Here is a 226,029-nt window from a genome sequence, read left to right on the forward strand (position 1 = left end):
CGACGGACATCACCCCCGGCGACGACTTCGGCATGATGCGCGAGGTGATGACCCGCCGTTTCAGCCGCCTCATCAAGGAGGAAGGCATTCCCGACCGCAACGCCACGGAGGCAGCCGCCGGCGAAGACGCAGCCGACGCCGTCTTCCCCGCCTGGCCGGACGTGATCCTGATCGATGGCGGCCAGGGCCAGATGACCGCCGTGCGTGCCATCCTCGACGAACTCGGCATCCGCGATGTCGTCACCGCGATCGGAGTCGCCAAGGGCGTCGACCGCGAGGCCGGCCGCGAGCGCTTCTTCGCGGACGGGAAAAGCGACTTTTCACTGCCGCCGCGCGATCCCGTTCTCTATTTCATTCAGCGCATGCGCGACGAGGCGCATCGTTTCGCGATCGGCTCGCACCGGGCTCGGCGCAAGAAGGAGATGGTCAAGAATCCTCTCGACGAGATTTCCGGCATCGGACCTGGCCGCAAGCGCAAGCTCCTGCAGCATTTCGGCACGGCGAAAGCGGTCTCCCGCGCAGGCCTCACCGATCTGATGGCGGTAGAAGGCATTTCCGAGGCTGTCGCGAAGCAGATCTACAATCACTTTCACGAGAGCCGGGCATCTTAAATTTGTCTGCTGCATTCGGCTGCAAAAAAGCCGCGAGCACATGTTGACGCTTGAGCCGCAAAGCCTCAACTAGAGACAAACATCCTGATAGGTCGTCCATGGCTTCCCGCGCATACAACATCCCGAACCTTCTGACCTATGCGCGTATCCTGGCCGTGCCGGTGATCGTCCTTTGCTTTTTCATCGAAGGCCGGCTGGAAAGCTCGGATTTCGCCCGCTGGACGGGGCTCACCATCTTCGTCGTCGCCTCGATTACCGATTATCTCGACGGTTACCTGGCCCGCATCTGGAACCAGACGTCGAATATCGGCCGCATGCTCGATCCGATTGCCGACAAGCTGCTGGTCGCGTCCGTGCTGCTTCTGATGGCCGCCGACGGGACGATCGCCGGCTGGTCACTCTGGGCGGCAATCACTATTCTGTGCCGCGAGATCCTCGTCTCTGGACTGCGTGAATACCTGGCGGCACTGAAGGTCTCTGTACCGGTAACGCGGATCGCCAAGTGGAAGACGACGATCCAGATGGTGGCAATCGCCTTCCTGCTTGCCGGCCCTGCGGGCGACAAGATCATGCCCTATATTACCGAGCTCGGCATTGCGCTCTTGTGGATCGCAGCGATCCTGACCTTCTATACCGGCTACGACTATTTCAAGGCCGGGCTGAAACATCTGGTGGATGAGGAATGACCACGAAACTCGTCTATTTCGCCTGGGTGCGCGAGCGGATCGGCAAGCCGGAGGAAGAGATCGCGCTTCCGGCCGATGTCGTCACCGTGCGAGATTTGCTGAATCATCTGAAGGGCCTGGGCGAAGAATACGAGAATGCGCTTCAATATCCGGAGGTGATCCGCGTGGCGATCAACCAGGAGCATGTGGAACACAACGAGCCGATCGCCGGCGCGCGGGAAATCGGGATATTTCCGCCGATGACCGGAGGGTGAGGAGCGATCCGGCGAAGCCGGAGAAGTCGATCCAGTGAATCGATTTCAGTGACGAACGCCCGGAGCCAAAGCGGCGGCCGGGGCGCCGGCGAGGCAAGCTCGGCTCACGGCAACGGAGACGGTCAATGTCGAAAATCACCCTCACCATCCGCGTCCAGGCGCAGGATTTCGATCTGCAATCCGAGATCGATGCGCTGACTGCCGGTCGCAAGGATATCGGAGCCGTCGTCACGTTTACCGGCCTTTGCCGCGATGAACAGGGGGCATTGTCGGCTCTGGAACTGGAACATTATCCCGGCATGGCGGAGGCAGAGATGCGCCGCATTGCCGAACTCGCCATCGAACGCTTCTCGCTGCTTGGCCTCACGGCCGTGCACCGCCACGGAAAGATCCTTCCGGGCGGGAATATCGTGCTGGTCATCGCCGCAGCCCCGCATCGGCAGGCCGCCTTCGACGGGGCCAGCTTCATGATGGATTTCCTGAAAACCTCGGCCCCCTTCTGGAAAAAAGAGCATGGCGCCGGCGGCACGACGGGCGACTGGGTCGCTGCCAAGGATGCGGACGACAAGGCCCGCGACAAGTGGCGATAATTATGGCACCGCCCTCTCCCGCCGGCTCATGACCAGCACGGCAACCAGCGCCGAGACGATCACCAGATCGCGCCAGACGATCGGGCCGTAGCCGCTCCAGAGTGTCTCTGCAAAACCGATCACCGCGGCACCGGCCGCCGATCGCAGTGGATTGGAATGGCCGCCTGCCGCTGCGATCAGCACCACTTTGAGCCCGAACAAGAGGCCGGCGCCGAAATCCATCGTGCCGTAGTGGGAGGTCGCAAGAATGCCGCAGATCGAGGCGAACAGCGCCGCGGACACATAAGCCGTCACGAAGACGCGGGCGGAATTGGTGCCGGCAAGCTCCGCCGCAAGCGGATCATCGGCAACGGCGCGCCAGATGCGCCCCCAACGGGTATAGGAAAGCACGAAAGTGCCTGCAGCGATCATGGCGAGCATGATCGCCACGTTGATGAGCTGTATGAGCGTCAGCGTCACGGGGAAACCGCCGCCCCTCCAGAAAACCACGACACGGTTCAGGAAAGGCGGCAGCCAGAGTTCGCGTGTATCGGAAGCGAGCCGCGCACCCTCCATCAGCACCATGAGAACGCCGAGCGATGCGACGATCATCGCATTGGGAGAAACCTTTGCCAGCGGTCGCATCACGAACTGCCCGACGATCGCGCCCGCCCCTGTTCCGCCGATCAGCGCCACCATGGCTCCCATGGCCAACGTCGCCGGCAGGATCAGCCAGAACCGGTCCCAGCCGATATGGGCAATGAGCAGATAGAGATGGCCGGAAAAGGCGAAGATCGCCCCATAGGTGATGTCGGCACGCTTCGTCACGGCAAAGGCGATCGCATAACCGAAGGCGAGCGCCGCATAAAGCGCCGCCAGCGGAATCGCATTCGCCAGTTGCTGCAACAGATAGGCCATGGACACTCCGGAAATTGGGCCAAATATAACTGGTCAATTGCATTTTGCCAGTTATAATCTTAGGCATGATCTTTTCCTGGACCCCGCATCGTTTCGTCGGAGGCGCGCTGGCACTGGATGTCGCCAACAGCGTCATTATGCGCTTCGACCCCAAGCGCAGCATCGACCGTTTCGCGAAGCCCGAGCAGATGAATGCCTTTCCGAAGGCAGCCGAGGAATTTTCAGCCGAACGAGCACTGTTCGGCGAACTCGCACCGGTGAAGCCCCAAAATCACAAGCCTTTCCTGGCTCTGCGGGAGGCGATCGACCGTTATTTCCGCGCCCGCGTGCTCGGTGAAGAGGAACATACGCTGCTTGCCGACTTCCTCGAAGCCACGGCCTCGATCCTGCGCCTTGCGGAGAAGGGCTCGCTTGAGGCCGCTACCGCGCATTCCGCCCTTCGACTGCTCGCCGAGGAGGAAATGGCCCGGTTGAAAATCTGCGGCAATTGCGGCTGGCTGTTCATCGACCGCAGCAGGAACCGCAGCCGCACCTGGTGCGACATGGCTATCTGCGGCAATCGGGTGAAAGCCAACCGCCACTATCACCGCAAAAAGAAGGAGGCCGCGACATGATGCTTCGGCTCGTTTTCTGCACCCTTGCCGCGCTCTTGCTCATCGCCTGCCAGCGCGAGGCGGACGAACCGTTGACCGAGCTTTCCGGCCGGGTGTTCATCTTCAACTACCGGGTGGCGGCAGCAAACTACGTCGTCACGCTCAGAAAGACAGCGCCCTTCCCTGAAAACAGCTATGCGGAAGCGGAGTTCGAAAACCCGCAGGGCGGTGCGGCGCTCGTGGTGCGGCAGAAGCTTTTCCCAGCCAGGGATAAGATCGTTCTCGAAAGCCCGGATCTCAAATGCGTCAGAAAGGACAAGCCCTATTCGGTGAAAATCCGCCTCGTCGGCGCGGACGACAGGCCATTGCAGACGATCGAGACGAGCATCACCTCCAACATGGACCAGGCGGCAATGATGCCGGGCAAGCCGCTGGTGGTCGGACCGATCTACACGCCGAACCCGGAGGTTTTCAAGGCGGACGGCAGCGTCGACTATGACAAGCAAGCCAACTGTCCGGCATGAAATCCTGAAAGGGGAATTAGCCCCTCACCCTAATCCTCTCCCCGCATGCGGGGAGAAGGTCCCGGCAGGGGGATGAGAGGCAAAACGCAAAAAGCCGGGGCGCGCGCCCCGGCTTTTCCTATTTCATCGCTACCTGAAATAATCAGCCGACGATCTCGGTTTCCGAGAACCAGTAGGCGATTTCCTGAGCGGCGGTTTCCGGCGCGTCGGAGCCATGAACCGAGTTTTCGCCGATCGAAAGCGCAAAGGTCTTGCGGATCGTGCCTTCGGCGGCCTGGGCCGGGTTGGTGGCGCCCATGATTTCGCGGTTCTTGAGGATGGCGTTTTCACCTTCCAGGACCTGAACGACGGTCGGGCCGGAGGTCATGCCTTCAACGAGTTCGCCGAAGAAGGGCCGCTCCTTGTGAACTGCGTAAAAACCTTCTGCTTCGCGCTTGCTCATCCAGACGCGCTTGGATGCTACGACGCGCAGGCCGTTGTCCTCAAAGACCTTGGTAATGGCGCCCGTCAGGTTGCGCTTGGTGGCATCCGGCTTGATCATCGAAAACGTGCGTTCAATCGCCATTGTTCTATCCTTCATCTCCAACGGAAAGTGGGCGGTGTTTACCCGCCCCTTTCACTGGAAACAAGGGGGTTCCGGCAATTTCACGCGGCTGTCACATGCCGTCCGACGCCATCATGGAGGTCCAGGCAACGTTCGAACCACTGCCCGACCAGGTCGTCGTCGGCAAATACCTTGGCACCTGTGGTAACCCTCATCCACTGCAGCGCGCCGAAGAGGATGTAGTCGGCAAACAGGGGGGCATCCCCGCCGATAAACTCCTGATATTTCAGCGTCTGACGCACGGGTTCCAGCTTTGCGGCGAAGGCGGCGATCGCCTCGTCGCGGCCCGCCCTCATCTCCTCCAGCGTCCTGCCGAGAAAGGCCTCCCGGCTCTTGCGGAAATAGATCCGGTCGGTCTCATCAAGCATGTCATGGATATCGGCAACGGCAATGTTCGTGACGGCAGGATGGATGATGGTCTGCGAGAAACGCTCGACGAAACGGGAAAGCGCCTTGCCGCCTTCGCCGCCGAACAGCGTCGGCCGGTTGGGGTAGGTCTCCTCCAGGTAAAGCGCGATGTCGAAACTGTCGCGGATCAGCTCGTTACCGTCCCTCAGGATCGGCACGGTCTTCGAAAAGCCGTTCTCCAGCGCAGGTATCTCCGTAAAGGGCGTCGGCTTCTCGATGAAGTCCAGCCCCTTGTGGCGAAGCGCCAGCACGACCTTCCAGCAATGGGGCGAGAATGGGCGGCTCTCGTCGGCGCCGCAGAGGGAATAGAGGATACGGGTCATGTCAGGCTCCTGTTTTTCGGTCGCAATAGTGAAGGCAAACGGGCCGTCAAATCCAGTCAGGAAATTTCATGGATCCATCACGCGGCAACCACGCAATCGCGCCGTCCACTCTCCTTTAACCCTGTCATCGAGCTGCGGTGCGGTTTTCAGCAGCTATTAAGTGGAAGTCACGCATGGATTTTGCGGATGTCGAATAGATCCGATCAGGCGCGGGAGCGAAGTATGGCGGGTGAGGTCAGCAAGGCGGCGAGGGACGGAAGCTTGCAGGCGGTGGTGAGCCACATGGCGAAGCTGGATGTCGGCGGTCTGCCGCGCAATTACGAGCTTTTCCACGAAGCGCTTTCCGGCGCCGATGCGACGCTTTCCCGCGAATTGCTGTCGCTCCCCTCCTCGCCATCCCAAGCGCTGCTTGATGAGATCGGTCTCAGATACCAATTGCCGGGCTTCATCGCGCTTGCGCCGTCCACCTCCCGCGATCAGGAAATCGGGCTTCTCCTGGAACTGAGGGAAAAGATGGCGAGCGGCGTGACGCAGAAGCAGGGATTCACGCGTGTCCTCGAAGCCGTCGCCCGGAGCCTTCGCGAAGACAGCGATGCAGGCCCAAGAGATATTCTTGCCGAAATCGAATACCTGAGCGTCTCCCTGTCGGATGCCGTGGTGGCCGAAACGGAACTGGAGGCGGCGCTCAAGGCAGGCATAGACCGCCTCGCCGGCGCCAGCCAGAAAGCCGCAGCCGCCCGCGCCATCACGCTCCGGGACCGACTGACCTCGCTGCCGAACCATGCCGCATTCGCCGAACGTCTTGAGACTCTTTATACTTCCCCGGCCGACGACCACGGCATGGCACTCTTCCTGATCACGATCCCCGATCTTCCGGACATCACCCGGACCTATGGCGAAGCAGCGGCCAGCCGGATCGTCAGAAAGGCTGCCACGACCTTTCGCAAGGCGATCAAGAAAAACGATTTCGTCGCGCGCATAGGCAGCGGCGATTTCGCCTTCCTGTTCCGAGACGTGAGCCGCGACAGCGTGCAACCGATCGCTGAGCGGCTGATGACCGCGATCGCCGACAACCTTGTCTTTGCCGCCTCCGACCGAACAGCGGCGACACTCGATCTTTCGATCGGCGTTGCCTTGGCGCAGGATGCGTTCTCACCGCAACAATTGCGCCTGCAGGCCACGGCTGCTCTGCAGACAGCGAAGGCAAACGGCCGGCCGGCCGTTTTCGTCCCCGACCAGGCCAGGCGTTAGCTTCGCGTCGAAATTGGAACGGCGGGTGCCCGCACCCGTCTTGCCTTCGCGGCCGGTTTCGGCCAAAACGCCGGCCATGATTACGATCACCGAACTCTCCGCCCGCGTGGCCGGGCGTCTTCTCCTCGACCATGCCAGCGTGACGCTTCCGGCGGGCGCGAAGGCCGGGCTCGTGGGCCGCAACGGCGCGGGCAAATCAACGCTCTTCCGGGTGATCACCGGTGATCTAGCAGCCGAAAGCGGATCGGTGACCATCCCGAAGAACGCCCGCATCGGCCAGGTAGCACAGGAAGCGCCAGGCACCGAGGAGTCGCTGATCTCGATCGTGCTTTCTGCCGACAAGGAGCGCACCGCCCTTCTGCAGGAGGCAGAGACCGCAACCGACCCGCATCGGATCGCCGAGATCCAAGTGCGGCTTGTGGACATCGACGCCCATTCGGCGGAAGCGCGCGCGGCGAGCATCCTCTCCGGCCTCGGCTTCGACCATGACGCCCAGCACCGTCCCGCCTCTTCGTTTTCCGGCGGCTGGCGCATGCGCGTCGCGCTCGCGGCGGTGCTTTTCGCCGAACCGGATTTGCTGCTGCTCGACGAACCGACCAACTATCTCGACCTCGAAGGCACGATGTGGCTGGAAGACTATGTGCGGCGCTATCCGCATACGGTCATCATCATCAGCCACGACCGCGACCTCTTGAACAACGCCGTCAACTCGATCGTCCATCTCGACCAGAAGAAGCTCACTTTCTACCGCGGCGGCTACGACCAGTTCGAACGGCAGAAGGCGGAAGCCGACGAGTTGCAGATGAAGGCGAAGGCCAAGAGCGACGCGGCGCGGAAACATATCCAGAGCTATATCGACCGCTTCCGCTACAAGGCCTCCAAGGCCCGTCAGGCGCAGAGCCGCATCAAGGCGCTGGAGCGGATGGGCACGGTCTCGGCGGTCATCGAAGATCACGTCCAGCCGATCACCTTTCCCGAGCCGGAGAAACAGCCCGCTTCGCCGATCGTCGCGATCAGCAAGGGTGCGGTCGGCTATGTGCCCGGCAAGCCGATCCTGAAGAACATCGCGCTCAGGATCGACAACGACGACCGCATCGCCCTGCTCGGCTCGAACGGCAACGGCAAGTCGACCTTCGCCAAGCTGATTTCGGGTCGCCTCTCCGCCGAAAGCGGCGAGATGAAGCTCGCGCCCGGCCTGAAGATCGGCTTCTTCGCCCAGCACCAGCTCGACGATCTCATTCCCAACGAGACGCCGGTCGATCATGTTCGCCGGCTGATGCCGCAGGCGGGAGAAGCGCAGGTGCGCGCCCGCGTCGCCCAGATGGGGCTTGCGACCGAAAAGATGGCGACCGCGGCGAAGGACCTGTCCGGCGGCGAGAAGGCGCGCCTGCTGATGGGGCTTGCCGCCTTCCACGCGCCGAACCTGCTTATCCTCGACGAACCGACCAACCACCTCGACATAGACAGCCGCCGGGCGCTGATCGAGGCGCTTAACGACTATGATGGCGCCGTCATCCTGATTTCCCACGACCGCCATCTGATCGAGGCGACCGTCGACCGGCTATGGCTCGTTAACGAGGGCACGGTGAAACCTTTCGAGGGTGATCTTGAGGAATATCGCGATCTGATCGTCTCGGCCGGCCGCAGGAAGGACGACAAGCCGCAGGCTGCCGATGAGCCCGCCTCGAAATCGGTTCAGCGGAAGGCGAATGCGGAAAAGCGCGCCTCGCTCGCACCTCTGAAGAAAAAGATCAACGAAATCGAATCCTTGACGGCCAAGCTGGAGAAACAGATTCAGTCTCTTGATAAAGAGCTTGCGGATCCGGCGCTCTATGACAAGGCTCCCGCCAAGGCCGCGCAGAAGGCCAAGGAGCGAGGCGAAGCGGCGGCAAAGCTCTCCGCCGCCGAAGAGGAATGGCTGATGCTGTCTTCCGAGTACGAAGAGGCGATGGCGGGCTGAGCGCCGCCTCATTAAAACCCCGCGCCATTCAACCCGAAATGACGATCGCAGCGGTTGCCCATCGCGCTTCGGGACCATACGTATGGCTTCCTGACTGGAGACCTGCCATGGATCTTTTCCTTGAAACCGATGACGATCCGAAGACACTTGCCTTTGTGGCGGACCTGAACAAGGCTTCCGATGAGCAGTTGCGGACACCGGCGTTCGAGAAGGACCGCGACATCGTCAAGGCGATGTTCGAACGCGAGGACCGGCTGATCGTGCCTAGCCGGCGTGGCAATTGGCTCTTCGACTATCATCGCACCAAAGACAATCCGCTCGGCATCTGGCGTCGGCTCCCGGCGGATCAGGAGCCGCGTTCAGACGCGGACTGGGAAACGGTCTTCGACCTCGATGCCTTCTGCAGGCAAGAGGGCAAACGCTGGATCTATTACGGCGCGATCACCTGTCCGTTCGAGCCAACGCTGGTGCTACTCATTCTCTCGGATGGCGGCTCCGATCTTTTGCGACTCATCGAATTCGACACGGCGGCCAGGGCCATCGTCGAAGGCGGCTTCGATACGCCCACCGCGCGCGCCCATGCAAGCTGGCTGAGCCGCGACGAGATTGCCTATTTCGGTTCGGTTGACGAGAACTCCGCCACCCGCTCGGGTTGGCCGCGGGTCGGTCGCCGGTTGAGGCGTGGGCAGAAGCCCCAGGATGCACCTATCTATTTCGAGGCCGGCAAAGACGACGTCTACGGTTCGGCCTTCTCCATCGATCCCCTCTTCTGGCGCGGCAAGCCGGGTGAGCGGCCGATAGAAGTCTTCTTCATTGGCCATGAGATCGGCAAGGTGAGCGTGCATCTGCGTGACGGCAAGGGCGAGATCCGCCGTCTCGACCTGCCGACCGAGATCGACTATTCGATCAATCACAGCCATATCCTCTGGCGCGTCAAGACGGACGAGCGTTTCCCGACCGGCAGCCTTATCCTGCAGGGCATTGCGCCGTTCTCGGACAATTTGCTCGGGGAACCGCGCGTGCTGTTCACGCCGAGAGACGGGCAATCGATCGCCCAGATGGCGCTCCTCAAGACATGGGCCCTCTTCATCGTCAGCGACCGGATGGTCCCGAAGTTTTACCTGTTCGATTTGACCAAGGCGGATGCCGAACCGGAGGAGTTGCCGCTGCCGCCCGAATTGCAGACCGTGAACTTCCGGCTGCTCGATGCGGACCTGACGCTCGGTGAAGAGGTGCTGACAGTGATCGGCCAGGGTTTTCTCCTGCCCTACAGCACCTACCGCCTGGACCTGACCGGGCGGAGCCGAAAGCCGGAACTCGTTCTGACCGGCACAGCGCCGGCCTATTTCGATGCCGATGGCATGCACACCGAACTCCTGGAAGCCACGTCGGAAGACGGGACGAAAGTGCCCTATCATATCGCTTTCCCCAAGACCTGGACCAAGGGCGAACTGCCCGTGCTGATGTATGGCTATGGCGGCTTTGCCTCGCCCCTTGCGCCCTACTATTCGGGCAATAACGGCCTCTGGCTGGAACACGGCGGCGCCTATGTGCAGGCCTATATACGCGGCGGCGGCGAACTCGGGCCTGACTGGCACCACGTCGCCAAGGGCCGCGGTCGTCACAAGGCATTCGAGGATTTCGTGGCGGTCGCCCGCGATCTTGTCAGGCGGGGCTACACCAAACCGTCGCGCATCGCCTGCACCGGAGGAAGCAATGGCGGCCTGCTTACGGCCGTTATGCTGACGCGGTATCCAAAGGACTTCGGCGCTGTCTGGACCCGCGTGCCCGTAATCGACATGTCGCGCTTCCACGTATTCCCTGCCGGCAAAGCCTGGATGGACGAGTACGGTAATCCCGACGTCGAAGCCGATCTTGAATACATGCTCGGCTACTCGCCGCTGCACCAGGTGAAGCCGACCGCCGAGATCAGCTATCCACCGGTCTATATCGAAAGCTCATCCAATGACGACCGGGTCCATCCCTCCCACGCCCGCCGCTTCGCCAAGCGGCTGATAGAGGCGGGACATAGACCGCTGTTCCATGAATATGGTTCCGGCGGACATGGCGGCGCCGGCGATTCCTCAGAGCAAGCCGCCCGCGTGGCGATGGGCTACAGCTTTCTGCGCCAGACGATCATGAGCGGCTGACCGGAACGGCGGCCGCGGGACGTGAGCGCGGACCGTATCAAGCCTTCTTGACCCAGCGCCCTTCCTCCGACTGCTGCCAGTAGGTGAGCGTATGCCCCTCGCCCTTCAGCTTCTTCCATTGGGCGCGGGCGTTTTCGAGTTGCGCGGCATCGTAGCCGTCGAACATGAAGACGATCCGTTGATAGGTTTCGACCGACGGCGGCTCGGCGCCGTCGACCAGAAAACGCACGTTGGCGCCATTGCCGTTTTCCGCTTCGGCGGTCAAAAGCACCGGCTGGGCCTCGGCCATCGGTGCCGTATCCGTGCCATGCGGCAAAAAGCTGTCCTCGCGAAAGGTCCAGAGATGCGCGTCGAGAAAATCCCGCCGCGCCTCTCCGCTCGTCTGCACAACCACCTTCCAGCCTCTCTCGACACTCTTTTCGAGCAGCGCCGGAAGCGCGTCCTCGAGCTTGGACTCGGTCAGATGGTAAAACAGGATTTCAGTCATCAGGCTTCGTAGTGCGCCCGCACCAGTTCGTCCAGAAGGCGCACGCCGTAACCTGAGCCCCAGGACTGGTTGATCTCGTTTGCCGGCGAATTCATCGCCGTGCCGGCGATATCGAGATGCGCCCAGGGTGTTTCCCCCACGAAGCGCTTCAGGAGCTGCGCCGCGGTGATCGACCCGGCCTGGCGGCCGCCCGTGTTTTTCATGTCGGCGAATTTGGAATCGATCAGCTTGTCGTAATCCTTGCCGAGCGGCATGCGCCACAGCTTTTCGCCCGTCACTTCGCCGACGGCGCTGAGCTGACCCGCCAGCGCGTCATCGTTCGAGAAAAGCCCTGCATGCAGGTTGCCGAGCGCCACGACGATCGCGCCCGTCAGCGTCGCAAGATTGATCATGAAGCGCGGCTTGAAGCGGTCGTTGCAGTACCAGAGCGCATCGGCAAGCACGAGGCGGCCCTCTGCATCCGTATTGATGATCTCGATCGTCTGGCCGGACATCGTGGTGACGATGTCGCCCGGGCGCTGGGCATTTCCGTCCGGCATGTTCTCAACGAGACCGAGAATGCCGACCGCGTTGACCTTCGCCTTGCGGGCGGCAAGCGTGTGCATGAGGCCGATCACGGCAGCCGCGCCGCCCATGTCGCCCTTCATGTCCTCCATGCCGGCGCCGGGTTTGATGGAAATACCGCCGGTATCGAAGACGACGCCCTTGCCGACAAAGGCGACCGGCGCGTCCTTCGTCTTGCCGCCCTTCCATTGCATGATCGCAAGCCGCGGAGGCCGCGCAGAGCCCTGGGCGACGCCGAGCAGCGCGCCCATGCCGAGCTTCTTCATCTCCTTCTCGGTCAGGATCTCCACATCGACGCCGAGCTTTTCCAGATCCCTGGCCCTGTCGGCGAATTCGACCGGGCCGAGCGCGTTCGGCGGCAGATTGACGAGTTCGCGCGCCAGGGTGACCCCGCCGGCGATCGCTTCCGATTCGGCGAAGGCCTTCTTGGCGGCCGCATGCTCGCCGGTGACGATCGTCACCTTCACCGTCTTCGGCGCCTTGTCCTCGTCGTCTTGCTTCTTCGTCTTGAAAGCGTCGAAACTGTAGCTGCGCAGCAGCATGCCGAGCGCAAGGCCTGCCACCTGTTCGCCGCCGACCTGCAAACCGGGGGCATCCGCAAAAATGGTCACCTTGGACATCGATTTGACCGCGGCGGCGGCAACTCCACCCGCCTTCAGCCAGTCATAGGCCGTCAAGGCGTCCGCCTTGCCGAGGCCCAGCACGACGAGCCGATCGGCTGGCGAGCCCTCAGGCGCGATGATGTCTAGTGTCGTCATCGCCTTGCCGGAGAATTTTCCAATCTCCGCCGCCCTTGCGACGATGCCGGCCGGATCGACGTCGGCAGCACCTGCCGCCGGTCCATCGCCGGCAAGTTTGAGCTGGATGGCAAGTCCACCGTCGATCTTGGCGGACTTGGCGAAGGATATATCAAATTTCACGGACATTGCGGCTCCAGAAGACTCTCGAAGAAGGAGCCGAGATCATCACCGTTTCAGCGCGAACGCAAGGTGGCGATCCGTTTGCGCCTTCACAGGAGCGAGAACGTTTCACGGCGATTCATACGCGAGTATCAAAAACCTTTCATATTCACATGCGAAACAAGGAAACGAAATCACCCGATTTCATTCCGATCAGTATTGTATTAAGTTCTGCGCGGGCCCCCATCGGAAATCAACAATTCGGCGCGACCAGTCTGTTCAAGAAACTCTAGCCATGACCGTCAGACAGTTCCTTTCGAGACCTTCAGGCTGGTTTATAGTGCTCTTCGGGGCATGGTGGTCGCTTCTGGCAATCTTCTATCTGTTTCCACAGATCGATATCTGGGTCGCACACGCCTTCTTCATCAAATCCGTTTGCGGCAGCATGGATAGCCAAGGCCGGGTCTGCGGTAGCTTTCCCTACGGCACGCAGGCCGTCTTCATCGTTATCCGGCGCATACTCTTTTACCTGCCTGCGCTCGTTGCGATCTATCTGCTCTATCGCCTGCTCGCCAATTTTCAACACCATGGCACCACATATTGCAGACGCAAGACACGCGATTACTCGATCGCCCTGACTGCCTTCCTGATTGGCCCTCTCGTGCTGGTCAACATGATCCTGAAGGAGATTTCGGACCGGCCGCGGCCCTATCAAACCGATTTCTTCGGCGGCGGACATGTCTTCATGCCGGCCGGAGACTTCCAGGGTGCCTGCGTCAACAACTGTTCCTTCGTTTCCGGCGAGGCGGCCGGCGCCGGATGGCTGGCCTGCCTGATCGTGCTTATGCCGAAGCCGTTGCGCGCGATCCTGGGGCCGCCGCTCATCAGCATCTCATTGATCTCGCCGGCGCTCCGCGTCTCCTTCGGCGGCCATTATTTCTCGGATGTCACGCTCGGCTGGCTGTCCTCGCTGGTCATCTATGCCGGCGTGGCAGCGTGTTTCGAAATGTCACAACGCGAAAGAAAACGAGAGCTCCAAACAAATTTGTGACACCGCCCCTGTCGCAAACCCGCTCTGGATCGCTTAGATAGGCGCGGCTGCCATCAGCGGTGTGACGAGGTCATCACCCGGGTGGCGCAACGCAACAAGTCTAGGCCGGGATGAAGCTTCTCGAACGCTACATACTGCGCCGGATTTTCCAGATGTTCCTGGTGACGCTCGTTCCCGTGCTCACTATCATCTGGACCATCCAGGTGCTCGGACGCATCAATCTGGTCACGGACACTGGCCAGTCGATGGGTTCGTTCGCGACTCTTGCCACCTATATCCTGCCGACCATCATTCCCGTCGTCGTGCCCTTCGCACTCGTCATCGGCATCACCCAGACGCTGACGGCGATGAACAACGATTCGGAACTGCCGGTCATAGATGCGGCAGGTGCCTCTCGCGACATCATCTACCGGCCGGTGCTGATGCTCGGCATCGTGCTCAGCCTGTTCTCCTTCCTGGTGACAAACTTCGTCGAGCCGCCCTCGCGTGTGGCAGCCCGCCAGATGGTCGCTGCGGCTTACGCCGACCTGCTTTCGTCGGTGATCGAGGAAAAGACCTTCCGCAGCATCGAGGACGGGCTTTACGTCCAGATTTCGGAGCGCCATTCCGGCCGCGTTCTCAAGGGCCTGTTCGTGGTGGATTATCGCGACCCGAACTTCGACCTCATCTATTATGCCCGTGAAGGATCGATCGACGAAAACGGCACAACGCTCACCATGCGCGACGGCGAAGTGCATCGCAAATCCGCCGACGGGCGCGTTTCGATCATCAAATTCGTCTCCTATGCCTTCGATCTTTCGGCCATGGCGAAGTCGGAAGGCGGACTGCCGCAATATTCCGCCGATCGCAGCCTTGCCTTCCTGCTCAATCCGGATCCGAACGACCCGCTCTACCAGAAATCGCCCGATTCCTTCCGCGGAGAACTGCATCGCCGCCTCTCGGATTGGCTGTACCCGATCACCTTCGCACTTCTTTCGCTGGTCGCCGCGGGCAGCACGCGTTCCCACCGCCAGGCGCGGGTGCATCCGATGGTCCATGCGCTCTTCCTTGCCTTCTTCATCCGGTGGCTGGGTTTCTCCGCAACCAATTTCGTGGAGCGTCATCCGCTTTATGCCCCCCTCCCCTACATGGTTCCGCTGATCAGTTCCCTGATCGCCATCTACATGCTGGCCACCAACCGACAGTTTGCGATTCCCGGCGTCCTCGCCCGTGGCATCTCGCACCTCACGGGCAACCTTCAACGCCGCTTCGCTTCCCGCACCTCGGATGGAGGCGCGGCATGATCTTCTCGACGCTCGGGCGGTATTTCTTCCGCCGCTATATCGCGACTGCGCTCTGGTTCCTGCTCGGCGTCAGCGCCATCATCTTCCTTGCGGATTTCAGCGAAACGAGCCGCCGCATGTCCGGCTTCGTGGGCTATACGGTCTATAGCGGCCTCCTGATGACCGCGATGCGCGTGCCACTCATCCTGCAGCAGACCATCCCGACACTCAGCCTCTTCATCGGCATGACAGTGCTGATCGCGCTCAACCGGCGCTACGAACTGGTGGTGACCCGGGCGGCCGGCATCTCGGTCTGGCAGTTCATCGCCCCCTTCATCGCCGGCGCCTTCCTGATTGGCCTTGCCACGCTTCTCATCATCAATCCGCTCGCCGCCTGGGGCCAGCGCGAATCGATCTCGATGGAGGCGAGCTGGCGCGAAGCGAGCAACCGTTCCCGTGCCTCAAAATTCGTTCCGTGGATCCGTCAGATCAGCGGCGACGAGGATACGATCATCGGCGCCAAGAGCTACCAGGAGGAAGGAACGTTCCTCATCGACGTCGTCGTGTTCCACTTCGACAAGGATGGCCGCGTCATCATGCGGCAGGACGCCAAGACCGCAAAATTGGAAAATGGTTACTGGCTTCTTAACGACGTTCTGGAAAACCGGCCTGGAGAAATCCCCGCCCGTCGCGAGACTGCACAGGTTCGCACCAACTTGAGGCAGGAATATATCCAGGAGAGCCTGGCGCAGCCGGAAACCGTTGCGTTCTTTGATCTTTCCAGAAAAATCGAGGTGAGCAAATCCTTCGGCATATCCACCAAGGCGCTCGAGACGCAGTATCACTCCCTGCTCTCCATGCCGATCCTGCTCATGGCGATGACTCTCATTGCTGCAACAGTCTCATTAAAATTCAGCCGGTTCGCCCAGTCCCGCTCCATGATTCTGGGTGGAATAGTTTCCGGCTTCGTGCTTTATGTCGTAACCGTGCTTGTGAAGGCATTTGGGAGCAGCGGGGCGATTCCTCCCTTCGTGGCAGTCTGGGTTCCAGTCATCGTCGCGACGGCGTTGGGGATGACTATTCTGCTTCACCAGGAGGATGGCTAGTGGCGGCAAGTGACCGCAAAAACATAAGACGGCTCGCCGCCGCCCTGCTGACAGGTGTGTCTTTATGCGTTCTCGGCGTATCGGCAACGGTTGTGCATGCACAGAGTCTGGTTCCCGCGCCGGCGGACGACGCCAAGCTTCTCTTGCGCGCCAATGAACTCATCTACAATCAGGATGCCCAGCAGGTCACCGCCTCCGGTGGCGTGCAGATGTATTACAACCGTTACCGCATGGTGGCGCAGCGCGTTCAGTACGACCAGAAGACCGGGCGCGTCATGGCGACCGGCAATATCGAGCTGGTCGAGCCCGGCGGGAACCGCGTCTATGCGGATGCGCTCGATGTGACGGACGATTTCGGCGAAGGCTTCATCAACGCGCTCCGCGTCGAGACGACCGACAATACCCGTCTTGCGGCCGAAAGCGCCGAACGCCAGCCCGGCGACCTGATGATCCTGAACAATTCGGTCTATACCGCGTGCCTTCCCTGTACCCGGACGCCCGGCAAGGCGCCGCTTTGGCAGGTCAAGGCCGAACGGGTCGTCCGCAACGGCCAGACCCACACGATTCGCCTCGAAAACGCACAGTTCGAACTTTTTGGTTTGCCGATCGGCAGGTTGCCCTTCGCCATCGAGGTGCCGGACGAAACGGTGGAGCGCAAGTCCGGCCTCCTCTTCCCGCAATTTTCCGCGAGCGACAATCTCGGCTTCGGCGTGACGGTGCCTTACTATCACGTCTTTTCGCCGAGCATGGACGCCACGCTCAGCCCCACCTACTATTCCAACCAGGGCTTGCTGCTCCAGGGTGAGATCCGCAACAAGTTCGAGAGCGGCGACCATACTTTCCGCTTCGCCGGAATCCATCAGCAGAATCCGGACGCCTTCGACCTCGGCAGCAGCGACGCGCAGGCGGAAAACCGTTTCATGGCCGCCTCGAAGGGCGAGTTCCAGATCAATCCCCGCTGGACCTTCGGCTGGGACGTCATGGTCCAGAGCGACAACAACTTTTCGCGTACCTATGATCTTACGGGTGTCAAGGCCGACACGTTCACCAACGACGTCTACCTGACGGGACTCGGTACCCGGAACTATTTCGACCTGCACGCCTATTATTTCAATGTTCAGGACGACGCCTCTCTCAACACGCTCGAACAACAGCAGGCGATCGTCTACCCGTCGCTCGACTACAGCTATTACGCTCCGGAGCCGATCCTGGGCGGCGAGTTCTCGATCACTGCCAACCTCACTAATCTGTCCCGCCGCGAGGACGATTGGTATACCGAAGGCACGACCGACCGCTTTCCGGGCCTCGAAGGCAGCTACAGCCGCTTCACCGCCGAGACCGAATGGAAGCGCACCTTCAACACGTTCAACGGCCTCCTGCTGACACCGATTCTGGCCGCGCGGGCAGACGGACTGCGCCACACCGCATCGAACGTTCCGGGCGGGATCTATCTCGGCGACCTCGAGTCGGAAGGCAGCGATGGCCGTTACATGGTTACTGCCGGCCTCGAAGCCCGCTATCCGATCCTGATGACCTACGGCGAGAGCAGCCATATCATCGAACCGATCGCGCAGATTTTTGTACGCCCTGACGAACAGATGGCCGGCGGCCTGCCAAACGAAGATGCCCAGAGCTTCGTCTTCGACGCGACTACCCTCTTCGAACGCGACAAGTTCTCCGGCTTCGATCGGATCGAAGGCGGCACGCGTGCCAATGTCGGCATTCGTTACACCGGGTTGTTTGCGAACGGCATCGGCGTGAGAAGCATTTTCGGTCAATCCTATCATCTCGGCGGACAGAATTCCTTTGCCACCGAGGATCTCGTGCACGCGGGCGCCAATTCAGGCCTGGAAACCGACGTTTCCGACTATGTTGCCATGGCGGCCGTCGACCTGCCGCAGGGCTTCACGGTTGGCGTCAACACCCGGTTCGACGAGAAGACCTTCGCAGTCAAACGCACCGATGCTTCGCTCAGCTACACAATGCCTCGCCTGCAGGGGACGCTCGTCTACACGCAGGTCGATCCGCAGCCGGAATATGGTTCCGACGAAGCGACCGACGTGCTCAAGCACTCGATGAGATTCCGCATCAACGAGAACTGGGCGATCGCCGGCACGGCGACCTGGGATCTCGCCGACAAGGAGATCATCAAGCGCGGGATAGGCATCAGCTATGCGGACGAGTGCACGATCTTCACGCTCGCCTATACGGACAAGCCGTCGGACACTGCGGCCAACGACTGGACCGTCAGCGCCCGCCTCAGCTTCCGCACGCTCGGCGACATCAATATCGGCTCGAACACTGCCGATTACGACCAGGATTACCAGTACCAGTAACCCGTCGTGAATACGAAAACCTCGGGTCCGGACTGGATCGGCGTCATCGTTTCGCCGCAAGAATTGTGCAAGCGGGCGCAAATATAGTATGAGAACGAGGCCGGTCGGGCAGAGTGCCGACCGGGGCGGGAAAGGAATTGGTATCATGTTTGCAATGACCGCAACGCGCAGGCTGGCGTTGGCCGTGGCTGTACTGGCCGCCTCCGTCGTCGTTCAGCCGGTCGTCCAACAGGCGCAGGCCGCCAGCGAGATTGCGGCGGTCGTCAATAGAACGCCGATCACCAGCACCGATGTCGCTCGCCGCGCAGCCTTCCTTCGGCTGCAGCGCCAGAAGGCCGACACCAAGACGGCCCGGGAGGCGATGGTCGAGGAAATCCTGAAGCGCCAGGAAGTCGCCCGGATGAGAATGTCGGTCAGCACCGACGACGTCGACAAGGCCTTCGAGCGCTTCGCCGCCAGCAACAAGATGAACGCGCAGCAGATGGGCCAGATCCTTGATCGGGCCGGCGTCGGGGTGGAGCATTTCAAGAACTACATCGCCGTGCAGATGAGCTGGCCGCGCCTTGTCAACGCCCGCTATGGCAGCGGCCGCGGCCGCATGTCGAGCCAGGAACTCGTCACGCGCATGATGGAGAACAAGGAAAAGCCGGTGACGACGGAATATTTCCTGAAGCAGATCATCTTCGTCGTGCCGCCGGCCAAGCGCAACGCCATCCTCGGCAAACGCCAGAAGGAGGCCAACGCCTCCCGCTCCAAGTTCCCGGGCTGTGAGCAGTCCAAGCAGTTCGCAGCAACGATGCTGGACGTTTCCGTTCGCGATCTCGGCCGCGTCCTCGCCCCCGAACTGCCCGCGGAATGGAAGCCGCTGGTCGAGAAGGCTTCCGGCGGAACCACGGCCACTCGCGTCACCGAGCGCGGTGTCGAGTTCCTTGCCATCTGCAACCAGCGTCAGGTTTCCGACGACTTCGCGGCTGAAGTGGTCTTCCGCGCCGAAGACCTCACCAAGGCGCAGAAGGAAGGGCAGAACCCCAACGACAAGAAGTATCTCGACGAACTGCGCGGCAAGGCGCAGATCGAATACCGCTGACAACCGGAGTGCCCATGCCGCTTGATCGTCCGCTCGACCGCCCTTTGGCGCTGACCCAGGGCGATCCCGCCGGCATCGGCCCCGACATCACGCTTGCCGCGTGGGTTTCGCGCGAACGGCACAGCCTGCCGCCATTCCTTTTCCTCGGCGATCCGGCGGTCCTGAAATCGCGCGCCGCGCTGCTTGGCCTCGACGTGCCGATCCGGGAAGCGGATACCGAGAGAGCCATTTCCGTCTTTCAGGATGCGCTCCCCGTCCTGCCCATCCCGGCCGGCGCGGAGGTTGCAGCCGGAGAACCGCATGCGGCGACTGCAAAAGGCACGATCGGCGCGATCGAAAAGGCGGTATCCCTCTGCTTCGAAGGCAAGGCTGCCGGTACTGTCACCAATCCGATCGCCAAGTCGATCCTCTACCAGGCAGGGTTCGGTTTCCCGGGACACACGGAGTTCCTGGCCGATCTTGCCGAGAAAGCGACCGGCAAAAAAACGATGCCGGTGATGATGCTGGCCGGCCCGAAGCTCAGGGCCATTCCGGTCACGATCCACATCCCGATCAAGGATGTGCCGACGGTGCTCACCCAGACGCTGATCGAAGAGACCTGCCGGATCGCCGATCACGATCTCAGGACACGCTTCGGAATCGCTCAGCCGCGGCTCGCCGTCGCGGGGCTCAACCCGCATGCGGGCGAGGACGGAGCGATCGGGCGCGAGGACCAGGAGGTCATCCATCCGGCCGTCTTCAAGCTGCGCGCCGAGGGCATCCACGTCTTCGGGCCGCTGCCGGCCGACACCATGTTCCACGACGAGGCGCGCGCCCGCTACGACGTGGCGATCTGTATGTATCACGACCAAGCGCTGATCCCGGCCAAGGCGCTCGGCTTCGACACGTCCGTCAACGTGACGCTCGGACTGCCCTTCATCCGCACCTCACCGGATCACGGTACCGCTTTCGGCATTGCCGGCCAGGGCATTGCCCGCGAGACCAGCCTTGTCGAGGCGCTCAAGCTCGCCGGTGATCTCGTTTCGAAAGCCTCCGCCTGATGGCTACACTCGATGGCCTGCCGCCGCTGCGTGACGTCATCCAGCGTTACGGGCTCGACGCCAGGAAGGCGCTCGGCCAGAATTTTCTGTTCGACCTCAACCTCACCCAGAAGATCGCCCGCAGCGCAGGACCGCTCGACGACGCCACCGTCTTCGAAGTCGGCCCCGGCCCCGGCGGGCTGACCCGCGCGATCCTGTCGCTCGGCGCAAAGAAGGTCATCGCGATCGAGCGTGACAGCCGCTGTCTGCCGGCACTCGCCGAGATCGGCGACTACTATCCTGGCCGGCTGGAAGTCATCGAAGGCGACGCACTGAAGACCGATTTCGCGGCGCTCGCGCCCGAAGGGCCGGTGAAGATCATCGCCAACCTGCCCTACAATGTCGGCACACAGCTTCTCCTCAACTGGCTGCTTCCGGAAAACGGGCAATGGCCGCCCTTCTGGGAAAGTCTGACGCTGATGTTCCAGAGGGAAGTGGGGCTCAGGATCGTCGCCGACGAGGACGACGACCACTACGGTCGCCTCGGCGTGCTCGCCGGCTGGCGGACGGAGGCGCGCATGGTCTTCGACGTGCCGCCGCAGGCATTCAGCCCGCCACCGAAGGTGACATCGACCGTCGTACATCTGACGCCAAGGCAGAATCCTCTGCCCTGCGACGTGGGCAAGCTGGAACGGGTGACGCAAGCCGCCTTCGGCCAGCGGCGGAAAATGCTGCGCCAGAGCCTCAAACCACTCGGCGGCGAGTCCCTGCTCGTCAAGGCGGGCATCGACCCGTCAAGGCGGGCGGAAACACTATCCGTGGAAGAGTTCGTGCGGCTGGCGAATTGCCTCTGAGGCCACGACTTCGTAGCTTATTGCAATGTCATGACCCGCCAGCGGCGGATGCATTCAGCGTGTTACGGAAGTCGCCGGTATACCGCTTCCGGCCAGCAGGTTAACGCATCGGCTTGAGGTGCTTGAAGCGGCCAAGGTTACGAAGGGATATTGGGCAAGGGAAATGATCACTGAAATCGAAGACTTCTTTACGAAGGGATGCGGACGCTGCGAGCGCTTTGCGACACCGGATTGCTCGACGCGGCAATGGGCCCATGGACTGAACGAACTTCGCCGGATCTGTCTCGAATCAGGCCTCGTCGAGACGGTGAAATGGGGGCATCCGTGCTACATGCATGGAGGTCGCAATATCGTGATCTTCGGTGCCTTCCGCGGCGATTTTCGCCTCAGTTTCTTTAACGCAGCGCTGATGAAAGACCCCGAAGGCCTCCTTGAAAAACAGGGGCCGAATACCCGGCACCCCGACATGATCCGCTTTGTCGATAACCCACAAGTGGCGAAGCTGGAGCCGGCCATCCTGTCCTATCTGAACGAGGCGATAGGCTATGCGGAGGCGGGCATCAAACCGCCAAAAGAACAAGGCGATATCGAACTGCCTGACGAACTGGTCGAGGCTCTGGATTCCGATCCCGAACTTGCAGAGGCCTTTCACAACCTGACGCCGGGGCGGCAGAAAAGCTATGCGATCAATCTCAGATCGGTGAAGAAGTCCGAAACGCGAATTTCGCGCATTGCCAAATTCCGCAATCACATCCTAGCAGGAAAGGGTGCTATGGAGCGGTGAGCCCGGGATTTCGAATGGCGGCAAGCAGGCCGTGCGGCCGGTCAATCCGCCGGCCAGCCTCCTGCCTCCAGGGATACAGGCAGGCGATGTGTTTCAGGTCGGCGTGGCCTGTATCCGGTTTGCGTTCGGTCTGCGCAGGTTGAAAAGGTTGCCGGCAAGAATCAATCCGGCACCGATTGCGGTAAGGCCGTCGATCGCCTCGGCATACAACAGATAGCCCAATAGCGCCGACAACGGCACACGCAGATAATCCATCGGCATCGCCACTGTCGCTTCAGCGTGGGTCAATGCTTTGGCCATGCAAAAATGCGCGAACGTACCTGAAAACGCGATCAGAAAGATCCACGGCCAGATTGCTGCGGATGGCCATACCCAGACTTCCAGCGCCGGGATAAATCCGACGACTGATTGAATGATGAGCATCCAGAAGATGATCTTCGTTGGGCTGTCCGAGAGCGTCAGGATCTTGGTGGCAATAAAGGATATGGCGAATACAAAGGCTGCTCCCAGCACGATCAGATGGCCTGGGTTGAGCGGTGCAGCACCCGGTCGCACGATCAATACGACGCCACCCAGCCCGAACAGAATAGCGACGCCCTTGCGCCAGGTCAGCTTCTCACCAAGGAACGCTGCAGCCATCAAAGCCGCCCAGATCGGCGCGGTAAACTCAATGGCAATGACTTGCGCCATCGGGATCAATGTCAGCCCCATCAGCCACGCGAATTGGCCGATGTAGTGGGCAACGTTGCGGCCAATATGACTTGGCAGAATGCTGGTTCGCATGGCCCTGAAGCCACCTTCGCGATAGACGAGCGGCAACAGCATGAAAAAGGCGATGATGGAGCGCATCTCCATGACCTGGAAAACATCGACTTCACGCGTTATGGCACGACCCGAAACGGCCATGAGCAGAAGTAGTGCGATGGAGGCCATCATCCATGCGGCCGCCTTCATGGTTGAAGGACTATTTTCCACGTATGATCTTCTTTCAGGCGCGCATCATGGGCGACGGCAGCCAGCCCTCAATCAAGACCCGGCAAGCCCTGGCGGCGACAATCTCATAACTCCGGCTCTTCCATTAAAAGCCCCTGCACGAAGTCGAACAGGCCATGGCGGCGGTCGCGGCGGATGCGTTCGGCACCGATGATGTTGCTCACCGCGTGGAAGGCATTGTCGAGATCGTCATTGACGATGACGTAATCGTATTCCCGCCAGTGCTCGATCTCGGCGCGCGAATTCAGGAGCCGCGTGCGGATCACCTCCTCGGTGTCTTCGGCGCGGCGGTGCAGGCGCGACTGCAACTCCGTCATGGTCGGCGGCAGCACGAAGATCGATACGACATCCGCTTTCATCTTCTCCTGGAGCTGGCGTGCTCCCTGCCAATCGATGTCGAACAGCATGTCGCGGCCTTCCGCCATGGCGGCCTCGACCGGCTCGCGCGGCGTGCCATAGAAATTGCCGTGCACCTCGGCCCATTCGAGCAGCGCATCGGAATCCCTCAGCCGCTCGAACTCCCGGGTGCTGATAAAGTGATAGTGCTTGCCGGCGATCTCGCTCGGGCGGCGCTGGCGCGTCGTGACGCTGACGGAAATGCCGAGAGTCGAGTCGGATTCGAGCAGGTTGCGGGCAATCGTCGACTTGCCGGCGCCGGAGGGCGACGAAAGGACGAGCATCAGCCCGCGCCGGGCGATCTTCACGGGCGAGGACGGCTTGCCCTTGGACGACGGTGCCGGGCTCATGGCCTACTCCAGATTCTGGACCTGTTCACGGAACTGGTCGATGACGACTTTCAACTCGATACCGGCTGCGGTTACAGCAGCAGAATTCGATTTGGAACAGATCGTATTCGATTCCCGGTTAAATTCCTGTGCAAGAAAATCGAGCCTGCGCCCCACCGGCCCGCCCTTGTCGATGAGTTCGCCGGCGGCCGCGACATGCGCCTTCAGTCGGTCGATTTCCTCACGCAGGTCCGCCTTGGTGGCGAGAAGAGCCGCTTCCGCATGCAGCCGGTCGCGGTCGAGCGTCGGCGCCTCCTGCAGAAGTGCCGAAAGCTGCATGGAAAGCCGCTTGGCGATCTCTTCCGGCGTGCGGGAAGGATCGGCTTCCACGGCCCTGGTCAATTCCGCAATCCGGGCGACATGTCCCTTCAGCACGTCGGCGAGGACCGCCCCTTCCCCCCCGCGCATTCGCGCAAGACGACCGATCGCCTCGTCGAGGCCAGCGAGGATCGCGGCGTCACGGGCAGCGAGCGCCTCCTCACCCTCTTCCGGCTCCCTGATGTCGACAAGCCCGCGGATGCCGAGCAGCGTATCGAGTTTCAAGGGTGACGGATCGACGAGATCGCCGAGTTCCTCGCGCAATGCCAGCACTGCCGCCAATGCGTCGCGGTTCAGCACTGCCTCAAGTTGGGTTTCGGCGATGGTCAGGTTGAGGGACGCCTGCAGATTGCCGCGGGAGAATCTTTCCGAGATCAGCCGGCGCACCTCCGGCTCCAGCCGTTCGAGGCCCGGCGGCAGGCGGAGCCGGATATCAAGGCCTTTGCCATTCACGGAGCGCAGTTCCCATGCAAAGCGGTTGCGCCCGCTCGATCCTTCGCTGCGAGCAAAACCAGTCATGGACTGCAAGGTCATTGACGTCTCCAGATAATGCTTAGGCCACAATCTGCGGCCTAAAACCAACGGTCAGTTGCTCTTCGGCGGCTTTTCCGCTTCCTCGCCGTCCGGCTGACCATCCACGGCGATTTCGGGGTTGGCCGCGCGCTCGGCTTCCACCTTTCGCCAACGACGGACATTGGCATTGTGTTCCTCCAGCGTCGCGGCGAAGACATGGCCGCCGGTGCCGTCGGCTACGAAATAAAGGTCGTTGGTGCGCCAGGGGTTGGCGACTGCTTCCAACGCAGCACGACCGGGATTGGAAATCGGCGTCGGCGGAAGCCCCTTGATCTGGTAGGTATTATAGGGCGTCGGCTTGGCGAGGTCCGACTTGAAGATTGGCCGGTCGGACGGCTTCCCTTCGCCGCCGAAAAGTCCGTAGACGATGGTCGGGTCCGATTGCAGGCGCATTCCCTTCTGCAGCCGGTTGATGAAAACGGATGCGACATGAGCGCGCTCGTCTTCCTTGCCCGTCTCCTTCTCGACGATCGAGGCGAGCACGACAAACTCTTCTTTCGTCTTGATCGGCAGGTCCAGATCGCGCTTTTCCCAGATCTGGTCGATCATCTTCTCTTGCGCCACGCGCATCTGCTGGATGATATCGGCCCTCTTGCTGCCGCGCGAGAACTTGTAGGTATCGGGGCGCAGGCTGCCCTCCGGCGGTAGTTCGGCGGGCAGTTCGCCTTCCAGCACCGGATCTTCCGCCAGCCGCAGCATCATCTGCCGGACCGTCAGGCCCTCCGGCAGCACGACGGAATAAAGGATCGACCTGCCCGATTCCAGGACGTCCATGATGTCCTTCATGGATGCATGCGCCTTGATCTCGTATTCGCCTGCCTTCAGCGTCTCGCCTCTGCGCAGATAGGTGGCCGTTACGTAGCGGAAGATGCGGGCATCGGAGACGATGCCGTTGCGCTCGAGATTGGTGGCTATCTCGGCCAAACCGGCGCCCGGACGGACCATGAAATGCGTGTTCGCCTCCAGCGGGCCGGGCTCCTGGAAGGCCGAAATCATGTAGTAGAAGCCGGCGACCGCTGCCACGCAGATGACCACGACCATCGTCATCACGAAATTCAGAAAGATGACGAGCTGGCTGCGCGCCTTCTTGGACCGGCGCGGCGGTTCGGGCACGCGCTCCGGCTTCAGAGCTTCATTCGGCGATTTCGGAATGATCGGCCCCCGGCCATTGCCGGGCGGCAGTTCATTGACATGATTCGTATCGCTCAACCGCGCCCCCCAAGAGACTCAAACACGTTCGACCGCTGTTTGGCCAAGCAATGCGGCAAAAAACAGGTCCAGAAGATGATACGAGCCGGACCCGAAAGTCCAGCCGCATTAAAGCAGCGCTTCGACTACGCGTCGTAACGGCGCAGCACGAGGGAAGCGTTCGTGCCACCAAAGCCGAAGGAATTCGACAGCGCCACATTGATCTCGCGCTTGCGCGCCTTGTGCGGCACGAGGTCGATCGCCGTCTCGACATCGGGATTGTCGAGGTTGAGCGTCGGCGGCGCGATATTGTCGCGGATCGCCAGCGTCGAGAAGATCGCCTCGACGGCGCCGGCGGCCCCCAGAAGGTGGCCGATCGCCGATTTCGTGGAAGACATGGAGATCTTCGACGCCGCATTGCCGACGAGCCGCTCGACCGCGCCAAGCTCGATCGTGTCGGCCATGGTCGACGTGCCATGAGCATTGATGTAATCCACGTCCGATGCCGAAATACCGGCCCGCTTGAGGGCCGAGGTCATGCAACGATAGGCCCCGTCGCCGTCTTCCGACGGCGCAGTGATATGGAAAGCATCGCCGGAAAGCCCGTAACCGACGATTTCGGCGTAGATCTTGGCGCCGCGCGCCTTGGCATGTTCCAGCTCTTCCAGGACGACGATGCCGGCGCCCTCGCCCATCACGAACCCGTCACGGTCGCGGTCATAGGGGCGCGAGGCCTTCTGAGGATCGTCGTTGTGCTGGGTGGACAGCGCCTTGCAGGCCGCGAAACCCGCGAGCGAAATGCGGCAGATCGGCGATTCCGTGCCGCCCGCGACCATCACGTCGGCATCACCGAGCATGATCAGCCGGGCTGCGTCGCCGATCGCATGCGCGCCGGTCGAACAGGCCGTGACGACGGCATGGTTCGGGCCGCGCAACTTGTGGCGGATCGACACCTGTCCGGAGACGAGGTTGATCAGGCGACCGGGAATGAAGAAGGGCGAAATGCGGCGCGGGCCCTTGTCGCGCAACGTGTAGCCGGCTTCCACGATGCCCTCGAGGCCGCCGATGCCGGAACCGATCAACACGCCCGTGGCGATCTGATCTTCGTCCGTCTCAGGATGCCAGCCGGCATCGTTGAGCGCCATGTCGGCGGCAGCCATGCCGTAGATGATGAAGGGATCGACCTTGCGCTGCTCCTTCGGCTCCATCCAGTCGTCGGGATTGAAGGTGCCATCGGAGCCATCGCCTGTCGGAATACGACAAGCGACCTTAGCGGGAAGATCCTCGACTTCGAACTCAGTCACGAGACGGGCAGCGTTCTGGCTGGCAAGCAACCGCTGCCAGCTCACTTCCGTTCCGCACCCAAGAGGAGATACCATGCCGGTACCGGTGATAACGACACGTCTCATCGCCAGCGTTCCACCCTGAATTTTCATGTTCCAGGGGCAAGCCCCCAGTTGCTGAAACGGCCCGTGCGAGCGGGCCGTTGTCGGGATTTGCCTTGCGGCTTTATCCCTAGTCTATCGGATCGATCAGGCCTGGGCCTTCTCGATGAACTTCACGGCATCGCCGACGGTCAGAATGGAATCAGCAGCGTCGTCTGGGATTTCGACGCCGAATTCTTCCTCGAAAGCCATGACCAGTTCGACGGTGTCGAGCGAGTCTGCGCCAAGATCGTCGATGAAGCTTGCGCCTTCAACAACCTTGTCGGCATCGACGCCGAGATGGTCAATAACAATTTTCTTCACGCGTTCTGCGATATCGCTCATGTCGGTTTCCTCGACCTTTGTCTTATCGGATGCCCGTTTGGCATCCGCATCCTGTTAAAGCCTGCAATCGCCGCCTTCGCAAGGCCGATGCCGGCAAACCTGTTCGCCCCTCGTCAGGCTCCAATCATGTGTTGCTCACGCAATATGAAGGGCTGCATTTCAGGGTGACTTCTCACAGTCATGGCCCGCTTAACACGGTTTGACTGTTCCGCAAAGCCAGAATTTGTTCCATTCCACCGCCGCCAACAACCGATTGCAGCGGAATTCTGGAACCTTCCCGGCTCGGCTCAGATCATCGCCATACCGCCGTTGACATGGATCGTCTGGCCCGTGACGTAACCCGCCTCGTCGGAAGCGAGATAAAGCACCGCCGCGGCGATGTCAGAACCCGCACCCATGCGCTTCATCGGGATCGCGCCCAGGATCGCTTCCTTCTGCTTTTCGTTGAGCTTGCCGGTCATGGCGCTCTCGATGAAGCCCGGCGCGACGCAGTTGACCGTCACGTTGCGGGTGGCGATCTCCTGTGCCAGCGATTTGGAAAAGCCGATCATGCCGGCCTTGGAGGCGCAATAGTTCGTCTGGCCCGGATTGCCGGTGACGCCGACGACGGAGGTGATGTTGATGATGCGGCCATGGCGCCGGCGCATCATCGGATGGGTGAGCTCGCGGGTCAGGCGGAAGACCGCCGTCAGGTTCACCTCGAGGACCGAATCCCAGTCCTCGTCGCTCATCCGCACGAAGAGGCCGTCCTTGGTGATACCGGCATTGTTGACGAGGATGTCGACGCCGCCGAGTTCGGCTTCGGCCTTCTCGCCGAGCGCCTTCACCTCGGCGCGGTCGGACAGGTTGGCCGGGAAAATCTTGACGCGGTCACCGAGTTCGGCAGCCAGTGCCTCCAGCTTTTCGACACGCGTGCCGTGTAGGCCGACCACGGCACCCTGCTTGTGCAGCATGCGGGCGATCTCTTCGCCGAGGCCGCCGGTTGCGCCCGTCACCAATGCCTTGCGGCCGGTCAAATCAAACATGGTGGTGTTCCTCTTTTTTGGAGCAAATAGCCAGTAGCGAATAATTTTTCATCGCATCATCGCCATCTCTTTACTATTCGCTACTCCCTATTCGCTATTCGCTTTTCGCAATCAGCCGAGGATAGCGGCGAGCGCCGCGTCGATATCGGCCGGCGTATTAATGGCAATGCCGGAAATATTCTTGTCGATGCGGCGGGCAAGGCCGGTCAGCACTTTTCCCGAACCGATCTCGTAAAGCGTCGTCACACCGTTGGCGGCGAACCACTCCACCGTCTCGCGCCAGCGCACCTGGCCGGTCACCTGGGTGACGAGCAGCTTGGCGATCTCGTCTGCATCGTAGACTGGTGCTGCGCGGACATTGGCGACGAGCGGTACGACCGGGTTCTTCTTTTCCGCCCTGTCCAGCGCATGGCGCATGGCATCGGCGGCCGGCGCCATCAGGTCGCTGTGGAACGGCGCGGAGACAGGCAGCATGATGGCGCGCTTGGCGCCCTTTTCGGTCGCGAGCGCCGCCGCCTTCTCGACGGCCGCCTTCGAACCGGAAATCACGAGCTGGCCGCCGCCGTTGTCGTTGGCGATCTGGCAGACCCCGGCATCACGCGCATCGGCGCAGGCGGCTTCCACATCGCCATGCTCCAGACCAAGGATTGCCGCCATGGCGCCCTGCCCTACCGGCACCGCCGTCTGCATGGCGTCGCCACGGATGCGGAGCAGCCTGGCGGTATCGGCAAGCGAGAAGGTGCCTGCCGCGCAGAGCGCGGAATATTCGCCGAGCGAATGGCCGGCCACATAGGCGACCCTTTCGGCAAGGTTCAACCCACGCGCTTCCATGACACGGATCGCAGCCATCGAAACGGCCATCAGCGCCGGCTGCGCGTTGGCCGTCAGCGTCAGCGTCTCCTCAGGCCCGTTCCACATGATATCGGAGAGCTTCTGGCCGAGCGCATCGTCGACCACCTGGAAAACCGCGCGGGCTTCGGGATAAGCGTCCGCCAGATCCTTGCCCATGCCAACGGACTGGCTGCCCTGTCCGGGGAATGTGAATGCGATGCTCGCTGAAGTGCCCATGGGGATGATTTCCTTCCCTTATGTTTGCCTCTCCATTCACATTTGGGCTTCCTGAGTCAAGGGCAAGGCCTATCTCGAAGGTCTCCGAGGCCCTGTTGTCCCCCTTGCGCTATGTCAAATCCCGCTTAAAGTCCGACCGACCTTCCAAGATCAGGATTCCTTTCATGAGATATAAGAGACTGGGCCGCACGGATATCACCGTGTCCGAAATCTGCCTCGGCACCATGACCTGGGGCACGCAGAATACGGAAGCGGAAGCCCATGAGCAGATGGATCATGCGTTCGACCAGGGCGTGAATTTCTTCGATACGGCCGAACTCTACCCAACGACGCCGGTCAGCATCGAAACCTACGGCCGTACGGAAGAAATCATCGGGACCTGGCTCAGGAAAAGCGGCAAGCGTAAGGACATCGTCCTCGCCTCCAAGATCGCCGGAAGCGGCCGGCCGCATATCCGCGGCGGCCGCGATATCTCGGCCGCGACGATCCGCGAGGCGCTCGATGCCAGCCTGAGACGCCTGCAGACCGACTATCTCGACCTCTACCAGATCCACTGGCCGAACCGCGGCACCTATCATTTCCGCAATCTGTGGTCCTTCGACGCTTTCACGCAGGGTCGGCAGAAGGCGGCGGCCGAGATCGCCGAAATCCTCGAGACGCTCGGCGAACTGGTGAAGGCGGGCAAGATCCGCGCGGTCGGCCTTTCCAACGAAAGCGCCTGGGGCACGCTGAAATACCTCAGGCTTTCTGAAGAAAGGGGCCTGCCGCGCGTCGCCTCGATCCAGAACGAATACAGCCTGCTCTACCGCCAGTTCGATACCGACCTCGCGGAAGTCGCCCATCACGAGAATGTCGGGCTGATGGCCTATTCGCCGCTCGCCGCCGGCATCCTCACCGGCAAATACCGGAACGGCGCCCGCCCCGCCGGCTCGCGCGCCACGATCAATACTGACCTCGGCGGCCGCCTGCAGCCGATGCAGGAGCCGGCCGTGGAAGCGTATGCTAAGGTCGCCGAAAGACACGGGCTCGACATGGCGCAGATGGCGCTCGCCTTCTGCCTTTCGCGCCCCTTCATGGCCTCGGTCATCATCGGCGCAACCTCGATGGCGCAACTGAAGACGGATATCGGCGCGACGGAAGTGAGGCTCTCCGAAGACGTGATGAAGGATATTGCCGGGGTTTATCGGCAATATCCGATGACGCTGTAAGCAGAAGAAGCAGACCCGCCTTGCCGACGTGAGGCGGGTCCGGCTCTCAAAAGCTCGTCGTGAGCCGTGTCAGCCATTCCGGAGATGCCGCGACGAGCGCCGCCTCGATGGTCTTGTCCACGCCCGTCAGGACGGCGAAGCCGACCACCAGCAGGACCAGGCCAAGAAAGCCCTTGGCAACCTTGCCGAAATTCAGCATCCGGTCGCGCCAACGCTGCACGATATCCCTCGACAGCCGTCCGAGCAGGAGAAGCGGCGCTGCCGCGCCAAGTCCGAATGCCGCCATGGTCAGAAAAACCTCGCCGAGGTTCTCACCGCGCGCCGCCATCAGCGATGCCGCGCCGAGCGTCGGGCCGACACACGGGCTCCAGACCGCGCCCAGAAGGACCCCGACGAGAAACTGGCCTGTCAAACCCCGGTCGTCAAAGCCGCCGAAGCGGCGCTCCGTCCAGTTGCCCACCGGCCCCGCTGCGGCGGCGAGGCGAACCTGCATGGCCGGGGCCAGGAGGACCACGCCGAACAGGATCATCACCAACGCACCGATCTGGCGAAAGAACACAAGATCGAGCCCGAGGCCAAAGCCGACAAGCGCCACGAACATGCCGATCGCAACGAATGAACCGGCCAGTCCCGAAGCGAGCGCCACCTGGGCATAACGGTGCTTGCCCGTCGCACTGGCCAGAACGATCGGAACCAGGGGCAGAACGCAGGGCGAGAGGATCGACAGCACGCCTGCGAGGGCGGCGAAAACCAGTGATGTGCCCATGCCTAATTCTTCTTCAATGTGGATCTGAACAGCTTCTCGATCGACCTGGCATCTGTATCTCCAACCGAGCGGGCGGTCTCGCTATCGCCCTTGAAGGCGATGAGCGTCGACTGACTTTGAGCTTTGAAGGATCTGACGACGTCCTTCTGCGTGTCGAAATCGACCCGGAAAATCGTCAGGTCCGAGAAGTCGGATGAAGAGGTCAGCTTCTCGATGATCGGCTGCTGCGCCGCGCATGTCGGGCACCAGCTTGCCCAGATATCGACAACGATCGGCGTTCCTGCCTTTTGAACTGCTTCAAACGATTTCTGGTCGTAGCCTTTCAGCTCAACGGCGCCGGCCGCCGTCGAAACCAGCACAACGAATGCCGACGCGCTTAAAATCCGCATCGAGCGCAACATATTTCTCATGTTCATCCTCCAATGGTTCGCCCCGGCCCCTGTTGATACAGCATATCAAAACGGCAGCCATCCGGACGTCAGCGGAAACCGGTCGGGATGCGGCTTCTGCCTGGCGTCAATCCGGTTACGCGTCGCGCGGGGCTCAGGTTACATCTCGCCAAACACAAGGCCGTGATCGGATGACGCTACGCAAATCCGCCGCCCGGCAGGAGGCAATTCGCCCGCGCCCCTTGCCATCCGCCCAAAAATCCGTATAAGCGCGCTGTTCGAAACACCCGGTCTTCTGGCTGGTGGCTGAACGGAGGGCAGGTTTCCCGAGGGAAACCGCAGGGACCACAAGGTCCAAGCCTCCCGTGTCTCCGCTCTCGACCGTCTCGATCAAACTACTTTTCTTGCTTGGCTTTTCAGTCTTTCAGGAGCAGTCGTTGAGGCTTAGCCGCCGAGTCCGGGTGATACACAACCGCAAGAAAAGGCAAAGCTTACATGGCTCTTTACGAACACGTATTCCTTGCCCGGCAGGATATGTCGCCGCAGCAGGTTGATGCCCTCGTCGAACAGTACAAGGGCGTCCTCGAAGCTAACGGTGGCAAGGTCGGGCGCGTAGAAAACTGGGGCCTCAAGTCCCTCACCTACCGCATCAAGAAGAACCGCAAGGCTCATTACGCGCTGATGGACATCGATGCTCCGGCTGCTGCCGTACATGAGATGGAGCGCCAGATGCGCATCAACGAAGACGTCCTCCGCTACATGACGATCGCCGTCGAGAAGCACGAGGAAGGTCCGTCCGCGATGATGCAGAAGCGTGACCGCGACGACCGTCCGCGCCGCGATGGCGACGACCGTGGCCCGCGCCGCGAATTCGGCGACCGCCCGCCGCGTCGTGAATTCGGCGACCGCCCGCCGCGTGAAGGCGGCTTCGAGCGCGCCCCGCGCCCGCCGCGTGAAGCGTAATCGGCTATAAGGAGAAAACACCATGGCTGACGTATCCTCCTCCCCGGCACGCCGTCCGTTCCATCGCCGCCGCAAGACCTGCCCGTTCTCGGGCGCCAATGCGCCGCGGATCGACTACAAGGACGTACGCCTGCTGCAGCGCTACATTTCCGAGCGCGGCAAGATCGTTCCGTCCCGTATCACGGCCGTTTCCCAGAAGAAGCAGCGCGAACTCGCCCAGGCGATCAAGCGCGCCCGCTTCCTCGGCCTGCTGCCTTACGTCGTAGCGTAATGTGAATTTCCGACCCTCTGGTCCCAAACCAGAGGGTTGGATCTCCCTTCCGCGATGGGCGCGGATCGGAACTCCGACAAATCCCATGTTGGGGATGAAGGACCTGAGACAGAGATTCAGGTCGCCTCCCCTAACTGCTTGAATTGGCAGGACAGCGAGACCGTGACGACCAAGAGACAAAGCATATTGCCGATCGGCATCCTTGCCGGCATTGCCGCCACCCTGCTGGTGCTGGGTGCGAATGCGCAGTCGTCTTTTGCCTCGCTTCTTTATGCCGCCTCCGCACTTCCCATCCTGATCGCTGGCCTCGGCTGGGGCAATCGCGCCGCCATCGTCGGCATCTTGACGGCAGCTGCGCTCGGCGCCGTCCTGGTTTCGCCGCTCTTTGCGCTCGCCATGGCGATCTTCACCCTGATCCCGGCGGGCTGGCTCAGCCACCTCGCCAACCTGGCGCGCCCGGCCACCGAACTCGGCGGTCCGGACAACCTGATGGCCTGGTATCCGATTTCGGACATCCTGCTGCATCTTTGCGGCCTGGTGACGATTGCCGTCATCGCGCTCGGCGTGGTCATCGGCTACGGCCCGGAACTTACCGGCCAGATGGTCGATGCGATGATGTTGTCCCTGCAGACCCAGGAACCCGCCTTCGCGCCAGATCCGGCCAGCCTGGCGCAGACCAAGGCGATGATCGTGCTGATGCTGCCGCTGGTTCAGGGTGGCATCTGGGTCATGCTTTTGTTCGCGGCCTTCTATATCGCCGTGCGCATCGTCTCCCGTTCCGGCCGGGCTCTGCGCCCCCGCGAGGACATGCCGTCCGCGCTTCGCATGAACCGCCATGCGATCTTCATCTTCCTCGCCGGCATCGTACTCACCTTCGTGGGCGGTGTTCCGGCGATGATCGGCGCCGTCATCTGCGGCACGTTCGGCGCCGGCTTCCTGATGGCAGGTTTCGCCTCCATCCATTTCCGCAGCCAGGGCAAGGACTGGCGGTTGCCGGTCCTCGTCCTCTGCTACCTGTCTTCCATGCTTCTCCTGCCGGCAATCATCATCCTCGTGCTCGGCCTGTCCGACACGCGACGGACGATCGCACTCACGCCGGCAAGAGGCCCGATCAATCCCAACGAAAACAAGAATTGAGACCTAGAAAGGAAACCACACATGCAAGTCATCCTGCTTGAACGCGTGCCGAAGCTCGGCCAGATGGGCGAAGTCGTGAAGGTTCGCGACGGTTACGCCCGTAACTTCCTGCTGCCGCAGGGCAAGGCGCTGCGCGCCAATGACGCCAACAAGAAGCGTTTCGAATCCGAGCGCGCCACCCTCGAAGCCCGCAATCTGGAGCGCAAGGGCGAAGCCCAGAAGGTTGCCGAAGTGCTCGACGGTAAGTCTTTCGTCATCGTCCGCGCCGCCGGCGAAACCGGCCAGCTCTATGGTTCTGTCGCTGCCCGCGACATCATCGAGGCGCTTGCCGCCGAAGGCTTCAACATCGGCCGCAACCAGATCGATCTCAACCATCCGATCAAGGCGATCGGCCTGCACAAGGTCACGCTGCACCTGCATTCGGAAGTCGAGATCACCGTCGAAGTGAACGTCGCCCGTTCGCCGGAAGAAGCCGAGCGCCAGGCCAAGGGTGAGAGCCTCACCTCTGTCGACGCCATCTACGGTGTCGATGAGGATGCGCTGCGTCCGGAAGATTTCTTCGATCCGGATGCCGACCGCGAAGAAGGCGAAGAAGCCTGATCGCATTTCGGATTGCAGTTTTCTCAGGCCCTCGGCTCACGCCGGGGGCTTTTTTTATCGAAGCTGCAAGAGACTTCGGCAAGGCAGGCTGCATGTCACGGTAGCCATGCCGGGCGGTCATGCGCCTCCTGCGCGAAGCAGGAAGACGTGAACGACAGCCGGAAGTGGTTGACATGCAAGCCTGACTTTCTTCATGGTGACCGAAACAAGAGAAAGGGAGAAACAATGACCATCAGAAAGAACCTCCTCGCGATCGGCGCCATGATCGGCCTCGCGGCTGCAGGCATCGGCTTCGCGGCAGCTCAATCGCCGGCCTTCTTCCGGATCGGCACGGGCGGTACGGCTGGCACCTACTATCCGATCGGCGGCCTCATCGCCAACGCGATTTCGGGTGCCGGCGACAAGGGCGTCCAGGGCCTCGTGGCGACAGCTGTCGCGTCCAACGGCTCCGTCGCCAATATCAACGCCATCCAGGGCGGTTCGATGGAATCGGGCTTCTCCCAGTCGGACGTCGCCTATTGGGCTCATAGCGGCACCGGCCTCTACGAGGGCAAGGGCAAGGTGGAGGATCTTCGCCTGATCGCGACGCTCTACCCGGAAACCATCCATCTCGTCGCCCGCAAGGACGCCAACATCAAGTCCGTCGCCGACCTCAAGGGCAAGCGAGTCTCGATCGACGAACCCGGCTCGGGCACGATCGTCGATGCCCGCATCGTCCTGGCCGCCTATGGCCTCAGCGAAAGCGATATCAAGGCCGAGCATATGAAACCCGGTCCAGCCGGCGAGCGCCTGCGCGACGGCGGCCTCGACGCTTATTTCTTCGTCGGCGGCTATCCGACCGGAGCTATCTCCGAACTCGCCACCTCGGCCGGCATCTCGCTTGTGCCGATCACCGGTCCGGAAGCGGACAAGATGCTTTCGGAATACAAGTTCTTCTCGAAGGATATCGTTCCCGCAGACACCTACAAGGACGTGGGCGAAACCCCGACCATCTCGGTCGCGGCCCAGTGGGTCACCAGCGCCAAGCAGCCTGACGATCTCGTCTACAACATCACCAAGGTGATGTGGAACGATGCGACGCGCGCCGCACTCGACGCCGGCCACGCGAAGGGCAAGATGATCACGCTTCAGAACGCCGTTACCAGCCTCGGCATTCCGCTGCATCCGGGCGCCGAGCGCTTCTACAAGGAAGCCGGCGTCCTCAAGTAAGGACGATATCTCTCCTTGATTGGAATGGCGGCGGTCGGCATCGGGCGGACCGCCGTTTTCCGTCTGGAACACGATAAATATATCAAGGGAAAAATGACATGGCGGCGGACGACGAGAGCAAGATTGCTCCCCTAGAACTGGACGAGGCGAAGGCGCGCGAGCTGGAAGAAAAGTTCGACTCGGAGATCCGCTTCCGGCCGCTCTCGCCGATGGCCGCCCGCCTGGTGGGCGTGCTGCTGGTGACGCTCTCCATTTTCCACTACTATACCGCCGGTTTCGGCCTGCTTTCGGAAGTCGTGCATCGCGGCATTCACCTCTCCTTCGTGCTCGGGCTGATCTTCCTCGTATTCCCGTTCACGCGGCGCGGCTACGACCAGCCGGCGCAATCGAGCCTCGTCCGCCCGCTCGGGATTTCGCTGATCGATTGGGCGCTGGCGGTCGGCGCGGTGGTCGCCGTGCTGCATGTCCCCTTCATTCCGCTCGATGACCTCGCCTTCCGCGTCGGCAACCCGACGACGACCGACGTGGTGCTCGGCGGCATTCTGGTTCTGGTGCTGCTGGAGGCGACCCGCCGTTCCGTCGGCTGGCCGCTGCCGATCATCGCCCTTCTCTTCATGGCCTACTCCATCTGGGGACCGTCCATGCCCGGGATCCTGGTGCATCCGGGCGCCACGTTCTCGCAGCTCATCAACCATCTCTATCTCACGACGCAGGGCATCTACGGCATCGCGCTCGGGGTCGTCGCGACCTATGTCTTCCATTTCGTGCTGTTCGGCGTATTCGCGACCCGCATCGGGCTTGGCCAGCTCTTTCTCGATTGCGCCGCCTGGGTCGCCGGGCGTTATGCCGGCGGGCCTGCCAAGGTGTCGATCTTCGGCTCGGCGCTGTTCGGCATGATCTCCGGCTCGTCTGTCGCCAATACCGTCACGGTCGGATCGCTGACGATCCCGGCGATGATCCGGCTCGGCTACAAGCGGACCTTCGCCGCAGCCGTGGAATCGGCATCCTCGACGGGCGGGCAGATCACGCCGCCGATCATGGGCGCGGCCGCCTTCCTGATGATCGAATTCCTGAACCTGCCCTATACGACGATCATCCTTGCCGCGATCGTGCCGGCCTTCATGCATTTCTTCGGGGTACTGATCCAAGTGCATTTCGAGGCCAAGCGCAACGGACTGCGCGGCATGACGCGCGAGGAACTGCCCGATCTTAAGGAAGCCTTCAAGCGCGACTGGCCGACCGTCATTCCGCTCGTGGTGCTGATCGCCGTGCTGCTTTCCGGCTACACCCCCTATCTTGCCGCCTTCTGGGGCATCACGCTCTGCGTCGCCGTCGGCCTCCTCAATCCGCGCCGGCGCATGTCCTTGACGGAGGTGTTTGAGGGGCTGCGCGACGGGGCCAAATATGCGCTCGCTGTGGGAGCCGCCGCGGCGACTGTCGGCATCATCGTCGGCGTCGTGACGCTAACCGGCGTCGGCTTCAAGATCTCCTATATCGTCACCTCCACCGCCGCGCAGATGGCTACCTTCGTCGGCACACTCGTGCCGGCCGCCTGGTTCGGGCCGCAGACGCTGACGCTGCTCTTCACGCTCATCATGACGGGTGTCGTCTGCATCCTGATGGGCTGCGGCATCCCGACGACCGCGAACTACATCATCATGGCAACGATCGCCGCCCCGACGCTCGGGCTTCTCGGGGTCGAGCCGATCGTCGCGCATTTCTTCGTCTTCTATTACGGCGTGCTTGCCGACATCACCCCGCCCGTGGCGCTCGCGGCCTACGCGGCGGCGGGCATGGCGGGCGCCGATCCGTTCAAGACCGGCAACACGGCCTTCCGGCTGGGGCTCGGCAAGGTTCTAGTGCCTTTCGTCTTCGTCTTCTCTCCATCGCTGCTGCTGGTCACTGCGAATTTCACCTGGAGCAACTTCCTCATCGCCTTCATCGGCTGTGTGCTCGGCATCACCTGCCTCGGCTCGGCACTTTCAGGATGGCTGCTTGTCAGGACGGCAGCCTGGGAGCGGCTGCTTCTCGTCGTTGCGGCAGTCCTTCTCGTGGTGCCGGAACTGATGTCGTCGCTGATCGGGGTGGCGCTGATCGTTCCCGTGCTTCTTCGCCAGTTCGCCGGCCATCGCATGCAACCCGCCTTGTAGCGAATCTGCAGAAGACTTATTCTTCATGGCCGTGGCAAAGGGTTGAACAGTTTTGCCACGGTCAAATCATCTTGTTCGGTTCGGTGCGTTTTATCCACAAGCTCAAGCGATGACTGTGGAGATCGATGGATTCTGGAGATTCTGCCGGGATCGCCCCTCCATAGTCTGCAAAGTGCTGTAGGATCGCGCCCGATTCAAAAAATACATGATTGGAAGACATGCAGGACGTCGCACGCAAGCTGACAGCGCTCAGCAACAAGGATGCGGAACCCCATTACCGCGAAGCTCCGAACAATATCGAAGCCGAACAGGCGCTTTTGGGCGCGATCCTGGTCAATAACGACGCCTATTATCGCGTCTCGGATTTCCTGAAGCCCGTCCACCTCCACGAGCCCCTGCACCGCAAGATCTTCGAGGTGGCAGGCGACATCATCCGCATGGGCAAGACTGCCAATCCGGTGACGATCAAGACCTTCCTGCCGGCAGAGGATAAGGTTGGCGATCTGACCGTGGCGCAATATCTCGCCCGTCTCGCGGCCGAAGCCGTGTCGATCATCAATGCCGAGGACTACGGCCGGGCGATCTACGATCTGGCGCTCAGGCGCGCACTGATCACCATCGGCGAGGACATGGTTAACATCGCCTATGACGCGCCGCTCGACATGCCGCCGCAGACGCAGATCGAGGATACCGAGCGCCGCCTCTTCGAGCTTGCCGAGACCGGCCGCTATGACGGCGGCTTCCAGTCCTTCAACGACGCGGTGGCGCTGGCAATCGATATGGCGGGGGCCGCCTTCGAGCGTGACGGACATCTCTCCGGCATTTCGACCGGCATCATGTCGCTCGATGCCAAGATGGGCGGGCTGCAGCGCTCGGACTTGATCGTTCTCGCCGGGCGTCCCGGTATGGGCAAGACCTCGCTCGCCACCAATATCGCCTACAATATCGCAGCCGCTTACGAACCGGAGGTCATGCCGGACGGCACGTTCAAGGCGAAGAATGGGGGCGTCGTGGGCTTCTATTCGCTCGAAATGTCGGCCGAACAGCTTGCAACCCGTATCATCTCGGAGCAGACGGAAGTCTCGTCGTCGAAAATCCGCCGCGGTGACATTACCGAAGCCGATTTCGAAAAGCTCGTCGCCTGCAGCCAGATGATGCAGAAGGTGCCGCTTTTCATCGACCAGACCGGTGGTATCTCGATCGCCCAGCTGTCCGCCCGCGCCCGCCGCCTGAAGCGCCAGCGCGGCCTCGATTGCCTTGTGGTGGACTATATCCAGCTCATGACCGGCGCCGGAAAATCCGGTGACAACCGCGTGCAGGAAATCACTCAGATTACCACCGGCCTCAAGGCGCTCGGCAAGGAACTGAACGTGCCGATCATCGCGCTGTCGCAGCTCTCGCGTCAGGTCGAAAGCCGCGACGATAAGCGCCCGCAGCTTTCCGACCTTCGCGAATCCGGCTCGATCGAGCAGGACGCCGACGTGGTGCTCTTCGTGTTCCGCGAAGAATACTACGTCAAGAACATGGAACCGCGCGATCCGGCCGATCCGAAATATCCGGAGTGGGAGGCCCATATGGACAAGGTGAAGGGCACGGCGGACGTCATCATCGCCAAGCAGCGCCACGGACCGACCGGCACCGTCAAGCTCGCCTTCCAGTCGGAATACACGCGCTTCGCCGATCTGGCCGACCCGAGCTTCACCCAGTACGAAGAGCATTGATCGGGTTTCGGCGCTCTCCCCCGCTTGGGCTGCATTGCGTAGCAAAAGCCAGCAGACCGAAGCTCAACCCAAGACACATCCGCAAGGATTGCTGGGAATTGTCGGGACGGGGAAAGTACAAGAAGCCCAAGCAGATCGTGACAGGGAGCAAGCGTCCAGATATCAAGGTTCTACCGCGGGAATTCCCGTGGTATGATGTTTCATGCGGACGTCGTCCGCCATGGCCTCCGCGCCAGAGACTTGTCTGATGAGCGAATTGGACGTACTTTTTGCCGCCCTGCGACAGGCGGCTGACCCGCAAGCGGTTGAGTGCATCGAGCAAGTGGTCATGCATGGCTCGGATCGCGATCTCAACCGCATCAATGTGTTTGCCTTCGCCAACACGCACAATCTCGACGAAGACAAAACGATTTCGGCGTTTCTCCATGCGGCCCGCATAGGCGCATTCGAGATGACCTGGAATGTCCTTTGCCCCGGATGCGGCGGCGTCCTTGAAACCGGCTCCAACTTGAAAGCGGTCGATCAGGGGACGTACCATTGCGCGCTCTGCGCGGCCGGATACGAGCCAACTCTCGACGAGATGGTCGAGGTAACGTTCACGGTCAGCCCGAGAGTGCGCCGCATTGCTGCCCACGATCCCGACCGCCTGCCCCCTCTTGAATACTACCGCCAGATATTCTTCAGCTCGGGAGTCGACCTGCCGGAGAACCTGGAAGCAAGCTTCGTACCTATTCTGCTGGAGATGATCGAGCTGGATCCGGGCGAGAAGGCTTTCGTCTCGCTGCAGCTGCCGGCGCAATTCGTCATCATCTTCGATGCCGTGACACACTCGGCGCAATTCATCGACGTGAAGGGTGAGCACACCGACGAACGCCAGAACCTCTCAATGTTCATCAGTCAGGATTATTCGCCGAACGAAACGCTTACCCTTCGTCCCGGCTTACTGCGGCTCACGATCGAGAATCACACCAACCGCAGAGTGCTTCCCAACGTCTGCGTCGCCGGAGACGAGCTGCATGATCTGCTGGGCCGCAGGCGACCTTTCCTGACAGCCAAGCGGCTTCTGACAAACCAGAGCTTCAGGGACATCTATCGGACCGACACGCTGGACATCGACCAGCGTCTCAAAATCACAAGCCTGACATTCCTCTTCACCGATTTAAGGGGTTCGACTGCTCTCTACGAGCGCGTCGGCGATCTCGCAGCGTTCGATCTGGTGCGAGCACATTTCAAGGTTCTTCACGAGATCATCGCCACGGAGGCCGGAGCCGTTGTCAAAACCATAGGCGACGCTGTGATGGCGACATTCCCGAGCCCGGACCGTGCGGTGGCGTCCGCGCTCAAGATGCGGGAAGCGATGCTTCGGCTGAATGCCGAGCACGGTCGCGAGGACCTTCTCCTGAAGATCGGTATCCATGAGGGTCCATGCCTCGCGGTAAACCTGAACGACCGGCAGGACTATTTCGGTCAGACCGTCAATATCGCCTCCCGCGTCCAGGGCCTTGCCGATCCCTATGTGATCCTCACGACGGAGGCCGTCGTCGGGAACGCCGAGGTTTCAGAGATCTTGAGAAACAACGGCATCGCATCGGTTTTTCGGATGGAGGAACTTCAGGGCGTCGAAAAGGAAGTGAGAATATTCGCCCTGGCGTGATCTCCGGATCTGCGCCGTCGACGAAGCGTGACGGAAATCCTGTCACGTTTATGCCTGGTGGCTGTCCAAGGCTAAGGCCAATCCGGATGCTCTCGCCCCAAAAGATTGTGCAGCGCGAAGGTTTTTCGCATGGCGGCCTTTTTCCCGCCTTCGAAACGGATAGGATCGCAGGAACATTCCTCACCATGGCCGACGTGTAAAAATGATCGATTTCGACAGCGACTCTTCTCCCTCCGGCGATTTCGACGTCGCGCCCGTCCGGCTGACGGTCGATCTCGCAGCGCTTGCCGACAACTGGCGGGAGATGCAACGCCGCTCCGGAAGGGCGCGCACCGCGGCTGTCGTCAAGGCGGACGCCTACGGTCTCGGTATCGAGGATTGCGGCACGGCGTTCTATGAAGCCGGCGCGCGGGACTTCTTCGTCGCGGTCGCCCAGGAAGGCGTGACGCTGCGCACCTATGCGCCGGACGCCCGCATCTATGTGCTTTCCGGCATCTGGCCCGGCCAGGAGCAGATGTTCTTCGAGAACGATCTCGTGCCGGTGCTGGCCTCCGAAGAACAGCTTGCCTTCTGGATGTCGGTCGTATCGGAACATGGAGACCACCCCTGCGCCCTGCAGGTGGATACCGGCTTCAATCGGCTCGGCCTTTCATTCGACGATGCTCTTGCCCTTGCAGGCGACGTCTCGCGGCCCGCAGGCTTCTCGCCGGTTCTGGTGCTGTCGCATCTTCACAGCGGCGACAACCCGGCGTCGCCCCTCAACCGGCAGCAGCTCGAACTGTTCCAGCAGGTTAGCGCCGCCTTCGAAGGCATCGAATCAAGTCTTTCGGCTTCTGCCGGAATCTTCCTAGGCCCCGAATATCATTTCGACCTCACCCGCCCCGGCATTGCGCTTTATGGCGGCGAATCCGTCGTCGGCATGATGCCGCTCAAGCCGGTGGTGAAGGCGGAGGCGCGTATCGTCCAGATTCGCGACGCCGCCGCGGGCGGCACGGTCAGCTACGGCGCCACCCATCAGCTTTCGCGCGAGAGCAGGCTTGCCATCGTCTCGGCGGGGTACGCCGACGGCTATCTCCGCTCGCTCTCCGGCTCGGGCGTGCCGCTCCGCACCGGCGGCTCGTCCGGCGCATTCGGCTTCATCGCCGGTCACAGGGTGCCGGTGATCGGCCGCGTCACCATGGATCTCACCATTCTCGACGTGACGGATGTTCCGCCATCCGATATCCGCGCCGGCGATTATATCGAGCTTTTCGGCCCCAACATGCCGCTCGATGACGTTGCACGGGCCGCCGGCACGATCGGCTATGAACTCCTGACCGGCCTCGGGTTGCGCTACGAGCGGCGGTATATCTACCCAGAATAGTTTCACTCCTCCTTGCCAGCAGCGATATTTCCGGAGTACAAGGACAAATGTTCCGCTTTTGTTCATGGCGGATTTCGTGAGTATTTAAAGACGGCAACTCATTTCATGGCAAAACCCAAAACCCAATTCGTGTGCCAGAACTGCGGCACGGTGCACAACCGCTGGGCCGGCAAGTGCGATGGCTGCGGCGAATGGAACACGATCGTCGAGGAAGACCCGATGGGCGGCATCGGTGGCGGTCCCGGCCGCGCACCGAAGAAGGGCCGTGCGGTGGCGCTCACCACGCTTTCCGGCGAGACCGAACGGGCGCCGCGCATCCATACCGGCATTTCCGAACTCGACCGGGCGACCGGCGGCGGTTTCGTGCGCGGTTCGGCCGTGCTTATCGGCGGTGATCCCGGCATCGGCAAGTCGACGCTGCTGATGCAGGCGGCGGCGGCCCTCTCCCGCCGCGGGCATCGCATCATCTATGTTTCGGGCGAGGAGGCCGTGGCGCAGGTGCGGCTTCGCGCCCAGAGGCTGGATGCCGCCAATACCGAAGTGCTGCTCGCCGCCGAAACCAATGTCGAGGACATCCTCGCCACGATTTCCGAGGGCAAGCGGCCCGATCTCGTCATCATCGATTCGATCCAGACGCTCTGGAGCGACACCGCTGATTCGGCACCCGGTACCGTCACCCAGGTTCGCACCGGCGTGCAGGCGATGATCCGCTTCGCCAAACAGACCGGTGCCGCGATGGTCCTCGTCGGGCACGTCACCAAGGAAGGCCAGATCGCCGGCCCGCGCGTCGTCGAACACATGGTCGATGCCGTCCTCTATTTCGAGGGCGACCGCGGCCATCACTACCGCATCCTGCGGACCGTCAAGAACCGATTCGGCCCGACCGACGAGATCGGCGTCTTCGAAATGTCCGACAAGGGCTTGCGCGAAGTCTCCAATCCGTCCGAACTCTTCCTCGGTGAACGCAATGCAAAGGCGCCGGGCGCGGCCGTCTTCGCCGGCATGGAAGGGACTCGGCCCGTGCTTGTCGAGGTGCAGGCGCTGGTGGCGCCGACCTCGCTCGGAACACCACGCCGTGCGGTGGTCGGCTGGGATTCCTCGCGGCTTTCGATGATTCTCGCCGTGCTGGAGGCTCATTGCGGCGTGAGACTCGGCCAGCATGATGTGTACCTGAACGTAGCAGGTGGCTACCGCATCTCCGAGCCGGCGGCCGACCTTGCCGTCGCATCGGCGCTGGTCTCCTCGCTTGCCGGTCTTGCCCTGCCCGCCGATTGCGTCTATTTCGGCGAAATCAGCCTCTCAGGGGCAGTGCGGCCGGTTTCACAAACGGCGCAACGCCTTAAGGAGGCTGAGAAACTTGGTTTTGCCGGTGCCATGCTGCCGGCGGCATCCGCCGAAGTGCCGAAAGGTACAGGCGGTCGCTGGACCGAGATCGACGACCTGCCGGACCTGGTGGCACGCATCGCAGGCTCATCGGCAAGGTTACGGCAAGCACCGGAAGATGATTGATCTTCCGTTAACAGGTCCGCTGTTGTATGACGGCTGCCTTGAGGCGGGGCGCCGGCATGATCCGGCAAGTCTTGGAGTAATATATGCCCATTACGATTTTCGACGGTATCGTCATCGGCGTGACGCTGTTTTCCGCCGTGCTCGCCATGGTTCGCGGCTTTTCGCGGGAGGTGCTGTCGATCGCAAGCTGGGTGGGCTCCGTCGCGGCCGCCTATTACCTCTATCCGCTGCTTCTTCCCTATGCGAAGAACTACACCGCCGATGACCGCATCGCGATTGCCGCGTCCGCCGGCATCATCTTCCTGATCGCGCTGATCGTCATCTCGTTCATCACGACCCGCGTCGCCGATTTCATCATCGACAGCCGCGTCGGCGCGCTGGACCGGACGCTGGGCTTCCTCTTCGGGGCCGCCCGCGGCATCCTGCTGCTCGTCGTCGCCGTCGCTTTCTGGAACTGGCTCGTGGCCGCGAATGCGCAGCCGGCCTGGGTCACGCAGGCGAAATCCAAGCCTTTCCTCGACACGCTCGTCGCGCGCCTCGAAGCCGTGCTGCCCGACGATATCGAGCCGCAGATCCGCGCACGCATCCTGGGCCGGGAGACAGCGCCCGCCGAGGGCGCCGCCGGACAGGATCAGCCGCCGGCAGAGGATGCGCCTGCGACAAATAATTGACGCTTTGTTGCGCTTGATGCAGCGCAAAACATCACCATTTGTGGTAACATTCGAATTCAGGTAAGAGCGGGCTGGGTTCCGGGGAGGTTTCCCCGGCCGGCCTTTCCATTTTTCCGACAGGGACAGTTGTCCGAAGGATAAGGGGCCAAGATGAGCGAGCCGGTTTCCGAGACGTTTGACGAAAAAAGCGTCCATGAATGGGATGGCGATACGCTTCGCGAAGAATGCGGCGTTTTCGGCATCCTGGGCCATCCCGAAGCGGCGACGCTGACGGCGCTTGGCCTGCACGCGCTCCAGCATCGCGGCCAGGAGGCGGCCGGCATCGTCTCCTTCGACGGCCTGCGCTTCCATTCGGAACGCCGCATGGGGCTTGTCGGCGACCACTATACCGATCCTGCCACGCTTGCCCGCCTGCCCGGCAATATCGCCATCGGCCACAACCGCTATTCGACGACCGGCGAGGTGGCGCTGCGCAACGTTCAGCCGCTTTTCGCCGAGCTTGAAGTCGGCGGCATCGCGATCGCCCATAACGGCAACTTCACCAACGGGTTGACCCTGCGCCGGCAATTGATCGCCGGCGGCGCCATCTGTCAGTCGACCTCCGATACCGAAGTGGTGCTCCACCTCATCGCCCGCTCGCGCTACACCTCGACAGCAGACCGTTTCATCGATGCGATCCGCCAGATGGAGGGCGGTTACGCGATGGTCGCGATGACCCGGACCAAGCTCATCGCGGCGCGCGATCCGATCGGCATCCGCCCGCTCGTCATGGGCGAGCTTGACGGCAAGCCGATCTTCGCTTCCGAAACCTGCGCACTCGACATCATCGGCGCGAAATTCGTGCGCGACGTGGAGAACGGCGAGGTCATCATCTGCGAAGTCCAGCCGGACGGCTCGATCACCATCGACGCCCGCAAGGCGGGCAACGGACAACCGGAACGCCTCTGCCTTTTCGAATACGTCTATTTCGCCCGTCCCGACTCGGTCGTTGGCGGCCGCAGCGTCTATGTCGCGCGCAAGAACATGGGCATCAACCTCGCCAAGGAAGCGCCGATCGAGGCAGACGTCGTGGTGCCCGTGCCGGACGGTGGCACGCCGGCGGCACTGGGGTATGCGCAGGAAAGCGGCATTCCGTTCGAATACGGCATCATCCGCAACCACTATGTCGGCCGCACCTTCATCGAGCCGACGCAGCAGATCCGCGCCTTCGGCGTCAAGCTCAAGCATTCCGCCAACCGTGCGATGATCGAGGGCAAGCGCGTGGTGCTGGTCGACGATTCGATCGTGCGCGGCACGACCTCGTTGAAGATCGTCCAGATGATCCGCGATGCGGGCGCCAAGGAAGTACACTTCCGCGTCGCAAGCCCGATGATCTACTACCCGGACTTCTACGGCATCGACACGCCGGACCGGGAAAAGCTTCTCGCCAACCAGTACGACAACCTGGACGCCATGTGCCGATATATCGGCGCGGATTCGCTCGAGTTCCTGTCGATCAACGGCCTCTACCGCGCCGTCGGCGGCGAGGACCGCAACGATGCACGCCCGCAATTCACCGATCATTACTTCACCGGCGCCTATCCCACCCGCCTGCTCGACAAGGACGGAGAGACGATGGGTCGCAAGGTTTCGGTTCTCGCCAGCAACGGCTGAGACGAACGGACCGGTTTGCATTCAGTGGCAAACGCTTTAGAAGGCTGCGGCAACGCAGCCTTCTTTTTATGCCGCGAGACCGTGAGGTGAGCAGATGAACATCGATTTGAAGAACAGGATCGCGCTGGTCACCGGCGCGTCGCGGGGCATCGGCTATTTCACGGCGCTCGCATTGGCAAAGGCCGGCGCGCATGTGATCGCCACCGCGCGCACCGTCGGCGGCCTGGAAGAGCTCGACGATGCGATCAAGGCGGTCGGCGGCACAGCCACCCTCGTCCCGTTCGACCTTACCGACATGGCGGCGATCGACCGGCTCGGTGCTTCGATCTTCGAGCGCTGGGGCAAGCTAGACATCCTCGTCGCGAATGCCGGCATCCTCGGCGTCATCTCGCCGCTCGGCCATATCGAGGCCAAGGTGTTCGAAAAGGTGATGACGACCAATGTCACCGCCACCTGGCGGCTGATCCGCTCGGTCGAGCCGCTGCTCGTCAAATCCGATGCGGGCCGCGCCATCCTCCTGTCGTCGGGCGTCGCCAGCAATCCCCGCGCCTTCTGGGGCGCCTATGCGATGTCCAAGGCGGCGATCGAGAACATGGGCCGCATCTGGGCTGAGGAGACAGCGCATACGTCGCTCAAGGTCAATCTCGTCAATCCCGGCGCCACCCGCACGGCGATGCGCGCCCAGGCGGTACCGGGAGAGGATCCGGAAATGCTGCCGCATCCTTCCGAAGTCGCCGAGAAAATCCTCTTCCTCGCCTCCCCCGACATGCAGGAGAGCGGCCGACTGTTCGTGGTGCGCGAGAACCGGTTCGTGGATTTCAAGTCGCCGGAGTGAGACGGTCGAACCATCGCGAGCAGGGACCATTCCTGCTTGCAGCTTCGAAGCGGGGGGCCTAATTTGCCCGGCATCGATTGGGTACCGGGACGCCTTCTCCATTGTCTCTTGCAGAATTCATCACGCAATACGGAGCGCTCGCGGTCTTCGTCGGAGCGGGAGCCGAGGGTGAGACGGCCGCATTCCTCGGCGGAATCTTCGCGCATCGCCACCTGATGCCATACTGGCAAGCGGCGGTGGCCGCATCGCTCGGTTCTTTCTTCGCCGACCAGTTCTTCTTCCTCGCCGGACGATACGCGAGCAGGCTTCGCTTCGTCCAGAACTTCACCGCCTCCGGCATGATGCAGCGCGTCACCCGCCTTCTGGAAACTCATCCGACCGGCTTCATCCTGTCCTTCCGCTTCATCTACGGCATCAGGATCATCAGTCCGGTCGCGATCGGCCTTTCCTCTGTATCGGCACTGCGGTTTCTGGCTCTCAACCTGGTCGCCGCAGGTATCTGGGGCACAGTCATCACCGCAGTCGGCTTTCTCCTCGGCAACGTCGTCGAAGCCGTTTTCGGCCGGCTGCACCTCCACGTCCATCTGTTGATCGCGCTCGCGGCCGTCGCCCTATTGATCGCCGCGACGGCCATCCTGACAAAGAAATACCTGGCACGTCCTTCCAGGGGCGCGTGAAGCCATATTGCCCACCGGTTGACGTCATGACCACACGCAAGCCCCGTATCCCGATTGCTTGATTTCCACTATGTTGTGGCGCCTGCGGTGGGACGCAGGAATCACATATTGGGGGATATCGCATGAAAAATATCGCATTCTATTTCTTCGGCGCGGCGGTGCTGTGCGTCACCGTCGGCATGTTCTGGGGCATCCAGATGTCGATCTCGCACAATCACACGATGGCGCCGGCGCATGCACACCTGAACCTCGTCGGCTGGACGACGCTCGGCCTCTTCGGCCTCTATTACACCGTGACGCCGAATGCCGCCGGCACCATGCTGTCGAAGGCCCATCTCGGTTTCGCCGTCCTCGGCGTTCTCTGTCTGGTGCCGGGCATTGCGATCGCGGTCTCCACCGGCGGCGAGGCGCTGGCCGCAATCGGCTCGATCCTCACCGTCATCTCGATGCTGATCTTCCTGGTTATCGTCTTCAAGAACGGTATCGGCCACAAAGCCTGACGCATTCGCCCGTGGCGCGGGCAAGGCCCCTTGACCAAAGTTCCCGCCCGCGCCATAACCTCGTACATGAAAACGGCGATTTCCATTTGCGGGATCATTATTCGCTAGCGCATCCGCTGGCCCGGCCGTTTTCGTCTCTCGAAAAGCCTTGAAGACAAACGACCCGGCCGGAGCCGGATGTCGGCCGAAAACCGCATACACTTTTCGGCATCCCGTTCTGCCGGCCGCTTGCTTTGGGAGATTTTTCGATGAGCGTTACGCTCAAGCTCTACAATACACTGACCCGCGAGAAGGCGGAGTTTTCGCCGATCGATGCCCGGAATGTGCGCATGTATGTCTGCGGTCCGACGGTCTACGACTACGCCCATATCGGCAATGCGCGTCCTGCAATCGTCTTCGACGTGCTCTTCCGGCTGCTGCGCCACGTCTATGGCGAAAACCACGTCACCTATGCACGCAACATTACCGACGTGGACGACAAGATCAACGCCCGGGCGCTGCGCGACCATCCCGGCCTGCCGCTCAACGAGGCGATCCGCGCGGTCACCGAACGAACCGAGACGCAGTATCACGAGGATGTGGCCGCACTCGGCTGCCTCACGCCCACCATGGAGCCGCGCGCCACGGACAATATTTCCCAGATGATCGAAATCATCGAGCAATTGATCGCCCGCGGCCATGCCTATTTGGCGGCCGGCGAAGTGCTGTTCGACACGAAGTCGATGCGCGACTACGGCCAGCTTTCCAAGCGTCCCCTCGATGAGCAGCAGGCCGGCGCCCGCGTCGCCGTGGATGCACACAAGAAGAACCCCGGCGATTTTGTCCTCTGGAAGCTCTCCTCCCACAACGAGCCCGGCTGGGAGAGCCCCTGGGGCCGTGGCCGGCCGGGTTGGCATATCGAGTGCTCGGCGATGAGCCAGCGTTATCTCGGCGAGGTGTTCGACATCCATGGCGGCGGGCTCGATCTCATCTTCCCGCATCATGAGAACGAGATCGCCCAGTCGCGTTGCGCCCACGGTACGGACGTGATGGCGAATGTCTGGATGCACAACGGCTTCGTGCAGGTCGAAGGCCGCAAGATGTCGAAGTCCGAAGGCAATTTCGTCACCATCTACGACCTCCTGCACACGGATACCTTCGGCGGCCGGCAATGGCCGGGCGATGTGCTAAGGCTTGCCATGCTGATGACGCACTACCGCGAGCCGATCGACTTTTCGGTGAAGCGGCTGGAGGAAGCCGAGCGCCTCATCGCCAAATGGCCCGCCGCCGACCCTTCGGATGCAGCCCCTGCCGACGTCGTACTGGAGGCGCTCGCGGACGACCTCAACACGGTCGCCGCCGTTCAGGCGCTGCACGGATTGGCGCAGGACGCCAACGCCGACAAGTCGCTGCTGCACGTCTTCGCGGCGAGCGCCGCCCTTCTCGGCGTGCTGCCACAAAAGATGGAGATCGACGAGGCCGTCGCCGCCGAGATCGACCGGCGCGTCAAGGCGCGCCTCGAACTCCTCAAGGCGAAGAATTTTGCCGAGGCCGACAAGATCCGCGACACGCTTTCCGCCGAAGGTATCCAGCTCAAGGACGGCAAGGACCCGGCAACCGGCGAACGGGTGACCACGTGGGAGGTGAAGCGGTAGGATGGGTGCCCTTGCGGCATATCCCCCTCTGCCCTGACGAACGAGAAGAGGAGACTCGCCCATGACCCATATCCATACCGGCGGGTGCCAGTGCGGTGCCGTGCGCTTCCGTGCGGACGGAGAGATCGGTTTTCCGCATCTGTGCCACTGCCGCATGTGCCAGAAAGCGGCAGGCAACTATTTCATGCCGCTCGGTGGCGTGAAGTGGGAAAACTTCTCCTACACCCGTGGCGAGCCGGCCTGGTTTCACTCCTCCGAAACCGTGAAGCGTGGCTTCTGCGGAAAGTGCGGCACGCCGCTCTTCTATGATGGCGGGAGCGATCATGTCAGCATCACGCTCGGTTCACTGGACGATCCGGAAAGCGTCAAGCCTCGGCTGCAGACCAATCTCGTGCACAAGATGTCCTTTTTTGGCGAACTGGATCACCTAACGCACGAGACGGCCATGGATATGACGCCGGACGAGGCAAGGAAGGTCGCGGCGAGCAGCCGGCAGCATCCGGATCACGATACCGAGGTCTGGCCGCCGGAGCGATGGGAGGAGAAGCCATGAGCGATATTGTCCGAACCGGCGGCTGCCAGTGCGGCGCGATCCGCTTCCGGCTGGAGGGTGAGCCGAAGGATTCGTCGATCTGCCATTGCCGCATGTGCCAGAAGGCTTTCGGCGCCTATTATGCGCCGCTGGTTGCCGTCGGCGAGGCGGAGCTTGCGTGGACGCGCGGTGAGCTCAAATATTTCCAGTCGTCGAACCATGTGCGGCGCGGCTTCTGCGCGGATTGCGGCACGCCGATGACCTACGAGGCTGACGACGGAATTGCGATTTCCGCCGGCAGCTTCGACGATCCGGCCTCCCTGCCACCCGTCGTGCAATATGGTATCGAGGCCAAGCTTCCCTTCGTGGACCGGCTGCATCAATTGCCCGGACGGCACACGATGGAGGATATCGAGGCGGCGCCCTTCCTCGCCGACGTCGTCTCGTACCAGCATCCGGACCACGATACCGAAACCTGGCCGCCGGAGAACCGGCAGAAGGAGAAGAAGCATGAATGAGCAACTGAGAACAGGCGGCTGCCAGTGCGGCGCCGTGCGCTTCCGCATCCATGGAAAGCTGGGGCGGCCTTCCATCTGCCATTGCCGCATGTGCCAGAAACAGTTCGGCTCCTTCTTCTCCGCGCTGGTCACCGTGCCGCCGGAGAGCCTGGAATGGACGCGCGGCGAGCCGAGCTATTTCCAGTCATCGGTCAATATCGACCGGGGCTTCTGCCCTCATTGCGGGACGCCGCTGACCTACCGCCATCCGAGCGGAATCGAACTCGCCATCGGCGCCTTCGACGACCGTTCCGATCTCGCGCCGCAGATTCAGGTCAACTATGCCTACCGGCTGCCCTGGGTCGAAACGATCTTCGACCAGCCGGTCTTCGAAGATCCGGATTTCGACCGGCAGCAGGAACAGATCATCTCCTTCCAGCATCCCGACCACGATACCGAAATCTGGCCGGAAAAAGGCCTTCACCTGTGACCGGCAACCCGAACCTGAAGATGCCGAAATGGCTGTTCTACGGGCTGATCGCCAAGGGTGCGATCGTCGTGCTCATCACCGCCGCGGTGCTCGCCTATGCATTCCTCGGATGAGGGACTGAATTGCCAACCAGACTGCCGGCAGGCAAAAGCGATTGATCAAGGACTTTTCGATGACTGAAATGCTACGCACTCTCTATCCCGAGATCGAACCCTACGAAACGGGCCATCTCGATGTAGGCGACGGCCATGTGATCTATTGGGAACGCGTCGGCACGCGCGGCGCCAAGCCCGCGGTCTTCCTGCATGGCGGGCCGGGCGGCGGCTGCAACCCGAACCAGCGGCGGCTCTTCAATCCGGAGCTCTATGATGTATTGCTGTTCGATCAGCGCGGCTGCGGCCGGTCCACGCCGCATGCCGGCCTGGAGGGCAACACGACCTGGCATCTGGTCGCAGATATCGAGCGGCTGCGGGAAATGGTCAGGGTGGAGAAATGGCAGGTCTTCGGGGGCTCTTGGGGGTCGACGCTGGCGCTCGCCTATGCCGAAACCCATCCGGAGCGCGTGAGCGAACTTCTGGTCCGCGGCGTCTACACGCTGACCAGGCCGGAACTCGACTGGTACTACCAGTTCGGCGTCTCGGAAATGTTCCCGGACAAGTGGGAGGCCTTCATCGCACCCATTCCGCCGGAGGAGCGCCACGAAATGATGGCCGCCTATCACCGCCGGCTGACCGGCGAGGACAAGGCGGAGCAGATCCGCTGCGCCAAGGCCTGGAGCGTCTGGGAAGGCTCGACCATCACGCTTCTGCCGGACCCGCAACTGGCGACCAGTCACGACGACGACCATTTCGCGCTCGCCTTCTCCCGCATCGAGAATCATTTCTTCATGAACGCCGGCTGGCTGGAGGACGGACAGCTTTTGCGCGATGCGACGAAGCTCAGGGGCATTCCGGGTGTCATCGTGCACGGCCGCTACGACATGCCGTGCCCGCTGAAATATGCTTGGCAGCTCTCGAAAGTCTGGACGGACGCGGATTTTTTCATCGTCGAAGGTGCGGGACACGCGGTCTCGGAGCCGGGGATTACCGATCAGCTCATCCGCGCGACGGACCGGTTTGCGGGGAAGACGGCGTAACAACATTTGCCCCTCACCCTAACCCTCTCCCCGCTTGCGGGGAGAGGGGACGCGCCATACCCAGCGTCGAGGGTGGAGAAAACGGGGCGGCATATTTCCTTCTCCCCGTCCCCACGGGGAGAAGGTGCCCGGCAGGGCGGATGAGGGGCAATATCGCCCCATAGGATTTTGGACATGACACGCGAACGCATCTATCTCTTCGACACCACGCTCCGCGACGGGCAGCAGACGCCCGGCGTCGATTTTTCCGTCGAGGACAAGATCGCCATCTCCAATCTCCTGGACGAATTCGGCATCGACTATGTCGAGGGCGGCTATCCGGGCGCCAACCCCACAGACACGGCCTTCTTCTCCGAAAAACGCACAGAGAAATCGACATTCGTCGCCTTCGGCATGACGAAGCGCGCCGGCATTTCCGCCTCCAACGATCCGGGTCTTGCCGTGCTCCTGCAGGCGAAGAGCGATGCGATCTGTTTCGTCGCGAAGAGCTGGGACTATCACGTGCGCGTCGCGCTCGGCTGTTCCAACGAGGAGAACCTCGAGGCGATCCGCGAGAGCGTCGAAGCCGCCCGCAGCGCGGCCAAGGAAGCGATGGTCGATTGCGAGCATTTCTTCGACGGCTACAAGGCCAATCCGAAATACGCGCTTGCCTGCGCGAAGACCGCCTACGAGGCCGGCGCCCGCTGGGTCGTGCTCTGCGACACCAATGGCGGCACGCAGCCACATGAAATCCGCGAGATCGTTTCAGCGGTGATCGCCGCCGGCATTCCGGGTTCGTCGCTCGGTATTCATGCCCATGACGATACAGGCCAGGCGGTCGCCAATTCGCTTGCAGCCGTCGAGGCGGGCTGTCGGCAGATCCAGGGCACGCTGAACGGCATCGGCGAGCGCTGTGGCAATGCCAATCTCGTCACCCTGATCGCGACGCTTTCGCTGAAGAAAACCTATTCCTCGCGCTTCGAAACGGCGATCGACGCGGAAAGCCTCACCGGCCTCACCGCTCTCAGCCATGCTTTCGACGAGCTGCTCAACCGTTCGCCGAACCATCAGAGTCCGTACGTCGGGGCATCCGCTTTCGCCACCAAGGCCGGCATCCATGCTTCCGCCCTGCTCAAGGACCCGCGTACCTACGAGCATGTGACACCGGAGAGCGTCGGCAACTTCCGCAAGGTCATGGTCTCGGACCAGGGCGGCAAGTCGAACTTCATCAATGCCTTGAAACGGCGCGGCATCGAGGTCGCCAAGGATGATCCCAAACTTGACCAGCTGATCTCGATCGTGAAGGAGCGCGAAGCTTCCGGCTATGCCTACGAGGGCGCCGACGCGAGCTTCGAACTGCTTGCCCGCCGCACGCTCGGCACCATCCCGGAATTCTTCACCGTCGAAGGGTTCCGCGTGATGGTCGAGCGCCGGTTCGATTCCCACGGCCGCATCAAGATCGTCTCGGAGGCGGTGGTGAAGATCGCGGTCGACGGCGAGACGCATATGTCGGTCGCCGAAGGCGATGGCCCGGTCAACGCGCTCGACCGGGCGCTACGCAAGGATTTCGGCAAATACCAGCACGAGATCGACGACCTCGTGCTGGCCGATTTCAAGGTGCGTATCCTCAATGGCGGAACAGAGGCGATCACCCGCGTTCTGATCGAATCCACCGATTCGAGCGGCGTGCGCTGGTGGACGGTTGGGGTTTCGGAAAACATCATCGACGCCTCGTTCCAGGCGCTGATGGATTCCGTCATCTACAAGCTGATGAAGAATCGGGAACTCGCCGGTAAGATCGCCGCGGAGTAATCAAGGCCCGGCGCTTGCCCGCTTCACTTCCTGGCAAGCGCCATGATCGTCCAGCCAAACCCCAACCTTTCCTTGAGCCGTTCGACGCGATTGCCGAACAGGAGGCGAATTGGCTCGTTCAGCCTTGAAGAGTTCACGACGCGCATGAGCCCCTTGTTCGCCTTCGGTGAGACTGTGAACAGCTCGGTAACCACGAAGTTGTTTTCGAGAAGATTGCGGAGTTCGCCTTTGTCCACCCAGCGGCGGATCTGGCCCGTCGCCGGTGGAGGGACATTATTGAAGTTCTCAAGGACATAACGGTTCTGTGTTGCCATCATCAGATAACCGCCCGGCCTTAGATGATCCGCGAGCTTTCTCACAAAGGCCGCCTGATCCTCGACATGGGAAAGAACTTCGAGCGTCACGACCACGTCGAATTTCTCCACGCCGAAATCCAGGTGCATGAAATCACCGGGGACAAAGCGGATATGCGGCATACGTCGGCTGGCGCGCGCCAGAACCTCATCCGACAGATCGGTCGCGGTGACGCTTCCGTAGCGCGACAGCTGATTGCAGAACCAACCCGATCCGCAGCCCGCTTCCAGGATCGCGGCATCGCGAATTTCCAGCCTGTCCAGCCAGCCGGTCACCACCTCCGCCTGCCGGAGTGAAACATCATGGACGGCATGCTCACGAGCGGAAGCATTCCAGTCGTTCCAAAAGCGCGTTTGGAGGCCGATTTCTTGCATGTCAACGCCACTCCGAATGCAGCGCCGTCCCATGCCGCCATAGGTCTCCGCTGGAGGGTGGGAAAGCCGCCTTTATCGAAGGCTACCACTGGAGCACCCGTCTCCCCATCTGTCCATTAGAGGTATGTGCCGGAGTAACGCTTGTGCGAGCGGTTGCCTCGACATGACACGCGAAAGAGCAGAATGCCGAAGCCTGTTGTTCCTCACACCTCCTCGAACGACAGTCCCCAATCCTCCTCACCGTACCATTCCTCCCGCCCCGGCGGCGTTTGCCAGCGAAAGCTGCGCACCTGAAAGCCTCGGCGCGAGCGGAAGGCATCGGCCAGTCGCTGATGGCGGCCTTCCGGTGGGGGCTCCTGTCCCTCGACCCAGACGAAGGAGACTGGCTGCAGGAATTTTGCGCCGAAGCCTGACGGCCGGCGGTCGATGATCAGGAACCCGGCCCACCGGGTGAAACCGGCAGGCCTGCCGTTCTCGATCGCCGGGACGCCAAGGGGGAAGAGCGTCCTGCCGTAGATCGCGAGATTATCGATCCAGGCTTCCGGTGGATGGTCGAGCGCAAAATTGGCATAAACAACATCCGCATCCTCCTCCGGCCATTCGGTCCCATCGCCGTGAATGAGCTGGACGTTCGCATAGCGGCCAAGGTTTTCCCGCGCCTTTTCCGCCAGTGCTTCATCATATTCGACTGCGATTACCCGGCCCGACGGTCCCACCAGTTCCGCGATGATTGCACTGTAATAGCCTGTTCCGGCCCCGAGATGGGTGACCGTCTCCCCTTCCCGAATGCCGAGCGCATGCAGCGCTGCGGCATGCAGCGAGGGCATGCCGTTATTGACGCCGCGTGCCGTATCAATCCCGATCAGCATATCCTGATAAAGAACGACGGGATCGGCGGATGCCATCTCCCGATAGTTGTGGAAGTCCTTGTAGATCCAGGGCGGCGGCCCGATGAATTCCTCGCGCGCTACCTTCGCAAAAGCCGCTAAAAGTCTGTCGTTCCTGGAAATTCCGGCTTTCGCCAATATCTGTTTCGCATAGATCTGCCGGTGTACCGGCTCATCCTCGAAAGCCATTCAACCCTCCGCTCTCAAAGGCAACCACCATTCCATGCGAAGCTTACAGGATCGCGACAGGTCATGGTTCCTTCAAGGAAATGAATTGGTTCGGCTCAATCTATTCGTTTAGACCGGGGAAAAATAGAATAAATGATGGAAACACCCGCAATGGCCTCCGATACCACCTCTGATATCATCAAGAACGAGGATACGCCGCGCGGTTTCGCGTTCGGGCTGACGGCCTATTTCCTCTGGGGTTTCCTCCCGTTCTACCTAAAGGCGGTCGCCCATATCCCCTCGCTCGAAGTTTTGGCGCATCGCGCGATCTGGTCCGTTCCGGTTGCCGGGATCGTCCTCGTCGCGCTGCGCCGCACGGCCGACCTGAAGGTCGCGCTGAAGACGCCGCGCATGCTGGGCATGGCCTGCCTGACCGCGGCGATCATCATGGTCAACTGGGGCATCTATGTCTGGGCAGTCGCCGCCGGTCGCGCGCTGGATGCCGCGCTCGGTTATTTCATCAACCCGCTCTTCAGCGTCTTTCTCGCAGCCGTCATTCTCAAGGAGAAGCTGGCGCCCGCGCAGCTCGTGGCGATCGGCCTGGTCGTGGTGGCCGTCGCGATTCTAACGATCGATGCCGGAGGCCTGCCGTGGGTGTCGATCGGACTTACCGTAACCTGGGGCTTCTATGCGCTTTTCCGCAAGACACTGCCGATCGGGCCGAACCAGGGCTTTTTCCTGGAGGTGCTGCTGATCAGCATTCCCTGCCTGCCCTATGTGGTCTGGCTCGAGGCCACCGGACAAGGCCACCTCCTCCACTCGACCGGCTGGGACACGTTCATCCTGGCGGTCGCAGGCTTGGTCACCGCCGTTCCTCTGATGGTCTATGCCAACGGTGCCAAGCTCCTGACGCTCTCTACCATCGCGATCATGCAGTATATCGCGCCGACAATGATCTTCCTCATCGCAGTCTTCGCCTTCCACGAGCCACTCAGCCTCGTCAAGCTCGGTGCCTTCGTGCTGATCTGGGCAGCGCTGGCAATCTATACATGGTCGATGCTTAGGCAGGTGCGCGGGCGCTCGCTTTAAGATACTGAGGCATACTCATGAAAATGAACGGGATTCCCTTCGGCACTACTGACTGGAGCGGCGTGCCGAAGGCCCGTCACGAGGGCGAGCGCGGCTTCGCGATCTGGCAGACTCGCCATTTCGGGGATCTACGGGTGCGCATGGTCGAATACTCGCCCGGGTACCTGGCCGACCATTGGTGCGTCAAGGGACACATTCTGCTCTGCCTCGAAGGGGAGCTTGCAACCGAACTCGCGGACGGCCGTGTCTTCGTGCTGAAGCCGGGTATGAGCTATCAGGTGGCCGACGACGCAGAGCCACACCGCTCCTCGACATCTGGCGGCGCGAAACTCTTCATCGTCGACTGAGGGCCATCAGAGCTTTGAAATCACATCCTCCTCGCCATCGGACGGGGGACGGTCTTCGCCCCGCTCCAGGATCGCCGGGACGATCTGGTCCACTTCCGGGATGACCATGGGCTGGACGAGATGTGCGTGATGGACGAAGCCCTGCTCGCGCATGTGCCGGATGAGCTCGAGCATCGGGTCCCAAAAGCCGCCGATATTGGCGAAGACCATCGGCTTCTGGTGCCGGCCGAGCTGCGCCCAGGTCATGATCTCGACGATCTCCTCCAGCGTGCCGAGGCCGCCCGGCAGGGTCACGAAAGCGTCAGCGCGCTCGAACATCTTATGCTTGCGCGCATGCATGTCCTCAGTCACAATCAGCTCGTTGAGCTGGCCGAGCGAGTGGCGGGTCGCCTCCATATCGACAAGAAACTCGGGAATGATGCCGGTGACCTGACCGCCGTTCGACAGAACGCCGGATGCGACCGCACCCATGATGCCCTTGGTGCCTCCACCGTAGACAAGCCGAAGCCCGTGGGCAGCAATGGATTTTCCGAGCGCACGGCCCGCCTCTATATAGGCGGGATCGCGTCCCGGCTGCGAACCGCAATAAACGCAGATGGATCGAATCGGCAAGAGTTTTCTCCGTCAGGCATTCCAAAGTGCGGGCAAGAACATGCCCTGATCCGCGAAATTGGCGGGAAATGCCCGGAAGAGCAAGGGTTTATAACGTGAAAAGCTTGTGAAGGCAGGAGGAAAGGATTAATCCGATTATGCGACGGTAATTTGATCCGCATCCCTCCACTGGCAGGGATTCAGGACCCGTCGGGAGAGACTTTGATGATGAGAAACCGCGCCGGCTTGCTGGCCATCACCGCACTCGCCATAGCATCATTGCTGATGGTGTTCTTCGTATTGCCGCGAATCAACCACGACGCAAAGCCGGTCGGGGATGCGATCAATGCCGCGGGCAATGCCGTCAAGGAAGCGGTGACGGAAACGCAGCAGGCCGCCAAGACGCCGGATACTTCAAAGCCTGCCGAACTTCAGGCTACCGCTCCACAGGCCGGAGCCCCGGCCGCCCAGCCTGCCACGCCTCAGGCTGATGCGACCAAGGCTACCGCCATGACGTCTCCCTCCTTCGACGTGCTGCGCGTCGAACCCGACGGCTCAACTGTCATTGCAGGGCGCGCCGAACCCCATTCCACGATCGAGGTGACGAACGGCACATCGGTCGTCGCCAAGGTGGATGTCGGCCCGAGCGGCGACTTCGCCGCCGTCCTTGATAAACCACTCCCGCCTGGCGACCACGAACTCGTGCTGAAAGCGACCGGCAAGGACGGCAAGGCGACGATATCCGAGGAGACCGCGACGATTTCCGTCCCTGCCGACAAGAGCGGCAAGCTGCTCGCCATGGTGACCAAGCCTGGCAAGGCCAGCCGCGTGATCGCCATGCCGGCCCAGAACAAGCCCGCAGCTTCCGTTCCGGAGCAGCCGTCGCCTACGGTTCCCGCTGCTTCGGCTTCCGAAACCGCGACCTCGACGGCGACCGCGCCTGCCGCATCGGTTGCGGAAGCGCCGACTGCGCTGCCAGCTCCTCCGGCGGGCTCATCCGGCCTTGCGTCCTCGGCACCGGACGTTGCGGCTCTCACACCGAACTCTGCGGCACCGGCTGGCGCTCTCGTCTCGTCCGAACTCCATATCACCGCCGTCGAGATCGAGGGCAGCAAGATTTTCGTCGCCGGCGTTTCGAAGGCCGGCACGTCGCTGCGCGGCCAGGCCGACGGTAAGCTGATCGGCGCGGCAAAGGCCGGTCAGGACGGCAGCTTCATCATCGAAGGCAACATGGAACTTGCGGTCGGTGATCACCGGATTTCCGTCGAGGCGCTCAGCGCGACCGGCCAGGTTGTGGTCCGCGTCGAGGTGCCCTTCAACCGCCCGGCCGGCGAACAGGTCGCTGCCGTTGCCGCCCCGCAACCGGGGGGCAATGCCATGGTCACGCTCGACGACGCGGCCTTCGACAAGCTGCGCAACGAGACGGTGCGCGCCTTCAACCTGCTGCGCGGCCTTTATGATGGCGGCAACATCCCATCCATGGAACAGATGATCGCCGCCCGGTCCGCCACTTCGATCGCGCTGAGATCGCTCAGCGAATACCGTCTGCCGGCCGATGCCGCGGCCGCCTCCCGCTCCGTCGCGGAGACCACGGCAAAAGATGCGGCGGCCGCCTTGGCCGCCCTCGACGCGCTTCCGAAGGACGTCGCCGCCGTCGGTGCCGGCCTCAAGGAAATCGCGACAATGATCGCCAAGGCCGTCGGCCCGGTTATCGCCCAGCAACTGGCAGGCGTCGAAATGGCCGCGGTGGTTCCCGTTGCAGCGACGGATGCGAGCGGCGCGAAGACGATCCAGCAGGCGCCGCTGACCCAAAGCACCCGCAACTCGGTCATCATCCGCCGGGGCGATACGCTGTGGCAGATCTCCCGCCGCGTTTACGGCCAGGGCGTGCGCTACACGACGATCTATCTCGCCAACGAGGACCAGATCCGCAATCCCGACATCATCCAGCCGGGCCAGATCTTCGGCGTGCCGGAGGAATACCGGCCGGATTCGGAAGAGCTTCATCGCCAGCGGATGCTGCACAAGCGGTCCTGATCCCGCATTTCCCCTCCCTGCCTGCGGTTGGGAGGGGATGAATTCCATGGGCCTCAAAAAATCTTCGACCATTTCCCAATGGCTTAATCCCGCCATCGCCCTCGCATCGTCCCCATATCCCGGAGCCAGGTGATAATCGTCGCGTCATCGGATGGGAAACCGGGTTCTAGAACCGGTCGCCTCCCTGGGTTCGAAAAGCTCGGTTTCCGGTGATGGTCGACGAAGGCGGCAAGGGGGCCTGACTATACCTCCCGAACCGCCTTGCACCGGCCGGGGCAGGCGGAAAACCTGATACCCAATACCATTGAATTGCCCCGCCTGCCCCATTCCCAGGCAAACCGCGCGGACGAGACGTCCGGCGCGGGTGAAGGGATTCCCGCAGCCGATACATCATCCATGTCAGGGTAATAGTTCCCGTCCGGATGCAAGGCATCATCGGATGTCTGCGGCTTCATCCCATAAGCAGGATCACGCCGTAGATCATCGCCGCCCACATCGCCAGTGAGACCGCAACCATCAGCAGGAAGTTTCGAAAGCGCGATGTCATAAGGCATAGTACGGCCATTTTCCGGCAGCTTCACCGTGGCTATAAGGCGTAAGAAGCCGCAGGCATTTCCTCCCGGTCCATACGGCCTGGCACTTCACGGCCGACGACATCACATCTCCCGCAAGCCGGAACTTTCATCAAACCGTCATTGCAACATTCCGCGTCGGACCTTATGTGCCGGATGGCGTTTGACACGCCCCGCGCGGAGATATCGATGGCAGGACAGAAAAAGACCGTATCGGCGGATGCGAGCAATCCGCTCGGCACTCTCGTCAACCTGTGGCCCTATATGTGGCCCGAGGGCCGCGCGGATCTGAAGGCACGGGTTCTCTGGGCGACCCTCTTCCTCTTCGTCGCCAAGCTGGTGCTGCTCGCTGTTCCCTATTTTTTCAAATGGGCGACGGATGCGCTGAACGGCAAGCTCGACATGCAGGGCCTCCTGCCCACCTTCCTGCTCGGCGCCGTGGTCCTCGTCATCGCCTATAATTTCACCCGCATCCTGCAGCTCGGACTGAACCAGCTTCGCGATTCGCTGTTTGCTTCGGTCGGGCAATATGCGGTGCGCCAGCTTGCCTACAGGACGTTCGTGCATATGCATCAGCTTTCCCTGCGCTTCCACCTGGAGCGCAAGACGGGCGGGCTGTCACGCATCATCGAGCGCGGCACCAAGGGTATCGAGACGATCGTCCGCTTCACGATCCTCAATTCCGTGCCGACGCTGCTCGAATTCCTGCTGACCGCGATCATCTTCTGGGCGGCCTACGGCTTCTGGTACGTGGCGGTCACCGCCGTTACCGTCTGGCTCTATATCTGGTTCACGATCAAGGCGAGCGACTGGCGGATTTCCATCCGGCGTTCGATGAACGACAGCGACACCGACGCAAACACCAAGGCGATCGACTCGCTTCTGAATTTCGAGACGGTCAAATATTTCGGCAACGAGGAGATGGAAGCGCGGCGCTTCGACGTCTCCATGGCGCGCTACGAAAAGGCCGCGACGGACGTCTGGACCTCGCTCGGCTGGCTGAACTTCGGCCAGGGGGTCATCTTCGGCATCGGACAGACGGTGATGATGGTCATGTCGGCGCTTGCGGTCCAGCGCGGTGACCAGACGATCGGCGATTTCGTCTTCGTCAATGCGCTGCTCATGCAGCTCGCCGTGCCGCTCAATTTCATCGGCTTCGTCTATCGCGAAATCCGCCAGGGGCTCACCGATATCGAACAGATGTTCGAGCTTCTGGAAGTGGAGCCGGAAGTGGTGGACAAACCGGATGCCAGGGCACTCGATATCCGCAAGGGCGCCATCGCCTTCAAGGACGTCCATTTTTCCTATGACCCGGAGCGGCCGATCCTGAAGGGCGTCTCCTTCGACGTGCCGGCGGGCAAGACGGTTGCGATCGTCGGCCCCTCGGGAGCGGGCAAATCGACGATCTCCCGCCTGCTCTACCGCTTCTACGATATCCAGGAGGGCGCGATCACCATCGACGGGCAGGACGTCAGGGACATCACGCAGCAGTCGCTACGCGCCGCGATCGGCATGGTGCCGCAGGATACGGTGCTCTTCAACGACACGATCGCCTACAATATTCGCTATGGCCGGCCCTCCGCCACGGACGAGGACGTTCAAACGGCAGCCGAAGTGGCGCAGATCGGCCATTTCATCCATACCCTGCCGGAAGGTTTCGCCACCAAGGTGGGCGAGCGGGGCCTGAAACTCTCCGGCGGCGAGAAACAGCGCGTCGCGATCGCCCGCACGATCCTCAAAGCTCCGCCGATCCTCATCCTCGACGAGGCGACCTCGGCGCTCGACACGACGACCGAGCACGAGATCCAGTCGGCGCTCGACACTGTTTCGAAGAACCGCACGACGCTCGTCATCGCCCACCGGCTGTCGACCGTCATCCATGCGGACGAGATCATCGTGCTGCGCGACGGGCAGATCGCCGAACGGGGCACGCATGCAGCACTTCTCGAAGCGAACGGGCTCTATGCCTCGATGTGGAACCGCCAGCGCGAAGCGGTGCAGGCCGAAGAACAGCTCCGGAAAGTACGCGAAAGCGACGATCTCGGCATCGTGCTGCGCGGCCAGCCGGCGGCGGAATAACTGTCACGAGGAAACAATGCGATATTCTTGGAAGAGAATGGCGGTGTTCGGCGGCGTTGCACTTGCCTATCTGCTCGTGCTGGCATTCTACGGCTCGCCGCTGCTGGCACTCACGACGTGGCTCGGTTGGGTAGAGCCTTAAGCTCAGACCAGTTAAAAGGATTCCCAAGACGCCAGCGATATGATTCATTGGCGCTCATGCCGGGGCCGCGCAGCAGTCCGCCTAAATACAGGAGAGGCATACCCGTGACGACGACATATGCTCCCGAGCGAACAACCGGTCGCGGGCAGACCGTTCAGCTCAACACCATTGAAATGCACTACGAAGAGTACGGAACTGGAAAGCCCTTGGTGCTGTTGCACGGGTTTGGCGGCTGTGCGCAGAACTGGTATCCCTTCATCGCCGAACTCTCGGAGCACCATCGACTGATCGTCGTGGACCTGCGCGGCCACGGTTACTCCACCAACCCCGGGAACAGGTTCACACATCGAGAAGCGGCCAACGACGTATTCCTCTTGCTGGAGAAGCTGGGAGTTGGGCAGTTCTCGGCCATGGGTATCAGTTCTGGCGGAATGGCGCTCCTGCACATGGCAACGAGCCAGCCTGAGCGCATCGACTCGATGGTGTTAATTAGCGCAACCACGCACTTCCCGGATCAGGCCAGGGCAATAATGCGCAGGGCTTCGATGGCCACCATGCCCCAACCGGTGCAGGAGATGTATCGGGAATGCGCAAAACGCGGTGACGAACAGATTCGTCAACTCATTTCACAGTTCAACGCGTTCGCCGAAAACTACGACGACATGAATTTCACGAAACAAAGCTTATCGACCATCACAGCTCGTACGCTCATCGTGCACGGTGATCGCGATAATTTTTTCCCCGTTGAAATTCCAGTAAGCATCTATCGTTCTATACCGGATGCCGAGTTGTGGATTGTTCCCGGCGGCGACCACGCGCCCATCTATGATTCCACGGTCCCATTCACCTCAACAGCCCTACGATTCCTTCGTGGGCCAGACTCAATGCCGGATTTCACCCCCGACTGACCTAATCCCGGGAACGAGCGTCGCCGATCAAATATGGGCAGGCCGGTTGCCTCGACGAGTCCTGAACTTCGGTTCCGGGGCACCAATTGAGCAAAATATTTGCATTCGCCGTTTTTCTTCGCAGTTTTCTTCCACTCAAAGCGTCCTAATTTCTGGCATCTAGGGTCGGAAATCAAATGCCAGCAAAGCATTGCTGAAAGGATGACGAAAATGATCCGGTTGAAAACCATTGTCGCTGCGGCCCTCATTCAGGCGGCGGCGATCATTCCCTCCCTCGCCGGCGAAAACCTTGCCGCCATCAAGTCGACCGGCGTCCTGAAGATCGGCACCGAGGGAACCTATGCGCCCTTCACCTATCACGATCAAAGCGGCAAGCTCGTCGGCTTCGACGTCGAGATCGGCGAAGCCGTTGCCGCGAAGCTCGGCGTCAAACCGGAATTCATCGAGGGCAAGTGGGACGGCCTGATCGCAGGCCTCGATGCAAAGCGCTACGACACGGTCATCAACCAGGTGGGCATCACCGAAGCGCGCAAGCAGAAGTACGACTTCTCCGACCCCTACATCGCCTCCAAGGCGGTGCTGATCGTCCGTGCGGACAATGACGACATCAAGGGCTTTGCCGATCTCAAGGGCAAGAAGTCGGCCCAGTCGCTGACCAGCAATTTCGGCAAGCTCGCCGAGCAGTCCGGTGCCGAACTCGTCGGCACGGACGGTTTCGACCAGTCGATCCAGCTTGTGCTGACGCGTCGCGCCGACGCCACGGTCAACGACAGCCTCTCCTTCCTCGATTTCAAGAAGCAGAAGCCCGATGCTCCGGTGAAGATCGCTGCCGAGCAGGAAAACGCCGACTATTCCGGCATCATCATCCGCAAGGGTGAACCGGAACTGCTGGAAGCCATCAACAAGGCGCTCACCGACATCAAGGCCGACGGCACCTATCAGAAGATTTCCGAGAAGTATTTCGGGCAGGATGTGTCCAAATAAAGGGAGCGGTTTCCGGTTTCCGCAAACTGCACTAATTGAAGACATTCAAAGCGTCCGGCGGCTGCGCCGGACGCGCTGTTTTTGAGGGGCACACCTTGCCGCACTGGCTTCAACTGATGTCGGATTCACTTCCGATGCTTTTATGGGCGGGCATCAAGTTCACCGTTCCGCTGACCTTGCTTTCCTTCACCTTCGGCCTGATCCTCGGCCTCGTGACGGCGGTCACCCGCCTGTTCGGGCCCAATCCCCTTGCGCTGATCGCGCGATTTTATGTCTGGGTGATCCGCGGCACACCGCTATTGGTGCAACTTTTCGTGATCTTCTACGGCCTTCCGAGCATCGGCATCCTGCTCGATGCCTTCCCGGCGGCGCTGATCGGCTTCACGCTCAATATCGGCGCCTACAGTTCCGAGATCATCCGGGCGGTCATCTCCTCCGTCCCCAAGGGGCAATGGGAAGCAGCCTATTCGATCGGCATGACATGGCGGCAAGCGATGAGCCGGACGGTCCTGCCGCAGGCCGCGCGGGTCGCGGTGCCGCCGCTCTCCAACACGTTCATTTCACTCGTCAAGGATACCTCGCTTGCGGCCGCGATTACCGTGCCGGAGCTTTTCCAGGCGGCCCAGCGCATCGTCGCCACCACTTACGAACCGCTTATCCTCTATATCGAAGCCGCCCTCATCTATCTCGTGCTGAGCTCGGTCCTCTCATCGCTGCAGGACAGGCTGGAAAAGCGCTTCGCCCGCTATGGCGGCATGCTGGAGGCAAATAGATGATCGAGCTTTCCCATATCGAAAAAAGCTTCGGCGATACCGCCGTCCTGAAGGACATCAGCATCCGCATTCCCGAGGGCAGCGTCACCGCGCTGGTCGGCCCGTCCGGCGGCGGCAAAAGCACGCTTCTGCGCTGCATCAACCTTCTGGAAATCCCGACCGCCGGTTCCGTGCGCATCGGCGACGAAAAGCTCGATTTCGCCCCCGGCAGGAAGATCGGCTGGCAGGCGATCCAGAAAATCCGCCGCCAGACCGGCATGGTGTTTCAGAATTTCCAACTCTTCCCACACCGAACGGCAATCGAGAACGTCATGGAAGGGCTGACCACCGTCCTGAAATGGCCGCGCGAGAAGGCACAGGCTCGCGCCATGGAGTTGCTGACCAAGGTCGGCATGGCGCACAAGGCGGATGCCTGGCCCTCCACACTCTCCGGTGGACAGCAGCAGCGCGTGGCGATCGCCCGGGCGCTGGCGCCTTCCCCGCGCGTTCTCCTTTGCGACGAGCCGACATCAGCCCTCGATCCCGAACTTTCCGCAGAGGTCGTCGACGTGCTGGGACGGCTTGCGAAGGAAGGAACGACCATGGTCATGGCAACGCACGACCTGCGCCTTGCCTCGCAGATCGCCAATCATGTCGTCTTCCTGGAAAACGGCAGCGTGGTCGAATCGGGCAGCGCCCAGGCGATCTTCAACTCTCCGAAACACGAGCGCACGCGACGGTTCGTTTCATCGATCAATGCGGCGCAGGGGCTTTCGCCAGGTTGATCGGACAGGTGGGTGGCTCAACGCTACCGCGCGTCATCAACAAAGCCTGAAGTTGCGGCAGCGGAACCGCATTGCCGGTAAAGCGGTTTTTCTGTAGTCAGGTCCGGCTGACCAGCAGGAGAACCAGGTTGATCAATCTCTTCGACACCATCCGCAACACGCTCGTGCCGATCCATAAGGAAGGCTATATCTTTGTGGCGGCCTTCTTCATCGCCTCGCTGATTCTCGGCTATATCGCTGAACCGCTGTTCTGGATCGGGCTTGTCCTGACGCTCTGGTGCGCCTATTTCTTCCGCGATCCGGAGCGCGCCGTGCCCCAGGACGACGATCTTGTACTGAGCCCTGCCGACGGGAAGATCTCGCATGTCGCCATGGTCGTGCCACCGGCTGAGCTCGAACTCGGCTCCGAGCCGATGCTGCGGATTTCCGTGTTCATGAACGTCTTCGACTGCCACATCAACCGTTCGCCGGTGCGTGGCCAGGTCTCCCGCATCGAATACCGCCCCGGCCAGTTCATCAACGCCGAACTCGACAAGGCGAGCGAGGACAACGAGCGCAACGGGCTTGTCATCGAAACCCGCCACGGCAAGATCGGTGTCGTGCAGATCGCCGGCCTCGTGGCGCGGCGCATCGTGTGCTGGGTGAAGTCCGGCGAGCCGGTGAATGCCGGGGAGCGCTTCGGGCTGATCCGCTTCGGCTCCAGGCTCGACGTCTTCGTGCCGTCCGGCGCTGAGCCACGCGTTTCCATCGGCCAGATCGCCATCGGCGGCGAGACCGTGCTTGCGGAATTCGGTTCGTCCAAGGGCCCGACCATCAGCCGCCGCACATGAGCGAAGAGCGAGAAAACCGCATGGAGACGCCCGCTTCGCCCCCGCAGCAGAACGAACCGAACCGTCCGAACGACGAGGCTCGCGGTCCGCGCCTGCGCGAAATCCCGATCCGGCTGATGGTACCGAACCTCATCACCGCGCTCGCCATCTGCGCGGGACTGACGGGCATCCGGCTCGCCTTCGAAGGACGTTACGAACTCGCCGTCGTCATGGTGCTCGCAGCCGCCTTCCTGGACGGTATCGACGGGCGCATCGCCCGGCTGCTCAAGGCAACGTCGAAATTCGGCGTGCAGATGGATTCGCTTGCCGACATCATCAATTTCGGCGTGGCGCCGGCGCTGGTCTCCTACGCCTTCCTGCTCGACAACGCCCGTTCGCCGGGCTGGATCGCGGCACTTCTCTACGCGATCGCCGCCGGGCTTCGGCTTGCCCGCTTCAACGTCATGGCGGACCGCGAAGTGAAGGCGCCGTGGCAATCGGAATTTTTTGTCGGCGTGCCGGCCCCTATGGGGGCCATGCTGGTGCTGCTGCCGGTCTATCTGGGCTTCCTCGGCGTCGAGCCTACCCCTTTCTTCGTCTACGGAAGCGTCGCCTACACGGTGCTGATCGGCTACCTGCTCGTCTCCCGCCTGCCGGTCTGGTCCGGCAAGTCGAGCCGCATCCGCCGCGATCTCATGCTGCCAATCCTGCTCGGTGTCGTGCTCTATGTGGCGCTGCTGATGAGTTACACCTGGCAGGTGCTGTCCGTTACCGTCATCGCCTATCTCTGCGTGCTGCCCTTCAGCGCGCGCGCCTGGCAGCGTCGCTACGGCACGATTACAATCGAGGATGACGGCACGAGCGTCTGAACCCTCGCTCGTGACAAGCTGCAACTTCCGCGCAACAGTTTCCGGCAAGACGACAGCTCCGTGAAAGGCTGGCGACGACGCCGGGTAGTTGGTCACGATTCCGCCCTGTTTCATGGGAAAAGCCGCGATGGACGCAACCGAATCGCGCGTGTGACAGAGACAGCCATGAGCACAGAAAAGCCAGCCAAGAAAACCGAAACCAAGCAGGATATCACCCCACCCTACCGCCCCCTGGCGCTCAAGGCCGTTGTTGCCGCCGCGCTGATGCTGAAGCGCAAGCCGAAGCTCAACCCGACCGGTTAAAGCCCGCCTTCATTCCTATTCGCCGCCAAGGAAGCTCAAAAGCAGCCCGAGCGCGAGCAGGCCCATCACAACGCCGATGACGACATCCAGAACCCGCCAGGCGGCGGGTCTCGCAAAGAACGGCGCTAGAAATCGCGCGCCGTAGCCAAGCCCGAAGAACCACAGGAACGAGGCGATCGCCGCACCGGCGCCGTAGGCCACGCGTTCCATCCCTTCGAAGGCCGCCGACAAGCTGCCAAGCAGCACGACCGTGTCCAGATAGACATGCGGATTGAGAAAGGTGAAGGCGAGGCAGGTCAGGACCGCTGCCTTCAGCCCCATCGGTTCCGGTACACCGGTCACCAGGGCGCCGGGCTTTGCCGCGCGGCGGAAGGCCATGACCGAATAGGTGCCGAGGAAGACGGTGCCGCAGAGCGTCACCACCTGGATCAGCGCCGGCGAGCGCGAGACGATCGTGCCAAGGCCGCCGACGCCCGCGGCGATCAACAATGCATCCGAAAGCGCGCAGATCAGGCAAAGAATGAAGACATGGCTGCGGATCAGGCCCTGCCGCAGGATAAAGGCGTTCTGGGCCCCGATCGCGACAATGAGCGATCCACCGAGCGCAAGACCGGAAAAACCGGCGGAAAACAGGTTCATGGAAGTATCCGTTTGAAGAAAGCCGAAGGATCAGAAGAGCGACATCTGCGAGGAGTCCGGTTTCGCCTTCTTCGGCAGCTCCTCTTCCGGCGGGCTGACCGCGACCGGTTTCTGCAGGTCCGGCCCCATGTTGGAAACCTTGTTGACGAGGTCGGAAACCGGCAGCGCCTCGAAGAAATCCTCCTGGACCGGCTGCATCAGGTCGGCCACCTCGCGCGGTTCGCGCGTCTTGCAGTCGAGCCAGCGGTCGAAATCCTCCGGCTTGATGACCACCGGCATCCGCTCATGGATAGGATGGATCGCGGCATTCGCCCTTGTCGTCATGATCGCCGCCGTATCAACTTCCGAACCGTCGGCCGATGACCAGGTCTCCATCAACCCGGCAAAGGCGATGACGCCGCCCCTTTTCGGCCGCACCCAATAGGCCTGCGGCCTGACACCTGTCTCCTTCGGCGGCCGGCGCCATTCGTAAAAGCCGGTCGCGGGGATCAGGATGCGGCGGTGGCGCATGGCGGCGCGGAAGGAAGCCTTGCCGATCGCCGTTTCGGAGCGCGCGTTGATCAGCAGCGGAAACTCCTTCGGGTCCTTCACCCAGCCGGGAATGAAGCCCCAGCGGGCGAGGAACGCGCGGCGCTCCGGCAGGTTGCTGCCGGGCTCACGCCGTTCCGACGACATCACGACGAGGATCGGTTGCGTCGGCGCAATGTTGTAGCGGGCCGGGAAATCGTCGAGATCCGCCAGATCGAAGAATTCCGAAATCTCTTTGGGAGTGGCCGTCAGGGCGTAGCGTCCGCACATGCGAACCTAGATGGCATCGGGCTTGCGAAGGGTCAAGCGGGTCTACGCGCTTCTCGGACCGAAGAGGATGATCGCTCCTCCGGCAAGGCAGACCGCAACGCCAAGCACATCCCAGCGATCCGGCACCCGTGCCTCAACCGCCCACAGCCAGAGGATGGAGGCGAGGATATAGATGCCGCCATAGGCCGCGTAGGTGCGTCCCGCCGCCTCGCTCGGCACCAGCGCCAAGGCCCAGGCGAAGAGGATCAGCGACACCATGCCCGGCGCCATCCACCAGACGGGCTTTCCAAGCCGGAGCCAGGCCCAGAAAGCAAAGCAGCCGGCGATCTCGGCAAGGGCAGCTAAGGCGTAGAGGGTGTAGGTTTTCATGGATGTATCACTTGCAGGACTGTAGCTTACGCGCTACATATCTCACATGATCGAAATCCTGGAAACCGAAATCTACTCGGCTTGGTTTACCAGGTTGCGAGATGAGCGTGCGAAGACCCGGATCAACACTCGCATCTATCGCTTATCTCTTGGCAATCCCGGCGATGTAAAGCCTGTTGGCTCCGGCATCAGCGAAATGCGCATCGACTATGGACCAGGTTATCGAATCTATTTCACACGCCGTGGGGAGAAGCTGATCATCCTGCTGTGCGGCGGCGATAAATCCAGCCAGTCGGCCGATATCGCTTCGGCCAAAGCACTGGCCGCGGATCTGGAGGAATGACGATGGCTGTCAAAACGAAGAAATGGGATATCGTTGAACATCTGGATAGTGACGAGCGCATTGCGCTCTTTCTGGAAGCGGTATTCGAGGATGGCGATCCAGCGGTTATCGCAGCCGCGATTGGCGATGTTGCTCGTGCCCGGGGTATGAGCCAAGTTGCCAAGGACGCCGGCTTGTCTCGTGAAAATCTCTATCGAGCGCTCAGCGAAGGCGGTAATCCGGAGTTCGCGACCATCCTGAAAGTCATTCGCGCAATAGGGTATGATTTAACCATCGTGCCCCACGGCGCCGCGGCCCGCTGAATCGAAAAGACATAGCATGCCCTCCTCCCCTCAACCTGCATCCTCCGCCATTCTCGAACGGGAAGGCCGGTTCCTGCTGATCCGGCGGATCAACCCGCCGTCGGCCGATCTGTTCGCCTTTCCGGGCGGGCGCGGCGAGCCCGGAGAGACGCCGGACCAGACGGCACTCAGGGAATTCTTCGAGGAGACCGGCATTGCCGTCCGCAACCCCATTCTGTTCGCGACCTACGACATCAGGAGCGAGAAAGACGACGGCAGACATTTCTTTCTCTCGGTCTTTCGCGTCGAGGCGGATGCCGACACCGAAGCGATTGCCGCCGATGACGCCGCCGATCCCGGCTGGTATACGGTCGAGGAGATCCGCCTGCTTCCGGTGCCGCCGAGCGTGCTTGAATGCGTCGAGAGACTGGCGGCGGAGCTGAATGCCCGGTAAGAGATGCCGATACGCCGGGACTCGTTCATGAAGCACAGTTTGCGATTTGCCCTCACTCTCCTGTTGCCGGTTCTGGTGGCGGCACCTCTCGCCGCCCAGACAGCCAAGCAGCCGGCGGCGAAACAGCAGTCAACTCTTCCTCCCCCACAACCACCGGCGGAGGAAAAACCGGCGCCTTATGAAGCGCAACTCACCCGCCTTGCAGAGGTTCTGGGATCGATCCAATACCTCAGGTCGCTCTGCGGCGCACCGGGCTCCGACTGGCGCGCGGCCATGCAGCAACTGCTGGACGCCGATACGGCGAACGAACCCAAGCGCCGCGAGAAACTGACGGCCGCCTTCAACCGTGGCTATCGCTCCTTTGCGGCTGTCCACTCCTCCTGCACGGACGCGGCAAGGATCGCGGAGGAGCGATACCGTAACGAAGGCGCAACACTTGCCGCAGAAATTGCCGCACGTTTCGGAAATTAGAGGATTATTTACCTCTTTTCGCAGGAGGCCGTGTCGTTTTGATAAAAGACTGATAAAGTTTTTAACGGGCTAGTAATCAAACGGGCACCGAGGACGAGAGAATGCAAGCAGGCCGCAATGACATCGACGACATGATTGTGCATGAGAAGATGCAGGCTGCCTTGGAATATCAGAGTGAAGCCTGGGCTGACGGCCGGGCTGACGGTATCGAAACGGAGATCATCGCTGACGCAGCCCTGGTGCTTGCTATGCGGGAAACCATCCGAATCCATGGCGAGACCGGAGCCGAAGCCATGCTTGAATCGCTTCGGACCCGCATGCTCGCAGGCGAGTTCTCCCCCGAGCGCACGGTCCAGTAAACAACCGAGGTTTCCCATGCGCGGCGCAGCGGAAACGACCATGCACCAAACCTTCATTCGCCTTTCCATGGCGGTGCTGTTTGCCGTTGGTGGCACGGCGGCCGGCAGTCACGCCTTTGCCTTTTCCGAGCTCTCACCGGGTGTCGAATCTCCTCGGGAGCCCCAGCGCTCCCAAAAGGTGGAAGACCTCGAAGCCTTCGAGGGTACGACGCTGCCCCAGCCAGGCCCGGCAATCGATCGATCGACACAGGTCGACGAGAAACCGGCTGCGGCGCCCGATACCGATGCCGGCAAGACCGTAGCCGATGACAACGCGCCGCTCGAAATCATTCATGACATGTCGAAACTGCCGGCACCGGTCAAACAGATGCGCGAGCAGATCGTCGAAGCCGCCGCCTCCGGAGATATCGAGCGCTTGCGTCCGCTGATCGGAACCGGAGCCGGCCAGACCCTGGTGATGAACGGCGAAAGCGATGATCCGATCGAGACGCTGAAAGGCTTTTCCGGTGATCCGGACGGTCAGGAAATCCTGGCGATCCTGCTCGACATCCTCTCGACGAGCGCTGCCCATTTTGACACCGGCACGCCGGACGAGACCTATGTCTGGCCCTATTTCACCGGCAAGTCGCTTGCCACGCTGACCCCGCCGGAGCGTGTCGACCTGCTCCGTATCGTCACGGCCGGTGATCTCGCGGGCATGGAAGAGAACGGCAACTACAACTTCTTCCGCGTGGGCATCACGCCGGACGGCAAATGGAAGTTCTTCTCGGGCGGCGATTGAGAGATTGTGGGCTCGCAGAACGGTTGCTCTTTTCAATCGCCTCCCCTCAACCGACAAAATCTATGACTGAGTTACGGCTCAGGATCGGGATTGATCGATCGCTCACGGACCCTGCGTCTTCGCTCCGTTGATTCAACCAAGGGCACGACTTGTCCCCGCCCCGCGAAAGACTTAACTCTCAGTTTCAGAACAACCGGATTCCCGTGCCATGTCCGCCGCCTATCTTCCAACGCGAAGCCTGATCCGCCTTTCCGGCAAGGATGCGCAGGATTTCCTGCAGGGGCTGATCACCACCGATATCGATGGGCTGCCCGAAAACGAGGCGCGGCCGGGCGCGCTTTTAACCCCGCAAGGCAAGATCCTCTTCGATTTCATCGTCTGGCGGGATGGCGACGGTTTCGTCATCGAAACCGATGCCGACCAGCGGGAAGCACTCGTCCGCCGGCTCACCATGTACAAGCTACGCGCGGCGGTCGACATCGCGCCCGATGCTGCGGAAGGCGTCACGGTCTTCTGGGGCGACGACGCGGACAAGGGAAGCATAAAGGACGCCGCCTTCGAGAAAGCCGGAATCCCGCTTACCCGCGTGCCGGGCAAACAGGCCGGGGGACCGGAAGAGGCTTATCATGCGCTCCGCGTCGAAGCAGGCCTCACGCTCTCCGGCCATGATTACGCATTGCAGGACGCCTTTCCGCATGACGTCCTGCTTGACCTCGCAGGCGGGCTTTCCTTCCGTAAAGGCTGCTATGTCGGCCAGGAAGTCGTCTCCCGCATGCAGCATCGCGGCTCAGCGCGGCGACGCGTGGCGCTGGTTTCAGGCGATGAGCAGTTGCCTCGCTCCGGCACGGAGATCATCGCCGGCGGCAAGACCGTCGGCGCCCTCGGCTCGGTTGCCGGGAACAAGGGGCTTGCAATCGTCCGCGTCGACCGCGCCGGCGATGCCCTGGCGCGAGGCCTCCCGCTGATCGCCGGCGATGTGCCGGTGACGCTGACGCTGCCCGAATGGACGGGACTTTCCTTCCCCGTCGAGGCGGAAGAGGCCGAACCGTGAGAGCGGCCAAGACTCCTGCCTCGATTTCCGCCCGTGCGGCCCGCGCCTGGCAACGCATGCTGTCGGGGCGAAGACTCGACCTGCTCGACCCCTCTCCACTCGACGTCGAAATCTCCGACATCGCCCATGGGCTTGCCCGCGTCGCCCGCTGGAACGGCCAGACACGCGGCGATCATGCCTTTTCCGTCGCCCAGCACTGCCTCGTGGTGGAGGAGATTTTTCGCCGCTGCAATGAACCCTGCACGGCGGAGGCGTTGCAGATGACGCTGCTACACGATGCGCCGGAATATGTCATCGGCGACATGATTTCGCCGTTCAAATCGGTTGTCGGCGGCGACTACAAGGCCGTCGAGCAGAGGCTCGAAGCGGCCGTCCACCTGCGCTTCGGCCTGCCGCCGCATCCCTCCCGCGAACTCAAGGCGCTGATCAAGAAGGCCGATACGATCGCCGCCTTTTTCGAGGCGACCGAGCTTGCCGGCTTCTCCGTTGCCGAAGCGCGGAAATTCTTCGGCCAGCCGCGCGGCATTACCCGCGACATGCTGCCGATCGATCCCATGCCGGCAACCGAAGCGCAGCAGCGCTTTCTCGATCGCTTCCACGAGATCGAGGCGGAGCGGGCGGCAGACAAGAGAGCGAGCAAAGCCTCATGACGGGGATCGTCGTGTGCCCGCTTGCCAGCATCGCCGAAATGGCGGTCCGGCACCGCGCCCGGGAAATGGTAAGCCTGATCGCCGAGAGCCAGGATTTCCATCGGCCGGGCGTCATTTCCGCGAACCGCCACCTGAAGCTTGCGATGAACGATATCGGCTTTGCCGGAACGGGCGACCTGGTGGCGCCGAGCGAAACGCATGTGAAAAGCCTGATCGGCTTCGTGCGGGACTGGGACCAGTCGGCACCGATCATCATCCATTGCTGGATGGGCGTTTCCCGCTCGCCGGCCGCGGCGGTGATCGCCACCCTTTCGCTCCACCCCGAAGAGGATGATTTCGCGCTCGCCGCACGGCTGCGTGAAGCGGCGCCGCATGCGACGCCGAATTCCCGGCTGATCGAGATCGGCGACCGGATGCTGAACCGCGGCGGCCGGCTTATCGCCGCCATCAAGGGCATCGGGCGCGGCGCGGAGACGGACGGCAGGGCATCCTTCGTGCTTGCACCAAGACCCCGCAATGAAGCCAAAAGTTGAATTTTCATAATTGGTTAGCCTGAGGCCGAAAAGCTCGTTTTTTATCTTGACCTCGCTGCATTCTGCGCCAATTACCGCCGAGCCAAATACCGGGAAGAGATTCCAGACCCTCAGGTAGCTTCCCGCAGCATTTCCGGTAAGAGCGGACCTCCGGCTCCTCAAGGAGCGGACGAGCCGGCGATGGCGCGGGTCTGAAGGAAAGGATGCATCGGGTCCGGCTTTACGAGGAGCCGGACCCGATGTGCACCTCAATGGGACATGGACGAACGGTGCGCCCAGCCGGTCATGCGCATCTCGATCCAGGCCATCAGCGCGTACATGGCGATGCCTTCGACCGCGAGCGCCAAGAGGCCTGCGAAGACGAGAGGCACGTTGAACTGGCTCTGCGCCGAGCTCATCATATAGCCGAGCCCGTAATTCGAGGCGACCGTTTCCGACACAACGGAACCGACGAAGGCGAGCGTAATGGCGATCTTCAGCGAACCGAAAAAGTAGGGCATGGAGCGCGGAATGCCGACCTTCAGCATGATGTCCATCTTCTTCGCGCCGAGCGCGCGCAAGACATCTTCGGTTTCCGGCTCGATCGTCGCCAACCCCGTTGCGACGTTGACGACGATCGGGAAGAAGGAAATCAGGAAGGCGGTCAGCACCGCCGGAACGGCGCCGATGCCGAACCAGATGACCAGGATCGGCACCAGCGCCACTTTCGGGATCACGTTGAAGCCGATCATCAGCGGATAGAGCCCGGCATAGATGGTCTTCGACCAGCCGACGAAGAGGCCGAGCGCCAGCCCCGCCGCCACAGCGATCGCAAAGCCTACGGTGGTCGTATAGAGAGTTTGCAGCGAGTTCTTCCAGATCGGCGACCAGTATTGCATGATCGCCTCAAAGACGCGGGTCGGCGCGGGCAGGATGGTGGGCGGCATGTCGAGCGCCATCACCAGCAGTTCCCAGAGGACGAAAAGGCCGAGCGTGTAAAGCCAGGGTGCCAGACTCGTCCAGTTGACGCGGGCCAGGAGCGGCCGGGCGGGTGCCGCAGATGAGGCGGTGTTTTCCGTGACGGCACTCATGCGACCACCCTCGCGCTGGCAATCTCACCGTGCAGTTCATGCACCATGTCGTTGAAGCCTTTTTCGTACATGACGTCGAGATCGCGAGGCCTGGCGAAGGGCACAACATGCTCCTTCAACACCCGGCCGGGACGCGCGCTCATCACGAAGATGCGGTCGGCGAGGAAGGTCGCCTCGCGCAGGTCGTGGGTGACCAGGATGATCGTCACGCCCTGCGCGGCGTGCAGGTCGCGGATGACGCACCAGAGCTCCTCGCGTGTAAACGCGTCAAGCGCGCCGAAGGGCTCGTCGAGCATCAGGAGTTCCGGCTCGTGGATCAGCGCGCGGCAGAGATTGGCGCGCTGCTGCATGCCGCCGGAAAGTTGCCAGGGAAATTTCGATCCGAAGCCCTTGAGGCCGACGGTCTCCAGCAGGTGTTCGGCCTTCTCGACATATTCCTTTTTATGGGCGCGAAGCCGGTGGCGGTGCTTTTCGACGATCTCCAGCGGCAAGAGGATGTTGTCGAGCGTGGTTCGCCAGGGCAGCATGGTCGGGTTCTGGAAGGCCATGCCGACGATCGACACGGGCTCGGTCACCTGGCTGCCGGCGACGATCACCACGCCGCTCTGCGGGATATGCAGCCCAGTGACGAGCTTCATCAGAGTCGACTTGCCGCAGCCGGAAGGGCCGACGACGGCGGCGAACTCTCCCTTGTCGACCTTCATCGTGAGGCCGGAGACCGCGAGCGTGCCGTTTACGCCGCCATAGCGCATGTCGACGTTGTCAATGGAAACGAGGTGAGGCATGGGGTCTCCGTTCTGGCGCTAACTCCCTCTTCTCCCCAGCGGGGAGAAGGTGGCTCGAAGAGCCGGATGAGGGGGCCTATGCCAGGTTCCGCCGACGCTTTCCGCTCAGGGCGTCGTTTCGCTCCCCCTCATCTGCCCTATCGAGCATCTTCTCCTCAGCTGGGGAGAAGACAATTCCAGTTACGGCAGCATCCGCTCCGCCTTGGGCGGCAGATAGCTTGCGTCGAACACCTGCTCCGCCTTCACATTGCCCTTCAGACCCATGGAGACCTTGAGCGTGTCTATCGAGGCGGAAAGACGCGCCGGATCGACGCCGCCGAAACCATTCTCCACGACATAGGGCGTCTTGATGTTCATGGAATTCGCCATGGTCAGGCGCTCGACCTCGATATCCTTGTTGAGCGTCTCGTTGCGCTTCAGGACGGCGGCGGCGCCCTCTTCCGGATTGGCGACGGCATCGGCAAAGCCCTTGGTGAGCGCCTTCAGGAAGCCCTTCACGGCATCCGGATTTTTCTCGGCAAAATCAGCATTGACCAGAACGGCATTGCCATAAAGGTTGAGGCCGTGTTCGGCCATCAGGATGGTGGCGATATCCTCGTTTTTGATGCCCTGCGCCTTCAGGTTCAGGATCACCGAGAAGGCAAAACCGAAAACGGCATCGACATCGCCCTTGGCGAGCATCGGCTCGCGGACCGGGAAGCCGATCGACTCGATAGTGATCTTGCTGTCATCAATCTTGGCGACCTGCTTGAAGGCCTTCCACTGGGCAAATGCGCCGTCCGGCGGCGGGGCGCCGAGTTTCTTGCCCTCCAGCGACTTCGGATCGTCCGTGACCCCGAGCGACTTGCGGCCGACGACGGCAAACGTCGGGCGCTCATAGATCATCATCACCGCCTTGATCTTCTGCGACGGATCCTCGTCGAGGAACTTGATCAGCGAGTTGATGTCGCCGAAGCCCATCTGATAGGCGCCGGTCGCCACGCGCGGGATCGCCTCGACCGAGCCGTTGCCGGTATCGATCGTGACATCCAGCCCTTCGGCCTTGAAGTAGCCCTTGTCCTGAGCGAGCAGGAAACCGGCAGCCGGGCCTTCGAATTTCCAGTCGAGTGTGAACTTGACCGGCGTCTCGGCCAGCGCCGACGCGGCAGGCACGGAAAAGCCGGCGGCAAACGCCAGCGCCGCAGCGGCCGAAAGTTTGGAAAACAGTCTGCGCGAGATCATGAAAATGGGTCCCCTCAAAGTTTCTTTTGTTCGGATGAGTTGCATCCAAGCGCTTCTTCAGCTCTCGCGCAAGCCGAAACTGCACATAAAGTCATCATATTTTAATATCGGTCAATTTGTATGCATACGCCTGTCTTGTGCGCAATATCATGGCGCGATTTTCAGCAGGAGGCTGGCCCTTCCCTTCCTTCGTCCGGCAATTGTATAACCTCTGGAACATTCCACCCCGCTTGCGAGGATGCCGATGATCGAACTCCTGCTCCTTATCCTGGTCATCGTCATGGTGGGCCTCAACAGCAGAACCGGAAAACGTCTTGGCGCGCTCGAAAAGGAGCTGGAGGCGATCAAGGCGGACCTCTCGAAACGGCAGACGGTTGCTCCACCCTCATCCGTGACGGCGATTTCAGCGGAGGCCGCAGTGGACGCCATCCAGGACGAGCCGGTCTCCCCGATCGAGCTCGCGGCACGCGAGGCGCATGAGGAAGCGCCCGCCGTGGCAACGCAGCCGGCCGTTGTGGCAGAAGATGTCGGCACCGGCCAGGAGACCGTGACGCCCGGGCCTGTCCCGCAGCCGGCGGCAGCCCAGGCAAGGACCCGCGAAAATCTGGAAAGCTATCTCGGTGCCCGCTGGCCCGTCTGGGTGGGCGGCGTGGCGCTTGCTTTCGGCGGTATCTTCCTGGTGCGCTATTCGATCGAGGCAGGGCTGCTCGGACCGGCCGCACGGCTTACGCTTGCCGGTATTTTCGGGCTCCTGCTGCTTGCCGCCGGCGAGATCGTCCGCCGCCGCGCCATGCCGCAGATTTCCGAGCGCTACAGTCATGCGATGATCCCCGGCGCGCTGACGGCGGCCGGCGCGGTAACGTTGCTCGCGGCGATCTATGCGGCTTACGGCATCTACGAGTTCATCGGCCCGGCCTCGGCCTTCGTTCTGCTGGCACTCGTCTCGTTCGCGACGATCGCGCTGTCGCTCCTGCATGGGCAGGCGCTTGCCGGCCTCGGCCTGCTCGCCTCGCTGCTGACACCGGGCCTCGTCGCAACCGAAGAGCCGAACGCCACGGCGCTCTTCCTCTTTCTCGGCCTCACCTGGCTTGCGGTGAATGCCGCCTCGCGCTTCCGCCGGTGGACGGTCGTGCCGATGCTCGCCAATATCGGCGTCGGGCTCTGGGCCGTCGCCTATGTGGCCGGCTCCGACGCCTTCGATCCCCTGCCGCCCGTGCTGGCGCTGATCGTGATGATCGCCGGCACCGGCTTCTTCTGGCCCGGCTCGCGCTACGAAGCCGGCGCGTCAGCCAGAACGGGATGGCGCGGCCTTCTTCTCCGGCCGCCGTTGAAGATCACGCTTTCCATCGCGATCATGACCATGCTGCCGGCGCTTGTCATGGTGTTGCGCCATGCGGAAGGCGCAGGAATGGTGTTATTCGGCTTTGTTGCCATCACGGCCACGCTTGCGGCACTCGGCGCCAGCCGCATCCATGCAGTCTGGCCGGCGATAATCGCCGCCGCGGGCTCCATCCTGGGCATTACCATCACCGCCCTGACTTGGTTCGATTATGTGCCGCAATCGGTGCTTCCCGCTCCGGCTGACGGCCAGCCGGCGCAAGCATTGACCTTCACCAACGAAATCACCGTCTATCTCCTGCTCGGCGCGGTCTTCACGCTTCTGGGCTTCGCCTTTCTCAGGCGCTTCCGCAGACCGGAACCGGAATTTTCCATTGTCTGGGCCTTCCTCATGCCGGCCGTGCCGGTGGCGCTTGCCTTCATCAGCTTCCTGAATTTCGGAAACCTCGGGCGCGACTGGATGCACGGGCTTTACGGCCTCGGCCTCGGGCTGGCGCTTCTCGGCGCGGCCGAATGGCTGTTCCGGCAAGGCGGCGATGCGACGGAGGGCGGGACCGGCCCGTCCGTCGACTGGCCCGCCAATCTCCTGGTCGCCGGCTCCTTCGGGGGCTTCACGCTGGCGCTGCATGCGCTGACCAACGGCATCGTGACGACCATCCTCGTCTCCGTGCTCGGCTTTGCCTATCTTCTGGCGATGCGCGCAAAACCCTGGCCGGCGCTGCCGTGGATGATGGCCGCCGCCACGCTGATCGTCTTCGGCCGCATCGCCTGGGAGCCGACGCTGATCGGCCCGAACAGCCTCGGCACCACGCCCTTCCTCAATGCACTGCTGCCCGGCTACGGCATACCCACACTGCTTGCGATCGTCTCCGCCTGGCTTCTCAGGGAATCGCCGGATTTCCGCATCCGCAACCTCATGCAGGCGCTCGCGTCGCTCGCAGCACTGATGACGATCGCCGTTCTGGTGCGCCACGCGATGAACGGCGGCGTGCTGGACAGCCGGGTCCCGACGCTCGGCGAGCAGTCGATCTACACGCTCGTCACTGTCGGCTTCTCGGGCATCCTGATGACGCTCGACCTTCGGTCGCCAAGCCCCGTCTTCCGCTTCGGCTCGATGATCGCCGGGGTGATCGCGACGATCAACGTGCTGTCGCTGCACATCTTCGCGCTCAACCCCTATTTCAGCGGCGAAAACACCGGACGCTGGCCCTTCTTCAACCTGCTCCTGATCGGCTATCTGCTGCCGGCGCTGGCCTACGGCCTCGTCGCCTGGTATGCGCGCGGCCGCCGGCCGATGCCTTATGTGGCGATGCTTGCAGTGGCCGGTGCTGTGCTCGGCTTCCTCTGGGCCACGCTTTCGGTGCGCCGCTTCTGGCAGGGCGACAATATCGCCGACTGGAAGGGGTTCCTGCAGGGCGAGACCTATACCTATTCGGTCGTGTGGCTCTTGATCGGCGTGGCACTGCTCGCGCTGGGCTCGAAGCTCGACGCCAAGAGCCTCCGGCTTGCCTCGGCCGGCCTCGTCCTGATCGCGGTCGTGAAAGTATTCCTCATCGACATGTCGAACCTCGAAGGCATATTGAGGGCGCTCTCCTTCATCGGCCTCGGCGCGGTGCTGATCGGCATCGGGCTTTTCTACCAGCGCATTCTGGTCAACAGGAGTGCGAACCCCGCTCCTGCTGATTCTCCAGCCGATTCCCAGGGAACCACATCGTGACCCCATCCATCGCCGTCGCCTTCCAGCCCTACAGGACGCTGGCCGAAGCACTCATCCCGCACGCGACGGAGGGCGATGACGGCAGTCATGACATCGCCCACATCCTGCGTGTCTTCAAGAACGCCATGCGCATCCACGCCAGGGAAGGAGGCGACGGGCGCGTGCTGGCGGCAGCCGTGCTGCTGCACGATTGCGTGTCGGTCGAGAAGAACTCGCCGTTGCGTTCCCAGGCCTCGCGGCTGGCAGCGGAAAAGGCGTCCGGCATTCTGACTGAGATGGGGTGGGGCAAAGCGGATATCGCCGCGGTTGCCCACGCCATCGCAGCCCACAGCTTTTCGGCCAATATTGCGCCGGAAACGCTAGAGGCGAAGATATTGCAGGATGCCGACCGGCTGGATGCGATCGGCATGGTGGGCGCAGCACGCTGCTTCTACATCGCCGGGCGGATGGGCTCCGGCCTCTACGACCCGGCCGACCCGCTTGCCAAGGAACGGCCGCTCGACGACAAGGCGTTCGCGATCGACCATTTCGAACTGAAGCTGTTCAAGCTCACCGACGGTTTCCAGACCGCGGCCGGCCGGGCACTTGCCGCCGAACGGCACGCGCGCCTCAAGCAGGTGCTCGACCTTTTCATCGACGAAATCTGAGGACTATTTCCATGCGCGTCAGCCAACTCAATTTCTACCCCCTGAAAAGCGGCCGCGGGATTTCGCTCAATGAGGCCGAAATCGCGGCGGAAGGCATTCCCGGCGACCGGCGGATGATGGTGACCGATCCGACCGGCCACTTCATCACGCAGCGGGAACTGCAGGCGCTGGCGCAGCTTCAAGTCACGCCCGGGGACGGCGGCTTCCGCTTTTTGATCGAGGGCAAGGGCGAGATTTTCGTAGAGCAGCCGCCGAGAGACCGGCGGATGGATGTCGCCGTGTGGAAATCCATCGTCAATGCGGCGGTGGCCGACGATGCGGTCAACGAGACGCTGTCCGGATGGCTGGGACGCGATGTCCGGCTCGTCTTCTTCGACGATCAGGCGAAGCGCACGGCGAGCGCCGAATGGGCCGGTCCGGATTCACCCGTTACCTTCTCAGACGGATACCAGGTGCTCGTGACGACGACCGGATCGCTCGCGGCGCTGAACGCCGATATGCAGAGAAATGGCGAAGGCTCGGTCGGCATGGAACGTTTCCGGCCGAACATCGTGCTCGATCACGAGGAGCCCTGGGCCGAAGACAATTGGGAAGGCATCGAGATTTCCGGCATCCGCTTCGATTTCGTCAAACCCTGCGCCCGCTGCATCATGACCACCCAGGACCAGGCGACCGGATCGCGCGAGGTTCCGAGCCCGATACCGGCCATGGGCCGCATCCGCATGTCGGCCGACCGGCGCGTACCGGGGCCTCTGTTCGGCTGGAATGCCGTACCGCGCGACACCGGGCGGATCAGGGTCGGGGATGAGGCGACGGTCATCGCGGAGCGCGAGGCCTGGGCGATCAAGCGGCGAGGGTGAGCGAGACGCCGATGATCGCCACGGAAAGGCTCATTCTCCGGCCTCCCAGACTGACGGACGTCCCGGCTCTTTTCGAATTCCTCGGCGATCCGAAGGCCATGCAGTTCACCCATGTGGACGGTTCGCAGAAGGAATGCCGGCGGCGGGTAGCCGCGCATGAATGGCAGCGGCGTAAGGACGGCTACGCGCCCTGGACGGCGGAACTGAAGGAGAGCGGCCGGATCATCGGCTGGGGCGGGCTTTACGACGATCCCTTCGATCCGGGCTGGGGCGTTGAACTCGGCTACTATTTCCACCCCGATGCCTGGGGACAGGGTTTCGGCAGCGAACTGACGCAAGCGGCGATGAGGGAGGCCGACGAGGTGCTGAAGCTACCGAAGGTCGCAGCATTCGCGCGACCAGAGAATGTCGCCTCGCGACGTCTGCTGGAGAAGGCGGGCTTCCAGATGATGCGTTATGTGCCAGAGATGGAGCGCTTGTATTTCGAACGGCAGAGATCTGGGCCTGCCGCCGAAGGCGTCACATAATCTCACCCTCCCCTCGAGGGGAGGGTCAGTCTGCCGCACCACCTTGCCGACACTACTCCGCGGGATTTAAAGCAGCCGAGCCCGGCGTGGCTTCCTGGGCCGGACTGCTCAACCGGCCATAACCGGCAAGCATGGTCACGAACGCCACCGCGCCGCCGGCGACCGCCACCCAGAAGCCGTTCGACGCGCCATAGGCATCGATCGTCCAGCCGGCGAGCGAGGAGCCGGCGGCAAAGCCGATGCCGACGCCGGTCATGGCATAGGTAATACCCTCGGTGAGCTGCGACGCGGGCACGATGCGCTCGATCAGGCTCATGCCGGTGATGAAGGTCGGCGAGATCGCCGCACCGGCGAGAAACACGACCAGCGTCAGCGCCCAGAGATTGCCGACGAAGGGCATGGGCAGCGTCGTGACGGCGGCAATGAGGCTCGCAAGGACCAACCGGCGGGCAAGCGGCGTCTTGAACTCGATCGCGCCGATCACAAGGCCGACGATGAAGGAACCGGCGGCATAGGCGGACAGGACATAGCTTGCAGCCCCCTTGTGTCCCATGGCTTCGGCAAAGGCGACCACCGACACTTCCGCCGTGCCGAAGATCGCACCCATGCCGGCAAAGACCGTCACGACGAACCACATGGGAAGAAGCCGCATGACCGAGCCGCCATTCCTGATCCGATGCGGGTCGACCTTCGGTTCGGTGGATTTCTGGGCGACGAAGAGCATCGTGCCGATTGCAAGGAAAGCGGCGGAGGCCAGCACGCCCGCTTCCGGGAAGAGAGAGACGCTCAAGCCGATACCGAAGATCGGGCCGCAGATATAGACAACCTCGTCCATCACCGATTCGAAGGCAAATGCGGTATGAAGCTCCGGCCGGTCGCGGTAGATCTCCGTCCAGCGGGCGCGCACCAGCGCCATCATGCTCGGCATGACCCCGGCGACCACGGCGAAGACGAAGAGCGTCCAGTTCGGCCAGCGCGCCCAGGCTGCAGCGGCAAGTGCCACGAGTGCGGCGACGGTGACGATCGTCGTCGGCACCAACACAGCCGACTGGCCCTTGTTGTCCACCCACCGAGAGACCTGCGGCGCGATGAAGGCATTGGCGAGCGCGAAGGTGGCCGAGACCGCACCGGCGATCCAGTATTCGCCATGGGTCTGGGAAAGCATGGCGACAAGGCCGATCGTCGTCATCGGCAGCGGCAGGCGGGCAACAAAAGCGGCCGCGGCAAAACCTTTCGTCCCCGGCCTTCGGAATATTTCGCGATAGGGATTGGGCATATCGGAATCCTTGGGTTATCTTGAATGACCACTTACATACGCCGCGTATGTAAGCTAAATAATCACATACGTTGCGCATGTCAATTAACATACGCTGCGTATGCGAATAATTTTCGGAGTCCGTATGGCGCAGAAAATAGGGCATAAGCCCCGCAAGGAAATGATCGCCGAAACGAAGGGCAAGCTGATCGCCGCCGCCCGTCGCGCATTTGCGACGCGAGGTTACGCCGAAGCCTCGATGGACGACTTCACCGCCGAGGCAGGGCTGACGCGCGGCGCGCTCTACCATCATTTCGGCGACAAGAAAGGCCTGTTCCAGGCGGTGATCGCCGAGATAGACGCGGAAATGTCCGACCGGCTCTGCGCCATTTCCAGCAAGGCGCAAACCGCCTGGCAGGGCTTCGTCGACGAAAACATCGCCTATATCGAGATGGCCCTGGAACCCGAGATACAGCGCATCATGCTGCTCGACGGGCCGGCGGTGCTCGGCGATCCTTCCAGCTGGCCGAACCAGAACGCCTGCATCCGCACCATGACCGCCAGCATCCAGAAGCTGATGGACGAGGGCACGATCCGCGACGTGGATGCGGAGGCGACCGCACGGCTTGTCAATGGCGCGACCTTGAGCGCCGCACTCTGGATCGCCAGCGCAGAAGACCCTCAGGCCGTGTCGAAGAAGGCGGTCGGTGCGTTTTTGGTGATGGTCTCGGGATTGTTGAAGGAGAAGGCGGGGGCGTGAGACGGCATCCGGTTTTGCCGAGGATGCCAAAACGATTTGCACTGCCGCAAGCAATCCCGATAGTTTGAGCTCGAAAACCAGGAGCCCCGGAATCAAGGAGAGGCTAATGGGATATTTCCGCTTGCCGATTTTGATTTTTGCGCTGATTGCTGTCTTTGTCTGGCCCCAGCCATCGCAAGCCCAGAACGAGAGCAGCTCTTCCCGGCCGCTGACAGTGGGGGTCTATGTAAGCCAGCCTTTCGTGATGAAGGATGGCGCACTCTATTCCGGAATGGCGATCGAGCTGTGGGAGGCGACAGCCAGACCGCTGAACCTCGTTTACAGCTACCGTGACTATCCGAGCCCCGACGCCCTCGTCGCGGCGACGGAACGCGGCGAGATCGATGTGGCGGTCACCAACCTGACGATCACCAAGGACCGGGTTGAGCGCATCACCTTTTCGCAGCCCTGGTACGATGCCGGCTTGCGCATCATGGTGGCCGATAGCGAGGATGCAGGCTTCTGGCAGGTCATCGGCGGGCTGGAGCGGGCCGGGCACCTCCGCGCCATGGCATGGCTCGTCTTCATCGTCCTCATTGCCACGCTCGTTCTCGTGCTGTTTTATCGCCGCTTCGACAAGACCTTTCCGCGAAGCTGGCACGAGGGCGTGGCCGAGAGCTTCTACGAAGTCATGTCGGTCGCGACGTCCGGCAAGGTCACTCGTCCCAACGCGCTCGGCTGGGTGGGAAGGATCTCCGGCGGCATCTGGATGGTTTGCGGAGTGGCGGTGATTGCCTACGTCACCTCATCCGTCACCAGCGTCATGACGGCGCTGACGCTGACGCACCAGATCAACTCCCTTGCCGATCTGCCCGGGCGAACGGTCGGTGTGTTCCGCGGTAGCGTGGCGGAGGCTTACTCAAACGAATTGCGGCTTTCGACGACGTCATATCCCGATATCGGCAGCGCGGTGGAAGGCCTCGTCTCCGGCAGTTCCGTCGCTCTCATCGGCGACGCGCCTGTGCTGGAATATTACGCGCATACCCATACGAAGCCACCTTTCTCCGTCGTCGGGCCGATCTTCCATCCCGACAAATACGGCTTTGGCTTCAGGCACGGCGATACGCTCAGCCATGAAATCACACTGCGGCTCCTGGCGCTGCAAGAGGCGGGGGCGCTCGAAAACCTGAGACAGAAATATTTCGGCAACAGCCGCTGACCGGTCATGGCCCCCCTTCATCGCTGTCCTGATTTGAGACGTCATCCCGGCGGCCGGATCAATTCAGGATAACCATACCGGATCACCTGCACTTGAGAAAAAGCGTCATGAACCTACCCTTAACGGTCGGGCGTGGGAACGTTTTCCCTCGGCGCTACAAGTCGCAGGCCCTTTAGAGATCACGGAAGTCTGGCGAAACTCAACAGGGGATATCACCATGAATCGCTTCGCTTTATCCGTTTTTGCCGTTCTCGCCATCCTATGGCTCGCGCCGCAGGCCAATGCCCAGGCAACGGTCGAATGCCATTCGAGAGACTATCAGTATGACGAGTGCTTCGCCGGGCCGCTGAGACAGCCGCAGCTCATCCACCAAATCTCCGGCAGTTCATGCATTCTGAACCGGTCATGGGGATACAACCCGAGAAGCCGGTACATCTGGGTCGCTCAAGGCTGCTCCGGGGTTTTCGCCGATGTCGGCGGCTATCATCACGGACGCGGCGACGGTTTCGACCAGAATGCGAGAATGTACGATCATCGCGGCCATGACATCGGAGGAGCGGTGGCCGGCGCGGTGCTCGGCGCCATCCTTGAGGGACTAGCCGATGAAGGCGAGAAAAAACACCAGCATCATACCAGCAACCATCACGACGGCGGCGGATACAACGGATGCCATGGCATCGGATGCAAGGTCGACAATCCTGACCAGGCCATCGATACCAGGCCGCAGTTCGACAGACAGGGCAATCCCAACTTCGATGTGCATGGCAACTATCAGGGATGCCATGGCGCCGGGTGCCTGGTCGATGATCCGGACAGCGCCAATTGAGGTCGCGACCCGATTTTTGAGAGAGGAGAAAGTGATGAAAAAGGTAATGATTTTGCTGGTTTCCGGCCTTCTGGCCATGTCCGGGGCGACCCTGGCCCAGACCGCCGCCGATACGAACAAATCGCTCGACGACCTGTTCGGCCACCACCAGCCCTATGCGGACTTCTTCTCCAGGCTGCAGACTGCCCTCAGTTCCGGTGACAAGCAAGCCGTGGCCGGAATGGTCGATTATCCTTTCCAGGCACGCATTGGCGGCAAGGCCGTCAAGATCAACGATGCCAAGCATTTCGTGGCCGATTACGACAAGATCGTTACGGCAAAGGTAAAGGGCGCCGTCGCCAAACAGACCTATCCGACGCTGTTCGCCAACTGGCAGGGCGTGATGATCGGCGAAGGCGAAGTATGGTTCGCCGAAACGGGGAAAGACGAAAAGCACATGGCGGTCAAGATCACCGCCATCAACGATTGATACGACACGCTTCGCCTCCGCGACTCACCCGCTGAATGCATGGCAGCCATTCGCAAAAGGCAGGTTGTCCGTTCGGCTTGAGAAAAGTCAAAACGGAAGCATAATCTGCCCTGCCCTGCTCATCCCTCTGCGTCGGCGCGCCTGCAGCCGGCGGCGCCCGAAAGAGACTGCCCCCATGACACCTCGGTCCACCGGCCTCCTTTGCGCGCTTTCGGCCGTGACCATCTTTTCTGTGCAGGACGGCATCTCCAAACATCTCGGCACGGCTTATCCGCCGATTTTCATCACCATGATCCGCTACTGGGCCTTTGCAGGCTTCGCCCTGCTGCTCGCCAGCCGCTCGCCGGCCGGCCTGAAAGGCGCGGTCTCCGCCAACCGGCTGTGGCTGCAGATCGCCCGCGGCGTTCTCCTGGCGGTCCAGATCGTCATATCGATCTTCTCCTTTTCGCGCGTCGGGCTTGCGGCAAGCCACACGATCTTTGCCGCGACACCGCTCGTCGTTGCCTGCCTTTCCGTGCCGCTGCTTGGAGAAAAGGTCGGCTGGCGGCGCTGGACGGCGATCGGTATCGGCTTCGTCGGCATTCTCCTGATCATCAATCCGCTGCACGCCACATTCGATACGAAGATCATCGTTCCGATCATGGCCACGCTGATGTTCGCCCTCTACTCCGTGATGACCCGGCTTGCGAGCCGAACCGACGCGGCCGACACCGCCTTCTTCTACACCGGCGTGGCGGGGGCGGCGGCGATCACCCTCGTCGGACCTTTCTACTGGACGCATATCACGTTCACCGACTGGTTCTGGATGCTGGTGCTCTGCATCACCGGCATGAGCGGTCACTACCTCCTGATCCGCGCCTTCGGACTGCTCGATGCGGTCGTCGTGCAGCCCATGTCCTACATCCAGACCGTGCTGGTCTGCCTGATCGGCGTTTTCGTCTTCGGTGAGGTCATGACCTTCAACATGATCGCCGGCGGCGCAATCGTGATTGCCGCCGGCATCTTCACCATCTGGCGGGAATCCCGGCTGGGACGCTTGGCGCCGGCGGCGATCGATCCGCCCGGCACGCCGTAAAGCATCATCCGCCCATCAAATGCGGTGATGGATTGATTGAGCAAAAGTCATTTCGGGAATCACGGCACAGCCCGTATGATTTCTCCTTCAAATCGAGGAGGGATCCCATGAGCCAATCCGCGCCCCGGGCCGCCCGCGCATCCATGCCCTGGCTGATCATCACCGCCGGCGCATTGATCGCCATGCTGACCTTCGGCCCGCGTTCCGCCATGGGTTTCTTCCAACTCCCCATGCTCGCCGATACGGGCTGGGACCGTTCCACGTTCGGGCTGGCCATGGCGATCCAGAACCTCGCCTGGGGTCTCGGCCAGCCCTTCTTCGGCGCGCTTGCCGACAAATACGGTACCGGCCGCGTGCTGACGCTCTCCGGCCTCCTTTACGCCGCCGGCCTCATCCTGATGTCCACCGCCCATTCGGTCGCGATCCTGCATCTATCCGGCGGCGTCATGGTCGGGCTTGCGGTCGGCGCCGGCTCCTTCGGAACCATTCTCTCCGCCTTCGCCCGCAACGTGACCCCCGAACAGCGTTCGCTCGCCTTTGGCATCGGCACAGCGGCAGGCTCCGCCGGCATGTTCCTCTTCGCTCCGCTCAGCCAAGCGCTGATCAGCACCTATGGCTGGTCGGACAGCCTCGTCATCATGGGACTGATGATGCTGCTCGTGCCCGTGCTTGCCTATCCGCTACGCGGCAATGCCAAGTCCGGCACGCAATCCCGGGACGAAATCGACCAGACTGTCGGTCAGGCGCTACGCGAGGCCTTCGGGCACCAAAGCTACCTGCTGCTCACCTCGGGGTTCTTCGTCTGCGGTTTCCAGGTCGCCTTCATCACCGCGCATTTCCCCGCCTATCTCGGCGATATCGGCATCGACGCCCGCTATGCCGTGATCGCCATGGCGCTGATCGGCTTCTTCAATGTCATCGGTTCGTTCGGCGCAGGCATGATCGGGCAGCGCTACTCGAAACCCTATTTCCTCGCCTATATCTATGTCGCCCGCTCGGTCGCGGTAACGGCCTTCCTCATCCTGCCGCAGACGCCGCTCTCGGTGATCGTGTTCGCGATCGTCATGGGCCTCCTTTGGCTTTCCACCGTGCCGCCGACCAACGGGCTCGTCGCCATCATGTTCGGCACGCGTCATCTTGGACTTCTGGGCGGCATCGTCTTCCTGTCGCATCAGGTGGGTTCGTTCCTGGGCGTCTGGATGGGCGGCTTCCTCTACGACCGCTTCGGCTCCTACGATCCCGTCTGGTGGCTCGGCGTGGCGCTCGGCATCTTCGCGGCGATCGTGCATTGGCCGATCCAGGAAAAGCCGGTCGACCGGCCGGTGCTCGCCGCCCAGCCGGCGGAATGACGATCAATCGGCCTGAAGCGGCGGCACCCAGGGGTGCCTATGCTGATCGTAGACCGCCTGCGACGGTGCCGGGAAGTGCGGGTCCGCAAAGGAACCGACGCCGATTGCGATGACGTCCGGCTTGCGCTGCGGCTCCCAGAAGACCGTCGAGCCGCAATCCGGGCAGAAGTGAAGATTGACGGGAAAGCCGCTGTCCGACGGACGGGCATAGGTCTTGCTCGCACCCTCGATGCGAACCCGGCTGCGATCGAAGAAGGCGGCGATTCCGTAGGTGCTGCCGGTGCGCCTCTGGCATTCCAGGCAGTGGCACAGCGAAACCTTGGCAGGCTCGCCTTCGCAGATCGCCCGGAGCTTGCCGCAGGCGCAGGTGGCTATCCGCTCCATCCCTCTCCTCTTCTTCAACTCGCCTGACGCTCCGCCTCGCCGTTCCCCTGAGGCCTTTGGGACAGCGCCTTCAACGCCGCCTGCACGAAACCCTCGCGGGCGGCCTGTTCCGTCAGCCCCCGCGGTTCATAGACATGCCGGTGCAGGAAAAATGCAGTGAGCCGGAAGGCGGTGGCAAGGCTGTCGCAATCGGCAGCAGCGACCGCCCCTTCCCCCAGGAAAGCCGGGAGAGCCAACATGCGGTCGGCGTAGGGGGCGCCTGCCTGGCGGGAGACGGCGCGGCCGCTCTTCGGCGAGACGTAGATGAGTTCCTCCCGCAAGCCGGTCGCAGCGCATTCGGAGAGGTCGAGCCCGAAGCCCAGGTCGTTCAGCACCGCAAGCTCGAAACGGACGAACAGTTCGCCGGCATCGGCCGGGTTGTCCAGTGCATCGAGGATGATATCGAGCGCTTCGAAGAGATGCGGGTGCGGGTCGCGCTCGGGAAGCAGCCGGAGCAGTGCGCCCATAGCCTGCACGCCGTAGACAGCGGTCGCAGTCTCCATCAGCTTTGCCGCGCGCAGTTGGAGCGGTTCAAGACGGAATTCGCCGAGATGTTCGTCGAGACGGGCGCGCCAGACGGCCTCCACGCGGTTTCCCGGCTGCAGGACAGGCTGCATGGTGCGCGAGCGGCCCGAGTGGACAAGACCCAGATGCCGGCCGCGCTCACGGGTCATCAGTTCGGCGATGACGCTCGTCTCGCCGTGGCGCTTGACGCCGATGATGATGCCTTCGTCCTGCCACTGCATATGTCGGTTCAAGCCTCCTGCATGCCGATTCAACACTACCCCATAAGGAGTTCAGACTGAATCGCTTTTTGGCCCCGCTCGTCTTAAGCCGGATGCGAGTATGTACCGGCTTGTCTGGAACAAATAGGGCTCCATTTGGATTCCTGTGCGGAGAATTCACGACGCCAGACAACGCGCTTGGGAGCCCTTATGAAACACGCCCTTCTCGTCGCAGCACTTGCCGCCATGCCTGCGGCCATCTTCCTCGCCTCACCCGCCGCCGCCCAGTCGCAGCAACTCGAACAGGCCTGTATCGCCGTCGCGCAAAACTTCCTGCTGGTGCCGTCGGTCAAGACCGGCATCGTGCAGTCCTTCCCCGAGCTCGATCCGCCAGGGGCACGGCTCACCTACTCCACCCGCGAAGATCCAAAGCCGACCGATTTCAACAACGAGATCGAATGCGAGTTCGACAAGGCCACGGCTCCCTTCAACTTACTGCGCTTCTGCATTTCGGAAAGCTGCTACGGACCGAACGAGCAGGACCAGGAAAATCGCAGACGCTATCAGGAGGTCAAGGCGCTGATGGATCGGCAGAAGAAATAGGCGCCTGACCGACCCTGGATCAAGGACACCGCTGCGCGGACACCATGTGATGGCTGCGGAGCCCTACTCGATCACCATCACATGCGCCTCGCGCGCTGCCCTGATCAGCGCAGCGCGCACGTCTTCGGGGCTCGCCCGATCATGCATGCCCTCGAAGCACACCTTCACCGCCTCGCAAAACTCCTCGCCGTCATCCGTCGGCCATTCCCGCAAGAGCACATCTGCAGCTTCCTCGACCGAATGTACCACGCTGTATCGGCCCGTCTCATGCATCGCCAATCCAACCGGCTGAAACTGGTGCAATTTGTCCCGTTTCATGACGTTCTGCCCTTGCCTCGCTGCCACATTAGCAACGTTGCAATAACCATGCCGTGAGACCGGTGCGAACAGGAAAGCAGGAAATGGAAGCTCGCCACCCCGCTCTCCTAGAGGGGGTGCCGTTGCCGCCGCTATGCGGCGGCGCTTCAATGCCTCGGGAATTCCAGGCCCATTTCGCGGAAACGCTCCGGGTCATCACCCCAGTTCTCGCGCACCTTGACGAAGAGGAAGAGATGCACGGGCTGTTCCAGGATTTCGGAGAGCTCCTTGCGGGAGGCGGTGGAGATCGCTTTTATCGCCTCGCCGCCTTTGCCGAGCGCGATCTTCTTCTGGCTCTCGCGCTCCACGTAGATCACCTGCTCGATTCGCACGGAGCCGTCCTTGCGCTCTTCCCACTTCTCCGTCTCGACATGCGAGGAATAGGGAAGCTCCTGATGCAGGCGGAGGAACAGCTTCTCCCGGGTGATCTCGGCGGCGAGCTGGCGCATCGGCAGGTCGGAGATCTGGTCCTCGGGATAGTACCAGGGGCCTTCGGGCAGCGTTTCCGCCAGATAGTCCATCAGGTCGTCGCAGCCGGAGCCGGTGGTGGCCGAGATCATGAAAGTGCGCTCGAAGGGCACAACCTCGTTGGCAGCCGCCGCGAGCTTCAGAAGATCCTCGCGCTTCACCTGGTCGATCTTGTTCAAAGCAAGGATCTTCGGCTGGCGGACCTCCTTCAGGCCTTCCAGTATCGCTTCCGCATCGCCGCGCAGGCCGCGCTCGCTGTCGATCAGCAGCATGATGAGGTCGGCGTCCTTCGCCCCGCCCCAGGCACTCGTCACCATGGCGCGGTCGAGCCTGCGGCGCGGCTTGAAGATGCCGGGCGTATCCATGAAGACGATCTGCGCCCGTCCATGGATGGCGATGCCCCGCACGATGGCGCGCGTCGTCTGCACCTTGTGGCTGACGATCGAGACCTTGGCGCCGACGAGGCGGTTCACCAGCGTCGACTTGCCGGCATTGGTCGGGCCGATCAGAGCCACGAAGCCGGAGTGGGTGGCGCCGGCTTCCTTCTCGTCACCCGCGATGTGTTCGTTCTCTGTCATCTTGTCCAATTCATTGTTCGGCAGGAGGTCTCTGCCACACGCCTTCGCGTTCGAGTATCCTGGTTGCCGCCACCTGTTCGGCGGCGCGTTTGGAACGGTCGACGCCGGTTTCCGGCGCAACGCCCGGAATCTCCACCGTCACCGTGAAACGCGGATCATGATCCGGCCCGCTGCGGTCATCGACCCTGTAGGAGGGCGTCAGTCCGAATTTCGCATGCGCCCATTCCTGCAGCTCGGTCTTCGCATCGCGCCGTGCGCCATCGGCGCGGGTGGCGCGATTTTCCCAATGCTTCAGGATGAAAGCGCGGGCGGCTTCCAGCCCCCCATCGAGATAGAGCGCGGCAATCAGACTTTCCACCACGTCGGCGCGCACATTCATCATGCGCTTGCCTGTCAGCTTCTTCACGTCGGCGCCGGTGCGGATGAAACGGTGCAATTCCAGTTCGTCGGCAACGGTCGCGCAGCTCTCGGCGCTGACAAGCTGGTTCAGGCGAACGGAAAGCTCCCCCTCGGCAGCGGTGCGGAAAGTCGTGAACAGGAGTTCCGCGACGCAGAGTCCGAGCACACGGTCACCCAGAAACTCCAGCCGCTCATAATTGGCCCCCTTGGACGAACCGGTGCTGGCATGCGTCAGCGCCCGGTCGAGCCATTGCTTGTCGGTGAATTCATGGCCGACGGCCTTTTCAAGCTGGCTGCGTTCCTCCGCCGAAAGCGCCTTTGCCCTCATCACTCGACGACCTTGAAAATCCTGTCCCAGCGCATGTTGGTCGGCCACTTCCAGACCTCGCGGAAGGAAGTATCGTTGCCGAGCGAGAAGAAGATGATGCTGGCACGACCGACGAGATTTTCGGCGGGCACATAACCAACGTCGAAACGGCTGTCGAGCGAGTTGTCGCGATTATCGCCCATGAAGAAATAATGGCCCTCGGGAACAACGAATTCCTGGGTGTTGTCGCCGCGCGAAACGTTCGACTGGTCGAGCGTGTCATAGGAAACGCCGGTATCGAGCGTCTCGCGGAAGACGGGGATATGGTCACCCGGATCCAGGCTGTAGTCGGACGCAAACGTCCCGTCTGCCTGCTTCGGCACCGGCTGGCCGTTGACGAGGAGCACGCCGTTCGTCACCTGCACGCGGTCGCCCGGCAGGCCGATGAGGCGCTTGATGTAATCGACATCCGGATGGCTCGGCAGGCGGAAGACGATGATATCGCCGCGCTTCGGCTCGTTGAACTCGAGAATGCGGCCGGAAAACAGGTTCGGAGAGAACGGTAGCGAATACTTCGAATAACCGTAGGCGAACTTGTTGACGAAGATATAATCGCCCACAAGCAGCGTCGGCATCATCGAGCCGGAGGGAATGGTGAAGGGCTGGAAGAGAACCGTGCGGATCACCATCGCCAACAGCAATGCCTGAATGATGACCTTGATGTTTTCCCAAAGGCTGTTCTGCGATTTGGTTTCGGCGTTTTCGGACACGTCTGAATTCTTTCTCTTTCCAGCGAGGTGCCGCTTTCTAACCCCTTCGCAGAGCCGCGGCAATGGCTCATCGGGTCACGGGTCCATGATCAGGCCGGGACCGGCCTTGCCTCGATCACCACAAAGGCCTGCGCGTAAGGGTATTCGTCGGTGATGGTGATGTGGATTACCGGTTCGTGACCGGCCGGCATCAGTTCGGACAGCCGCTCGGCGGCGCCTCCGGTCAGCGCCATGGTCGGCTTGCCGCCGGGCAGGTTGACGACGCCCATATCCTTCCAGAACACGCCATTCGCCAGGCCGGTGCCGAGCGCCTTGGAACAGGCCTCCTTGGCGGCGAACCGCTTGGCATAGGATGCGGCACGGTTCTTGCGCCGATCGGATTTCGCCCGCTCGATCTCGGTGAAACAGCGGTGCGTGAAACGCTCACCGAAGCGTTCGATGGATTTCTCCACCCGGCGGATATCGATCAGGTCGCTGCCCATGCCGATGATCATGCGGTTCCTTTTTTAATTTTCGAGCATGCGGTTCTTCCGAAACCGGTTCCCGCTTTCGGGCGACATGCTCATGCTCCGTCAGTCTTCATACTGACTTGAGCGCTCCTGTTCGCGCCGTCAAGCGTTCACGGCGGCGATTGCGGAAACTGCGCACTCCCAAGTAGGTGACGGCGTAGAAGACAAGACCGCAAAGAAGCCCGGGTGGAATGGAGCCGATGAGCATCGGTTCCAGGATCGGCCGCCAAAGCTGGGAGATATCGAGATGGTGGAAGAGTGCGCCGAGGTCGATACGGTCGTGGCCGGCGGCGCTTTGACCAAGCATGATCTCGCCGATCTTCCAGGTCAGTGGCCAGATGATGGGGCAGGTCAAGGGATTGGCGAAAGCGGTGCCGAGAGCCGCTGCAACCACGCTGCCGCCAAGAAGCCAGGCGATCGGGATTGCGAAGAGAATGTGGAAGCCGAGGAACGGGGTCCAGGCGCTGACGACGCCGACCGCGATGCCAGCCGCCACCGCATGCGGAGATCCGCCGACCCGCATCACCTTCAGGCGATAATAGTCGAGGCTGCGGCGAAAACCCCTGGACGGCAGGATGGCGCGGCGCAGTCTCTCACGAAATCCAAGCGGGGTGCGGCGGCGAAACGGCATGGAGACTTATCTGTTTCAGCGGCGCGGACTTTTTCAACCGGCCGCAGGGCTCTCTTCTTCATCGGATATGCGGCTCTAGCCCAAGCCCACGATGATGGCAAAAATTGGCCCGGCTCACTCCAGGGAATAATTTCCGCAAAAGAGGCCCGCTCCTTGGCTGCACATCGCGGCCCGTGGAGCCTTGCACTGACCGCGCGACATTTTCCGCGCGGCGGAAACGGGTTCAGGATCTCAAAAGCCGGACTTGCGGAACATGCCGCGGTCGATCTGGCGCATCCGGTATTCGAGGTCGATCCGGTCCTTGGCTTCGTTCAGATAAGCGATTTCACGATCCTGGGTGGTCGGGACCCGGAAGGCGCGGGCGAACTTGCGTACTTGCTCAAACATGACTGTCTTCTTTCTCTCTTATATTGCACTGCAGCAATATAAGACGAGGCCTCACGTTTTACCAACGCCGCAACCGCTGGTCAGCGTTGCGTGGGGAGCATGGCGGGGGGATGAGGTGGGCAGAAAATGGGCTGAGATCATTGGCGACATCGGCCCGAAGCGGTCAACGGCCGCCGTGAAAGTTCCGCCGCGAAACTCCGGCTTGGCGAGGGAGTTTTGCGGCGAAACTGCTCGAAGGTTTCAGGACGTCACAAGACTGATACTAGTTTTCAGACTGCCACGAAGCCGCCATCGACAAATAGTTCCTCGCCGCCAACGAAGCTGCTTTCGTCCGATGCCAGAAACAGAACCGCCTTGGCGATCTCTTCGGTCTGGGCGAGCCTGCCGAACGGAATAGTTTGCTGCATCCAGTCTTCAGCGCCGGCATTGTTCTGAAGATAGGTCTGCATTGCCGGTGTCAGGACCATACCCGGTGATACGACGTTCACACGAATGCCCTGGCTTTTCAGATCGGTCGTCCATGTTCGTGCGAACGAGCGGATCGCTGCCTTTGTAGCGCTGTAGATGGACAGGTTGGCAAAGCCCTTGCTACCCGCCCCCGATCCAGTCAACACAACAGCACCACCGGCAGACATCAGGGGTAGAGCCTTTTGCACGGTGAAGACCATGCCCTTCACGTTGATGCCAAAGACGCGGTCGAAATGATCTTCTTCAATGGCGCCGATCGTGGCGGATTCGGACACGCCGGCATTTGCAAATACCACGTCGACGCGGCCGTGATCACGCTTTACCTCCGCATAGAGCCTGTCGAGGTCTGCAAGATCGCTGACATCGCCTTGAACGCCAACAGCGCCGTTGCCGATTTCCTGTAGCGCCTCGTCCAGGCGTTCTTGCCGGCGTCCCGTGACATACACATGGGCACCTTCTGCGGCGAACAACTTGGCTGTTGTTAAGCCTATGCCGTCCGTTCCGCCCGTGATCACCACGACCTTGTCCTCAAATCGCTTCGTCATGTCATTCGCTCGCTTTCGCAATAAGTGGAGGATTGCTCCACTTACTATATGGAGATATCCTCCACTTACAAGTCATGGCGAGGCAGATTTTTTGGCCGACGAGACCCCATTGCGAGCCGATGCGCAGGCGAACAAGGAGCGAATCCTTGCCGCAGCCGAGGAAATTTTCATGGAGCGAGGCGCGGGCGTTTCATTGGACGAGGTCGCAAAGCGCGCCGGGGTTGGGATCGGGACGCTCTATCGCCGCTTCCCAACGCGGGAAGACCTCCTGGCCGCGACCTACAGCGCCCGATTCGTGGCTTTCGCTGAGACGAGCCGTGCCAGATCAGCCAATCTCGACCCTTCAAACGCCTTGCGTGCCTACCTCGAAGAACTCGTCCAATATACGAATGTTTATCGAGGTTTTGCGGCGTCTCTCGGGACGGTTCTACAGATTGGAACAGCCGGATGTCTCGCTACCAGTGAAGAAGGTGCCCGACTTTTGCATACCGCACAGAAGGCGGGAGCTGTTCGACCTGATATCAGTTTCAACGACATAGTCTGCGTAGCGACCGCAATATCACTAGCTACCGAGCAAGACAGCTCACCACAAGCGCACATCGCTCATTTGGTTGGCGTATTCATGAATGGGATCGTTGAGCGCTGAAACTCCCACGATGACCGCTTCCGGCGCAAGGCAGTCATTCAATCCGAGCGTCTGGACCGGCTTACACTAATCATACACCCGCTTCACGTTCGCGACGACGTCGAGTTCCTTCATCTGCAGCAGGAGCTGGTTGAGCTGCCTCAGGTCCCAGACCTCGACTTCCATGGTGATCTCGGAGAAGTCGTCGGCGCGGTTGCTGCCCATCGTCAGCGTGCGGATATTGATGTCGAGCCCGGCGATCGTCTGGGCGACAGTCGCAAGCGTGCCGGGTTCGTTCAGCGTGTTGACCTCGATCTTGGCGAGAAAGCGTGACTTGTTCGCCTCGTCAAGGTCCCAGCGCACGTCAATCCATCGCTCCGGCTGGTCATCGAACCGCTGCAGGGCAGACGCCTGGATCGGGTAGATGGTGATGCCCTTGTCCCTCTCCATGATGCCGACGATGCGGTCGCCGGGGACCGCGCCGCTTGGAGCGAACCGCACCTGCATGTTGCCGGAAAGGCCGCGGATCGGCAGCGGGTCCGGCCCGGCCTCGATCTCTTCCGGTCCAACGCGCCGCTGGTTCGGCAGCTTGAAGATCATGCCCGAAGCGCTGCGCATATTGAACCAGCCGTCATCGGCGGCAGGCTTCACGGTCACCCGCTCGTCCTGATAGTCGGGGAAGACGGCGCGCAACACGTCCAGCGAGGAGAGCTCGCCGCGGCCGACGGCGGCGATCGCATCCTCGACGTCCTTGTACGCCAGCCGGGGCAGTGCGGGCTTCAGCGCATCGCGAGAGAAAACCTTGCCGGCCCGCTCGAAGGTGCGCTCCAGAATGCGGTGGCCGAGGCCGGAATATTGCTTGCGGATCGCCATGCGGGTGGCGCGGCGGATCGCCGAGCGCGCCTTGCCGGTCACGACGATCTCTTCCCATGCGGCCGGCGGCACCTGCACGCCCGAGCGGATGATCTCCACCTCGTCGCCGTTGTTGAGCCGTGTCACGAGCGGCATGATACGGCCGTTGATCTTGGCGCCCACCGTCGTGTCGCCGATGTTCGTATGGACCGCGTAGGCGAAATCGATCGGCGTCGCGCCGCGCGGAAGCGCGATCAGCTTGCCCTTCGGCGTGAAGCAAAAGACCTGGTCCTGGAAGAGTTCGAGCTTGGTATGCTCCAGGAATTCTTCCGGATTGTCTCCTTCTGCCAGCGACTCAATCGTATGACGCAGCCAGGAATAGGCATTGGATTCCCTCGGCAGGAGTTCCCCTGCCCTGCCATCCTTGTAGAGCGCATGGGCTGCGATACCGTATTCGGCAATCTCCTGCATGAGCTGGGTGCGGATCTGCAGCTCGATACGCTGGCGCGACGGACCGACGATCGTGGTGTGGATCGAGCGGTAGTCGTTCTGCTTTGGATTGGAGATGTAGTCCTTGAAGCGGCCCGGCACGACGCGCCAGCGGGTGTGGACGATGCCGAGCGCGCGGTAACAGGACGGGATGTCGCCGACGATGATGCGGAAACCGTAGACGTCCGAAAGCTGCTCGAAGGAGAGCGACTTCGACTGCATCTTGCGGAAGACCGAATAGGGCTTCTTCTGCCGGCCCTTCACGAAGGCATCGGTCAGGCCGTTGGCGATCAGGAGTTCGCGCAACTCGTCTTCGATCTTCTTGATGAGGCCTTCGTTGCGGGCCTCCAGCTCGGCCAGCCTTTTGGTGACCGTCTCGTGGGCCTCCGGATTAAGGTTGCGGAAGGCGAGCTCCTCCAGCTCGTCGCGCATGTCCTGCATGCCCATGCGACCGGCGAGCGGCGCATAGATATCCATGGTCTCTTCGGAGATGCGCGCCTTCTGCTCCGGCTTCATGTGCTCCAGCGTGCGCATGTTGTGGAGCCGGTCGGCGAGTTTGACGAGCAGGACGCGCACGTCATCGGAAATGGCAAGCAGCAGCTTGCGCAGGTTCTCCGCCTGCTTGGCCTTCTTGGAGACGAGGTCGAGACGTTTCAGCTTCGTCAACCCCTCGACCAGCCGGCCGATATCTTCGCCGAAGAGCTCGTCGATCTCGGCGCGGGTGGCGGTCGTGTCCTCGATCGTGTCATGCAGCAGGGCGACCGCGATCGTGGATTCGTCCAGGTGCATATCGGTCAGGATCGCGGCCACTTCGAGCGGATGAGAAATATATGGGTCGCCGCTGGCGCGCTTCTGCTGGCCATGCTTCTGCATGGCGTAGACATAGGCCTTGTTGAGGAGAGCTTCGTTGGCATCGGGCTTGTATTTCTGAACCCGCTCGACGAGCTCGTATTGCCGCATCATCCTGAAAAAAGTCCTCGATACCGCTCGTCTTGACACGTTTAGGGATGCCCGGAACCGGTTGCCAACCGTTTCCCCATGGCGGGCAACGGCACCGGGCGAAAAGAAAATGGCGCGCCAACCGTCAGGTTGGCGCAGCCATCATAAAACATCCAGCCAGATTAGGGCGAGAGGATGAACGAAAACTTGCCAAACAAAGATTTCGTTCAGTATCCGTCGCTCTTAGTAGTCGTCGCTCTTTTCCGGCGGCACCAGGCCTTCGATACCGGCCAGCAGCTCCTCTTCCGACATCTGATCGAAAGTGACGGTTTCGGGAAGTTCCTCTTCCTCGTCGCGGTCGGAGGCCACGGCAACGCCGCCGGCGGCGATCAGCGAAGCCGGATCGGGCTCGGGCTCGTCCACTTCCACATGCTTCTGCAGCGAATGGATGAGGTCTTCCTTGAGGTCGTCCGGCGAAAGTGTCTCGTCGGCGATTTCGCGAAGGGCGACGACCGGGTTCTTGTCATTGTCGCGGTCGATCGTGATGGACGCGCCCTGCGAAATCTGGCGGGCCCGGTGGCTCGCAAGAAGAACGAGCTCAAAACGGTTATCGACTTTGTCAATGCAATCTTCTACTGTGACACGGGCCATTGCCTGTCCTTTGGGTCATGAATTTCGGGATTGATACGCCCGATACAGCCATTGCGCGGCAAATTCAAGTTTTTCTGACGAACGCGGTCTGAATACATTCGACCGGGCCCCCTTGGAGCATCAAAGAGATTCAACCGCAGGCTGCTTGGATTATTGCGAATCGTGCCATAAATGACATTTATATGAATAGTTCGTAATGTAGTGGATTATTCACGGGTTTTGGATCAGCTTATATTGACCAAGGCCCTGCCTGCCAAGCAGGTTTATAAGAACAAGGGGATGGAGACCATATGTTTGACCCAAGAGAGAAGATTGCTCTCTTCATTGACGGCGCCAATCTTTACGCTGCATCGAAAAGCCTCGGTTTTGATATTGATTACCGGAAACTGTTGAAGGCTTTCCAGAAGCGCGGTTATCTCTTGCGGGCTTACTATTATACGGCTCTGATCGAGGATCAGGAATATTCCTCCATCCGCCCGCTGATCGACTGGCTCGATTATAACGGCTACAAGGTGATCACCAAGCCTGCCAAGGAATTTACCGACAGCATGGGCCGCCGGAAGATCAAGGGCAACATGGATATCGAACTGGCGATCGATGCCATGGAACAATCGGAAACGGTCGACCATCTCGTGCTCTTCTCTGGCGACGGCGATTTCACGACGCTGGTGGAGGCCTTGCAGCGCAAGGGCCGCAAGGTTTCGGTCGTCTCCACGATGTCCACCCAGCCGCCGATGATCGCCGACGACCTGCGCCGCCAGGCCGACCACTTCATCGACCTGATGACGCTCAAGGCAGAAGTCGGCCGCGATCCTTCCGAGCGTCCGGTCCGCCCGACGGAATCCGCCGAAGCGGTCGATCTCTGATCTCAAGCGGCGGCAATGTTCTGCGCATGTCGTTTCAGCAAAACCGTCGCGCCCGTCTGCGCGAGATGCGATAAAGAATAGGCGCCCGTTTTTCGGCGGCGCCTTTTTCGATTTCGGGGTAGAAAGCTCCATGCTTTTCAAACGCCCTTCCGATGATATCCTCTACGAAGCCCTGGTCGCCCGCGACGCAGCCTATGAAGGTTTTGCATGGGCGGCCGTGAAGACGACCGGCATTTTCTGCCGCCTCACCTGTCCGGCCCGCAAGCCGAAGCGCGGAAACACCACATTTTACGGCACGATCGCGGAATGCCTGGAGGCGGGCTTTCGCCCCTGCAGCCGCTGCCGGCCGATGCTGAAACTCGGCGAGGCAGACCCAATGGTGACTCGGCTCCTCAATGCGCTCGATGCCGATCCGCACCGCCGTTGGAGCGAAGACGACGTGGTCTCGCTTGGCGTCGACCCTTCCACCGCCAGGCGCGCCTTCAAGCGGCAGTTCGGCATGAGCTTCCTGGAGATCGCGAGGCTGAGGCGAATGGGCAAGGCGGCCGAGACACTGACGTCCGGCACGAGCGTCATCGATGCGCAGATCGACGCCGGTTATGAATCCGGCAGCGGTTTTCGCAGCGCCATGACGAAGCTCTTCGGTGCGGCTCCCGCCAACCTGCGCGACAAGACGCTGCTTCGTGCCGACTGGATCGAGACACCGATCGGACCGATGATGGCGATCGCCGACCAGCATGCCCTGCGTCTCCTCGAATTCGCTGAACGCAAGGCCCTGCCGGCCGAAATCAGGAAACTTCAGAAATTTACCGGCAGCGGGATCGTAATGGGCCGGCATCCGCCGATCGACGAGATCGAACAGGAACTGAAGGCCTATTTCGCCGGCGAGGACCGCGGCTTCAGGACACGGCTTGCCGGCCACGGCTCACCGTTCCAGCGGCAGGTCTGGGAGGCGCTCAGGGCGATCCCGGTCGGCGTGTCGCGCACCTATGGTTCGATTGCCGCAGAACTCGGCCTCCCCTCCTCCACCCGCGCCGTTGCAGGGGCCAACGGCGCCAATCAGATCGCAATCGTCATTCCCTGCCACCGTGTGCTTGGCGCTGACGGCAGCCTGACCGGTTATGGCGGCGGGCTGTGGCGCAAGCGCTGGCTTATCGAGCATGAGCGGCGCATGGCCATGCGCCCGGTCAGTCATTCGACCGCGGCAGTGGTTTCCTGATTGAGGGACGGCTCGCGTTTCGCAGTCTTGTTGGTTCGAAAGATCGCTTCGACGACCAGCGACAACGGCAGGCCTATGACAAAGGGGATGAAGAAATAGATTACCCGAAAGGCGACCAGAGAGCCGATCGAGGCCGCATCACCCATCACGTGCCTGACCGTCGCTTCCAGTACGCCGAGACCGCCGGGTGCATGAGTGATGAGGATTGCCAGATTGGCGAGGACGAAAGCAGTCGCCGCTTTCAGATAGCTCACATCCGCCGTCGCAGCCATGACCTCGCGCAGGCAGGCGGACACGAGGGCAAAGTTGATCGTGCCTATCACCACCTGGGCGACGGCGATCCTCAAGGTCGGCATCTGAAACGTCCACGCCCGTACCTTCAAGGGTGTGCGGAGGAAGGCCGCGAGCGCCAGATAACCGGCCGTTGCGGCAAAGCAGGCAAAGCCGATCGCCCGGGTGACACCCTCGCCCATGCGCAGCACCGATGCGATATCCTTCGGATTGACGACGAGAACAATGCCAGAAAGCACGGTCATGCCGAGACCGACCGTGACGCCCGAGAGCAGCACGATCTTGGCAACATCTTCCGTGCTCATGCCCCAATGGGCATAATAACGATAACGCAACCCGCCGCTGCTGAGCCCTGCCAGGCCGACGCTCTGACCGATCGACAGCGCCACGAAGGAGGCGAGCGCGACCTTCGGATAAGCAAGGTCGTTCTTCACATAACGCACGCCTGCCCAGTCGAAACCGGTCAGGCAGAGATAGGAACCGAAGGCGAAGCCGAACGCGGCCAGGAGATTGACAATCGGAATGGCCTTGACGGAGTCGACGATCTCCGAAGCCGAGTATTCACGGAATGTATGGTAGAGAAGGTAGCCGGCCAAACCGAAGCCGATGACCACCGTAACGTAAGTGAGAATTTTCTTCGCCATCGCCTACTCGCGTCCACGGAATGAACCGCAACGGGCGGATGCGGAGATTGTTCCTGGACGGGAATTTCAGATACGGCCGATGATGCGCGAAAATGCGGGATCGTTGCGATTATAGCCACGCGCCGTGCCATGAAACCTCAGATCCGTTTCGGCAAGCTCGCTGATGTCATCGACATGAAAGAGCCGCCAGCCGGCGCCTGTGCCGGAAATCTGCCAGCCGCTCAGAGCCAGTTCGCCCGTCCCCACATATCCCAGGATATGCGGCCGCACCCTGCGCGCCACATCCTTGTAGCGGAGTTCAAGAACCTTCCGCCGGTCGATCGCGTCGATGATGATATCCGGATAGTCCATGCCTCACCTCTCACCCACAACGAGTGGTAGGGAGCAAAGTTCACGGGTGTCAGAGGGCGTCGAAGTTTATGTCCTGGGCGCCTTTCCAGAGCACAAGCTTGCCCATTTCCTCGAGCTGCTCGCGACCTTCAATAACCGTCAGGAAGTGATTGCCTGCGAGAGCGCCCATCTTGCTCGCAAACGAGGAGCTGCCGTAGGCAAACAGCAGCTCCGTCTCGCTGTGGCCACCGGGATAAAGCAGGATATCGCCACGCGAGGGATGGCAAGTGTGGTTTTCGAAACCGGCGCCGAACCGGAAATCGCCAAGCGGTACCCAGACCGCCTCTCCGCTCCAGCGGGAATGGATGACCTGATTGCGGAACGGCAGGAAGGTCTCGAAGATGCGGCAGGTCTCAGGCGCCTTTTCACGCTCGAAACGGGCGATGAAGGCAAACGGGCCGACCGTGATGCGCAAGCCTTCCATGCCGGTCAATTCGCCTTCAGTAGCCGCGATTTCTGGCGGTTCCAATCGCGCTCCTTCTCCGTCTCGCGCTTGTCGTGCAGCTTCTTGCCCTTGGCGAGCGCGAGCTCCAGTTTGGCACGGCCCTTCTCGTTGAAATAGATCTTCAGCGGCACCAGCGTCATGCCCTCGCGGTTGATGGCGGCACGCAGACGGTTGATCTCACGCTTCGAGAGCAGCAGCTTGCGGCGGCGGCGCGGCTCGTGATTGAAGCGGTTCGCCTGCAGATATTCCGGCAGATGCGAATTGATGAGCCAGATCTCATCGCCCTCGTCCGAAGCATAGGATTCGGCGATATTCGCCTTGCCGTCGCGCAGCGACTTGACCTCGGTCCCTGTCAACACCAGGCCGGCCTCGTAAGTGTCGATGATTTCATAGTTGAAGCGGGCCTTGCGGTTTTCCGCGACAATCTTGTTGACCGTGCGCTGACTGCCTTTGGGTGCCATGGGATAGATTCCGTTCCGCCCTTTTTCTGAACATAAATCCCCGCCCATGGGCGATGAGCGGGGTTTGATCCTTATCTAATGCGCGAGACGTGAAATGTGAAGCTTCTGCAGCTTTCGCTTCAGTTCAAGAGCCCCGCGTGACGCATGGCCGCGTCGATTGCGGCTTCCGTCGCCGGCTCCAGCGTCGAGATCAACGGGGAACGCACCATGCGGTTCATGCCGCGCAGTCTGTGCAGGGCATATTTGGCGCCGCAAAGGCCGGGCTCCATGAAGATCGCCTTGTGGAGCGGCATCAGCCGATCCTGGTATTCGAGCGCCTTCGCGTAATTGCCGTCCAGCATCGTGGCCTGGAAGTCGGCGCAGAGACGCGGTGCGACATTGGCCGTGACCGAGATGCACCCGACACCGCCGTGAGCATTGAAACCGAGCGCGGTCGCATCCTCACCCGACAACTGGACGAACTCCTTGCCGCAAGTGATGCGCTGCTCGGAGACCCGCTCCAGCTTGCCGGTCGCATCCTTCACGCCGACGATGTTTCTATGAGACTTCGCCAGCGCACCCATCGTCTCCGGCGACATGTCGATGACCGATCGCGGCGGGATGTTGTAGATGATGATCGGCAGCCTTACGGCTTCCGCGATCGCCGAGAAATGCGCGATCAACCCCTTCTGCGTCGGCTTATTGTAATAAGGCGTCACGACCAGGATAGCATCGGCGCCGGCGTTTTCCGCGTGCACGGCCAGTTCGATCGCTTCCCGCGTGTTGTTGGAGCCCGCACCGGCGATGACCGGGACCCGCTTTTTCGCCACCTCGACGCAGAGTTCCACGACGCGCTTGTGCTCGTCATGGGACAGTGTCGGCGATTCACCGGTGGTGCCGACCGGCACCAAGCCGCTGCTGCCTTCACCGATCTGCCATTCCACATGCGCGGCAAAGGCGTCTTCATCCACCAAACCATCGGTGGTGAAAGGGGTGACGAGGGCGGGGATCGATCCCTTGAACATGCAAAGCTCCCAATCGGCCGCAATCCATGCTTCGGCCGCAATCCGTGACTAAGGTCGCGCACAATAAAGCGGCGGGAAAGCGGCGACAAGCGTGACGACAAGGGATTTCATGCGGAATCTCATATAAGAAATCGCGCATTTTCATAAATATGGTAAGGTTTCGTTAATCCGCTCGGCGGCTAATAGGGGTTAGACATCTTCACGACGAGTTACCGGATGAATAGGCCCGTTCTGATCCTCGCTGCTCTGGGGCTTGGTGCTGCGAGCGTGCCCGGTTTTGCCGCGTCCCCTGAAAGCGCCGTACCGCTTCCCTTCGTCAAGCCGGAAGATCCCGTTGCGCGCGCAATGCCTACCGCCATGCCGGTGCCAAGCGTGCCTTCGCCGGATATCACAGGCGCGATCCCGCGCACGGGAAGGCTGCAGCCGGCCGGCGTGTTGAGAGAAGGGCTCGACGCCCTTTCCCGCAACGATATCGCAACAGCACTTGCCACCCGCAACGGGCTCTCCGAAGATTCACTCGACCGACATATCCTGACCTGGGCGATCGCCACGTCCGGCGCGCCGGGCGTTCCGTCCGGCGAAATCGCGGCCGCGCAGCGGGAGCTGAAAGGCTGGCCCGGCCTCAAAAACCTGCGTGCCAATTCCGAGCGCGCCCTCTATCGGGAAAATCCGTCGGCCTCCACTGTGCTTGCCGCCTTTGGCTCGACACGGCCCGAAACGACGGAAGGCGCGATTATCCTGGCGCGCGCGCTGGTCGCCGCCGGAAAGACCGGCGAAGCGGCGCGTCCGCTGCGTCAGATCTGGCTTTCCGAAACGCTCGACAAGCCGACCGAAGACAGGATCCTTGCCGAATTTCCGGCGCTCCTCTCGCCGGCCGATCACAAGGCCCGCATGGACACGCTGATGTACAAGGGGCGTACCACGCAAGCCAAGCGCTTCGGCGATCTCGGCAAGGCGCAATCACTCTACAAGGCATGGGTGGGCGTCACCAGCAACGCCAAGAATGCCGAGACCCTTCTCAATGCGGTCGACCGGTCCTGGAAGGATGATCCGGCCTATCTCTTCGCGCGGATAGAATATCTGCGCCGGCAGGACAAATATCGCGAGGCGGCCGAACTCATTGAAAAGGCGCCGCGCGAGGCTTCCAGGCTCGTCAACACGAGCGAATGGTGGAACGAGCGGCGCATCGTGGCCCGCGGCCTTGCCGACCAGGGCGATTTCAAGCGCGCCTACACGGTCGTTGCCAATCATCTCGCGACCTCCTCGACCGATGTGGTCGACGCGGAATTCCATGCCGGCTGGTACGCGCTGAGAGCGCTTCGCGAGCCGGCGCTCGCGGAAAAGCACTTCCGCAAGATCCTTGATGTGTCGAACAAGCCGCTCTCCGCTTCCCGCGCCTGGTACTGGCTCGGCCGGGCCGCCGAAGCCGGTGCACCCGGCAACGCCCGCGAATTCTTCGCCAAGGCGGCGCATTATTCCGGAACATTCTACGGTCAGCTTGCAGCCGCCCGCCTCGACATCAAGACGCTCGACGTGAGCTACCCCTCGCCTACTGCTGCCGACCGGCGGAATTTCGAAAACCGCGAGGCGGTAAGAGCGATCGCCCGGCTGGAAGATGCAGGCCACGGCAAACGCGCCGGCACGCTCTACCGGGCACTCGCCGAGGAAATGACAAGCCCGGGCGAGCTTGCGATTCTCGCCGCTCGCGCCGAAACTCACGACAACCATGCCCTTTCGCTGCAGATCGGCAAAATCGCGTTCGGCCGTGGCATCGAGGTCGCGGCGCTGGCCTTCCCGATCGGCGTCATTCCGGCCGGCGCCAATATCGCCGGCTCCGGCAAGGCGCTTGCCTATGCCATTGCACGCCAGGAGAGCGCCTTCAACCCTGCCGCCGTTTCAGCCGCCAATGCTCGCGGACTCCTGCAGCTCCTGCCCGGCACGGCCCAGGGCGTCGCCAAGCGCCACGGCCTCACCTACGCCGCCGCGAAGCCACCACGGATGCCGGCTATAACGCCACGCTCGGCGCGCACTATCTCGGCGAACAGATCGACACGTTCGGCGGCTCCTATATCCTGACCTTCATCGCCTATAATGCCGGTCCGCGCCGTGTGCCGGAATGGATCTCCCGTTATGGCGACCCGCGCGGCAAATCCCTCGATGACATCGTCGACTGGATCGAGCGCATTCCCTTCCCCGAAACGCGCAATTACGTGCAGCGGGTGATGGAGAATTATCAGGTCTACAAGATCCGCCTCGGCCAGAAGGCCGATATCGAAGCAGACTTGCGGTTCGGACGGCAGTAGCGGGGCTCGCGGCGTCCAGCATCACTGCCCCACTTTCCGAAAGCCCTTATCATCACGCCATAAACGAGAAGGCCCGGCGCAATGGCCGGGCCTTCAAGCTCAGATCAGACGCTCAGATCAGAAGTCGCGCTGCAGGCGGACGAGGCCGGCCCATTCGTCGGCTTCATGGCCATAACCGACAGCGAACTTGCTGCGCAGGCCTTCCGTGATCTGGTAGTTGACGGTGAGACCGGCAGCCCAGTCATCGCCACCGCCATCATAGCTGCCCGCTACGACATTCGTATTCCAGAAATACTGGAATTCCGGAATGACTTCGAGCTTGTCGGTAGCCTTCCAGACGTAGTTCGCAGCAACCGTCCACTCGGCGTCTTCATAGTAGACGCTCGGGTCAGACGACCAGAGAGCAGATAGGTAGAAGGTACCCGGACCGGCATCAATCGAACCGATCACGCGAACGGCACCGTCTTCGGAGTCATTATCATAGGCGCCGAGGAGTTCGAGGTTGGCCGGACCGAGAGCCGCCCGAAGACCACCTTGAATACCGAATTCCTGGCCATTGTCCAGTTTCGGCGTGCTGATTTCATCAGCTTGAATCATGGCAGTGATCGTTTCGCCGGTGTAGGTATATGACACCGAGGTGAAGCGGGTCTGGTTGCTCAGGAGATCCAGTTCGCCTGGCAGATCGTTATCCCACCAGCTCAGGTAGTCACCGACCTTGAAGCCGCCGAGTTCGATGTAGACTTCATCAAAGTAGAAGTTGTCCGAGCCTGAGCTACCAGAGTTGTCGCGCGAAGCTTCACCGTGGATGGCAATGAAACCAGTCAGCGTGCCAAGTTCTGTATCGCTCTTGGACGTGATCTCGACACGACCACGGGTCCAGGCATCCCAGTCGTCATCGTTATAGTCATTCGTGCTATTGCCGATATCGACCTGGAAGCGGACGTAACCGCCGATCTTGAGGCAGGTTTCCGTGCCCGGGATGTAGAAATATCCGGTGCCGAATGCGTCGCAAACGCGAACGTATTCCATCGGCTCCGGTTCTGCAGCAACGATGGCGTCAGCAGCCTGAGCGCCAGAGACTGCTGCAAGTGCAGCAGCGGAGCCGAGGAGAAGGCTCTTGATGTTCATTTTCATGACCTCCAGTCATTTCAAAATGGGCATCCGATTCACCAGATGCTGGCTGAACCTTATTACCGAAGGCTAATCAGCGGCAACAAGGTTCCCCGGCTCTCTCTCCTCCCGCGAGGCATTTGAAAGCCCATCGTCTCCTTTTTGTCACAAAATCACCACCACTACCGAAAGTGGAGTTCAACACAGGCACAACAAAAAACTCCCCCGGCAAGGCCGGGGGAGTTCACCGATCAGGATAATCCGATCAGATTAGAAGGTACGCTGCAGGCGGACGAAACCGCTCCAAGCGTCCGGGTCGTCCTGATACTGAACCGAGCCCTTGAATGCGAGGCCGGAGGTGATCGCATAATCAACCGTCAGACCAGCCTTCCAGTCTTCATCACCGTCAATGAACTCATCCCAGACGTATTGGAAGCCGGGGGTGAGCTTCAACTTGTCGGTCACATCAAAAGCGTAGGAGGCTGCAACCGTCCATTCACCAGCCATATCGGTAATGGCACCGGTGCCGATGTTGCCACCATAGTATGCAGACGGATCAGAACCCCAGATCACGAAGCCCTGGAGAGTGCCGGGACCAACCGGAGCACTCGCGAGAAGGCGAATAGCACCTTCTTCGACACCAAGATCATAAGCACCGAGAAGGTCGACGGAAACGGCACCGAACTTCGCAGACACGATAGCTTCGATACCGACTTCCTGACCGTGAACAAGCTTCGGATAGCTCAGCTCGTCAACCTGAACGCCAGCCGAGAAAGCATCGCCCGTATAGGTGTAGGAGATCGAGGTGAAGCGGGTCCGAGCGCCACCGGCGTTGACATCGGTTTCGCCGTTGATGCCCTTATCCCACCAGTTGTAATAGTCACCAGCCTTGAAGCCGCCAAGCGACAGGTAAACTTCGTCGAAGTAGAAGTTGTCACCGCTGGAGCTACCGCTATTGTCACGCGAAGATTCGCCGTGGATCGCGATCAAGCCGGTCAGCGTTCCGAGCTCAGTGTCGCTCTTCGACTGGAATTCAACACGGCCACGCGTCCAAGCATCCCAATCATCGGCATTGTAGCTGTTCGTGCTATTGCCGATATCAACCGTGAAACGGACGTAACCGCTGATCTTAAGGCAGGTTTCGGTGCCCGGGATGTAGAAGTAGCCCGTGCCGAATGCGTCGCAAACGCGAACGTATTCCATCGGCTCCGGTTCTGCAGCTACGATGGCGTCAGCAGCCTGAGCGCCGGAGACTGCTGCGAGGGCAGCAGCGGAGCCGAGAAGAAGGCTCTTGATGTTCATATTTGACCTCCAGTCAAAGTTTCGTGTGGGTTTGGGTTCTTTTTGCTGAAGGACAGCGTTCCCTGCCCCATCCCCGTCGATTGCCAGAAGAAGGACGATCCACCGCCTCGCTTCCGGATGTGAAAATACAAGACGGCAGAGGGCATGCAATCCGGAACTTGAACCTGACACCTTTTCGAAACCCGCTTCCCGACGGCCTGTTGCCGAAAGGACACAAAGCTGCCGGCGGCGCCCGGCATTATTTTACACTTTGTTAAGAAAGAGCTTATTCGACAGTCACTTAGCGGCGATGGCTCAGGCATCGGGAGAATCGCTCGGATGCACGATCGGCCGTGGGTATCCGGCGGTGCCCACATGACACCACTTCAATCAAGGCGGGAGGTTGTATACAGGATAAAGAGGCCGTTTAGCCGGCAAATGGCGGAGAAGATGGGATTCGAACCCACGATACGCTTTTGACGTATACTCCCTTAGCAGGGGAGCGCCTTCGACCACTCGGCCACCTCTCCGTCGCGGTCTACCTATGTTAGAGCCCCCGTGAATGCAAGGCTTTTGTGACGGCGACAGCAAGTTTTTAGGCGAATCAAAATAGGGATTCGCGCCTCGCCGGGCAGCACTCTCGATGGCTTCCACCCGGGCTGCCGGGGTTCCCGGACCTGTTGCTGCCGGACGGGATTCTCAATAGCCGGAGCGCGGCGTCGGTTTTCCCGTGGCGCGGCCGTAGCGTGCTGCAAGAGCCTTCAGTGCGCCGGAAAATTCCGTCACGTCTGCGCCAACCGCTACGAAAGATGCGCCGAGATCGAGATAATGACGGTTCAGTGATTCGCTGAAGGTGAGGATGCCGGCCGCCTTGCCGGCCTTCACGATCGTCACGATCGCCTTGTCGATCACTTCCTGCACTTCCGGCGCTTCCATGCGGCCAAGATAGCCCATGTCGGCGGAAAGGTCGGCCGGGCCGATGAAAATGCCGTCGACGCCGTCGATGGCCGCGATGTTTTCCAGATCGCGAATCGCAGCCATGGTTTCCGCCTGGACGATCAGGCAGATCTCATCGGCCGCCGTCTCGGCATAATCGGGGATAGCGTTGAAACCGGAGGCACGCGCCACGGCAGCGCCCACGCCGCGAACGCCCTTCGGCGGATATCGCACGGCGCGGACAAGCTCTTCCGCCTCGCTTGCCGAATCAACCATCGGCACCAGAAGCGTTCGGGCACCGATATCGAGCAACTGCTTGATGAACCAGGTCTCGCCCATCGGCGGGCGCACGACCACTTCCGAAGGCGAGGCGGAAAGCGCCTGGAGCTGCGCCACGATGCTGCGCAGGTCGTTCGGTCCGTGCTCGCCATCGATCACCAGCCAGTCGAAGCCGGCCGTGCCGGCGATCTCGGCCGACAGCGCCTCACCCATGTTGAGCCAGAGGCCGATCTGTTGCCGACCGGCCTTCAGCGCTGCCTTGAAGTGATTCTTCGGAGCCGGCATGGCATTCACATTCCCTTCAAACGAGAAGCTGCTTCAGGTCTGTGGCCGGATCGGCAAGGACAGCCCGGTTCGGCTCGATGCCGGCTTCGAGCATCTTCTTGCCCGTCACATAGGCCTTCGCATCGTTGATCGCGTCGACAGCTATGAACTTTCCCTCGCGGAAATACCAGACGGACAGGCTTCCCTCGCGGGCACCGGGCCGCGCAAACGTCTCGTCATAGCCCATGTTGAAACCGGCGATCTGCAGCTTCACGTCATACTGGTCCGACCAGAACCAGGGTTTCGCGTCGTAGGGCGCATTGCCGCCGGCCATGATCGCCGCGGCGGCTTCCGCCTGATCGACGGCATTCTGCACCGATTCGAGACGGATCCGCTTGCCCTTCCAGGGCAGCATGGCGCAATCGCCGATCGCGAAGATCGAGGGATCGGAGGTGCGGGCGAACTCGTCGACGACGATGCCGTTGCCGACCTCCAGGCCGCAGTCCTGCGCCAGCAGGTCGTTCGGGGTGACGCCAATCCCGACGATGACGAAATCGACGTCGATCGTGCTGCCGTCGGAAAGTTCTGCGGCGCAAACCCTGCCATTTTCGCCTATCAGGCGATGCAGGCCGGTCTTTTCGCGGATGACGACGCCGTGGCCCTGATGGATGGCGCGCATCGCATCGGCGGTTTCCTTGGCCGCGACTCGGGCCAGGATGCGGTCGGCCATTTCGATCAGCGTCACTTCGAGGCCGAGATGGCGGGCGACCGAAGCCGCCTCCAGACCGATATAACCGCCGCCTATTATAAGGAGTCGCCGGCCGGGCCGCATCTCGCCCATCAGCAGATCGGCATCCCGCTTGTCACGCATGGTGAAGACGCCGGCAAGATCGCCGCCGACGCTTGCCGGCAGCGTGCGGGGGGTAGAGCCGGTGGCAAGCGCCAGCGTCTCGTATTCCAACACGGCGCCATCCTGCATACGCACGCGCTTTGCCTTGCGGTCGATCTCCTCGACATAGGTCGACAGCAGAAGCTCGACGTTGTTGTCGGGATACCAGTTCTCGGGCCGGAAGGTCAGCCGGTCGAATTCCATCTCACCGAGCAGATACTTCTTGGAGAGCGGCGGGCGCTGGTAGGGGATCACCTCTTCCGAACCGATGATCGTCATCGGCCGCTCGTCCTTCAAGGCCCGGAGCTTCGCAGCGAGCGCAAACCCCGCCTGCCCGGCGCCGACAATCACCAACCTGCCCGTCACGTCTCACTCCCCACGTCGATCATGGTTCTTGTTGAGATAACACCGATAATCCGATCGCAAGGGGTATCGCCGCGACGCGTGCCCGTCAACAACGCGACATCGGTGATTATGTGCTTTGAATTATGGACTGTTCCATACGGAAGGAATAAACGCCTTCCGCGTGTTCAAATGCCCGACTTTTGGGCGCTATCTGCCTGTATCCATACAATTTTACCGATCCGTTTCAGAATATATCAGCGGAAGAGGAATATAGTCACAGCAGGAGTGAAGAAGGAGGGTTTCATGCCCTATGTCATGGACCAGGATACGAGGCTGAAGGGCTCACGCGAGAAGGCTTTCGAGAAGTTCCCGATCGACAGGCCCGGCAAGATCATCTTCGTCGGCCGTCATCTGAGCACCAAGACCAGCTTTCGTTGCCTGATCCGCACCATTTCGCTCTATGGTGCCGAACTGGAGATCAGCCCGCATCTGCCGGTGCCGAACAATTTCTTCCTCGAAATCCTCGGCATTCATGACGATATCGGCTGCACGGTCATCCGACGGGAGGAGGAGAAGGTTTCGGTCGGCTTCAATATGCTGATCGATCAGGAATTCCTTCATCACGTCATCCGGCTGAGTTTCGAGACCAGCCACTGATCGGTTCACGGCGCAGTATCCGGCGGGTCTTTGCAGCCCGTCGTTTCGGTTGGCTGCCTGCCAGACGCCCAAGCAACGGCACGATCCATAGCAGTCCGCGCCATTCGGCGCCTTCCAGGGGGTCGGCAAGCGGATGCCGCCCGCGCCTGTCATTTTCCTTCTTCAGCCGATCCCAGAGCTTAACCCAGTTGAGAAGCATGGCGGTATCTCCATCTATATCTGATGCCACCGAGCTAATGGCCTACTCGCCGGTCTTGTAGACGCGCCGGCGAAAGCCGCTTTTCATCCATGAACGATGGGAAGAACACTGGCGAATCCATAGGATAACTCAATGACCGATGCGGGCTGGGACGATCTGAAACTCTTCCTCCACGTGGCGACGGAAGGAGGCTTGAGCGGCGCGGCGAGCCGGACAGGCCTGAGTGCGCCGACAATCGGGCGGCGCATGCTGGCGCTCGAACGCACGACCGGCCGGACGCTCTTCGTGCGCAGCCCGCAGGGATACCGGCTGGCGCCGGACGGCGAGATCCTGCTGGAGCATGCGCGCGCGATGCAGAGGGCGGCCGACGGCATCGCCGACTGGAAGGGACAGGCCTTTGCCATGCCGATCGTCTCGATCGGCGCCGATGCCTGGCTATCCGGCTTCATCGCCGAACACACCGCAGACATCCGAGGGCAGGACGATCGCTTCCGGCTCTGCTGCAAGTCGCTGCATAGGGGCATGGACTTCACCTATCGCGAGGCGGATGTCGGCCTGGTCTGGCGGAGACCCGAATCCGGCAATATCGCAATCCGCCGCTCCGTCAGCGTTACCCATGCGGTCTACAAAGCACGCGCTCTCCCCGAAGAGGACGATCTGCCATGGGTCTCGCTCGGCACGGAAAGCTCCCATGCACCGGGCGACAAATGGGTCTTTCAGCATCAGGAAGCCAGGATCCGCACCTGGACCAACTCGCCGGAACTTCTTGCGCACCTGATAGCAAGCGGCAACGGCCGAGGCGTGCTGCCCTGTTTCGTGGGCGATGCGCTTTCCAGTCTCGTGCGCGAAGGCGGCATCATTCCGGAACTCACCTATACGATATGGATCGTTGCCAATGACGATGACCGGCACCGGCCGGAGGTGCGACACGTGATCGAAAAGCTCGGCCACCTGTTCGGGCGAGAGCGGAAAAGATTTGCAGGTGAGAGAGCTCAAACAGGCTCAAGTGGGCTTGCGCATTGATGAATCACTCTTATTGTGTGCCGATTTTAGAAAGCCGGAACACAATCCATGCCTGCATTCTCGCGCTTCACACCGCTGATCAGTGCCCTTCCCGCGACCGTCCCCTTCGTCGGGCCCGAGGCCATCGAACGCAACCGGGGACTGATCGTCAAGGCCCGCATCGGCGCCAACGAAAACGGTTTCGGTCCCGCACCGTCGGCCATCGAAGCGATGTGCGCGGCCGCCGGCGAGACCTGGAAATATGCCGATCCGGAGAATTTCGACCTCAAGCAGGCGCTCGCGGCCCATCTCGGCTGCAAGGCCGAGAACATCGCTGTCGGTGAAGGCATCGACAGCCTGCTGGGCCTGATCGTCCGCCTGGTGATCGATCCCGGCCTGCCGGTCGTCACCTCCTTCGGCGCCTATCCGACCTTCAATTTCCATGTCGCTGGTCACGGCGGGCGGCTGGTGACTGTCCCTTATGTCGAAGATCGCGAGAACCTCGACGGACTGCTGGAAGCCGTGCGCCGCGAGAACGCGCCGCTCGTCTATTTCGCCAATCCCGACAATCCGATGGGAAGCTGGTGGGATGCCGACAGCATCGTCGCCTTTGCCGAAGCGCTGCCGGAAACCTGTCTGATGATCCTTGACGAGGCCTATTGCGAGACAGGTCCGGCCAACGCGATGCCAGCGATCTCCGCCCTCATCGGCCGCCCGAATGTCATCCGCACGCGCACCTTCTCGAAGGCCTACGGCATGGCCGGCTCCCGGGTGGGCTATGCGATCACGACGCCCGGCACAGCGCAGGCGTTCGACAAGATCCGCAATCATTTCGGCATGAATCGCATTGGCATCGCAGCAGCGCTCGCCGCCCTCAAGGACCAGGCCTATCTTTCCGACGTGATCGGCCGGATCAAGGCCTCGCGGGACCGGATCGCCGGGATCGCCGCGGCCAACGGACTGAAACCGCTTCCTTCGGCGACGAATTTCGTGGCGATCGATTGCGGCCGTGACGGCGCCTATGCGCGCTCGATCGTCGATGGGCTGATGGAGCACGGCGTGTTCATCCGCATGCCGGGTGTCGCGCCACTCAACCGCTGCATCCGCGTGAGCGTCGGACCGGAATCGGATATGGCTCTCCTGGAAGAGGCGCTGCCGAAGGTCCTGAAAGGATTTTGAGCCCTCAAGAAAGCGACCGCGTCGGCCTTGTTCCCTGCCGATCGCGGTCTTAGATTGCCGGGCCAAGGTCCCATCCGGTCCCCAAGTCCCGTCCCCTCCTGGATTTATTCTGTGTCCGACCTCTTGCAGGGCCGGCGGTTTCACTGACACGCCGGAGCAGCTTAGTGCATCGTCATCCATTCGCGGGCGGCGCGAAGAGCTGCGGCGAGCTGCATCTTGGTCATGGTCTGGGCGAGATCGGCCCGCAGCTCGGCGGCGCGGTCGGATCCCTTGATCGCGGCGATGTTGAGCCATTTGTGAGCGGAAACGAGGTCTATCTCGCAACCACGGCCAGTCGCATACATCAGACCCATTTCGCAGAACGTATCGGCGCGGGTTTCGCCACCCATGGTGGCCATTTCGGAATTGTTGATTTCAAAGCGTGCCATCGGTTTGATCCCTGTCTAAAGCCTGTCGTTCATCTGCCCTGTTTTCCGTCCGGATCCACCGTCTTGAAGCGGCTGTTTTTGATCCGTCAGGCCGGCGGTTGCCCCGCTCGTCTTGATGAGCCCACTATGCGCCCAACCTTCCAAAAGACGCCTAAAAAGCATGATTAATTTGAGGAAAACAAAGTCCAAACACTTGGTAAACTTGGGTTTTTGTTAAACATCAGATGCCTTGCATTTTCGCGATTTCGCGACGAATTTTACGAAAACTTTAGAAATCGATTTAAACGGATGCGTAACCACGATTTCGGTCTTGGGCCTTCACACTTCGGAAAATCCGCACCTCAGGCGCGTTGAAATGCTTCAGCGATACAGCCTTTACCTTTACGTGTGCGTAAGATAAATTCTCGAAGAAGCCTGCGCGGAGGAGCGAGAGCTTTGAAGGGAAATTGCACCGCGGGGCTCGATGGGCCTGCCGGCATAAGGAGGAGAAGCCATTATCATGCGGAAACTGATGCTTGCTGCAGCATTCGCACTTGCAGCCACCGCCGGCCAAGCTGCGGAGCCGATCGAGGGTAACTGGAAAACCGCCAGCGGCGAAACCGCTGCGATCGGCAAATGCGGAAGCGTCTATTGCGTAACGCTGAAGACCGGTAAGCATGCCGGCAAGCAGATCGGCCGGCTCGCCGGCAAGGATGGCGAGTATTCCGGCGAGATCACGGATCCGGCCGAGGACAAGACTTATAGCGGGTCGGGGTCGGTCAGCGGCAATTCTCTGAAGATGAAGGGCTGCGTTCTGAAGATCCTCTGCAAGTCGCAGACCTGGACACGTCTCTAACCCCTCCGCCACTCCCTTTTATAAAGATAGGAATTGGAATGGCCGCACCACTGCCGGCGCGGCCATTCCCTTCCGTTCCAGAACTCCAAACTTTGCCCGATTTTTTTTGCCCGTGCATTGGTAAAGGGCACAGTGGCCGCAAAAAACGGCATCGGTTGAAGTCCACGAACTCCACCAATCCGGAACATCACAGTTTTGTGAAAACCTTGAATAGCACCGGCGCAATTATGCCGCCGTACAAAAGACGTAAAAAAGCCATATTTTGCCAAAGCCTACACGCCTAAGGCGCAATTGCTTACCATCTCTTTTATCATTTTGTTTTTCCACTCAATATTGCCTTTCTAGAATGCAACCTAATCGGTTTACGTAGGACGCCTGCGCAAAAATTAGCGCACTTAGCACTTTTAACGCGTATAAGAAGAATCGGATTTTTATCGTCAATGTTTCATTGACAGCAGTCGCCAAAATGGGGGGCTTTCAGATCGAACCGATCGGTCCGATATGATGGGTGCAAACAACAACACTCTCATTTGAATTTTATGACGCTGAAAGGACATGACAATGAAGATCATTGCTTCCACCATTGCAGCTACTCTGATCGCTTCGGCTTCGTTTGCCGGTGCTGCTTTTGCTGGTAATGGCGACTATTATGAAGGCGTTTGGCCTGATCACACGATCCAGTCAGCCCACCAGATACAGTCCGACAGTTACGGTTATACCGGTTCGATCTCCCGCGCCTATGGCGTCGACCAGCAGGGCGGCTGGATGTCGGCAGAGGCCAGCCCGGATCGGGGCGACTATTACGAGGGCATTAACCGACCGAACTAACTGCAGTTCATTCAAGACATCGAACAATGCCGTCGGCAAGGTCGCAAACTCAACGCCGGCGGACAACTCTGAGAGGATAAGACAATGACGAAGATCGCTTCTGCGTTCGGAACCGTTCTCATCGCATCGGCTTCCTTTGCCGGCGTCGCTCTTGCCGACAACGGGGACTATTATGAGGGCCTCGGCCGCAACAGCACCGTGACCAGGGCCGCTCCTATAACCGCTCCTTCCCGGGTCGATCGCTTCAGTACCGGCAGCATTACGAATAGCCGAACCTATTCGACCGGCATCGATTCCCGCCAGAGCTCCGGCAACCCCCAGGCCCCTCCTGAGAGGGGTGACTACTATCCGGGCATCGTTCGCCCGGAATAAGGCCTTCCGACAGTCAGGGTTTGAAACGTGAGTGAAACCTGATTCTGCGAAGGCCCCTGTGCCGCCGCCATCCGGGGACGTTCCCCCTGCCCCTGCCCCGGATGGCGGTTTGGCCTGTCATACATACGCAAATGCCAGCCGCAGAACGGCTGGCATTTGCAGTTCATTCAAGACACCGATCGGAAAACGGGTCGCAATCGTCTTCCGGTAAGGTGACAGCCGGACTCTGAAACCGGTTGTCGACTTCAAGATTAGGTGAAGCCCTCCAGCGAATCAATCACGAATAAATCCGCAAACCGTGATTTCCGGGCGGTTTTCCGTGGAAAATCCTCACGTTTTCCGGGTCATCCCACCGGAAATCTGCAGCCTTTCCGTGTCGGTTTGTTGGAACGATCTCCCTCTCCATCGATTTGTACCTTCGTACGAGGCGATGCCGATATCGCTTCGCAATATGATGGGACCATGGAAAGGACAGGAAATGAAGACCTATCTGACCTCCGGTATTGTAGCTGCCCTCGTCGCTTCGGCAGCTTTCGTCGGTCCTGCCGGTGCCCAGGACTATGGCCAAGACTATAGCCAGGATTATATGATGACGGCTCCGCCCCAGGGCGATGCCCCCAACCTTGACGATACCTCCGTTGACAGAATGCCTACCGGCAGCATTCAGCCCGTCCGCCCCTGGGTAAGCAACGAAGGTGCCGATACGGACATAGATAATTCCCAGGATAGCGGCGATTTTTACAACGGCGTCATCCGTCCGCAGGACTAAGCATTTGATTCAAGATACCGAACTCCGCGCAGGTCGCAGCCTTTGCACGGAGTTCCCCTAAGGATAAAGCCGGCTTGAGACCGGCTTTATCCTTAGGGGTCCCGTCCCTGCCCCCCCCGCCGACAGCAATGCGTCCTCCAGGCCTCCTGTCCGCAACAAGGGTCGTGCGTTTCCTTGCCGATTGGCACGCCATGCGCGGCAATCCTTCATGCGCCACGCCTTCGGTCCGTTAACGATGCTGAATTCCTGATGAACCGGTCTCTCAGGACGCGTTCAGTCTCCCGCCATTATCCTGCCTGCATTGGATCGGGAGTAGGCCATGTTCGTTCTTGCACGCCGCTTAACCATCGTGACGCTGATCATGACGATTTTCGCATTGTCCTTTGCCGCGCTCGTCGCGGAGCCGGGGCGCAGGGACCTGCGCGTGCATCTGGGCACGTCGGCTCAGTGCTTTCACTCCGCAACGCCGAACTGCGTCAAGGCGCTCTGACGGTAAACCGCGAAGAAGATGATGCGATCAACCATCGGCGAGCGCGTGACGTCGTTTGATTGTCAACGAGTTCCCACTATAATGGCGCATGAACACACGAATCTTTTCCATCTCCCCCCTTTCCTTCATCAGCCCGAGCCCGGCCGAACCGCGCGTTTTCGACAATGCCGTGGCGGCGGTCGACGCGCTCACCGAGCTATATGAGCGCAATACGCGCTTCCTGATCGATGCATTCGGTGCGCTCGCCAGGGGCGCGCCGGTGACCGGACGCTACCGCGCCTTCTATCCCCAGGTCAGAATCGAGACGACCTCCTTCGGGCACGCGGACTCCCGCCTCTCTTATGGGCATGTGGCCGCGCCCGGGATCTACACGACCACCATCACGCGTCCGAAGCTCTTCCGGCATTATCTCAAGGAACAGCTGGACCTCCTGATGCGCAACCACAGCGTTCCGGTCATCGTTTCGGAATCGGCGACGCCGATCCCGCTGCATTTCGCCTTCGGCGAAAACGCCCATGTGGAGGCATCGGCAACGAGCTCGCTCGCCGACATCTCGCTGCGCGACATCTTCGACACGCCGGACCTCACCAACACCGACGACCTGATCGCCAATGGCGAATACGAGGCTCTGCCGGGAGAGCCGGCGCCGCTCGCACCCTTTACAGCGCAGCGCATCGACTATTCACTCGCACGGCTGAGCCACTATACGGCAACCAACGCCGACCATTTCCAGAACTTCGTTCTCTTCACGAACTATCAGTTCTACATCGACGAGTTCGCTGCCTGGGCGCGCAAGCTGATGGCGGACGGGGGTGAAGGCTACACGGCTTTCGTGGAACCGGGCAACATCATCACGCCCGCCGGCAGCAACAAGCCGGAAACGGACGTGGTCGTACGTCTGCCGCAGATGCCCGCCTATCACCTGAAGAAGAAAGGGCATGCCGGGATCACGCTTGTCAATATCGGTGTCGGCCCCTCGAACGCCAAGACGATCACCGACCATATCGCCGTGCTTCGACCTCATGCCTGGCTGATGGTCGGCCATTGCGCCGGCTTGCGCAACAGCCAGCGGCTCGGCGACTACGTGCTTGCACATGCATATGTACGCGAAGACCACGTGCTCGACGACGACCTGCCGGTCTGGGTGCCGATCCCGGCGCTGGCCGAAGTGCAGCAGGCGCTGGAAAGCGCGGTGGAGGAAGTGACCGGCTACAAGGGTTTCGAGCTGAAGCGCATCATGCGGACCGGAACGGTTGCAACGATCGACAACCGCAACTGGGAGCTGCGTGACCAGCGTGGCCCTGTGAAGCGGCTTTCACAATCGCGTGCCATCGCGCTCGACATGGAATCGGCAACGATCGCCGCGAACGGTTTCCGCTTCCGCGTGCCCTATGGGACGCTGCTGTGCGTCTCCGACCGGCCACTGCATGGCGAACTGAAACTGCCCGGCATGGCGACGGCCTTCTACCGGACCCAGGTCAGCCAGCATCTGCAGATCGGCATACGCGCGGTACAGAAGCTCGCCGCCATGCCGATCGAGAGGCTGCATTCACGCAAACTGAGAAGCTTCTACGAAACGGCGTTTCAATAATCAGCCGAGCTTCGGGGTCGCGCCGCAAACAGCGACAGCGCCGTGCCGACGAGCGAGGACACGATCACCAGAAGGTGGGTATTGACCGCGGCCCGGCCGAGTTCTTCCAGAGCCTCCCTGCCGGCATCGGCGCCGAAGGCGAGCGCGCCGGCAGTGATGCCGGCCGGATAGGTGCCGACACCGGCCGGCGCATGTACCGGCAGCACGGAGGAAAGCTCGCCGCCGAGCGCACCGCCGAAGCCGGCGGCGATGGGCAAATCACCCAGAAGGCCCAGCACCCAGGCCAGCACAGCGATCTTCGTAAACCAGTTGATCAGCGTCGCGCCCCAGGCACGGGCAAAAGCCCAAGTATCGAATGGCAGGCCGGCTTCCACTTCTTCAACCAGTTTCTCTGCCCTGCTCGGCAGAAATTTCGCGGCCAATCGGAAAACCGGCTTGCGGATCGCGAAGGCCACGGCCGGCAGGATCAGAAACAAGAGCCAGAGCCCCCAGGCCCAAGCCTTGCCGGTCTCAAGCGCGAATCCGGTGCCCGCAGCAGCCAAGAGCGCATGCAGGTCAAAAAGGCGCATGACGAAGAGCGCCGAGGTGCCGCGCGCCAGCGGCAGGCCGAACTCCCGCCTCATCAACAACGGAAAGCTTGCCTCGCCGGTGCGGAACGGCAGCATGACATTCAGGAGGTTATGGACCTGCACGAGCCTCAGAAGCGTGCCGAAATGCCCGCCGGTCTCCTTCGGGAAGTAGTCGTAGATACGCCAGGTGCGCAGCACATAGGTGCATAAAAGCAAGGCCAGAGCGATGAGGGCGGAAGTCCAGCCGGCGCCGTTCCAGAGCGACACGACGCCCTGCCAGCCCCAGACCCACTGGATGAACGCGGCATAGACAACGATGATCGCAACGGTTCCAAGCGTCACGGCGTGGCGAATTATCCATGCTCGGCGACTGGCAACCGGATAATTCTTCATATAGTAGGGTGCCCCATGTAAAAGTTCCGGGTTCCGGCAGCCTGACAGCATGCCGCGTCAAGCCCGAGGTTCTAGGAGAAACACAAGGTGCGTACAACAGCAGAGTCGGTCACAAGCCGCATCGAGGCGGCCGAACCGATCGAACTGTCCCTCGTCGTGCCGCTCTTCAACGAAGAGGAAAGCGTCGGACCGCTGATCGAGCGGATCGCAGCGGCAATGACCAGTTATCCCGCAAGCTGGGAGCTCATTCTCGTCGACGACGGCAGCACGGATGCGACGGTCGCCAATGCGAAAAGCGCGTTGAACCGCCCCGGCCTCGACCTGAAGATCGTGGCGCTGCAGCGCAATTTCGGTCAGACGGCAGCCATGCAGGCGGGCATCAACCAGGCGCAGGGCCGGCTGATCGCCACGCTCGACGGCGACCTGCAGAACGATCCCAAGGACATTCCGGGGATGGTGGCCGAACTGGAGCGGCGCGAACTCGACCTGCTCGTCGGCTGGCGCAAGAACCGCCAAGACGGTCTTCTCCTGCGAAAAATCCCTTCCTGGATTGCAAACCGGCTGATCGGCCGCATCACCGGCGTACGCCTGCACGACTATGGCTGCAGCCTGAAGATCTATCGCGGCTCCGTCATCAAGCAGGTCAAGCTGATGGGCGAAATGCACCGGTTCATCCCCGCCTGGGTGGCTGGCGTCGTGCCGAGTTCGCGGATTGGCGAAATGCCGGTGACCCACCATGCGCGCCAGCACGGCGTCTCGAAATATGGCATTTCCCGCACGTTTCGGGTGATCCTCGACCTGCTCTCGGTGATGTTCTTCATGCGCTTCAAGGCGCGGCCGGGACATTTCTTCGGCTCGGTCGGCCTCGGCCTAGGCGCGCTTTCGGCCATCATCCTCGCCTATCTGTTCATCGACAAGTTCATCATGGGCAATGATATCGGCACGCGACCGCTGTTCATGATCGGCGTGATGCTGTTCCTATCGGCGGTACAGATGATCACCACCGGCATCCTTGCCGAGATGATCGCCCGTACCTACTACCGCGAAGACACGGCGGTCAGCTACATCATCAGGGAAGTCTATGAGGGCGATCAAGCGCATCAGTGACGCGCTTGCCCGCCGTCCCGACCTTATCCTCTGGCTGATCGCGGCTTATTACGTGCTCGCGATCGGCTTTCGGGTGCTGCGTTCCGAGGCGCTTGAAAGCGACGAAGCGGAACAGCTCTACCAGTCACAATTCTTCCTGATGGGTTACGGACGACAGCCGCCCCTCTACAACTGGCTGCAATACGGCGTCATCCAGCTTATCGGTCCGTCCATCTTTGCGATCTCGCTGCTCAAGAACCTGCTCCTCTTCTTCTGCTGCATTCTCTACGGGTTCGCGGCCCGGCTGATGCTGAAAGACCGGCGGCTTCCGGCGATCGCGATGCTCGGGGTGATCGCCATGCCGGCGGTCAGCATCCTGGCTCAGCGGGACCTTACGCACGCCGTTGCAACGCTCTTCGCCGTAGCGCTGTTCTTTTACGCCTTCCTTCGCACCCTGACGCGCCCAAGCCTCGGCAACTATCTGCTGACCGGCCTGGCCGTCGGCATCGGGCTTATCGCCAAATACAATTTCGTCGTCGTGCCCATCGCGGCGATCCTCGCCATCCTGCCCGAACCTGATTTGCGCAAGCGCGTCTTCGACTGGCGTTTCATTCCGGCGCTTGTCGTCGCCGCCGTCATGTGCCTGCCGCACGGACTCTGGGTGCTCGGCAATTTCGCCGAGGCGACGGCGGGTACGATCAAGGTCATGCGGGAGGACGCTACCGGGAATGCGATCAGCGATCGCCTCACCGGACTTGGAACGTTGCTCATTTCCCTGCTGGGCGGCACGCTGCCAATCCTGGCCTTTTTCCTCATCGCCTTCCGTCGCCCGCTGCTCTCGACATGGCAGGCGACAAGCCCATGGACCCGCGTCACCGGCCGGACGATCCTCCTATCGCTGATCGCAGTGGGGCTGATCGGCCTCGGCCTCGGCGCGACGACGATCAGCGAAAAATGGCTCTCGCCCTTCCTGCTCCTGCTGCCGCTTTATCTCTGCCTGAAACTCGATGCAGCCGGCGCGGACACGACCGATGCGATTTCGCGGATGTTTCTTCCCGTTGCGGCTCTGGCGCTGGGATTCATCGCCTATATCTCGCTCGGCAACGTGATCGGGCCACGCTTCGGCCAGTATACCAAAGAGAACTTTCCGTCGGGTCCGTTCATCCGGGAGGTTCTGGCGGAACAGCCCGGCACGAGGCCTGCCTATGTGATCGCCGATGATCCCGCCCTTGCCGCCAGCGCGCGGCTGGAGCTGCCGGATGCGCGCGTATTGCTGCCGAGTTTCGAACAGACGCCGCCTCTGAACGAGGCCGAGAAAATTCTGCCGGGGCTTGTCATCTGGCGCGCGGTCCAAAGCAGTGGTGAAATTCCCGCCTATCTCAAGGCCTATATCGCCGGACAGGGAGGTGCGCCGGAAAATCTCTCACCTGCAACGCTGGCAGTCCCCTATCTGTTTTCCAGCAGCCGGGACAGCGCGCTTTTCGGCTATGCCTGGGTGGGCGGAGCATCGCTTGATTCAACTTCATTCCGGAGAAACTAAGTGGGACCAGACCATGCGGAGACGGTAAGAGACGATGCAGTTCCCGGCAGCCGCACCCTGCTGATCGTGCTGGCCGGCTATTTCCTGCTGAACTTCCTCGTCAGGATGGCGTTGCCGCATTCTCTGGAGTTGGACGAGGCCGAGCAGTCCTATTTTTCTCAATGGCTGCTGGGAGGCTACAGTTCCCAACCGCCCCTTTACAACTGGCTGCAATATGCGGTCGTGCAGGTTTTCGGCCTTTCGCTGGTCACGCTGTCGCTGCTCAAGAACCTGCTGCTGTTTGCCTCCTACGGGTTCTATTGGCTGGCGGCGCGGCAGGTCCTGCGCGACGGCCGGCTGGCCGCCGTCGCGGCCCTCGGCTTGCTGACCATTCCCCAGGTGGCGTTCGAAGCCCAACGCGATCTCAGCCATACGGTCGCGACCATCTTTGCCGCCTCGCTGTTTCTCTACTGCTTCTTCCGGGCACTCAACCGGCCCTCTGTCGCCTCCTTCATCCTGCTCGGCATCGCTACGGGCATCGGCGGGATCGCCAAGTACAATTTCATCGTATTGCCGATTGCCGCCTTCGCGGCGGTCCTCAGCGATCGGCAACTGCGTTTGCGCCTTCTCGACTGGCGGGTCCTGCTTGCCGGCGCCGTGGCATTGCTGATCGTCCTGCCGCATGCGGCGTGGCTCGTCGACCACTTCGAGGCAACGAGCGGCCATACGATGCGCAAGCTTGTCGGCGACGACACCAATCCCGTCGTCGCGATCTTCGAGGGTTTCGGTTCGCTTGCACTTGCTTCGCTCGGTTTCGGCGCATTGACGACGGTGATATTCGCGGCGGCCTATCGCGAGCGGCTGCGCGAGGTGATCCGGGCTCGAAACGACCGGACGCGGCTTGTCGGCCGGATCCTGCTTTTCTCTCTCGCGTTGATCGTCCTCCTCATCCTCTTCGCCGGTGTCGAAAGGGTGAAGGACCGCTGGCTCACGCCGATCCTGATCGTGCTGCCGCTTTATCTCGTGGTGAAGATCGATGCGGCGGCGATCGACCTGCAACCGGGACTGAAGCGGATATGGGGAGTGGCCTTGGTCATCATGGCCCTCATTCCATCAATCCTCTTCGGCCGGGCGGCCTTGGCTCCGGTCACCGGCATCTATCAATATTCCAATTATCCCTTTCAGGCGTTTTCCGACGAAATCCGGCCGCTTGCGGACGCCGCGCCAACCCTGATCGTTGCGTCCGACGGTCAGTTTGCCGGAAACATGCGGTTCAATTTCCCCTCCACGCCGGTCACGACGCTCTCCACCCCGACCGACATCCGCTCCCTGCCGATGCCACCTCACCGGCGCATCCTGTTCGTCTGGCGGAATTCCGACGGCAGCATGCCACCCGGCTTTCCCGCGGGCTTCGCGCAATATCTGCAGGAGCGTGGCCTCGCTGGCACGGTACCGCAAGCCAGGATCACCGCCCTTCCCTACAATAACGGGCGGCCGGACGACCGATACCGCTTCGCTTACGCAGTGGTCGATATTCCCGGATAAGACCTATTCCTTCACCGTTTCGCGCAGGTGATCGAGTGCGGCGCGGAGCTTTTCGATCACCTCGTCCACTTCCGAACGGCTGATGGTCAGCGCTGGTGAAGCCAGCATGCGGTCGCCGGTGGCGCGCATGATGAGGCCGTTCTCGACGCAATGATTGCGGACCATCGCGCCGATATCGTCGGGTTTCGCATACCGCCGTCTGGTCGCCTTGTCGGCCGCAAGCTGCAAACCGCCGATCAGCCCGACGCTTTCGGCCTGCCCGACGACGTCATGATCTTCGAGGCTCTTCCAGGCTTCGGCGAAATACGGGCCGATATCATCGCGCACGCGCTCCACCAGCCCCTCCTCCTCGATGATGCGGATGTTCTCCAGCGCGGCAGCCGCCGAAACCGGATGACCGGAATAGGTGAAGCCATGATAAAAATCGCCGAGTTCATTGACCATGACATCGGCAACCCGGTCGCTCACCAGCACGCCGCCGATCGGCAGATAACCGGAGGAAAGTCCCTTGGCGATCGGCGCGAGGTCCGGCTCGACGCCGTAATACTGATGACCGAACCAGGTGCCGAGCCGGCCGAAACCGCAGATCACCTCGTCAACGACCAACAGAACATTTCGCGCCCTGCAGATGCGGGCGATCTCCGGCCAGTAGGTGTCGGGCGGAATGATGACGCCGCCTGCCCCCTGGATCGGCTCGGCGACAAAAGCCGCGACGCGGTCCTCGCCTAGCTCGTCGATCTTTTCTTCCAGCTCGCGGGCAACTTTCAGGCCGAATTCGGCGGGGGACAGGTCGCCGCCTTCCGCATACCAATAGGGCTGGCCGATGTGATGGATACCTTCGATCGGCAGGTTGCCTTGCTCGTGCATCAGCTTCATGCCGCCGAGCGAGGCGCCGGCCACAGTCGAGCCGTGATAGCCGTTCTTTCTCGCGATGACCTCAGTCTTCCCCGGCCTCCCCAACGCTTTCCAATAGACCCGTGCCATACGGAACCATGTATCGGTCGCTTCCGAGCCGGAATTGGTGAAGAAGACGCGCTTGAGGTTCTCGCCCGCATGCGAGGCGATCTTTTGGGCAAGAAGGGTCGCGGGCGGCGTCGTGGTGCCGAAGAAGGTGTTGTAATAGGGCAATTCCTGCATCTGCCGATAGGCGGCATCGGCAATCGACTTGCGGCCGTAGCCGACATTGACGCACCAAAGTCCGGCGAAGGCATCGAGATATTTCTTGCCGTTCGAATCGTAGATATGGACGCCCTCGGCCCTCTCGATGATGCGCGCGCCTTTGGCGTTCAGCTCCTTCATGTCCGAAAACGGATGCAGATGATGGGCGGCGTCGATCGCGGCGAGATTGGAAAGGGCTGGCTTGTCATTCATGGGACTGTCACGGCCTCCGATTGTGCCGCCAATTCTTATCGGCTACGAACAGGGCTCCGCAACCCTTCAAAAGACTGATCATGCCCGCAGAGATCGTCCCGCCCCATATCGAAATCCTGCTCGTCGGCATGAACGGCGACCTGCGCGGCAAACGCATCCCGCTCGCCGCCGAAAAGAAGGTGTGGGATGGCACCATCAGGCTTCCCTCCTCCACCCAATCGCTCGACATCTGGGGCGACGACAATGACGACATCACAGGACTGTCGCTGACGATCGGCGACCCGGACGGGGTCTGCCTCCCCGACAAGCGCAGCCTCGCGCCGATGCCCTGGGGGCCGGAAGGATCGGTTCAGGTGCTTTCCACCATGCACGAGATGGACGGGTCGCCCTCCTTCATGGACCCGCGCGCCATCCTCGCCTCGGTGCTGAAGCGCTATGCAGAACGCGGCCTCACGCCTGTCGTGGCGACCGAGCTCGAATTCTACGTGGTGCAGGACGACTGGCGCGAGACGGGAAAACCCCGGCCACCGGAGAAGCTGATGTATCGCGGCGAGCCGAACGGCTTCCAGCTTTACGACATGAGCGCCGTCGATGCGCTCGACGATTACTTGCAGACAGTGCGCGCCTGGGCGAAGGCGCAGGACCTGCCGGCGGACGCAACGACCGCCGAATTCGGTCCCGGCCAGTTCGAGATCAACCTTCTGCACCGCGCCGACGCACTGGCGGCGGCCGACGACTGCATCTATCTGAAGCGTATCGCCGAACAGGTGGCGAGAAAGCATGGGCTCAAATCCACCTGCATGGCGAAGCCCTATGCGGACCAGGCGGGCTCCGGCCTGCATGTGCATGCGAGCATCATCGACCGCGACGGCAACAATATTCTGGATGCCAGGGGCGGCGATCCGGTGCGGCTGAGATCCGTCTGCGCAGGCATGCTGAACACCATGCGCGACGCGCAACTGATCTTCGCGCCGTTTGCCAATTCCTACCGCCGTTTCCAGCCGGACTCGTTCGCGCCAGTCGATATCGACTGGGGTTTCGGGCATCGGGGAACCGCGATCCGCATTCCCGACAAGGACGGCCCGGCCGCCCGCATCGAGCATCGCGTCGCAGGCGCCGACGCCAATCCCTACCTGCTTCTCACCGCCATCCTCGGCGGCATGCTCATCGGGCTCGATGAAACGCTCGATCCCGGTCCCGCAACCGAGCCGGGCAAGGAACCGCCGGCCGGCACGAAACGCCTGACGCATGATTTCCTGACGGCAGTCGAGGATTTTTCGGCCTCCCCTTTCATCAAGGACGTGTTCGGCGAGCGCTACCAGAAGCTCTACGGCGATACCAAGCGCAAGGAAGCGATCACCTACCTGCGCACCGTCAGCGACTTCGACTACCGGACCTATCTCCCGCGGATTTGAATCCTCATTCCTCGGGCGATGCCAGGCAAGGATCCAGCATGATCCGCCGCGCGCCAAATCGTGCATAGCCGCCCGCGAACAGGACGGGATCACCAATGTTGCGCCCCTCCTTGCTGTAGGTGACGCACATGACCTGAACGTCCTTCTCGTCACACATCACCAGGTATGCCAAAGTACCGTCCCAATCCACCGCAACGAGCCTGCCGCTGATCGTCAACGTGATACGGTCGTCGGTCTGCGGAGCGTGATCGATCCAGTGTTTTATGGTCCCGCAGGTCGCAGGCCGGTCTGCATAGCCTTCGCCCATCCTGAACGGCCCATCCGGGTCTATCACCGTCTCCGCGAACGAAGCGGGAGGCAATCCGAACAGAAGCAGGACGGCAATAGCGGCTCTGGCCGGAGCTTTGCGGCGCGACGAAAAAAACAAGCAGTTACTCCTTGATTGATTCCTTCGACTACCAATGCCGATTCGCGCAAATTTGAGGCCAATATCGGAGCGGCGCGAGTCACCGCTCCCGGCCATGCACGGCCTTGCCGGCGGCCACACCAGAGGATCCGGTTTTCTTCCGGGAGACGGCAGCGTTATCCACATTCTCCAAGGCCAAACTTGCTGATATATTGGTCATTATTCCTATGTCGCACATAGTCCCCAGGGTTTGACGGGAAACCGGTTACACAACCTTTCTTCGGCGACTGGCGAAATAGGATTGTCAGCCTTCCGGTGCGCTCTGCCCGGACGGCATCAGGGGACGTCGCATGGTGCAGGCAGGTGCATTTTTAAGAGTTTGTCGTATCGTGACGATCGCGGCGTCGACGCTGTTGTGCGGAGCATCTGGCTCCCTAGCGCAGGAGGAGCCGCTGACGCTGATCCTTAAGCAGGGCCAGAACGAGGCCGATATCAAGCGTGTCCTGGATATCGCCGCGCAGACCGGCCGTCCGGTGAGCGTGCAGGTCGAGAATGCGCAAGACGATCAGAAGGCCGGTTCCGCCGGACCGGCCATGGAGCCCTCGCCGGAAATGGTCGCGACCAACATGGGCATGGCCTCCTGGGACACGCTTTCGAGCGCTGTGGTGCGGGGTGTCACGATCGCCGTTTCGGGGTTTTCCGGCTTTTCCACGGTTCTGGGAATGACCCGGAGCAACCTTGCTGCCGAGGGAAGCAATTACGGATGGCCCCTGTTCGTCGCCTTGCTGGCAATTGTCGCCGGCAGCGCCGCGGTAATGCTGTTGCGCTTCCTGGCTGCGAGTGTGCTGCCTCGCAGGTACGAATCGCTAAGCGTTGCCGGAAAATTTCGGCGAGCCGCGTTGCGGGCGCTCGCCGATCTTCTTTGCATCGCTGTTTTCCTTGCAATAGCCAGATTTGTCCTGCTTGCGATGCTTGACCACGGCTCGATTTCCCTGCGCATCGCGAGGGGCGCGGTCACGGCCGTGCTGATTTCGACCATCTACGTCACGCTTGGCCGCTTCCTCTTCAAGCCCACCGCGACGAGCGATCCCCTAGTCAATATCGAGGGACCGAACTGGCATTTCCGAATGCTCGTCGCCTATGGGCTGATCGGCGCCGTCTTCGCAGAGACCATTCGCCTGTCGGTTTCGCTCGGGCTGAACACGGGCGCCATGGAAGGGTGGCTCCTGATCGGCAATACGGCGCTTGCGATATTGAAGCTCGTCTGGTTCATCGGCGGACGGAAAGGTATTCGCGATGCGTTCATCGGCGCCAATCCGGGCTTCATCCGGCGCCTGGTCGGCAATCTTCTGCCGGACTTCTACGCATTGACGGCGGTGCTGATATGGATCACCGGCCTTATGGTCGCGGGCACGCCGGACAGCGCCCGCTGGAGTTTCGCGGCCGGGGCCACGCAAGTCCTCCTGCTGATCCTGCCGATCCTGGCGATGGGCGCCTATACGATCATGGACGAGTTTACCCGTCACCATGAGCAGGCCGGCGGCGCCGGACTATTGTCGTCGTTGTTGGCAAGCCTCCGGGTCGTCGTTTCCGGCGCAATCTGGATCGGCGGACTGCACCTGATCACGTCACTCTGGCGCCCGCTGATGGCGGGAGAGGCGGCCACTCTTGCCACGGGCTGGATCGTCTGGCTCGAGCGCTTCAGCTTTGCCGTGGTCGCAAGCTGGGCCGTCTGCACGCTGATCTGGAGATATTTCGAGTCGATCTCTCCATCCACGCAGATCGCGCTTCCGGGCCAGGAGGACGATCATGGCGAGAAGAAGATGACGAGCCGGTTGTCGACGGCCCTGCCCGTCGTCCGCAACCTGGCGCTCGGGGCCGTGCTTGCCGTTGGCGCCCTGCTGATCCTCAGCTCGCTCGGAATCGATGTCGCACCGCTTCTGGCCGGTTTTGGCGTCCTCGGCCTGGCGCTGTCCTTCGGTTCGCAGGCGCTGGTGAAGGATATCGTATCGGGCATCTTCTTCATCGCAGACGACGCCTTCCGTATTGGAGAATACATAGACACGGGCAGGCTGAAGGGCACCGTGGAGCAGATCACGGTGCGATCCATCCGATTGCGGCATCATAACGGGCCTATCCACACAATCCCGTTCGGACAGATCAGCTCCGTCACCAATTACAGCCGGGATTGGGGCACGATCAAGTTCGAGCTGCGCTTCGATCGCGAAGCCAATACCGAGACCATCCGGAAAGTGGCGAAGAAGGTGGGCCTGGCGATGCTCGAAGATCCGGAATTTGGGCCGGAATTCCTCGTTCCGCTCAAGATGCAAGGTGTCCAGGACATCACCGAAACCTCCATGATCGTCCGCTTCAAGTTCACCTCGCGTCCCGGAAATCCGAGCCTCATCAAGAGAGAAGGAATGAAACGGCTGATCGCCGCCTTCAAGGAGGCAGGCCTGGAATTTGCCTCGAATGCCGTGACGGTCCGGTCCAATGCCGCCAATCCGGCAGAAGCCGCCGCCGCCGCGCTTGCGCAGCAACCTGCCCCGGCTCCGGTCGTGGCGGCATAAGCCTCAGATGCCGCTTCCCTGCTGCTCCACCTCCCCGCGGGGCAGAGGTTCGTTGACCAGCACCTTCAGCTCGCCCGCATGGATTTTCAGGCGCACGTCGCGGTCCATCGGCAGAAGCTCACCGTCGATGACGCAGCGAATGTCATGACGCTCGCGCGGGAAATGCAACTCCACCTCCGTCGCGGTCATGGCGGTGATGGCGACGTTCTCCTTGAACCGGCCGCGCAGGATATCGAAGGTGAGGCGCGCCACACCGGCGGGCTTCAGCGGGTCGGCGATGTAAAAACCGAGATGGCCGCGGGTGAGGTTGTCTGCATACATCAGCGGATCGGAACCAAATTCGTTATTGGACACCGAGATGGCCGAAACCCTGCGATGGCCAGTCTTGCCCTCGGCCTTGAACTCAACTTCGAACTCCGGCGGATTGAACATCACACCGACAGCCGCCCGCACGCTCGCCCGCATCTTGCCAAGCCTCGAGCCAAAGGTCATGGAATTGCGGTAGCGCACCATGCGCGCGTGCATGCCGGCGGAGAATTGATGCACGAAACTTCTTCCGTTGGCGCTGGCAATATCAATATTTTCAGGCCTCGCGACAGCCAGGGCATCGAGCGCCTCCCAGATATCGAGTGGCAGTTTCAGCGAGCGGGCGAAGAGATTCATTGTGCCCGCCGGCACCACGCCGAGCGCAATCCCGCTTCTCCAGGCAATGCCCGCCGCCGCCGAGATCGTGCCGTCACCGCCGCCGGCGATCAGGCCCTCGATACCCGGCGTGGCCGCTGCCTTCTCCATCGTCTCCACAACTCTGTCGCCGGAGACCACATGGCATTCAATGTCATGTCCTGCTCCTTCAAAAGTCCGGAGCGCATGGGCGCAGTAAGCGTCCATATCGGTGGTTCGGAAGGTACCGCCATCGCGGTTGAAGACGGCAAACAGATTCATCTCATATCCTGGGCCAGATCGGCGGCGGAACAACGGATCACCGAAGAAATGGTTGCGGACAAAAGGTTTATCAACACCACGCCGCCTCCTTGCGGCGCATGCACACAATCCCGTGATATGAGCGGGGGATCTACCGCAACGCACAATAGCATGCTAACTTTCAACGCAGGTCATTTCGATGACCGCTCGCCTCCAGAGCGGGTAGATGTTTCCACATCTCACCCGCGTCTTTTTTTCAAGCAGATCATTTGCATGACCGACTCCGCCGCTTCTTTCGCTTCCGCACGCGACCGTTCGGAAACACGCGCCTCTGAGGCCGCTCCCGCCCTTTCACCGCTCGCGATCGCGCTGATCGAAATCGCGCTGGCGGTCGGCGGTTTCGGCATCGGCACCGGCGAATTCGCGATCATGGGCCTGTTGCCGGACGTGGCCGCCACCTACGAGGTCAGCATTCCCATGGCGGGTTACGTCATCAGCGCCTATGCGCTCGGCGTGGTGGTCGGTGCACCGATCATCGCGGCACTTTCGGCGCGCATGCCCCGCCGAACCCTGCTTCTCTGCCTGATGGGTCTGTTCGCAGTGGGCAATATCCTGAGCGCGATCGCGCCGGATTTCTGGAGCTTCACGGCCCTGCGCTTCATCACCGGCCTACCGCACGGGGCCTATTTCGGCGTCGCCGCGCTTGTCGCCGCCTCCATGGTGCCGTTCCACAAACGTGCCCGCGCCGTGGGCCGCGTGATGCTGGGACTTACGGTGGCAACGCTGGTCGGCACGCCGATCGCCACCTTCATGGGCCAGATGCTCAACTGGCGCACCGCATTCTTCCTCGTCGGCGGCATCGGGGCGGTAACAGTCGCCCTGCTCTGGTATTTCCAGCCGCGCGACCAGGTGCAGGAAGGCGCGAGCGTCAAGCGGGAGCTCGGCGCTTTCAGCCGCCCGCAGGTCTGGCTGACGCTCGGCATTGCTGCCGTCGGCTTCGGCGGCATGTTCTCGGTCTTCAGCTATATCGCCTCAACGACCACGGTGACCGCCCAGATGCCGGTTGCCATGGTATCGATCGTGCTGGTGCTTTTCGGCATCGGCATGAACGTCGGCAACATTCTGGGCTCGCGGCTTGCAGACCTGTCGCTGAAGGGCACGATCGGCGGCGTGATGGTGTTCAACGTCATCGTCATGAGCACCTTCGGACTCTGGGCCCAGCATCCTGTCGTACTCTGCCTCTGCGTTTTCCTGATCGGCTGCGGATTTGCCGCCGGCCCTGCCCTGCAGACGCGGCTGATGGACGTCGCGGTGGATGCGCAGACGCTCGCCGCCGCCTCCAACCATTCCGCCTTCAATATCGCCAATGCGCTCGGTGCCTGGCTCGGCGGTCTCGTCATCGCCTGGGGCTGGGGTTTCTCCGCCACGGGTTATGTCGGTGCATTCCTGTCGCTGCTCGGTCTTGGAGTCTTCTTCGCGTCGGTCACGCTGGAGAAGAAGGGCGGGACGGCCTGATCTCAGGCTGCCTTCGACGGCGTTTTTGCCTCCGGCATCACCATGTATTTCCGGCCGTTCTCGCAGATGACGTGCTCCTTACCCCATAAACGCAACGCGGCGATGACCGGCTCCAGGCTGAGACCCAGCGGCGTCAGCATGTAGTCGACGCGCGGCGGCACAACCGGGAACACGGTGCGTTTCACAAGCCCTGCCTCTTCCAGTTCACGCAACTGCTTGGTCAGCATGCGCTGGGTGACCGATGGAATGCGGCGACGCAGTTCGTTGAAACGCAGCGTGCCGTCTTCCAAGAGGTGATAGAGGATCACGCCCTTCCATTTGCCATCGAGGAAACTCAGCGTCGATTCCACCGGGCAGCCGGGGAAATTGTCGGTCAGCTTCGCACGTGGTTTCGACATGGCGGCGATCCTTTCACAGTATACTTTTTGGCACTATACACCAAAAATGTGCATTCTTGCGCTCCTGAACCTTACGCGCCATCTAGTTTCCACGCAACGAAACCAAGGAGATTTTGAGATGCGCGCCGTCGGCTTCAACACACCCCAGCCCGTTACAGCCGAAACTTCCCTGCTCGATATCGAGCTGCCCGTGCCGGAAGCGAAGGGCCGAGACCTGCTGGTCGAGATCAAGGCGGTCTCGGTCAATCCCGTCGACACCAAAGTTCGCGCCTCGGCGACCGTCGAAGCCGGCCAATATCGGGTTCTCGGTTACGACGCGGCCGGAATCGTCAAAACCGTCGGGCCTGACGTCAAACTCTTCAAGCCGGGCGACGAGGTCTATTACGCCGGCGCAATCAATCGCCCGGGCACGAATGCGGAGTTCCATCTGGTCGATGAGCGGATCGCCGGCTTCAAGCCAAAAACACTGAGCTTCGAGGAAGCCGCTGCGCTGCCGCTGACGACAATCACCGCCTATGAGGCGCTCTTCCATCGCATGAAAGTGCAGGACAAGGTGGCAGGCGCCTGGAACGCCGTGCTGATCATCGGAGGCGCAGGCGGGGTGGGTTCGATCGCCATCCAGCTCCTGCGCGAGCTTTCCGACGTTACGGTGATCGGCACCGGCTCACGGCCCGAGACCCAGCAGTGGATCAAGGAACTCGGCGCCCATCACGTACTAGACCATTCGAAGCCGATGACAAAGCAGCTTGCCGAGATGGCGATCGGTGCGCCAGCCTTCGTCTTCTCGACCACCCATACCGACCAGCACATCAAGGACATTATCGAGCTGATCGCGCCGCAGGGCCGGTTCTCGCTGATCGACGACCCAAAGGAGCCTATGGACCTGCGTCCCTTCAAGAGCAAGGCGCTCTCTATCCACTGGGAGATGATGTTTGCCCGGCCCGTCTGGCAGACGGCGGACATGATCGAGCAACACAAGCTTTTGAACCATGTCGCCGAACTGGTGGATGCGAAGAAGATCCGTACCACGCTTTCCGAGGTACTCGGCACGATCAGCGCCGCCAATCTCAAAAAGGCCCATGCGATGATCGAGAGCAACCGCACCAAAGGCAAGCTCGTGCTCTCCGGCTTCTGAGCCCCTTGCCGGACCATGAAAAAGCCCGCCGTGGCTGAAACGGCGGGCCCTTGCGTGGCAGGCCTGCGGCCGGTCGATCAGGCTTGGATTACGACCACACGGGCACCGACCTTGACTCGTTCGTAAAGATCAATGACGTCGTGGTTCATCATGCGGATGCAGCCGCTCGACATGGCAAGACCGATCGATTCCGGCTGGTTCGTGCCGTGAATGCGGAAATGCGTGTCGTTGCCGTTGCGGTACAGATACATGGCGCGGGCGCCCAGCGGATTATTCGGGCCGCCCGGCACGCCCCCGGCGAGCTTCCGGTAGCGGGCTTCCCGACGCTGCATGTTCAAGGTCGGCGTCCAGCTCGGCCATTCCGCCTTGCGTCCGACATAGGCGTTGCCGGCAAGCGCCAGACCGGCGCGACCGACGCCGACGCCGTAACGGATCGCGCGACCTTCGCCCAGGACATAATAGGCTCGACGAGCCGGCGTATCGACGACGACGGTTCCGGCGGGGTGCGCCGTTTCATAGGCCACTTCCTGGCGGCGAAGTTCCGGCTTGATCCTGTCGAGCGCCACGGCCTTCAACGGGAATTCCTCGTTCGGCAAAGCGGCATAATTCGCCTCTGGAACGGTGGAAGCGCAACCGGCCAGCATCAACGGCAGACCGACCAGAAAACCGCGACGGGAAATCGACATGAATGTGTCCTTGGTGCATCGGAAAGATGACCCAAGACTTAAGAATATTATGGTTAATAGACGTTTAATTCAGCCCGACGCGCCAGCAAACATCCGCTTCTTATCACAAACCATGAAAGAAACGGGGCACAGCAGTGCCCCGCGGTCCGCCGAGCTCGTTCAGTTCCACTGTTGGCTACGCCATTCCCAGGGCGTCACTTCTCCGCTCTTGTCGGCATCGGCCGCATCGTAATGGGCCTTGGCGCCGGCCATGAACTCGACCTGGGTCACGGTGCCGTTCTTGTCTTGATCCATTTCATCGAAACGCGTGAGCTTCGCCTTCTCGCGGGCAGCCTGCCGCTCCCTGTTCCAGCCCATCTGCGGTCCCATCCGCACGGCCATGTATTCGTCCTTGCTCAGTTCTCCGTTGTCGTCGGCATCCATCGCGATGAAGACGTCCTCGGCTGCGGACGCAGCCTCCTCCGCAGTCACCTTGCCGTCTCCGTTCGCGTCGATCATGGCGAACCGCCCGCGGCCAGGCGCGTGCATCATGGGGCCTGAACCCATGCCCATTCCCCAGCCCGGGCCACCGAAACCGCGCCCCCAGGGGCCGTCGCCATAGGCTTGCGAATAGGCCGTACCGGCAACGAGGCCTGTGCTCGCCACGACGACGATTGCTGTCAGTATCCGTTTCATCTCAGTTCTCCCTAGATCAACAGAACCGCGGCCCGACACCATGGACGACCGCATGCCGATGCTAGTCGGTTTCTGGGAACAGGCCTTGCGGCAGATCAAGGGAAAAGGCAGCCTCTTCCGGAGGCCGCCCAATTCGCCGGCGGGGACAGGCGGCGAGCCCGTCTTCCCCAGAGCGGCGGTCGCGGGAACTACCTGCGACGATCACATATTCTGGTAAAGCGGCCCTTCGCCGCCCTGGGGCGGGACCCAGTTGATGTTCTGGTTGGGATCCTTGATGTCGCAGGTCTTGCAGTGGACGCAGTTCTGCGCGTTGATGACATAGGTCATCTCGCCATCCTTCTCCACCCATTCGTAGACGCCGGCCGGACAGTAACGCGCCGAAGGGCCGCCATAGACGTCGTGTTCGGAGCGCTTCTGCAGGTCCATGTCCTTGACCTTGAGGTGGACAGGCTGGTCCTCCTCATGGTTGGTGTTGGACAGGAACACCGAGGACAGGCGGTCGAAAGTGAGCACCCCGTCCGGCTTCGGATAGTCGATCTTCTGATGCTTCGATGCCGGTTCCAGGCTCTCCGCATCCGTCTTGCCGTGCTTCAGCGTACCGAACAACGAGAAGCCGAAGAGCTGGTTCGTCCACATGTCCAGCCCGCCGAGCGCAATGCCGAGGCCCGTGCCGAACTTCGACCAGAGCGGCTTGACGTTCCTGACCCGCTTCAGGTCCGTGCCGATCGCGGTCTGCCGCCATCCGGTCTCGATCTCGATCGGCTCGTCATTGGCGCGGCCGGCGGCGATCGCCTCGGCGATCTTTTCGGCCGCCAGCATGCCGGACAGAACCGCATTGTGGCTGCCCTTGATGCGCGGCACGTTGACGAGACCGGCCGAGCAACCGATCAGCGCTCCGCCCGGGAAGGACAGCTTCGGTACGGACTGGTAACCCCCTTCGGTGATGGCGCGCGCGCCGTAGGAGAGACGCTTGGCGCCCTCGAACGTGGCGCGGATCGAAGGATGCGTCTTGAAGCGCTGGAACTCCTCGAAGGGGTAAAGCCACGGGTTCTTGTAGTTGAGATGGACCACGAAACCGACGGCGACAAGATTGTCCTCAAGATGGTAGAGGAAGGAGCCGCCGCCGGTCTTCATGCCGAGCGGCCAGCCGAACGAATGCTGCACCAGGCCGGGCCTGTGGTTCTCCGGCTTCACCTGCCAGAGTTCCTTCAGGCCGATGCCATATTTCTGCGGCTCGCGGCCGTCCTGTAGACCGAAGCGGGCGATCAGTTGCTTGGCGAGCGAACCGCGCACGCCCTCGCCGATCAGCACGTATTTGCCGAGCAGTGCCATGCCGCGGGTATAGTTGGGGCCGGGCTCGCCGTTCCTCTCGATGCCCATGTCGCCGGTCGCCACCCCGACGACCGCACCCTGTTCATTATAGAGCACTTCGGTCGCGGCAAAGCCCGGATAGATCTCGACGCCCAGTGCTTCCGCCTTTTCGGCGAGCCAGCGACAGACGTTTCCGAGCGAGACGATGTAGTTGCCGTGGTTGTTCATCAACGGCGGCATGGCGACATTGGGCAAACGGATCGAGCCGGCGGGACCCAGGAACAGGAACTGGTCGTCGGTGACCGGCGTCTTGAAGGGATGGCCCTCCTCTTCCTGCCAGCCGGGCAGAAGCCTGTCGATGCCGATCGGATCGACCACCGCGCCGGAGAGGATATGGGCGCCCACTTCCGAACCCTTTTCAAGCACCACGACCGTCAGATCCGGGTTGACCTGCTTCAGGCGGATCGCCGCCGCAAGCCCCGCCGGCCCCGCGCCCACGATCACCACGTCGAATTCCATGCTCTCCCGTTCGGGAAGTTCCTGTTCGTTCATATCCAACTCCGCTCGCCGGCCCCTCCCGGCGTCTGTTCAGGCACCTGTTGCGGCAGGCACCCTGTCTTGGCAAAAGCCGCCCCGCTTGTCGAGGCGGGAAAACGTCTTCAGCCTTGCCATTCGCGCAAATTGCCTTTCCGTTTCTTCAACTTACTTTTACGTTCACGTCAATTATAGGTCGCGAACCGAAGAAAGCAAGTTCGGCCTTTCGCGACCAAATGCCCCTGCTATAAAGGCCGACAGTCCGAAGACAGGAATGGAAGGAACAGCATCATGGATCTCGGTCTTACCGGCAAACGCGCTCTCGTGCTCGCCTCATCGCGCGGCCTCGGCCTTGGAATTGCGAAGGCGCTCGCGGCGGAAGGCGCGAACGTGCTGCTCGTCGGCCGCTCAGGCGACCGCCTCGCGGAGAATTGCGAGGCGATCAATGCGGAAGGCAAAGGCAAGGCCGAATGGGTCTGGGGGGATATTGCCGACGACAATTTCGTCGCAGCCATGGTGAACGCGGTCAAGGAGAAGCTCGGCGGCATCGACATCCTCGTCAACAACACAGGCGGCCCGACACCCGGCACGACGGAGGATATGACGGCCGACAAGCTCGACACCTTCTTCCAGTCCATGGTGCTGCGCGTCATCACGCTTACCAATGCGCTGCTGCCGCAGATGAAGGAACAGGGTTTCGGCCGCATCCTGACGGTTGCTTCCTCCGGGGTCGTCGAACCGATCGCCAATCTCGCGCTTTCCAACACGCTGCGTTCGGCGCTGGTCGGCTGGAACAAGACGCTTGCGACGGAAGTGGCCAATTTCGGCATCACCGCCAACATGCTGCTTCCCGGGCGCATCCACACGGACCGTATCGATGAACTCGACAGTGCAAATGCAAAGCGCACCGGCAAGTCCCTCGAGGACGTGCGCGCCGCGTCGCTCAAGACGATCCCCGCAGGTCGTCTCGGCAAGGTGGAGGAATTCGCCGCCGCCGGCGCTTTCCTCTGCTCGGTTCCGGCAAGCTATGTCACCGGCACCACGCTGCGGGTCGATGGCGGCGCCTCGCGCTCGATCTGAGCATCGTCGTTCAATGTTGATTCGAATTGAGGTCTTCCTCTTCGGAGGATCTCAATTCCCGTGACGTAGGACACGAGCCGGCCCTGAAACCCACAGCATCGGCCCGAAAATCGGAATCGATTTTCGGAAAGCACGATGCGTAGATTCAAGGAGATAGAGCGTCCTTTGTGCGTCCATTCGGACGCACGGCGCTCTAGGGATCGCCGGCATGATCGAAAGCGTTCCGGAGGTAAACGAAGCTTCTTCGCCGGACAGTTCTTCCGCGACGCCTGCGCCGGCCTCCGCCGCCGCGGCGATCGCGGAAATGCTTGCGGTGGGAGACATGCCGGGACGCGATGCCGATGACCGGCCGGCGCGGCCCATTTCCGCGGCAGCCGCTATCGCCAGACCGGCACCCCTCCACGCGAGGCCGCTCGGTGCCTTCGAGGATGCGGTCATCTTCAACCTGCTCGACAACCTCTCGCCTTCGAGCCGCATCGCCGGCATCGTTCTGTCCGAAAGCGAGGAGCCGGCGCCAAGATCGCTGATCACGGCCTATTACGAAGACGCCTGATCGCCTTCCGATATCACGCAATCGCGTCTCGCGATCCGCCCGGCCCGGGCCTATGATCCGACGTTTCCTGACCCTCGGAGATTTCCCATGAAATTCGCACGACTGGCGCTTTCCGTGATCGGTGTCCTGCTGATTGCTCTCGGCCTTCTCTGGATCGGCCAGGGCAGCGGCATCTTTCCCTACCCGGCGCGTAGTTTCATGATCAACCAGACGCCATGGCTCATCAACGGCGCGATCGTCGCCGTCATCGGGCTTCTCGCCATCGGCGGCGCACGGCGGTTTCTCCGATAGCGGCATAGATCCGCCTGTCGCGAGACAGTCAGCCGGGATCAGTCGCGATAATTCGACAACCACTTGACGCCCGCTGCGGCCACAGTGACGAAACCCATGAATCCCGCCCAGGTTTCAACATAGACCGGTGGTGTGGCCGGCAATTCCCCTTCGATGTCGAAGTAGCCCAGGGTGAGCATGCCGGCGCACAGAACGAAAGCGAACGTCGCCCAAATCCATATCCGCAGGTATGACATTCATCTCCTCCTCCGCTGACGCGCGGCAGAAAAATAAACGAACGGCGGCGCCGGGAAAGTAAGCCAATCGACGTAAGTCCTTCAGATGAAGCAAGGCGGGAGGGTAACCTTAACGGATAACCTGAATATCGAACTCCGCTTGCACAAGCGGCCTCCGATGCCGTTTATGGTTGGTGCGCTGCAGCGCTGCCTAGGCGCTATGGGCGGTCGGGCCTGGGGGGCCTGGCCGCTTTCGGTTTTCAGCGCGAGAACTCTTTGAGATCAGAACCTTTCCGCCAGTTTCGGAAAGTCCTCGATCAGCCCGTCCCGCACCACGAAACTGATAGGCTCCTTCGGATACCGTTTGGTATCGACCAGCAGCCTTGCGAAGATGACGCGCCGTTCATCCTTCATCGCCCAGCCGACGAACCAGCCGAGCGGGCGGTCGCGATCCGTCTTGCCGGCCTTGTCGCGCAACCAGCCGGAACCGGTCTTGCCCTGGATGTCCCAGCCGTCGCCCGCTTCGAAATGCGGGGTGATGGCGAGCGTCATGTCGACGGCATGTTCGGAAATCGGCAGGCCGCCGGTCAGGAAGCGGCGGATGAACTGCACCTGCTCGTCGGCCGAAATCTTCAGCGAGGACATGAGCCAGGCTTCGGTCAGGCCGCCGGAGACATCGCGATTGCCGTAGCCGAAGCGCTGGATGTAGTCGGCGAAGGCGCGTTTTCCAAGCTTGCGAGTCAGTTCCTGCGAATACCAGACGATCGAGTCCTTTTCCCAGATCAGCGGATCGACATCTTTCTTCACCCGATCCGGCCCGCCGAACTTCGCCTGGTATTTCCAGCGCGGGTTTTCCGCATCGGTCAGGATGCCGGCGTCATATCCCATCATGGCCAAAGGAAGTTTGAAGGTCGATTGCGGATAAAAACCCTGGTCGCAGGTGCCCTGACGATAAAGCGTCTCGCCGCTCTGCTCATCGATAATCACGGTGCAGCGGATCGGCTCCGCCGCCCCGGCCGACGCAAAATCGAGGAAAGCTGCGGTAATTCCAAGAGAAAATGCCAGAATAAGGGAATTTCTGAAAGCCATGGTCAAAGCTCCGGTTGATGGGACATGGTTTTCTAGGCCGGCTTGCGAGCCCCAATCAAACGATGATATCTGCGGCGAGCCATAAACTGAATTAGGGCATTGCCATGGTCCGGCCATATTTACCGCTGAACGCGCTGCGCGCTTTCGAAGCGGCCGCAAGGCATCTCTCGTTCACCCGGGCGGCGATCGAGCTCTGCGTCACGCAGGCTGCCGTCAGCCATCAGGTGAAGCTTCTGGAACAGCGGCTCGGCGCGACGCTCTTCCGCCGCCTGCCGCGCGGGTTGATGATCACCGAGGAAGGACTGGCGCTCTTACCCTCGTTGCAGGAGAGTTTCGACCGCATGGCCGACATGCTGGAGCGGTTCGAGGGCGGGCATGTGCGCGAGGTGCTGAAGCTCGGCGCGGTCGGCACGCTGGCGGTCGGCTGGCTGTTGCCGCGTCTCCACGATTTTCGGGAAAGATATCCGTTCGTGGACCTCAGGCTTTCCACCAACAACAACCGTGTCGACATCGCCGCCGAAGGGCTCGACTACACGATCAAGTTCGGCAACGGCGCGTGGCACGATATCGAGGCGGAGGCGCTGTTCGAGGCGCCGCTTTCCGTCCTCTGCATCCCGGCGATCGCAAAGCAGCTCAAGTCGCCGGAGGACGTGACGCACCAGACGCTGCTCCGCTCCTACCGCGCCGACGAATGGCCGAGTTGGTTCGAGGCGGCGGGCGTCACCTCGCCATCGATCCGGGGCATGGTGTTCGACAGCTCCGTGCTGATGATCGAGACGGCTTTGCAGGGTGCCGGCGTGGCACTTGCCCCGCCGCTGATGTTCTCCCGGCAGCTCAGCTCGGGCGCACTCGAACAGCCCTTCGAGATCTACATTTCCAAAGGCAGCTATTGGCTGATCCGGCTGAAGTCGCGAAGCGTGACGCCGGCGATGGAGATGTTCCGCAACTGGCTTGCGGAACAGGCGGCGGAGACGCGCAGGCAGATGCAGAACTGAGTTTTCCGGGGTTGCCATCCGCCTCCCCTTGTGCGATCACGCGCCCTCTCAAAACATCCGGGGCGCCACGAAGCGCCCTTTTCGCGTTCGGAGCCTTCGGCTTCGGTTCAATGATCTTCTGTGGACAAAAGGAGCACGGCCATGGCACGGGCGCTCGGGCTTGATTTCGGCACGACGAATACGGTTCTGGCGCTTTCGGACGGCGCCGACGCCACGCATTCCATGCATTTTACGAGCAGCGCCGGCGAGACCGACACGATGCGCACGGCGCTTTCCTTCATGAAGGACCCGGTGATGGGCGCGCAGGCGCTGAAGGTCGAGGCGGGTCAGGCGGCGATCCGCCAGTTCATCGACAATCCCGGCGACTGCCGCTTCCTGCAGTCGATCAAGACCTTTGCGGCAAGCGCACTCTTCCAGGGCACGCTGATCTTCGCCCGCCGGCACGTCTTCGAGGACCTGATGGAGATCTTTCTGCGGCGGCTGAAGACCTATGCGGAGGAGAACTGGCCGAGCGACGTCTCGCGGGTCATCGCCGGGCGGCCGGTGCATTTCGCCGGCGCCAATCCGGACGCGAAGCTCGCCACCGAGCGCTACAACGCGGCGCTGACAAGGCTCGGCTTTCCGGAAATCCACTACGTCTACGAGCCGGTCGCGGCGGCCTATTACTTCGCGCAGACGCTGAAATCCGACGCGACCGTGCTGGTCGCGGACTTCGGCGGCGGCACGACCGACTATTCGCTGATCCGCTTCGAGCGGCAGGCAGGCAAGCTGATGGCGACCCCCATCGGCCATTCGGGCGTCGGCGTCGCGGGCGACCATTTCGACTACCGCATGATCGACAATCTCGTGGCGCCCGAGATTGGCAAGGGCACGTTCTTCCGGAGCTTCGACAAGGTGCTGGAAGTGCCGGCCGGCTATTACGCCAATTTCGGCCGCTGGAACCAGCTGTCGATCTTCAAGACCACGCGCGAATTCGCCGATCTCAAATCGCTGGTGCGCTCGGCGCTCGATCCGGACAAGCTGGAGCTGTTCATCGACCTCGTCGAGCATGACGAGGGCTATCCGCTCTACCAGGCGATCTCCGCCACCAAGATGGCGCTGTCGGGCGCGGAAGAGGCGGAATTCCATTTCCCGCCGCTTGGGCGTGCCGGCCGGAAGACGGTGAAACGCGCCGATTTCGAGACCTGGATCGCCGACGACCTGGCGCGCATCGAAGGCGCGCTCGACGAAGTGCTGGAGAAAACCGGCACGGTGCCGGGAGAGATCGACAAGGTGTTTTTGACCGGCGGCACGTCCTTCGTGCCGGCCGTGCGGCGCATCTTCACCCGGAGATTCGATGCCGGCAAGATCGAGAGCGGCGGCGAACTGCTGTCCATCGCGCACGGCCTGGCGCTGATCGGGGAAAGCGACAACGTTCGGCAATGGGCGGCGTGAGGGTCTGCTGTAGACATCCCCTCACCTGCAATTTCAGTATCTTAGCTGAAAGCTAAGCGCTAAATTTTGTTGGTGAGGGGGAAATAATGACATAACAAGGGTGGCTATGGCCGACCTAAACAGATTCCCACTTTCAGCCGACTTGCTGTAAGAACGATCCCATGAACGCCCAAACCCTCGACGCCCAGGAGCTTGCCGCCCTTCTGCATTTCTATGCGGACTCGGGCGTCGAATGGCTTGTCGAGGACGAGCCGGTCGATCGTTTCGCGCAGTTTGCAGCGCAGAAGGCCGCGCAGGCGGAGGCACGGATGCCCGCGACGGCGCGCCAGCCGCAGCCGGTACAGAACGAGCCGGCCCCCACGTCCCGAACGGGTGGGGCTTCCCCAGCTCCAAATCGCGTCGCCGCACGGCCTGCAGCCCCCACCCCTTCGCTCGCCGTGCCGGATAGCGAGGCTGTGGCCTCGGCCCGATTCGCAGCCGAAAGCGCCCGCTCGCTCGTCGAGTTGAAAACCGCGCTCGACGCCTTTACCGGCTGTAACCTGAAGAACGGCGCCCGCTCCACCGTGTTTGCAAGCGGGGACCCCTCTTCCGGCATCATGGTGATCGGCCCGACGCCGAATGCCGACGACGACCGCGACGGCATTCCTTTCTCCGGCCGGCAGGGCCAGTTGCTGGACAGGATGCTCGGCGCGATCGGGCTTGCGCGCGAGACCGTATTTCTCACCAACATCATTCCCTGGCGTCCGCCGGGCAACCGCATGCCTTCCGATGCCGAACTCGAAATCTGCCGGCCCTTCCTCGAACGGCAGGTGGCGCTTGCCGAGCCGAAGCTCCTGCTGCTGCTTGGCAATTTCCCGGCCCGCTTCTTCTTCGGCGCCAATGGCACGATCCATTCGCTGCGCGGAGAATGGCGCGACATCACCTTCGGGGGAGTCGACGCCGGAGCGATCGCGACGCTGCATCCGCAGGAGCTTCTTGCAGCACCCGCCAACAAGGCGCTTGCCTGGCAGGACCTTCTGACCTTCAAAAAACGGCTTTGAAGCCATCGACTGCCCGCATTTCGGGCAGAAGCTTGCGGAATGGCCACACGATTACAAAAATATGAAAAATGCCATGCGCCTGACGCATGGCAGCGCGGCGTTCTGCTGCATTGCAGAATCAATGTTGCGCTGCAATATTAGCCTCATGTCTTGGGAGGAACAGGTTTAAGGAACCAAGGCAATGACGACGCGCTTCCGCCCGATCCATTCGGGCTTCGAAACCCTCCGGATGGCAGGCCTTCAGCCGCGCTCGACGCAAGGGTATCACCGTTTCGGCTCAGCGACGAACGAGCAGATGACGTCCCGCGCGATGGCCCGCCCTACCGGCATCACGCGTCCGGCTGCCATCTTCGCGGATTTCCGCGAACGCTGATGGCCACAGCAAGGAAGCAGCCATGATGGCCATCCTCCATCCGATCCGCATGCTGCGGGAAAACCTCTCCGATATCAGCGCGGCAGTGAACGCCTCGCGCGAATTCAGCCGCGCGGGCGCCGCCCGGTACAGCTCCGAAACGATCAACCCTGTCACGGCGGCCATCCCGCTCTGATTTTCAGGTGCCCGCCCCTGGCGGCGAAGCCTTGCGCGCGGCCTTCCGCTCCAGCCCGAGCTGGTGTTCGCGGTAGATGATGAAAATTCCCGCCGAAACGGTGATCGCCGTGCCGATGAGCATGCTGACTGTCGGCACATCCCCGAACAGCACATAGGCAATGCAGATCCCGAGCAGGATCGACGTGTATTCGAACGGCGCGACCGTCGAGACGTCGGCATTGCGGTAGCCCTCGGTCAGAAGAACCTGTCCCACTCCGCCGCAGAAGCCGGCGCCGATCAGGAAGAGCTTTTCCGACGTGGACAATTCCACCCAGCCAAAGGGCAGGCTGACCAGCGAAAACACCGCCCCGCTCAGCGAGAAGAAAAGCACGATCGTCGCCGTTTTCTCTGTGCGCACGAGCTGGCGCGTCTGTATCATCGCAAACCCGGCCAGCACTGCCGATATGATGACGGAAACCGCGCCGATCGCCTGTTCGGACCCCATGCCGCCCTGTTGGAACATGGTCAGCTTCGGCCAGGAAATAATGACCACGCCGATCATGCCGATCAGAACCGCGGTCCACCGATAGACACGCACCGTCTCCTTCAGGAAGATTGCGGCGAAGACGACAGCGAGCAGTGGCGTGGAATAGCCGATCGCGATCGCATCCGGCATGGGCAAATGCACCAGTCCATAGAACCCAAAACCCATGGAGAGAATGCCGAGAAAACCACGCTTCAGGTGCCCAAACGGACTGTCGGTGCGAAATGCGCCCCGCAACTCGCCCTCGAACGCGAGATAAGCCATGATGGGCACGATTGCGAAGGCGGAGCGGTAAAAGGTGATCTGACCGGCTGGAATATCAGGCCCCGCGGATTTGATGCAGGTCTGCATCATCACGAAAATCACCACGGAGGAGACTTTGAACATGATCCCCCGCAAGGGATTCAGGGCATCGGCGGCGGCCATCAACAACTCATTGAAATCTTAGGCCGCATCGAAAACGGAGCCTGCAAGGAAAAGAGGGGATTCAGTTTGTCGGCAGAGTAACGGAAAAGCGCTGCGCGCGAGATCAAAACTGATGATGGGTTGATCAATATCCGTGACCTGATGAAATATACCGAAACAAAATGAGGTTTAATTTAGCCAAAGTTTCAACAATCGTTTAGCATTGCATGCAAGTATGCGCGCGGCGTCGGGCAAAAGCCAGTGAACGGGAGCATTCATCACTCCCAATGCCATTTTTGAAGAGCCGGTTCAGGAAGTAACATGCGAACAGATACGGGCCAGATCGTTCATCTGGCAGATTACCGCCCCACCGATTTCGTCCTGGAACGCGTCGATCTGACTTTCGAGCTCGACCCGACCAACACCAAAGTGGAGGCGCGGCTGATCTTCCACCGACGCGAAGGTGTCGATCCCTCTGTACCCCTCGTCCTCGACGGCGACGAACTCACCCTTTCCGGGCTGTTGATAGATCAATCCGAAGCGCCAGCCAGCCGGTATGACGCGACGCCGGAAAGTCTGACGATCCGCGATCTGCCGGCCGAAACACCCTTCGAGGTCACCGTCACCACCTTCATCAATCCGGAAGCCAACAGCCATTTGATGGGGCTCTACCGCACCAGCGGCGTCTATTGCACCCAGTGCGAGGCCGAAGGCTTCCGCCGCATCACCTATTTCCCCGACCGTCCCGACGTTCTTGCGCCCTATACGATCACCATCATCGCCGGCAAGGCCGCCAATCCGGTGATGCTGTCGAACGGCAATTTCCTCGGTGGCGGCGATTACGACGAAGGCCGGCATTTCGCCGCCTGGTTCGATCCGCATCCGAAGCCTGCCTATCTGTTCGCGCTGGTGGCGGGCGACCTCGGCGTGGTCGAGGACACGTTCACCACCATGTCGGGCCGCGACGTCAAGCTCCGGATCTACGTGGAGCACGGCAAGGAGCCGCGCGCCGCTTACGCCATGGATGCGCTCAAACGCTCGATGAAGTGGGACGAGGAACGCTTCGGCCGCGAATATGATCTCGACATCTTCATGATCGTCGCCGTATCGGACTTCAACATGGGGGCCATGGAAAACAAGGGCCTCAACGTCTTCAACGACAAATACGTGCTGGCCGACCCCGAGACCGCAACCGATCAGGACTACGCCAATATCGAGGCGATCATCGCGCATGAATATTTCCACAACTGGACCGGCAACCGCATTACCTGCCGCGACTGGTTCCAGCTCTGCCTCAAGGAAGGGCTGACGGTTTATCGCGACCACGAATTTTCGGCCGACCAGCGCTCGCGCGCCGTCAAGCGCGTCGCCGAGGTGCGGCATCTGAAGTCGGAGCAGTTCCCCGAGGATGCAGGCCCGCTCGCCCATCCCGTCCGCCCGACGAAATACCGCGAAATCAACAATTTCTATACGACGACGGTCTACGAAAAAGGCTCGGAAGTCACCCGCATGATCGCGACCCTGCTCGGGAGCAAGGATTTCAAGGCGGGCATGGACCTCTATTTCGAGCGCCATGACGGTCAGGCGGTCACTGTCGAGGACTATCTGAAGTGCTTCGAGGATGCGAGCGGCCGCGATCTTGAGCAATTCTCACTCTGGTATCATCAGGCAGGTACGCCGCTCGTTACGGCTTCGAGCAGCTACGACCAGAAAAAGGGGACATTTACGCTGTCTCTGGAGCAGATGCTTCCGGCCACGCCCGGCCAGTCGAACAAGGAGCCGATGCACATTCCGCTCTCCCTGGCGCTGATCCTCGACAATGGCCAGATTGCAGCGCCGACAGCCGTCAAGGGCGGCGAAATGACCGGCGATGTTCTGCATCTTACAGAACGCAAGCAGACCTTCACCTTCTTCGGCATCTCGTCCCGACCGGTTCTGTCGCTCAACCGCTCGTTCTCGGCGCCGATCAACCTGCATTTCGACCAGACGCCGGCCGATCTTGCCCATATCGCCCGCCACGACACCGACCTCTTCGCCCGCTGGCAGGCCCTCACCGACCTTGCGATGCCGAACCTCATGCAGGCGGCACGCGACGCCCGCGAGGGCAAGGAGATCACCTGCGATCCGGCGCTCACCGCAGCACTCCTCGAAGCCGCCGGTGACGAGGCGCTGGAGCCCGCATTCCGCGCGCAGGTGCTGACGCTGCCGAGCGAGGCCGATATTGCCCGCGAACTCGGCGGCAACAACGACCCGGACGCGATCCATGCCGGAAGGCATGCGATCCTTTCGACGATCGCCAAGGCCGGTGAAAAGGCTTTCCTTGCGATTTTTGACGGGATGACGATCGGCGGCCCCTATACGCCGGATGCCGCAAGCGCCGGCAAGCGGGCATTGAGGAACAGTGCACTTGCCTACTTGACCTATGCGGAAGGGACACCCGCCCGCGCGACGCAAGCCTTCGCCGCTGCCGACAACATGACCGATCTGGCGCAGGCGCTGACGCTGCTCGCCCACCGGTTCCCGGACTCGGCGGAAGCGCAAGGCGCGCTCGATACGTTCCTGAGGCGGTTTGACGGCAATGCGCTCGTCATCGACAAGTGGTTCTCGATCCAGGCGACGATTCCGGGCGCGGGCGCACTCGCCCGTGTCAAGGCCTTGATGGAGAACCCGCGCTTCGTATCGACCAATCCGAACCGCGTACGTTCGCTGATCGGCACTTTCGCCTTTGGTAATCCGACCGGCTTCAATCGACCGGATGGCGAGGGCTACCGGTTCCTCGCCGAGCAGATCCTTTCGATCGACCCGAAGAACCCGCAGCTTGCCGCCCGCATCCTTACTTCGATGCGGTCATGGCGGTCGCTGGAGCCGCAGCGTGCGGACCATGCCCGCTCGGCACTGGCGACCATCGAACGGGCCGAAACGCTGTCGACCGACGTGCGCGACATCGTCGAACGCATGCTGAAGGGGTGATCGATCGGCACGAGGGAAGAAATTTTCCCGTGCTATTGCTTGAAAAATCGCGCGACGAGCGCCCGGCAGTAGTCGGGCGTCGGCTCCCTGTCACCGAACAGGATGTGATAGACAATCGGCGCCACCACGAAATCGACAGCCTCGCCGAGATCGAAAGGCGTCTCGCCGCGTGCCGAGGCTCTTTTCCGCAGGGTCTCCAGATGATGATAGGTATATTGGCAGCATTTTACCGGAGCATTGCCTTCCAGGCTTCCGAGCACGTCCGCGAGCAGCGCGCGCCCCACTCTTGAGGACATTTCCTCCGCATATTGCAGGATGAAGGCTTCGAAATCGGAGGTCATCGCTCCCGTATCTTCAGGATCGGCTATCGGCCGCATGCGGTCGACAGCCACATCCGCCAGAAGTTCAGAAAGATCACCCCAGCGGCGATAGATGGTCGAGGGAGTGACACCCGCCTTGTCGGCGATCATCGGTACGGTGATCTCGCCCCGGTCCATGTTCTTCAGCAGTTCCTGAACCGTGCGGTGCACCGCCTCCTGGATCCGCGCGCTACGCCCGCCCTGCCGCAACATCTCCCTCGCCACTTTTCTTCTCCTTGCCGGCATTCCGCCGGAAAATCGTTCTTATTAATGCAAAGATATTGCATTAGCGCGGAAATGCAACTAAATGCCATTAACGCTAAAGATTTGCGTTTAGGTGAACCTATGAGCAGTATCCTCCCCTCTGCAACGTCTCCATCCGCTTTCCGGATGACGGTCTACAGCTTCACATTCGCGGTGCTGATTTCGGTCTGCAGCAGTGCGCCAACTCCGCTCTATCACCTCTATCAGGAACTTTTTGACCTCTCGCCAGCGATGATCACAATGATCTTCGGGTCCTATGCCTTCGCGCTTCTTGCCGCGCTTCTGACGTTCGGCGGACTTTCCGATTACGTGGGACGCAGGCCACTGATCCTCGCCGCCCTTGTCATCAACGCCACCGCGCTGGTGATCTTCATGCTGGCCGAATCCGGCGCCATGCTGATGGCCGGCCGCATCGTCCAGGGCATAGCGACCGGCCTCGCCTTCCCGACTTTCGGCGCCACGATCCTCGACAGCGACAAACGGCACGGGCCGATCCTCAACAGCATAACGGCCTTTCTCGGTCTGATGATCGGCACGCTTGCGACCGGCACGCTCGTGGCCTTCGCGCCTGCGCCGACATATCTCATCTACGCGATTCTGTTAGTCGCCACCATCGCCGGCATTATCGCGCTCGCCTTCATGCCTGAAACCATCACCAGACGATCCGGCGCGCTCGCCGCCATGCGGCCGCGCATCAGCGTGCCACCCCGTGCCCGTGGGGCACTCATCAAGGTCACGCCGGTCAATGTTGCCAGCTGGGCGCTTGCCGGCTTCTACCTCTCGCTTATGCCGACCCTGGTCGCGGTCGCGACCGGTATTACCTCGCCTTTCGTCGGGGGCGCAGTCGTCGCCACCTCCATGCTCAGCGCCACGGTCTCGGTCTTCGTTTTTCGCGCGTTCGCGCCGCAACGGGTTCTGTTCTCTGCTACGACCGGGCTGATGATCGGCGTTCTGATCACGTTGCTCGGCGTGGAGGAACGAGCCGTCGGGCTTCTCTTTCTCGGTACGGCGGTCGCTGGTCTCGGTCTTGGATCGATCTTTTCAAACATCCTGAAGATTGTTCTGCCGCTCGCTGAAAGCCATGAACGGGCCGGCCTGTTTTCCGCCTTCCTGGTGGAAAGTTATCTCGCCTTTGCGGTTCCCGCTATCATCGCCGGCCTTGCCGCACCGGCACTGGGTCTCTCCGCAACGGCCTACATCTATGGCGCGGTCATCATCCTGCTTGCCGCGATTTCCATCGCAGCCACCCGCACCGGCCTCATCGAAAACCCGGCTGTCTGACCCGACGGCCGGCTCCTTCATTCGAAGAGGGGCTATATTGGTTCCTTACCGACCAGCCTTTTAGTTCGATGAGATCATCGGCGCCATATTGGCCGGCCTGCTTCCGATCGCGCTCAATGCCTATGACAAGGGCTGATCGCTCCACCCGGCGCAAGTGATTTGCCGCTCCTTTTGACAGGCAGCCATACAGCCGAGACACCCGGTCGGCATGGGTCTCGTCCGATTCGCAATTGAATCAAAGTGTTAAAAAAATATTAGCAACCCTCTGGACACGAAGAATCACTAGTGATTCATTAGGTTAGATTCGGGCGAGCGGCGCCTCGAATCACACGAGGGACCACAATGAGGACGATGTCGGGCGTGCAGCGGGCAACCGCGGCCGAGGGGCGGCTGCGTTTCAAATTTCCGAGCTTCGCAGGTTTGGGGCGCATCTCTCCGGAGGAGGTGCGGCTTTCCGTCAAGCCCATCTCGCGGCAGTTGCCGCGGGTGGAATTGGTTCTGAAGCGTTCCATCCCCCTTCTCATCGTTGCCTTCCTCTCCGTCGTCGCAGCCTCGCGCGTTCTCGGCATCGTGGCGGAATACGGGCGGATGGAAGATGCGGCCCGGCAGTCGACGGCGCTGATGGCGGCCGCGGCTCGCGCTGCCTTCTCCGGTGAACCGGCCTTTTCCAGCCGTGACCGGGCCATCGCGGAAATGCGCCTCGGCTCCTTCCTGCCGCAGCAACAGCTGAAATCCGACACCTTCCTTCTCCTTGTCGACGAAGCCGGGCGTGTCTTTGGCGGATCGGGCGAGATCGCGGCCTATATCGGGCGGCGCCTCACATCCGTGCTGCCGGAAACCGCTGCGTTGCGCCGTTTCGGCGGCGACGGTGTGATCGAGACCTATTTCGGGGAAATTCCCCATTATGCAGCGATCCAGCCGCTCGGCAGCGAAGGCGCGCTCATCGTCGCAGCCCAATCGCTCGACGGCATTCATCGCTTCTGGCGGCGGGAAGTATCGCTCAACGTCACGCTTTTCACCGGCATTTCGGCGATCCTGCTCATCATCCTCTACGCCTACTACATGCAGGTCAAACGCGCCCGTGAGGCCGACGATATCTTCGTCGAATCCAATCTGCGTATCGAAACCGCACTGTCGCGAGGCCGCTGCGGGCTTTGGGATTTCGACGTTACCAACAAGCGCCTCTTCTGGTCCGGCTCCATGTACGAGATGCTCGGCCTGCCGCCCGGCAGCAACGTCATCTCCTTTGCCGACGCAGCACGGATGATGCATCCGAGCGACGGCAATATCTGCACGCTTGCCCGGGCCATAAGCCGCGGCAATGCCCGGCAGGTGGACCAGGTTTTTCGCATGCGCCATGCCGCGGGCCACTATGTCTGGATGCGCGCCCGCGCCCAGGTGGTGAAGACCGCCGCCGGCCGGACCCACGTCATCGGCATCGCCATGGACGTGACCGAGCAGCATCGTCTCGCCCAGCGATATGCCGAAGCCGACCAGCGGCTTGCGGACGCGATCGAATGCACGTCGGAAGCCTTCGTTCTGTGGGATAAGAACGACCGGCTCGTGATGTGCAACACCCATTTCCAGCAGGCTTACGGGCTGCCGGATAGCGTGCTGGTGCCGGGCACCGAACGTGCCTCCGTCAACGCGGCGGCCGCCCGGCCGGTCATCGAGCGGCGTGTCGCCGATCCGGACGGCAGCGGCCTTTCCCGCACGACGGAAGTGCAGCTTGCCGACGAACGCTGGCTGCAGATCAACGAACGACGCACTCGTGACGGCGGCCTCGTCTCGGTCGGCACCGACATCACTCTCCTGAAGCGCCACCAAGAGCGGCTGCGCGACAGCGAGCGCCGGCTGATGGCGACGATCGGAGACCTTTCCTCTTCGCAGAAGAAGCTGGAGCGTCAGAAAGCCGAGCTTTCGATCGCCAATGCCAATTACCAGGCGGAAAAGGAACGCGCCGAGGCAGCCAACAAGGCGAAGTCCGATTTCCTCGCCAACATGTCGCATGAACTCAGAACGCCGCTCAACGCCATCCTCGGCTTTTCGGAAATCCTGATGAACGGCATGTTCGGGCCGCTCGGCTCGTCGAAATATTCGGAATATTCCAAGGATATCTACGACAGCGGCAAGCATCTCCTGAACGTCATCAACGACATCCTCGACATGTCGAAGATCGAGGCCGGCCACATGCGCATCCAGTGCGAGGCGGTCGACCTGAAGTCGCTGATCGAAGAAAGCCTGCGTCTGACCTCCATCTCGGCTCAGGACAAGGCCATCATCATCCGCCAGCGCCTGTGCGACAGCCTCGACATGGCCGGCGACCGGCGCGCGCTGAAACAGGTGCTGCTCAACCTCCTCTCCAACGCCGTCAAGTTCACCAACGAGGGTGGCAAGGTCGAATTGCGCGCCCGCAGGCTTGAAAAGGGCACGGTGCTGACCATTGCCGATACGGGCATCGGCATCCCCAAGGAATCGCTCAGCAAGATCGGCCAGCCCTTCGAGCAGGTGCAGAGCCAGTATGCCAAGAGCAAGGGCGGTTCGGGGCTCGGGCTTGCCATCTCCCGCTCGCTGATCTCGCTCCACGGCGGCACGATGCGCATCCGTTCCCAGGTCGGCAGGGGAACCGTGGTTTCGCTGCATATCCCCGACCGGCCGCTGCAGGCGGCACGGAAACGGTCGGCGTAAGACTCACATAATCCTCGACATGGCGGACGCGCGGCGTCGGTGCATCAGATTACCTTGCAGGTGGTGGGTCAAAAGAACTCAGGGACAAGCGTGCGAAAGCGAATCCGCCTTAACGCCACGTGTTATCTGTCTGTTGTGGACTCCGGTTAACATCGCAGCAAGACTAGGAAATGAAGCGGGGGGAGTATGTCGCCAGAATGCCCGTTCTGCATGGCAAACCGAAGCGGGAAGGACCAGCCCGTTTTCGCCAACGAAACCTGCTTCTTCCTCAAAAGTGCAGATGAGGTTCTCCAGCATTCTGGCATGATCATCCCATTCAGGCACGTCAGCTCACCATTCGATCTCACCCCTGCCGAGTGGATCGATACTTTTGATCTCCTGATTAGAGCCAAAATCCATTTAGGCCAGACAGAGCCTCACGGCTTCAACTTGGGATGGAATGTAGGGCAAGCGGCAGGGCAGGCAGTCAATCACGTGCATCTGCACGTAATTGCGCGCTTCGCCGACGAACCGCTCACAGGTCAAGGCATACGCTATCACCTCAAGCAATTGAAGAACCGCCGACAATCGTCACCTGACTGCCCCGGGAATAACGGTTCTCCCAAACACCTCCCGCACCGCCTTTGAAAGCCTCTTGACCTCCCCTTCGAGCGTCCCGATATCCGGGCAGTCACCTGCCCGGCAGACACGCTCCAGGAGACCTGCCGGCGCGTCTTTCGGATCGAAGGGACCGTCGACGCAAAGCCGGATGACCTGGGAAAGCTCGGTGAACAAACGTAACGCTTCGAGGCAAGCGTCGAGATCGCCGGGCGGCATCAGCTTGCTGCCCAGCGTCTTCAGTGCCTCGGCCGTACTGAAGCCATAGGTATCGATGGCGACGCCGCTCGCCGGCGCGATGAGGCGCAGATACTGCGCAATGAACTCGATATCGATCAGGCCGCCGGGGATCAGCTTGAAATCCCAGATGTCGCGCGGCGGCTTTTCCTTTTCGATTAGCGCGCGCATCTCGGCCACATCCTTGGCAATCTTGCCGACGCCCCGCCTGGCCGACAGCACTTCGCCGATCACATCCCTCGCCTCGTTCACAAGGCTTTCATCGCCGCAGACGAGACGGGCGCGCGTCAGCGCCATATGTTCCCAGGTCCATGCTTCCTCGCGCTGATACTTGCTGAAAGCGTTGATGCGGGTGGCAACCGGCCCCTTGTTGCCCGACGGCCGCAGGCGAAGATCAACCTCGAAGATCACGCCTTCCGCCATGGGCGCGGAAAGTGCTGCGATCAGCCGCTGTGTGATGCGGGTAAAATAACGGGTGGAATCGATGGGCTTCGGCCCCTCGCTTTCCATTGCGTCTCCGTCGTAGTCATAGAGAAGGATGAGGTCGACGTCGGAGCCGGCGGTGAGCTCGAAGCTGCCGAGCTTGCCCATCCCCATCACCGCGACACGCCCGCCGGGATAGGCGCCATGCGCGGCCGTGATTTCCGCAGTGACCGCCTTCAGCGCGGCCTCGATCAGGAGATTGGCAAGATGGGTGAAGGCGCGCGCCGCCTCGACGCCCGAGATCGCTCCGGTAAGCAGCCTGATCCCGATCAGGAAACGCTGTTCGGCAGCGAAGATGCGCAGCCGGTCGAGCAGTTCCTCGTAAGCCCTTGCACCGCCGATGAAGGTCGTCAGCCGCTGAGAAAGGTATCCCCGGGTCGGCAGCTCGGCCATCAGGCCGGGGTCCAGCATGCCGTCGAAGACATGCGGCTTGGAGGCGACGATATCCGCCAGCCTTGGGGCCGACGACATGATCGTGACGATCAGCGCCAATAGCGGCGGGTTGTTGCCGATCAGCGAGAAGAGCTGGATTCCGGCCGGCAGGCCTTTGAGAAAATGATCGAAGCGCAGCAGCGCCTCGTCGGCCCGCTTGCTTTCCCCAAATGCCTTGAGCAGCGCCGGCATGAGCTCCGTCAGTCGCTCGCGCGCCTCGACAGATTGCGTCGCCCGGTATCGGCCATAATGCCAGGTGCGGATGACGCGGGACATGTCGGCGGGTCGCTCGAAGCCGAGCGAAGCGAGCGTCTCAAGCGTGCCGGGATCATCGTGCTGTCCCGTGAAGACAAGGTTGCCGTCGCCGCCCGAAAGCTTCGCCTCCTGTTCGAAGAGCCGTGCGTAGCGTCTTTCGACCGTGCGCAGCACCTCTTCCAGCCTGGCCGAAAAGCTCGCCGCATCGGCAAAACCCAGCATGAAGGCTATTCGCTTCAACTCGGCATCCGTCTCCGGCAGGTTATGGGTCTGCTCGTCATGCACCATCTGGATGCGATGCTCGACATCGCGCAGGAACCAGTAAGCCTCGGTGAGTTCCCCGGCGATCTCCGGCGCGATCCAGTTCGCCTCGGCAAGGGCGGCAAGCGCCGCCTCCGTCTCCCGGGCGCGCAGCGGCGGCATGCGGCCGCCGGCGATCAATTGCTGGGTCTGGGCGAAGAACTCGATCTCGCGGATGCCGCCGCGGCCGAGCTTCACGTCATGGCCCTTCACGGCGATCGCGCCATGCCCCTTGTGGACGTGGATCTGCCGCTTGATCGAATGGATGTCGGCGATCGCCGCATAGTCGAGATATTTGCGGAAGACGAAGGGGATCAGAAGCCGCAGGAAATTATCGCCGGCAGCAATGTCGCCCGCAACCGGCCGGGCCTTGATGAAGGCCGCCCGCTCCCAGTTCTGCCCCCTGCCCTCGTAATAGATCAGCGCCGCATCGAGCGAGACGGCAAGCGGCGTCGAACCGGGGTCGGGGCGCAGGCGCAGATCGGTGCGGAAGACGTAGCCGTCCGCCGTGCGCTCCTGCAGGATGCGGATCAGCCGCCGCATCATCCGCCCGTAGATTTCCGAAGCGTCGAACGGATCGGTCAGAATGCCCGCTTCCGGATCGTAAAAGACGACGATGTCGATGTCGGAAGAATAGTTGAGTTCGCGGCCGCCGAGCTTGCCCATGCCGAGCACGATGAGGCCCGAACCCCTGCTCGGTTCGGCAGGATCGGCAAGCTTCAGCTTGCCGCTCTCATGGCCGGCGAGCAAAAGATGGTCGATCGTTGCCGCGACGGAAGCATCGGCAAAGGCGCTCAGCCAGCGCGTCGTGTCCCGAGCGGAAAAGATGCGCGCAAGATCGGCGAGCGCGACCAGAAAACTCAAACCCCGCCGAGCGTTCCTGAGTGTCGTCATCACCTCGTTTTCCGAGGGCGCCTTGCCGTCTTTCGGACGCCATGAATTGCGCGCCGAATCGATCAGTTGTTCCAAAGCCGGCTCGAGCGGCTCACCTATCGCTGTAGCGAGAAGGGTCGGAGAAACGGCGGCCGTGTCGCGCAGATAGGGTGAAAGCGTGAAGGCTGCGGCGATAAAGTCCTTCAGGGGACTTTCCTTCGTGAGCAGATCGGCAACCGCCGGCTCGGACTTGCCCATATCCTTCAAGGCGGCCATCGCCGCCTTCAACTCCGCCTGGTTCAGCGGGCGTATCACCTCCGCCTTGACCGCATCGAGCCGGTTCAGTTTTCCCGACACCGAAATCCTCCTCGAATCTCTCCCTCGCTCTATACCCCACTTAGGGCTTCGGAACCGGAAAGACCATGGTGACGGTCAGGCCGGGCGCTTCCGTATTCTCCTTATGCGTGGAGGAAAGTTCGAGCGAACCGCCATGCAGTTCCATCACCGCCTCGACGAGCGAAAGGCCAAGCCCGGTGCCCGGCTTGGAGCGGCTTTCGTCAAGACGGACGAACCGCTTCAACACCTCGTCGCGCTTTTCGGCCGGAATGCCCGGCCCGTTGTCCCAGACAGAGAGCCGGAACGTGCCGTCGCTTTTTGCAAGCTTCACGCCGATCTTCGGCTCGCCCTTGCCTCCGGCGGCATATTTGATCGCGTTGTCGAGCAGATTGAAGATCGCCTGGCCGATGAGCTCGCGGTTGCCGCGCACGATGAGGCCCGGCTCCAGCGCGGTCGTAAGAGAAAGACCCGCCTCCTCCGCGACCGGCTCATAGAGCTCGGCGCTGTCGGCGGAAATCGCCGAAAGATCGACCTCGGACATTTCCGCGGCGATCGATCCGGCTTCCACGCGAGAAATCATCAGCAACGCATTGAAAGTTCGGATGAGCTGGTCGGATTCAGCGATGATGCCTTCCAGGGCGGAGCGGCGCACGTCCTCGCGCTTCTCGGCCAGCGCATCGGCCGCCTTGTTGCGCAGCCGCGTCAGCGGCGTCTTCAGGTCATGGGCGATGTTGTCCGAGACCTGACGCAGGCCTTCGTTGAGTTTCTCGATACGGCCGAGCATGGCGTTCAGCGAATCCGACAGCCTGTCGAACTCGTCGCCGGATTTTCCGACCGGCAGGCGCTGGGAGAGGTCGCCGGCCATGATCTTCTGGCTTGCCGCCGACATGCGGTCAATGCGTTTCAGCGCGTTGCGGCCGATGCCGAACCAGATTATCAGTGCGCCAAAGCCCATGATCGCCAGCGCCACCATCAAGGCCCGCCGCACGAGACCGCGGAACCGGTTCGGATCCCCCAGATCGCGGCCCACCATGACCCGGAGGCCATTGTCGAGGAGCAGCACGTTGGCCACGGCCAGGTGCCGCCGCGGACCGGCGGCCTCCGAATAAGGTTCGTAGCTGAAAGGAAATTTAGTCCAACCCTGCTCGTCAAGCACGCCCGGCTGCACGGAGGCGACGTTGCCTGCCAGCATCTCGCCGTTCGGGCCGGCGATCACATAAAGATTGGCACCCGGCTGACGTGCGCGACGCTCCATCATCCGCAGCAAAAGATTGATGCCACCGCGCTCATAGGCGCGCTCGATATCCTGCACCTCCTCCTGCAATGTCTGACGCGTCTGCTGCGCGAGCAGCCGTTCGGACATCGCCGTCACGTAAAAGACGAGAAAAGCGGCGCATAGTGCGAAGAGCAGAATATAGAGCGCCGACAGCCGCACGGCCGTCGAGCGAAACATCAGGCGGGCACGTGCGAGCAATTAGGCCTCGTCCTTGATCATGTAGCCGGCGCCGCGGATGGTCTTCAGAAGCGGCTTGTCGAAATCCTTCTCGATCTTCGAGCGAAGCCGCGAGACATGCACGTCGATCACATTGGTTTGAGGGTCGAAATGATAGTCCCAGACGTTTTCGAGCAGCATGGTGCGGGTGACGACCTGGCCGGCATTCTTCATCAGATATTCGAGCAGGCGGAATTCGCGCGGCTGTAGAAGCACTTCCTTGCCGGCGCGCTTCACTTCGTGGGAAAGGCGGTCGAGCTCCAGGTCGCCGACGCGGTAGACCATGTCCTGTTCGGGCGTGCCTTTCCGACGTCCGAGCACTTCCACCCGGGCAAGCAGTTCGGAAAAGGCATAGGGCTTCGGCAGGTAGTCGTCGCCGCCGGCGCGCAGTCCCGTCACGCGGTCATCCACCTGGCCGAGAGCGGAGAGGATCAGCACGGGGGTGTTGATGCCACGCTTGCGAAGCTCGCTGATGACCGACAAACCGTCGCGGCGCGGCAGCATGCGGTCAATCACCAGCACGTCGTAGGAATTTTCCGTGCCCATGAAGAGGCCGCTTTCGCCGTCGCTTGCATGGTCAACCACGATCCCGGCCTCGCGAAAGGCCTTGGTCATGTAGGCAGCCGCCTCCAGGTCGTCTTCGATCACCAGAATCTTCATGTGCGGAACAATAGCGTCACCGCCCGTTTTTGCACCATTGGATTCGGCAGTTTCGGCAGAATAACGGACGCTCGTCTCCATCTCTTTTCCCTTCCAAAGGAAAAGGGCGCCGGCCGTTGCCGGCGGCGCCCCGCTTCAATACGACCCAAAAGGGATCAACCCTGATCGATCGGCAGGGCGATGAAGCGGCTGTTGCCGCTGCCTTCGACCTGGAACAGCGCACGGGTGCGGCCGTCCTTGCGGGCCTCCTCGATCACCTTGCCGATATCGGCGGCACTCTCCACCTTGCGATTGTTGACCGAGACGATCTTTTCGCCGCTCTTCAGGCCGCGGGCGGCAGCCTCGGAGTCAGGATCCACCTCCGTCACCGAGAGGCCGGAACCGTCCTCGGCCGGGGCAACGGTGATGCCGAGATCGGCAAGCGCCTTCTCGCTGGACGGGGCCGGAGCGTCGGGCTGCTTCGGTTCGGCGGCGGCGGCCTCGTCACTTGCGAGGTTGCCGAGAGTGACCGGGATCGTCTGGACCTTGCCGTCGCGCCACAGTTCGACATCGACCTTGGTGTTCGGACCGAAGGCCGCGACGCGTTTGGCGAGGTCACGGGCATCCTTGATCGGCTGGCCGTTGACGGCGGTGATGACGTCGCCTTCCTTGATGCCGGCCTTCTGGCCCGGCGAACTTTCCTGCGGGGCGACCACGAGGGCACCGGAGGCTTCCTTGAGACCAAGCGATTCGGCAATGTCCTGATTGACCGGCTGGATCTGGACGCCGAGCCAGCCGCGCTCCACCTTGCCGTCCTTGATCAGGTCGTCGACGACGTCCTTGGCCACGGAGGCAGGGATTGCAAACGCGATGCCGACATTGCCGCCGGAAGGCGAGAAGATCGCCGTGTTGATACCGACAACTTCGCCCGAAAGGTTGAAGGTCGGGCCACCCGAATTGCCACGGTTCACGGCCGCATCGACCTGGATGTAGTCGTCATAGGGACCGGAGCCGATGTCACGGCCGCGGGCCGAGACGATGCCGGCCGTCACCGTGCCGCCGAGGCCGAACGGGTTGCCGACGGCGACGACCCAGTCACCGACGCGCACCTTCGAATCGTCCGCGAAGCTGACATAGGTGAACTTGCGGCTGGAGGCGTCGACCTTCAAGACCGCGAGGTCGGTGCGGCTGTCCTTGCCGACGAGCTTGGCTTCAAGCTCGGTACCGTCGTTCATGACGACCGTGTAGGCCGAACCGTCGGAAACGACGTGATTGTTGGTCACGAGATACCCGTCTTCGGAAATGAAGAAGCCGGACCCCTGGGCGGTCGGGCGAAGACGGTGCGGGCGGTTGCTGTCCGGGCCGCGCGGGCCGCCCCGTTCGGCGCGGTCGCGGTCGCCGGGACCGCCGGGCATCTGGCCGCCGAATTCGCGGAAGAAGCGTTTCAGCGGATGATCGTCCGGAAGCTGGTCGAAACCGCGGCCGCCGAAATTAAAGGAGAAATTGCTGCTGTCGTCGGAAGCGACCTGAGTGTCGGACTGGACACGGACGGAAACGACGGCGGGCGAAACGGCGGAGACGACGTCCGCAAAGCTCGGTGCCTGCGGTGCGGTGACGCTGACCGGAGCCGCAAAGGACTGCACGACCTGAGCCGGGATGCCGCTCGACAGCATGACCGCTGCAAGACCAGCCACGGTGGAGGCCTTCAAAACGGTCTTCAGGGAGGGACGTCCGATATTGCGCATCTTTAGAGTTACCTTCTTTTCTTCAGTCGTGATGTTGGCCGGAGGTCTGGCCAGGCGGTGGATGACGAAGATATAGGCGGCAACACGTTAACTGCACGTGGCGGACGAATGAAATATTGGTAATGTTCGCCCTGGGCTGTGTCAGGCGGCTATTTTTTCAGAAACTCTTCGAGTTTCGACTGCTCTTCCGGCGTCAGCGCCGCAACCGTCCGCTGGCTGGGACGCGTGCGGACGAAAACGAAAATCGCAATGGCGCCAATGAGAAGCAGCAGGATCGGCGTTGCCCAGAGGATCATCGTCTTGGTGCTGAAGCGCGGCTTCAAAAGCACGAACTCGCCGTAGCGCGATACGACGTAGTCGATCACTTGGCTGTCCGTATCGCCGTTGCTCAAACGCTCGCGCACCAGCACGCGCAAGTCGCGGGCAAGCTCAGCATTCGAATCGTCGATCGACTGGTTCTGACAGACCATGCAGCGCAGTTGCGCCGAGAGGTTCCGCGCCCGCTGTTCGAGAACGGGGTTGGAGAGAACCTCGTCCGGATTGACGGCAAAGGCTGGCAGCGCATTCAGAAACAGGAAAAGCGCGATGAAAAGCCTGCGCATCACTCCGCTGCCTCCAGTGCCGGTTTCACCGGCTTCGCCTTCCGGCTTGGAGCCCCGACCCGAAGCCTGCGGTCCGACAGCGATATGAAGCCGCCGAACATCATGATCAGCGCGCCGCCCCAGATGCACAGGATGAACGGCTTCCACCAGATGCGCACGACGATACCGCCGCCTTCCATCGGATCACCGAGCGAGACATAGAGTTGGCTGAGCCCGAAAGTCAGGATACCGGCTTCCGTTGTCGGCATGCGCCGGGCCGTATAAAGCCGCTTCGACGACCAGGTATCCGCAACCTGGACGCCACCGCGGCTGACCGTGAAATGACCGCGTTGCTCCGTGAAGTTCGGGCCTACCGCGTCTCGCATGCCGTCGAAGGTCAGCGAATAACCGCCGGCATCGACAGACGCGCCGGGTTTCATCTCGACCACCGTTTCGGTGCCGAAGGTCGTCGCGGCGAAAATCCCCAGAACCGTCACGCCGAGGCCGAAATGGGCGATCGCCGTGCCGAACACCGAACGCGGCAGGCCAGCAAGCCGCCGTAGACCGACCGACAACCCGACCTTCGAAAAATTGCCGCGATACCAGAGATCGGCGAGCGCGCCGAACATGCCCCAGAAGCCAAGCGCGAGCCCGAAGATCGCCATCACCGGACCGCCGTTGTGAACGTAATAGAAGGCAAGGCCGGCGAACAACGCCAGCGCGGCAAAGATCCAGAGCCTCTGCAGCGCGCCGAGCAGGTCGCCGCGCTTCCAGGCGAGCATCGGTCCGAAGGGCACCACGACCAGAAGCGGCAGCATCAAAAGCCCGAAGGTCATGTTGAAGAAGGGCGCGCCAACGGAGATTTTTTCGCCGGTCAGCGTTTCGAGCACCAGCGGATAGAGCGTGCCGGTCAGCACGGTTGCGGTCGCGACCGTCAGGATCAGGTTGTTCAGCACCAGCGCGCCCTCGCGCGAGATCGGCGCGAAAAGACCGCCCGCTTTCAGCATCGGCGCCCGCCAGGCAAACAGCGTGAAAGCGCCGCCGATGAAGATCGCCAGGATGCAGAGGATGAAGATGCCGCGCGTCGGGTCGGTCGCGAACGCATGCACGGAGGTTAAAACGCCGGAGCGGACGAGGAAGGTGCCGAGCAGCGACAGCGAGAATGTCATGATCGCCAGAAGCACGGTCCAGATCTTCAGCGCCTCGCGCTTTTCCATGACAAGCGCGGAGTGGAGCAACGCCGTGCCGGCAAGCCAGGGCATGAACGAGGCGTTCTCGACCGGGTCCCAGAACCACCAGCCGCCCCAGCCGAGCTCATAATAGGCCCAGTACGAACCCATGGCGATGCCGGCCGTCAGGAAGGTCCAGGCGGCAAGCGTCCAGGGCCTGACCCAGCGCGCCCAGGCGGCATCGATGCGCCCTTCCATCAGCGCCGCAACGGCGAAGGAGAAACAGACGGAAAAGCCGACATAACCGAGATAGAGAAGCGGCGGATGCACCGCGAGCCCGAAATCCTGCAGAACCGGATTGAGGTCCTGCCCTTCGGCAGGAGCGGGATCGAGGCGCAGGAACGGGTTCGAGGTCAGCAGGATGAAGAGCAGGAAGGCACAGGCGATCCAGGCCTGCACGGCGAGCACATTGGCTTTCAGCGTCTCCGGAAGGTTCCGCCCGAAGACCGCCACCAGCGCACTGAAAAAAGTCAGGATCAGCAGCCAGAGCATCATAGAGCCTTCGTGATTGCCCCAGACGCCGGAGTATTTGTAGATCAGCGGCATCAGCGAATGGGAATTCTCCCAGACGTTCTTCACCGAAAAATCCGAGACCACATAGGCCCAGGTGAGTGCTGTGAACGACAGGGCGACGAGCGTGAAGACCGTCAGCGTCCCGGTTGTGCCGAGCGCCATCATCGCCGTGTCGCCACGCCGGGCTCCGATCGCCGGCAGGACCGAAACGATCAGTGCGGTGGCAAGCGCGAGCACAAGCGCGTAATGGCCGATCTCGATCATCATCGGGTTGCCGCCTCCTTGCCCTCGTTACCTTGGCCCTCGTTCCATACGCCATCGGCCTTCAGGCGGTCGGCGACTTCCTTCGGCATGTAGTTCTCGTCATGCTTGGCAAGCACGCTGTCGGCGACGAAACTATGCGTCACCGCATCAAAAGTGCCCTCGGTCACCACCCCCTGCCCTTCGCGGAAAAGGTCCGGCAGGATACCGGTATAGGTGACGGGCACGTTGCCCGTGCCGTCGGTCACGGTGAAACTCACCGTCGAACCCTGGCCGCGTTTCACGGAACCTTCCGCCACCAGCCCGCCGAGCCGGATACGCGTGCCCGGCTTGACCTCCGTTTTGGCGAGATCGGCCGGCATGAAGAAATAGGCAACCGACTGGCTGAAGGCGAACATGACGAGCAGCACGGCGACGATGATGAAGCTCATGCCGCCGGCGATCACCGCAAGCCGTTTCTGTTTGCGCGTCATTGGGTCGTTCCCTCCACGGCGAGCCCCATCTCGTTTGCCAGGGCCACCAGTTCGCCGGAGGACGGGAACTGTTTAAGCCCGCTCTTCAGCGCTTCCTGCGCCTTCTCCTTGTCGCCAAGCACGGAGTACGAGCGCACCAATCTCAGCCAGCCTTCAAGATTGTTCGGATCCTCTTTCAGCCGCGCCGCAAGGCTGTCCACCATGCCGCGGATCATCGCCTGCCGGTCGCCCTGCGACATGGTCCCGGCTGCGGCCATGTCTTCCTGCGTCGGATTGCCCGGCGCCTGCGCCGTACTCTGATCGGGCGCGACCGTGCCGCCGTTCTTGGCAATATGCTGGTTCACGAGCTCGAGCCACGGCGCGCCGGCCGGCGAATCCTTGGCGATCGCCTCGAACACGCTCCGCGCCTCCGCCGCCCGCCCCGCCTGTTCGAGCCCGAGACCGACATAGAAGCGCGACCGCGGATTATCCGGTTCGAGCCTCACCGCCTCTTCGAACGCAGAACGTGCATCCTCCGTAACGATGCCGTCATTGGACGCCACCAGCGTCTCGCCGAGACCGGCCAACCGGGTTGCGCTGGGGCCAAGCAGGCGGATCGCATTGCGATAAGCCATTTCGGCGTCACCCAGCCGCATGGAGCGGAAGTAGATCGGCGCGAGCAGATCCCAGCCCGCCCCGTCGTTCGGGTTCTGGGCAAGATGGCGTTCCGCCTTGGCTACGAGCAGGGCGACATTGTTGCCGGGATTGGCGAGGCGCGCTTCGAGCGGCTGGTCCGGAAGCCCGGGGCTGCCAAGCGTCAAGTAAAGACAGAGACCGACGACCGGCAGCACGAGCGTTACCATGGAGGTCACGAGGGCATATTTCCCCGTCTTTGCCGCGCCTTCCTGCCTATCCGCATTCGCCCCCGCCGCGGCCAGCAGCCGGCGGCCTATCTCGGCGCGGGCATATTCGGCCTCCTGGGGCTCGATCAGACCTTGGGCGCGGTCCCGCTCCAGCTCCGTCAGCTGATCGCGATAAACCTCGACCTCACCGGTACGATCGGCAGCCACCACCTTGCCGCCGCGGGCGAAGGGCATGATCAGCACTGCCGCAACGGCTGCCGTCAGAAGCGCGAGGATAATCCACAAAACCATAATGGCCCATTACTGCAACGGCGCTAGCTTTCCAACTGCGGCGCCGGCGTTGACGCGAATTTGAGGCGTTTCGCCGCAAGTCGCGGCATTCATATGGTGTCTCAAGCCGTATCCGGCCATGACATAAGTCAAAGCGTCGCAGACGCGTCAAACTTCACGTTAACGGTGTCCACGTCCCGTCGGAATTGCGGCATGCCGCACCGCGTGCCGTCACGTCGCGTCCGTCGGCGGTTACAGTATGACGATATTGACGGCAATTCTGCGTTCCGACCTGATAAGGAGCATTGGCGACCACCTGGCCGTTTGCGTCATCTCCCTTCCAAGGCACGGTCTGGCCGACGGCGGCTCCTTCCAAAGCCCGGTATTCCGCCTCCAGGGCGCGTGAACGGTCGCTCCCCGAAAGCGTCACACCCGTGCGGCCGACGATACCGCCCTGTAGCGCGGAAATATAGGAGGCGGACGCAGAAGGCTTCGGCGAAAGAAGGCCACGCGGTCCACCCATCCCGCTACGTGACGCTGTACCGCAGCCGGCAAGCATGCCCGCTACAAGAAACAATGAAACGGCATTTCGGAGTTTCGGGGATCGCATCTTGTCAAAAACCGGGTCGCGAGTTGTCTTTGCTCGGTCATCTCTGCCGAAACTGCTTCCGTCTCGGCATGGCATCATTATGGCGCTACTCGAAAAACACATGGATCCGATAATGGCTCAATCCTCGCATATCAGCAGGCTGCAGCAATGACGCTGTTTCCGGAAAAGATATAGCAGGCGATCCATCCGTCCATAACCGGAGGAACGGATCAATCCCATGTTGCCCTTCCGCCACATCTGCTCCGGTGTTGTCATGGCTCGCCTCGCAGCCTTCGTCGGGTTCACGCCGCACTCTTCGTCACGCCCGGCAGAAGAAGCCGGGCCATCAATCCCCCGCGCGGACCGCGCGTCAGCTTGAACATACCCTGATATTCACTGGTGATCTCGCGCACGATCGACAGACCCAGACCTGCACCCGGCTTGCTCTCATCGAGCCGCGTGCCGCGCTTCATCGCTTCGCGGATCTGGTCGGGTTCGAGCCCTGGCCCGTCGTCCTCCACCGTCATCTCGACCCAGGTGCGCCGCAGCGCATCCCCCTCCTGTTGCGGCTCGGAGGCCGGCGTTGCGGTGATCCAGACACCCGTCTCGCAGAAGCGCGCCGCGTTTTCGAGCAGATTGCCGATCGTCTCCTCCACATCCTGCTGCTCCATGGCAAGTGCTGCGCCTGGCGGTGAGACGGAAAGATGGAATTCCTTGTCCGGATTGAGCCGGCGCATGACGCGGACCAGACGCTCCAGCACCGGCTCGATATCCGTGCGGGCGAGCAGGGATTCGCGCTGGGCGGCGATACGCGCGCGGCTGAGATAGGATTGCACCTGTGCCTGCATGGCTTCGGCCTGCGAACGCACGAGTTCGGACTGCGGCTTGTCAAGCAAGCGCGCTTCGTTGAGCAGCACGGCGATCGGCGTTTTCAGCGAATGGGCGAGGTTGCCAACCTGCATGCGCGCCCGCTCGACAAGGCGGCGGTTGCTTTCGATCAGCGCATTGATGTCATTGGCAAGCGGCATGATCTCGCGCGGGAACTCGCCCTCCAGCCGCTCCGCCTCCCCACGCCGTACCCTTTCGAGCGCCCGGCGGGCCCCGTCGAGCGGCTGCAAGCCATAGAGGATGGCGAGGCCGTTCACGACGAGGCTGCCCAGGCCGAAGACGGCGAGCGCGATATAGAGGCTGCGGGTAAAGGCCTGGATATCCTCCTCGACGACCGCCAGATTGCCCGACACGCGGAAGCGGGCAGCCCGCCCCTCGCCGTCAAGGACGACCTCGGTTTCCGCAACGAGAACATGGTTCCCGAAGGCGTCATTTGCAGGATAGAAGCGCTCGTAGCGGTTGTTGAAAGGTACCGCCAGGATCGAGGGCACGCTGACGTTCGAAGTGCCGAGCGAGGAGGAGGATAGCGGCCTTGCCGCAAAGGTGCCGAGCGGTTCGATGATCCAGTACCAGCCCGTCTCCGGCTGGGAAAAGCGCAGATCGCCGAGCTGCGGACTTCCGGAGAGCTGGTTGTCGCTGCCGATCGTGATCGAATTGATGACGTTGTAGAGTTGAGCGCGCAGAAGGTCGGTGAAGGCGCGCTCCGCCGATTGCCGGTAGAGCTGCGAAATCACGATCGAGATCACCACCAGGGCCAGCGCTGACCAGGCAGTTGCAAGAAGCAGCACGCGGGCTGTCAGCGATCTCGGTCCGATGGTGCGAAACCTAACGCGCATCAGTTGGCGCTTGCATCCTGTAGCCGAGGCCGCGGACAGTCTCGATGAGATCGACGCCGAGCTTCTTGCGAAGCCTGCCCACGAAAACCTCGATCGTATTGGAATCGCGGTCGAAATCCTGGTCATACATATGCTCCACAAGCTCGGTGCGGGAAACGACCTGGCCCATATGGTGCATCAGGTAGGAGAGCAGCCGGAATTCGTGCGAGGTAAGCTTGAGCGTCACGCCGTCGACGCTCGCCTTCGATGCCTTGGTGTCGAGCCTGACCGGCCCGCAGACGATCTCCGAAGAGGAGTGCCCGGCGGCACGGCGGATCAGCGCACGCACCCGCGCCAGCACTTCCTCCACGTGGAAGGGTTTTGCGACATAATCGTCGGCGCCTGCATCGATTCCCGCCACCTTGTCGCTCCAGCGGTCGCGCGCGGTCAGCATCAGCACCGGCATGCCCTTGCCGCCGGCGCGCCATTTCTCGATGACGGTGATGCCATCCATGGCCGGCAGGCCGATATCGAGGATCACCGCGTCATAGGGCTCGTTGTCGCCGAGGTAATGGCCTTCCTCGCCGTCGAAAGCCTGGTCGACCACATAACCGGCCTCTTTCAAGGCATCGGAAAGCTGCCGGTTGAGATTGACGTCGTCTTCGACCACCAGAATGCGCATGCACCGCCCCTCGAATGATATGCCGGCAAATTGGCCAACAGCTTACATCGGAACCCTTACGGTGACCTTACGCGGCCTCTCGCTGCCGTTGCCCTGGACGAGCACCGTGACGACACAGGTCTGGCCGTCGGAGGACGGCTGAGCGGAAAGAAGCTGGCCGCCGGTTTCCCGCACAACGCGAGATGCCGCCGAGCCGCAATCGCCCGCAACGAGCATGAGATAATCACGCGCAGAGGCCTTTTCCGGCTGCAGGCCGGAAAAACCGACAATGCCGGCAGCCAGTATCGCGATGATCGGCAGTCGCGCCATGGTTACAGTTTCCACTCACAAGACAACAGGATTCATGCCCGAAGCATATGGCGGATTATGTAACCAAAGGCGGCTGAATGGCAAATGAATGGTCCGTAATGCTTTCTTTCATGAGGCTATTTTCCCCCGATTCCGGTATCGGCAGAAATCCGCCCATAGATTGCAAGAAGCCCGCCGGCCGCCCCCACCAATGTCACCGCGATGTCCGCAAGATCGGCCTGCATGTCGGCGCCGAGTTCGATTCCCGCCACCTGCAAAAGTGATGCGCCGACTGCAATCAGTGCGCCCCAGACCGTTTTCGACTGATACCAGGCCTTCATCCCGTCCATGTTTCATCTCCGTTTCTTCAGCTAAAGTAAAATGGTCGTTCCAACCGGTACACCGAGCGGCACGGCGCGGCCCATCTGCCGTATGCGCAATGAAAGGCTCGCCTGCGCCGCGCCGAAGTCGGCAATCTCATCGGCCGCCGGATAGGTGAAAGCCGGTTCCGTCACCTCGATCGCGCGCCGGACGATTGCTCCGTCCAGAACCTCGATGCGGTAGCGCTCCGTCGGTTCGTCCAGCGGGATATCCGCTCCCTCCCAGTCGTCCGCTTCCACCCTGCCGCGTCTCACCCAGGTCACCCGGACGTCGCCCGCGGCCTGTCGCTCCCCGCGGACATGAGCGGGCGACAACGGCGTCTCCGCGCGGATGCCACCTGCAAAGACATGCGGGCCTGAGCGGCCGCCAGCCTGGCCAAGGCTTTCCGCAAGCCAGTTCATGCCGAGACCACGCTCTTCCGCCGTGAGCCCCAGCGACACCACCGCCTCGTCGAGAACCACGACGGCAGCGCCCTGACCCGCGCCGGCCAGCATCGCATCTTCCGTGCCGGCGAGACCGCGCAGCAAGCGCCCGAGGCGCCAGCGGTTCGGACTGATCTCCTCCGCATCCGCATAACCGATCCCCTCCCAGACGCCGTTCGCAGCCTTTACCGCGATCCGGTTCTCGCCGTTCAGCACCGCCCGCTCATCCGCAGAGGACAATCCGCCGAAGAAGAGGTCGAGTTCCGCCATGCCGCCCCGATCGAAGCGACCGGTCATGCCGGGACTGAGCGGCTCAACCAGAACACCCACTCTCGCGGGTCGGTCGAGCACCGTCCGCGTCCGGTAGCCCTGGTTTCCGGCCGACGAGGAAAGCGCCATGCGTCGCCACGGCCGGCAGAAGCCAGCAACGCGCGCGAAGCCTGCCGCTTCGCCCGACGAGAAACGGGGCAGGTCGAGTAAGTGCAGGACCGGCGCAAAGGCATTGGACACGGTGCTGCCCGCATTCCTGCGTTCCGGCTCGCCGGCATAATTCGCTGGCGCAAGCGGCGCGTGATGGCGTGCCTCGATCCGCCGTGTGGCGCCCTCCTCGATCCGCTCGACGATGAAGGTCCCGTCCGGACCGGCGATATCCGGCAGCGCCAACCGCACTGCATCCCCCGGTTCGACCCCGATATCGGCGGGTGAGAGTGAAAAAGCTACCGTTCGCTGCCCGATCCGCTGTGTACGCAGCAGCGTCTCGACCGCGCCGAGTGCCGTCTCCTGCGCAAGCACCGCCGGCAGATCGTAGCTCAGCGTCCGTTGGCTTTCGGCTCGCGTCCGGCGGGAGCGCACACTGGCCTGCTCATAATCGAGCCGCGGATTGGCCTTGCGGAATTGTCGAGCAGCGCCTTGTTCCAGGAAGCCGCTGTGGTCGTCGAGCGGATGAAACAGTTTCAGATGCAACAGCATCATGCCGTCCCCATCCGCCGCGTGACGCCGCCGGCGCGGTAGTCATAGCCCGTCGCCCAGCCGTCGCGGCCCTCGACCACACTCACCCGGTCGGGGCGCAGGAGATGCAGTTCCCGCAGGGTCCCGCCGATCAGAAGCGGCTCCACATAGGCATTGCCCGAGAGCAGCAGATGCCCATGGAGCGCCTCGAGGAAATCCGGTCCGCCCTGCCGCCCGTTCGGCCGGGAGACCTGCGGATGGGTTTCACCCTTCTGTGCTTCAGCCACGGCTTTTCGCCCGCCCGTGAAGAACCACGCGCGCCAGAATGGAGATTTCACGTTTAAAGCCTCTGTTCTTGCGAAACTTCCCGCAAGGGAGAAAGGATGCCGCGTTGCGGCGGGTCTACCTCTCTCCAGGCGGGAGAGGCTTTGAAGCGGTGGCCGAAGGCCAGAAATCGATGAAGTCGATTTTCAGCGCACAAAGGCCTGAGCGCATCCCTGTGCGAAGGCAATCACGATCTTGAGCCTAAGCTAAGTCGTAGATTTTGTTGGTGAGGGGGTAGGTTTGCGGAAGCCCCTACCTCAGATCGGGCGCCTTACCGCCTTCTCGACGTCGTAATCGGCCGCAAACCGCATTTCGCGGATGGGCCTCACCCGCTCGATCGATTGCTGATAGACCGGATGCGCCTTGTAGGCGGCAAGCGCCGCCTCATCTTCGAATTCGCCATAGACGACGAAATCCACCTCGTTGCCAAGCTGGTCGGTCTTCTCATTGATGCCGATCTCAAGACGTGCCGCATGCGGTATCTCGGTCAAAAGCGACAGGCCGGAAAGCACGGCCTGACGGTCGTCCTCGCTGCGTGCGGTAAAAAAGACGATATGGCGGATCATGGATGCACTCCGGTTGACGCACCGCCGGCTATCATATCCCGGGCGAGCGTCAAGACCCGACCAATGCCCCGGCAAACACCTGCCCGTATCCCGCCGCCAGCCCGGCCCGGTCCGTCCCGTTGATGATTTTTCGCGCGCCCAGCCAGTCGTTCCTGCCCGGCGCGAAAAAGTCGTCGAGTGGCCCGCCGGTGAAACTGCCGCGCTGCATACCCTCGATCAGGATGGCCACCGAGACATCCATCTCCATCGCGCAGCCCGGGTCGGCAACGAGATCGATCCCGATCAGCCTGGACATGGCTTCGTAGTTCCGCTTGTGGGTGAGCTGTACTAGGCCACGGCCGAGCCAGCTCTTGCCATCCCCATCCGGCCGCCAATAGGACGTCCTCACCGACCCGAGCCGGCCCGCCGCGAAGGCCGCGTCCAGCCGCGCGACTGCCGCCCTGTCGCTCTTCGCCAGCGTCTCGCGGACGGGCTGCATGGTCGCGGCCATCTAGAGGAAGGCGGTCGCCACAACGTAAGCCATTGCCTCCATCGTATGCCTCGCAGCCCGCGCCTCCCAACCGTCGAGAATCGCACTCAAGCCTGCTACCTGCCCCGCGGACAGCCGCCCCTTGAAGAGCTTCGACCGGATGACATTGAACAAACCGCCCGCTGCAGCGTCATGTTAAGCTTGCGCCCTCACCCTTCCCAAAGTTTCAATCGGTTTAGAAAAACTAAATCGTTTTAAGCGCTTAGGCGCCACTTTACTTTTCATTGACGCTATGGAACCAACGGTGCCGCAGGACGTTCATGTCTGCCTTCTAATGAACAAGGAGATCATGATGATGCAGCAGCCGGTGCAGGCCGCCCCTTCGAAGCAGATCCCCCAGCATGTCGCCGAGCGCATGGAATCCGAATGGAAAGAGATGCGCGAAAACGCCCCGCCGAAGCCGGCAAGCCAGCAGCGCTGATCACCACGATCCAATCATCGAGCCGCGTCAGATGCCCCGCACGCGCGACTCCCCCGAGCCTTCCAGCAGAAGCGCCGTCAGCGCCCAGACCAGCGCATCGAGCCGGTCCGGCGAACGGCCTGAGGAGAGCCGTCCGGGCCGAAATCGCGCATCTGGTCCTCCAGGTCCGCGAACCGCCCTGCATGGGCGATTCGCCCCTGCTCGTAGAGTGCAGCCACCGGTTCGGCCCGCATGAATTTTCCCCGGGTGGCGCGCACCATGGTCACCGGCAGGACCGAATCGACGCTTTTCAGCATCGCCGTCACCATCTCGCCGCCCTGGTTGACCTCCGCCACCACGCGGTCCGCCTGGAAGCGCGAGAAGGCTCTTGCCACCTCATGCGCCCAGCCGCCCGGGCTTGCGCCCTCCACCGAACAATCCGCCAGCACCACAGCCCTTCCGCTCGTCTCCAGCCCTGCCACGACGATGCGCCTCAGCGCGCCGGCGAAGCGTCCCCTGTGAAAACCGATGCTGCAGGCCTCGATATCGGCGCGTTTCCACAGCGCGTCCTCGCGGTCCTCGATCAGCTCGCCGGCAATTTCCCGCCGCCCGAGCCGCGTCCCGCCATAGCGCGCCTCCAGCGCCTCCAGAAACCCCGGAGCCAGATTTTTCGCATTCGCCTCGGCAGAGATCCTGATCAGGCTGGTCCCCGGGTCGGCGATCAACCGTTTCAGCACCGGCACCGGCCGCGGCGTGGTGGTCACGAGCTGGCGCGGATCGGCCCCGAGCCGAAGCCCGAACTGCAGCATGTCGAAGGTCTCTTCGGCATGTTTCCACTTGGCGAGTTCTTCGCACCAGGCAAAATGGAATTGCAGGCCGCGCAGCGCCTCCGGGTCTTCGGAGGAGAAGATCTGCGCCACCGCTCCGTTCGGCCAGACGAGCCTGCGGCGGGAAATCTTGAAATCTGGCCGCTTCGTCCTGGCGACCCGGCAGATGCCGGAAACGCCGTCGATCATCACTTCGCGGGCATCACCCAGCGTTTCGGCCACCAGCGCGATCCTGAGATTGGACCGTTTGTCGGTGGAAGCCAGCGCATGCACCCATTCGGCGCCGGCCCTGGTCTTCCCCGACTCGCGCCCGCCCATGATCAGCCAGGTGCGCCAGTCGCCGGCGGGAGGATACTGCTCGCGGCGGCCGGCATGACGCCAATCGCGACTAAGGGGACGGGAATGGCTTACATGAATGCTGTCGCGCCATTTCGGCGATAGGACCGGCGACATGGTCACCCTCCCTTTCTTCCCGTCGGGGAGAAGGGGGTCCGAAGGACCGGATGAGGGGGGCGAAGCCAAACTGTCCAGTGCCTCGAGCGCTGGCAAGTGCGATCGATCTTCCGTACCAATCACTTCGGCTCTGGCAGGCTGATACTCTGTCCCCTCTTCTCCTCGCTCTGCTTGGGCTTCCTCCCCACTGGGGGAAGCGAGAGCTCGCTAGGCTGATCGTCGTCAGCTTCAACCGGTGCTGATTCGCTTGGCGCCCCTGCATGCCGGTAGCTGGAGATAATCTCCTCACCCGGCTTCATGGCAACCGCTCTTGCCGCCGCCCAAGCGCTGTGGATTCCGGCCATGTCTTCTCCGTGCCGCGTCAGTTCGCCGATGCCTTCCGCCTCACCCGGTGTCGGAAGGCTCCGGTTGATCCCCTCCCGCACCGCTGGACTTACCTGGGTCAATGCCAGCTTCGAGGTACCGTTGTTCAAAACGTTCGCGGGTCCGTTCTTCGATAAGCCTTTCGACCTCACGCACCGCCTCCTCATACCCGCTCTCATCAGCCATGCGCTCGGCTTCAAGCTCCCGGTCGCGGGCGAGCGACGCTGCAGGCTGTCGACCTTTTCGAACGTTCGCACGATCAGCGACATGGCGTCGGTTGCCGCCTTCACGTCGGCGCGCGCCAGTTTCTGGGCCGCCTCGTCGCCATCTTCCAGCGCCTTTTCCGCCGACCTGCGCATGTCGCGGAACGTTTCGAACTGCGCACGCATCTCGGCGGTCATATCGTTCAGCAGCCGGCGCAACTCCTCGGCCGGCTGGATCGCGCTCTCGGCCGACTTGATTTCCAGCAGCACGCCGCGCGCCCTGTCGGCCAGTATCTCGTCGTCCATGACGATCCCGTCGCCATAGGCAGGCCGTTCCGCCCAGAGCCCGAAGAGCGCCGGATCGAAAGTCTCGAATTCATCCATGGCCGATTTCCCGATGCGCCTTTCGCGCATGCCGCGTCACCCGGCGCCCGTTCCCGGTCGCCGGCGCTCCCGCTATCGATTGTCGTGATAAAAAAAGCCCGGCATGAAGACCGGGCCGATCGCTTGAAGCCTTGCCACCGAGAACCTCCAAAGGCTCCGCGCCGGCGCAATTCCTCGACTGTAGTCAAACCCTATCAAACCACCGTCACGCCGTCAAGGATTATTTTCCTATCTTATGATAATTTTATAGCTCCTGTCAGGCGCCTGATCGTCAGCCAACTTGTCAGAGACCGCAGCCGCACAGAGACGCCGCTTGCCACAAGTGAGAACCTGCGGGACAATCGACGCGGGAGGAATCGCCATGGGTGTCTACAACGATGTCATCCTGCCGAAGCTCTGCGATCTTGCGATGCGGAACGAGCGGCGGCGGCCGTATCGCGAGCGCGTGATCGGCGCCGCAGAGGGACGCGTATTGGAGATCGGCAGCGGTTCCGGCCTCAACCTGCCCTTCTACGGCGCAAGGGTCCGCGAAATTCTGGCGCTTGAGCCTTCCCCAAATCTTCTCGCGATGGCCCGCAGCGCCCCGCAGTCGGCAATGCCCGTCCGGTTCATCGAGGCCTCTGCGGAAGCGATCCCGCTCGACGACGGCAGCATCGATACGGTCGTGACGACCTGGACGCTCTGCACGATCCCGGGGGCGGCCGCGGCACTTTCGGAAATGCGCCGCGTGCTGAAACCCGGCGGGAAACTGCTGTTCGTCGAACACGGGCGGTCGCCCGACCGCGGCGTGCGCTGGTTTCAGGATGGCCTCACGCCCGTCTGGCGGCGCATCAGCGGCGGTTGCCATCTCAATCGCCCGATCCGGTCGATGATCGAGGACGGCGGATTCCGGATCGACCGGGTCGAGACCGGCTACATGCAGGGGCCGAAACCGATGACGTTCATGTATGAAGGCAGCGCCCGCCCGAACTGACCGCCACTCACGTGCCGCAGAACGTCTGCGTCACCCGCTCCTCCGGCTTCGGCGGCGCCATCAGGTCGGCGAATTCCGGCCGATCATCATAGGGATTTTCCAGCGCCTCCAGCAGCCGTTCGAAGAAGCTGAAATCGCCGTAATTGGCGGCGGCAATCGCCTCCTCCACCCGATGGTTGCGGGGAATCACCGCCGGATTGACGGCGCGCATCGCAGCCGCCCGTTCCCCGCCCGACCGATCTTCACCCACCAGCCGCTCCCGCCATGCCGTCAGCCAATCCTGCGCCTTGGCGGGGTCGACAAAGCAGGCGAGGAACGCCTCGTCCCGGCCCTCGGCCGCATCGGCCAGACGCCGGAACGCAAGGGTGAAATCCGCCTCGCCTTCGTGCATGGCGGCAAACAGCGCCTGGATCAGCTCGCCGTCGCCATCCGCTCCGGAAAACAGCCCGATCTTCTTCCGGAAGACCGTGAGCCACTCGCTCTGGAACCGTTCGCCGAATTCTGTCAGCACGGCATTCGCCGCATTCACCGCCTTTTCCTCGTCACTGTCCAGAAGCGGCAGCAGGCATTCGGCCAGCCGCGCGATGTTCCACTGGCCGATGCCCGGCTGGTTGCGATAGGCGTAGCGGCCCATCTGGTCTATCGAGGAGAACACTTTCATAGGATTATATTCATCGAGAAAGGCGCAGGGGCCGAAATCGATCGTCTCGCCGGAAATCGTCATGTTGTCGGTGTTCATCACGCCATGAATGAAGCCGACGCCCAGCCAGCGGGCGATAAGATCGGCCTGTTTCAGAGCCACCGCCCTCAGGAGCGCGAGATACCGGTTTTCTTCGTCTTTCAGCTCCGGGTAATGCCGCTCGATCACGTAGTCGGCAAGCAGCTTCACCCCGTCATTGTCGCCGCGGGCGGCGAAGAACTGGAACGTGCCCACCCTCACATGGCTTGCCGCGACCCGCACGAAGACGGCGCCCTGCTCGACGTGCTCGCGATAGACCGGCTCGCCGGTCGCAACCGCCGCCAGCGCCCTTGTCGAGGGAAGCCCAAGTGCGGCAAAGGCTTCCGAAACGATGTATTCGCGCAGCACCGGGCCGAGTGCTGCGCGCCCGTCGCCGCGGCGGGAAAAGGGGGTCGGCCCCGCCCCCTTGAGCTGAATGTCGCGGCGCTTTCCGTTCCGACCCACGACCTCGCCGAGCAGGATCGCGCGGCCGTCGCCGAGCTGCGGCACGAAATTGCCGAACTGGTGGCCGGCATAGGCCATGGCGATCGGCGCAGCGCCGGGCGGCACGACATTGCCGGCGAGGATCGCCGCCAGTCGCGCCGGATCGGAAAAATCCGCCTCGACGCCCAGTTCTTCGGCCAGTTCCTGATTGAACTTGATCAGCTTCGGCCCCGCAACCGGCTCGGGATAGACGGAGGCGAAAAACCGGTCCGGCAAGCGGGCATAGGAATTATCGAACTGGAACACGGGAAACTCCTTCGGCCCGGCAGGCTTTTCGCGCCGTGCGGGCTCTTCCCCAATATGGGGAATCTCCCCCGTCGAACAAGCGAAATGCGCTTTTGTTGCGTGCTTCAGGCACTCTTCAGCCGTATGCCGAAACCGAACAGGAAGGTGAGCGCGGCACCTGCCGCCGCCGTGCCGTAGAGCCACAGCGAGGCGCTCGCATCGCCGTTTTCCAGGCCCGCGACGAGCCCGGTCGCGGTGGCGATCATGCCGGCGATCCCCGCGCCGATCGCGTAGCCGGTCGTCGAGATCGTCGGAAGGAGTGCGCTCGCCAGATCCCGCTCGGTACTCTCGGCCGCTTCCATCGCCGCCTGGTTGATGTTTGCCCAGGCAACCCCGAAGCCGGTGCCGATCGCCATCTGCCCGATAAGCAATAGCGTGACGGAACCCGACGTGAAGGCGGTGCCGAGCGCCAGGAAACCGAAGAACTGAAACAGCGCGCCGCTCAGCATCCACCTCTGCCGCGAACCGACGGCCGCCACCCGGCTCACCAGAACCGCGACCGCGCTCCAGGTCAGCGCCATGATCACGACGATGGAGCCCACGACCGATGGCCGGAAATCGAAGACGGCGCCGATCATCATCGCCAGGTAGACGCTGCCGACCGAATGGCTGGCGGACATGACGAGCAGAACCCAGAACCCGTGCCCCAGCACCGAACCGAGCCGGAAGGCGCCGGCCGGAAACAGTCTTGGGCCGATCTTCCCGTCAAGCTTCAGCGCCGGCAGGAAAAGTGCGGCACCTGCGGCGATCGTCATGGCCTGCATGCCGCCGCCGCTCATCACCGACGACAGCGACAGGACGAAAGCTGCTGCCAGGCAAAGGACAATCGTTGCGACGGAAAGCGGGACGGGCGCCGCCTCCGTCATCCTCGGCCTTGCGGCAAATGCGAGGAAGGGCAGCAGCAGGACGAAAGGCGCAACCGCCAGAAACGACGCACGCCAGGAATAGGCTTCCGTCAGCAGCCCGCCGGCCAGCGGTCCGGCGATCGCCGCAACGGCCCAGACGATCGCCTCGACGGCAAACACCCTGGCGATCAGCGCGGACGGGAAATTGGCCGGGATGAGGCTGTAGCAGATCGCCACGATCAGCCCGTCGGCAATGCCCTGGAACAGCCGCCCGGCCATGATCCAGGAAAAGCTTGGCGCCGACAGCGCCAGCAGGCCGCCGAATGCAAAAACCAGCGTCGAGACGACAAGGCTCGCGCGCGGGCCAAACCGGTCGCGCATGGCCGCCGCCCCCGTGCCTCCGGCGATCGAACCCAGGAAATAGAGCGTATAGGCCCAGCTGAAATAATTCGTGCCGCCGATCTCCGCCGCCGCCGGCGGCAGGGCCGCCACGATCGCGAACTGGTTGAAGGCGTGCAGGCCGACGCCCGCCGAAATCAGCCCGAGCATCGCCCCGTCGCGGCCCTTCAAAAGCCTCGACCATCCCGCATTCACGTCCTGCAACACGCCCTTACCCTTCCCTTTGTTACGATGGGCAGGACGCTACAACCTCAAGCACAGTTGAGGTCAATGGACGAGCTGAAAATAAAACCCTTTCTTTTTCAGCCTCTTATGCAGGCGCTTCAGTTTTTGCATCCTGTTGTATTTTAGCTACAGCTTTTCAAGAATGGCGACATACATCATAATCATCTGCAATCGGAGGGAATATCCATGAAGGCTCTTTTCATTCTTGCAGCATCGGCCGCCATGACCGCTTCTTCCGTTGTGTTCGCAGCAGATGCGGTCGAACAGATCCCCGCCGCGCCGGAAGTGGTGGAGACGCCATCCTTCACCTGGTCAGGCCCCTATATCGGGCTCCACGGCGGTTATGCCTGGGGTGAAGGTGACGCGACGGCCGCCGGCGGCGGCAGTAACGACAATTTCGACGGCGGGCGCTTCGGCGGCTTCGTCGGTTACAACTGGCAGTTCTCCAACGGTTTCGTGGCCGGTGTCGAAGGCGACCTGAACTACGACTGGAACGAGAACAGCTATACGGGCGGTTTCGACATGGACACCGGCTTCTCCGGTGGATTGCGCGGCCGCGTCGGTTATGCTTTCGACCGGGCATTGCTTTATGCGGCCGGCGGCTGGACGATGACCAATATCAGCGTCGAAGGGCCGGGCGTGGATGACGACGACACCCTGCATGGCTGGACGGTCGGCGCCGGTCTGGACTATGCCTTCACCGACAATTTCTTCGGCCGGGTGGAATATCGCTACAACGACTATGGCGACGGGGATCTCGGTGGCTTCGACACCGATTTCAACCAGCACATCATCAATGTCGGCATCGGCGTGAAATTCTGAGGCCTTGGAGGCCCGCCCTCTGTCTGATTGTCATCACGAGAAAGCCGCCTGAAGGAAACTTCCGGCGGTTTATCCGGTCGGGTGAATTTGCCGAAGTGAAAAGGGGCGCGGGCGCTGGGACCGCGACCGCAGATCGATCGTGTTCGTGGCCATTTCCAGCGCCGCAAGCCCCCTCGGCGTGATCAGGCGCGGATAGCTGTTCGTGCACAGGCCCCGGCTACCCAGCTCTTCCAGGCATATCCATTCGGCCACGCTACCCGTGCCCGGACGCTGGCCGGCCAGCATCTGCAGGACTTCGATTTCAGGCTGTATCAGATCGTCGTTCAAGATGGCGTTTATTCGTCGAATTCATAGGCACGAATTGTTTTCAGATTGGCCGCGAAATTCTCGGCCAGCCGCCATCCCGCCAATATGATCCAGCCGACACCAAAAGCGGTAAGGAATGTTGCCGCGCCCCCAAACTCAATCATTGGTCCTGCCCCCCGATAAGCTCACCCCGAATAATATCCCGGACACACAACTGTAAAAACTTGGGAAATATACGTATTCGAACCTGATAATATTGCGCGGCGAGATCCCGGAAGCGAAGGTCCGCCTCATCATGTCACAGGGGCCGACACGAATTGACGTTTGTCAAAATTTTGAAAGGCTACTACTCTACAAGCTTGGGTAGTCATATCTGCCGTGACGGGGCGACATCGTGCAGGAATTCATCGCGAAGAAAAACATCGAACGCTTTCGCTCGATGTTGCAAGCGGAAATGGATGAGGGCCGGAGGCGCATGCTCGAGAAGCTGATCGAGGAAGAAGAGCGCATCCTTGACGCCATCAAATCGGCGACGCAATCTGAGGGCGACCAGGACTGAGGGATTGCCTTCCCCTGTCCCGCAGATGTCGACGTTTGGGTAGCATGGCGGCACGCGACGGTCTCGCCCCGGCAGATCAAGAAACCGCCCCGGTTGCCGATGCAGCATCGAAGCATAAATCCCCGCTCCGACGGCCGAAGATGTGATCCCGAACTTCATTTGAAGCTCAGGATCACACTGGTGCTCTACCGGGATTATGTTTCGGAGTTCTCTTCCAAGATGCTTAGATTCCGAGACCGCCGGCGATATTTATGGCCTCGCCGTTGATGTAGCCCGCATGTGGTCCGGCGAGGAAGCAGATGGTTTCCGCCACTTCTGCGAGGGTCGCAATGCGGCGGATCGGATGCATGTCAAGGATGGCGTCACGGTTCGGAAGCTCACCGGCAACCTCCGCCGCCATGTCCGTGGGCATGATGCCCGGCTGGACAACGTTGACGGTGATATTGCGGGGGCCAAGATCGCGCGCAATGCCCTTGGCGTATCCGGCGAGCGCCCACTTTGTTCCGGCATAGTCGGCGACGCCCGGGAAGGGCACATAGGAGCCGAGGAGAGAGCCCACGAAGATGATCCGGCCACCATCGGTCAATTTCGGCGCTGCCGCGCGCGTGTTGGCGATCGTACCCATGACGTTGACCTGCCACTGGCGGTTATATTTGTCTCCGTCGAGTTCCGGATCGTCGACAGTCTGCCCCTGGATCGCAATGCCGGCATTGTTCACGAGGATATCGAGCCTGCCGAACTCGGCAAGCACCCTGTCGATCAGAGGCCTGGCGGAAGCAAGGTCAGCCTGGTCGCTCTTTACCGCAATCGCCCGAATACCCTTTCCCCGGAGCTTCTCCACGACAGCTTCCGCCTTGTCCGCCGAGGTCGCGTAGCTGATGGCCACGTCTGCTCCGTGGTCGGCTAACGCTTCCGCAGTCGCGGCGCCAAGGCCGCGGGAGCCGCCGGTTACGAGAGCGACCTTTCCCTTCAGTATGTTCGACATGAGTACCCTTTCTAGGTTTGGTCAGGGCGCCGCCCGGTTGTGGTGAGCGACGCCGTCACTTTTAGTAACGAACGTTACGATAATGATCGGTATGAAATTTGACGACGACGGTCAAGAGGTTTAATAATGATCATTATGAAACAGGCCCGCTTGAACTGATGGGACGCCATCGCGAATTTGACGTGGAGAAAGCGCTCGACGCCGTTTTGTGCGTTTTCTGGCGCAAGGGCTATGAGGGGGCATCCTACGCCGACCTGACCGCGGCCGCCGGTGTCGAGAGACCTGCCCTCTATTCGGCATTCGGCAACAAGGAAGCCCTCTTCCGCAAAGCCTTGATGCGCTATTACGAGCGATACCTGCACTACATCCCGGCGGCGCTGGCGCTTCCGACAGCGCGAGAGGTCGCAGCCCACATTCTCTACAATGCAATCGACCTCAACACCCGTTATCCCGACCATACGGGATGTCTGGTCATCAACGGTGTTCTGGCTGGATCGGATGAAGCGGAGCCTGTCCGGCAGGTGTTGATAGAGGCTCGCGCGGTTGCTGAGGCGCAGCTTCGCGAACGCTTCGAACAGGCGAAGGCCGAAGGCGACCTGCTGGAGACGGCCAGACCCGACGCCCTTGCAGCATTTCTTATGGCCGTGCTTCACGGCATGGCGGTGCAGGCCAAAGCCGGTTTCAGTCGTGAAACGCTTGAGGCTGTCGCCGAGCAAGCGCTGTCCACCTGGCCTGCGGGCAGTGCCGGATGCGCAAACAAACGGCCTTGATATCGGACAATGTGGCCCGTCCGTTTTCACGCAAGATGAATACCAGTTCCAAAGAAACCGAGTTGAGGAGCTGGAGCATGAAAAGCATTATCGCATTGACCGCCATTTGCATCGTTCTTGCCGGATGTACCCAGACGAGCCGCTATACCAGCGTGCCCGGATACGCCCATAGAACCGATCCCACCTGCAAAAGAACCCAACCACCCTCGAAATACGATCCGAAATGCGATTGCCCGGATGTGGGCTACGAGGGCTTTTCTCCTCCTGTCACATGCGGGTCCAGATAAAGGCGCCCTGCCGGCAGATGATGCAATGACGGTGAATGCCGGCCGGTCACGCCGCCACGGGTTGCGGCGTATAGCCCGCTTCGCGGATCGCTTCCTCGGCCTTTGCCGCATCGCCCTCGACTGTCACCCTGTGGACCGAGAGATCGATCGTCACCGCAGCATTCGGCAGGGCTTCGCCCAGCGCGCCGCGCACGGTCTTTTCGCAATGGCCGCAGGTCATGTCCGGTACGATGAAAGTCGCAGTCATTTTCAAGATTCTCCTTGTTGAGATAAACGCCTTCTGCACCTTCCTATAACGGGAAGGTCAAGCGGGCTGCTTGGTCTTTTTCGGCTCGGGGGACATCTTCCCCGGCGCGCTGCCGGCAAGGTCGTCGAGGATCGGGCAATTCGGGCGATGATCGCCGCCGCAGCAATGGGCCAGGTGCTTCAGCGTCTTCAACATGCCCTGCATTTCGGCAATGCGTCGTTCAAGATCGGCGATATGAGCCGTGGCGACGTCCTTGACCGCCGCGCTTTCGCGACTCTTGTCCTGCCAGAGTTTCAGGAGCGTCTCGGTCTCTTCCAGCGAAAAGCCGAGCGAGCGCGCCCGCTTGATGAAGCGCAGGATGTGCACCTCGTCCTCGCCATAGACCCGGTAATTGTTGCCGCTGCGGCCCATGGGGCGGATCAACCCGATCTCCTCGTAATAGCGGATCATCTTGGCTGTCACGCCGGAAGCGTCGGAAGCCTGTCCGATATTCATCTCGTTTCTCCTATCGTTACCGCTTTCAGTCTCAGCGCATTGCCGAGCACGAAGACGCTCGACAGCGCCATGGCGCCAGCCGCAATCATCGGCGACAGCGTGAGCCCGAAGGCGGGATAAAGCGCGCCCGCCGCGACCGGGATCAGCGCCACATTGTATCCGAAAGCCCAGAACAGGTTCTGCTTGATGTTCACCATGGTCGCGCGGCTCATGGCGATCGCCGAGACGGCACCGGAAAGCTCGCCGCCGACCAGCACGACGTCGGCGCTTTCGATCGCCACATCCGTGCCGGTGCCGATCGCGATGCCGATATCGGCTTCCGCCAATGCCGGCGCGTCGTTGATGCCGTCTCCGACGAAGGCGATCTTCCGGCCGCTTTGGCTTCGCTTGGCTCGCATCTCGTGGACCGCGGCGACCTTGCCTTCCGGCAGGACCTCGGCCACGACCCTGGTGATCCCGACCTGGCGGGCGATGGCTTCCGCCGTCCGGCGGTTGTCGCCGGTCACCATGGCCACTTCGACGCCCATTTCCCGCAGCGCTCTGATCGCAGCCCGGCTTGCGGGCTTCAGGGGATCGGCAACGGCGATCACCGCGGCAAGCTTGCCGTCCACCGCGGCATAGAGCGGCGTCTTACCCTCGTCTGCAAGGCGGCTGGCCGCTTCTGCAAATCCCTCCACCGAAAGCCCGAGCTTCTCCATGAAGCGGTCGGCGCCCACGGCGATCTTGCGGCTATCGACCACCGCCTGAATGCCGTAGCCGGTGACGGATTCGAATCTTTCGGCCTTCGGCACGGCAATACCCTTTGCTTCCGCCGCCTTGACAATAGCTTCCGCGATCGGGTGTTCGGACTGCGCCTCGACGCTTGCCACCAGTTTCAGAACCTCGTCCCCGGCAAGGCCTTCGGTGGTGACGAGATCGGTCAATTCCGGCTGGCCCTTGGTCACCGTACCGGTCTTGTCCAGTACAACCAGGTTTACATTGCGCAGTTCCTGCAGCGCCTCGCCCTTGCGGAAGAGCACGCCGAATTCAGCCGCCCGGCCGCCGCCGACGACGATCGAGGTCGGCACGGCAAGCCCCATGGCGCAGGGGCAGGCGATGATCAGCACGGCAACCGCATTGATGAGCGCGTGGGTCAGCGCCGGGCTCGGGCCGTAAAAGGCCCAGACGGCGAAGGTGAGGACCGCGAACGCGATCACGACGGGTACGAACCAGGCAGTGATCTTGTCGACCAGGGTCTGGATCGGCAGTTTCGCCCCCTGCGCCTGTTCCACCATGCGGATGATCTGGGCCAGCATCGTGTCGCGGCCGACCTTGTCGGCGCGGAAGCGGAAGGAACCCGTCTTGTTGATGGTGCCGCCGACCACGGTCGCACCGGCCGCCTTTTCCACCGGCAACGGCTCACCGGAGATCATCGATTCATCGACATTGGAAGAGCCGTCGATCACCGTGCCATCGACCGGAATGCGCTCGCCGGGGCGGATGACGACGATATCGCCAGCTACCACCTCGCCGGCCGCGATATCGACCGTCTTTCCATCGCGCTCGACGCGGGCGGTCTTGGCCTGCAGACCGGCAAGCTTCTTGATCGCCTCGCCGGTGCGGCCGGCAGCGCGAGCCTCCAGGAGCCGGCCGAACAGGATGAGCGTGACGATCACCGTTGCCGCCTCGTAATAGACGAAGCGGGCGCTTTCGGGCAGCAGGTCCGGCGCAAAGGTCGTCACCAGCGAATAGCCATAGGCCGCGAGCACGCCAACGGCGACCAGCGAATTCATCTCCGGCGCGCCGCGCAGGAGCGCCGGCAGGCCGAGCCTGATGAAGCGGAAGCCCGGCCAGAAGATCACCGCCGTCGCGGCCAGGAAATAGAGGTAGTAGAGATTCTGCGTGTCGATGATGCCCATCAGCCAGTGATGGAACGGATCATAGAAATGGCTGCCCATCTCCAGCACGAAAAGCGGCAGCGTCAGCACGAAGGCGACCGCAAGGTCGCGTTTCAGCTTCCCCTCCTCACCCTGGTGCATGTGTGCATGGTCGTGTCCGCCGGCGTGACCCGCATGGTCCCGGCCCGAGGGGTCAGGGCCCGCGTGGTCATGATGATGACCATGGCCGGCATGCCCCGCGGGAATCGCAGCCGGCGGCATTCCGGCCTCGCGGAGCGCGTGATCCATGGCGCCCGGCGGGATTTCATAACCGACCTTTTTGATCGCTTTTTCAAGCTCTTCGGGCAAAAAGCCGTCCGCCGATTCCACCGTCAGCTTCTTCGTCGCGAAGTTGACCGCACTCTTGTCGATGCCCGGCACCTTGGCGGCCGCATTTTCCACACGGCGCACGCATGAGGCACAGGTCATGCCCTCGACCGGGATGGTGAAGGGTTCGCGAAGACGGTTCGGGTTTACGGTCTGGTTCATCACTGGATCCCTGGGAGCGGTATTTCTCTTTCCCGCCCTATGTGGGGCTTCCCATCATGGGAAGGTCAAGGGGTGATGATGCGGATTTTTCGGCCTCGTCAGAACAGCAATTCGTCGCCGTTTCCGTGGCCGACCGCCAGACACGGACGGACGTCCGCGGGACCGTTGCTTGAGAGAGACGTTATTCGTCCTGGTCGCCGCGCTCTCCGATCCCGAAGATCGGCGCGCTCAACCCCGCGAGCAGGAGCACCAGTTCCGCCTGCCTTGTGGTACCGGTCTTGCTCATGATCCGCTTCAGGTGCGAGCGGACGGTTTCGAACGAAACGCCGAGCGAGGCGGCCACCGTTTCGGGCGTCTGGGCCATCGCAATCCCGCGCGCCACGCGGGCTTCGGCCGGCGTCAGGTCGAAGAGGCCGCAGAGAACCCGCATATCCGGTGAGCCGACCTTCCCCACCTCGGTCACCGCCAGAACCGCCATGGAACGGGAAAAGATATCGCGCGCCGCGCGGCGGATCGGCAGGAGATGCAGGATCAGCGCCGGCGCCCCGTCGCGCGCCATCATCGGCAGCGACTGCACCGTCGGCACGGCCTGAGCCCTGTAGCGCCTTATCGCATCATCCAGCAGCGCGTTCGCGCCCATCCCCTCCAGGATCAGCCGGTCGGCGGCGCCGGTGCGGATGCGGGGAGCGAGCGCCTCCATCTCGGGATTCATGGCGATCGCCTGGCCGCCATCGCCGATCACCGCCGCCGGCAGGCCGAGCATGGAAAGCGTCTCAGTCATCGAACGCGCCGCGTTGAAGGAAAGACGCGACGAAAGATAGGCGGCCCGGGCGATATCCGGCTTCAGAAGGTTGAGCCGAGCAAGCTCCTCGTCCGCAAAATGCTCGCGTCCATGGTTGCGCATGAGGATGATGGCGATCGTATGCCCGGTCGGCTCCTGGAATACGCAGCCGGCTTCCCACTGCACGCCGTGAGGTTCGAGAAAGATGGGACGGATGAGATCCTGCGCGTATTCCTCCTTCGTCAGGATGTCGATATCACGGCCGAAGGAGAAGGGCGATCGCTCCAGTGCCCTGGCCGCCCGGGTATTGTTCAGCCGATGCTCGCTTTTGGCGAACTCGACATAGGCTTCCGCAATATTGGGCGTCGTGACGAAGCGATGGCTGCCCTGGTGGTCGACGGTAAAAATGGAGGAACTGTCCGCCTCGACTACCGAGGCCAGATGTTCACAGGCCTCCGTCCAAAGCTCAGGGACGAGGGCTGCCTCGTAGAGGCGGTCTGCCAATGTACCTTCTGCCTTCATCAAACTGCCATCGAATGGTTGAACTGACGGGCATCAGGTTTAACCGCCTCGGTCGGGAAGGTACATTCGCAAAATTACGTAAGTAAGAACTCGCTTTTTGAATGTATTTTGAATTTTACCTATCCGGCCGGCAGGTAATTCTCCACGACGTGGTCAGCCGTTTTCCCCGACCGTCAGCGGCCAGTCGACCAGATAATCTTCGAAGTCGTCGACATCGACATCCGCCTCGCTGACCGTTCGGCCGCGGGCGGATATGCCGGCGAGATGCACGGTCTCCGGATCGCCGGAGACGAGCGGGTGCCACCAGTAGAGGTCCTCGCCGTCACGCATCAGCCGGTAGCCGCAGGTGGGCGGCAGCCAGGCGATCTCGTCGACCGTGTCGGGTGTCAGCCGGATGCAATCCGGCACGGTTGCCTGACGGTTGTCGTAATCCTTGCAACGACAGCTTTCCCCGTCGAGGAGCCGGCAGGCCACGGACGTGAAGACCACGTCCCCCGTGTCCCAGTCCTCCAGCTTGTTAAGACAACAGAGTCCGCAGCCGTCGCAGAGGCTTTCCCATTCCTCCCCGCTCAGCTCATCGAGCCGCTTCGTCTTCCAGAAAGGTTCTTCCGTCATATCACTTTCACGGCAACATGGAACGAATCGTCCATCTCGCCCTTTACCTGTTGCGATTTGACTATCGCGCTTAAACCATTTGTCAGCTATTGCTGAATAACGGTGAGAGCTCATGCCTTTGATCCCTTCATGGGGCGGCGTCAAGCACATCTCATTGAAAACGGGCGGGGGAATCCACGGTGCAGGACGAGCCAAAGTCACCCGACGACAGGCCGCGCAGAAAGCGCCACTTCCTGCTGCGCATCGATTCCTGGATCGATTCCACCGTCTGGAATCTCGGCTTCACGCTCGGCGAAATCTGGGAGGAGATCACCATCTTCTCCCGCAAATTCCGCGTCCGCGGCTTCAAACGCATCGGCTTCGAGCTCGCCGGCGAGGCGATGACGCTCGGCACCGCCGGTTTTGTCGTTCTTCTTGCGCTGGCGCAACCCGCCTTCGAGGAAACCAAGGAAGACTGGCGAAATCGCGGCGATTTCGCCGTCACCTTCCTCGACCGCTACGGCAATACCATCGGTCACCGCGGCATCATCCATGAGGATTCCGTCCCGGTCGACGAACTGCCCGACCATCTCATCAAGGCCGTGCTCGCAACCGAAGACCGCCGCTTCTTCGACCATTTCGGCATCGATTTCATCGGGCTCACCCGCGCGCTCAGCGAAAACGCCAAGGCAGGCGGCGTCGTGCAGGGCGGTTCGACCATCACGCAGCAGCTCGCCAAGAACCTCTTCCTCACCAACGAGCGCTCCATCGAGCGCAAGATCAAGGAAGCCTTCCTGGCGCTGTGGCTGGAGGCGAACCTGTCCAAGAAGGAAATCCTGTCGCTCTATCTCGACCGCGCCTATATGGGCGGTGGCACGTTCGGCGCGGCCGCCGCGGCGCAATTCTATTTCGGCAAGAACATCACCGAAGTGAACCTTGCCGAATCCGCCATGCTCGCCGGCCTCTTCAAGGCACCGGCGAAATATGCGCCGCATGTCAACCTGCCGGCTGCCCGCGGCCGCGCCAACGAGGTGCTTTCCAATCTCGTCCAGAGCGGGCTTATGAGTGAAGGCCAGGTGATCGCGGCCCGCCGCAATCCGGCCACCGTGGTCGACCGGGCGGACGTCAAGGCACCCGACTATTTCCTCGACTGGGCCTTCGACGAGGTGCAGCGGCTCGCGACGGAAGGCAAGTTCCGCGAGCATTCCGTCATCGTGCGCACGACGATCGACACCGGCCTGCAGCAGGCGGCGGAATCCGCCGTGGAAACCAGCCTGCGCGAATATGGCGAAAGCTACAAGGCGAAGCAGGGCGCTCTGGTGATGATCGAGAACGGCGGGGCCGTGCGCGCCATGGTCGGCGGGCGCGACTATGGCGAGAGCCAGTTCAACCGCGCCACCCGGGCACTTCGCCAGCCGGGCTCCTCCTTCAAGCTCTATACCTATTCCACCGCCATGGAGAACGGCTTCACGCCGGAATCGGTCATCTCGGACGCACCGATCACCTGGCGCGGCTGGTCGCCCCAAAACTACGGCAGATCCTACAAGGGCAAGGTGACGCTGCTCACCGCCATGGCCCAGTCGTACAACACCGTGCCGGTCCGGCTCGCCAAGGATTATCTCGGCACGGAAGCGATCGTTGCGACCGCCAAGAAGATGGGCATCGAGACTCCGCTCAGAACCGACAAGACCATCCCGCTCGGCACGTCGGAAGTCACCGTGCTCGACCAGGCGACGGCCTATGCGGTGATGCCGGCAGGGGGCATGCAATCACGCCGCCACGGCATCGCGCAGGTGCTCAGCTATGACGGCGATGTGCTATACGATTTCAACCGCGACGAACCGCCGGCCAGCCGCGTGCTTTCGGAACAGGCGACCTCGTCCATGAACCGCATCCTGACGCAGATCCCGGTGATCGGCACGGCCCGACGGGCGGCCCTTGACGGCGGCATCGTGACCGGCGGCAAGACCGGCACCTCGCAGAGCTACCGCGATGCCTGGTTCATCGGCTTCACCGGCAATTACACGACCGCCGTCTGGTACGGAAACGACGATTTCACGCCGATGCACAACATGACGGGCGGCTCGCTGCCGGCCATGACCTTCAAGACGCTGATGGACTATGCCCATCAGGGCATCGAGCTCCGGGCCATACCCGGCATCCAAAACCCGCTGCCGACCGGCGGCCACAAGGGTACGGAAGTAGCAAAGAAAGATGGCGAGCCCGGCCTCGTGCTCGTTCGGCCACGCTCGCTCTCGGCCGAATCCACCCGCATCCTCAGGCAGATCGGCGAAAACCTGAAGAAGGCCGGCCCGCTCGCGCCGGTGGGCACCAAGGTGGCCGACGCCGGGGGCGTGGTCGGTGAAACGGAACCGGCAAAGGGCGCACCGGTCATAACGCCGGTCAGCGGGGAGCTGCGGCGGTAGGTTCAGGCGGCGCGGGGCCGGATGCGACCGAGTTCCCGGCGCCGCTGCATAAGGTCGTAATCCGCCTGAAGGCCCAGAAAAAAGCCTTCCGATATCCCGAAATAACGGGCGAGCCTCAGATCGGTATCGGCGGTGATCGCCCGCTTGCCAAGCACGATCTCGTTGATGCGGCGCGGCGGCACATCAATGGCCCGGGCCAGCCCGTTCTGACTGAGTTCCATGGGATTCAGAAACCTCCAGCAGGATTTCTCCGGGATGCAGGTTGTGGAGCCATTCGGCCTCAGTCGTGATAGTCGACGATTTCGACATAAGCAGGCCCTCCTTCGGTCCAGATGAAACAAATACGCCATTAATCATTGATGCGGATGGAAAACTGGTCCGCGCGATCCCCCCTCAGAGCCTCGAGGCGATTTCCCGGGAAATCCGCAGGTCCGACAGTTCATGTGCCTGGTTAAGCAAACGCAGTTTTCTGAGCGCAATCGGCTGGATGTCCGATGGTAAATTGCGGCTTCTCGAGCCGAGACCAGATCCGCTCAGTCTCGCGATCCGCAAAGTTCTTGATCATGCAGCATATACAACGCATGGCGTTATAGCCTGCAATAACCGAAGTTTCACCCCGCCCATTCCTTCCCGCCAGAATCAATGCTAACCCTCTGACACAGCTAGCGAGGGCCAAAGCAAACCAGTGTTCCGTGTTCCCTTCCTCATCGCGATCGCGCTTGCCATCGCCTTCGGCGGCGGGATCTGGTCCACCCTCGTGGCGCTTGACGCGACCGTCGGCTTCGGCGCCATCAAGCTCGGCCCTTGGGAAGCCTTTCCGGAGGTGCAGACGGCCAAAGCAGACCCTTATGCGAAATCCCACCGGGCGAATGCCGGCAAGCTCATCTATGCCAGCGCCGAAGGTCTCGTCTTCACCGCCGCCACCGACGAGACGGGCGCCCGGCTTTCCGGGAACTGTTCCTACCGTCTGACCGGCCATACGCCGCCGGCGCGTTTCTGGACGCTGTTTGCCAGCGCTCCCGGCACCGCCCCGCCGTCTGCCCGTTCCGACCTGCCGAGGGCGCTCAATTCCCGCATCGTGCTGCGCGACGAGGAGGGCAGCTTCGACATCGCCATTTCCTCGGCCGCCAGGCCCGGAAACTGGCTCGCCGTGCCGGCCGCCGGCTCGTTCCGGCTGACGCTGACCCTTTTCGATACGCCAACTGCCGGCAGTTCCGGCCTCATCGACCTGACCATGCCGCGGCTGGAAAAAACCGGGTGCGGCAATGCTTAGGCCCCGGTCGCGATTTGCGCTGCAGATCCTTTTCGCCTCCGTCACCGGCCTGATCGGCGCAGCACTCCTGCATCTCGTCATCGTGCTACTGCTGCCGGAATTCAGTGAGCGGGACGCCTATACCCGCGTTCTGGCGGAAGGCGATATCCACCGCTTCTACCGGCTCGGCGAACGACCGGACCGGGCGGGGCTTTCGAAGGACGATCCTTTCGTGGAAGCTGCCGTGTGCGCTTTCGACGTCAGTAGCGGTCCCGTGCGGCTGACGGCTCACAATGGCGGCGTGCCCTTCTGGTCGCTTGCCATCTACGACCAGTCGTCCAACGAGGTCTTCAGTATCAACGACCGGACATCGGCCGACGGCATGCTGGACGTGGTGATCGCCACGCCGGTGCAGATTACCACGCTACGCAAATCGCTGCCGCAGGCGGTCTCGCAGTCGATCCTGGTGGAAACCCAGCAGGCGGAAGGTTATGTGATCCTGAGAAGCCTCGTGCCGCAGGCAAGCTTTGCGGATATCGCCTCGCAATTTCTGGCCCAGGCAACCTGTGCGCCCTTCGAGTGGCGTTCCAGAAGCCGGTTCTGACCTGATTTTCCCAAGGCCTAACCCGAATGTGAACCGGTCTAATCAGCGTGAAGGGCGTGGTTTTCGGCCTTGCGGTCTCCCCGGTCATCGAAGCGCTCATAACGCACCCCGGTGAACAGCAAGAGCCGGCCGGCATCATCTTCCTCGCCGATCCTGATCTGTGGTCGGCGGATATTCTCGCTCCGCCATCTGTTCAGCACTACGATCTCTGCCATGCTCGTCTCCGTTTTCAGGAATTCGAGACGGATGAAGACGGACCGATCTCACCCTGCCCTCCTTGAGGGCTGGTGCTTCCCGAGGGGTAACCCGCGAGCATACCGCACCTTTCTCCTTGCAGCACCTTTTCAAACAAGGCGCAATGATATTCCCGTACTGGCAGCCGGTTCCGCCTCAGCCGGTCGCCTGACGGATGGCCTCCAGGGTCGAGCCCTGCAACGCGAGGCCATCCGGAACCTGAAATCCCGGCAATACACGCCGGTTACTTCGCAAATTCAGCCAGACCAGCGTTAATAGTGAGTTAATGCTAAAATAGCATTTGCTACCGGTGCATGTCTGGTGTCGGCAGTGGAAACGTACGATCGGCCGATTGGTTCACACATCGATCTGACTCGCTGCGCATGGCGATGACAAACCAACAGGGAACTCCAAAAAATCACAGACGTATCAAAACGATCCGTTTTCACTGACCGTTAACCCTCAGAGAGTTAGCATCTGGTTAAACCGGGGCACTCCCTTTCCGACGGATGTTTTCACAGTTGCGTGAGAGCGGCTCGGCGCCATGGGGAGAGTTCCGATTTGAGGGACTTAAGCAAGGTACGATGAAAGCGTCAGGCGGGCCTTGAGGCAGGCCTGGATGCTTCGCGGCACCTCCGGATTTGTATTGCGTTGACGTGAGTTTGCCCGTGACGAACGAGTTTCGCGACCTTGAGAGGCCCCCGGCCATGCGTAAGAAGGATGTGGTGCTGATGGCCACCGTCACGAGCTTCGAAAGTCTGCCGCATCCGTCGCGGTCGGAACTTCGACAGTTCGCCGAACTCTTCGCCCCGCTCTTTACCGCTTCCTCCGAAGAGGCCCGTCGCGAGGCGGTCGCAGCCCTTTCACAGTGCAGGACCGTGCCGCCGGCGGTTGCCTTTTTCATCGCCTGTCAGCCGATCACCATCGCGGCTCCCTTCCTCATCTCGTCCACCTGCCTTACCGACGACGCTCTGATCACCATTGCCCGCACGCAAGGAGAAGCGCATGCCCGGGCGATCGTCAGCCGCGAAGCACTGTCGCCGACCGTCATCGATGCGCTCGTCGGTCTGCGCTACGACCACGCGAAGCGCCTGAGCGCCAATGGCGGAGGTACCGAGGAGGTATCGGCCGTGAGACCGATGCCTGGCGCGACGGGCGATGCCGAGCGGCTGGCGCGCGAGGAGCATTTGCGCCGGCACATCAAAGCGCTCGCCGGACATGTCAACCGGCCGGCCGCGGACCGGCTCGGGCTTCGCACCCTTTCGCCGATCCAGGAGGCGCTGCTCGTGCGCTTCGCCCGCAACCGTGAGGCCGGCCTGTTCGCCAGCGTGCTCGCCGACACACTTTCCGCCAGCCGATGGCTCGCGGAGCGCATCATGCTCGATATCTCCGGCCAGCAGCTCGCCACCACGCTAAAGGGCGTGGCCATGGAGACCGAGGATGCAATCTGCATCCTGCAGCGGCTCTACGACCATCTATCGGGCCCGCAGAGCGGCATGACCCGGGCACAGGCGCTGTGGGAGGCGCTCGACGAGGAGGAATGCGGCAGGCGTGTCGAAGCCTGGCGCCGCGCCGACCGCTACACCTACGCCGAACCGCAGCGGCCGGTCGCTTCCGACACGCGTGATGGCGAAGGACACGAGGCCCCGCCGCAGGTGATCCGCACCACGGCGAGCGCCCGCAGGCAGGTGCACGGCCTGCGCCGGGTTCGATAAAACGCTGTCTTCAGCCGGCAGGCTTGACGACCTCGAAAAGACCGGCGACATCGTCGGTCTCCAGTTCCAGCAGCCAGAGATCCGGATCGAAGCGGAGTTCGCGCGACAGCATCTCGCTGACGGCATCGGGTTCTGCCCTTTCCGCCCTCGTCTCGAATTTGCGCCCCGCATCCTCCTCGCCGAAGAAGTTCTGCGGCGCCGGCGCGTAGAGTGTCTCCAGTCCGTCGCGGAACCGCTGGCGGATAAAGATCGCCCCCGCTTCCTCCGCCCCCTTCTTCTCGACGGCGGCGAAACCGCCGAGTGCGAAGACACGGCGGATCAGGGCGGAAACAAAGATATCGGATTTCAGGCGCATAGCCCGTCTTACAGTGGTTCGCCGCGAAGGGCAAATGGGGCGATAAACCAAAGGTTGGACCGCCCCAGGAGATGGCGCGATCCACAGGAGGCAATCGTCAAAGCGCGCCGATCGACTTGAGCTTCTTCAGCACCATCTCGTCGGGCTCACCCGTTTCCGGGAGGCGGTAGTGCTTCTGGAAACGGCGGATGGCGGCCTTGGTCTGCTCGCCGGCGACGCCATCCACCGCGACATCCGCATAGGCGATGTTCGACAGGCCGCGCTGGATCTGCAGGACGAGATCGGCCGAGGATGAAGATGCCGCCGGCTTTTGGGCGACAGGTGTTGCCCGGGGCGTCCGGGGAGTCGATCCGGTGCTGGGAATCTCGGCAGGCGGCCTCATCACGGGGCGGCGCTCCGCCGAGCGGATCGCCGCCGCCACGGGGTCCTCGTTGCGCACAGCAGCAACCTTTTCCGGCGGGCGGCTTACGGGCACCGCCTTCGACGAGGATGCCGGCCGGGCAGGCTTTGCCGGGGCTGCCTTCGCGGTTTCAATCGGAGCCGGTTTCTGAGGGGCGGGTTGCGGCGCGGCCTCCCGGGCCTCTCTCTGGATTGTTTCCGGACGCGGCGCGGGAACGGCGACCGGCAGCGGATCGGAGAGCGGCGCGGCTACCGATTCGGTCTCAGGTGCCGTTGTGGCGGGCGACGATGCGGGCGCATCCGGATCGGCGCGCTCGATGCGGAAGGTCGTCACTTCCTCGGGCGTTGCGCGGCGCACGGGCCGATAGCCGGCGATGGCATTCGGGTCGCTGGCATCGCGGGTGGCAAGGAATGGCGCGGGATGGCCGCCCGGCTGGTACCAGAGCGCATTGGCAGCGACGAACGAGAAGACGACGATGAAGGCCGCAACGCCGATGACGGGCCTGGGATGGCGCGCAGCGGCGCGTCCCGCTGCCGAGAGGAGGCTCGACAGAAGGCCCGGCTGCTGGACAGGCTTTCTCCTGTCAGGCGATTTTCGCTTCCGCGCGGCCATCGATAAAATCCTGTTCGTCCATCATGAACGTTTTCTGCGACGTTAGCCGGGCTTTGCTGAGCCGCGGCGGGAATTCGACTTTCTCCTCCCGGATTTTGTCCAGTTTGCTTCCGATCCCCGACCCGTCGGCCGGCAGCGAGACGGTCACCACGGTCCCTTCGCCCGCACGGCTGGCGATCGAAAAACGGCCGCCATGCAGCGCCACCAGGCCCTTGACCAGCGAAAGCCCGAGACCGGTCCCTTCGTAGCTTCGAGTATAGGCATTTTCAACCTGCATGAAAGGCTGGCCGATGAACTCCAGCTTCTCGGCCGCAATGCCGATGCCGGTATCGCTCACGGAAATCACCACGTCGTCACCGGCGAGCACCGCATCGATCGAAACGGCGCCGCCGGCCTCGGTGAACTTGATGGCATTGCTTGCGAGATTGATGAGGATCTGCTGCACCGCGCGGCGGTCGGCGATCACTTCGCCAAGGCCCCGGGAGGCGCGGCTTGCCAGCGTGATGCCTTTTTCGCGCGCCGACAGGTCGAGCATGGCGCGGCAGGCCTCCATGGCCTCGGCGAGCGCGAAGGGTTCGGCGATCAGTTCGTAGCGGCCGGCCTCGATCTTCGACATGTCGAGCATGGTGTTGACGACCGAGAGCAGATGCGCGCCCGACTGGCGGATCAGCCCGACATATTCGCGCTGGCGATCGTTCTCGAGCCTGCCGAAATATTCGCCGGCGAGCACGTCCGAAAAACCGAGAATCGCATTGAGCGGCGTGCGCAGTTCGTGGCTGACCGCGGCGAGGAAGCGTGACTTCGCCTCATGGGCGGAGCGTGCCTCGGCGACACGGGCGACCGCTTCAGCGCGCAGGTCTTCCTCTTCCGACATGTCCCGCGCCTGCGCGAAGGCATGCACGAACTGCCCCTCGCCATCGCGAATTGCAGTCATGTCGAGCCGGACGGGCAGGAACTGTCGGCCGGCGGCCGAGAGAGGCCGCTCGATCCGGATGTCGACAACCGCACTTGCCGCCCCCTGGCGCAATGCATCGAGCGCCTGGACGAGGCCGATCCTGTCCGACACATGCACGCATTCGGCAAGCGGCAGGCCCGAAGCCTCGCTGAGGCCGACGGGAAAGGCGTCACGGTCGCGTCCACCCGTCTTCATGACCTGCCCCTGCGGGTCGAGGATGAGCGACAGGCCCGGGCAGGCCTCGAAAGCAATGTCCTCCGGCTGCGGGACGACGGCGGAAACAACCGCATGGCGCGGCAGGGCAAAGAGGGCCGCGACGGCCAGCAGGAAGAAAGAGATGACCAGTGCGGCGCCGACCGGCAGCGCCAGCGCGGGGGTGAAGACGAGCGTGAGCGCGGACGGCACGACAACCAGCGTTGCGAGGCAGGCAAAGACCAGGCGGCGGAAGAGCGCAATCTCCTGCGCGCGCGCCACTTCGCCTTCGCCAAGGCGAGTGAGCCAGCGGTTCACGGTCTCATCGACCAGAAGAACCATCCTGTCGGCAATGTTACTCAATACGCGCACGCCATACCCTGAAAAGACTCGTTTTTACACGAGGGACAATAGGCCCCCGCGGCTTAAGGAAAGGATAAAAGATGGGGTGCCGAACGCCCATCCGAAGCCCGAAATCCGACTTTGGCACATCTTCGCCAAGCCTTCTCTGCTTGTGGTTAACGCGACGTAAGCGACGGATTTGGTTTGATTTTTCCTGTGACGTTAACTTTTGAGGCAATCGAGCGGGTGCAAAACCCAGAGCTTTTCGGGCGTCTGCCGCAATTATGCTTAACATCATCCGCTAAAATTCGAGACAAGCTCACCAGAAGTGTCATGCAGCGGGACCGATAGATCGAATTTTAGATAAATTTGCCGAAAAACCGAGCGGTTGCGTCAAAGCCATATTTGCTTCCGGGCGGTACAACCATGTTCAAGACCGGCACAGACCCGGCGGCCCTGCACTATCCCGGAATCACTCCGGAAGCCGGCAGGGAAAACAGGTGGACAGGACGATGTGGTTTCTCATCAAGGGAACATTCTGGTTCGCAGCCGTGCTGGTGGTGCTCTCCTACTTCAGCAGCCGGCCTGTGACCGTGACCGAGGGTGTCTCGGCGATTGAGGTCGGCGACGCTTTTCACGCTGCGACCGAAGCCTATCAGTATGTGAGCGCCATCTGTCTGGAAAAGCCGGATGTCTGCGAAAAGGGCGCAGAAACCTTCTCGGCACTCGGGGTCAGGGCCAAGGAAGGCGCCCGCGTCGCCTTCGAACTGCTCGACAAGCAATTTGGAAACGGGCAGTCCGGCGCCAAGGAACCGGAAACCGCCGTGCTCGCCGATCCGGATCCGACGCCCTTCCCGTCCGAGGCCGCCGAAACCGCTGCCGCCCCTGCCGACACGATCTCCACCGGCACCATCCTGACCGGCTCGGTGCCGGTACCACAGAAACGCCCGGTTCACTGAACGGGATCGTCCTTACGAATTTCAAAGCTTGCGCCGGGCCTGATTGCCTCGCTTCCCGGCGCCGGACCTGCCTGCCCTGCAATTCGGCATTTTGCTGACGCCGTGAGGAATGAACGCCTCACGGCGCATTTTTTTCTTTTATCCCGCATTGCAATGCCTATATGAAATGCAGATAAACCGGAGCGCTCATGGCCAGTATCGACCAGATCATCGACGATTTCGCCTTCCTCGACGAGTGGGAAGACCGCTATCGTTATGTGATCGAACTCGGCAAGGAACTGCCCGATCTTCCCGACGACAAGAAGACATCCGAGTACAAAGTGCAGGGCTGCGCGAGTCAGGTCTGGCTGGTCAGCCATATCGAAGACGGCAGCTCTGATCCGGTGATGACATTCAAAGGCGATTCCGACGCCCATATCGTGCGTGGCCTCGTCGCCATCGTGCTCGCCGTCTACTCGGGAAAGCGAGCCTCCGAGATCGTTGCGACCGACGCGATCGAAATCTTCGACCGCATCGGGCTCGTCGAACACCTCTCCTCGCAGCGCGCCAACGGATTGCGCTCCATGGTCAAGCGGATCAGGGAAGAGGCAAGGATGAAGGCAGCCGCTTAGAGCCGCCCTCTTTGTTGCTCACTGGTTGATATATGCTCCCCCGCGACAGGCGGACGAGGGGCAATCCTAGCAAGATCACAGCACCGGCCGGTAATCCTCCGTGCCCCAATGGTGGCTGCGACGACGGCTTGCGGGCGGCGGCGCATAATGACGGGCGAGCGCCAGAAGCGCGGCGCGCAGCATCAGCTTTGCCGAGCGCGCCGGCCACTGGCGTTCGCGCTCCACCGTCTCCAGCCCCTTGGAAAAGCAGCAGACGTCCACCGCGACGCCAGAAAGCTCCGGCCCCATGGCATCCATCGCCCTGGAGAACCTGAGCCTTGCGGCCATGGCGCTGTCGGCAATCTCCGCCTGACCACCCGCCTGCCCCTTCCCGCGACTCGATAGACGCGGTTCCCAGGAGGCGGTGACGCGCGGCTGCAACTGCCCGCGGGTGAAATCGGCAAGCAGCCGTTCGCCGGCCTCGATCGCCTCGACCTGCAGGAAAGGCTTGCCCTCACGATCCTTCATCCGCGCCACCGCGCCGAGCGGCGATTCCAGAAGATTGCGCCGGACCGGTTGGCGGGCACCTTCCACCTCGACGGTGGCGGCAACCATCTCGCCATGCTGCTCGATGAACGCCTCCCCGCCCGTGACCAGGGCCCGGCGCAGGAAGGCCGATGCCTCGGCACTTGCCATAAGCCGGTTGCCTGAAAGCTGCGCCAGCCCGAGCGACCGGGCCTCAGCAATCACGGCTTGCGGATAAAGCCGTTCCCCGCCACCGGTTACCCGCATGTCGCCACCTTCCGCCGCCTCGACCGCGCATTCGCCGCGGGCGAGCTGGCGGATCAATCTGAGGAGCTGCTTTCCAAACGATGGATCGGGCTTCCTCTCATTCATGGGCCGGTACCTCCGACATGCCGAAGACGACCGTGACGATCCGCTCCACCGCCGAGACGAAATCGTCGAAGGCGGGATCGTCGCGGCGATCCTCGACCACATGGCAGGCATGGCCGACGGTCGTGCGATCGCGGCCGAAGGCCTCGCCGATATCGCTCATCGAGATCCGCAGCACCACGTGGCAGACATACATGGCGATCTGCCGCACATGGCATGAAAGGCGCCTCCGGTCCCGGCGCAACATCACCCGGTCACCGAACAGCGGCACAAGTTCGCCGACCATCTGGCGGACGATCCGGCACACATTCCTGAGCGGCAGGCTGGCGGGAATCCCAGGGGAACGACTAGCGGCACAGGCAGCGATCAAGCGGCCGGGCGGCGGGACGAAAGACTCGAAATGTTTCTCCAAAGGCATGACAAATTCCCTCACAAATAGGAATTAATTCATACACCTTAGAGCAAACACGGGGATGCAAGAAACTGCGTGCCTGCAACCTATCGCTGAAATTATTGATATTTTTGACAAGCGCCAGAAAGAAAATGGGATTTTTTTCCTCTCTCCATTCCCCTCTGCCTTCCGCAAGGAAAAACCGGGCCTGGAAGCCCGGTCCTGATCCGCATTCGCATTTCCGGGTACAAAATCCCAATTCCGGTCGAGTTACGATCGGTCTCCATCGGAGGGATTGGCTTTTTCCCAATTGGCCAACCAGCGTATGTCCCGGCTCAGGCGGCCTTGCTGCGCTTGCGGCGCTGGCCAAGCCCCATTTCCTTGGCGAGTCTGGAGCGCGCTTCCGCGTAAGCCGGGGCTACCATCGGATAATCGGCCGGCAGACCCCATTTCTCGCGGTATTCTTCCGGAGTCATGTTGTAATGGGTCATGAGGTGACGCTTCAGCGACTTGAACTTCTGACCATCCTCGAGGCAGATCAGATAGTCGTCTTCGATGGACTTCTTGATCGGAACGGGCGGCTTCGGCTTTTCGACGGCTGTCGCAACCGGAGCCGGCGAGGACGTGTTGCTCAGCGCCGAATGCACATCGGCGATGAGGTTCGAAAGATCGCCGACGGGGACCACGTGGTTGCTCACATAGGCAGCCACGATATCTGCTGTCAGTTCAACCAGCAGGTCCTGGCCTTTGCCCAATGCGATGTCTGTCATTTCCTGTCTCCTGTTGTAAGTGACCGGCAGGCCCGCGACCTCCGCGGCACCCGACCGTTCGCAGAGTCTCCCGAAGAAACCCCAAAACCCCCACATCGTCCTTAGACCGAAGCCTACCCCTAAGCTTCATGCGGAAGAAAAGCGATTTTCACCGGATATTGCTTTCGACTGAAATCAGCCTCGTCATCGACCTTCACCCGTTTTTCAGTCTGAAAAACTTGTCGACTCTATCGAATTAACGAGGTGACGCCTAATCTAGAACAACATCTGCACTCTACTATTCATGAAGTAGCACTGCTTCGCCAAATGTCCAAGTGCGATTTTTACCTAAGGCCGGACTTTCTGCCGGCTATAGAACGCATAAAGCAGCGTTACTGCCGGATAGACGAGTGCTTTCTCAGTTATGACAAGCTTATAACTCGTTTCTGACAGACTATATTCATTCCCGGTATTCATTCATTTCATCACGCACGGATAACTCGGAAAGATTGTATCCGACCTTATGAGCCGCCATTGCGAGCAAATGCGCCGAGACCGGAGCCGTCAGGACAAAGAAAAAGAAGCCCGCGATCGCACGCGCGAATGTCGCAAGATCGCCGGCATGCAGGCCGACCGCCAGAAGCATGAGGCCGGATCCGACCGTGCCGGCCTTGGAGGCAGCATGCATGCGGGTGTAGAGGTCCGGCAGGCGATTGATGCCAATCGCCGCAACCAGGACGAATCCTGCCCCGACGAGGACGATGAGAGCGGTGAGGATGGCAACGAGCGTACCGATCATTTTGCTGCCTTTCTCCGCACGGCCGGCCCGGCGCCGTCCTTGCGCTTGCCCGCCGGCTTTCGCCGGCGCGCGGATGGAGCCGCGATGAGCCTCATGTGCGGTCCTTGCGGTGTTTCCTCCCGCCGGACGCGCGATAGGATGAAACGGGCAAATGCAACGGTCGCCAGAAAACCGACAAGACCGAGCGAGATCGCGATATCGATATAAAGCGTGAAGCCGGTGCGGATGGCGATCAGCGCGATGAAGCCGATGACAATGCCGACCAGCATGTCGAGCGCCAGAACCCGGTCGGGAAGCGTAGGACCCTTGACCACCCGCCAGACCGTCAGGAGGAAGGAGAGGCCGAGTATCAGGAGTGCCCCCCACACTGTCCAGGAAAGGATCGTTTCTGCCGCCGTCACCGGAATGCCTCCATGATCTTCCTCTCGAAACCGCCCGCGATATCCCTCACCGTCGCATCGGTATCCGAACAGTCGATCGCATGCACGAAGAGTATCTTGCGATCCTCGGAGACATCGACCGACAATGTGCCAGGGGTGAGCGTGATGAGATTGGCAAGCAGCGTAATCTCGAAATCCCGGTCGACCGTCAGCGGGAAGGCGAATATGCCGGGCTTCAGGTCCATGCGCGGACTGACGACCAGGACCGCCACCTTCCAGGCCGAAAGCGCCAGTTCCTTGAAGAACAGTAGAAGAAGCGACAGGATGCGCCCGAGCCGCCGCCAATAGCCGCGGGCGCTCATCTGTTCGCGCACGACCCACAGCGACAGCGTCGAAAGCACAAAACCGAAGATCAGGTTGTGCAGCGTCGCGCTGCCGGTAATAGCGGCCCAGATTATGGCCAGGACAAGCGACAGGATGAAGATGATCACGGCAGGGCACCCCGCTCTATCGCTGACTGGGGAAAGACGGACAATATATAGGCCGCCGGATCGGCGAGATTCGTCGCGGCCCTCTGGGTAAGATCCAGCAGCGGTTCCGGCAGCAGGCCGAACAGGACGACGAGGAAGGTCAGGGCGCCGAGCGGCAGGACAATGCGCCAGTCGCCGGCGGGTGCATCCTCGCCGGGCATTTTGGGAGCCGGTCCGGAAAGCGGCCGCCAATAGGCGAGCAGGAAGACGCGGCCGAGCGCCAGGGTGATGACAAAGGCGGAGACGAGGATCGACGCCGCCAGCCACCACGCGCCAATGTCGAGCGAGGCTTTGAGCAGCACCACCTTGGGCCACATGCCGGCAAGCGGCGGCAGGCCGGCAGCGGCCAGGAAGAAGGCAAACGAAGCGGCCGAGAACCATGGCGCCCGGCGATAAAGCCCGCCGAGCCCCGAAAGCGACCAGGCGCCGGCAAGCCGGGCGGCTTCGCCCGCCACCAGATAAAGCGCGGTCATCGTCGCCACGGAATTCAGGGCATAGAGGATCGCGCCGCTGACAGCCGCCGGCGTGCCGATCGCGACACCTGCCATCATGTTGCCGATGCCCGCGATCACCAGATAACCGACAAGCTTGCGGATATCGTTCTGGGCAAGCGCGCCGAGCGCCCCGATCAGCATGGTCAGCGCCGCCGAGACCGCGATCATCAGGCTCAGTTCCTCCCGCTCGACGGGAAGCAGCATGACGGTGACGCGGATCAGCGCATAGATGCCGATCTTGGTGAGCAGGCCCCCGAACAGGGCCGACACGACGATGCGCGGCGTGTGATAGGAGGCCGGCAGCCAGAAATTCACCGGAAAGGCGGCCGCCTTCATCGCAAAGGCGAAGATGAAGAGCGCCGTCAGCGTCGTCAGCGGCGCCGTCTCGCGCAAGGTCCCCGCCTTCCTCGCGATATCAGCCATGTTGAGCGTGCCGAAGATCGCATAGAGATATCCGACCGCGATCAGGAACAGCGTCGTGCCGATCAGGTTGAGGATGGCATATTTCAGCGCGCCGTCGATCTGCTCGGGTTCGGACCCCAGGATCAGGAGGCCGAAGGAGGCGATCAGCAGCACCTCGAACCAGACGTAGAGGTTGAAGATGTCGCCGGTGAGAAACGCACCTGTGACGCCGGCCATCAGCAGCATCAGGAAGGGAAAGAAGCCGTAGCGGCGGCCGCTCGCATCAATGTCGGTGAGCGCGAAGATGCCGGCGGCGAGCGCCACGACGGCTGACACGAGCGCCATGACGGCACCGAAGAGATCGGCGGTGAAGGCAATGCCGAACGGCGGCAGCCAGCGGCCCATCACCATGGTGACCGGACCGTGAACCATGACGCGCCAGAGCAGCCCGGCATCCAGAAGGACGAGCAGCGCGAGGCCGGCAATCGCGATCGTGCCCTGCAGGCGAACGGATTTGCGGACCATCATCAGGAGCGCGCCGAACGCGATCATCGATGCCACGGGCAGAACCACCAGCCAATCGGCAAGCGGCACGGGTGCAAGGACCAATGCTGCGGAAAGATCGACGGGAACGGTGGAGGGAGTCGCCATCAGATGCGCACCTCCGCCAGCGGCTGTTGCCCCGCATGCTTAACGATCCGGAGGGTATCTGTCGCAAACTGCATCACTCAATACCCCATCGGCGGACGCTCTTCGTCCCGCGGCTCGGCGAGGCGCATCTCGTCCGTATTGTCGGTGCCGAGCTCCTGGTAGGCGCGATAGGTCAGCACCAGGAGGAAGGCGAAGAAGGAGAAGGAGATCACGATCGCCGTCAGGATGAGCGCCTGCGGCAGCGGGTTTGCTGTGCCGGCCGGAAGCTGGTCCATGCCCGTCGGGATGATCGGCGGAACTTCGCGCGTCAGCCGGCCGGTGGTGAAAAGAAGCAGGTTCACCGCATTGCCGAGCAAAACGATGCCGAGCAGCATGCGCACCGTATGCTTCGACAATAGAAGATAGACTGCGGCGGCGAAGAACAGCCCGATCAGGATGGCAAAAAGCGCTTCCATCAGCCTTCCTCCCCGCCTGTTTCCGGTCCCGGTTCCTGTTCGAGCGCAAGCGCGATCGAGGTGATGGCGCCCAGCACGACAAGATAGACGCCGAGATCGAAGGATATGACGGTCGCCAGCGGCACTTCGACGTCGAAGAACACGGGATAGATCCAGAGGCCGGTCATGAAGGGCACGCCGAAGAAAATCGAGATGAGGCCGGAGAGCGTCGAGATAAAAAGCCCGGCACCTGCGATTGCCATCGGATGGAAGCGGATGGCACGGCGCACCGCGGCGACCCCGAAGGCGATGCCGTAGATCGCCAGCGCCGAGGCGGCGATCAGCCCGCCGATGAAGCCGCCGCCCGGCTCGTTATGGCCGCGCAGCAGCACGAAAATCGAAAACAAAAGCATCAGGGCGGTGAGTACGGGGGCGACCGTGCGCAGGATGAGGGTGTTCATGGCTGAACACCTCTCGCCGCGCTCCATGCTTTCGCCTCTGAGCAAGACCGCCCCCCTCTGCCCTGCCGGGTATCTTCCCCACAGGTGGGGAGATTGGCCGGACGCGCCGGCTTCCCTCCATCGTCAACGCCCGTTGAGGGCGAGACGCCACAGCGAATCGATCTCCCGCCTTGCGGGGGAGATGTCCGGTATGACAGAGGGGGGTAATCGACATATCTCATCGCCCTTCCTCCTCTTGCGAAACCGCAGCCTTCCCCGCCCGCACCCGGATCAGCGCGAGGACCGCAAGGCCGGTCACCATCACCACGGCGATCTCGCCCAGCGTATCCGTGCCGCGGAAATCGACGATGATGACGTTCACGACGTTGGCGCCATGGGCGATCACCTTGGAATAGGCATTGAAGAAATCGGTCAGCAGATTATCGAACGACGCCTCAACAGACTTCAAGAGCAGGAGCCCGAAGCCGAGCCCACAGGCGACCGCAACGCACGCATCGAAGAGCAATTGCCTGCGCGGCCGATGATCCGCAGGCGAAAGCCGAAGCCGCGTCATGACCAGCGCCAGGATGACGACCGACAACGTCTCCACCATGAACTGCGTGAAGGAAAGGTCCGGCGCGCCGAACAGCAGGAAGATCACCGCGACGGCAAAGCCCTGGATGCCGAGCGAGACGATCGCCGTCAGCCGGTCCTTCGCCCTCAGCACCGCGAAAATGCCGATCAGCGCGATCGCCAGAAACGCCGCCTCCTGTGGAAGAACGCTGCCCGGCCAGGCCGGCATGCCCGGCAATTCGTCGAAGACGACGGGAGGAACCAGCAGCGTCAGCGCCAGAAGGATGAACGTGGCGGTCATGTAGACCTCCAGCCTTCCGGGCTGCACGAAGCGGGTGATGGCGACCGAAAGCCGGACAAGCCCGGAGACGAAATGATCGAAACCGAGATCCGGTCCGGGCCCCAGATTTTCCAGCACACGGACCATCAGTGCGCGGGCGCCGTCCAGCCGCCAGAAGACGAACACGCCAAGCCCTATGGTGATGACCGAGAGAACGAGCGGCATCCCGAGATGCGGCACGGTGGTGATATCGATCACCACCTTTTCGCCGGAGACAGCGCTTGCCATGGGCGAGGAAACGTAGTGATGCGCAAGGCCGGAAAACAGTGCTCCGAGCAGCCCCAGCACGGCCAGGACGGCCGGCCCCAGCCAGAGGGCGACAGGCCCTTCGTGAGCCGATTTCGGATTCGCGCTGGGCGGCCCGAAAAAGGGCCTGATGGCGATGGCGAAGGCCACCGCAAACATCAAGGCATTGCCGATCACTGCAAGACCGGTAAAGAAGACGGCACGCGGATTGCCGGCCGCAAGGGCGGCATAGATTTCTTCCTTGGCGAGAAAGCCGAAGAAGAGCGGCAGGCCGCCCATCGAAAGGGCACAGAGCATTGCCGCCGCGAAGGTGATCGGCATGGCGGATCGGAGCCCGCGAAGCTGGGTCACGTTGCGGTCTCCCGCTTCGTGGTCCACGGTCCCCACCACCATGAAGAAGCCGCCCTTGAACAACGAATGCGCGACGAGATAAAGCACCGCCGCCTCAACCGCATGCGGCGCCCCGAACCCCGTCAGCATGACGAGCAGGCCGAGCGAGGCCATGGTCGTATAGGCCAGCATCAGCTTCATATCCACCTGACGGACGGCGAGGAAGGTGCCGGCAATCAGCGTGATACCGCCGAAGAAGGGCAGCAGGATTTCCCAGGCTGGCGTCGCGCCCATGACCGGATTGAGCCGCATCAGAAGATAAACGCCGGCCTTCACCATGGTGGCCGAATGAAGATAGGCCGAGACCGGCGTCGGCGCTTCCATGGCGTTCGGCAGCCAGAAATGGAAGGGAAACTGCGCGGATTTGGTGAAGGCGCCGCCGAGCACCAGAAGAAGCGTCGCGAGATAGAACGGGCTTTCGCGCAGGCCGTCTTCCATGTGGACGAGCAGCGAAAGCTGGGTCACGCCGGTGATGTTCCAGAGGAAGACAAGGCCGGCGAGCAGGCAGAGCCCTCCCCCGCCGGTGACCACCAGCGCCTGCAGCGCGGCGCGGCGCGCCTTCTCCCGCCCGTGATCGAAGCCGATCAGCAGGAAGGAGGTGATGGAGGTCAGCTCCCAATAAACGAAGAGCATCAGGAAACTGTCGGACACGACAAGGCCGAGCATCGCCCCCATGAACAGGAGGATGAAGGACAGGAAACGGCCCTGATCCGGATGGCCCTTCATATAGCCGCCGGAATAGATCACGATCAGCGTGCCGATGCCGGTGATCAGCAGAGCAAAGGTGAGCGACAGGCCATCAAGGAACCAGGAAAAGGATAGGTTGAAGCTCGGCGCCCAGGCATAACCGCCCGTCACGACTTCGCCTGCGGCGACTTCGGACAGGAAGCCGCAGAAGTGCAGAAAGGCGAAAAACGGCGCCAGAGCCAACAGCCAGGCCGCCTTGTCACCAAACCGGCGGATGAGAACAGGAGCAAAAACGGCGCCCATAAAGGGGAGGAACAGGACAACGAATGTCAATGCCGGCACATTGGCAGCCATGCCATCTCCTTTTGAAACCGCGAGAACCGACCAACCGCCGGGAGGAAATGGCTTTCTAGGGTAAAGAATCCCCCATCTCAAGCATAACCGGACGGAACACACAGAAACGCGACTTTTCGTCAACGCCCCGGATGCCTATCTAAAGGAAAAACGAAAGGAATCTGAAGCGATGTCCGATGTGACCAATCCGAAAATCCAAAAGAGCGATATTGAATGGCGCGAACAGCTTTCGCCGGAGCAGTACCGTATCCTGAGGCAGGCCGGCACCGAACGGGCCTTTACCGGTCCTTTCTGGAACGCGAAGGAAAAAGGCCTCTATCGCTGTGCCGGCTGTGGCGAGGAACTGTTCATCTCCGACACGAAATTTGACTCGGGTTGCGGCTGGCCGAGCTATTTCGAGCCGGTGAAGCCCGGGGCGGTGACCGAGCACCGCGACATATCGCACGGCATGGTCCGCACCGAAGTGCGCTGCGCCAATTGCGGCGGGCATCTCGGCCACGTCTTTCCGGACGGTCCGCCGCCGACGGGACTGCGCTACTGCATCAACGGCCACGCAATGACCTTCGAGCCGCTGAAATAAACCGCCGGACTACGGATGCTTCCCCGGCCAGCGGCCCGGGGAAGTCATGACGAGCATGGCCTCCCCTCAAGGGTCATGATAGGTAGTTCTGCACCGACCGCAGGAAGACGTCCGTCATGCCCAAGATCGATATCGCCACCGTTCCCAAATATAAAAGCTCGGGCTATCCGCCGCCATTCGACGCCCCCTGTGCCGGACGCGTGCGGCAGCGCCTCGGCGATGCCGGCGGGCTCACCGATTTCGGCATCAATCTCATGCGCCTGCCTCCCGGCAACTGGTCGAGCCAGCGCCACTGGCACTCGCACGAGGACGAATTCGTCTATGTACTCGAAGGCGAACTGACGCTGATCGAGGACGACGACGAGACGATATTGCGCGCCGGCGATTGCGCGGCCTTTCCGAAAGGCTCCGGCAACGGCCATCACATGATCAACAGATCACGTGCGATGGCGGTCTATCTCGAAATCGGCTCGCGCCAGCCCGCCGACATCATCACCTGCTCCGACATAGACATGATGAGCGCCAATGCCGACGGCCGGTTCGTGCACAAGGACGGCACGCCCTATCCTGGGCCCGGCTGAACCGGCGCTGTCATTCCACCGCCCGGCCGCGCACGGCCCATGCCCTAGCCTTGAACGGAATGGAGCCGTCGTCGGCATAGGGCAGATTTGCTTTCAGCTTTTCCCTGAGCTTCCGCCGTCTGTCGGCGGGAAGATTGGCGCAATATGCGGGCGCAGGCCCCGTTCCCAATGTGAATGGTCGCCAGAAATCGTCGAAACTCTCAAAGCGCGTCGCAATCTCGATCTCTTCGTCTTCCACCTCCGCCAGGCCCGACTGTCTTGCGAGATGGGCGAGATTGTCACGCGTGCAGAAGGGAAAGCGGCGGTTCTCGGTCAGATCCTGCGCCGCGGGGTCGAGGTCGACGGCAGCCATCCAGAAGGCACGCATGAACTCCACGCCGCCACCCGGGTAATCCCAGACATAGAACGCGACCCTGCCGCCCGGGCGCGCCACGCGCGCCATCTCGCGCAATGCCTCCTCCCGCCTCGGAACGAAGTTAAGCATCAGGCCGGACACGACGATGTCGGCGACATCCGACGGCATCGCGAGCATTTGCGCATCGCCCAACCGGAATTCGGCCCGCGGATCTGGCACGTTGAGGCGGGCCTTTTCCAGAAACCCTTCCGAAGGATCGAGGCCGACCAGGCTTTTCGGATCGTAGCCCGAGACAATTGCCGAGGAAAGCGCTCCGGTGCCGCAGCCGACATCCACCCAGTCCAGACCCGCGGCGGGATGCAGCCATTCCAGGAAGCGGGGGGCGACCTTGCGGCTCCATCGGCCCATATAAAGATCGTAGCTGTCGCCCGCCCGCCAGGCGTCATGCCGCGAAGCCCTGGCCATGATGTCCTCCGATAGACCAAGGCCACATGATACGCCCCCCATTCCGTGCGCGAAACAGCGTCTTAAGGCTGTACGAAACGGCTTTTCCTCAACAATAAGGCGGAGCCGGCGTTCAGATGCTCGCCTGCACGCGGTGCAGGCCGGCGTAGACGCCGTTCCGCGCCATGAGGCGGTCATGACTGCCCTCCTCGACGATGCCGTTGCCGGTCAGGACCAGGATGCGGTCGGCATGGCGCACGGTGGAGAGGCGGTGGGCGATGACCAGCGTGGTGCGGCCTTCCGCCAGGCTGAGCAGCGCCTGCTGCACCGCCCGCTCGCTCTCGTTGTCGAGCGCGCTGGTCGCCTCGTCGAAGATCAGGATCGCCGGATTCTTGAGGAACGCGCGGGCGATGGTGAGGCGCTGGCGCTGGCCGCCCGAGAGTTTGACGCCGCGCTGGCCGATATCAGTATCGTAACCGTCGGGCAGAGCCATGATGAAGTCGTGCGCGTTGGCGGCCCGCGCCGCGGCCTCGACTTCGGCGTCGGTTGCGCCGGGCCGGCCATAGCGGAGATTTTCCGCCACGGTTCCCGCGAAGAGGTAGACCTCCTGCTGCACCACGCCGACATGGCGCCTGAGCGACGCCAGCGTCACATCGCGGATATCGGTGCCGTCGATCAGGATCGCCCCGGCCTCCACATCATAGAAGCGCGGGATGAGCGCGCATAGCGTGCTCTTGCCCACCCCGGAAGGCCCGACGAGCGCCACGAACTCGCCCGGCGCAATCGTCAGCGAAAGCCGGTTCAGGACCCTGGGGCCATCGGCCTCATAACCGAACGTGACGTCCGAGAACCGGATTTCGCCCCTCGGTTCCGGCATGGGGCGGGCCTGCGGCCGCTCGGCGATGTCCGGGGCGACGTCGAGAATCTCCATGGAGCGGACGAAGCCGGTATAGCCCTCCTGCCAGAGGCGCACGAAATTGGCGAGCCGCTTGACCGGATCAACCAGCACAGCCACGCAGAGCAGAAAGGTGAGGAGGTCGGCGACGGTCAGTTCCGCCATGAGGATGCGCAGGCCGCCCACCACGATCACCAGTATGGTGACAAGTTGCGCGAAGGTTTCGGTGCCGGCCGAAAACCACGCCTCGCTGCGATAGCCATCGTTGCGGCTTTGCAGGAACCGCCGGTTCTGTTCGGCGAAACGTTGCCTCTCCAGCGCCTCGTTGGCAAAGGACTGGACGACGCGAATGCCCGCCAGTGCATCCTCGACGCGCTCGTTGACGGCGGCGATCTGACGCTTGCTGGCGTCGAGCGCGCGGTTCATTCGCCCGTTGAAATGGAGCGCGTAAACGACAGCCACCGGGGTCAGCAGCAGGATGAGGCCGGCGAGCGGCGGATCGATGAAGAACAGCACCAGCATCGCGCCGCTATATTTGAGCACGGCGATGAAGAGATCTTCGGGGCCGTGGTGGAAGAGCTCGCCAAGCCACAGGGAATCGCTGGTGATGCGGCTCATCAGTTGGCCGGTGCGCTGCCGGTCGTAGAAGCTGAACGAGAGCTTCTGGCAATGATCGAAAAGCTCCTGCCGGACATCCGCCTCGATGCAGGCGCCCATCATGTGCCCACGATAATCGACGAAGAAGATGGCGACGGTCTGGATCGCCAGGATGGCCAGCATGACGCCGCCGACGGCCAGCACCTCGCCGTAAGCGTTCGGCGCCTCGGACAGGGCAAGAAGGCGGCTGGTGACGAGATTGGCGCAGAGCGGCAGGGCCACCGCCGTGCCGGCGACGAGGATCGCGCAAAAGAGATCCGCCAGAAGCAGTGGCAGGTGCGGGCGGTAATAGGACAGGAACTTGCGCAGGCGCGAAAGGCGGCGCTCGCGGTCAGCGGTGCCGGAAGGGTCGCGGAAATACTGGAGAAAGGGCTTATGGCGCGGCGGGCTTTTCCTCGCGCGCGGGAACAGCGTGTGCATGATGCGAAATGTCCTTGTGGGCGATGTTTCCTTTCTGGTTGGACAGGATCGCTTTCATGTCAGTCTCCCAAAGCTCGGAGGAAATGAGCGCCAATCATCGCAGACAACCGTCGCGATCTCAATGCAGCCCTTGAAAAACGAACGGGGTGTCGTCCGCGAGCAACAGGCGGATGTCCGTCGCAGCAAGGCTTCTATGATGCCGGAAGCTCGACCGTAAAGGCAAAGCGCGCCTTGTCGCCCGGCTCCAGAATCATCCCGTAGGGGCGCTTTGCCAGATCGTCCGGGCCGTCGAGTTCGGCGGCCGTGCCGTGCCACGGTTCGATGCAGACATAGGGCGCACCGGCCTTCTGCCAGAGCGCCAGGTTCGGCAGGTTCTCGAAGGAGAATTTCAATGCCGGACCGCCCTCGGCCGCATAGGTGAGGCCGTCGCCCGCGCCTTCCGGAAAGATCATCGCGTCCTTCTCGAACATCGCATGGTCGAGGCTGAGCCTGCCCGCCCTGAAGGGCGACGGCAGCCTTTCCGGCTTCACCAGCCCGCCCTCCAGCCTGACGAGCGCGGGCTCGGCGCCGTTGTCGAGGATGACGGCATGGGCACGGCCCTCGCCGCCCGGCAGCGGCCAGAGGAAAGCCGGGTGGAAACCGAGGCCGAAGGGCATCGGCCGCGTATCGCGATTTTCGACTTCCGCCGAGACCGTCAGCTTCGGACCATCGACGGCGTGGGTTATCGCCAGCAGGAATTCGAACGGGTAGACGGCGCGCGTCGCATCCGAGGCGGAAAGCTCGTGGCGGCACGTCGTATCGGTCGACGTGGCGAGTGCGAATTCGGCTCTCCGGGCAAAGCCGTGCTGGCTCATTTCGTAGGCCTTGCCCTCGACACTGACCCGGTTTTCCGGCGCCTTGCCGACCATGGGAAAGAGGATCGGCGAGCGGCCGCTCCAGAAAGCAGCATCGCCGTTCCAGAGCCATGACCGGCCATCCGCCGTGGTGAGCGACTGCATTTCCGCACCCAGCGAAGAAACCTCGACGGCGAGGGAGCGATTTTCAATGCGGACGGTGTCGGACATGCTCTTTCCTCTCGGCGGCTGATTCACCTGACAGCCTGGCGGGGAAAAGTTGCCATTCGATGACCGCGCCCGTCGGCGGCGGCCGCCGTCATTTGCCGTCGACGATGTTCTTCAGGTAGCTTTCGGCAAAGTCCGTCTGGATCTCGATCCACAGCGGAGAATGATCCGACATCTGCCAGGTGCGCCATTTCTCGTAGAGCTTTTGCGGCGTTGTGGCCCGGAACTTCTCGTTCTTCTCCGGGTCCTTCTTCGGGACGAATTTCTCGTACAGTTCCATATCCTCCGGCGTGGAACGGAAGACGTCGGCATACATATCGACAATGCCGCCACCCAGAACCTTGAAATGCTCGTCCGTCGCGCGCACGGCGATCTGGTCATAGAAATGATCCCGGTTCGGCATATGCGCGCCGTCGATCTCCTCCGGCACCTCGAACCCGTTGGCCGCCAGCGCCTGCATGGTCTCGTGCTCGGGGCTGACCACGTTGAAATCGCCGAGCAGGATATAGTTTTCCGCCTCGCGGCCGCGGTCGAGCGGTTTCATGCCCTCGCCGGTAAGCTTCCTCTCCTTGTCCTGCCGCTTGGCGAAGAAATCCACCAGCCGCTCGATCTCGGCGACGCGGCGCTTCAGTTTCTCGCCGGAATCGTCGCCAAAATAGATATGTACCGTGCAAAGGCTGAAGCGGAACCAGCCGGACTGGAAGGCGACGAGGAAGGGCGTGCGGGCAAACTGCTGCTTCATCTCCTCGATCTTCGGCTCGATATCCGGCTGGTCCTTCGGCGCCTTCACCTTCTTGCGCGAAACCACGAGCTGGCCGTCCGGCAGCACGATCTCGCCGGCGATCTTGCGGAACCAGACCTTCTCGGTGTTGTAGACGAAGGCCATGCGTTCGCCGTTGCCGCTGGTGCCCTCCGTCACGTCGGTGGCGATATAGTCCCATTCGCGACCGAGGATGCGCATCACCTTCTGCAGCGCGGAAAGATCGCGATTGACCTCCTGGACCGCCACGAGATCGAAGCAGGAGATCATCTCGGCGATGTAATAGAAGGTCTCCGGAAGGCGCGGGCCGAAACCGAAATCGTTGGAATCGAAATCTCGGATGTTCCAGGTCGCCAGAAGCAGCGAACTGTCCTTCTTGCGCGCCCGCAGCGGTGCGAGCGTCTTGCGCATCGCGACCAGTCGCTCGGCGCAGCGCTTGGCCGCCCCCGGCTCCTTGAAATCGAAACGCAGGCCACCATAGTTCACCATCGTCCCCTCCCCGATCCGCCATGCGTGATCACGGCATGGCACCGACAGTTGCAGCCGGAGGACCATAAACCAGTTTCGCTACACTTTTAAGTCGCCCCCTTCATGGCCCTGCATCCCGCCTGCGGCTGCACCTCGGGGAAAGTCCGCGCTTGCCCCCCGGCTTTGAAACGATATAGTGCGGCATCACCAGCGACTGATCGAAGTGCCTACATCTTTTCCTCATCCGGGAGACTAGAGAATGCGGCGACAAGCGAGGGTCTTGCTCGTATATCCAAGGTTCACCGGCGCATCCTTCTGGAATTTCCGGGAAGCCTGCACGCTTATCGGCGCGCGCTATCCGGCTCCGCCGCTCGGCCTGATCACCATTGCGGCGATGTTGCCGCAGGATTGGGAACTCAGGCTCATCGACCGCAACGTGGAGGAACTCTCCGGCGGCGACATCGACTGGGCCGACCTGGTGCTGACCGGAGGCATGCTACCCCAGCAGATCGACGTCCTCCACATCATCGATCTGGCGCATGCGGCCGGCAAGCCGGTCGCGGTCGGCGGCCCGGATGCAACCTCGAGCCCGGAGCTTTATGCGAGCGCCGATTTCCGTGTCCTGGGGGAGGCTGAAGACGTCATCGACGCCTTCGTGGCAGCCTGGAGCGGAGGGGAAAAGAAGGGCGACTTCCTGGCGCCGAAATTCCAGGCGGACGTCACGCGGACGCCGGTTCCGCGCTTCGATCTCCTCAAGTTTTCGAACTATACATTCATCGGGATTCAGTTTTCCCGCGGCTGTCCGTTCACCTGCGAATTCTGCGATATCATCGAACTCTACGGGCGCGTTCCCCGCACCAAGACGGCCGTGCAGATCCTCGCCGAGCTCGACGCGCTCTACACGCTCGGCTATCGCGGCCATGTCGACTTCGTGGACGACAACCTGATCGGCAACAAGAAGGCCGTGAAGGCATTCCTGCCCACGCTCATCGAATGGCAAAGGGCGCGGCACTATCCCTTCGAGTTCTCGACGGAAGCCTCGCTCAACCTCGCCGACGACAAGGCGCTGCTCGACCTTCTGGCGGAAGCGGGTTTCTTCACGGTGTTCGTCGGCATCGAAAGCCCCGACGAGGAGGTCCTCAGGGCAACGCAGAAAAAGCAGAACACGCGGCGCGACATCGTCGCCAGCATCGACAAGATCTACGCTGCCGGCATCGTCGTGATCGCCGGGTTCATCCTCGGCTTCGACGACGAAACGCCGGGCGCCGGCGGACGGATGACCGCGCTGATCGAGGATGCGTCGATCCCCGTGAGCATGGTCGGCCTGCTTTATGCCCTGCCCAACACGCAGCTTACCACCCGGCTCGAGAAGGAAGGCCGGCTCCATTCCGGGCATGCGGTCGACATGGACGACGGGAGCGCCGACCAGTGCGTGTCCGGGCTCAATTTCGCGACGAGACGTCCGCGGATCGATATCTTGCGGGACTATCATCGGGTCGTTTCCGCCATCTATACGCCACAGGCATTTTTCGGCCGGGTTTCGCGTGTCGGCCGGAAGCTGCGCGTGAAACACATCAAGGGAGGCTTCAATTGGGGCCGCACCTGGGTGGACACCCGGCGGTTCCTGTATTTCACCGTGGCTGCCACGGTGAGGCGCCCGAAATTTGCCGGGCAGATGGCCCTGATGATCGCCAGGGGCCTATTCTCCAATCCGGCAGCGCTTCCGCACATGTTCAAGATGGCGATACTCTACGCCCATCTCGGCCCCTTCAGCCAGTATATCGGCAGGGAGATCTCCTCGCAGATCGGCGCGATCGAGGAAGCCTCCCGCATCGTTCCCGACAATGCCTGGGAAGGCGAACTGCGACCGGCCTGAAACGCGCTGCGTTCCAGCGGTGCCATCCGCTTTCCGAGTCATCCGTCAATCCGCGGCGATCGCGCCCGCATATTCCGCGTCGGCGACCGGCTCCAGCCAGTCGGCCGTCCTGCCGTCCAGCGCCTCCTGGATGGCGATATGGGTCATGGCGGTCGTAGGGGCCGCACCATGCCAGTGCTTTTCTCCAGGCGGGAACCAGACGACGTCACCGGGGCGGATCACCCGGATCGGCTCGCCCCAGACCTGCACCAGGCCGAAACCCGCCGTGACGATGAGTGTCTGGCCGAGCGGATGGGTATGCCAGTTGGTGCGGGCGCCGGGCTCGAAGGCGACCGAGGCGCAGACGGCCCGGGCCGGCGCCGCGGCCTCGTTCAGCGGATCGAGACGGACCGTACCGGTGAAATATTCCGCAGGCTGCCTTTTCGACGGCTGCGATCCGCCACGCTTGATCTCCATGGTGCAAGTCCTCGCTGTTTCATTGCTTCCCGCCTCATATAGGGCGGATGGGCGCCTCACGGCAGGGCTTGCCTTTCGCTGATATCTTGTTATCCATTGCGCCCACAAGCGTCGGTTTTTGAGGTCCAGTTTGCCTAAGTAATCCCCGGTCTCGACAGTTTCACCCTTCCATGCGGGCAGGCCGGCAAGGCTGCCGCATGCGAAAAACTGTTCATCGGGGTGGCGGCTTGAGACCGGTATGGCATTGACCTGCCAGTGCTGCTCTTGAAAAAGCCGCCCTGAACATCCGACGCTTCGCTTTTTCTTCAAGTCCGGACCTTCGCCACGCCGCGCCCGATCAAGGGCTTCTCCAGTGCCGTTTCCCGCATGAACTTCCCGACCGGAAGATCAAAACGGCATGTGCACTATCCTTCATCTCGAATGGTCCATAATCCCGAAATCTCCACCCCGACCGATCCTCGCCTGCAGCGGTTGCGGCGGGCATAAACCCTTCCGCTCCAGCGGACGCATCCGCCTCAACGCCAACGGCAAGCGGCTCGATGCCTGGCTCATCTACAAATGCACCACCTGCGACGCCACCTGGAACCGGCCGGTCTTCGAGCGGCAAAGCGTCCGCTCGCTCGATCCCACTCTCCTCGACGCCCTGCAGACGAGCGCGCCGGATTTCGTGGCGCGCCTCGAATTCGACGCCGACGCGCTGAGGACCAAAGCAATCCGCATCGCGGAAAGCGAGGAATTCGAGGTGCGCAGGCAGGCGCTTTGCGACCTCGCGGACTGGTGGAAAATTCACATCGCGCTTGTACTGCCCTTCCCCGCCGGCTTGAGGCTCGACCGGCTGCTTGCGGCGGAACTCGGCCTTTCGCGCAGCCGGTTGCAAAAACTCTTCAAGGCAGGCGAGATCACGGTCGAGCCGGTGCGGAAGGATGCCCTGAAGCGCGGCATTTGCGACGGCACCACCATCATACTCGACCTGCGCGACGAGGCCGAACGGCTTTCGGTCGGCGGACGGGCGATGGGCGGCTGATACGCCCTCCCCGCATACTGTTCGCCCCCTCGAAAGCAGGCAATCGCATGTGGGGAACCGAGCAAGCGCAGCTTACTCCCTCTTCTCCCCAGCGGGGAGAAGTGCCGAGCAAAGCGAGGCGATGAGGGGGTGTACACACGGCAAACGCATCGCTAGACTTGGCTTCGCCCCCTCATCTGCCCTTCGGGCATCTTCTCTCCGCTGGGGAGAAGAGGGAATGTGTTGCCCGCCTCATCATTCCACAGAAGCCTCAGCATATTTGTTCATATGCGATTACCCTGCCCTCAAAAGGGGGCGAATATCGGGCCGCTGTTTCCTGTCAGCAGTTCCGGAACCGGGACATAGGCGCAAGCCGGATCCATACTTCCCGCAGGGTTTCCGCCTTCAGGGAAACGATAGCAACGCCCGACAGCACGATAAGGGTGGCGACCACCTCGCGCAGGCTGACAGGCTCTCCGAGGAGCACGAAGCCGAGGACGATCGTCCAGGGCGGCAGGAAATAACCGTTCATGGAACCGATGGTCGGCCCCGCCTTCTTCAGGATGTTCATGTAGAGCACAATCGGCAGCGCCGTTCCAAAGATGCCGAGCAGGAGCAGGACCGGCACAGCATCCAGTGCTGGAGCAAAGGCCGAAAAACCGCCGAGCCAGGCCACGGCGGCGAAGGTCGGCAGGCCGGAAAAAGCCTGCTGGCCGAGTGCCAGCCGGATCGGCTGCGCCTGCGGAATGCTGCGGACATAGAGATTGCCGAGTGCATAGCTCACCGCCACCGCCATCATGGCACCGATACCCGAGGGGTTGACCTCGGCAGAACCAAAAGCCGCCGGGCCGATCAGCAGCACCATCCCGCCAAAGCCGATCAGGAGACCAGTTATTCGTCTCCGCGTCAGTTGCTCGCTGGCAAACAGCGCCTGCGCCAGGACGGCGACGACAAGCGGAGTCGAGGCCTGGATCATCGAGGTCAGGCCGGCGGAAATCTGGGTCAGCGCATAGGCCGTCAGCGTGTTCGGTACCACGCCCTGCAAGAAGCCGAGGACGATCCAGTCGCGGTACTCGCGGCCGCGGGGCAGTATCTCGTGACCGGTCGCCGCCATGAAAGCGGCGATCAGAAAACCGCCCATCAGCCCCCGCACGGCCGTCAGCGCCAGCGGCGAAAGCGAGGTACCGGCGACCTTCAGAAGAATGAAGGCGCTCGCCCATAAAAAGGAACAGAGGAGCATTTGACCGATCAGCGGGGCTGCAGCGGCCTTCCTTGCGACGAGCGATAACATGACGGCCTCCCTAGTTATCTTCACGTGAAGATATTTGCACTCAATTTATCTTCATGTCAAGATAGTTCAGACGCAAACGAGGAATCGAGGCGATGGACAAGCCGGAACAGCAGGATCACGTCGATCGGTTGAAAGCCCAATGGGCCAGGGAACTGCCCGACCTCGACACGAGTCCGATGGAGATATTAGGGCGCATCTATCGCCTGTCGCGGCTGGTGACGCCCACGATCGAGGCGACCTTTGCCTCGCATGGGCTCGACCGCGGCGAGTTCGACGTCGTCGGTACGCTGCGGCGGACCGGCCCGCCCTACCGGCTGACGCCGACGGAACTCTACCGCTCGCTGATGATCGCCTCCGGCAGCCTGACCCATCGGCTCGGGCGGCTGGAAAAGGCGGGCCTCATCAGGCGCGTGCCGTCCGAAAACGACGGCCGAAGCCTCGCCGTGCAGCTTACGGAACAAGGCATTTACCGCGCCGAAGCGGCGTTCCGGCAGGACATGGCGAGCGAAGCGGATGTGATCGCGGCATTCGATCCGGAAAAGAGACGCCAGCTTGCGGCTCTGCTTCGCGAACTGAACCTCGCCGTCGAGGCCAGGCTCGCGATGCCGGCGGGTGGAGAGGCGGAGACTTGAGCGATGGCAACGCTTCGCGAAAGAGGACAACGCCTGGCGCTGCCTGTCAGCGGGCGCTCTTCGCAGCACCCATTTCCAGATCAACCTGATCCTCGAAGGCGCGCTTCCTGCCGGCGATGAAACGGCGATAGCCCTCCGGGTCTCTCCAGGCATTGACGCCTTCGGTCTGGGCCCGCTGCCGTTTGCCTTCGAGATCGTAATATTCATTGTGCTGCGCCAGCCAGATGTCAGGCTTCAGCATTTCGAGCATATGGTGGGTGCGTCGGTAATCCTCGGCGATACCGGGATAGGACGGATCCTTCGCCAGCCGATAGCCGGGGTTGAAGCCCGCTCCATCCGGGAACACCACGACATAGGGCTTGCCGTCCAGGACGAGATTGGCGATCCAGGTCGTCGCCCCGCGGGTATGGCCGGGCGTCAGATAGGCCGTGAGCAGCACGTCGCCCATCCTGATCGTGTCGCCATCGCGCAGGATGCGGTCGACCTTGACCGGCGGATAGACAAAATCGTTCCCGTATTTGAAGTCCCCGGAATCGCCGCTCTCCATGGCCGGAACATCTTCTCGCATGACCGCAAGCTGCGCGCCGAACTGCTCCTTGAAAAAGGCAAGGGCGCCGGCGTGATCGATATGCGCGTGGCCGTTGATCATGATCCTGATGTCCTCGGGCCTGAAGCCGAGCTTACGAATGGAATCGACGATCATCGGTCCCGACGACGGCATGCCGGTGTTCATCAGAATATGCCCTTCGGACGTGGTGAACAGGAAGACGCCAAGCCCCTTGGTGCCGACGAAATAGAGCGGGCCGATAATCTGGAGCGGTTCGTCCGGCTCCTCCCACTTGAGGGCCTTTCTAGCGATCGACATAAACAGGTTGTTGTCGTTCGCCAGTTGTTCCTGCGTCGGCATGTTTTCCGGCAAGGCCTGGGTGGCGGCCGGCAGCGCGGCGCCAAGAACAAGGGCCGACGCGAGGACCGGACCCGCCACGTGTATCATTGCGTGCATGCCTGCCTCCTCCTCTTTCAAGGTCGAGGGCCAATGCCTGAGCGCGTATCGCCTTCCTCCGGGATCTACCCTCAGGTCTCCTCCCGCAGGTGCGGCGATATTACTCCCGATTTCACTGGAGGAATATGGCAGGACGCAGCAACCGTTAACGGCGGCTGACCGCAGCGCCAATCGGGAACACATTAAGCAATGGGAGAAACGAATCCCGTTATCAACGTGCCCCCGACACCTTGAGCTCCATGCAGGTGAGGTCCAGCCAGCGGCCGAACTTGGTGCCGACTTCGGAGAATTTGCCGGCAATGCGGAAGCCGAGTTTTTCATGCAGGCGGATGGAGGCGGCGTTTTCCGATTCGATCGCGGCGATCATCACATGCACGCCGTTCGAGGCTGCGCGTGCGATCAGTTCCAGCATCAGAAGTCGGCCGATGCCCAAGCCGCGAAAATCGCGGTGGACATAGACCGAATGCTCGACCGTATGGCGATAACCGTCGAAGGCGCGCCAGTCGCCATAGGAGGCATAACCGGCGACTTTCCCGCCGACCTCCGCGACAATGACCGGGAAGCCCCGCGCCTTGCGGACCGCAAACCATTCCTTGCGGTTTTCGAGGTCCACCAGCACCTCGTTCCAGATCGCCGTGGTGTTGGCGACTGCGTCGTTATAGATCTCCATGATCGTCGGAAGATCGGCTTCGGTTGCGTCGCGTACAAGGGTGCTGGTCATGGCCATTTTCCATTATGATATAATTTTGTCCACTTTAGCAGACGATCGTCTGTTGTCCACAATTGTTAGCTTCTCGCTCTTCTGATAGCGTGAAGCTCTCGGGGATGGGAGGCGAAGATGCGGGTTCTGCTGACAGTTCTGGCCTGGCTGGCTGCCGTCCTCGTCGCGCATGCCGCCGAATGGCAGACTTATGCCAACGATCGCTACGGCTACACGATCGATCTGCCTCCGGGCTTCACCATGCAAAGAGCGCCTGATAACGGCGACGGTGGCACGTTCCTGGCGAAGAACGGCGATCGCATCCTCGTCTTTGGCACCTTCCTCGTCGACGTTTTCTTTGATGACGAAGCAGCCAATCGTATCGAACAGGCAGAGAAAGACGGCTGGAAGATTTCCTATTCCCGGGTCAAGCCGGAATGGGCGAGCTATTCGGGCACCAGGGGAGATCGCATCCTCTATGTCCGTGGCATGTGGCTATGCGAAGACGCGGCGGCCTTTCTGCAACTCGAATACCGAAAGCAGGATCTCAAGGCCTACGACATGATCATCAAGCGGATGGTCGCGAGCCTCAAGCCTGTCGGCTGCCCGCAGTAAGGGCGATCGTCAGAGACCGGACAGGCTGAAACAGGTTATCACCGCGCCGTAATGCACAGCGGCGGCGGCCACCACGAAGCCGTGCCAGATGGCGTTCTGGAAGCGCAGCCTTTCCCATACGTGGAAGATGACGCCGAGCGAATAGATGAGGCCGCCGATGACGATCAGCCAGATCGTGACGGCCGGCAGGTATTCCGAAACCTGTCCCATGACCATCGCGCCGCTCCAGCCCATGCCGAGATAGAGCAGAATCGCCAGCTTGTCGTAACGGCCCGGAAACAGGCATTTCAGCGTGATGCCGACCACCGCCGTCGCCCAGATAGCCAGCAGCATGGCAAGGATCCAGGGATCCTCAGCGCCGCGCTGCAAAAACGGCGTGTAGGTCGCCGCGATCAGGATGAAGATCGCCGAATGATCGAGCCTTCTCAGAAACCATTTCGTGCGGGAATGCGGCCAGATATTGTAGGTAAACGAGATCGACAGACAGAGCACCAGACCCAGCCCGTAAATCCATGCAGCGGCGATCGCGCCGTAGCTCGACCAGACGGTTGCGTAAAAGATCAGCGCCGTCGCGCCGATCAGCGCAAACACAATGCCGATGCCGTTGATGATCCCATCCGCGACGATCTCGTGAAAATCGTAACGCCGTCCGAAACTGAAAAACTCGTTCATGCCTACCTTCCGTCTCCTCACAGGATGGACATGGCGGCGGCGGAAGGCAAGAGATGAGCGATTCACTTTAGGTTTTAGGCATTAACCCTTCCGGCTTAAGCTTCTCCGGCGCAGGTCTGGCAGAGCGGCGCATGCGGCACGGCATCGAGCCGCTTTTCCGAGATCGGCTGGCCGCATCTTACACAGGTGCCGAACGTGCCGCCCGCGATCCGCGCAAGAGCCGCCTCGATCGCGACGAGTTCCTTTTCGCCGACCTCGCCGAGCTCGTCGAGCACCTCATCGTTGTTGCGTTCGACGGCGCGATCGTCATCGTCGGGGTTGCGCGGCGAGGTGAAGTCCTGCTCGATGCGGCTCAGGCGGCTCTCCAGCTCGGCTTTCCTCGTCCGCAGGATGGTTTCGTATTTGGCGATATCCATGGCCTTGTTCCTCCTTACCGGTCGATCAACACCGAGCATTTTGCGTGACGCACGACGCGATCCGCCGTGGCGCCGATGAAGTAGTTCGACAAATCCGGTATATGCGAGGCGACGATGATCAGGTCAGCGCCCCGCTCCTCCGAAGCCGCCAGAATCTCCCGCGCCGGCGAGCCTTCGCGGATCTCGATCTCGGCAGCAATTCCCATCCTCGCCCTCAGGTCGATCAGGGTCTCTTCCGACTCCTGCCGCGCCTTGACCATCATGTCGACGGTGAGATCCGAGACGAGATAGCCGGGGATATCCTCGACCACATTCAGGAGCAGAAGCGTACCGCCTTCATCGAGCAACGTCGATGCCTTGCGCAATATCCGCTCTCCCTTTTCCAGTTGCGCTATGTCCACCGCAACGACAATCTTCCTGTACATCGTGGTATCTTATCCTTCCTGTCTTTTTTACCGCCATCATCTTTTCTTCCGGCTTCCCGCCGCATTGATCAGAATCAACGATGCCGGATTGCCGTTTCCATTTTGGAGACGATCAATCGCCATTTTGCATTCTTTCGTGAACGACAGGAATGGGCCATATGGCTTTGGAGAGGGAGCCAGTTGGCCCCATCAAACGAGGATTTTCAACGTGTCCGATGTCGTCCAACCCTTCGCACTGACGCGGCCCGCCCATGTCCGCGCCGCCCATCTCATCGTCAGCGACCTGGCCGCCGTCTCCGACTTCTACCGGAAGATCATCGGCCTCCAGGTCATCGAAAAGACCCCTAGCGGCGAGGTACTCGGCGTCCGCGGCCAGCCGCTTCTGACGCTCACGACCGGCACCGGCGTTTCCCGCGCACCGCGCAATGCCGCCGGCCTGTTCCACACCGCCTTCCTGGTGCCGGACCGGCAAGAGCTCGCCCACTGGCTTGCGCATGCGGCCCATAACAACGTGCAGCTCGACGGCGCCTCCGACCACCTCGTCAGCGAGGCGATCTACCTCTCCGATCCGGAGGGCAACGGCATCGAGGTCTATCGCGACCGTAAACCCGAAGAATGGACCTACCATCCGGACGGCACCGTCGCGATGGCCACCGAGAGGCTGAACCTCCAGGAACTTTACAACAGTGCGCCCAAGCAAAGCTGGAACGGCATGGCGGACGGAACGGCGATCGGCCATATCCACCTGCAGGTCGGCGACATCCCCGAGGCCGACGCCTTTTATCGCGACGTGCTGGGTCTGAAGATCATGGCGCGGTATCCGGGCGCGAGCTTCTTCGCCACCGGCGACTACCATCATCATATCGCCGCCAATATCTGGAACAGCCGCGGGGCCAAAGCGCGGGAAGGCAACATGACCGGTCTTTCGGACTATACCGTACGCTTCAATGACAAGGCGGCACTCGATAGCGCAGTGGCTGCGCTCGATGCCCAGGAGATCGCCACGACGAAGACCGCTGAAGGCTTCTCGCTCAGGGACCCCTGGGGTATCGGCCTGACGCTTGCAGCCTGATCCTCGCGGCCTATTCCCGGCCCCCTCCCTGCGAAAGCGGCGTTCCGGAACCGGAGCGCCGCTTTCGCGTTGAAGG

231 protein-coding genes, 1 tRNA gene and 5 pseudogenes (1 of these 237 cut by a window edge) are annotated in these 226,029 nt (G+C 61.8%); 122 read left to right on the forward strand and 115 right to left on the reverse strand.

Translation table 11 applies throughout. The features are described 5' to 3' along the window. The 4 genes from uvrC to J2046_RS09195 all read left to right on the forward strand — a co-directional run. A protein-coding gene (uvrC, locus tag J2046_RS09180) for an excinuclease ABC subunit UvrC (RefSeq protein WP_210051056.1) crosses the window boundary here: on the forward strand, positions 1-611 show its end. Its footprint begins 1,429 nt before the window's first position; only the last 611 of its 2,040 coding nucleotides appear in the window; the start codon falls outside the window, past its left edge; the stop codon is at positions 609-611. A 98-nt stretch (positions 612-709) separates the two neighbouring features. Next, positions 710-1,297 carry a CDP-diacylglycerol--glycerol-3-phosphate 3-phosphatidyltransferase gene (pgsA, locus tag J2046_RS09185; RefSeq protein ID WP_037150578.1) on the forward strand — a complete coding sequence of 196 codons (588 nt, stop codon included), beginning with the start codon at positions 710-712 and terminating at the stop codon, positions 1,295-1,297. After that, positions 1,294-1,551: a molybdopterin converting factor subunit 1 gene (gene moaD / locus J2046_RS09190; RefSeq protein ID WP_210051057.1), complete on the forward strand. Its 258-nt coding sequence runs from the start codon at positions 1,294-1,296 to the stop codon at positions 1,549-1,551. The genes pgsA and moaD overlap by 4 nt, the downstream gene beginning before the upstream one ends. Positions 1,552-1,676: 125 nt before the next feature. Further along, positions 1,677-2,141, forward strand: a complete 465-nt coding sequence (locus J2046_RS09195; protein ID WP_210051058.1) for a molybdenum cofactor biosynthesis protein MoaE — start codon at positions 1,677-1,679, stop codon at positions 2,139-2,141. On the opposite strand, the gene J2046_RS09200 is transcribed toward J2046_RS09195, so the two are convergent. Next, positions 2,142-3,038: a branched-chain amino acid ABC transporter permease gene (locus J2046_RS09200; protein WP_210051059.1), complete on the reverse strand. Its 897-nt coding sequence runs from the start codon at positions 3,036-3,038 to the stop codon at positions 2,142-2,144. It abuts the gene before it with no gap. A gap of 65 nt (positions 3,039-3,103) precedes the next feature. Between J2046_RS09200 and J2046_RS09205 the strand changes: the two genes are divergently transcribed. Further along, on the forward strand, positions 3,104-3,652 hold the full coding sequence (locus tag J2046_RS09205) for a CGNR zinc finger domain-containing protein (RefSeq protein ID WP_210051060.1): 549 nt from the start codon (positions 3,104-3,106) through the stop codon (positions 3,650-3,652). Further along, positions 3,649-4,155 carry a hypothetical protein gene (locus J2046_RS09210; RefSeq protein WP_210051061.1) on the forward strand — a complete coding sequence of 169 codons (507 nt, stop codon included), beginning with the start codon at positions 3,649-3,651 and terminating at the stop codon, positions 4,153-4,155. Before J2046_RS09205 ends, J2046_RS09210 begins: the two co-directional genes overlap by 4 nt. Before the next feature lie 142 nt (positions 4,156-4,297). On the opposite strand, the gene ndk is transcribed toward J2046_RS09210, so the two are convergent. Both ndk and J2046_RS09220 read right to left on the reverse strand, forming a co-directional pair. Beyond that, a complete protein-coding gene (gene ndk / locus J2046_RS09215; protein ID WP_210051063.1) occupies positions 4,298-4,720 on the reverse strand; it encodes a nucleoside-diphosphate kinase in 423 nt (140 codons plus the stop codon). Between the two features lie 80 nt (positions 4,721-4,800). After that, positions 4,801-5,490, reverse strand: a complete 690-nt coding sequence (locus tag J2046_RS09220) for a glutathione S-transferase family protein (protein WP_210051064.1) — start codon at positions 5,488-5,490, stop codon at positions 4,801-4,803. 222 nt (positions 5,491-5,712) lie between these two features. On the opposite strand from J2046_RS09220, the gene J2046_RS09225 reads away from it, so the two are divergent. From J2046_RS09225 to J2046_RS09235, 3 genes are all read left to right on the forward strand, one after another. Next, complete coding sequence (locus J2046_RS09225; RefSeq protein WP_210051065.1) at positions 5,713-6,741, forward strand: GGDEF domain-containing protein; 1,029 nt, start codon at positions 5,713-5,715, stop codon at positions 6,739-6,741. A 76-nt stretch (positions 6,742-6,817) separates the two neighbouring features. Next, on the forward strand, positions 6,818-8,701 hold the full coding sequence (locus J2046_RS09230; protein ID WP_210051620.1) for an ABC-F family ATP-binding cassette domain-containing protein: 1,884 nt from the start codon (positions 6,818-6,820) through the stop codon (positions 8,699-8,701). A gap of 107 nt (positions 8,702-8,808) precedes the next feature. After that, a complete protein-coding gene (locus J2046_RS09235; protein WP_210051066.1) occupies positions 8,809-10,851 on the forward strand; it encodes a prolyl oligopeptidase family serine peptidase in 2,043 nt (680 codons plus the stop codon). A 37-nt stretch (positions 10,852-10,888) separates the two neighbouring features. Here J2046_RS09235 and J2046_RS09240 read toward each other — a convergent pair whose 3' ends face one another. Together J2046_RS09240 and J2046_RS09245 are read right to left on the reverse strand one after the other, a co-directional pair. Next, positions 10,889-11,338 carry a DNA polymerase III subunit chi gene (locus tag J2046_RS09240; RefSeq protein ID WP_210051067.1) on the reverse strand — a complete coding sequence of 150 codons (450 nt, stop codon included), beginning with the start codon at positions 11,336-11,338 and terminating at the stop codon, positions 10,889-10,891. Beyond that, entirely contained in the window at positions 11,338-12,828 is a 1,491-nt protein-coding gene (locus tag J2046_RS09245; protein ID WP_210051068.1) for a leucyl aminopeptidase, read from the reverse strand. Before J2046_RS09245 ends, J2046_RS09240 begins: the two co-directional genes overlap by 1 nt. 268 nt (positions 12,829-13,096) lie before the next feature. Between J2046_RS09245 and J2046_RS09250 the strand changes: the two genes are divergently transcribed. The 8 genes from J2046_RS09250 to J2046_RS09285 all read left to right on the forward strand — a co-directional run bounded on the left by J2046_RS09250 (position 13,097) and on the right by J2046_RS09285 (position 22,300). Next, positions 13,097-13,852, forward strand: a complete 756-nt coding sequence (locus J2046_RS09250) for a phosphatase PAP2 family protein (protein ID WP_210051069.1) — start codon at positions 13,097-13,099, stop codon at positions 13,850-13,852. 110 nt (positions 13,853-13,962) lie between these two features. Continuing rightward, positions 13,963-15,135: an LPS export ABC transporter permease LptF gene (gene lptF / locus J2046_RS09255; RefSeq protein WP_210051070.1), complete on the forward strand. Its 1,173-nt coding sequence runs from the start codon at positions 13,963-13,965 to the stop codon at positions 15,133-15,135. Beyond that, positions 15,132-16,220 (forward strand): LPS export ABC transporter permease LptG, encoded by a 1,089-nt coding sequence (gene lptG, locus J2046_RS09260; RefSeq protein ID WP_037150549.1) that lies wholly within the window; start codon positions 15,132-15,134, stop codon positions 16,218-16,220. Before lptF ends, lptG begins: the two co-directional genes overlap by 4 nt. Then, a complete protein-coding gene (locus J2046_RS09265; RefSeq protein ID WP_210051072.1) occupies positions 16,220-18,556 on the forward strand; it encodes an LPS-assembly protein LptD in 2,337 nt (778 codons plus the stop codon). The genes lptG and J2046_RS09265 overlap by 1 nt, the downstream gene beginning before the upstream one ends. Before the next feature lie 145 nt (positions 18,557-18,701). Next, complete coding sequence (locus tag J2046_RS09270) at positions 18,702-19,643, forward strand: SurA N-terminal domain-containing protein (protein WP_210051074.1); 942 nt, start codon at positions 18,702-18,704, stop codon at positions 19,641-19,643. Positions 19,644-19,657: 14 nt separating this feature from the next. After that, entirely contained in the window at positions 19,658-20,683 is a 1,026-nt protein-coding gene (pdxA, locus tag J2046_RS09275; RefSeq protein WP_210051075.1) for a 4-hydroxythreonine-4-phosphate dehydrogenase PdxA, read from the forward strand. Continuing rightward, complete coding sequence (gene rsmA, locus J2046_RS09280; RefSeq protein ID WP_210051077.1) at positions 20,683-21,516, forward strand: 16S rRNA (adenine(1518)-N(6)/adenine(1519)-N(6))-dimethyltransferase RsmA; 834 nt, start codon at positions 20,683-20,685, stop codon at positions 21,514-21,516. Before pdxA ends, rsmA begins: the two co-directional genes overlap by 1 nt. A 163-nt stretch (positions 21,517-21,679) precedes the next feature. Beyond that, the gene (locus tag J2046_RS09285; RefSeq protein ID WP_210051078.1) at positions 21,680-22,300 is read left to right on the forward strand and encodes a YdeI/OmpD-associated family protein; all 621 of its coding nucleotides are present in this window, start codon (positions 21,680-21,682) and stop codon (positions 22,298-22,300) included. Between the two features lie 93 nt (positions 22,301-22,393). On the opposite strand, the gene J2046_RS09290 is transcribed toward J2046_RS09285, so the two are convergent. The 8 genes from J2046_RS09290 to fabD form a co-directional block, all read right to left on the reverse strand. Next, the gene (locus tag J2046_RS09290) at positions 22,394-23,236 is read right to left on the reverse strand and encodes a DMT family transporter (protein ID WP_210051621.1); all 843 of its coding nucleotides are present in this window, start codon (positions 23,234-23,236) and stop codon (positions 22,394-22,396) included. A gap of 122 nt (positions 23,237-23,358) precedes the next feature. Next, positions 23,359-24,039 (reverse strand): guanylate kinase, encoded by a 681-nt coding sequence (gene gmk, locus J2046_RS09295; protein ID WP_037150532.1) that lies wholly within the window; start codon positions 24,037-24,039, stop codon positions 23,359-23,361. A gap of 3 nt (positions 24,040-24,042) precedes the next feature. Next, a complete protein-coding gene (locus J2046_RS09300) occupies positions 24,043-24,930 on the reverse strand; it encodes a YicC/YloC family endoribonuclease (RefSeq protein WP_210051079.1) in 888 nt (295 codons plus the stop codon). A gap of 51 nt (positions 24,931-24,981) precedes the next feature. Continuing rightward, complete coding sequence (gene mltG, locus J2046_RS09305) at positions 24,982-26,178, reverse strand: endolytic transglycosylase MltG (protein ID WP_210051081.1); 1,197 nt, start codon at positions 26,176-26,178, stop codon at positions 24,982-24,984. A 125-nt stretch (positions 26,179-26,303) separates the two neighbouring features. Beyond that, positions 26,304-27,566: a beta-ketoacyl-ACP synthase II gene (gene fabF, locus J2046_RS09310; RefSeq protein ID WP_210051083.1), complete on the reverse strand. Its 1,263-nt coding sequence runs from the start codon at positions 27,564-27,566 to the stop codon at positions 26,304-26,306. A 123-nt stretch (positions 27,567-27,689) separates the two neighbouring features. Beyond that, positions 27,690-27,926 (reverse strand): acyl carrier protein, encoded by a 237-nt coding sequence (locus tag J2046_RS09315; RefSeq protein ID WP_003502080.1) that lies wholly within the window; start codon positions 27,924-27,926, stop codon positions 27,690-27,692. Positions 27,927-28,213: 287 nt separating this feature from the next. Continuing rightward, positions 28,214-28,951, reverse strand: a complete 738-nt coding sequence (fabG, locus tag J2046_RS09320) for a 3-oxoacyl-[acyl-carrier-protein] reductase (RefSeq protein ID WP_210051085.1) — start codon at positions 28,949-28,951, stop codon at positions 28,214-28,216. 111 nt (positions 28,952-29,062) lie between these two features. Beyond that, entirely contained in the window at positions 29,063-30,019 is a 957-nt protein-coding gene (fabD, locus tag J2046_RS09325; RefSeq protein ID WP_210051087.1) for an ACP S-malonyltransferase, read from the reverse strand. Positions 30,020-30,183: 164 nt separating this feature from the next. Between fabD and J2046_RS09330 the strand changes: the two genes are divergently transcribed. Then, a complete protein-coding gene (locus tag J2046_RS09330; protein WP_210051088.1) occupies positions 30,184-31,227 on the forward strand; it encodes an aldo/keto reductase in 1,044 nt (347 codons plus the stop codon). A 46-nt stretch (positions 31,228-31,273) separates the two neighbouring features. Here J2046_RS09330 and J2046_RS09335 read toward each other — a convergent pair whose 3' ends face one another. Then, a complete protein-coding gene (locus J2046_RS09335) occupies positions 31,274-31,993 on the reverse strand; it encodes a cytochrome c biogenesis CcdA family protein (RefSeq protein WP_210051090.1) in 720 nt (239 codons plus the stop codon). 2 nt (positions 31,994-31,995) lie between these two features. Further along, on the reverse strand, positions 31,996-32,403 hold the full coding sequence (locus tag J2046_RS09340; RefSeq protein ID WP_411828483.1) for a thioredoxin family protein: 408 nt from the start codon (positions 32,401-32,403) through the stop codon (positions 31,996-31,998). Between the two features lie 474 nt (positions 32,404-32,877). Here J2046_RS09340 and rpsF point away from each other — a divergent pair, with 474 nt between their 5' ends. The 21 genes from rpsF to cimA all read left to right on the forward strand — a co-directional run bounded on the left by rpsF (position 32,878) and on the right by cimA (position 55,374). Then, complete coding sequence (gene rpsF / locus J2046_RS09345) at positions 32,878-33,345, forward strand: 30S ribosomal protein S6 (RefSeq protein WP_210051092.1); 468 nt, start codon at positions 32,878-32,880, stop codon at positions 33,343-33,345. Positions 33,346-33,367: 22 nt separating this feature from the next. Further along, positions 33,368-33,616, forward strand: a complete 249-nt coding sequence (gene rpsR / locus J2046_RS09350; RefSeq protein WP_037150511.1) for a 30S ribosomal protein S18 — start codon at positions 33,368-33,370, stop codon at positions 33,614-33,616. 162 nt (positions 33,617-33,778) lie between these two features. After that, positions 33,779-34,753, forward strand: coding sequence for a YybS family protein (locus J2046_RS09355; RefSeq protein ID WP_210051093.1), 975 nt, complete (start codon positions 33,779-33,781; stop codon positions 34,751-34,753). A 21-nt stretch (positions 34,754-34,774) separates the two neighbouring features. Further along, positions 34,775-35,353: a 50S ribosomal protein L9 gene (gene rplI / locus J2046_RS09360; protein WP_210051094.1), complete on the forward strand. Its 579-nt coding sequence runs from the start codon at positions 34,775-34,777 to the stop codon at positions 35,351-35,353. A 225-nt stretch (positions 35,354-35,578) separates the two neighbouring features. Beyond that, positions 35,579-36,562 (forward strand): TAXI family TRAP transporter solute-binding subunit, encoded by a 984-nt coding sequence (locus J2046_RS09365; protein ID WP_210051095.1) that lies wholly within the window; start codon positions 35,579-35,581, stop codon positions 36,560-36,562. Positions 36,563-36,660: 98 nt separating this feature from the next. Further along, positions 36,661-38,712, forward strand: coding sequence for a TRAP transporter permease (locus J2046_RS09370; RefSeq protein WP_210051096.1), 2,052 nt, complete (start codon positions 36,661-36,663; stop codon positions 38,710-38,712). A 218-nt stretch (positions 38,713-38,930) separates the two neighbouring features. After that, positions 38,931-40,433 carry a replicative DNA helicase gene (locus tag J2046_RS09375; protein WP_210051097.1) on the forward strand — a complete coding sequence of 501 codons (1,503 nt, stop codon included), beginning with the start codon at positions 38,931-38,933 and terminating at the stop codon, positions 40,431-40,433. A gap of 247 nt (positions 40,434-40,680) precedes the next feature. Then, positions 40,681-42,087: an adenylate/guanylate cyclase domain-containing protein gene (locus tag J2046_RS09380; protein WP_210051098.1), complete on the forward strand. Its 1,407-nt coding sequence runs from the start codon at positions 40,681-40,683 to the stop codon at positions 42,085-42,087. A gap of 202 nt (positions 42,088-42,289) precedes the next feature. After that, positions 42,290-43,450 carry an alanine racemase gene (alr, locus tag J2046_RS09385; RefSeq protein WP_210051100.1) on the forward strand — a complete coding sequence of 387 codons (1,161 nt, stop codon included), beginning with the start codon at positions 42,290-42,292 and terminating at the stop codon, positions 43,448-43,450. A 105-nt stretch (positions 43,451-43,555) separates the two neighbouring features. Next, positions 43,556-44,959: a DNA repair protein RadA gene (gene radA / locus J2046_RS09390; RefSeq protein WP_210051102.1), complete on the forward strand. Its 1,404-nt coding sequence runs from the start codon at positions 43,556-43,558 to the stop codon at positions 44,957-44,959. A gap of 83 nt (positions 44,960-45,042) precedes the next feature. Next, the gene (locus J2046_RS09395; RefSeq protein ID WP_210051104.1) at positions 45,043-45,630 is read left to right on the forward strand and encodes a CvpA family protein; all 588 of its coding nucleotides are present in this window, start codon (positions 45,043-45,045) and stop codon (positions 45,628-45,630) included. Between the two features lie 150 nt (positions 45,631-45,780). Next, complete coding sequence (purF, locus tag J2046_RS09400) at positions 45,781-47,283, forward strand: amidophosphoribosyltransferase (RefSeq protein ID WP_210051106.1); 1,503 nt, start codon at positions 45,781-45,783, stop codon at positions 47,281-47,283. A 94-nt stretch (positions 47,284-47,377) separates the two neighbouring features. Next, complete coding sequence (locus J2046_RS09405; RefSeq protein WP_210051108.1) at positions 47,378-48,118, forward strand: SDR family NAD(P)-dependent oxidoreductase; 741 nt, start codon at positions 47,378-47,380, stop codon at positions 48,116-48,118. Between the two features lie 101 nt (positions 48,119-48,219). Further along, positions 48,220-48,795, forward strand: coding sequence for a DedA family protein (locus J2046_RS09410; RefSeq protein WP_233469647.1), 576 nt, complete (start codon positions 48,220-48,222; stop codon positions 48,793-48,795). 122 nt (positions 48,796-48,917) lie between these two features. Beyond that, the gene (locus J2046_RS09415; protein WP_037150484.1) at positions 48,918-49,295 is read left to right on the forward strand and encodes a hypothetical protein; all 378 of its coding nucleotides are present in this window, start codon (positions 48,918-48,920) and stop codon (positions 49,293-49,295) included. Between the two features lie 248 nt (positions 49,296-49,543). Continuing rightward, positions 49,544-50,929, forward strand: a complete 1,386-nt coding sequence (gene cysS, locus J2046_RS09420) for a cysteine--tRNA ligase (RefSeq protein WP_210051109.1) — start codon at positions 49,544-49,546, stop codon at positions 50,927-50,929. 61 nt (positions 50,930-50,990) lie between these two features. Beyond that, on the forward strand, positions 50,991-51,482 hold the full coding sequence (locus J2046_RS09425; RefSeq protein ID WP_210051110.1) for a GFA family protein: 492 nt from the start codon (positions 50,991-50,993) through the stop codon (positions 51,480-51,482). Then, entirely contained in the window at positions 51,479-51,979 is a 501-nt protein-coding gene (locus tag J2046_RS09430) for a GFA family protein (RefSeq protein WP_210051111.1), read from the forward strand. Before J2046_RS09425 ends, J2046_RS09430 begins: the two co-directional genes overlap by 4 nt. Further along, on the forward strand, positions 51,972-52,448 hold the full coding sequence (locus tag J2046_RS09435) for a GFA family protein (protein ID WP_210051112.1): 477 nt from the start codon (positions 51,972-51,974) through the stop codon (positions 52,446-52,448). The genes J2046_RS09430 and J2046_RS09435 overlap by 8 nt, the downstream gene beginning before the upstream one ends. A gap of 172 nt (positions 52,449-52,620) precedes the next feature. Further along, positions 52,621-53,583, forward strand: a complete 963-nt coding sequence (pip, locus tag J2046_RS09440; protein ID WP_210051113.1) for a prolyl aminopeptidase — start codon at positions 52,621-52,623, stop codon at positions 53,581-53,583. 174 nt (positions 53,584-53,757) lie between these two features. Beyond that, the gene (cimA, locus tag J2046_RS09445; RefSeq protein WP_210051114.1) at positions 53,758-55,374 is read left to right on the forward strand and encodes a citramalate synthase; all 1,617 of its coding nucleotides are present in this window, start codon (positions 53,758-53,760) and stop codon (positions 55,372-55,374) included. A gap of 23 nt (positions 55,375-55,397) precedes the next feature. Here cimA and J2046_RS09450 read toward each other — a convergent pair whose 3' ends face one another. Then, on the reverse strand, positions 55,398-56,102 hold the full coding sequence (locus tag J2046_RS09450) for a class I SAM-dependent methyltransferase (protein WP_210051115.1): 705 nt from the start codon (positions 56,100-56,102) through the stop codon (positions 55,398-55,400). 203 nt (positions 56,103-56,305) lie between these two features. Further along, the gene (locus tag J2046_RS09455; RefSeq protein ID WP_210051117.1) at positions 56,306-57,178 is read right to left on the reverse strand and encodes a protein-L-isoaspartate O-methyltransferase family protein; all 873 of its coding nucleotides are present in this window, start codon (positions 57,176-57,178) and stop codon (positions 56,306-56,308) included. A gap of 150 nt (positions 57,179-57,328) precedes the next feature. Here J2046_RS09455 and rarD point away from each other — a divergent pair, with 150 nt between their 5' ends. Next, on the forward strand, positions 57,329-58,246 hold the full coding sequence (rarD, locus tag J2046_RS09460) for an EamA family transporter RarD (protein ID WP_210051118.1): 918 nt from the start codon (positions 57,329-57,331) through the stop codon (positions 58,244-58,246). Positions 58,247-58,263: 17 nt separating this feature from the next. Then, positions 58,264-58,593 carry a DHCW motif cupin fold protein gene (locus J2046_RS09465; protein ID WP_210051120.1) on the forward strand — a complete coding sequence of 110 codons (330 nt, stop codon included), beginning with the start codon at positions 58,264-58,266 and terminating at the stop codon, positions 58,591-58,593. Positions 58,594-58,599: 6 nt separating this feature from the next. Here J2046_RS09465 and J2046_RS09470 read toward each other — a convergent pair whose 3' ends face one another. Beyond that, a complete protein-coding gene (locus J2046_RS09470) occupies positions 58,600-59,205 on the reverse strand; it encodes an LOG family protein (RefSeq protein WP_210051122.1) in 606 nt (201 codons plus the stop codon). 204 nt (positions 59,206-59,409) lie between these two features. On the opposite strand from J2046_RS09470, the gene J2046_RS09475 reads away from it, so the two are divergent. From J2046_RS09475 to J2046_RS09515, 10 genes are all read left to right on the forward strand, one after another. After that, on the forward strand, positions 59,410-61,221 hold the full coding sequence (locus J2046_RS09475) for an Ig-like domain-containing protein (protein ID WP_210051124.1): 1,812 nt from the start codon (positions 59,410-59,412) through the stop codon (positions 61,219-61,221). A 761-nt stretch (positions 61,222-61,982) separates the two neighbouring features. Further along, on the forward strand, positions 61,983-63,872 hold the full coding sequence (locus J2046_RS09480) for an ABCB family ABC transporter ATP-binding protein/permease (protein ID WP_210051126.1): 1,890 nt from the start codon (positions 61,983-61,985) through the stop codon (positions 63,870-63,872). A gap of 16 nt (positions 63,873-63,888) precedes the next feature. Continuing rightward, a complete protein-coding gene (locus J2046_RS34125; RefSeq protein ID WP_267950835.1) occupies positions 63,889-64,014 on the forward strand; it encodes a hypothetical protein in 126 nt (41 codons plus the stop codon). Between the two features lie 104 nt (positions 64,015-64,118). Then, on the forward strand, positions 64,119-64,922 hold the full coding sequence (locus tag J2046_RS09485) for an alpha/beta fold hydrolase (RefSeq protein WP_210051128.1): 804 nt from the start codon (positions 64,119-64,121) through the stop codon (positions 64,920-64,922). A gap of 210 nt (positions 64,923-65,132) precedes the next feature. Next, positions 65,133-65,906 (forward strand): amino acid ABC transporter substrate-binding protein, encoded by a 774-nt coding sequence (locus J2046_RS09490; protein WP_210051130.1) that lies wholly within the window; start codon positions 65,133-65,135, stop codon positions 65,904-65,906. Positions 65,907-66,001: 95 nt separating this feature from the next. Continuing rightward, positions 66,002-66,682 carry an amino acid ABC transporter permease gene (locus J2046_RS09495; protein ID WP_037150886.1) on the forward strand — a complete coding sequence of 227 codons (681 nt, stop codon included), beginning with the start codon at positions 66,002-66,004 and terminating at the stop codon, positions 66,680-66,682. Next, complete coding sequence (locus tag J2046_RS09500) at positions 66,679-67,443, forward strand: amino acid ABC transporter ATP-binding protein (protein WP_210051131.1); 765 nt, start codon at positions 66,679-66,681, stop codon at positions 67,441-67,443. Before J2046_RS09495 ends, J2046_RS09500 begins: the two co-directional genes overlap by 4 nt. Before the next feature lie 131 nt (positions 67,444-67,574). Next, entirely contained in the window at positions 67,575-68,273 is a 699-nt protein-coding gene (locus J2046_RS09505) for a phosphatidylserine decarboxylase (RefSeq protein ID WP_210051623.1), read from the forward strand. Between the two features lie 20 nt (positions 68,274-68,293). Next, complete coding sequence (locus tag J2046_RS09510; protein WP_210051132.1) at positions 68,294-69,121, forward strand: CDP-alcohol phosphatidyltransferase family protein; 828 nt, start codon at positions 68,294-68,296, stop codon at positions 69,119-69,121. 165 nt (positions 69,122-69,286) lie between these two features. After that, positions 69,287-69,424 (forward strand): hypothetical protein, encoded by a 138-nt coding sequence (locus tag J2046_RS09515; protein ID WP_210051133.1) that lies wholly within the window; start codon positions 69,287-69,289, stop codon positions 69,422-69,424. A gap of 15 nt (positions 69,425-69,439) precedes the next feature. Here the strand turns inward: J2046_RS09515 and J2046_RS09520 are convergent, their stop codons facing one another. Genes J2046_RS09520 through J2046_RS09530 form a run of 3 tightly spaced genes read right to left on the reverse strand, consistent with a single transcriptional unit; the run spans position 69,440 to position 71,230 of the window. Continuing rightward, the gene (locus J2046_RS09520; RefSeq protein WP_210051624.1) at positions 69,440-70,057 is read right to left on the reverse strand and encodes a LysE/ArgO family amino acid transporter; all 618 of its coding nucleotides are present in this window, start codon (positions 70,055-70,057) and stop codon (positions 69,440-69,442) included. A gap of 36 nt (positions 70,058-70,093) precedes the next feature. Beyond that, positions 70,094-70,861, reverse strand: coding sequence for an SOS response-associated peptidase (locus J2046_RS09525; protein ID WP_210051134.1), 768 nt, complete (start codon positions 70,859-70,861; stop codon positions 70,094-70,096). A 42-nt stretch (positions 70,862-70,903) separates the two neighbouring features. Next, positions 70,904-71,230: a YnfA family protein gene (locus tag J2046_RS09530; RefSeq protein ID WP_210051135.1), complete on the reverse strand. Its 327-nt coding sequence runs from the start codon at positions 71,228-71,230 to the stop codon at positions 70,904-70,906. A 46-nt stretch (positions 71,231-71,276) separates the two neighbouring features. Between J2046_RS09530 and J2046_RS09535 the strand changes: the two genes are divergently transcribed. The 9 genes from J2046_RS09535 (at position 71,277) to J2046_RS09575 (ending at position 76,153) form a co-directional block, all read left to right on the forward strand. Then, entirely contained in the window at positions 71,277-71,573 is a 297-nt protein-coding gene (locus J2046_RS09535) for a type II toxin-antitoxin system RelE/ParE family toxin (RefSeq protein WP_210051136.1), read from the forward strand. A gap of 2 nt (positions 71,574-71,575) precedes the next feature. Continuing rightward, positions 71,576-71,875, forward strand: coding sequence for an addiction module antidote protein (locus J2046_RS09540; RefSeq protein ID WP_210051137.1), 300 nt, complete (start codon positions 71,576-71,578; stop codon positions 71,873-71,875). A 16-nt stretch (positions 71,876-71,891) separates the two neighbouring features. After that, positions 71,892-72,308: an NUDIX hydrolase gene (locus J2046_RS09545; protein ID WP_210051138.1), complete on the forward strand. Its 417-nt coding sequence runs from the start codon at positions 71,892-71,894 to the stop codon at positions 72,306-72,308. A 27-nt stretch (positions 72,309-72,335) separates the two neighbouring features. Then, positions 72,336-72,779, forward strand: coding sequence for a TIGR02301 family protein (locus J2046_RS09550; RefSeq protein ID WP_210051140.1), 444 nt, complete (start codon positions 72,336-72,338; stop codon positions 72,777-72,779). 101 nt (positions 72,780-72,880) lie between these two features. Further along, on the forward strand, positions 72,881-73,138 hold the full coding sequence (locus tag J2046_RS09555; protein WP_037150430.1) for a hypothetical protein: 258 nt from the start codon (positions 72,881-72,883) through the stop codon (positions 73,136-73,138). A 40-nt stretch (positions 73,139-73,178) separates the two neighbouring features. Then, positions 73,179-73,919: a hypothetical protein gene (locus J2046_RS09560; protein ID WP_233469649.1), complete on the forward strand. Its 741-nt coding sequence runs from the start codon at positions 73,179-73,181 to the stop codon at positions 73,917-73,919. Positions 73,920-74,127: 208 nt separating this feature from the next. Beyond that, positions 74,128-74,970 carry a CAF17-like 4Fe-4S cluster assembly/insertion protein YgfZ gene (gene ygfZ / locus J2046_RS09565; protein ID WP_210051143.1) on the forward strand — a complete coding sequence of 281 codons (843 nt, stop codon included), beginning with the start codon at positions 74,128-74,130 and terminating at the stop codon, positions 74,968-74,970. A 56-nt stretch (positions 74,971-75,026) separates the two neighbouring features. Beyond that, positions 75,027-75,620: a YfbR-like 5'-deoxynucleotidase gene (locus J2046_RS09570; protein WP_233469672.1), complete on the forward strand. Its 594-nt coding sequence runs from the start codon at positions 75,027-75,029 to the stop codon at positions 75,618-75,620. After that, on the forward strand, positions 75,617-76,153 hold the full coding sequence (locus tag J2046_RS09575) for a tyrosine phosphatase family protein (protein WP_210051146.1): 537 nt from the start codon (positions 75,617-75,619) through the stop codon (positions 76,151-76,153). Before J2046_RS09570 ends, J2046_RS09575 begins: the two co-directional genes overlap by 4 nt. Before the next feature lie 248 nt (positions 76,154-76,401). Here J2046_RS09575 and J2046_RS09580 read toward each other — a convergent pair whose 3' ends face one another. The 3 genes from J2046_RS09580 to J2046_RS09590 all read right to left on the reverse strand — a co-directional run bounded on the left by J2046_RS09580 (position 76,402) and on the right by J2046_RS09590 (position 79,229). Continuing rightward, entirely contained in the window at positions 76,402-77,223 is an 822-nt protein-coding gene (locus J2046_RS09580; protein WP_210051148.1) for an ABC transporter permease, read from the reverse strand. After that, on the reverse strand, positions 77,220-78,008 hold the full coding sequence (locus J2046_RS09585) for an ABC transporter ATP-binding protein (RefSeq protein ID WP_210051149.1): 789 nt from the start codon (positions 78,006-78,008) through the stop codon (positions 77,220-77,222). The genes J2046_RS09580 and J2046_RS09585 overlap by 4 nt, the downstream gene beginning before the upstream one ends. Before the next feature lie 180 nt (positions 78,009-78,188). Beyond that, on the reverse strand, positions 78,189-79,229 hold the full coding sequence (locus J2046_RS09590; protein WP_210051150.1) for an ABC transporter substrate-binding protein: 1,041 nt from the start codon (positions 79,227-79,229) through the stop codon (positions 78,189-78,191). 244 nt (positions 79,230-79,473) lie between these two features. Between J2046_RS09590 and J2046_RS09595 the strand changes: the two genes are divergently transcribed. From J2046_RS09595 to J2046_RS09610, 4 genes are read left to right on the forward strand one after another with little or no spacing between them, the layout of a single operon-like run. After that, the gene (locus J2046_RS09595; RefSeq protein WP_210051151.1) at positions 79,474-82,284 is read left to right on the forward strand and encodes a DUF2339 domain-containing protein; all 2,811 of its coding nucleotides are present in this window, start codon (positions 79,474-79,476) and stop codon (positions 82,282-82,284) included. Continuing rightward, complete coding sequence (locus J2046_RS09600; RefSeq protein ID WP_411828484.1) at positions 82,281-82,931, forward strand: HD domain-containing protein; 651 nt, start codon at positions 82,281-82,283, stop codon at positions 82,929-82,931. The genes J2046_RS09595 and J2046_RS09600 overlap by 4 nt, the downstream gene beginning before the upstream one ends. Positions 82,932-82,942: 11 nt before the next feature. After that, the gene (locus J2046_RS09605; RefSeq protein WP_210051152.1) at positions 82,943-83,791 is read left to right on the forward strand and encodes an MOSC domain-containing protein; all 849 of its coding nucleotides are present in this window, start codon (positions 82,943-82,945) and stop codon (positions 83,789-83,791) included. 11 nt (positions 83,792-83,802) lie between these two features. Beyond that, positions 83,803-84,318, forward strand: a complete 516-nt coding sequence (locus J2046_RS09610; RefSeq protein ID WP_210051153.1) for a GNAT family N-acetyltransferase — start codon at positions 83,803-83,805, stop codon at positions 84,316-84,318. Positions 84,319-84,370: 52 nt separating this feature from the next. On the opposite strand, the gene J2046_RS09615 is transcribed toward J2046_RS09610, so the two are convergent. Next, a complete protein-coding gene (locus J2046_RS09615) occupies positions 84,371-85,594 on the reverse strand; it encodes an MFS transporter (RefSeq protein ID WP_210051154.1) in 1,224 nt (407 codons plus the stop codon). A gap of 124 nt (positions 85,595-85,718) precedes the next feature. Between J2046_RS09615 and J2046_RS09620 the strand changes: the two genes are divergently transcribed. The 6 genes from J2046_RS09620 (at position 85,719) to J2046_RS09645 (ending at position 91,250) form a co-directional block, all read left to right on the forward strand. Beyond that, positions 85,719-86,333 (forward strand): TetR/AcrR family transcriptional regulator, encoded by a 615-nt coding sequence (locus J2046_RS09620; RefSeq protein WP_227702321.1) that lies wholly within the window; start codon positions 85,719-85,721, stop codon positions 86,331-86,333. Between the two features lie 106 nt (positions 86,334-86,439). Then, positions 86,440-87,531 carry a transporter substrate-binding domain-containing protein gene (locus J2046_RS09625; protein ID WP_210051155.1) on the forward strand — a complete coding sequence of 364 codons (1,092 nt, stop codon included), beginning with the start codon at positions 86,440-86,442 and terminating at the stop codon, positions 87,529-87,531. A 217-nt stretch (positions 87,532-87,748) separates the two neighbouring features. Continuing rightward, positions 87,749-88,357 (forward strand): DUF3011 domain-containing protein, encoded by a 609-nt coding sequence (locus J2046_RS09630; protein ID WP_210051156.1) that lies wholly within the window; start codon positions 87,749-87,751, stop codon positions 88,355-88,357. Positions 88,358-88,391: 34 nt separating this feature from the next. Continuing rightward, complete coding sequence (locus tag J2046_RS09635; protein WP_210051157.1) at positions 88,392-88,826, forward strand: hypothetical protein; 435 nt, start codon at positions 88,392-88,394, stop codon at positions 88,824-88,826. A 175-nt stretch (positions 88,827-89,001) separates the two neighbouring features. After that, complete coding sequence (locus J2046_RS09640; protein WP_210051158.1) at positions 89,002-89,901, forward strand: DMT family transporter; 900 nt, start codon at positions 89,002-89,004, stop codon at positions 89,899-89,901. 107 nt (positions 89,902-90,008) lie between these two features. Then, positions 90,009-91,250 carry an MFS transporter gene (locus J2046_RS09645; RefSeq protein ID WP_210051159.1) on the forward strand — a complete coding sequence of 414 codons (1,242 nt, stop codon included), beginning with the start codon at positions 90,009-90,011 and terminating at the stop codon, positions 91,248-91,250. Between the two features lie 3 nt (positions 91,251-91,253). Here J2046_RS09645 and J2046_RS09650 read toward each other — a convergent pair whose 3' ends face one another. Both J2046_RS09650 and recO read right to left on the reverse strand, forming a co-directional pair. Beyond that, positions 91,254-91,634, reverse strand: coding sequence for a GFA family protein (locus tag J2046_RS09650; protein ID WP_210051160.1), 381 nt, complete (start codon positions 91,632-91,634; stop codon positions 91,254-91,256). Positions 91,635-91,648: 14 nt separating this feature from the next. Then, on the reverse strand, positions 91,649-92,419 hold the full coding sequence (gene recO / locus J2046_RS09655; protein WP_210051161.1) for a DNA repair protein RecO: 771 nt from the start codon (positions 92,417-92,419) through the stop codon (positions 91,649-91,651). A 189-nt stretch (positions 92,420-92,608) separates the two neighbouring features. Between recO and J2046_RS09660 the strand changes: the two genes are divergently transcribed. Then, positions 92,609-93,001: a hypothetical protein gene (locus J2046_RS09660; RefSeq protein WP_210051162.1), complete on the forward strand. Its 393-nt coding sequence runs from the start codon at positions 92,609-92,611 to the stop codon at positions 92,999-93,001. 63 nt (positions 93,002-93,064) lie between these two features. On the opposite strand, the gene J2046_RS09665 is transcribed toward J2046_RS09660, so the two are convergent. The 8 genes from J2046_RS09665 to J2046_RS09700 all read right to left on the reverse strand — a co-directional run bounded on the left by J2046_RS09665 (position 93,065) and on the right by J2046_RS09700 (position 98,420). Continuing rightward, positions 93,065-93,319 carry a DUF982 domain-containing protein gene (locus J2046_RS09665; RefSeq protein ID WP_210051163.1) on the reverse strand — a complete coding sequence of 85 codons (255 nt, stop codon included), beginning with the start codon at positions 93,317-93,319 and terminating at the stop codon, positions 93,065-93,067. 146 nt (positions 93,320-93,465) lie between these two features. Beyond that, positions 93,466-94,404, reverse strand: a complete 939-nt coding sequence (gene era, locus J2046_RS09670; RefSeq protein ID WP_210051165.1) for a GTPase Era — start codon at positions 94,402-94,404, stop codon at positions 93,466-93,468. Between the two features lie 10 nt (positions 94,405-94,414). After that, the gene (gene rnc, locus J2046_RS09675; protein WP_210051166.1) at positions 94,415-95,131 is read right to left on the reverse strand and encodes a ribonuclease III; all 717 of its coding nucleotides are present in this window, start codon (positions 95,129-95,131) and stop codon (positions 94,415-94,417) included. After that, positions 95,131-95,880 (reverse strand): signal peptidase I, encoded by a 750-nt coding sequence (gene lepB / locus J2046_RS09680; protein ID WP_210051168.1) that lies wholly within the window; start codon positions 95,878-95,880, stop codon positions 95,131-95,133. The genes rnc and lepB overlap by 1 nt, the downstream gene beginning before the upstream one ends. Before the next feature lie 89 nt (positions 95,881-95,969). After that, positions 95,970-96,374 carry a holo-ACP synthase gene (gene acpS, locus J2046_RS09685; RefSeq protein ID WP_210051169.1) on the reverse strand — a complete coding sequence of 135 codons (405 nt, stop codon included), beginning with the start codon at positions 96,372-96,374 and terminating at the stop codon, positions 95,970-95,972. An 85-nt stretch (positions 96,375-96,459) separates the two neighbouring features. After that, positions 96,460-97,020 (reverse strand): DUF2062 domain-containing protein, encoded by a 561-nt coding sequence (locus tag J2046_RS09690; RefSeq protein WP_210051171.1) that lies wholly within the window; start codon positions 97,018-97,020, stop codon positions 96,460-96,462. Between the two features lie 231 nt (positions 97,021-97,251). Beyond that, a complete protein-coding gene (locus tag J2046_RS09695) occupies positions 97,252-97,407 on the reverse strand; it encodes a DUF3563 family protein (RefSeq protein ID WP_210051173.1) in 156 nt (51 codons plus the stop codon). A 269-nt stretch (positions 97,408-97,676) separates the two neighbouring features. After that, positions 97,677-98,420 (reverse strand): SDR family NAD(P)-dependent oxidoreductase, encoded by a 744-nt coding sequence (locus J2046_RS09700; RefSeq protein ID WP_210051174.1) that lies wholly within the window; start codon positions 98,418-98,420, stop codon positions 97,677-97,679. Positions 98,421-98,511: 91 nt separating this feature from the next. Here J2046_RS09700 and J2046_RS09705 point away from each other — a divergent pair, with 91 nt between their 5' ends. Further along, positions 98,512-99,066, forward strand: coding sequence for a TetR/AcrR family transcriptional regulator (locus J2046_RS09705; RefSeq protein ID WP_210051175.1), 555 nt, complete (start codon positions 98,512-98,514; stop codon positions 99,064-99,066). Between the two features lie 66 nt (positions 99,067-99,132). Here the strand turns inward: J2046_RS09705 and J2046_RS09710 are convergent, their stop codons facing one another. Together J2046_RS09710 and rpoZ are read right to left on the reverse strand one after the other, a co-directional pair. Further along, complete coding sequence (locus tag J2046_RS09710) at positions 99,133-101,349, reverse strand: RelA/SpoT family protein (RefSeq protein WP_210051176.1); 2,217 nt, start codon at positions 101,347-101,349, stop codon at positions 99,133-99,135. Positions 101,350-101,568: 219 nt separating this feature from the next. Beyond that, positions 101,569-101,976, reverse strand: coding sequence for a DNA-directed RNA polymerase subunit omega (gene rpoZ / locus J2046_RS09715; protein ID WP_037154557.1), 408 nt, complete (start codon positions 101,974-101,976; stop codon positions 101,569-101,571). Between the two features lie 290 nt (positions 101,977-102,266). Here rpoZ and J2046_RS09720 point away from each other — a divergent pair, with 290 nt between their 5' ends. Continuing rightward, positions 102,267-102,842, forward strand: a complete 576-nt coding sequence (locus J2046_RS09720) for a LabA-like NYN domain-containing protein (RefSeq protein ID WP_037154561.1) — start codon at positions 102,267-102,269, stop codon at positions 102,840-102,842. A gap of 130 nt (positions 102,843-102,972) precedes the next feature. Then, positions 102,973-104,061 carry a bifunctional transcriptional activator/DNA repair enzyme AdaA gene (locus J2046_RS09725; RefSeq protein ID WP_210051177.1) on the forward strand — a complete coding sequence of 363 codons (1,089 nt, stop codon included), beginning with the start codon at positions 102,973-102,975 and terminating at the stop codon, positions 104,059-104,061. Here J2046_RS09725 and J2046_RS09730 read toward each other — a convergent pair. From J2046_RS09730 to dapA, 5 genes are all read right to left on the reverse strand, one after another. Continuing rightward, the gene (locus J2046_RS09730) at positions 104,034-104,996 is read right to left on the reverse strand and encodes a lysylphosphatidylglycerol synthase transmembrane domain-containing protein (RefSeq protein WP_210051178.1); all 963 of its coding nucleotides are present in this window, start codon (positions 104,994-104,996) and stop codon (positions 104,034-104,036) included. The two genes, J2046_RS09725 and J2046_RS09730, sit on opposite strands and share 28 nt — an antisense overlap. A gap of 66 nt (positions 104,997-105,062) precedes the next feature. After that, positions 105,063-105,347 (reverse strand): hypothetical protein, encoded by a 285-nt coding sequence (locus J2046_RS09735; RefSeq protein ID WP_210051187.1) that lies wholly within the window; start codon positions 105,345-105,347, stop codon positions 105,063-105,065. 49 nt (positions 105,348-105,396) lie between these two features. Then, positions 105,397-105,810, reverse strand: a complete 414-nt coding sequence (locus tag J2046_RS09740; protein WP_210051627.1) for a DUF3830 family protein — start codon at positions 105,808-105,810, stop codon at positions 105,397-105,399. 5 nt (positions 105,811-105,815) lie between these two features. Continuing rightward, on the reverse strand, positions 105,816-106,292 hold the full coding sequence (gene smpB, locus J2046_RS09745) for an SsrA-binding protein SmpB (protein WP_037154571.1): 477 nt from the start codon (positions 106,290-106,292) through the stop codon (positions 105,816-105,818). Between the two features lie 119 nt (positions 106,293-106,411). Further along, a complete protein-coding gene (dapA, locus tag J2046_RS09750) occupies positions 106,412-107,296 on the reverse strand; it encodes a 4-hydroxy-tetrahydrodipicolinate synthase (RefSeq protein WP_210051189.1) in 885 nt (294 codons plus the stop codon). 216 nt (positions 107,297-107,512) lie between these two features. Here dapA and J2046_RS09755 point away from each other — a divergent pair. Continuing rightward, positions 107,513-109,599, forward strand: a pseudogene (locus J2046_RS09755) (lytic transglycosylase domain-containing protein). Between the two features lie 117 nt (positions 109,600-109,716). Here the strand turns inward: J2046_RS09755 and J2046_RS09760 are convergent. The 5 genes from J2046_RS09760 to J2046_RS09780 all read right to left on the reverse strand — a co-directional run bounded on the left by J2046_RS09760 (position 109,717) and on the right by J2046_RS09780 (position 114,724). Then, complete coding sequence (locus J2046_RS09760; RefSeq protein WP_210051192.1) at positions 109,717-110,727, reverse strand: porin; 1,011 nt, start codon at positions 110,725-110,727, stop codon at positions 109,717-109,719. 252 nt (positions 110,728-110,979) lie between these two features. Continuing rightward, positions 110,980-112,011: a porin gene (locus tag J2046_RS09765; protein WP_210051193.1), complete on the reverse strand. Its 1,032-nt coding sequence runs from the start codon at positions 112,009-112,011 to the stop codon at positions 110,980-110,982. Positions 112,012-112,429: 418 nt separating this feature from the next. Next, positions 112,430-112,520 (reverse strand) — tRNA-Ser (locus J2046_RS09770). A gap of 169 nt (positions 112,521-112,689) precedes the next feature. After that, positions 112,690-113,490: an aldolase/citrate lyase family protein gene (locus J2046_RS09775; protein ID WP_210051194.1), complete on the reverse strand. Its 801-nt coding sequence runs from the start codon at positions 113,488-113,490 to the stop codon at positions 112,690-112,692. Between the two features lie 16 nt (positions 113,491-113,506). Further along, complete coding sequence (locus tag J2046_RS09780) at positions 113,507-114,724, reverse strand: NAD(P)/FAD-dependent oxidoreductase (protein ID WP_210051195.1); 1,218 nt, start codon at positions 114,722-114,724, stop codon at positions 113,507-113,509. A 282-nt stretch (positions 114,725-115,006) separates the two neighbouring features. Between J2046_RS09780 and J2046_RS09785 the strand changes: the two genes are divergently transcribed. The 3 genes from J2046_RS09785 (at position 115,007) to J2046_RS09795 (ending at position 117,740) form a co-directional block, all read left to right on the forward strand. Then, positions 115,007-115,360 carry a PilZ domain-containing protein gene (locus J2046_RS09785; RefSeq protein ID WP_081953036.1) on the forward strand — a complete coding sequence of 118 codons (354 nt, stop codon included), beginning with the start codon at positions 115,007-115,009 and terminating at the stop codon, positions 115,358-115,360. A 331-nt stretch (positions 115,361-115,691) separates the two neighbouring features. Continuing rightward, positions 115,692-116,582: a LysR family transcriptional regulator gene (locus J2046_RS09790; RefSeq protein WP_210051196.1), complete on the forward strand. Its 891-nt coding sequence runs from the start codon at positions 115,692-115,694 to the stop codon at positions 116,580-116,582. A 48-nt stretch (positions 116,583-116,630) separates the two neighbouring features. After that, the gene (locus tag J2046_RS09795) at positions 116,631-117,740 is read left to right on the forward strand and encodes a pyridoxal phosphate-dependent aminotransferase (RefSeq protein ID WP_210051197.1); all 1,110 of its coding nucleotides are present in this window, start codon (positions 116,631-116,633) and stop codon (positions 117,738-117,740) included. 161 nt (positions 117,741-117,901) lie between these two features. On the opposite strand, the gene J2046_RS09800 is transcribed toward J2046_RS09795, so the two are convergent. After that, positions 117,902-118,168, reverse strand: a complete 267-nt coding sequence (locus J2046_RS09800) for an SEL1-like repeat protein (protein WP_037157401.1) — start codon at positions 118,166-118,168, stop codon at positions 117,902-117,904. Positions 118,169-118,667: 499 nt separating this feature from the next. On the opposite strand from J2046_RS09800, the gene J2046_RS09805 reads away from it, so the two are divergent. The 6 genes from J2046_RS09805 (at position 118,668) to amn (ending at position 123,053) form a co-directional block, all read left to right on the forward strand. After that, positions 118,668-119,003: a DUF2147 domain-containing protein gene (locus J2046_RS09805; protein ID WP_210051198.1), complete on the forward strand. Its 336-nt coding sequence runs from the start codon at positions 118,668-118,670 to the stop codon at positions 119,001-119,003. Positions 119,004-119,564: 561 nt separating this feature from the next. Then, a complete protein-coding gene (locus tag J2046_RS09810) occupies positions 119,565-119,831 on the forward strand; it encodes a hypothetical protein (RefSeq protein ID WP_210051199.1) in 267 nt (88 codons plus the stop codon). 84 nt (positions 119,832-119,915) lie between these two features. Next, complete coding sequence (locus tag J2046_RS09815; protein ID WP_210051200.1) at positions 119,916-120,203, forward strand: hypothetical protein; 288 nt, start codon at positions 119,916-119,918, stop codon at positions 120,201-120,203. Positions 120,204-120,681: 478 nt separating this feature from the next. Beyond that, entirely contained in the window at positions 120,682-120,972 is a 291-nt protein-coding gene (locus J2046_RS09820) for a hypothetical protein (protein WP_037157408.1), read from the forward strand. 319 nt (positions 120,973-121,291) lie between these two features. Further along, positions 121,292-121,462, forward strand: coding sequence for a hypothetical protein (locus J2046_RS09825; protein ID WP_210051202.1), 171 nt, complete (start codon positions 121,292-121,294; stop codon positions 121,460-121,462). Positions 121,463-121,550: 88 nt separating this feature from the next. Then, positions 121,551-123,053 (forward strand): AMP nucleosidase, encoded by a 1,503-nt coding sequence (gene amn / locus J2046_RS09830; RefSeq protein WP_210051204.1) that lies wholly within the window; start codon positions 121,551-121,553, stop codon positions 123,051-123,053. On the opposite strand, the gene J2046_RS09835 is transcribed toward amn, so the two are convergent. After that, complete coding sequence (locus J2046_RS09835) at positions 123,047-124,015, reverse strand: lysylphosphatidylglycerol synthase transmembrane domain-containing protein (protein WP_210051205.1); 969 nt, start codon at positions 124,013-124,015, stop codon at positions 123,047-123,049. The genes amn and J2046_RS09835 overlap by 7 nt on opposite strands. Positions 124,016-124,102: 87 nt before the next feature. On the opposite strand from J2046_RS09835, the gene J2046_RS09840 reads away from it, so the two are divergent. From J2046_RS09840 to J2046_RS09850, 3 genes are read left to right on the forward strand one after another with little or no spacing between them, the layout of a single operon-like run. After that, positions 124,103-125,122, forward strand: coding sequence for a glycosyltransferase family 2 protein (locus tag J2046_RS09840; protein ID WP_210051206.1), 1,020 nt, complete (start codon positions 124,103-124,105; stop codon positions 125,120-125,122). Then, positions 125,097-126,641, forward strand: a complete 1,545-nt coding sequence (locus tag J2046_RS09845) for an ArnT family glycosyltransferase (RefSeq protein ID WP_210051207.1) — start codon at positions 125,097-125,099, stop codon at positions 126,639-126,641. The genes J2046_RS09840 and J2046_RS09845 overlap by 26 nt, the downstream gene beginning before the upstream one ends. Then, entirely contained in the window at positions 126,642-128,165 is a 1,524-nt protein-coding gene (locus tag J2046_RS09850) for an ArnT family glycosyltransferase (RefSeq protein ID WP_210051208.1), read from the forward strand. It abuts the gene before it with no gap. A gap of 3 nt (positions 128,166-128,168) precedes the next feature. Here J2046_RS09850 and J2046_RS09855 read toward each other — a convergent pair whose 3' ends face one another. Further along, the gene (locus J2046_RS09855; protein WP_210051209.1) at positions 128,169-129,536 is read right to left on the reverse strand and encodes an aspartate aminotransferase family protein; all 1,368 of its coding nucleotides are present in this window, start codon (positions 129,534-129,536) and stop codon (positions 128,169-128,171) included. Between the two features lie 80 nt (positions 129,537-129,616). Here J2046_RS09855 and J2046_RS09860 point away from each other — a divergent pair, with 80 nt between their 5' ends. Next, entirely contained in the window at positions 129,617-130,951 is a 1,335-nt protein-coding gene (locus J2046_RS09860) for a glutamine synthetase family protein (protein WP_210051210.1), read from the forward strand. A 4-nt stretch (positions 130,952-130,955) separates the two neighbouring features. On the opposite strand, the gene J2046_RS09865 is transcribed toward J2046_RS09860, so the two are convergent. Continuing rightward, positions 130,956-131,474, reverse strand: a complete 519-nt coding sequence (locus J2046_RS09865) for a hypothetical protein (RefSeq protein ID WP_210051211.1) — start codon at positions 131,472-131,474, stop codon at positions 130,956-130,958. Between the two features lie 272 nt (positions 131,475-131,746). Between J2046_RS09865 and J2046_RS34220 the strand changes: the two genes are divergently transcribed. After that, positions 131,747-133,927, forward strand: a complete 2,181-nt coding sequence (locus tag J2046_RS34220) for a mechanosensitive ion channel family protein (protein WP_210051212.1) — start codon at positions 131,747-131,749, stop codon at positions 133,925-133,927. A gap of 3 nt (positions 133,928-133,930) precedes the next feature. Here the strand turns inward: J2046_RS34220 and J2046_RS09875 are convergent, their stop codons facing one another. Beyond that, on the reverse strand, positions 133,931-134,869 hold the full coding sequence (locus J2046_RS09875) for a diacylglycerol/lipid kinase family protein (RefSeq protein WP_210051213.1): 939 nt from the start codon (positions 134,867-134,869) through the stop codon (positions 133,931-133,933). Between the two features lie 252 nt (positions 134,870-135,121). On the opposite strand from J2046_RS09875, the gene J2046_RS09880 reads away from it, so the two are divergent. Continuing rightward, positions 135,122-136,363, forward strand: coding sequence for an MFS transporter (locus J2046_RS09880; protein ID WP_210051215.1), 1,242 nt, complete (start codon positions 135,122-135,124; stop codon positions 136,361-136,363). Between the two features lie 2 nt (positions 136,364-136,365). Here J2046_RS09880 and J2046_RS09885 read toward each other — a convergent pair whose 3' ends face one another. Next, the gene (locus J2046_RS09885; protein ID WP_210051216.1) at positions 136,366-136,761 is read right to left on the reverse strand and encodes a winged helix-turn-helix transcriptional regulator; all 396 of its coding nucleotides are present in this window, start codon (positions 136,759-136,761) and stop codon (positions 136,366-136,368) included. A 118-nt stretch (positions 136,762-136,879) separates the two neighbouring features. On the opposite strand from J2046_RS09885, the gene J2046_RS09890 reads away from it, so the two are divergent. Continuing rightward, on the forward strand, positions 136,880-137,896 hold the full coding sequence (locus J2046_RS09890; protein ID WP_210051217.1) for a zinc-binding alcohol dehydrogenase family protein: 1,017 nt from the start codon (positions 136,880-136,882) through the stop codon (positions 137,894-137,896). A gap of 77 nt (positions 137,897-137,973) precedes the next feature. Here the strand turns inward: J2046_RS09890 and J2046_RS09895 are convergent, their stop codons facing one another. The 3 genes from J2046_RS09895 to J2046_RS09905 form a co-directional block, all read right to left on the reverse strand. Continuing rightward, positions 137,974-138,582 (reverse strand): L,D-transpeptidase, encoded by a 609-nt coding sequence (locus J2046_RS09895; protein ID WP_210051218.1) that lies wholly within the window; start codon positions 138,580-138,582, stop codon positions 137,974-137,976. A 159-nt stretch (positions 138,583-138,741) separates the two neighbouring features. Continuing rightward, positions 138,742-139,257 (reverse strand): EF-hand domain-containing protein, encoded by a 516-nt coding sequence (locus J2046_RS09900; RefSeq protein ID WP_210051219.1) that lies wholly within the window; start codon positions 139,255-139,257, stop codon positions 138,742-138,744. A gap of 201 nt (positions 139,258-139,458) precedes the next feature. Next, a complete protein-coding gene (locus tag J2046_RS09905; RefSeq protein WP_210051221.1) occupies positions 139,459-141,120 on the reverse strand; it encodes an electron transfer flavoprotein-ubiquinone oxidoreductase in 1,662 nt (553 codons plus the stop codon). Between the two features lie 273 nt (positions 141,121-141,393). On the opposite strand from J2046_RS09905, the gene J2046_RS09910 reads away from it, so the two are divergent. The 3 genes from J2046_RS09910 (at position 141,394) to J2046_RS09920 (ending at position 143,026) form a co-directional block, all read left to right on the forward strand. Next, positions 141,394-142,182, forward strand: coding sequence for an SDR family oxidoreductase (locus J2046_RS09910; protein WP_210051222.1), 789 nt, complete (start codon positions 141,394-141,396; stop codon positions 142,180-142,182). Positions 142,183-142,390: 208 nt separating this feature from the next. Beyond that, a complete protein-coding gene (locus tag J2046_RS09915) occupies positions 142,391-142,735 on the forward strand; it encodes a hypothetical protein (RefSeq protein WP_210051223.1) in 345 nt (114 codons plus the stop codon). A gap of 87 nt (positions 142,736-142,822) precedes the next feature. Next, entirely contained in the window at positions 142,823-143,026 is a 204-nt protein-coding gene (locus J2046_RS09920; RefSeq protein WP_210051224.1) for a hypothetical protein, read from the forward strand. A 38-nt stretch (positions 143,027-143,064) separates the two neighbouring features. Here J2046_RS09920 and J2046_RS09925 read toward each other — a convergent pair whose 3' ends face one another. Further along, entirely contained in the window at positions 143,065-143,262 is a 198-nt protein-coding gene (locus J2046_RS09925) for a hypothetical protein (protein WP_210051227.1), read from the reverse strand. Positions 143,263-143,523: 261 nt separating this feature from the next. After that, positions 143,524-144,330, reverse strand: a complete 807-nt coding sequence (gene blaOXA, locus J2046_RS09930; protein WP_210051230.1) for a class D beta-lactamase — start codon at positions 144,328-144,330, stop codon at positions 143,524-143,526. A gap of 104 nt (positions 144,331-144,434) precedes the next feature. Between blaOXA and J2046_RS09935 the strand changes: the two genes are divergently transcribed. The 5 genes from J2046_RS09935 (at position 144,435) to J2046_RS09955 (ending at position 148,347) form a co-directional block, all read left to right on the forward strand. After that, on the forward strand, positions 144,435-145,325 hold the full coding sequence (locus tag J2046_RS09935; protein WP_210051233.1) for a LysR family transcriptional regulator: 891 nt from the start codon (positions 144,435-144,437) through the stop codon (positions 145,323-145,325). A 141-nt stretch (positions 145,326-145,466) separates the two neighbouring features. Beyond that, positions 145,467-146,759 (forward strand): Hsp70 family protein, encoded by a 1,293-nt coding sequence (locus J2046_RS09940; protein ID WP_210051235.1) that lies wholly within the window; start codon positions 145,467-145,469, stop codon positions 146,757-146,759. A gap of 161 nt (positions 146,760-146,920) precedes the next feature. Further along, the gene (locus J2046_RS09945) at positions 146,921-147,799 is read left to right on the forward strand and encodes a uracil-DNA glycosylase (protein ID WP_210051236.1); all 879 of its coding nucleotides are present in this window, start codon (positions 146,921-146,923) and stop codon (positions 147,797-147,799) included. A gap of 181 nt (positions 147,800-147,980) precedes the next feature. Then, positions 147,981-148,172 carry a hypothetical protein gene (locus tag J2046_RS09950; RefSeq protein ID WP_210051237.1) on the forward strand — a complete coding sequence of 64 codons (192 nt, stop codon included), beginning with the start codon at positions 147,981-147,983 and terminating at the stop codon, positions 148,170-148,172. Between the two features lie 22 nt (positions 148,173-148,194). After that, a complete protein-coding gene (locus J2046_RS09955) occupies positions 148,195-148,347 on the forward strand; it encodes a hypothetical protein (protein WP_210051239.1) in 153 nt (50 codons plus the stop codon). A gap of 3 nt (positions 148,348-148,350) precedes the next feature. Here the strand turns inward: J2046_RS09955 and J2046_RS09960 are convergent, their stop codons facing one another. Next, positions 148,351-149,298, reverse strand: coding sequence for a DMT family transporter (locus J2046_RS09960; RefSeq protein ID WP_210051242.1), 948 nt, complete (start codon positions 149,296-149,298; stop codon positions 148,351-148,353). Between the two features lie 300 nt (positions 149,299-149,598). Here J2046_RS09960 and pepN point away from each other — a divergent pair, with 300 nt between their 5' ends. Continuing rightward, a complete protein-coding gene (gene pepN, locus J2046_RS09965) occupies positions 149,599-152,247 on the forward strand; it encodes an aminopeptidase N (protein WP_210051244.1) in 2,649 nt (882 codons plus the stop codon). A 32-nt stretch (positions 152,248-152,279) separates the two neighbouring features. Here pepN and J2046_RS09970 read toward each other — a convergent pair whose 3' ends face one another. Beyond that, positions 152,280-152,831: a TetR/AcrR family transcriptional regulator gene (locus J2046_RS09970; protein ID WP_325169741.1), complete on the reverse strand. Its 552-nt coding sequence runs from the start codon at positions 152,829-152,831 to the stop codon at positions 152,280-152,282. A gap of 120 nt (positions 152,832-152,951) precedes the next feature. On the opposite strand from J2046_RS09970, the gene J2046_RS09975 reads away from it, so the two are divergent. The 3 genes from J2046_RS09975 (at position 152,952) to J2046_RS09985 (ending at position 157,466) form a co-directional block, all read left to right on the forward strand. Beyond that, positions 152,952-154,151, forward strand: coding sequence for an MFS transporter (locus tag J2046_RS09975; protein WP_210051246.1), 1,200 nt, complete (start codon positions 152,952-152,954; stop codon positions 154,149-154,151). A 351-nt stretch (positions 154,152-154,502) separates the two neighbouring features. Beyond that, complete coding sequence (locus J2046_RS09980) at positions 154,503-156,839, forward strand: PAS domain-containing sensor histidine kinase (protein WP_210051628.1); 2,337 nt, start codon at positions 154,503-154,505, stop codon at positions 156,837-156,839. Positions 156,840-157,049: 210 nt separating this feature from the next. Then, positions 157,050-157,466, forward strand: coding sequence for an HIT family protein (locus tag J2046_RS09985; protein WP_233469650.1), 417 nt, complete (start codon positions 157,050-157,052; stop codon positions 157,464-157,466). Here the strand turns inward: J2046_RS09985 and J2046_RS09990 are convergent. The 17 genes and pseudogenes from J2046_RS09990 to J2046_RS10070 all read right to left on the reverse strand — a co-directional run bounded on the left by J2046_RS09990 (position 157,410) and on the right by J2046_RS10070 (position 174,943). After that, positions 157,410-160,373 (reverse strand): bifunctional [glutamine synthetase] adenylyltransferase/[glutamine synthetase]-adenylyl-L-tyrosine phosphorylase, encoded by a 2,964-nt coding sequence (locus J2046_RS09990; RefSeq protein ID WP_210051250.1) that lies wholly within the window; start codon positions 160,371-160,373, stop codon positions 157,410-157,412. The genes J2046_RS09985 and J2046_RS09990 overlap by 57 nt on opposite strands. Before the next feature lie 40 nt (positions 160,374-160,413). Continuing rightward, positions 160,414-161,805 (reverse strand): sensor histidine kinase, encoded by a 1,392-nt coding sequence (locus J2046_RS09995; RefSeq protein WP_210051629.1) that lies wholly within the window; start codon positions 161,803-161,805, stop codon positions 160,414-160,416. Positions 161,806-161,826: 21 nt separating this feature from the next. After that, positions 161,827-162,585, reverse strand: a complete 759-nt coding sequence (locus J2046_RS10000; RefSeq protein ID WP_280107491.1) for a response regulator transcription factor — start codon at positions 162,583-162,585, stop codon at positions 161,827-161,829. A gap of 74 nt (positions 162,586-162,659) precedes the next feature. Then, complete coding sequence (locus tag J2046_RS10005; RefSeq protein ID WP_210051251.1) at positions 162,660-164,228, reverse strand: Do family serine endopeptidase; 1,569 nt, start codon at positions 164,226-164,228, stop codon at positions 162,660-162,662. Positions 164,229-164,377: 149 nt separating this feature from the next. Then, a complete protein-coding gene (locus J2046_RS10010) occupies positions 164,378-164,833 on the reverse strand; it encodes a cytochrome c-type biogenesis protein (protein ID WP_037157499.1) in 456 nt (151 codons plus the stop codon). Next, positions 164,830-166,818: a heme lyase CcmF/NrfE family subunit gene (locus tag J2046_RS10015; protein ID WP_210051252.1), complete on the reverse strand. Its 1,989-nt coding sequence runs from the start codon at positions 166,816-166,818 to the stop codon at positions 164,830-164,832. Before J2046_RS10015 ends, J2046_RS10010 begins: the two co-directional genes overlap by 4 nt. Further along, on the reverse strand, positions 166,815-167,285 hold the full coding sequence (gene ccmE, locus J2046_RS10020) for a cytochrome c maturation protein CcmE (protein WP_210051253.1): 471 nt from the start codon (positions 167,283-167,285) through the stop codon (positions 166,815-166,817). The genes J2046_RS10015 and ccmE overlap by 4 nt, the downstream gene beginning before the upstream one ends. After that, on the reverse strand, positions 167,282-168,418 hold the full coding sequence (ccmI, locus tag J2046_RS10025) for a c-type cytochrome biogenesis protein CcmI (RefSeq protein WP_210051261.1): 1,137 nt from the start codon (positions 168,416-168,418) through the stop codon (positions 167,282-167,284). Before ccmI ends, ccmE begins: the two co-directional genes overlap by 4 nt. A gap of 154 nt (positions 168,419-168,572) precedes the next feature. Further along, the gene (locus tag J2046_RS10030) at positions 168,573-169,007 is read right to left on the reverse strand and encodes a hypothetical protein (protein ID WP_210051263.1); all 435 of its coding nucleotides are present in this window, start codon (positions 169,005-169,007) and stop codon (positions 168,573-168,575) included. A 281-nt stretch (positions 169,008-169,288) separates the two neighbouring features. Then, positions 169,289-170,710 (reverse strand): sensor histidine kinase, encoded by a 1,422-nt coding sequence (locus J2046_RS10035; RefSeq protein WP_233469652.1) that lies wholly within the window; start codon positions 170,708-170,710, stop codon positions 169,289-169,291. Continuing rightward, positions 170,700-171,371, reverse strand: coding sequence for a response regulator transcription factor (locus J2046_RS10040; protein WP_037157513.1), 672 nt, complete (start codon positions 171,369-171,371; stop codon positions 170,700-170,702). The genes J2046_RS10035 and J2046_RS10040 overlap by 11 nt, the downstream gene beginning before the upstream one ends. 42 nt (positions 171,372-171,413) lie before the next feature. Then, positions 171,414-171,680, reverse strand: a complete 267-nt coding sequence (locus tag J2046_RS10045; RefSeq protein WP_210051266.1) for a hypothetical protein — start codon at positions 171,678-171,680, stop codon at positions 171,414-171,416. Between the two features lie 116 nt (positions 171,681-171,796). Beyond that, entirely contained in the window at positions 171,797-172,009 is a 213-nt protein-coding gene (locus tag J2046_RS10050; protein WP_210051268.1) for a hypothetical protein, read from the reverse strand. A 21-nt stretch (positions 172,010-172,030) separates the two neighbouring features. Beyond that, positions 172,031-173,314 carry a GTA baseplate fiber-binding domain-containing protein gene (locus J2046_RS10055; protein WP_210051270.1) on the reverse strand — a complete coding sequence of 428 codons (1,284 nt, stop codon included), beginning with the start codon at positions 173,312-173,314 and terminating at the stop codon, positions 172,031-172,033. A 2-nt stretch (positions 173,315-173,316) separates the two neighbouring features. After that, a pseudogene (locus J2046_RS33785) lies at positions 173,317-173,661 on the reverse strand (phage portal protein); the annotation flags it as partial. Between the two features lie 330 nt (positions 173,662-173,991). Then, the gene (locus J2046_RS10065; protein WP_210051272.1) at positions 173,992-174,300 is read right to left on the reverse strand and encodes a Dabb family protein; all 309 of its coding nucleotides are present in this window, start codon (positions 174,298-174,300) and stop codon (positions 173,992-173,994) included. A 49-nt stretch (positions 174,301-174,349) separates the two neighbouring features. Further along, positions 174,350-174,943, reverse strand: a pseudogene (locus J2046_RS10070) (hypothetical protein). A 178-nt stretch (positions 174,944-175,121) separates the two neighbouring features. On the opposite strand from J2046_RS10070, the gene J2046_RS34130 reads away from it, so the two are divergent. After that, positions 175,122-175,250 (forward strand): hypothetical protein, encoded by a 129-nt coding sequence (locus J2046_RS34130; RefSeq protein ID WP_267950836.1) that lies wholly within the window; start codon positions 175,122-175,124, stop codon positions 175,248-175,250. A 77-nt stretch (positions 175,251-175,327) separates the two neighbouring features. On the opposite strand, the gene J2046_RS10075 is transcribed toward J2046_RS34130, so the two are convergent. Next, the gene (locus J2046_RS10075) at positions 175,328-176,509 is read right to left on the reverse strand and encodes a DNA-packaging protein (RefSeq protein WP_411828485.1); all 1,182 of its coding nucleotides are present in this window, start codon (positions 176,507-176,509) and stop codon (positions 175,328-175,330) included. A 119-nt stretch (positions 176,510-176,628) separates the two neighbouring features. Further along, a complete protein-coding gene (locus J2046_RS10080; protein WP_210051273.1) occupies positions 176,629-177,459 on the reverse strand; it encodes a hypothetical protein in 831 nt (276 codons plus the stop codon). A 361-nt stretch (positions 177,460-177,820) separates the two neighbouring features. Between J2046_RS10080 and J2046_RS10085 the strand changes: the two genes are divergently transcribed. Next, positions 177,821-178,432 (forward strand): class I SAM-dependent methyltransferase, encoded by a 612-nt coding sequence (locus J2046_RS10085; protein ID WP_210051275.1) that lies wholly within the window; start codon positions 177,821-177,823, stop codon positions 178,430-178,432. 7 nt (positions 178,433-178,439) lie between these two features. On the opposite strand, the gene J2046_RS10090 is transcribed toward J2046_RS10085, so the two are convergent. Together J2046_RS10090 and J2046_RS10095 are read right to left on the reverse strand one after the other, a co-directional pair. Beyond that, positions 178,440-179,900 carry a protein adenylyltransferase SelO gene (locus J2046_RS10090; RefSeq protein ID WP_210051283.1) on the reverse strand — a complete coding sequence of 487 codons (1,461 nt, stop codon included), beginning with the start codon at positions 179,898-179,900 and terminating at the stop codon, positions 178,440-178,442. Positions 179,901-180,004: 104 nt separating this feature from the next. Beyond that, positions 180,005-181,390 carry an MFS transporter gene (locus J2046_RS10095; protein WP_210051291.1) on the reverse strand — a complete coding sequence of 462 codons (1,386 nt, stop codon included), beginning with the start codon at positions 181,388-181,390 and terminating at the stop codon, positions 180,005-180,007. 204 nt (positions 181,391-181,594) lie between these two features. Here J2046_RS10095 and J2046_RS10100 point away from each other — a divergent pair, with 204 nt between their 5' ends. Next, positions 181,595-182,230: an outer membrane protein gene (locus J2046_RS10100; RefSeq protein WP_210051299.1), complete on the forward strand. Its 636-nt coding sequence runs from the start codon at positions 181,595-181,597 to the stop codon at positions 182,228-182,230. Positions 182,231-182,299: 69 nt separating this feature from the next. Here the strand turns inward: J2046_RS10100 and J2046_RS10105 are convergent, their stop codons facing one another. Then, positions 182,300-182,557 carry a hypothetical protein gene (locus J2046_RS10105; protein ID WP_210051304.1) on the reverse strand — a complete coding sequence of 86 codons (258 nt, stop codon included), beginning with the start codon at positions 182,555-182,557 and terminating at the stop codon, positions 182,300-182,302. Positions 182,558-182,930: 373 nt separating this feature from the next. Here J2046_RS10105 and J2046_RS10110 point away from each other — a divergent pair, with 373 nt between their 5' ends. Continuing rightward, on the forward strand, positions 182,931-183,095 hold the full coding sequence (locus tag J2046_RS10110; RefSeq protein WP_210051309.1) for a hypothetical protein: 165 nt from the start codon (positions 182,931-182,933) through the stop codon (positions 183,093-183,095). A 223-nt stretch (positions 183,096-183,318) separates the two neighbouring features. Here the strand turns inward: J2046_RS10110 and J2046_RS10115 are convergent, their stop codons facing one another. Then, positions 183,319-184,080: an SDR family NAD(P)-dependent oxidoreductase gene (locus J2046_RS10115; protein WP_210051317.1), complete on the reverse strand. Its 762-nt coding sequence runs from the start codon at positions 184,078-184,080 to the stop codon at positions 183,319-183,321. 158 nt (positions 184,081-184,238) lie between these two features. Here J2046_RS10115 and J2046_RS10120 point away from each other — a divergent pair, with 158 nt between their 5' ends. After that, entirely contained in the window at positions 184,239-184,850 is a 612-nt protein-coding gene (locus J2046_RS10120; protein ID WP_210051338.1) for a TetR/AcrR family transcriptional regulator, read from the forward strand. 333 nt (positions 184,851-185,183) lie between these two features. Here J2046_RS10120 and J2046_RS10125 read toward each other — a convergent pair whose 3' ends face one another. The 5 genes from J2046_RS10125 to J2046_RS10145 all read right to left on the reverse strand — a co-directional run bounded on the left by J2046_RS10125 (position 185,184) and on the right by J2046_RS10145 (position 190,202). Then, entirely contained in the window at positions 185,184-185,384 is a 201-nt protein-coding gene (locus tag J2046_RS10125) for a heavy-metal-associated domain-containing protein (RefSeq protein ID WP_210051350.1), read from the reverse strand. Between the two features lie 57 nt (positions 185,385-185,441). Continuing rightward, positions 185,442-185,879, reverse strand: a complete 438-nt coding sequence (gene cueR, locus J2046_RS10130; RefSeq protein WP_210051359.1) for a Cu(I)-responsive transcriptional regulator — start codon at positions 185,877-185,879, stop codon at positions 185,442-185,444. Then, positions 185,876-188,284 carry a heavy metal translocating P-type ATPase gene (locus J2046_RS10135; protein WP_210051368.1) on the reverse strand — a complete coding sequence of 803 codons (2,409 nt, stop codon included), beginning with the start codon at positions 188,282-188,284 and terminating at the stop codon, positions 185,876-185,878. The genes cueR and J2046_RS10135 overlap by 4 nt, the downstream gene beginning before the upstream one ends. Positions 188,285-188,465: 181 nt before the next feature. Beyond that, complete coding sequence (locus J2046_RS10140) at positions 188,466-189,569, reverse strand: helix-turn-helix transcriptional regulator (RefSeq protein WP_210051370.1); 1,104 nt, start codon at positions 189,567-189,569, stop codon at positions 188,466-188,468. Between the two features lie 171 nt (positions 189,570-189,740). Further along, the gene (locus J2046_RS10145) at positions 189,741-190,202 is read right to left on the reverse strand and encodes a YcgN family cysteine cluster protein (protein WP_210051379.1); all 462 of its coding nucleotides are present in this window, start codon (positions 190,200-190,202) and stop codon (positions 189,741-189,743) included. A 179-nt stretch (positions 190,203-190,381) separates the two neighbouring features. Between J2046_RS10145 and J2046_RS10150 the strand changes: the two genes are divergently transcribed. Next, positions 190,382-192,607, forward strand: coding sequence for a transglycosylase domain-containing protein (locus J2046_RS10150; RefSeq protein ID WP_210051390.1), 2,226 nt, complete (start codon positions 190,382-190,384; stop codon positions 192,605-192,607). A gap of 2 nt (positions 192,608-192,609) precedes the next feature. Here the strand turns inward: J2046_RS10150 and J2046_RS10155 are convergent. Both J2046_RS10155 and J2046_RS10160 read right to left on the reverse strand, forming a co-directional pair. Continuing rightward, positions 192,610-192,916 (reverse strand): annotated as a pseudogene (locus J2046_RS10155) (HigA family addiction module antitoxin). Beyond that, positions 192,888-193,172: pseudogene (locus J2046_RS10160) on the reverse strand (type II toxin-antitoxin system RelE/ParE family toxin). The pseudogenes J2046_RS10155 and J2046_RS10160 overlap by 29 nt, the downstream one beginning before the upstream one ends. 120 nt (positions 193,173-193,292) lie before the next feature. On the opposite strand from J2046_RS10160, the gene J2046_RS10165 reads away from it, so the two are divergent. Both J2046_RS10165 and J2046_RS10170 read left to right on the forward strand, forming a co-directional pair. Beyond that, the gene (locus J2046_RS10165; protein ID WP_210051399.1) at positions 193,293-193,880 is read left to right on the forward strand and encodes a DUF1214 domain-containing protein; all 588 of its coding nucleotides are present in this window, start codon (positions 193,293-193,295) and stop codon (positions 193,878-193,880) included. Continuing rightward, the gene (locus tag J2046_RS10170; protein WP_210051410.1) at positions 193,873-194,463 is read left to right on the forward strand and encodes a DUF1254 domain-containing protein; all 591 of its coding nucleotides are present in this window, start codon (positions 193,873-193,875) and stop codon (positions 194,461-194,463) included. Before J2046_RS10165 ends, J2046_RS10170 begins: the two co-directional genes overlap by 8 nt. Before the next feature lie 38 nt (positions 194,464-194,501). On the opposite strand, the gene J2046_RS10175 is transcribed toward J2046_RS10170, so the two are convergent. Then, complete coding sequence (locus J2046_RS10175; protein WP_210051412.1) at positions 194,502-194,678, reverse strand: hypothetical protein; 177 nt, start codon at positions 194,676-194,678, stop codon at positions 194,502-194,504. A 687-nt stretch (positions 194,679-195,365) separates the two neighbouring features. Between J2046_RS10175 and J2046_RS10180 the strand changes: the two genes are divergently transcribed. Continuing rightward, complete coding sequence (locus tag J2046_RS10180; RefSeq protein ID WP_210051422.1) at positions 195,366-196,412, forward strand: DUF2336 domain-containing protein; 1,047 nt, start codon at positions 195,366-195,368, stop codon at positions 196,410-196,412. 10 nt (positions 196,413-196,422) lie between these two features. Here J2046_RS10180 and J2046_RS10185 read toward each other — a convergent pair whose 3' ends face one another. From J2046_RS10185 to J2046_RS10195, 3 genes are all read right to left on the reverse strand, one after another. After that, complete coding sequence (locus tag J2046_RS10185; protein WP_210051423.1) at positions 196,423-196,767, reverse strand: DUF1491 family protein; 345 nt, start codon at positions 196,765-196,767, stop codon at positions 196,423-196,425. Positions 196,768-196,864: 97 nt separating this feature from the next. After that, complete coding sequence (locus J2046_RS10190) at positions 196,865-197,779, reverse strand: peptidoglycan-binding domain-containing protein (protein ID WP_210051433.1); 915 nt, start codon at positions 197,777-197,779, stop codon at positions 196,865-196,867. After that, the gene (locus tag J2046_RS10195) at positions 197,751-199,268 is read right to left on the reverse strand and encodes a sensor histidine kinase (protein WP_210051631.1); all 1,518 of its coding nucleotides are present in this window, start codon (positions 199,266-199,268) and stop codon (positions 197,751-197,753) included. Before J2046_RS10195 ends, J2046_RS10190 begins: the two co-directional genes overlap by 29 nt. Before the next feature lie 512 nt (positions 199,269-199,780). On the opposite strand from J2046_RS10195, the gene J2046_RS10200 reads away from it, so the two are divergent. Beyond that, positions 199,781-200,227 carry a DUF5330 domain-containing protein gene (locus J2046_RS10200; RefSeq protein ID WP_210051632.1) on the forward strand — a complete coding sequence of 149 codons (447 nt, stop codon included), beginning with the start codon at positions 199,781-199,783 and terminating at the stop codon, positions 200,225-200,227. Between the two features lie 188 nt (positions 200,228-200,415). Continuing rightward, positions 200,416-200,838 (forward strand): SufE family protein, encoded by a 423-nt coding sequence (locus tag J2046_RS10205; protein WP_210051435.1) that lies wholly within the window; start codon positions 200,416-200,418, stop codon positions 200,836-200,838. A 75-nt stretch (positions 200,839-200,913) separates the two neighbouring features. On the opposite strand, the gene J2046_RS10210 is transcribed toward J2046_RS10205, so the two are convergent. Further along, positions 200,914-201,714, reverse strand: a complete 801-nt coding sequence (locus J2046_RS10210; protein ID WP_210051444.1) for a DUF6456 domain-containing protein — start codon at positions 201,712-201,714, stop codon at positions 200,914-200,916. Beyond that, positions 201,707-202,129 (reverse strand): helix-turn-helix domain-containing protein, encoded by a 423-nt coding sequence (locus J2046_RS33790; protein WP_233469656.1) that lies wholly within the window; start codon positions 202,127-202,129, stop codon positions 201,707-201,709. Before J2046_RS33790 ends, J2046_RS10210 begins: the two co-directional genes overlap by 8 nt. A 55-nt stretch (positions 202,130-202,184) precedes the next feature. Between J2046_RS33790 and J2046_RS10220 the strand changes: the two genes are divergently transcribed. Then, positions 202,185-202,328, forward strand: a complete 144-nt coding sequence (locus tag J2046_RS10220; protein WP_210051446.1) for a hypothetical protein — start codon at positions 202,185-202,187, stop codon at positions 202,326-202,328. A 109-nt stretch (positions 202,329-202,437) separates the two neighbouring features. Here J2046_RS10220 and J2046_RS10225 read toward each other — a convergent pair whose 3' ends face one another. The 8 genes from J2046_RS10225 to J2046_RS10260 all read right to left on the reverse strand — a co-directional run bounded on the left by J2046_RS10225 (position 202,438) and on the right by J2046_RS10260 (position 209,571). Next, the gene (locus J2046_RS10225; RefSeq protein ID WP_210051455.1) at positions 202,438-202,872 is read right to left on the reverse strand and encodes a Ros/MucR family transcriptional regulator; all 435 of its coding nucleotides are present in this window, start codon (positions 202,870-202,872) and stop codon (positions 202,438-202,440) included. A 439-nt stretch (positions 202,873-203,311) separates the two neighbouring features. Further along, entirely contained in the window at positions 203,312-203,650 is a 339-nt protein-coding gene (mnhG, locus tag J2046_RS10230) for a monovalent cation/H(+) antiporter subunit G (RefSeq protein WP_210051457.1), read from the reverse strand. Continuing rightward, on the reverse strand, positions 203,647-204,051 hold the full coding sequence (locus J2046_RS10235) for a cation:proton antiporter (protein WP_210051459.1): 405 nt from the start codon (positions 204,049-204,051) through the stop codon (positions 203,647-203,649). The genes mnhG and J2046_RS10235 overlap by 4 nt, the downstream gene beginning before the upstream one ends. Then, positions 204,048-204,521 carry a Na+/H+ antiporter subunit E gene (locus tag J2046_RS10240; RefSeq protein ID WP_210051473.1) on the reverse strand — a complete coding sequence of 158 codons (474 nt, stop codon included), beginning with the start codon at positions 204,519-204,521 and terminating at the stop codon, positions 204,048-204,050. Before J2046_RS10240 ends, J2046_RS10235 begins: the two co-directional genes overlap by 4 nt. Beyond that, positions 204,518-206,107 (reverse strand): Na+/H+ antiporter subunit D, encoded by a 1,590-nt coding sequence (locus tag J2046_RS10245; protein ID WP_210051481.1) that lies wholly within the window; start codon positions 206,105-206,107, stop codon positions 204,518-204,520. Before J2046_RS10245 ends, J2046_RS10240 begins: the two co-directional genes overlap by 4 nt. Before the next feature lie 77 nt (positions 206,108-206,184). Further along, on the reverse strand, positions 206,185-206,562 hold the full coding sequence (locus tag J2046_RS10250; RefSeq protein ID WP_037157644.1) for a Na+/H+ antiporter subunit C: 378 nt from the start codon (positions 206,560-206,562) through the stop codon (positions 206,185-206,187). Then, a complete protein-coding gene (locus J2046_RS10255) occupies positions 206,562-207,002 on the reverse strand; it encodes a Na+/H+ antiporter subunit B (protein WP_210051491.1) in 441 nt (146 codons plus the stop codon). The genes J2046_RS10250 and J2046_RS10255 overlap by 1 nt, the downstream gene beginning before the upstream one ends. A 217-nt stretch (positions 207,003-207,219) precedes the next feature. Continuing rightward, the gene (locus J2046_RS10260) at positions 207,220-209,571 is read right to left on the reverse strand and encodes a putative monovalent cation/H+ antiporter subunit A (RefSeq protein ID WP_210051495.1); all 2,352 of its coding nucleotides are present in this window, start codon (positions 209,569-209,571) and stop codon (positions 207,220-207,222) included. Between the two features lie 169 nt (positions 209,572-209,740). Between J2046_RS10260 and msrB the strand changes: the two genes are divergently transcribed. Beyond that, positions 209,741-210,151 carry a peptide-methionine (R)-S-oxide reductase MsrB gene (gene msrB, locus J2046_RS10265; RefSeq protein WP_210051501.1) on the forward strand — a complete coding sequence of 137 codons (411 nt, stop codon included), beginning with the start codon at positions 209,741-209,743 and terminating at the stop codon, positions 210,149-210,151. A 116-nt stretch (positions 210,152-210,267) separates the two neighbouring features. After that, positions 210,268-210,732 (forward strand): cupin domain-containing protein, encoded by a 465-nt coding sequence (locus J2046_RS10270; protein ID WP_210051510.1) that lies wholly within the window; start codon positions 210,268-210,270, stop codon positions 210,730-210,732. Between the two features lie 10 nt (positions 210,733-210,742). On the opposite strand, the gene J2046_RS10275 is transcribed toward J2046_RS10270, so the two are convergent. The 4 genes from J2046_RS10275 to J2046_RS10290 all read right to left on the reverse strand — a co-directional run bounded on the left by J2046_RS10275 (position 210,743) and on the right by J2046_RS10290 (position 215,813). Continuing rightward, a complete protein-coding gene (locus J2046_RS10275) occupies positions 210,743-211,552 on the reverse strand; it encodes a class I SAM-dependent methyltransferase (RefSeq protein ID WP_210051521.1) in 810 nt (269 codons plus the stop codon). A gap of 112 nt (positions 211,553-211,664) precedes the next feature. Then, positions 211,665-213,503 carry an ABC transporter ATP-binding protein gene (locus tag J2046_RS10280; RefSeq protein ID WP_210051531.1) on the reverse strand — a complete coding sequence of 613 codons (1,839 nt, stop codon included), beginning with the start codon at positions 213,501-213,503 and terminating at the stop codon, positions 211,665-211,667. 191 nt (positions 213,504-213,694) lie between these two features. After that, the gene (locus J2046_RS10285; protein WP_210051541.1) at positions 213,695-214,567 is read right to left on the reverse strand and encodes an aldose 1-epimerase family protein; all 873 of its coding nucleotides are present in this window, start codon (positions 214,565-214,567) and stop codon (positions 213,695-213,697) included. Positions 214,568-214,655: 88 nt separating this feature from the next. Further along, entirely contained in the window at positions 214,656-215,813 is a 1,158-nt protein-coding gene (locus tag J2046_RS10290; protein ID WP_210051552.1) for an endonuclease/exonuclease/phosphatase family protein, read from the reverse strand. 238 nt (positions 215,814-216,051) lie between these two features. On the opposite strand from J2046_RS10290, the gene J2046_RS10295 reads away from it, so the two are divergent. Next, positions 216,052-217,668, forward strand: a complete 1,617-nt coding sequence (locus J2046_RS10295) for a B12-binding domain-containing radical SAM protein (protein WP_210051561.1) — start codon at positions 216,052-216,054, stop codon at positions 217,666-217,668. 45 nt (positions 217,669-217,713) lie between these two features. Here the strand turns inward: J2046_RS10295 and J2046_RS10300 are convergent, their stop codons facing one another. Next, positions 217,714-218,124: a (R)-mandelonitrile lyase gene (locus tag J2046_RS10300; RefSeq protein ID WP_210051570.1), complete on the reverse strand. Its 411-nt coding sequence runs from the start codon at positions 218,122-218,124 to the stop codon at positions 217,714-217,716. A 397-nt stretch (positions 218,125-218,521) separates the two neighbouring features. Here J2046_RS10300 and J2046_RS10305 point away from each other — a divergent pair, with 397 nt between their 5' ends. After that, the gene (locus tag J2046_RS10305) at positions 218,522-219,148 is read left to right on the forward strand and encodes a DUF1062 domain-containing protein (protein WP_210051575.1); all 627 of its coding nucleotides are present in this window, start codon (positions 218,522-218,524) and stop codon (positions 219,146-219,148) included. 319 nt (positions 219,149-219,467) lie between these two features. Here J2046_RS10305 and J2046_RS10310 read toward each other — a convergent pair whose 3' ends face one another. Further along, a complete protein-coding gene (locus J2046_RS10310; protein WP_210051576.1) occupies positions 219,468-220,418 on the reverse strand; it encodes a DMT family transporter in 951 nt (316 codons plus the stop codon). Positions 220,419-220,510: 92 nt separating this feature from the next. On the opposite strand from J2046_RS10310, the gene J2046_RS10315 reads away from it, so the two are divergent. After that, the gene (locus J2046_RS10315; RefSeq protein ID WP_210051577.1) at positions 220,511-221,050 is read left to right on the forward strand and encodes a MarR family winged helix-turn-helix transcriptional regulator; all 540 of its coding nucleotides are present in this window, start codon (positions 220,511-220,513) and stop codon (positions 221,048-221,050) included. A gap of 46 nt (positions 221,051-221,096) precedes the next feature. Here the strand turns inward: J2046_RS10315 and bla are convergent, their stop codons facing one another. Both bla and J2046_RS10325 read right to left on the reverse strand, forming a co-directional pair. After that, positions 221,097-222,053 (reverse strand): subclass B3 metallo-beta-lactamase, encoded by a 957-nt coding sequence (bla, locus tag J2046_RS10320; RefSeq protein ID WP_233469657.1) that lies wholly within the window; start codon positions 222,051-222,053, stop codon positions 221,097-221,099. Between the two features lie 211 nt (positions 222,054-222,264). Next, positions 222,265-222,774 carry a GNAT family N-acetyltransferase gene (locus J2046_RS10325; protein WP_210051578.1) on the reverse strand — a complete coding sequence of 170 codons (510 nt, stop codon included), beginning with the start codon at positions 222,772-222,774 and terminating at the stop codon, positions 222,265-222,267. Between the two features lie 117 nt (positions 222,775-222,891). Here J2046_RS10325 and J2046_RS10330 point away from each other — a divergent pair, with 117 nt between their 5' ends. Further along, positions 222,892-223,368: a hypothetical protein gene (locus tag J2046_RS10330; protein WP_210051579.1), complete on the forward strand. Its 477-nt coding sequence runs from the start codon at positions 222,892-222,894 to the stop codon at positions 223,366-223,368. Positions 223,369-223,377: 9 nt separating this feature from the next. Here the strand turns inward: J2046_RS10330 and trhA are convergent, their stop codons facing one another. The 3 genes from trhA to J2046_RS10345 all read right to left on the reverse strand — a co-directional run bounded on the left by trhA (position 223,378) and on the right by J2046_RS10345 (position 224,881). Then, on the reverse strand, positions 223,378-224,040 hold the full coding sequence (gene trhA / locus J2046_RS10335; protein ID WP_210051580.1) for a PAQR family membrane homeostasis protein TrhA: 663 nt from the start codon (positions 224,038-224,040) through the stop codon (positions 223,378-223,380). Positions 224,041-224,135: 95 nt separating this feature from the next. Next, entirely contained in the window at positions 224,136-224,456 is a 321-nt protein-coding gene (locus J2046_RS10340; RefSeq protein ID WP_210051581.1) for a TraR/DksA family transcriptional regulator, read from the reverse strand. Positions 224,457-224,470: 14 nt separating this feature from the next. Continuing rightward, entirely contained in the window at positions 224,471-224,881 is a 411-nt protein-coding gene (locus J2046_RS10345; protein WP_210051582.1) for a universal stress protein, read from the reverse strand. Positions 224,882-225,089: 208 nt separating this feature from the next. On the opposite strand from J2046_RS10345, the gene J2046_RS10350 reads away from it, so the two are divergent. After that, on the forward strand, positions 225,090-225,953 hold the full coding sequence (locus J2046_RS10350; RefSeq protein WP_210051583.1) for a VOC family protein: 864 nt from the start codon (positions 225,090-225,092) through the stop codon (positions 225,951-225,953). Positions 225,954-226,029 lie beyond the last annotated feature (76 nt).

Source organism: Neorhizobium petrolearium, from assembly GCF_017873175.1.
GTDB lineage: Bacteria > Pseudomonadota > Alphaproteobacteria > Rhizobiales > Rhizobiaceae > Neorhizobium > Neorhizobium petrolearium.

Coding starts and splice junctions, on each gene's coding strand:
- J2046_RS10220 (WP_210051446.1), top strand. CDS start 202,185: ATGCAAGAAACTGCGTGCCTGCAACCTATCGCTGAAATTATTGATATT.
- J2046_RS09250 (WP_210051069.1), top strand. CDS start 13,097: ATGACCGTCAGACAGTTCCTTTCGAGACCTTCAGGCTGGTTTATAGTG.
- J2046_RS09800 (WP_037157401.1), bottom strand. CDS start 118,168: ATGGCACGCTTTGAAATCAACAATTCCGAAATGGCCACCATGGGTGGC.
- J2046_RS09620 (WP_227702321.1), top strand. CDS start 85,719: ATGGCGCAGAAAATAGGGCATAAGCCCCGCAAGGAAATGATCGCCGAA.
- J2046_RS10205 (WP_210051435.1), top strand. CDS start 200,416: ATGGCCAGTATCGACCAGATCATCGACGATTTCGCCTTCCTCGACGAG.
- blaOXA (WP_210051230.1), bottom strand. CDS start 144,330: ATGGCTTTCAGAAATTCCCTTATTCTGGCATTTTCTCTTGGAATTACC.
- J2046_RS10005 (WP_210051251.1), bottom strand. CDS start 164,228: ATGCGCAATATCGGACGTCCCTCCCTGAAGACCGTTTTGAAGGCCTCC.
- J2046_RS09730 (WP_210051178.1), bottom strand. CDS start 104,996: ATGGCGAAGAAAATTCTCACTTACGTTACGGTGGTCATCGGCTTCGGT.
- J2046_RS09380 (WP_210051098.1), top strand. CDS start 40,681: ATGAGCGAATTGGACGTACTTTTTGCCGCCCTGCGACAGGCGGCTGAC.
- ndk (WP_210051063.1), bottom strand. CDS start 4,720: ATGGCGATTGAACGCACGTTTTCGATGATCAAGCCGGATGCCACCAAG.
- ccmE (WP_210051253.1), bottom strand. CDS start 167,285: ATGACGCGCAAACAGAAACGGCTTGCGGTGATCGCCGGCGGCATGAGC.
- J2046_RS10120 (WP_210051338.1), top strand. CDS start 184,239: ATGGGACGCCATCGCGAATTTGACGTGGAGAAAGCGCTCGACGCCGTT.
- J2046_RS09510 (WP_210051132.1), top strand. CDS start 68,294: ATGGAGACGCCCGCTTCGCCCCCGCAGCAGAACGAACCGAACCGTCCG.
- J2046_RS09900 (WP_210051219.1), bottom strand. CDS start 139,257: ATGAAACGGATACTGACAGCAATCGTCGTCGTGGCGAGCACAGGCCTC.
- J2046_RS10340 (WP_210051581.1), bottom strand. CDS start 224,456: ATGGATATCGCCAAATACGAAACCATCCTGCGGACGAGGAAAGCCGAG.
- J2046_RS09235 (WP_210051066.1), top strand. CDS start 8,809: ATGGATCTTTTCCTTGAAACCGATGACGATCCGAAGACACTTGCCTTT.
- J2046_RS09875 (WP_210051213.1), bottom strand. CDS start 134,869: ATGAATCTGTTTGCCGTCTTCAACCGCGATGGCGGTACCTTCCGAACC.
- mnhG (WP_210051457.1), bottom strand. CDS start 203,650: ATGATCGGTACGCTCGTTGCCATCCTCACCGCTCTCATCGTCCTCGTC.
- J2046_RS10290 (WP_210051552.1), bottom strand. CDS start 215,813: ATGGTGAACTATGGTGGCCTGCGTTTCGATTTCAAGGAGCCGGGGGCG.
- J2046_RS10080 (WP_210051273.1), bottom strand. CDS start 177,459: ATGGATGAATTCGAGACTTTCGATCCGGCGCTCTTCGGGCTCTGGGCG.
- pdxA (WP_210051075.1), top strand. CDS start 19,658: ATGCCGCTTGATCGTCCGCTCGACCGCCCTTTGGCGCTGACCCAGGGC.
- recO (WP_210051161.1), bottom strand. CDS start 92,419: ATGCAGTGGCAGGACGAAGGCATCATCATCGGCGTCAAGCGCCACGGC.
- ccmI (WP_210051261.1), bottom strand. CDS start 168,418: ATGGTTTTGTGGATTATCCTCGCGCTTCTGACGGCAGCCGTTGCGGCA.
- J2046_RS09490 (WP_210051130.1), top strand. CDS start 65,133: ATGATCCGGTTGAAAACCATTGTCGCTGCGGCCCTCATTCAGGCGGCG.
- fabD (WP_210051087.1), bottom strand. CDS start 30,019: ATGGGCACTTCAGCGAGCATCGCATTCACATTCCCCGGACAGGGCAGC.
- gmk (WP_037150532.1), bottom strand. CDS start 24,039: ATGAGCCCGGCACCGTCGTCCAAGGGCAAGCCGTCCTCGCCCGTGAAG.
- J2046_RS10175 (WP_210051412.1), bottom strand. CDS start 194,678: ATGGCAGAGATCGTAGTGCTGAACAGATGGCGGAGCGAGAATATCCGC.
- ygfZ (WP_210051143.1), top strand. CDS start 74,128: ATGTCCGCCGCCTATCTTCCAACGCGAAGCCTGATCCGCCTTTCCGGC.
- J2046_RS09335 (WP_210051090.1), bottom strand. CDS start 31,993: ATGGGCACATCACTGGTTTTCGCCGCCCTCGCAGGCGTGCTGTCGATC.
- J2046_RS10280 (WP_210051531.1), bottom strand. CDS start 213,503: ATGCACACGCTGTTCCCGCGCGCGAGGAAAAGCCCGCCGCGCCATAAG.
- pip (WP_210051113.1), top strand. CDS start 52,621: ATGACTGAAATGCTACGCACTCTCTATCCCGAGATCGAACCCTACGAA.
- J2046_RS10065 (WP_210051272.1), bottom strand. CDS start 174,300: ATGATCCGCCATATCGTCTTTTTTACCGCACGCAGCGAGGACGACCGT.
- J2046_RS09575 (WP_210051146.1), top strand. CDS start 75,617: ATGACGGGGATCGTCGTGTGCCCGCTTGCCAGCATCGCCGAAATGGCG.
- cimA (WP_210051114.1), top strand. CDS start 53,758: ATGACACGCGAACGCATCTATCTCTTCGACACCACGCTCCGCGACGGG.
- J2046_RS10260 (WP_210051495.1), bottom strand. CDS start 209,571: ATGGCTGCCAATGTGCCGGCATTGACATTCGTTGTCCTGTTCCTCCCC.
- J2046_RS09500 (WP_210051131.1), top strand. CDS start 66,679: ATGATCGAGCTTTCCCATATCGAAAAAAGCTTCGGCGATACCGCCGTC.
- J2046_RS09585 (WP_210051149.1), bottom strand. CDS start 78,008: ATGCCTCACCTCGTTTCCATTGACAACGTCGACATGCGCTATGGCGGC.
- J2046_RS09550 (WP_210051140.1), top strand. CDS start 72,336: ATGAAGCACAGTTTGCGATTTGCCCTCACTCTCCTGTTGCCGGTTCTG.
- J2046_RS09480 (WP_210051126.1), top strand. CDS start 61,983: ATGGCAGGACAGAAAAAGACCGTATCGGCGGATGCGAGCAATCCGCTC.
- J2046_RS09760 (WP_210051192.1), bottom strand. CDS start 110,727: ATGAACATCAAGAGCCTTCTCCTCGGCTCCGCTGCTGCACTTGCAGCA.
- J2046_RS09560 (WP_233469649.1), top strand. CDS start 73,179: ATGCACCAAACCTTCATTCGCCTTTCCATGGCGGTGCTGTTTGCCGTT.
- J2046_RS09610 (WP_210051153.1), top strand. CDS start 83,803: ATGATCGCCACGGAAAGGCTCATTCTCCGGCCTCCCAGACTGACGGAC.
- J2046_RS10295 (WP_210051561.1), top strand. CDS start 216,052: ATGCGGCGACAAGCGAGGGTCTTGCTCGTATATCCAAGGTTCACCGGC.
- J2046_RS09375 (WP_210051097.1), top strand. CDS start 38,931: ATGCAGGACGTCGCACGCAAGCTGACAGCGCTCAGCAACAAGGATGCG.
- J2046_RS09825 (WP_210051202.1), top strand. CDS start 121,292: ATGTTCGTTCTTGCACGCCGCTTAACCATCGTGACGCTGATCATGACG.
- fabF (WP_210051083.1), bottom strand. CDS start 27,566: ATGAGACGTGTCGTTATCACCGGTACCGGCATGGTATCTCCTCTTGGG.
- J2046_RS09880 (WP_210051215.1), top strand. CDS start 135,122: ATGACCGACTCCGCCGCTTCTTTCGCTTCCGCACGCGACCGTTCGGAA.
- rpsF (WP_210051092.1), top strand. CDS start 32,878: ATGGCTCTTTACGAACACGTATTCCTTGCCCGGCAGGATATGTCGCCG.
- J2046_RS09810 (WP_210051199.1), top strand. CDS start 119,565: ATGAAGATCATTGCTTCCACCATTGCAGCTACTCTGATCGCTTCGGCT.
- J2046_RS09240 (WP_210051067.1), bottom strand. CDS start 11,338: ATGACTGAAATCCTGTTTTACCATCTGACCGAGTCCAAGCTCGAGGAC.
- J2046_RS09395 (WP_210051104.1), top strand. CDS start 45,043: ATGCCCATTACGATTTTCGACGGTATCGTCATCGGCGTGACGCTGTTT.
- msrB (WP_210051501.1), top strand. CDS start 209,741: ATGTCCGATGTGACCAATCCGAAAATCCAAAAGAGCGATATTGAATGG.
- J2046_RS09570 (WP_233469672.1), top strand. CDS start 75,027: ATGCTGTCGGGGCGAAGACTCGACCTGCTCGACCCCTCTCCACTCGAC.
- J2046_RS09775 (WP_210051194.1), bottom strand. CDS start 113,490: ATGCCGGCTCCGAAGAATCACTTCAAGGCAGCGCTGAAGGCCGGTCGG.
- J2046_RS09735 (WP_210051187.1), bottom strand. CDS start 105,347: ATGGACTATCCGGATATCATCATCGACGCGATCGACCGGCGGAAGGTT.
- purF (WP_210051106.1), top strand. CDS start 45,781: ATGAGCGAGCCGGTTTCCGAGACGTTTGACGAAAAAAGCGTCCATGAA.
- pgsA (WP_037150578.1), top strand. CDS start 710: ATGGCTTCCCGCGCATACAACATCCCGAACCTTCTGACCTATGCGCGT.
- J2046_RS10030 (WP_210051263.1), bottom strand. CDS start 169,007: ATGCGATCCCCGAAACTCCGAAATGCCGTTTCATTGTTTCTTGTAGCG.
- J2046_RS09225 (WP_210051065.1), top strand. CDS start 5,713: ATGGCGGGTGAGGTCAGCAAGGCGGCGAGGGACGGAAGCTTGCAGGCG.
- J2046_RS10035 (WP_233469652.1), bottom strand. CDS start 170,710: ATGCGCGTTAGGTTTCGCACCATCGGACCGAGATCGCTGACAGCCCGC.
- J2046_RS10170 (WP_210051410.1), top strand. CDS start 193,873: ATGCTTAGGCCCCGGTCGCGATTTGCGCTGCAGATCCTTTTCGCCTCC.
- rpsR (WP_037150511.1), top strand. CDS start 33,368: ATGGCTGACGTATCCTCCTCCCCGGCACGCCGTCCGTTCCATCGCCGC.
- J2046_RS10200 (WP_210051632.1), top strand. CDS start 199,781: ATGTGGTTTCTCATCAAGGGAACATTCTGGTTCGCAGCCGTGCTGGTG.
- J2046_RS09525 (WP_210051134.1), bottom strand. CDS start 70,861: ATGTGCGGACGCTACGCCCTGACGGCCACTCCCAAAGAGATTTCGGAA.
- J2046_RS09540 (WP_210051137.1), top strand. CDS start 71,576: ATGGCTGTCAAAACGAAGAAATGGGATATCGTTGAACATCTGGATAGT.
- J2046_RS10305 (WP_210051575.1), top strand. CDS start 218,522: ATGTGCACTATCCTTCATCTCGAATGGTCCATAATCCCGAAATCTCCA.
- J2046_RS09365 (WP_210051095.1), top strand. CDS start 35,579: ATGACCATCAGAAAGAACCTCCTCGCGATCGGCGCCATGATCGGCCTC.
- J2046_RS09285 (WP_210051078.1), top strand. CDS start 21,680: ATGATCACTGAAATCGAAGACTTCTTTACGAAGGGATGCGGACGCTGC.
- J2046_RS09330 (WP_210051088.1), top strand. CDS start 30,184: ATGAGATATAAGAGACTGGGCCGCACGGATATCACCGTGTCCGAAATC.
- acpS (WP_210051169.1), bottom strand. CDS start 96,374: ATGATCATCGGCATGGGCAGCGACCTGATCGATATCCGCCGGGTGGAG.
- J2046_RS09920 (WP_210051224.1), top strand. CDS start 142,823: ATGAAATTCGCACGACTGGCGCTTTCCGTGATCGGTGTCCTGCTGATT.
- J2046_RS10245 (WP_210051481.1), bottom strand. CDS start 206,107: ATGGCGACTCCCTCCACCGTTCCCGTCGATCTTTCCGCAGCATTGGTC.
- J2046_RS10270 (WP_210051510.1), top strand. CDS start 210,268: ATGCCCAAGATCGATATCGCCACCGTTCCCAAATATAAAAGCTCGGGC.
- J2046_RS09895 (WP_210051218.1), bottom strand. CDS start 138,582: ATGTCGATTTCCCGTCGCGGTTTTCTGGTCGGTCTGCCGTTGATGCTG.
- J2046_RS09245 (WP_210051068.1), bottom strand. CDS start 12,828: ATGTCCGTGAAATTTGATATATCCTTCGCCAAGTCCGCCAAGATCGAC.
- J2046_RS09980 (WP_210051628.1), top strand. CDS start 154,503: ATGTCGGGCGTGCAGCGGGCAACCGCGGCCGAGGGGCGGCTGCGTTTC.
- J2046_RS09290 (WP_210051621.1), bottom strand. CDS start 23,236: ATGATGGCCTCCATCGCACTACTTCTGCTCATGGCCGTTTCGGGTCGT.
- cysS (WP_210051109.1), top strand. CDS start 49,544: ATGAGCGTTACGCTCAAGCTCTACAATACACTGACCCGCGAGAAGGCG.
- J2046_RS09665 (WP_210051163.1), bottom strand. CDS start 93,319: ATGAAACGGGACAAATTGCACCAGTTTCAGCCGGTTGGATTGGCGATG.
- dapA (WP_210051189.1), bottom strand. CDS start 107,296: ATGTTCAAGGGATCGATCCCCGCCCTCGTCACCCCTTTCACCACCGAT.
- rnc (WP_210051166.1), bottom strand. CDS start 95,131: ATGAGGGCAAAGGCGCTTTCGGCGGAGGAACGCAGCCAGCTTGAAAAG.
- J2046_RS10040 (WP_037157513.1), bottom strand. CDS start 171,371: ATGCGCATTCTGGTGGTCGAAGACGACGTCAATCTCAACCGGCAGCTT.
- J2046_RS09450 (WP_210051115.1), bottom strand. CDS start 56,102: ATGCAAGAAATCGGCCTCCAAACGCGCTTTTGGAACGACTGGAATGCT.
- J2046_RS10250 (WP_037157644.1), bottom strand. CDS start 206,562: ATGGAAGCGCTTTTTGCCATCCTGATCGGGCTGTTCTTCGCCGCCGCA.
- J2046_RS09795 (WP_210051197.1), top strand. CDS start 116,631: ATGCCTGCATTCTCGCGCTTCACACCGCTGATCAGTGCCCTTCCCGCG.
- J2046_RS34125 (WP_267950835.1), top strand. CDS start 63,889: ATGCGATATTCTTGGAAGAGAATGGCGGTGTTCGGCGGCGTTGCACTT.
- J2046_RS09710 (WP_210051176.1), bottom strand. CDS start 101,349: ATGATGCGGCAATACGAGCTCGTCGAGCGGGTTCAGAAATACAAGCCC.
- J2046_RS09430 (WP_210051111.1), top strand. CDS start 51,479: ATGAGCGATATTGTCCGAACCGGCGGCTGCCAGTGCGGCGCGATCCGC.
- J2046_RS09725 (WP_210051177.1), top strand. CDS start 102,973: ATGCTTTTCAAACGCCCTTCCGATGATATCCTCTACGAAGCCCTGGTC.
- J2046_RS09200 (WP_210051059.1), bottom strand. CDS start 3,038: ATGGCCTATCTGTTGCAGCAACTGGCGAATGCGATTCCGCTGGCGGCG.
- J2046_RS09815 (WP_210051200.1), top strand. CDS start 119,916: ATGACGAAGATCGCTTCTGCGTTCGGAACCGTTCTCATCGCATCGGCT.
- rarD (WP_210051118.1), top strand. CDS start 57,329: ATGGCCTCCGATACCACCTCTGATATCATCAAGAACGAGGATACGCCG.
- J2046_RS09555 (WP_037150430.1), top strand. CDS start 72,881: ATGCAAGCAGGCCGCAATGACATCGACGACATGATTGTGCATGAGAAG.
- alr (WP_210051100.1), top strand. CDS start 42,290: ATGATCGATTTCGACAGCGACTCTTCTCCCTCCGGCGATTTCGACGTC.
- J2046_RS10185 (WP_210051423.1), bottom strand. CDS start 196,767: ATGCGCCTGAAATCCGATATCTTTGTTTCCGCCCTGATCCGCCGTGTC.
- J2046_RS09695 (WP_210051173.1), bottom strand. CDS start 97,407: ATGTTTGAGCAAGTACGCAAGTTCGCCCGCGCCTTCCGGGTCCCGACC.
- J2046_RS09890 (WP_210051217.1), top strand. CDS start 136,880: ATGCGCGCCGTCGGCTTCAACACACCCCAGCCCGTTACAGCCGAAACT.
- J2046_RS09885 (WP_210051216.1), bottom strand. CDS start 136,761: ATGTCGAAACCACGTGCGAAGCTGACCGACAATTTCCCCGGCTGCCCG.
- J2046_RS09625 (WP_210051155.1), top strand. CDS start 86,440: ATGGGATATTTCCGCTTGCCGATTTTGATTTTTGCGCTGATTGCTGTC.
- J2046_RS09370 (WP_210051096.1), top strand. CDS start 36,661: ATGGCGGCGGACGACGAGAGCAAGATTGCTCCCCTAGAACTGGACGAG.
- J2046_RS09270 (WP_210051074.1), top strand. CDS start 18,702: ATGTTTGCAATGACCGCAACGCGCAGGCTGGCGTTGGCCGTGGCTGTA.
- J2046_RS09785 (WP_081953036.1), top strand. CDS start 115,007: ATGCCCTATGTCATGGACCAGGATACGAGGCTGAAGGGCTCACGCGAG.
- J2046_RS09615 (WP_210051154.1), bottom strand. CDS start 85,594: ATGCCCAATCCCTATCGCGAAATATTCCGAAGGCCGGGGACGAAAGGT.
- J2046_RS09835 (WP_210051205.1), bottom strand. CDS start 124,015: ATGAAGAATTATCCGGTTGCCAGTCGCCGAGCATGGATAATTCGCCAC.
- J2046_RS10190 (WP_210051433.1), bottom strand. CDS start 197,779: ATGGCCGCGCGGAAGCGAAAATCGCCTGACAGGAGAAAGCCTGTCCAG.
- rplI (WP_210051094.1), top strand. CDS start 34,775: ATGCAAGTCATCCTGCTTGAACGCGTGCCGAAGCTCGGCCAGATGGGC.
- J2046_RS09765 (WP_210051193.1), bottom strand. CDS start 112,011: ATGAACATCAAGAGCCTTCTTCTCGGCTCCGCTGCTGCCCTCGCAGCA.
- radA (WP_210051102.1), top strand. CDS start 43,556: ATGGCAAAACCCAAAACCCAATTCGTGTGCCAGAACTGCGGCACGGTG.
- J2046_RS09700 (WP_210051174.1), bottom strand. CDS start 98,420: ATGACGAAGCGATTTGAGGACAAGGTCGTGGTGATCACGGGCGGAACG.
- J2046_RS10310 (WP_210051576.1), bottom strand. CDS start 220,418: ATGTTATCGCTCGTCGCAAGGAAGGCCGCTGCAGCCCCGCTGATCGGT.
- J2046_RS09580 (WP_210051148.1), bottom strand. CDS start 77,223: ATGAGTGCCGTCACGGAAAACACCGCCTCATCTGCGGCACCCGCCCGG.
- J2046_RS09455 (WP_210051117.1), bottom strand. CDS start 57,178: ATGGCTTTCGAGGATGAGCCGGTACACCGGCAGATCTATGCGAAACAG.
- J2046_RS10300 (WP_210051570.1), bottom strand. CDS start 218,124: ATGGAGATCAAGCGTGGCGGATCGCAGCCGTCGAAAAGGCAGCCTGCG.
- J2046_RS09645 (WP_210051159.1), top strand. CDS start 90,009: ATGAGCCAATCCGCGCCCCGGGCCGCCCGCGCATCCATGCCCTGGCTG.
- J2046_RS09985 (WP_233469650.1), top strand. CDS start 157,050: ATGGCAAACCGAAGCGGGAAGGACCAGCCCGTTTTCGCCAACGAAACC.
- J2046_RS09515 (WP_210051133.1), top strand. CDS start 69,287: ATGAGCACAGAAAAGCCAGCCAAGAAAACCGAAACCAAGCAGGATATC.
- J2046_RS09465 (WP_210051120.1), top strand. CDS start 58,264: ATGAAAATGAACGGGATTCCCTTCGGCACTACTGACTGGAGCGGCGTG.
- J2046_RS09630 (WP_210051156.1), top strand. CDS start 87,749: ATGAATCGCTTCGCTTTATCCGTTTTTGCCGTTCTCGCCATCCTATGG.
- J2046_RS09660 (WP_210051162.1), top strand. CDS start 92,609: ATGAAACACGCCCTTCTCGTCGCAGCACTTGCCGCCATGCCTGCGGCC.
- J2046_RS09530 (WP_210051135.1), bottom strand. CDS start 71,230: ATGAAAACCTACACCCTCTACGCCTTAGCTGCCCTTGCCGAGATCGCC.
- J2046_RS09405 (WP_210051108.1), top strand. CDS start 47,378: ATGAACATCGATTTGAAGAACAGGATCGCGCTGGTCACCGGCGCGTCG.
- J2046_RS10210 (WP_210051444.1), bottom strand. CDS start 201,714: ATGAATGAGAGGAAGCCCGATCCATCGTTTGGAAAGCAGCTCCTCAGA.
- J2046_RS10115 (WP_210051317.1), bottom strand. CDS start 184,080: ATGTCGAACATACTGAAGGGAAAGGTCGCTCTCGTAACCGGCGGCTCC.
- J2046_RS10015 (WP_210051252.1), bottom strand. CDS start 166,818: ATGATGATCGAGATCGGCCATTACGCGCTTGTGCTCGCGCTTGCCACC.
- J2046_RS09205 (WP_210051060.1), top strand. CDS start 3,104: ATGATCTTTTCCTGGACCCCGCATCGTTTCGTCGGAGGCGCGCTGGCA.
- J2046_RS09950 (WP_210051237.1), top strand. CDS start 147,981: ATGACGACGCGCTTCCGCCCGATCCATTCGGGCTTCGAAACCCTCCGG.
- J2046_RS09865 (WP_210051211.1), bottom strand. CDS start 131,474: ATGGCCGGGAGCGGTGACTCGCGCCGCTCCGATATTGGCCTCAAATTT.
- J2046_RS34130 (WP_267950836.1), top strand. CDS start 175,122: ATGATGCAGCAGCCGGTGCAGGCCGCCCCTTCGAAGCAGATCCCCCAG.
- smpB (WP_037154571.1), bottom strand. CDS start 106,292: ATGGCACCCAAAGGCAGTCAGCGCACGGTCAACAAGATTGTCGCGGAA.
- J2046_RS09910 (WP_210051222.1), top strand. CDS start 141,394: ATGGATCTCGGTCTTACCGGCAAACGCGCTCTCGTGCTCGCCTCATCG.
- J2046_RS09925 (WP_210051227.1), bottom strand. CDS start 143,262: ATGTCATACCTGCGGATATGGATTTGGGCGACGTTCGCTTTCGTTCTG.
- J2046_RS09975 (WP_210051246.1), top strand. CDS start 152,952: ATGAGCAGTATCCTCCCCTCTGCAACGTCTCCATCCGCTTTCCGGATG.
- era (WP_210051165.1), bottom strand. CDS start 94,404: ATGACAGAGAACGAACACATCGCGGGTGACGAGAAGGAAGCCGGCGCC.
- J2046_RS09635 (WP_210051157.1), top strand. CDS start 88,392: ATGAAAAAGGTAATGATTTTGCTGGTTTCCGGCCTTCTGGCCATGTCC.
- J2046_RS10075 (WP_411828485.1), bottom strand. CDS start 176,509: ATGTCGCCGGTCCTATCGCCGAAATGGCGCGACAGCATTCATGTAAGC.
- J2046_RS09935 (WP_210051233.1), top strand. CDS start 144,435: ATGGTCCGGCCATATTTACCGCTGAACGCGCTGCGCGCTTTCGAAGCG.
- J2046_RS09220 (WP_210051064.1), bottom strand. CDS start 5,490: ATGACCCGTATCCTCTATTCCCTCTGCGGCGCCGACGAGAGCCGCCCA.
- J2046_RS10125 (WP_210051350.1), bottom strand. CDS start 185,384: ATGACTGCGACTTTCATCGTACCGGACATGACCTGCGGCCATTGCGAA.
- J2046_RS09545 (WP_210051138.1), top strand. CDS start 71,892: ATGCCCTCCTCCCCTCAACCTGCATCCTCCGCCATTCTCGAACGGGAA.
- J2046_RS10325 (WP_210051578.1), bottom strand. CDS start 222,774: ATGACCAGCACCCTTGTACGCGACGCAACCGAAGCCGATCTTCCGACG.
- J2046_RS09805 (WP_210051198.1), top strand. CDS start 118,668: ATGCGGAAACTGATGCTTGCTGCAGCATTCGCACTTGCAGCCACCGCC.
- J2046_RS09230 (WP_210051620.1), top strand. CDS start 6,818: ATGATTACGATCACCGAACTCTCCGCCCGCGTGGCCGGGCGTCTTCTC.
- J2046_RS09860 (WP_210051210.1), top strand. CDS start 129,617: ATGCCCGCAGAGATCGTCCCGCCCCATATCGAAATCCTGCTCGTCGGC.
- J2046_RS10145 (WP_210051379.1), bottom strand. CDS start 190,202: ATGACGGAAGAACCTTTCTGGAAGACGAAGCGGCTCGATGAGCTGAGC.
- lptF (WP_210051070.1), top strand. CDS start 13,963: ATGAAGCTTCTCGAACGCTACATACTGCGCCGGATTTTCCAGATGTTC.
- J2046_RS09740 (WP_210051627.1), bottom strand. CDS start 105,810: ATGGAAGGCTTGCGCATCACGGTCGGCCCGTTTGCCTTCATCGCCCGT.
- J2046_RS10195 (WP_210051631.1), bottom strand. CDS start 199,268: ATGGTTCTTCTGGTCGATGAGACCGTGAACCGCTGGCTCACTCGCCTT.
- J2046_RS10135 (WP_210051368.1), bottom strand. CDS start 188,284: ATGAACCAGACCGTAAACCCGAACCGTCTTCGCGAACCCTTCACCATC.
- J2046_RS09195 (WP_210051058.1), top strand. CDS start 1,677: ATGTCGAAAATCACCCTCACCATCCGCGTCCAGGCGCAGGATTTCGAT.
- bla (WP_233469657.1), bottom strand. CDS start 222,053: ATGCACGCAATGATACACGTGGCGGGTCCGGTCCTCGCGTCGGCCCTT.
- J2046_RS10330 (WP_210051579.1), top strand. CDS start 222,892: ATGCGGGTTCTGCTGACAGTTCTGGCCTGGCTGGCTGCCGTCCTCGTC.
- J2046_RS09415 (WP_037150484.1), top strand. CDS start 48,918: ATGAAAAATATCGCATTCTATTTCTTCGGCGCGGCGGTGCTGTGCGTC.
- J2046_RS10050 (WP_210051268.1), bottom strand. CDS start 172,009: ATGGACGGGATGAAGGCCTGGTATCAGTCGAAAACGGTCTGGGGCGCA.
- J2046_RS10275 (WP_210051521.1), bottom strand. CDS start 211,552: ATGGCCAGGGCTTCGCGGCATGACGCCTGGCGGGCGGGCGACAGCTAC.
- J2046_RS09640 (WP_210051158.1), top strand. CDS start 89,002: ATGACACCTCGGTCCACCGGCCTCCTTTGCGCGCTTTCGGCCGTGACC.
- J2046_RS09960 (WP_210051242.1), bottom strand. CDS start 149,298: ATGGCCGCCGCCGATGCCCTGAATCCCTTGCGGGGGATCATGTTCAAA.
- J2046_RS09475 (WP_210051124.1), top strand. CDS start 59,410: ATGATGAGAAACCGCGCCGGCTTGCTGGCCATCACCGCACTCGCCATA.
- J2046_RS10045 (WP_210051266.1), bottom strand. CDS start 171,680: ATGGCGCGACTGCCGATCATCGCGATACTGGCTGCCGGCATTGTCGGT.
- J2046_RS09340 (WP_411828483.1), bottom strand. CDS start 32,403: ATGAGAAATATGTTGCGCTCGATGCGGATTTTAAGCGCGTCGGCATTC.
- J2046_RS10000 (WP_280107491.1), bottom strand. CDS start 162,585: ATGGAGACGAGCGTCCGTTATTCTGCCGAAACTGCCGAATCCAATGGT.
- J2046_RS09940 (WP_210051235.1), top strand. CDS start 145,467: ATGGCACGGGCGCTCGGGCTTGATTTCGGCACGACGAATACGGTTCTG.
- J2046_RS09690 (WP_210051171.1), bottom strand. CDS start 97,020: ATGCCGTTTCGCCGCCGCACCCCGCTTGGATTTCGTGAGAGACTGCGC.
- J2046_RS09650 (WP_210051160.1), bottom strand. CDS start 91,634: ATGGAGCGGATAGCCACCTGCGCCTGCGGCAAGCTCCGGGCGATCTGC.
- J2046_RS09855 (WP_210051209.1), bottom strand. CDS start 129,536: ATGAATGACAAGCCAGCCCTTTCCAATCTCGCCGCGATCGACGCCGCC.
- J2046_RS09605 (WP_210051152.1), top strand. CDS start 82,943: ATGCGCGTCAGCCAACTCAATTTCTACCCCCTGAAAAGCGGCCGCGGG.
- J2046_RS09210 (WP_210051061.1), top strand. CDS start 3,649: ATGATGCTTCGGCTCGTTTTCTGCACCCTTGCCGCGCTCTTGCTCATC.
- pepN (WP_210051244.1), top strand. CDS start 149,599: ATGCGAACAGATACGGGCCAGATCGTTCATCTGGCAGATTACCGCCCC.
- J2046_RS10100 (WP_210051299.1), top strand. CDS start 181,595: ATGAAGGCTCTTTTCATTCTTGCAGCATCGGCCGCCATGACCGCTTCT.
- cueR (WP_210051359.1), bottom strand. CDS start 185,879: ATGAATATCGGACAGGCTTCCGACGCTTCCGGCGTGACAGCCAAGATG.
- trhA (WP_210051580.1), bottom strand. CDS start 224,040: ATGAACGAGTTTTTCAGTTTCGGACGGCGTTACGATTTTCACGAGATC.
- J2046_RS10345 (WP_210051582.1), bottom strand. CDS start 224,881: ATGTACAGGAAGATTGTCGTTGCGGTGGACATAGCGCAACTGGAAAAG.
- J2046_RS09300 (WP_210051079.1), bottom strand. CDS start 24,930: ATGACCTTGCAGTCCATGACTGGTTTTGCTCGCAGCGAAGGATCGAGC.
- J2046_RS09315 (WP_003502080.1), bottom strand. CDS start 27,926: ATGAGCGATATCGCAGAACGCGTGAAGAAAATTGTTATTGACCATCTC.
- J2046_RS09995 (WP_210051629.1), bottom strand. CDS start 161,805: ATGTTTCGCTCGACGGCCGTGCGGCTGTCGGCGCTCTATATTCTGCTC.
- J2046_RS09820 (WP_037157408.1), top strand. CDS start 120,682: ATGAAGACCTATCTGACCTCCGGTATTGTAGCTGCCCTCGTCGCTTCG.
- J2046_RS10225 (WP_210051455.1), bottom strand. CDS start 202,872: ATGACAGACATCGCATTGGGCAAAGGCCAGGACCTGCTGGTTGAACTG.
- J2046_RS09945 (WP_210051236.1), top strand. CDS start 146,921: ATGAACGCCCAAACCCTCGACGCCCAGGAGCTTGCCGCCCTTCTGCAT.
- J2046_RS33790 (WP_233469656.1), bottom strand. CDS start 202,129: ATGCCTTTGGAGAAACATTTCGAGTCTTTCGTCCCGCCGCCCGGCCGC.
- moaD (WP_210051057.1), top strand. CDS start 1,294: ATGACCACGAAACTCGTCTATTTCGCCTGGGTGCGCGAGCGGATCGGC.
- J2046_RS10285 (WP_210051541.1), bottom strand. CDS start 214,567: ATGTCCGACACCGTCCGCATTGAAAATCGCTCCCTCGCCGTCGAGGTT.
- rpoZ (WP_037154557.1), bottom strand. CDS start 101,976: ATGGCCCGTGTCACAGTAGAAGATTGCATTGACAAAGTCGATAACCGT.
- J2046_RS10085 (WP_210051275.1), top strand. CDS start 177,821: ATGGGTGTCTACAACGATGTCATCCTGCCGAAGCTCTGCGATCTTGCG.
- J2046_RS09435 (WP_210051112.1), top strand. CDS start 51,972: ATGAATGAGCAACTGAGAACAGGCGGCTGCCAGTGCGGCGCCGTGCGC.
- J2046_RS09955 (WP_210051239.1), top strand. CDS start 148,195: ATGATGGCCATCCTCCATCCGATCCGCATGCTGCGGGAAAACCTCTCC.
- J2046_RS10255 (WP_210051491.1), bottom strand. CDS start 207,002: ATGAACACCCTCATCCTGCGCACGGTCGCCCCCGTACTCACCGCCCTG.
- rsmA (WP_210051077.1), top strand. CDS start 20,683: ATGGCTACACTCGATGGCCTGCCGCCGCTGCGTGACGTCATCCAGCGT.
- J2046_RS09915 (WP_210051223.1), top strand. CDS start 142,391: ATGATCGAAAGCGTTCCGGAGGTAAACGAAGCTTCTTCGCCGGACAGT.
- J2046_RS09790 (WP_210051196.1), top strand. CDS start 115,692: ATGACCGATGCGGGCTGGGACGATCTGAAACTCTTCCTCCACGTGGCG.
- J2046_RS09535 (WP_210051136.1), top strand. CDS start 71,277: ATGATCGAAATCCTGGAAACCGAAATCTACTCGGCTTGGTTTACCAGG.
- J2046_RS09845 (WP_210051207.1), top strand. CDS start 125,097: ATGAGGGCGATCAAGCGCATCAGTGACGCGCTTGCCCGCCGTCCCGAC.
- J2046_RS09590 (WP_210051150.1), bottom strand. CDS start 79,229: ATGATCTCGCGCAGACTGTTTTCCAAACTTTCGGCCGCTGCGGCGCTG.
- J2046_RS09905 (WP_210051221.1), bottom strand. CDS start 141,120: ATGAACGAACAGGAACTTCCCGAACGGGAGAGCATGGAATTCGACGTG.
- fabG (WP_210051085.1), bottom strand. CDS start 28,951: ATGTTTGATTTGACCGGCCGCAAGGCATTGGTGACGGGCGCAACCGGC.
- amn (WP_210051204.1), top strand. CDS start 121,551: ATGAACACACGAATCTTTTCCATCTCCCCCCTTTCCTTCATCAGCCCG.
- J2046_RS09595 (WP_210051151.1), top strand. CDS start 79,474: ATGATCGAACTCCTGCTCCTTATCCTGGTCATCGTCATGGTGGGCCTC.
- lptG (WP_037150549.1), top strand. CDS start 15,132: ATGATCTTCTCGACGCTCGGGCGGTATTTCTTCCGCCGCTATATCGCG.
- J2046_RS09425 (WP_210051110.1), top strand. CDS start 50,991: ATGACCCATATCCATACCGGCGGGTGCCAGTGCGGTGCCGTGCGCTTC.
- J2046_RS09720 (WP_037154561.1), top strand. CDS start 102,267: ATGTTTGACCCAAGAGAGAAGATTGCTCTCTTCATTGACGGCGCCAAT.
- J2046_RS10315 (WP_210051577.1), top strand. CDS start 220,511: ATGGACAAGCCGGAACAGCAGGATCACGTCGATCGGTTGAAAGCCCAA.